This is a genomic window from Gilvimarinus algae (assembly GCF_030518215.1).
Taxonomy (GTDB): domain Bacteria; phylum Pseudomonadota; class Gammaproteobacteria; order Pseudomonadales; family Cellvibrionaceae; genus Gilvimarinus; species Gilvimarinus algae.
The window spans coordinates 282690-513375 of sequence record NZ_JAULRT010000035.1 but is presented as its reverse complement, the minus strand read 5'-3'; the positions used below and the strand labels follow the sequence as shown (position 1 = coordinate 513375).

Here is a 230686-nt window from a genome sequence, read left to right as displayed (position 1 = left end):
TCAATATTACGCAGGCTGACAAAGGTGAGTTCGTTATCAGCAGAGGCATGACAGCGCAGACAGGGCATACCGAATCCCGACTGCCTGACACCGTTGCTCGCCACAAACGAATTCGCTTGGTTGTTGTTCTCCCGAGTGTCCAACTGATCCGCAAGCGCCTTCTCCTTGCTCTCCGGCTCGCCATCTTTTAACTTCGGCGCCGAGACACTCCCCCAAAACCAACCATCGCTGGAGGCACTCGAGTCCTTGACCATCACCGTCCAATCTGAGAGCTGCTGCAAGCGCATGACTTCATAGGTGTCGGGGTCTTTCAGGCGGCGAATATCCCGATAGATCTGCGCGGGCGCAGCGTACATTTCCTTTATGATGATGGCACCGTCCGGAATCTCGCGCTCTATTCCCCGCTCGCGATCGAACAGCCAAGTTATCACTTCAGGAGAGTAGTAGATTAAAACCGCCGGGTGTGTACCGTGGTATTGCCCATCGATAAATGGGCCGGTATCGCGGACTTCTTTATCGTGGCACCAGCCGAGCGCGGCGTACTCACGATCGAGAATCCAAGAGTAGAGTTTGCGCTCATAGTCCACAAGGGGCAATGATCCCGGCAGCGGCAGAACCTGCGAACCCGCTTTGACAGACCCACGGGCACAGTCCAGCGAATCCATGCCCACACCGGCCGAGGCAGGACTTTCCTGCTTGACTACCGCAGCCATTGAGCTGGTAAACGCACACACCAGGCACGCCATAAGCGTGACTTTAACGACTAGATGACCGGTCACGGTGACTCCTTGTTCTATTTTTTGTCTGGCTTTATTGATTGGGCAGATTGCCACTAATAATGCGCATTTCGGCACCAAGCACTGTTGTTATGCCGAGGAAGCCGGCGTTGGTTGCTCCAGAGAGTATAGTGCCCCTCCACCGGCTATCCCAGTATTGTGCTCCTATTGCTCTTATCCTTTAGTCCTTTAGCGGTCTCGCGTGCCAGCGACGATCTGAACCTAGATAGTTTCAATTCATATGAGATCTGATCTATGAAAGGAACATGCCTTTGTGGCGCTATTGAAATCACGGCAGCGGATTCGGAACACATCGGCCTGTGTCATTGCCAGATGTGCCGCCGCTGGGGTAGTGGCCCCATGCACGCGGTGCACTGCGAGGGAGCGGTAATCTTTGCCGGCGACACGCCAACCCGCTATCGCTCCTCAGACTGGGCGGAGCGTGGCTTTTGCGGTCAGTGTGGCACGCATTTATTTTACTACTTGCTGCCAGCTGAACAGTACATTCTGTCTGCCGGCCTGTTTCAGGACCATGCCTTTGCTCTGAACAGCGAAATTTTTATCGACGAGAAGCCCGATTATTACGATCTGAAAGACAACACGCTTAAAATGACCGGCAGAGAAGTGTTTGAAAAATACACCTAAGCGTACAAGCATACAAACGACCGCCGGCCAACTAGGACAGGGCTGTTTGGCGGTCGAGTGAATAGGAGCGCAAGATGCAGGCATTTACTGACCTCGCCGTGTTGGCCAGGCGCAAAGCCGCTTTCGATCAGAACAATGACTGGTTTGGCAGCGCCGAGACGTACTTGGCGGAGCTGAAGACAGAAGTGGATGAGCTCGCCGAGGCGATAGACTTGGGAAGGCACTGTCACACGGAAGACGAGCTCGGCGACGTTTTTTGGGATCTATTGAACCTGGCGGTTGCTCTGGAGGCTGAATCCTCCGTTCGCCTTGACTCCCTATTAGAGCGCGCCTGCCGCAAGTACCGCGAACGCATCGGCGGGATCGAAAGTGGACGCCGCTGGGCAGACATCAAACAAGAGCAAAAGCGTCGCCTGGCGGAGGAGCAGGCCGCGTTTGACAGCGGTGGCTCTTAACTGCCGGGCAGCCGGTTGCTTTTAGCGTTACCCCGCCTTTTTCTTGCCCTCGACCATTTTGCGACGCAGCTCGGTAATGACCGGTACGACCTCCGGGCGTATATGCCGCCAGGCGTAAAATGATTCAGCGGCCTGGCCCACCAACATGCCCAAACCATCGGCAAGCTGATCCGCTCCCTGGGTTTCAGCCCAACTCAGAAACACCGTTGGCTCTGCGCCATACATCATGTCGTAGCAGGCCGCCTTGGGCGCCAGCAGCTGGTCTGGCAGAGGCGGTAAGTCGCCGTGCAGGCTGGCAGAAGTGCCGTTGATAATCACATCAAAGCGTTGACCCGACAGGTCATCAAAACTGCACGCACTGACTGTGCCTAGATCATGAAAATCCCGCGCCAGCTGTTCGGCTTTGCTGACCGTTCGGTTAGCAATGGTTAAGCACTTTGGCTGCTGTGAAAGTACCGGCTCCAGCACGCCGCGCACGGCGCCGCCGGCGCCCAGCAAAAGCACTTTTTTATCGCCGAGCTCCCACCCCATATTCAGCATGTCATTGACCATACCGATACCGTCAGAATTGTCGCCGGTAATGCTGCCGTCATTTTCTTTGATCAGCAAATTCACCGCACCGGCACGCTGAGCGCGGGCGGTCAGGTGATTAGCGTACTCGTACGCATCCAGTTTAAACGGTACGGTGACATTAAGGCCGCGCCCGCCGTCGGCAAAAAACGCATCGGCCGCCTGGCGAAACTCACCTTCGGGTACCAGCTGCTTGGTGTAGGCCATGTCTTCGCCGGTCTGCTCGCAAAAATGGCGGTGAATCGCGGGTGATTTGCTCTGGGCGATGGGGTTACCAAAAACGGCGTAAGTATCGGTCATGGGGTACCTGCTGTTAAAACGAGCGGCAAAGCTAACAGACTTTTCTTACCGGACGTTTACTGTGATTCGTTATTGTTATGACTCGGCCAACCAATCTTGCGGCGGCAAAAAATCCTGAGTCAGGCGCGCCTCGGCAGAGTCTGCCTCCGGTTGCCAGTCGTACTCCCAGCGCACCAGAGGTGGCAGGGACATCAAGATGGATTCGGTACGGCCTCCGGTTTGCAATCCAAACAGAGTACCGCGATCGTAGACAAGATTAAACTCCACATAGCGACCGCGACGGTAAAGTTGAAATTGCCGTTCGCGCTCGCCGTAGGCCAAGTCTTTGCGCTTTTGCAGTATGGGGAGGTAGGCCTCGAGGTAGCTGTCACCCACCGCACGCATAAAAGCGAAACTGTCGGAAAAGCCCCGCTCATTCAAATCGTCAAAAAACAGCCCCCCAACGCCGCGGGCCTCACCCCGATGCTTGAGGTAAAAGTACTCGTCACACCAACGCTTGTAGCGGGGATACACCTCGCCGCCAAACGGGTCACACGCCGCCTTGGCCGTGCGGTGCCAGTGTACACAGTCCTCCTTAAAAGCATAGTAAGGCGTGAGATCATAGCCACCGCCGAACCACCATACCGGCGCGGCGCCGTCCCTTTCGGCGATAAAGAAGCGCACATTGGCGTGCGAGGTCGGTGCATAGGGGTTATTGGGGTGAATCACCAGTGACACCCCCATGGCTTCGAAGGAGCGCCCGGCAAGCTCTGGCCGGTGGGCCGTGGCCGATGCGGGCATCGCCGTGCCGCTGACATGGGAGAAGTTCACTCCCCCCTTTTCAATCACCCTGCCATCTGCCAGCACCCGCGAGCGACCACCGCCACCCTCGGCCCGGGTCCAGCTGTCTTCGGCAAAACCTTGACCATCTAGGTCGGTCAGGGCGTCGCAGATACGATCTTGCAAGTCGAGCAAATAGAGTTTGACGGCCCGCTTATCCGGGGTATCGGTCATAGAGTCTTCCTTTCGCGAAGCGCCAGTGTAGCACTAGCGCAGCGTGTGTCCGGTAGCGAGGTCGCGAATCTGTGAGGGCTGACGGCGTTGGCCGGTGCGTCCCGGGGCGATGTCATCCAGGGCAGCACCAAAATAGCGTCGCACCTGAAGGGCAGTTCGAGCCGCGGGTCGACCCTGGGGGTTGGCGGAGGTGCTGATCAACGGCCCACCAAAGGCGCGGCAGAGCGCTGCAGCCACCGGATGTGCGGTCACCCGCAAGGCCACACTCTGGTGGTCGCCGGTCACCCAGGGCGATGCCAAACCGTGATTGGGGACCAGCCAGGTATTGGGACCGGGCCAAGTGTCGAGCAGCGTCGCGCGCTCGGACGGGGTCAAGCGCTCGAGCCAGGGGCTCACCTGCTCCACATCAGCCGCGATCAGGATAAGACCTTTACTGCGCTGGCGGTGCTTGAGCGACAGCAGACGGTCAATGGCCCCGGCATTGGCCGGATCAGCCCCGAGACCCCAAACCGCCTCGGTGGGGTAGGCCACTACCCCACCGGCGCGCAAGACACGAGCAGCCCGCTGAATGCCGCTGTGACTGAGCCAGCCCGCCACGGGTTATTTACCCGCCAATTTTTCCTGCAGTGCCTTGTCTTTGGCGATCACAGCCTGGGCATTTTCTTCACGCTCGGCGATCAGGCGCTGGTGCAACTCGGCATCGGCGGTGCCGATGATTTGCGCGGCCAGATAAGCGGCGTTCTTGGCACCGGCTTTACCAATGGCAACGGTGGCTACGGGCACACCACCGGGCATTTGCACGGTAGAGAGCAGCGCGTCCAGACCGTCCAGAGAGGAATTGATCGGCACGCCAATGACGGGCTTGAGCGTATTGGCCGAAACAGCGCCGGCCAGGTGGGCGGCCATGCCGGCGGCACAGATAAAGGCCGCGCAACCGCGCTTGTCAGCGTCTTTGACATAAGCGTGGGTCTGCTCCGGGGTGCGGTGTGCGGAGCTCACCTTGGCCTCAAAGGGCACACCCAGTTTGTTCAGTACGTCAAAAGACGCTTCCATGACCGGCAAATCAGAATCCGATCCCATCAGAATCGCTACAAAAGGCTTGCTCATGGTTTTACCCCTCGCTGAAAAAACGCGCAAATTTACATCAACTGCCGCGTAGACACAAGAAAATCCGGCCCAATCGAAGCAAAAACAGACACTACCTGAGCGCCGAGATCAATGGCACTTGTTGATCGGGATCAATACGCCCGGCGGCCACAAGAATAGACTGTTTACATTATCCAAACAGGAGGAATGGGCGCCATGCTCGACTTTGTCCTTTTACTCAGTGCCGCCACGCTGCTGGCCATCTTCGCCATCATGGGCTACATCGGGCTCTACGCCTATCGACACATTCGCGACGACAGCCGCCGGGCAGCCGCCCAGGCCGAGCAAGGCACTCAACAGCGATTGTAGTAACTGCCGCGCTGCTCCACTGCGCCCTCGAGCTCCAAATCCATAAGCTCGGCGGACAGCGCTCCGGCCGTTTGACCTGTGCGCTGACAGAGAGTGTCAAGGGTCACGGGGTCGTAGCCCATGGCACTCAACAGCCAGTGCTCACGGGGCGCGCGACTCTCCATCACCTGCTCGCGCTTGTAGGCTAGGGCGCCACCGAGCTCACTGAGAATGTCCTCGGCCGACTCCACCAGCTTAGCGCCGCTGCGGATCAATGAGTGACACCCACGGGCCAAAGGGTTATTGATGGAGCCTGGCACCGCAAACACCTCGCGCTGCTGCTCCAGAGCGTATTTGGCGGTAATCAGAGAGCCACTTTTCACCGCCGCCTCCACGACCATAGTCCCGAGGCTGAGCGCGCTGATGATGCGGTTACGCCGAGGAAAGTTGCTCGCCTGAGAGCGAATGCCCGGCGCAAATTCACTGACCAGGGCTCCGCCGGCCTCGACAATTTCCTCCGCCAGAGCCCGATGCCGAGCGGGGTAGATGCAATCGATACCGGTACCCATTACCGCCAGGGTTACCCCTCCGGCATCCAGAGCGCCGCGATGCGCGCACCCATCGATGCCGAGCGCCAGGCCACTGGTGATGGCAAAGCCGCCGCTTGCGAGGCAGCGCGCAAAATCCCGCGCAATGGCGGCGCCCCCAGTGGTAGGGTTGCGACTGCCTACAATAGCCAACTGCGGCAGCTCCAAAGCGGCCAGCTTACCGCGCACATAGAGAAGCGGCGGGCAACAAGCCACATCGGCCAAAAGCGCCGGATAATCATTACTGCCGAGTGTCAGCGGGTGCACATCTGGATGTTGCTCGAGCCAGGCCAGATCGGCGGCGAGCGCCCGGTTAAGTGGGTGCTCTGGGGTTTGCCTGGCATCGAGCAGCTGCTGCAGAGCAGAGGACGGCAGCAAGGACTGCAATTCGGCTCCGCTCGCCTGAGCTGCGCTAGGGAGCGATCCAAAATGTTCGAATAGCGGCTTGATAGTCCCCGGGCCAACCCCAGGTAGACGGGACAGTAGCAGTGCAGCGCTGGTGGCGTTCACAGTCAACCTCCTTGTTAAGGGGGCGCCGATCCATCGGCGCCCTGGAATGCAGAATCGACGCTTTAGCGCACCCTAGGGGTTACGCAGGCGATCGCCAACGGCCATGGGGCGGGTGGACTCCATCACAATGGCGAAGCTCAATTTTTCAAAGGTGCGGAACACCATCAACAAACCTGCGCGCTCGTCCATCAAAGTAATAGTGTCGCCGGAGACTCGATCCTGAATGGTTTCGCCTTTAACAAAAGACTCAAACACATTGCCCACCTGAACGCCATCGCGATCGCCCTTGTCGATAATCACCACGTCAAGCTTGCCAATCTGGGATACCCCGCCTTCCACCGCGACAATTTCAGCCTCAATGGGAAAGTCCGGTGCGCTGGGGTAGAAAATGGAGTCCACCGAGCGCTCTTTGCTGGGCAGTAACAAATCTCCTGAACGAATCTCCTCTTTGGAGCGGGTAACGAATACCCGGGCAATATCACCGTCGACTTTGTCTATGCTGACACCGCCCACGCCCAGTGCGTGAATACCCAGAAGCTCTTCGTTTTCTTCATCGTAGAAGGTCTCACCCTGGCGAAACACACTGAAATTCCCAATATCTTCCGGGAAGGTGCCACGGGCGTAAGCGATGTCGCCTTTACCCACGATCAGGCGCTTCTCCGGGCCGGCCACCATGTAGGGAGCGCCCTCGACATCTTCGGGCATCACGATGCGCGAGCGCGACAAGTAGGAGGCAATGGCATCCAGCGGCACAGCGGGAATCGCCTCTTCAATCGGCAGCACGCGAATAGTGGGTTCCAGCTTGGCATCCCCAGAAGGCGCGAGGCGCACCGTACGGTCCACCGTCAGACGTGGCTGACCATCGATATAAACCAGGCGAACCACATCGCCGGGGAAAATCAGATGTGGGTTGTCAATATCGGGATTGGCGTGCCAAATTTCCGGCCAGAGCCAGGGAGATTCAAGAAATTTACCGGAGATATCCCAGAGCGTATCGCCCTCCACCACCACATACTCATCGGGGGAACTGGACTTGAAAGGCGAGGATTCGGCCCAAGAAAAGACACTGGCCGCCGATAACGCCAGAACAGCAAAAATCATTTTTTTCATAGAAACCGATCCTGTTTTTGTTCGGCCCTGAGCGGTTTAGCCGTTATAATAGCGCAATGAAAGGCGCTATGCGAATGGTTGGCCAAGGGATTTACCCAGGTTAAATCCTGTACGATCATCATGTTAGCAGCGCTTGTTACCTTTTTACTAGAAGTTTGTCACAAAGCCTATGGCCCTACTTGAAATTCTGGAGTTTCCCGACCCACGCCTGCGCACCATTGCCCAGCCCGTTGAGACGGTAGACGACAGCATCCGCGAGCTGATCGACAACATGTTCGAGACCATGTACGCCGCTCCCGGCATCGGTTTGGCCGCCACGCAGGTCAACGTCCACCGGCGCATTGTCGTTATGGACATCTCAGAAGACCAGAGCGAACCGAGGGTCTTTATTAACCCCGAGGTCACCGTGCTGGGCGAAGACATGCAGCCCTACGAGGAGGGTTGCCTGTCTGTGCCGGGCTTTTACGACAGCGTCGACCGGCCCATCCGCATACGGGTCAATGCGCTGGATCGGGACGGTAACCCCTTTACCCTGGAGCCCGACGGCTTACTGGCCGTGTGCATCCAGCACGAGCTAGATCACCTCAACGGCAAACTCTTTGTCGACTATCTGTCCCAGGTAAAACGCCAGCGCATTCGCAAAAAGCTCGAAAAACTCCACCGTGCCCGGGCCTGAGCCCCGGCACCACCTCCGGAATCCGCAATGACCAACCCCCTGCGACTGATCTTCGCCGGCACACCCGATTTTGCCGCCCACCACCTGCAGGTACTGATCGATAGCCCTCATGAGGTGATCGCCTGCTACACCCAGCCGGATCGCCCGGCCGGGCGAGGCAAAAAGCTCAGGCCCAGCCCCGTTAAGGAAAAAGCGCTGAGTGCCGGCATACCCGTATTCCAGCCACTGTCGCTTAAAGGCGACGCCGACCAGGCGGAGCTCGCCGCCTTGGACGCTGATCTGATGGTGGTGGTGGCCTACGGGCTGCTACTGCCCAAAGCCGTACTCGATACCCCCAGGCTTGGCTGTATCAACGTCCACGCCTCGCTGCTGCCGCGCTGGCGCGGCGCCGCACCCATTCAGCGAGCCATTGAGGCGGGAGATAAGGAAACAGGCATTACCATCATGCAGATGGATGTCGGACTCGACACCGGGGACATGCTCATCAAGGCCATCTGCCCCATCAGCAACAACGACACAGGCGGCAGTCTGCACGACCAGCTGATGCAGCTCGGCGGCCCGGCACTGCTCGAGGCCCTGACGCAACTGGCCGCAGGCCGGGCCCAGCCCGAAGAGCAAGACGACAACCTGTCCAACTACGCACCCAAGATCAGCAAGGCGGAGGCGCAAATCCGGTGGCAGGACAGTGCCACCCAAATCGATCAGAAGATCCGGGCCTTCAACCCTTTCCCGGTGGCCTACACCGTTCCGGCCAAAACACCCGACACGGCCGTGCGTATCTGGCAGGCGTCGCCACTCCCCGGCTCCGCCGCCGAGCCGGGCACTGTGGTGGATATCACCCCGGAGGCGCTGGTCGTCGCCTGCGGTGAAGGTCGACTGGCGATTACCCGGCTGCAGCTGCCAGGGAAAAAAGCCATGTCCGTCGCCGAGCTGCTGCGGGGCAACCACTCACTGTTTACCCTAGGCGAGCGCTTTTTGGAGCCGGCGGCATGACGCCTCGGCTGGCCTGCGCCCGCGCCTTGGCCGAGCTGCTGCGCCAGCACGGCTCGCTGGCCAGCAGTCTGCCCCAATGGCAGGAGAAAGTCGCACCGAACGACCGGGCTCTGGTGCGCGAGCTGTGCTACGGCACCATGCGCTACTATCCACGCTTGCGCGCCTGTCTCAATGCCTTACTGGAAAAACCGCTGCGCGGTAAAGACGGCGATGTTCTTGCGCTTATGCTTCTCGGACTCTATCAGCTGGATTACACCCGCATCCCCGACCACGCTGCCATTGGCGAGACTGCCGGCTGCGCGCGCGCATTGAAAAAGCCCTGGGCCACCGGTTTGATCAACGGCGTGCTGCGCCGCTATCAAAGAGAGCGCGACCAGCTGGCCGCGGCTCTGGCCGACGATCGGACGTTTTGCACGGCACACCCACAATGGCTGCTCGAGGCCATTGAAGGGGCCTGGCCCGACCAGGCCGGAGCAATCATTGAGGCCAATAATGCCCACCCACCCCTGACCCTCAGGCTCAATACCCGGACCGAATCCCGCGATCAATATCTGCAGCGCCTCAGTGCCGCCGGCCTGGACGCCCGTCCGACCGACTGCAGTGAATACGGCTTTACTCTCGCCAGCCCCTGCGATCCGAAGCTGTTGCCCGGCTTTACCGAGGGCCTGATCAGCGTTCAAGACGAGGCGGCGCAACTGGCGGCGCCGCTGCTGGATCTGGCGCCCGGGCTCCGAGTGCTGGACGCCTGCGCCGCGCCCGGCGGGAAAACCGGCCACATTCTGCAATCGGAGCCAAGGCTTTCGCAGGTAACCGCCCTGGACATCGAGCAGCGCCGCCTGAAACGGGTAACCGACAACCTGCAGCGGCTCGGTGTTGAGGCTCGCGTGGTGGCGGGCGACGCCGCCCAACCCAACAGCTGGTGGGACGGCCAACTCTTCGACCGAATCCTGCTGGACGCACCCTGCTCGGCCACGGGCATCATCCGCCGTCAAAGCGATATCAAGCTGCTGCGCAGCGCCGACGACATCACGCGGCTCGCGCGAGTACAGGGACAATTGCTGGACGCCCTCTGGCCCTTGGTTAAACCCGGTGGAATCTTGCTCTACGCCACCTGCTCCGTCCTGCCGGAGGAAAACAGCGAACAGGCCAAAGGCTTTTTACAGCGCTCGGGCGACGTCCAGACCCTAACCATAGACGCGACCTGGGGGCTGGCACAGGACGTCGGCCGCCAACTGCTGCCACAGGCTAATGGGCACGACGGGTTTTACTACGCAAAATTCAGAAAAATAGCCAAATGACCGCCAAAAGCGGTAAAGTCTGGCCAATCCATAGCAGGCTTGCACTCGGTGGACCCGGAGCTGCTGCCCGGCTTCGCAATACCCGGCGAACTTCTCAAACAAGACACTGGCTGGCAGATTTATGAAGATTATCATTCTCGGTGCGGGACAAGTGGGCGCCAGCCTCGCCGAAAATCTCGCCGACGAATCCAACGACATTACCGTTATCGACACCGACAACACCCGCTTGCGCGAACTGCGCGACCGGCTGGATATCGGCGTGGTCAATGGCGAGGGCTCCCACCCCGACGTGCTGGTGCAGGCGGGCGTGGAAGACGCCGATATGCTGGTCGCCGTCACCAATAACGATGAAATCAACATGATCGCCTGCCAGGTGGCCCACAGCCTGTTTCGCACCCCCACCAAGATCGCGCGCGTCAGGGCGACCGCCTATCTGACCAACAACAAGCTGTTCAGCAACGACGCCATCCCCATCGACGTGCTGATCAGTCCCGAGCAGCTGGTTTCCGACTACATTCACCGGCTGATAGAAACGCCCGGCGCCCTGCAGGTGCTGGATTTTGCAGAGGGCAAGGTGCAGTTGGTGGCCGTGAAGGCTTACCACGGCGGCCCCTTAGTGGGCCAGGAACTGCGCTTTCTACGCCAGCACATGCCCTCGGTTGAGACCCGCGTGGCCGCCATTTACCGGCGCGGCCGGGCGATCATGCCTACGGGCTCTACCCTGATTGAAGCGGACGACGAGGTGTTCTTTCTCGCCGGCAAGAGCGATATCCGCGCCGTAATCAGTGAGCTGCGGCGTATGGAAACCGCCTACAAGCGGATAATCATCGCCGGCGGCGGCAACATCGGCATGCGCCTGGCGCGCAAGCTGGAGGGGCGCTACAGCGTGCGGGTGATTGAACACAACAAGGGCCGCGCCAACCACCTCTCAGAACACCTTGAGCGAGCCATTGTGCTGCACGGCAGCGCCTCGGATCAGGATTTACTCGCCGAAGAAAACATTGAAGACACCGATGTGTTTCTCGCCCTGACCAACGACGACGAAGCCAACATCATGTCGTCCATGCTCGCCAAGCGCCTGGGGGCGCGCAAGGTGATGGCGCTGATCAACAACCCGGCCTACGTAGACCTGGTGCAGGGCGGTGATATCGACATCGCCATTTCGCCGCAAACTACCACCATCGGTAGCCTGCTTACCCATGTGCGCCGAGGCGATATGGTCAGCGTTTACTCGCTCAGACGTGGTGCAGCAGAAGCCATAGAGCTGATCGCGCACGGTGACAAAAACTCCTCCAAAGTTGTTGGCCGGGCATTGGAAGACATCGACTTGCCGCAGGGCGCCAACATCGGAGCGCTGGTGCGCGAAACTGAATCGGGCAGCGAAGTGATCATCGCCCATGACGACGTGGTGGTGGAGAGTGGCGATCACGTGATTGTGTTTTTGCTGAACAAAAAGCACATTCGCGACATAGAAAAACTCTTTCAGGTTGGGTTTACTTTCTTTTAAGCGACGAGCCGTGCGGCCAATGAACTGCAATTTTTCAATTTCCAGCGTGGGGACAGGATGCACTTTGCGGTAATCTCCCGTGTGCTCGGCGTACTGCTGATGATGTTCAGCCTAACGCTGCTGATTCCCATCAGCGTCAGCTTGTGGTTTAACGACCACAACTACATGACCTTTCTCTGGGGTTTTGCCCTTGCCTTTGGTGCGGGCCTAGCCCTATGGGCGCCCGTCTACAAAAGCCGGGCTGACCTGCGCACCCGCGATGGCTTTTTGGTCACGGCACTGTTCTGGACAGTACTCGGCGCCTTTGGCTCGCTGCCACTTTATTTCTCCAACGGCCTGGACCTCTCGGTCACCGACGCCATCTTTGAATCCATTTCAGGACTGACCACAACTGGCGCCACCGTTATCACCGGGCTTGACGCCCTGCCGCCGTCGATTTTGTTTTACCGTCAACAGCTCCAGTGGTTTGGCGGTATCGGTATTATCGTAATCGCGGTCGCCATTTTGCCCATGCTGGGAATTGGTGGCATGCAGCTCTATCGTGCCGAGGCGCCCGGACCGGTAAAAGACAACAAGCTGACACCGCGCATCACCGAAACCGCCAAGGCGCTGTTCCTGATATACCTGACTTTCACAGCCCTGTGCCTGTTGGCGTACAAAATTGCCGGCATGTCCTGGTTTGACGCCCTGGCACACTCACTCTCGACCGTTGCCAACGGAGGCTTCTCCACTCACGACAACAGCATGCACCACTTTGAAAGTAACGCTATTTTGCTGATTTGCTCCATTGCCATGCTGATTGCCGGTGCTAACTTTGCCCTGCACTTTTTGGTCTGGAGAGAAAAAAATCCTCTGCACTACCTGAAAGACGCCGAGTTTCGTTTCTACGCCGGCTGGATTTTCTTCGGTTCCATCACCACGATCCTGCTGCTGGCAGTCACCCAAACCTACAGCGCCACCGATAGCTTTTTTATCGGTTTTTACAACTTGGCATCGACCCTGAGTACGGCTGGCTTTGCGTCAGACTTCAACGCCTGGCCGTCGTTTTTACCCTATATGCTGTTTCTGCTCGCCTTTCTCGGTGGCTGTGCCAGCTCCACCGGTGGCGGCATGAAGATGATTCGGATTCTGCTGCTGTACAAACAGGGCGTGCGGGAAATTCACCGGCTAATCCATCCCAAGGCCTGCATCCCTATAAAGCTCGGCACCCTGAGCGTTCCCAATCGGGTTATCGAAGCCGTGTGGGGATTCTTCGTGATGTATGTGGTGATGTACATCGCCATGTTTTTGATACTCATCGCCACTGGGCTGGACTTGCCTACGGCCTTTTCGGCCGTAGGCGCTAGCATCACCAACCTGGGCCCAGGCATGGGCGATGTGGCGGGCAACTACAGCGAGATCAACAGCCCGGCCAAATGGGTACTGTGTTTTGCAATGCTGCTGGGCCGGCTTGAGGTCTTTACCTTGCTCGTACTCTTCAGCCCGGTGTTCTGGCGACGATAAAATACGCTCAGGACACGTGACGCACGATTAAATGATCCCATTTTTAAACAATCTTGCCATATAGAGCGGAATCGCTAATAGCCGAATCATTGTAAAAGGCCACAGGATTGTCACTTTTCTCTACTTCATTTTTTCGCCGTTAACTCTCGTCCAGCGCTCTCGCCCAACAAACGGTTGAAACAGGCGCTGCCAAGCCGCAAAAAGCAGACGAGCGTCTCATTAAAACTAAAGTTTCAGCGCCAAATGCGTACCAGCTCTCTCCACTGTCACTTTTGCCGCCAAGCCCCGCCCTTGGGCCAATCCGTCACAGCGCACCCAAACCTTTGTGCTAGAGTTTAAGACCTTCGCAATTTCTTCCTCCGTGCAGGCATTACGCTATGGGTGCTGTTCGTCGATCGAATTTTTGCCTTTTGTTTTTTTTGTCTCGCAGTGCTCAGGTCTTTCTGTGGTCGATTGGCATTTTCCTGTTGAGCCTATCGGCTCATCAGTCGCTCTTACAAGGCCCAGTTGCCAACAAAAGCGTCCAGCAATTTCTCCATCAAGCCAGTGCCGAGAGCGCCGTCGCGCCGCCTTCATTAGCCGTGCCGGCATCTATCGATACCCGCTTGTGGAGCGCCACCAGAATTCAGGGCTTTACCAAGGCCGGTGAAAGCGCCGCGGACGAGCTTATCGGTGTAATGAGCATCCCCGGACTCGGGCTTGATGCCCCCATATACAGTGGTGCAACCGATGACAACCTCGACCGGGGGCTTGCCTGGCTCAGTAAAACGGCAGCGCTCGATTCTGTGGGCAACACCGCTATCGCCGGCCACCGGGACAGTTTTTTTCGTGTGCTGAAAGACATCAAGACAGGCGATGGTATCGCGATTACCACGCTCAGCGGTGTGCGGCGCTACCGGGTTACCAACATTCAAATTGTCTTACCTTCTCAGGTTGAGGTGCTGGCGCCCACAGACCACAGCCAATTAACACTGATTACCTGTTATCCCTTTTACTTTGTCGGAAGTGCGCCCGAGCGTTACATAGTGACGGCCACGGAAGACACCTTGGCGCAACTTCATTAAAAAGGAAATGACCATGAAGATATCCACCTGCTTAACAGTAACCGCGTTCGCCACCGCCATGGCAACCAGCGCTACCGCCCTGGCAAAAGACTGCTCTGAAGTTACCTGGAAAGAGGCCGTCATCAGCGAGTACCCGCAAATTGCCGACGCCTGCCAGGGCATTGTCGAGTTTAACGGTAAAGAGTACGTCGAGCTGGACGCTAAGTATGTTCGCTCCGCTGGCGATCAGGTGCGCATTCGCTTTATGCACCAGGATGGCGACTATGGACCGACCTACGAAACGAAAAACCTGCCAAAAAACTTTCAGATCGAAATCGATGGCCGTCAGCGCAGCATTCATACTTTGACCCGCGACTCCACCATGCAGCTGTTTGTCCCCACCGACCGCTTTGCCATTGTCGCCAAAGTCAATGATATGCCCAGTGAACAAGATCAGATGATGGTCGCTGACGCTTCAAGCTATCAGAGCTTACCCTCCACAGCGTCTAACACGTCGCTCCTTGGGCTGCTTGGCGCACTCGCCTGCTCCCTGGCTCTGGCACTGTCCGTGCTTGGCCGCAAGCGCCAAGCCTGAGAACTCATTATGCTTGGGATAGTAGTGGCGGCCTGACGGCCGCCCTCGCGGCGTGTTAGAGTGAGGCGCAGACAATAGCCAGCAAAGAGAATCGCATGACTCACCACGAAGCCATCCAGTACCTGGAAATTCCCTCCAGCGACCTTGCCGCCAGTAAACAGTTTTTCTCTGATGTGTTCGGCTGGCGCTTTACTGATTACGGCGATGGCTACTGTGCTTTTTCGTCCGAGACAATGGAAGGTGGCTTCTACCTGGCCGACCAGGTTTCCCTAACCGACAGAGGCGCGTGCCTGATTGTGTTTTACAGCGAGACCTTGGAAAGGACGCAGGACAAGCTCACGCACGCGGGCGCGCAAATCTCCCAGAACATTTTCAGCTTTCCCGGCGGCCGACGATTTCATTTTATCGAACCTGGCGGCAGCGAATTTGCTGTATGGTCTGACCGTTAACCGTAGGTAAAGTCATCTTCGGTATAGCCCTGCATTTATAAGATTTACAGCGGCTTTGAAGTATCTTCATAACGGCCCCTTACTTGTAACAGCTTTCGCCCCTTGACAGCCACATCAAGCGGCAAATCGCGATGGCACAGTCTTTGATTGATTCTCGTCTCCAGAGCAAATCATCAGCGAGTGACGTGTGAAAGCCAAGGCAGTCCCTTCCTTAACCACCTTTCGGGTCGTGATCGCGGCGGTTATTGCTTTGGTCATTTTAATTTGGGTGTTCATTCCATTTGCCATTCGTTGGTACCTGAACCATCAGGTGCTGGCGGATATGGGTCAATATTATGGCCGGGTGCAATCGGTAAAGGTGCATTTGCTCGATGGCGAATACCGCCTCGAGCAGCTAGTCATCTATCACAAGGATCGTGTGGCCACCGATCCAGAGTCCCCCTTTTTTCAACTCTCGGCCATGGATATCGGCATCAGCTGGTCGGCACTGCGCAAGCGCGAACTTTTGATGGACACCGATTTGTACCAGCCTGAGTTGCACATTGTCGAAGCCAAAGACGACGATAATGAACAACTTGGCGAGGGCACAAACTGGATAGAGGTTTTTGATCGGATTTTGCCCACGACCGTCAGCCGGCTCGGCATCCACAATGGGGTGATTCGTTTTAGCAATGCCGGGCGCACTCCCAAAGCCAGCGTGGAAATTACTCAAATTAATGCCCTACTCACCAATCTGACCAACATTGCCGGCGAAGACGGTCAGCGGGTAGCCAGCGCCAAGGCCTCGGGCAAGCTTTTTGACGAGTCGGCGTTTTCCATCGAAGCCGAGTTCGACCCCTTTGAATACGATGACTTTGTGCTGGCAGCGCAGGCAGACTCGTTCGAACTCTCACGCATCAATACTCTGGCCCAATCCTATGCCAATGTCGATTTTAAGTCGGGGAAAATGCAGATTTTTTGTGAGCTTGAGGCGAAAGACCGGCAGTTAAAAGGCTACATTAAGCCTCTGTTGGAGGATGTAAACATCGCCAGCTGGTCGCAGGATGTTGAACAACAGGGCGACAACCCTCTGCAGGTCACTTGGGAAGCACTTTGGGGCGTGCTGAGCGCCGTGTTTACCAACCTGGATTCGCGCAAGCTCGCCACCGAAATTGAGATAGAAGGCTCACTGGACGACACCGAGGTGCGTTCATTCAGTGCTTTCATCGGGGTGATTAAAAATGCGTTTATCGATGCGCTGCAGACACGCTTTAACGAATGGACACCTTTGACCCAAGCATCCGAATCAGAGTAGAGGGGTAACCGCAAACTCTTTCATGACATAGTCTACCCTCGACTCAGCCGTTGGAAAACGTTTCTCTTTTAACGTCTCGATGTGGCGCAGTCGGGGCAGCAAGCCAAATCCGTTGGCGACTTGAATCGCCAGACCAGGCCGGGCATTGAGTTCGAGCAGCTCCGGGCCCCGATTGGCATCCAGCACCAGATCAGCGCCGATGTAACCCAAGCCAGTCATATCGTAGCAACGCGAGGCGAGCAACAGCATACCGCGCCAATCCGGCACTTTGATTTCTTTGAGTGACCGTTTGGTATCCGGGTGCTCGTACACCGGCATGCCAAACTGTACAGCGTTGAGACAACGGCCACTGGACAAATCCAGGCCCACCCCCACTGCCCCTTGATGCAGATTGGCTTTGCCGTCGGAGGCGTGAGTGGCCAGGCGCAACATGGCCATTACTGGAAATCCGCGAAAGACCACTATGCGTATATCGGGCACACCCTCAAAGGAAAAACCTTCAAAGCAATCGTCAAACTCAATCAGATCTTCAACGATGACTTCGTCACTCACGCCCCCCAGTGAGTAGAGACCGGCCAAGGTGTTGCTCATGTGCCGGCGGATATCCTCCATTGTGATCTTGGCGCCCGAGGACTTTATAAAGTCTTTGCCATCGCGGTGAGTAATAACCCAAATACCCTTGCCGCCCGAACCCTTCGCCGGTTTTATCGCAAAGCCATTGAGGGTCTCCAGCTGCTGTTCAATATGGGCAATCTCGTGCTGCTCGGCCACCACAAAATGCAGCTGTGGTGTTGCCACCTTATACTCCTCCGCCAGCAACTTGGTTTTCAGCTTGTTATCTACCAGGGGGTAGAGCCGCCGATCGTTATAGCGACCAATAAAATCCCGGTTGCGGCAGTTCATGCCGAGCATGCCAAGGCGGCGCAACTTGAAGGGGCTGATCAACATCAGTCCATATTCTCCATTGAGCGGAAACGCCTGAGCTCGGAGAGCTTGTAGCCTGTGTATTGACCCATCAACAGGATAAACGCCAGTATGACCAAGTTCAGCTCGGGGAAGTTAAAGCTCAGGTGATTGATCAGCTCAATACTCATCAACAAATACGCCAACACAGCCACCAATAGACTGCCGCCCCCCTGAATCAGTACCTCGTGGGGCCCCTCCTCTTCCCAGAGAATACTCATGCGCTCTATGGTCCAGGCGATGATGATCATGGGGAAGAAAGTCACGGTAATGCCAGCGTTCAAACCCAGCTGATAACCCACAAGGCTCATGACCGATATCAGGAAAATAACCAGCACAATCAGCGTGGCGATACGCGCGACCAGTAGCAAGTTAAGGTACGACAGGTAATTGCGCAGCAGCAGTCCCAGGCCGACTATCAGAATAAAGCTGATAAGCCCCGGCACCAGTGACGTTTGCAAAAACGCCAGCGATATCAAAATGGGCATAAACGTACCGGCGGTACGCAAGCCCACCATCACCCGCATAAACACCACGACCATGGCACCGAGCGGTAGTAAAAACAGCATTTTAAACATGCTCTGCTCTTCAATCGGCAGGCTGTACACTCCGAGCAGGCTGAAAATATTGTCTTGAAACTGTACTTGCGAAAGCGCCATGGCCGGCACGGTTTGCCGGATCATGGAGAAAGTCAGGCTGGAGTTTTGCCCGCCGATGACATCCAGCTGAGCATCCACCCCACGGGACCAGAGCAGCAGATTTTCCGGCACGCCCTGCTCGCCGGTCGCAGCGTTCATCAGCAGCCAGCCCTCGTCGGTGAAGAGCTCCACCAGTGGTGTCAATGTCTGTCGCCGTCTGGCGTCTTCGAGATACAGCCCCATGGCCATGCGCGAGGGCACGCCCGACTGGTTGAGAAGCTTCACCAAAAGCCGCGAGCGGCTGGGCTCGGCCGCCAGCAACAACTGAGCGTTTTGGTCAGGTGAGTTGGGGCTTAGCAACTTGATCAACTCACGGGCTGTGCTGGCCGGTGAAGACGAGCGCGACAAGGCGCCGCGCAGTAACTCGCGCGCTGCTGTGGCCTCTGGCTCATCCCAGAACACGTCCTCGGCTTTCGGCGGTTCGGGGTCTTTGGGCTCGGGTTCGTAACTCACCGGCAGATACTGGGCGTTATAGTAGAGCGTCTGATAGCCCGTTACTTCGCGCCGGGTCCACTCGGCCCGCCGGTCGCGCTTGTCATCGAGCACGGCAAAGCCGTAGCCCGGCGAGGCGGCCTGCTCACGAATCAGACGAAACCCCGGCGCCGAATCAGGTAGATCCAGGCGCACGGTCGTTTTGCCGCCCTGTGCGAGAAAATCGATGCGCGCCTCAACCAGCCATACCGGCTTTTGCTCGCCGGGGACAAACGGCACTTCCGTTGTGTTGTGACGCAGCCCAGCGGTACCAAGGCCCGCCACAATCAATAAAATGACAATGGCGTAAAACGGCAAGCGGCGAATCTTCATTTTTCGGAGGCCTGTTCTGGGTCTGGCAGTGAAGCAATATTATCGCGGCTGACATCGACGACCATGACATCGCGCAATGCCAAACGCCCGAGTCTTACCGACGGGGCCGACTGCTTGCGATCGGCCAGGACAAACTCACCCTGCTGGGTAATGCGACCGAGCGTAAAGCGCAGCGCAATCACCGGTCTTTGCCCTTCGGATGCAACACTGCTTTGGCGAATCATCTTGCGCTCAAAGGCGCTGTCATCTTCGCTGTCGGCCGACAAGCTAAACCTTACCCAGTCTTCCCCGTTGCGCTCGAAACGCTGGATATCACGCACCGGTAAAATGGCGGTGCTGATGCCTGTATCAATGCGAGCCTCCAGACTCAAAGCCAGATCGTCAAAGTAGACTTGCTCGGTGGCGCCAACCAGTTGTTTGGCCACCTGATCCATGACCGGCTCAGTTGAGTTATCTTTCGGCGGCGGAGCAATAAAAGTGACGTCAGGGCAATTCGCCGCCTCGGCCTTGGCCACCTGGGAGCGGGTCTGCTCCAGCTCGGCGAGCAACTCGGCGAACCCCTGCGACAAATCGCGCTGCTGAGTCAACAGCAGCTGATGATTGTGGTCCGAGGCCATGGCACACTGATTCACTGTTTCCAGGTCACTGGTCTCTACCAATCGGTACTGACCGGCGCAGCCTGCCATCAATACCGGCAGGGCACACAGAGCAAACCGCGCTGCTAACTTCATTGATTTCACCTGTCTGTTCAGTAGGGCTCGCCAGCGGCGCGCCCTTTGAATCGTTTGTATTCCCACTGGTATTGCGCCGGCGCCTGCAGCAGAGCCTGCTCCACCGAGCGGTTCAAGCCCTCGGCCGCCACCACTGGGTCCGCATCGTAAATGGCGCTGTCGCAAGACCGGTAGACCACCTTGAATCCGCCGGGAATGCGCAGTGCATAGCACATCAGCACTTCGCACTCGGTGCTTCGCATCAAACTGTGCACCAGCGTCATTGTGAGGGCACTCTGACCAAAAAACGGCGCTTCAATTCCGCCATAGCCGGGGTCGGGCACCTGGTCCGGCAAAATCCCCACCATTTCACCGCGCTTGAGCGCCTTGATCAAAAGCGCCACGCCCCGGCGGCTGGTGGGCGCCAAGGCCAAATGCGCTCGCTGGCGGGCCCGGCAGATATAGTCATCGAGCGCTGAGTCACCCGGCGGCTGGTAGAGAATGGTGAGCTTGCCGTGCAGCGACAAAATACACGGCAGCACTTCCCAATCACCCAGATGCGGGGTCAGCATAATAACCCCCTTGCCCTGCTGCAAAGAGCGGCGCACCAGCTCGCCACCTTCGTAATCGAGCACTTTCTGACGCAGCCAACTGTCGCGGCGGCGCCAGATCACAGGAATTTCTGCACCGGCACGGCCGGTTTCGATCAGGCTGCGGCGCGTCAGTTGCTCGCGCTCGGCCTCCGGCATCTGCGGCATGCACAGCGCCAGGTTGGTCCGCGTCGTCTTTGCCGCACGCGCGCCGGTTTTCCACAGCAGCCAGCCAACCGCCGCGCCCAGAGCACGCGCCGACCCCAGAGGCAGACAACCAAGGCCCTTTACCAGCGCCAATACCACTCGTTGCTTCACGCAAAGCTCCAGACTAGGCCCAACAAAAAGAGAAGAAGCTTACCGGAATTCTTGTGCCAGCGAAAAGCACGTGACCACACTTTCTCGCACTTTACCGGCAAAACCCCGCCAGTTTGCCGCCCCGCCATACCAATAGCCAAGTTGTGACGCTATAATTCGCCCCTTTGATTTACCCGCGCCAAAGCGCCACACCTAAACCGCCGGAGGCCAAACGCTGTGTCCGAAAGACCCAAAGCCGATGTAAGCACCTTTCAGGGGCTGATTCTCGCCCTGCAGGAGTACTGGGCCCGCCAGGGCTGCGTTGTTCTGCAACCGCTGGATATGGAAGTCGGTGCCGGCACCTTTCATCCGGCCACCTTCCTGCGCGCCATCGGCCCGGAAACCTGGAACAGCGCCTATGTCCAGCCATGCCGCCGCCCTACCGACGGCCGCTATGGCGAAAATCCCAACCGCCTGCAACACTATTACCAATTCCAGGTCGTGCTTAAGCCCTCGCCCATTAACATTCAGGAGTTGTACTTGGGCTCTCTGCGTGAACTGGGCATTGATACGGCCATCCACGATATCCGCTTCGTCGAGGACAACTGGGAATCGCCCACCCTCGGCGCCTGGGGGCTGGGCTGGGAAGTGTGGCTGAACGGCATGGAGGTAACCCAGTTCACCTACTTCCAACAGGTGGGCGGGCTCGAGTGCTACCCCGTAACCGGCGAAATTACCTATGGGCTCGAGCGCATCGCCATGTACCTGCAGGGGGTGGATTCGATCTTCGATCTGGTCTGGACCATCAGCCCCTCGGGCGACAAAGTCACCTACGGCGATGTCTTCCACCAGAACGAAGTGGAAATGTCCCGTTACAATTTCGAGCAGGCCGATGTGGAATTCCTGTTTCACACCTTTGATGTCTGCGAGCGCGAGAGCGAACGCCTGGTGGCGGCTGGACTGCCCCTGCCCGCCTATGAAATGGTCATGAAGGCCTCCCACGCTTTTAACCTGCTGGATGCCCGCCACGCCATTTCCGTGACCGAGCGCCAGCGTTTTATTCTGCGCGTGCGCACTTTGGCGCGCGCCGTCGCCCAAGCCTATTTTGATACCCGCAAATCACTGGGTTTCCCGCTGGCCGAAGAGTCACTGCGCCGGGAAGTTTTAGCCGCGGAGGAGAAGTAACCCATGTCTGCTGATTTTTTGTTTGAACTGGGCACCGAAGAACTGCCGCCGGTCGCACTCAAATCCCTGATTGCCGCCTTTGAAACCGGTGTTGCCGAGGGCCTGGAAAAGGCCGGCCTGTCGCACCAGGGCATCCGCAGCTACGCGGCCCCGCGCCGTCTGGCGCTACTTATCGACCAACTGGCCGAGGCGACAGCAGTGCAGGAAGTCACGGTCTGGGGTCCGCCGGCGCAGATTGCCTTTGATAAAGAGGGCAAGCCCACCAAGGCCGCCGAAGCCTTCGCCAGTAAAAACGGCCTGAGTGTCGAGCAGCTCACCACAGAAAACGACGGCAAAGCCGACAAACTGGTGGCCCGGCAGAAAGCCGGCGGCGAGCAGGCCGTCGCACTGCTACCCGCTATTATCGACGAGGCGCTGGCCAAGCTGCCCATTCCCAAGCGTATGCGCTGGGGCGCCTCGCGCACCGAGTTTGTTCGCCCGGTGCACTGGGCGGTGATGCTCTATGGCGAAGCTCTGGTAGAGACTGAGATCCTCGGGGTGAAAACCGGCCGCGAATCCCGCGGACACCGTTTTCATCACAATCAGGCGATCCCTTTGAGCCGTGCCGGCGATTACGTGGAGGCGCTGCGCACGGCCTACGTACTGGTCGACAGGGCCGAGCGCCGCTCGCTGATTATCGAGCAGGTCAACCGCGAAGCCTCCGCCATTCATGGCACCGCGGTTATCGACGAGGACCTGCTGGACGAGGTGACTGCGCTGGTCGAGTGGCCGGTGGCCCTGACCGGCACCTTTGAGGAGCGCTTTTTGAACGTGCCCGCCGAGGCGCTGATCTCCTCGATGGCGGAACACCAAAAGTACTTCCACGTGGTGGATGACCAGGGCAAACTCAAGCCCAACTTTATTACCCTGTGCAACATCGAATCCACCGACCCGGCGCAAGTGATCGATGGCAACGAGCGGGTGATCCGCCCGCGCCTGTCCGACGCGGCCTTCTTTTTTGATACCGACAAGAAAACCCCACTCGCGAACCAGCGCGAGCGCCTGAAGAGCATTGTGTTTCAGGCCCAGCTCGGCAGCATTTTTGACAAGACTGAACGGGTTGCCTCGCTGGCCGCCGCCATCGCCGGGAAAACCGGCGGTGATACCGCCAAAGCCAAACGCGCCGGCGAGCTTTCCAAAGCCGATCTGGTCACTGAAATGGTGCTCGAATTCGACAAGATGCAGGGTATCGCCGCTTACTACTACGCCATCAACGATGGTGAGGACGAAGAAGTCGCCCGCGCCCTGACCGAACAGTACCTGCCAAAATTTGCCGGCGACAAACTGCCGCAAACCCCAACCGGCACCCTGCTCGCACTGGCGGACCGGTTGGACACCATCGTCGGCATTTTCGGCATCGGGCAAAAGCCCACCGGCTCCAAAGACCCTTTTGCGCTGCGCCGCGCCAGCCTGGGCGCCCTGCGCCTGATGGTCGAACAGGACATCAATTTGGATCTGCGCGAACTGCTGGAGCTGGCCGCCGCCAGCCACTGCGACAACATCAAAGACCCGGCCACCACCATCGACGACGTACTCGCCTATATGCTCGAGCGCTTCCGCGCCTGGTATGAGGAAGACCAAATCGCCACTGAGGTCTACCTGGCCGTGGCGGCGAAAAACCTCAGCCACCCGCTGGACATCAACGCCCGGGTGCTGGCGGTGGACGCCTTCGCCCGCATGAGCGAGGCCAGCGCCCTCGCCGCCGCCAACAAGCGTGTGTCCAACATTCTCGGCAAACTCGACACCGCCCCGGCGCAAAGCGTCGACACCGCTCTTCTGCAAGAGGGCGCCGAAAAGGCCCTGGCTGAAGCCGTCGCCGAAAAGACCAGCCGGGTAACACCGCTGTTTGCCGAGCGCCGCTACGCCGATGCCCTGGCTGAACTGGCGAGTCTGCGCGAGCCGGTAGACACCTTTTTCGACGATGTGATGGTTATGGCGGATGACGAGGCCCTGAAAAACAATCGCCTGGCACTGCTGGCGCAACTGCGCGGCTTGTTTTTGCAGGTGGCCGACATTTCTCTATTGGCGCCAACCAAGGGTTAACCGATGAAACTGGCCATTCTCGACCGGGACGGTGTAATCAACCACGACAGGGACGACTATGTGCGCTCGGCCGAGCAGTGGCGCCCCATCGACGGCAGCATAGAGGCCATCGCCCGCCTGTACCGCGCAGGTTATACCGTGGTGGTCGCCACCAACCAGTCGGGGCTGGCCCGCGGTTACTTTGACCTTGACGACCTGGAGGCCATGCACGCCAAGCTGACAGAGCTGGTGGAGGCCCAGGGCGCCCAGCTGGCAGCTATTTTCTACTGCCCTCACGGCCCCGAAGACCACTGCAAGTGCCGCAAACCCCTGCCTGGGCTGATTGACGCCATTGAGGCCGAATTCAACACCAGTGCGCAGAGCGCTGTGCTGGTCGGCGACAGCCTGCGCGATCTGCAGGCCGGACTCGCCAAGGATTGCCGGCTGATTCTGGTACAGACCGGCAAAGGCCAGCAGACCCTGGCGCAACTCGAGCACCACCCCGGCAGCTATCCCGAATACACGCTGGAGGGCCACGGCGTCGAGGTCTTCGCCAATCTCAACAGCGCGGTCGGCGCCGTCGTCTGAGTTACGCCTACAAGGATGCCCCTGTTGCTCTACTTACGCACGCTTCTTTTTAACATCGGTTACTACGGCACCGGGATTATCGCCGGCAGCATCAGCGTTATGATCTGGCCCTTTGTGCCCTACCGTTATCGCTGGCGGCTGATCACGCTTTGGAACCGCTTTGTGATGTTCTGGCTGCGCCTGACCTGCCAGATTCGCTTTAAGGTCATAGACCACCGCAAGCGCATCGACCATCCGGTGGTGGTCATGGCCAAGCACCAGAGCACCTGGGAAACCATGTTTCTGCAGTACTACATGGCCCCCATCAGCACCATTTTGAAAAAAGAGCTGATGCGTATTCCTTTTTTTGGTTGGGGGCTGGCCGCACTCAAACCCATCGCGATTGACCGCTCCAACCGCATGCAGGCACTCAAGGACGTCAAAGCCAAGGGGATAGAGCGGCTGCAAGAGGGGATCAGTGTGCTGATTTTTCCCGAGGGCACGCGTATGCCACTGGGCAAGGTAGGCACCTACTACAAAAGCGGCGCCGACATCGCCTGCGCGGCGGGCGTACCGGTTGTGCCGGTGGCGCACAACGCAGCCGAGTGCTGGCCGCACAAACACTTTTTAAAGTATCCGGGCACCATTACGGTGGTGATTGGCGATGCCATTGACCCGGCCGGCTGGGATCGCAAGCGCCTCACCGAAGAGGTCAAACGCTGGACTGAACAGCAGATTACCGATCTGCCGCTGGCCCGCAAAGACGGCATCTACAGCCACGATCTGGCCGAAAAGCCGATCACCACAGAGCGCTAGAGGCTCGCCGGCGCGCCCGCCGGGCGAATATTGGCCTCGCGCCACGCGGGGTAGGCCTCGCTCAAGAGTGTCTCTGCCCAGGCGCCCACCCCCGGCCCGTAAACCACCCCAGTGTCCTGCGCCGCCAGGCTGGCCCCGGCCACCACAGGCGCCGAGGTATCGATCTGATAATGACTCGCCCACAGTGGCTCGGTGGAGGGCAAACTCTCCGAGTGGGGCCAGGGGCCGCCGTAGGCGACTTGCGGCAAGCGGCTGTACCAGCGCTGCATGCTATTGCGCTCAAACCAGTCAACCGCGCCTTCTACCGCACGAATGACTTCAGCCGGCGGGCGCTGAATCTGCATCAGGTAGCGGACAATATCGGTGCTAACAGCCACATCCAAAGTGGGCAGCGGCTGCCCACGCGCCGCCGCCGGGCGAGACGTCTCCAGGCTATAGGCCCCCGCCCAGATGCTCGCCCGGCTGTTGTGCGCCTGCTGTAAGCGCAGCAAGAGCGCATCACCCTTGCGCACCGCCTCGGCGGCCTCGCGGCGGACATCAAAGGGGATGTAGCCGTAGGGCATCAGTCCGGCCGCCACCTTGCGTAAAAAGCGCAGGGCATCGAGAGTCACCGCTGTGTCCACCACCGCCTGATCCACCGCAATCGCCGTCGCCGGGCGCGCGTTCAGCGTCCAGCCGCCGTTGTACAGCTGCGCAGCCAGCACCAGCCGCAGCCCCTTGCGCGCCGCATTGCGATAGCGCACATCACCGGTCTGCAAATAGACATGGGACAGATAGAAAATCTGCGGGAACATGGTGTGATTGGCAAAGCTGCCGTCCTGGGCGTTTTGGTCCTTGAGAAACTGCAGTCGCTCATCATCGCTCAATTTGCGAAACGGGTTGCGATTGGCCGGCCAGCCGCCGCTATTGCGCTGCATCAGCAAGAGGTTGTCGGCGATGGCGAGTATCTGGTGCCGATCGTGCGGTTCGATCCGCTTATCCGGGTGCAGCGCACTCCACTGCTCAAGGGAGTCGGCAAAGGCGTCGGTGGCGATAGGCCGGTACACCGGCTGGTGAGCCGTGCAACCGATCAGCACCAGCGCAGAGAACAAACCGGTTACAAGTCGCGAGTTACCCATTCTGGCATCGTGTTGGCAGCAAATCGCACTATTGTAACCCACAAGAAGAAAGGGTCTAACCTTCTGACTCAAGTACCGTGCAATTGCGCCCGAGACCCTTGGCGCGATAGAGGCATTCATCTACCCGATTGAACAACTGGGTAAAACTTTCGCCCTGCTTGAGCTCGGCGACACCGAGGCTGGCGCTGACGGCCAGGGGACGATCGGCAAAGTAATTGGCACTGAAAATACAGTGGCGAATTTTTTCAGCCAACTGAAACGCCTGGGCCAAGCTCGTGCGGGGGCAGACCAGCAAAAACTCCTCACCACCCCAGCGCGCGAGAATATCCTGCGCGCGAGTATTGCGGCTGATAATGGAGGACACCTCGCGAATGACCCTATCGCCCTCGGCATGGCCGCGCCGATCGTTGATACGTTTAAAGTGGTCAATGTCGATAAGTATCACCGCTACAGGGGCCTCGAGCGAGGTGTCCATGCGCTCAAAGGCCTCCTCGAAGCCCAGCCGGTTTAACAGGCCGGACAGGCTGTCGCGCTCGGAGCGCTGCTTGAGTTCCTGGGCCTCTCCGCGCAGCTCGCGATGACGGCTCGCCAATTTTTTCAGTTTTTTCTCGTTGCCCTTGGCCCGACTCTTCCAATGCAGCGAGCGCACCACCAGGTAGGTGACCAGACCGATCAGCCAAGTGGCGAGGATGCCGAGATACCAACTCTCGGCGTTAACCCAGGGCCCGGTTAATGCCGCCCGTTTTAGCTTTACATCGTGAGGACCCGGGCCGAGACGGTCGCGCACATCAATGCCAATGACCACAATGTTGTTGAAGTCCGGCAGGGTAAAACTCCGCGGAATATCGCGATCGATCAGCCACCACTCGGACACGGAGAATTCATTAAAACCCACGGTGACGGGCTGATCGAGGTCCTGCCGGCGCAGGGTCACCACCATGTGCTGCGCCGTGTTCACATTGCCAGCCTCGGAATAATCCGGGTTAAAACTGCGCAAAATCACCGAAATGCGTGGCTGGGTACTCTCCAGCTCAATGTCCAATATGATGGCGTTATAAGAGGAAAAATCGACACCTTGTGAGAGATCACTCTCCTGAATGAGCTCTATGCTCATACCGCAATAAGTGGAGGGCTTTAAAGGCTCAATATGCTCGCAACGAAAGTGGTGCCTTGCGCTGTCGAGCCACGTCCCCATCGTACCCCCACCGTCGGTGGCATCGTAATAGAGATAGGTATTGAGATTTTCTCGGGCCAAAAGATCCATCTGGCGCGGTGGTAACCAAGAATGCGCCACAATAGCGATCATCGTGACAAGGACCGCTAGTATCAGACTGCTTTGACCACGATTAAAGCCACCGAACAAGCTGTTCTTCCCCCAAATAATCAGACTTTGCGTCCGCTATCTAACAGTGTAGCAACAAAAATGGCGTATTTTACTACGGCCGATCAGAAACTATCCAAGACTAGCTTATTTCGCGCTCAAGCACGCAGCAATTCCGCCCGAGACCCTTAGCTCGATAAAGACATTGGTCAGCCCGCGCCAGAGCCGACTCGAGACTCTCCGACGGCCGAATTTCGGTCACCCCCACGCTAACGGTAACCGCCAAGGACTTCTCCCGAAAGCAGGCCGCTTCAAAAATCGACTGGCGGATGGACTCGCCGCGTTTCAAGGCGCTGTCCCCACTGATACCCGGCAGCAAGATCAAAAACTCTTCGCCGCCCCAGCGCGCCAGAATATCCGTCGCGCGCGTAGCGCTGGCAATAAGTTGGGCCACATTTACCAGCACGTTATCGCCTTCAAGGTGACCGCGCCTGTCATTAATCCGCTTGAAGTGATCCACGTCCAGCAGCAATAAAGATACGGGGGCCTCGGCGCTCATATCCAAAGCGTCGACGGCCTGCATCAGGCCATAGCGATTGAGCAAGCCGGTGAGCCCATCCCGGCGGCTGAGCTCACTCAAGGTTTGCGCTTCGCTGTGCAGCGCGCGGTGGCGCTGGTAGAGCTCGCTGTACTGCTGACGGGCGGCGCTTGCGCTGCGGTAATGATGGGTGAGCTGCAAAAGTAAAAAGGCAACAGCGCCGGTCAACCAAGCGCTGATAATCCCGAGATACAGGGCCTCGGCACTCACCCAGGGACCTTCGACGACCAAGCGCTTTACCGCCGCCTCGTGCGGCCCCGCCGGCAGCTCGCCACTTAGGCTAATGCCGACCAGAATAATATTGGAAAACTCTGGCGCGCGGTACTGCCGAGGCAGGTTGCGACCATTGAGCCACCAGTCCGCGAGACGAAACTCGTCAAAACGCACCACGACACTCGGCGCGTAGTCGTCAGGCTCAAGATGGAAATTAATGTACTGTGCGCTCTCGCTGCTGCCGGCGGTGGAATAGGCCGAATTAAAATTTCGCATAAACAGTGCAATCAAAGGGGCCGTGGTATCCAGCTCCAGATCGATGCGCAACTGCTCAAAGCCCGATAGGTCGACGCCGTGAACTTCGTCCTCGCTGAGCGAGAGATTGAGGCCGCAGTATAAAGAGGGCTTATCCGAGCCCCGGGTGCAGCGAAAGTGGTTATTGTCGTAATCCACCCACTCGACGCGATTGCCTCCGCCGGCATCGGTGTCGTCGTAAATAAACCGCACATCCTCGGCCGTGGGCAAGAGCACCAGCTGGCGCAGGGGCATAAAGCGGTGTCCCACTACCAGAGAGAGCGTCAGGAGCAGCAGCGCTGGCAACAGCCAGCGCCCATGGACAAGGGGTTTCACGGAGGTAAAAAATCCTCAGAGAAGGTGCGTGCGTCTCTGAGAGTGTAGCACTGTCGTTCGCCCTATTGCTTTATGGCTTAGGCACAGGCTGTGGCCGCCCCTTGGTTGGCGTAGCCGCTGCGATCGACTGCGTTAATCAGCGCCTTGACGGCGGCGGCGACAATGCTCTTGTCACGGCCCACACCAAACACCGGTGGATGCTCGCCAAACTTCACCTCGATGTAACTGACGGCCTCGCCCGCCGCTCCGCCGCCGCTGATGGCGTGCTCGTGATAATCCACCACCTGCATGGGAACGGCCACCTTGGTTTGCAGTGCCTGCACGGCGGCGGCCACCGGACCCGTTCCCAGACCATCGAGATGGACCGCTTGGTCATTGATCAGCACTTCCAGCGCAAGCGTGACCTGATCATCCCGGCTGTGTTGCTCAATGTGCCGACACTCAATGGCGCCTTCGCGCTTGAGGTACTCGCGCTCGAAGAGCGAGAAGATGTCAGCGCTGGTCGCCTCCTTGCCCGAGGCATCGGTATAGGCCTGCACAAAACGGCTGAACTCGATTTGCAGGCGCCGGGGAATGTCGAGGCCGTATTCCTGAGCCAGCAAAAAGGCAATGCCACCCTTGCCCGACTGACTGTTGACCCGCACCACCGACTCGTAACTGCGCCCGAGATCGGCCGGATCCACCGGCAGGTAGGGCACGCGCCAGTAGGAATCCGCCACGCGCGCCGCAAAGCCCTTTTTGATCGCATCCTGATGAGAACCGGAAAAAGCGGTAAAGACCAACTCGCCGGCGTAGGGGTGACGCGGGTGTACCGGAATCTTGTTGCACTCCTCCACCAACTGGCGCACCTGATCAATCTGGCTAAAATCCAGACCCGGATGCACGCCCTGGGTGTAGAGGTTGAGCGCCAGGGTCACCAAATCCACGTTGCCTGTGCGCTCACCGTTGCCAAACAAACAACCCTCTACCCGATCGGCCCCGGCCATGACCGCCAACTCGGCAGCGGCAACCGCGGTGCCGCGATCGTTGTGCGGGTGAACGCTGATGACAACACTGTCGCGCCGCTCAATATGGCGGTGCATCCACTCAATCTGGTCGGCATAGGTGTTGGGCGTGGACATCTCTACCGTGGCTGGCAAATTGATAATCATTTTGCGATCGGGCGTGGGTTGCCATATAGCGGTAACCGCATCGACCACTTCTTTGGCAAAGGCCAACTCGGTGCCAGAGAACACCTCAGGAGAGTACTGGTACACCCACTGCGTGTCCGGATAGCGAGCCGTCGCCTCCTGCACCCAACGCGTGCCCTGCTCGGCCAAGGCTTTAACCCCAGCCTTGTCGGAGCGGTAGACAATCTCGCGAAAATCCGGCGCCGTGGGATTGTACATGTGCACAATCGCCCGGCGCGCGCCCTGCAGCGATTCCACCGTGCGCTCAATCAACTCCTGCCGCGCCTGGGTCAACACCTCGATGGTCACGTCCTCGGGAATGTGGTTTTCTTCAATCAACAGGCGCACCAAGTCGTAGTCCGTTTGCGAGGCAGAGGGAAAGCCCACTTCGATTTCCTTGAACCCCATTTGCACCAGCGCTTTGAAAAATTTGAGCTTGGTGGCAACGGACATGGGATCGATCAGCGCCTGATTGCCATCGCGCAGATCCGTACTCATCCACACGGGCGGGCGCTCAATCGTGCGCGACGGCCATTGCCGATCGGGCAAATCGATGGGAGGAAAGGCTCGGTACTTACTACTCGGCTGATCTAACATTGCGTGCTCCTGGTACTGACTTGCCTGGCAGTCAAACAGCTGCCCCGGTGCCCTTGGTGACTCGGGCCAAAACATGTCGAGTGAATCGGGTAGGCGGGTTGTGCGATCGGTCCTGACCGGGGATCACCCTGCCTGCGTCTCGCGGAGCTTGTGGCTCTTGTCGCGCGTCCCGGGTAGGGCTTTTGCGACGTCCCTTGGTAAGAGCTGCACTGCCTGCGGCAATCCTCGACTCTTAGACACAGTATAGGGAGCGGCCTGGGACAGGCGATTGCGAAAATACCGTTTAATTTACATAAATTAGCATATTGTTGCGCTATTATCGCCCCACGTAGAATTATGAAAAGGATGACTTTGTGGCAACGCAACTCGACCGCTATGACGGCATGATACTGGAGCGCCTGCAGCGCGATGGCCGCATCTCCAACCAGGAACTGGCCGACGCCATCAGCCTCTCGCCCTCACCATGCCTGCGCCGGGTGCGCCAACTGGAAGAAGAGGGCCTGATTGACGGCTACGTGGCTCTGCTCAACGCACGCAAACTGGGCCTGAACCTGACCGCCCTGATTCAAATCAGCATGGACAAGCACACGCCCGAGCGGTTTGAGCATTTCGAAGCCACCATTGCCGGTTACCCGGAGGTGCTCGAGTGCCACCTGATCACCGGCCAGTCGGCGGATTATCAACTGAAAGTCATCGTGGAGGATATGGACGCTTTTCAGCAGTTTCTGCTGGGCAAGCTGACTCGCATTGAGGGGGTGACCGGTGTACAGTCTTCCTTCGTGCTCAAGTCACCCATTCGCACCACCGCGCTACCGATACAACATAAAAGCTAAAAGGTCGCAATGAAACCCGTGAATCTGATCTCCAGACTGGCCACTTTCCGACGAGCCATCGCCCTGTGTGCCCTTTTCGGCCCCTTGAGCATGGTACAGGCCGCCGATACTGACCATCGCGGCGAGCCTAGGCTTGAGCGCATCAGCTACACCAGCTCGCTGGACAAAACCGAGCGCGATTTTTTTCTGTATCTGCCCCGCGGCTACAACCCCAAAAGCGACAAGAAGTGGCCGGTCATTCTTTTTTTGCACGGCAATGGTGAGCGCGGCAACGGCAAGGATGAGCTGGATTATGTGTTGATTCACGGCCCGGTTTACGAAGCCTGGATACAGAAAAAGGACCTGCCCTTTATTATTATTTCGCCGCAGTTGCACATGTTTGACATGGATAAGCGCGGCATCAGCTACATCGACAATCGCTCACCGGCACAAATCCCCGAGCGCCTGACCGAGGGCGTGCCGCCGCGCGAACCGTTTTTCGCCACGCCACAGCCTATGTCCGGCGACGCCGCCCAAGTGGATATGAGTTTGATACCGCCGCTGCTGCCAGAGGGGTGGGACAAAGTCGAAGAGGATCTGCTGAGCATTATCGATACGGTGCAAAGCCGCTACCGCACGGACAAAAACCGCCTCTATCTCACGGGCTTGAGCTATGGGGGTTTTGGCTCTTGGTGGCTCGCCAGCCAACACCCAGACCGGTTTGCGGCCATAGCCCCCGTCGTGGGCTGGGGCCACCCCTCTTACATCGGACCCATTGCCAAGCACCAGATTCCGGTTTGGCAGTTTGCCGGCGGGCGGGATCAAACCGTGCCGATACAGTATTTTTATCCGGGGCTGAACCGCCTCGAGCAGCTGGGGCACCCGCAAGTGCGTTTCACCACCCACGAAGATATGGGTCACGATGCCTGGCGAAGGGTTTACCGTAGCGATGATTTTTACCACTGGCTGCTCGACCAGAGCCGCTAAGCGCTTTACCGCCGCCGCTGATGGATTGGCGGGCAAACCTCGGCTGGCGAATTATTCGCTCAAGGGCAAGCGGACAAAGAACTCGCTGCCCTTGCCCAGCTCAGAGGTATAGTCAATCTGACCGCTCATTTTTTCAGTCAGCATTTTGGTGATGTATAGGCCGAGTCCGGTGCCACTTTTTTCCCGCGTGTCGGACGAATCCGCCTGAGAAAAACGCTGGAAAATATGCTTGCGAAAATACTCCGGCATGCCTCGCCCGGTATCGCGCACCGAAATCACCAACTGGCGCCCTTGCACTTCGAGACGAACCTTTACCTGTGAGTGCGCCGGGGAATACTTCACCGCATTGGACAACAGGTTGGTCATGATCTGATTCAACCGGTCGCGGTCGGCCAACACGCAGCACGCCTGATCGACAGAATCATCCACATCCAACACCAATTCAACGTCAAAGCCATTGGCATAGGCTTTATTTTGCTGAACGATATGCTCAAAGTGTTCACGCACCGGTACCGAGGTGATATGAAACTTCATTTGATCAACGTCCAGCTTCTCCACGTCGAGAATGTCGTTCACCAACACACGCAATCTTTCGGTGTTGCTGCGGGCAATACCGGTCAAGCGCGCGGCCTCCTCGGGCAACTTTCCGGCAACCCCCGCTTCCATCAGCTTGAGCGCGCCGCCAATGGAGGTGAGCGGCGTGCGCAGTTCATGACTGACCGTGCTGATAAACTCGCTTTTCATTCGCTCGGTTTTCTTGCGCTCGGAAATATCGTGCAGCATCAGCACATAGTTGTGATAGCGACCAAACTCCACCGTACTGACACTCAACTCCACCGCAAGCCAATCGCCATTAGCTGAGGCGACAAAGGTATCAAAAATTCTGTTGCCACCAGATGCCAGCGACTGCTCGAGGTCTTGCGCCGCATCACTCAGGGCCGGCAACCAGCGGTTGATGGCTTGGCCTTCAAGCTGTGTCTGACTTTGCCCCAGCAGAGCCGTGGCGGCGTGATTGCAGCGGCGAATACGCCCTTCGCCGTCCAGTGTCAAGATGGCGTCCGTGGCGCTATTGAGAATGGACGACAGCTCCGCCGTTCTCTCACGGACCAACTGGCGCACCAACTCTGAACGAATACTGAGAGACAGCAAAAACCCGCCCAGCAGAGCACAAAATAAAAAACCTCCAGCCAGTACGGTCCAGGTCAAAAGACTCTGGTGCTGGGCAATAAACAGCTGAGTAGGTTGCAGCCGGAGGCGGAATTGGCGCCCGGCAAATTCAAACGTCTGGGTAAAACTGACAAATGGCGACAGTCGGGACAAATTCCGCTCACCGCGCTCGGCGAGCACCTCGTCGGTGTCGCCATCAAGGTAGTCCAGCGCGACTGAAAAGCCGCGATGCTCTGGATAGTCTTCCAGTATCTGACCCAGTACCTGATCCATCACCACCACAGAGGTCGCAAATCCTCGAACATTGTCCAAGCTATGAGGGCCGGATTCATCTTTATACACCGGGTAAAACACCAAAAGAGCTGGACGGGTGATACTGTCCTGCACTAAATAAATGGGCGGGGTCGCCCTAGCGGTATTGCTCTGCGCCGCGCGTACTAGCGCCTCGCGCCGGTTGGCAACTGAGCCTACATTAAAGCTCTGGGCCTTCTCATTGCCGGTGTAAGGCGCAATGTAATTGACAAAAATATAGTCATCCCGCCGCGGTGCAGTCACCAAACTGGCACCCTCCCCTCGCTCGGTAATCACACCGGGCAAACCTCTTTGCAGCAATGCCTGCTCGGCTTGCACCCGCTCACTGTGCCGAATATAGGTATTCCAGGAAAGCGCGTGTATTTCGGGGTTATCACTTAACGCATTGCCCGTAAAATTCACAAAGTCGCTGTAAGCCACATGTGACGAAGCGCGGAACAAGCCGTCTATGCTTCTAAGGACGCCAATCTGGGCTTTTAAGCGCGCCTGCAAGTTTGCACTGAAAGGCATACTTTGCTGGGCAAACGCCTGGTCAATTTTTTCCAGCTCGGCGCGATTAATGCGCAAAAAAATCAATACCATCAAACCGCAGGCCACCAACATGGGAATGCCCACACTCAACCAGCGTTCGCGCCACAACTCTCGCGGCTCGGCAAAGAGGATGTACATCAGTGGCAGTGCCAGCAGCATGCCGATACTGTCGCCCAGCCACCAGGTCCACCAGGTGTAGGGGTAATCCGGTGCACCGATGACGCCACCTTTAAGCAATACCCAGCTGCACAGGGTTGCGCTGACCGCGCAAGCAAAGGGCCCGGCGAGAGCGAAAATAACGGCGGTGTCCCGGTCGCTAGCGAAGGCGCTGCGCCCCTTGAGGTAGCGAGTGATGGCGAATTTAGCCAGCGCTATCGCAGCACAACTACCCAGGGCAATCCCCAGCGCTGTGGCAAACGCCGCCTGGGAAACCTCTCCGCCACTCGAATAGCTGATGCTCAAATTGAGCACAAATGAACCCAAAAGCACACCGGGCAACAGGCGATAGCCAAACAACAGCAAGGCACCCAAGGCGATGCCTATGGGGGGAAAAAGTGCAGTGGCAAAACCGGGAGGAATGGCCAGCAATAGCGCTAAGCGCCCAATGACGATATAGGCCAGGGCGAGCAAAAGAGAGTGAACAACCAGTTTCAAACTAGGGCTTCCAGGGTCAATGGGGGCGCTATGAGCTCTAGAATAGCCCAAACTTACGCTTTTCTCACTGTGCCATGGCGCAAAAAACGCTATAGTGAGATAAAGTGGGGCGCCAACGGTAAGCTCGCCTTCAATAGCGTCTTCACCAATCGGGATGGGGGTATGAAGCTCTATTCAGCACATCGGGGAACCCCGGGCAGGTGGGCGCTGGTCACTTGCCTGACACTTGTGCTCACCCTAAGCCTGGCCCAGGTGATTCTCGAACGCTACTTTCGCGAGGCGGACTTTCATAACAAGCAGTTGCAAGTGACCCAGCAACTTACCGGCTTGATGGCAGAGCTCAGTGGCACCATCAATAGCAACCTATCGCTGATCAGCGGTCTGGCAGCGCATATTGGCATTCACCCGGACATCAACCAAAACGAGTTTGAGGCCTATGCCAGTACGGTATTCCGCCAAGAGCCTCTGCTGGTGAATATGGCGGCCGCGCCCAACCTGATTCTGACGCTGGTCTATCCTCTGGAGCAAAATCGCGCGGCCCTGGGGCTGAACTACCGGGAGAACGCCGCGCAGTGGGACGCGGTAAGATCACTGGATGAGCGGGGCGAACTGATCCTCGCAGGCCCGGTGCAAATGGTTCAGGGGGGCGAAGCGGTGATCGGCCGTGTGGCTGTCGTCACCCGGGATGATAGGCTATGGGGAATTGTTTCATCGCCCATCTACACCAAAGACCTATACCGCGAAGCCGGCCTACTCGATGAAGATCTACCCATAGAGGTCGCTATTCGCGGTCACGATGGTCTGGGTAGTGAAGGCCGGGTATTTTTCGGCGATCGTGAGCTCTTTCAGGACGCACGGAGCATTCTCGCAAGCTTAGAGGTCGGCTCCGGCCGCTGGCAACTGGCAGCCCGCCCTGTTGAGGGTTGGCAGGACGCCTCTGGCACCATTTGGGTCCTGCGCAGCGCCTTTATTATTGTGCTGTTGATGTCACTGTTGTTGGTGATCTATCGCTACGGGCAGAGCCTGCGCGAGCAACGCTATCAGCAGGCACTGCAGAAAAATCAGGTGCTCCTGCAGGAAGTGGGCAAGCTGGCGTTAGTGGGCGGCTGGCAGGTCACGCCGGTAAAAGACCGGCTGGATATCACGCTCTGGAACGAACAAACATCGTTAATTTTCGGTTTGGGCGAGTCACAAAAGCCGCCCTCGCTGGACTCGCTTATAAGTATTTTTGACCCTGTGCAAGCGGATTATTTCCGCACCGCTATTATCAACGCCACTTTGGGCACCCCTTTTGACAGCGAGCTACACTTTACCGGCAGCTCCGGCTACCGGCGCTGGGTGCGCGTTATCGGTAAGCCACTGGAAGATGGAAAATCCCCCTACCCGGTACTCGGTTCGGTACAGGATATCACTGAGCGCAAACGCTTTACCGACAAGATTCAACAGCAGGCCATCTACGATCAACTCACAGGACTGCCCAACCGGCTGCTCTTTCACAACCGCCTGAGCAAAGCGATTGCAAAGTGCCGCCGCGATCACACGAAACTGGCAGTCTTGTTTATCGATTTGGATAACTTTAAGCCGGTCAATGACAATCTGGGACACAACGCCGGCGACATTCTGTTGAAGGAGGTCGGCGGGCGCATAAAAAGTTGCATTCGCTCCTATGACACCGTCGCTCGCTACAGCGGCGATGAATTTATTGTCATCTTGCACGATGTGCGCGAAGCCAAGACGCCGGTAGCGGTGGCGCAACAGATTATCGATACCATAAGCCGCGCCTTCTTAATCGACGGTAATCAAATTTTCTGTGGTGCCAGTATCGGTATCTCTCTGTACCCAGACGATGGCGACAACGTCGAAGCTCTGGTGTCCAATGCCGACCAGGCCATGTACGAGGTCAAACGATCGGGGCGCAACGGCTGGCAATTTTTCACCAGAACCATGCAAGTGGTTTCGGAAAAGCGTCACTCGCTGAGTAACAAATTAGCCACCGCCATCCAAAACAATGAATTTAGCGTTTACTACCAACCGATTGTGGATCTCACCGAAAGCCGTATTAAAAAGTGTGAGGCCTTGGTGCGTTGGATGCACGAGGGAAAGCAAATACCGACCGACGAATTTATTGGCCTGGCGGAGGAAACTGGCCGCATTAATGAAATCGATCGCTTTGTACTCGAGCGTTCCAGTAAGTTTTTAACGCAGCTCTCCCATCAGTACAAACACCCTATTGGATTATCAATCAATGTATCCCCCCGGGTATTTTCCACCAAGGACAACTCACTGGAGCTGTGGCTCGATCTTGTGACCAAGGCCGCACGACACCTGGATATTACGGTTGAAATGACAGAGCGTTTGCTGATTGATGAGTCCGACCGGATCATGTGGGTGTTGACCAAGCTCAAGGCCTTGGGTGTCACTATTGCCATCGACGACTTTGGTACCGGGTATTCCTCGCTGAGTTATCTCACCAAGTTCCCCATTGATATCATTAAAGTCGATCAGTCTTTTGTTAAAAGGCTGGGCGAGGATCGTATTCCTGAAGCCCTAACGGAGACCATGATTACCCTATCGCACAAGCTTTCGCTGGAGGTTGTCGCTGAGGGCGTGGAAACAGCGCAACAACTGGCCATGCTCAAGGGATGGCACTGCGACTATGGTCAGGGCTACTATTTTGATAAACCTCTGGCCGAAAATGAGTTCAGTCAACGCATTCGCAAGCAAGTGTCCGCACTGCAGATATAAGGTTTTACGCGACAGATATTGTCAGTTTGACTTCGCCTTTTTCAGGGCTTCGTGAACTTTTTCACGTTCAACAAATAATAATTACCAATTTTTCTTGAATTATTTGGTAATTATTTTACTATGCTTCCCTCTCAAAATAAGTATAAAAGTTAGCCACCTGATAGATGGTCATCCAACATAATAAAACCCGCAGGGTTTAAAGGGATCAGACCATGCAACCGTACGTTAAGCTATTTTCGGTCACCTTATTATGGGTAGCCGCCCACAGTGTATTAGCCTCCACGCCGGTGGAGCAACGCATTATAGATGAAGCACTGACACCACTTTTTGGCTTGCACCGCGCTACCACCAGCTCCGGTAAAGTCATCCCTGAGCACCAGTTTGACAAGGCTCAAGTCTGCGGGGCCTGTCATACGGATATTTACCGGGAATGGCGCTCATCTATGATGTCGCATGCCTGGGATGACCCTATTTATCGCGCACTGCTTGCGCGCGCCAGCAAGGCAACCGGCGGCGAGCTGGACAGCTTTTGCACCGGCTGTCATACGCCAACGGGTTTGGTGTCAGGCAAGGTCACTACAGCAGACAATCAAAATCCACCCGACGTTCACACCCCCGAAACCGATATGCCGGGCGTCGATTGCGAAGCCTGCCACAACATCAACGCCATTAGCGGCCTGGACAATGGAGCCTACGTCATCAATGACGCCGGCACCGCCAAGCTAAAGTACGGCCCGAGGCAAGAGGCCAGCTCTCCGTATCACCAAACCGCTTACTCGGAGCTGCACACCGACTCCAAAATGTGCGCCACCTGCCACAATGTCACCCACCCAACCAATGGCGTGCCCGTAGAGCGCACCTATGACGAGTGGTATGAGAGCCCCTATCGACAGGCCGGAATAGATTGCCAGGATTGTCATATGAAAGGCACACCGGGCAAGAGTGCGATTATGGGCCCAGATCGTCCGGACCGTGCTACGCATTGGTTTGCCGGCGGCAATACCACCATTCTCGAGCACTTTGGCCGCACAGAGAACGCGGAAAACGCCCGCCAACTCCTGCGCACCAGTGCCACCGTAGAACTGATTGATAGCTCTGATCTCGAACCCGGCGGTCATGCCGCCGTCACCTTTAAAGTGACCAATACCGGCGCCGGGCACAAGCTTCCCACAGGCTTTCCTGAGGGACGGGAAGTCTGGCTAGACTTTGCTGTTACCGATGCCGATGGCAAACAAATCTATCGCCTGGGGCAAGTAAAAGACGGCAAAACCGAACCCGGCACCAAAAACTTTATGGTGAAACTCGGAGACAAAGATGGCAAGAAGGTCGAGGTGGAGGTATGGCGCATCACCCACATTATGTCCGATAACCGCATACTGCCCAAAGGCCATGCCATGGTGGACTACCGCTTTGCCGTACCGCGAACGGCCAAACCGCCTTTCGAGCTTAGAGCCACGTTGCACTACTGGCCTTTCTCTCAGGCGTTCGCCGATGAGCTGCTCGGTCCCGGAGAAATCGACGTTATTGTTGAAACCATAACCGAGTTTACTACCACCTTGGGCGAAAAGCGGGCAGAGGTCGCCGCGCGCTAATCTCCATGCGCCCTCTCCGAGCGGAGAGGGCTGAGCCAGCGCCATTTTTAATGTAACCGCTGTACAATCAACCCGCGTGCGTTTTGCGATGGGTCAAATTAGGTATGGTCACGACAGGTCTGTTTTGATCTAATGGATGTGGCCAGACACCTAACTCAGGTAGTGCAACAACTTCCTCGCAGACACGCTCACTATGACAACGCTTTACTTTAACCTCAATGACGTCATTCTTATTTTGTCCATCGGTTTGAGTATTGTGCTGGCGCTGTCTCAACCACTGTTGTCAACCAAACTGGCCATCTCCAAGTATCTTTTATCCGGGTTTTTTGTCTCTATCGCCCTGGCAGACATCGGCATTTTGCTGATTTGGAATGAACACCTGCCAAGCTCAGACACGGTAGACGCCTTGACACCCTACTTCTACGCGCCCGCGATGCTACTGAAGGGTCCTCTGTTGGTGCTCTACGTAGCCAGTATCACCCACGACGATTTCAAACTGGCAAAAGCGGATTGCCTGCACCTTCTGCCCTGCGCTTTTGTCATTGGGGTGATCGCCGTATTTGGTATCGACAGCAATCTGCTTCGCCTCGATACCTTCGGTATTGACAGTGCCATATACCGCGCTGTCGATTTTATCTGGTGGTTTGTGAAAATCACCCCCTTTGTCTATTTTGCCTACGCGCTCTACATTGTCAGGAAGTACCACAAAACCGTCTTCTCGCATAACTCATCGGTGAATGAAGAGGCTATCGTATGGCTGTACCTTCTGACCATCGCCTATATCTGTTCGGCGGTGTGGTCTATCATGCTCAGTGTGCTGGCTGTGGTCTATCGCCTGCCGTTGGGAGTCACTGACAACTACATTAATTTTATTTTGTTGATCGCCCTGTTTTTCTACAGTGTATCTCACGCCCAACGGCTCACCACCACGAAGGGCTTGAACAAGACAGAGAGCAAATCCAATGAAAATATCGATGATTTGATCGGCAAGATCATGAGCGGTATCCGCGAGCAAAAGCTCTATTTGAAACCTAATATCAACGTCGAACAGTTCTCCGACATGATCGGACTTCCCTATAGAGACGTGTCTTTCGCTATTAACCGGGCCTTTGACCGAAATTTCTTCGAGTTCATCAATACGTACCGCGTTGAAGAGGCGAAGCGCTATCTGGGCGATAAAGACTGTTTGCACATGTCTGTGATGGAGATCTTGCTCGAATCCGGGTTTAACAGCAAATCCTCTTTTCAGCGATTTTTTAAGCGACTGACCGGCGAATCACCCACGGAGTATCGCAACCGGGTGATCAGTCAAACCCATTGAGAACGGGTTTCAACGGGAAAAATTCGCTAGTAGGGAACACCGGCTTCCTGCAGAAGGCGTTTTACACCACCTAAAGCATCGTCGTAGCGGCGCCATTGCTCCAGAGCTCGGGTGTGAATTTTTTCGCGTACTTGTAAGGCGCTGGCCGTCGCCACGGGCGCCAAGTTTTTTTCAATCGCCAGATACTCAGCTTTCCAGCTCAACTGGCAGAAATCATACAACTTTTCGGCTTCCCTCTCCGGGTTCTGCACCAGGCTTTCATAGCTCACCCGATAAAACCTATTGGGGTAGTCTCTACTCAAGCGTTGAATGAGCTTTCGAAAGCATAGGTAAAACTTAGCTGTATCTTCCAGTGACAACGAATAGTTGTACAGCGCATCTGAAAAGCTGAACAACTGCCGGTAGTTACCGATAATCGTATCCAGTGGGTGGCGCTCCAGACAGACCACCACGCTGCTTTCCAGGCACTTGAGAATTTGATCGGCCAACAGGATATTCAAAGGCAACTTATCCAGAAGAATGGCGCTGTCCGCGTTTATATAACTGGTATTTCTTTGATACAGTCGGCTGACTTCTCCGCTCGCGCTTACGTCCAGAGCTTGCAGACAACTACCGGTAATAAAATCAGTGGTTGTCTCACCCAGAGCCTTGCGTAAGCTTGTGCGAAAACACATTAATTCCCCGGCGGAGATAACATCGGGTGCGCTGCTTAACAAACGATCCACCAAGGTGGTGCCCGTTCTCGGCATACCTGTGACAAAGATGTGTTTAACGGTTCCAGCTTTCGGTAGCGAATAAGACGCTCTGTCCGACAAGTTTTCGAGAATCGATTGATCGCGCTCAAAATGGTAATCCAAAGCCCGGCGCTGAGCGTCTTTGTCCCTCGAGAGTATGGAAAAGGCCTCACTATACTCTCCAACAGTTTCCAGCTCTTTTGCCATGGCATGGGCGAGATGCAACCTGACTTCCGGATTCTGACTGGATTTTTGTATGTCACAGAGCGTTGCAACACGAGCGGTAACCTCTGATTCTGAGCCGGGCTTCCTGGTGTTCCACAAGGACAGTGCGGCCTGGGCTTTCTCATAGTGTGGCTTGAGTGCGATGGCTTCTTCCAGCGCTTGTTCAGCTTTTTCAAACTCACCCAGGTACTTGTAGCAAGTGGATAAATTAAACCAGACATGAGCACTCTTGTCATCAATTTGCACCAGTCGCTGATAGCAGCGACAGGCTTGAGTATAGAGGTTTAACCGATTGTAAGTCGTCGCAACAACATCGATCAGCTCGGGGTTGTCCACCTGCTCAAGGTCGATGGCTTGGAGTTGCCGGTGAGACAGAAGCATCTTCCCACACAAGGCCAATGCGCGAGCCAGGTAGGCTGTAAAAAGCAAATTGTCCGGTTCTATACTCACCGCCTTTTGCAACAGTTCGACCTCCTTGTCAAAGTTGTTGTACTTGTGAGCAATATAGCTCAGTAAGTAGAAGGCTTGGGAATTCGCCGGGTCTCCCTGCAAGAGCTCGCCAAGAAGTCGGTAGGCCACTTCATCGCGCCCCTCCTTGAGCGCCTGCCTCGCTAAGCTTTCCAGTGTTGTCAGCTGCGGTGATGACAATGCTTATCTCCTCTTGGCGGGCCGGCTTGCCGACGGGCCACTCGACTACGGCGTCAACGAAACGGCTCGACTCACCTGTCCGCCGAAACGTGACCGATACAGAGCCCCCGGTATCCATTTGGCTTGATTTTCAGAGACAGGCGTCCAATGCTTTGCGCCGTTTACACTCATCTCATAGTCGACCTTCGGAAGGCCACTGTTCAAGCTTACCGAGTCTCCCTTTTGTTTCAGACCCGGGGGTGGAACATAGAACTGAACGCCACTTTGATCCAGTTTGGGCAGATCGTAATTCACCAGTATCGACAGAAACTGGGTCCAGTCTTCCCGGTAGGTTTCATCGTTGCCGGCGCCGTTCTCCCAGTCGGCTTTATGCCAAGCCCTCTCTGCCAGCGCGATAAGCCGCGGGAAAATCATGGTCTCCACACTGGATTGAGTACGCAGTGTTTCAGTCCATAGCTGCCCCTGAATTCCGAGGATATTGGCGGGCCGCTCCAGATCCACATGCAACTTATTGGTCAGCTTTTCCAGGTTATCAATTTTAGCACCACTGAAAGTCCTGCTGGCATTGGCATAGAGATCGTCCGGCCGGAAGGCGAACACTTTCTCCAGATCAGTGTAGCGAGTGGCCCAGTTATAGCCAAGTTCATCCGGGCTGCTTTCGTAAGGGTGATCAAAGTACAGGTGGGTTGCCGACGACAGTACCACCTGGTACCCGGCATTTGCCAATAAATAGGCCCGATCTGAAACACCTAACTCCCAGATATTGTCCCAAGCATTCGCGATGACGCTCGGATTTTCAAGGTTCTTGCGAAGAAACGGCGTGTTCTTATCGTACATCAAGCCGTCTTCCCAACCGGCGACCGCCATACCACGATCACTGGCAAGCTTGGCAACCCGCTTAACAAAATACGGCTTTAAATCCTCGGCGCCAAGGATGCCTGAATCGGGGTCAGTAAACAGCGCTTGGCACACCGGGGACTCCTCCCAGGAGCCACGGCCAACTTCATCACCTCCCATATGAAAGGTGCGCAGCGGCGATCCGGCATCTCGGTGCATACGTTGGACTTCGTACATCACTTTCTCAACAAAGTGATACGTCGACTCCATGCAGACGTTGATGGAGTTATCTGTGTAACTCTGAACCGTTAAATACTCTGATTGATCCTTCGGATCAGAGAGCAAATAGCGCTCCGCCTCTTTCTTACCCGCAGTGTCGAGCAATTTTCGATAGCGCGCTTTCATGGACACTATTGCCGCACGGGCATGCCCTGGCATATCAATCTCGGGAATGACTTCGATATTGCGGTCGCTGGCATAGCGAACAATATCGATATAGTCCTGGCGCGTTAGATATTGCTTCTCCCTGGCCGATTTCGGGCCACTGCCTAGTTGGGTCAGTAAGCAGTGGTTTTCATTCGGATCAAAACATCGGTTTGCGCCGACACCGGTGAGTTCCGGGAGATCGGGAATTTCCAGCCGCCAGCCCTCGTCATCTGTCAGGTGCAAATGCAACTTGTTAAGCTTGTAACGACCCATCTGCTCAACCAATGTCAGGATGGTCTGTTTGCCGTGAAAATTTCTGGCAAGATCGTAATGCATACCTCGCCACGGGTAGCGAGGCTCATCAAATATTCTGACCGCAGGAACAGAAACAACACTGTCTTTTGCCGATAGAGGAAGGAGCTTGATCAGGCTCTGTACGCCGTAGAGAATACCCGCTTTATCGGCCGCTCTAATAGTCAGTTGATGGCTTTTAATATTGAGCTCATAGTGCTCAGGCACAGTTACGCTATCGTCAATCAGCAGCCTAATCGTCTTTTCTGATTCAGGTTCCGCGGCTTCAGACAGTACGACACCCAAACCTGCAAGCTCCCGCTTCAGATAATCAGCGGAAAACTGCAGGCCACCGCTTTGATACAGCGACCAATCGCTGGCAATTTTGGCGTGCCCCTTACTCAGGTGCATCTCCTTCGGTGAGGGAATAATACCTACGACTTTTTCCGACGCAGACACGCCCTTATTTTCCTCGAAGCGGCTTTGCGGAGTTGCCACCGGATAGAGATCGGGGTCTGGACTATTGAAACGCAGGTATTGCTCGGGCCGGCTCAGCGTCGCCGAGAAATCTTTTGGATCTTCTTTTGCCGTGCTGGCAAACGTGTAGCTTTTTCCGTTGCCATCGACGATAAACGCATTGGGCATGAAATAGCTGTAGCTGGAAATGTACCCCAGTGCCTCAAACTCTATGCGCTTGGCTTCACCGTTGGCAATGCCTTGAAACGCTTGTGTCGGTGTTAATCGGTAAAGGTCTCCCTGAACTCTCTCAAGGGTAAACTCATCGGAATCTATGGCGGTTACTCGGCGGACAAAGTGCAAGTAAATTCGCCACTGCGCTTCACCTGACGCTAGACTCTGTCCCGAGGTATTGTCGATATTCAGATAAGCTTTAAATTTTCCAGCGGGCTGAAAATTGCTGGTTACCCCGAATGTAACCTTCGCTTTTTCGGCAAAGGTTTGATAATCAAACCCATAGGCGCTCTGGACAATAAGCCAGCCAAACGCCATCATCATTATCTTCTTCATAAAATCCTGCTGTTACATCAGTGATATCGCACTCGCGCGCAAGCCCTACCGAAACGGCAGGGCGCAGGCGTTACAAATCTGGCGAACACGCACCAGAGGCTAGAGAGGCAAACACTTCCAGTTCATAGAGTGAAAAGCCCCATTGCGGTAGCGCTTTTTCTGTTCCGAGAATCCGGACAAAGCGCGCCACCTGGCTAAGGCCGGTGTGGTTATTGATGAGCTGCTGATTATCGGTAACATCGACCAGCAGCTGCCAGTTGCTGCCGTCGCTGGAGTAGAGAATCTGATAGTCAATGGCGTAGGCAGGATCCCAGGTGAGCGTCAAGCCGCTAATGTTAACGCTTTCTCCCAAGTCCACCTGAACCCATTGATCACCGCTGTAGGCACTTGCCCAACGACTGCTTGTAGTGTCGCCATCGGTAATCCGGCCGGGCTCGTAGCCTGCGGCAATATAGGAGGACGCCGACGCGACTTTGCCCAGCGCAAGATTCTGCACGGAGGAGCAGCTCTGGTCTTCCGTAATAGTCGCACTCGTGCTCAGATGGCTTGAAGGGTTGCCGCTATCGTAGCTGACAACACGTGCCTGGTATTGGCCGAAGTGGTTTGCGCCCAGATTCGCTATCTGGAGGGTATCGGTACCACTACCTTGTAGATTCGCCGAATCGATGAGGCACTGGCCATTTTGGAACCAGCCGATGTCCTTATTGACCGCACTGCTATCGATCTCCAACACTACATTGTCTCCCAGGCACGCCTGCTGCGGTTGCGGCTGATCGGTGATGTGATGAGTGTTTGGGTAGGGTATGTCTGCAAAATAGTTGTACAGAAACCATGTGCTGCCCATCACGTCCAGCTTTTGCTTCCAGGTATCGGTTAGCTGCTGATATTCGGTTATCCAGGTTTTAAAGGGTTGATCGATCGAGTGGGTTTCAAGCCAGGGACCCATAAAGTAGGCCGTCGGGTCGCCGGTGTTCGTGGGACCTTCGTTGGAGAAAATGGGCGCTATCTTCACCGATGTATTGCCCGATGCCAGGTACTCCAGTCGATCGAGGCCATACTGGAGAATATTGACGTCGTTCTGCCTATAGTAATGAACCAGCACGCGATCAACGGCATCCGCAAGCGCGGCGCCTTCACTGGCGTTAATCCAACCGATGTAGATTTCGGTCTGCAAATTATGGCTGGCGGCGACAGTTTCAAAGTGCGCTAGCATGCTCAAAGTGTCGCTGAACGCTTGCGCGCGGTTCGTATGATTCCAGAACTCATACTCCAGATTCAGCACATCGATTCGTTCATCGTAAGCGTGTGAGTCGTTGTAGGCAGCCACCTCATCGGCCGATGAAGCGGCGCCCAAGGCTGCAGCAATTTCTTGTATGCCGTAGCTATTTTTTGCTCTGGATATGAAGTTTGCCAGCTGCGTTTGACGCTGCGCATCACTGGCCATACCTTCAAGATCGTAGAGAATAAAATAGTTAATGCCATTGGCTTTGCTAAACTCCAATAGCTGTGTTTCTTTGGTGAAATTCCCTAACAGTGACTCCTGGCCGCGCTTTAGCGAGACATACATGCCGTTAATGGCGACACATTGTCCACCGGCAAAAGCCGAGGTCTGTGCGTTCACCAGCTGACTCAGTAAAAGAATGGCCAGACACTGTAGAACCAATAGCGTTTTTTTTATGTGTGAATTCATTGTTTTTCCCTACCCGATGTTTAAAAAAGCCCGGGCGAAGCCGGGCAGAAGTGAGGAAACTAGAAGTTGGCGCGTAGGCCAAAGGTATAGATAGCACCGGTATCTTCGTAACCCATAAACTGGTTTTCATGACGTCCGTACTTATCGACGGTTTCGCCCGTTACGTTGATGCCTTCAATGAAAGCGGAGATGTCTTCGGTCAAGTTGTAGCTGAAAGAGAAGTCCAAAGTGCCATAGGCGTCGTAGTGCACCGGCTCATTGGACGGGCCATTGAATACCAGCCCCAAAAAGTCTGTCCGGTAGTTGTAGGCGAGACGGCCTTCATAAGTCTCATTGCCGTAGAATACCGATACGTTCCCCGTATCGCTTAATCCGGGCAGGGCGAACTGTTCCGCATCGTCCGCATCACTGAGTGAAGCGCTACTGTTCACAAACGTGTAGTTTGCAGTGACACCAAAGCCATTGTCGAACGAGTGGGTGATATTAATTTCAGCCCCCTCAATGGTAGCCGACTTGCTGTTGTGCGGCCGAGTAACACGAAACTCCTTCCAGCTCGGGTCCTCTACTTGAATCTGGTCGAATACCTCAGTTTTGGAATAGCGGACAATAAAATCTTCGATGTCCTTCTGGTACAACGCCAGCGACAGGATATCGGCATCGCCGTAGTAGTACTCAAACGCCAGGTCATAGTTGGTCGACTTATAGGGCTTGAGGTTAGGGTTTCCCCCCATCGCTGTGCGCGTCGACACGGTGGTGGTTTGATAGGTCGTGTAAGGCGCCAGTGCAGACAAGGTAGGTCGCGTCAGGGTTTGGCTAACCGCCGCACGCACATAGAAATCGTCCGTTACCTGCAAAATAGCATTGAGCGATGGCAGCCAGTTGTCATAGTCACTGTCGATGGTTACCGCTGTGCCGGCCGCGTCGGCAAAATTTTGCACCAACCAGGGTGAAGGCGGCTCGCCTGGGCCTGTGGATTCGCGCTCCAGCGATTCCAATACCTGCGATGTCCCGTCCGAGGTGACTTCCGTTGCGGTATAGCGCACACCACCATTGAGCTGCAGTGGCATACCCATCAGGTCCACTTCAAAATCCATTTCTACATACGCCGAGAGGACATCCTCTTCAATCACGTAGGAATCGTTGGATTTAACGGCTGCCCAGCTACTGCCGTTGGCGATAAACGCTTCTTTGGAGGCGATGCCGGTGGCGGTATCGGCGCGGGTGCGCCCGTCAATATTGGCTGCCATCCAGTCTCGGTAGGCCACTGGGTCGATCATGTAGACATCGGCGTTCAAACCACCAAAGTGATCACCGGAATCCTGAACGCCGACGATGATGCTGTCGTAGTCAATTTCCTGCTGAGTCGCCAACCCGTGGTACATACGGCGAATCAGATCGGGAGTAGACCAATACTCGGTCTGCTTTTCAGCAACGGTATTGTTCGCGCCAAATTTGACGCTCTGTAGATACTGGCCGTCAGCCTCCCAGGTAAAGTCCAGCTTGAACTCGTCGTTGGTGCCTTTGTTGTAAATACCGTCGTTGGAGGTGATGCGAGCCCGCAGATCGCGCATATTCTGGCTGCCCATCTCAGGCTTGATCGCCTCTTCGTCACGATACTGGTAGCTGGGTATGCCGCCATTGGAGGTAATCAGATAGCCCGGACGGTCGAGAAACTCGACAATATAGAGCCGATCGAGACCCCGGTTGTCCAACTCTGCCTCTGAATGGGAGATATCAGCGACCATATAGAAATCGTCGGTGATATACCATTCGGCATTAAACCCGCCGATGATGGACTCTGTCGGTCTTTCTTTGGTGGTCAGCAGATGCGCGTAGCCGGTAATGTCATAGCCTTCGTCATAACCGTGGTTTAGCACTTCGTAAAAGCCGTTTTCATCCACCACGTTCAACTCAGATAACGTCGGCGCCCAGAGATAGGAGCCGGTAGAGTACTCTTTAGAGGAGGTGTCGTAATCGGAGTAAATCACATCGGCGGTAAGGGTCAGGCTCTCCGTAGGCCTCGCCTGGAATACTAGATTCCCACCGAGGCGCTCGCGGGTGACCTCTTCACTGCCGGCATAGATGCTCTGAATACGGTAGGTGTCTTCCTCCAGGCCATCGCCCGAGTAAGCATAGCCACCGGCCCAACCCTGGCTGGGCGTGGTAAAAGTCAGAAAGGGTTCCAGATTGGTATTGGCAATGTGCTCGTTTCTGACCACATGTTCAAGGGTATTGCGCTCCTGGTACGTCATGGAGGCCAAGACACCGAACATACCATCGTTAAAAGTGTTGCTGATGATAAAGGAGCCCTGAGGGCTGGTTTCTTCGCTGTTTTCTTCGTACTGGCCTTTGACGCTACCGGCAAATTTAAATCCGTCGAAGTCAAACGGGCGCGCGGTGACAATATCAACGGTACCGCCGAGGCCGCCCTCCTTCAGGTTCGCCGATGAAGTTTTAAACACGTCCACCGTGCTCACCAGCTCCGAGGCCAAGGTGTCGAAACTAAACGCTCGCTCCTCGTTCTCAGTGGCCGGGGTGCGGCCGTTGATGGTGACTGCGGTAAAATCCGGACCCAGACCCCGGATGCTGACAAACCGGCCTTCGCCGCCATCGCGATCAATCGCCACACCAGGCACGCGCTGCAGCGAGTCGGCGATATTGTTGTCCGGGAACTTACCCAGATCTTCTGCTGATATGCTGTCAGAGATCAGGGTTTGGTCGCGCTTGCGATCAATACTTCGTTGAATACTGCCGGCGATGCCGGTCACCACGACTTCTTCAATCGGAAGCTCTTCCGAGGTTTGTGCCATGACCCCGTGGGACGTAGCAGACAGGGCGCCGAGAACGGCGACGGACAGTGCGGACCTTTTAAACATTTATCTTCCCCCAATGACTGGTTGCAGAGACGCTTCGTTGTAGTTGGGCAAGTGCTCCGCAGCCAGCGGAACGATTATAGTGGCTCTCCCTTTACGCCATAGTCCGCCTGGGCGAAGGAATCCGCGACTCAGTTTAGCGATTTGCCTAAATTGGCCCGGGTCACTTTGAGCAGCAAAGTGACCCCATTCATAAGCTGTTGATAAATATATGTTTTTGTTTCCCTCGGATTTTGGAGCGCTGATACTATGACGATTTCGTCATCACGCTGTCATACGGATGCGGCAACGAAATGGGCCGTATTTATCTGGCCTAATAACAGAAAACCCCCGCTTTGGTTCGCAAAGCGGGGGTTTTATCGCTCAAAAATAAGATGTTAGTGAATACTTACTCACACATCGAGATTAGCTACCGCCAAAGCGTTAGATTCAATAAACTCTCTGCGCGGCTCTACCTGGTCCCCCATCAGCGTGGTAAAAATCTGATCAGCGGCAATGGCATCCTGAATCGACACTTTGAGCATCCGCCGGCTCTCCGGGTTCATGGTGGTTTCCCAAAGCTGCTCCGGGTTCATTTCGCCGAGACCTTTATAGCGTTGAATACTGTAGCCGCGTGTCGCTTCCTTCATGAGCCACTCGAGACTCTCATCAAAGCTGCTGACCTCCTGGGTCTTCTCACCGCGCTTAATATAGGCGCCCTCTTCCAGCAAATTCTCCAGCTGTTTACCCAGGCCGGTAATAGTGCGGTATTCCCCGGAGGCGAAAAAGTCGTGGTTAAAGGGGTATTCCTTGGCGACACCATGCTCAATGATCTCTACATGAGGCAAGAAAAGATGGCGTTCGTGATCTTCACGAACGGTGATTTCATAGCGGTCGGCTCCGGCGCGGTGACTGCTGTGAAAGCGATCGGCCAACTGCTCACACCAGGTTTGCATGGCCTCAGAATTTGCCAGATCTTCTTTTGCGAGAGCCGGCATATAGATCATCTGTTCCAATACTTCGGCTGGGTAGAGGCGCGATAGACGCTCGATGGTATCCATGACCCCTCGGTATTCGGTAACGAGAGCCTCCAACGATTCGCCAGCGATACCCGGGGCATTGGCATTGACGTGCAAGCTGGCACCGTCCAGTGCCGCTTGGGTGATAAAGGCAATACGCGCGGCTTCGTCCTTCAGATATTGCTCGTGTTTACCTTTGGCAATTTTGTACAGAGGTGGCTGAGCAATATAGACATGGCCTCGCTCGATTAGCTCGCGCATTTGGCGGAAAAAGAACGTCAGCAGCAGAGTGCGGATGTGCGAGCCGTCCACATCAGCATCCGTCATGATAATAATGCTGTGGTAGCGGAGCTTTTCCGGGTCAAACTCGGTTTTTCCTATACCGCAGCCCAGTGCAGTAATGAGCGTACCGACTTCGGCGCTCGAGAGCATTTTATCGAAACGGGCCTTTTCCACATTCAAAATCTTACCTTTTAGCGGAAGAATTGCCTGGGTTTTGCGTGCACGGCCCTGCTTGGCCGAACCACCGGCTGAATCACCCTCCACCAGGTAAAGTTCGGACAGAGCGGGGTCTTTTTCCTGACAGTCGGCCAGCTTGCCCGGCAAGCCGGCGATATCCAGCGCACCTTTGCGTCGAGTCATTTCCCGGGCCTTGCGGGCCGCCTCACGAGCTCTTGCCGCATCAATCATTTTACCCACGATGGATTTGGCTTCAGCCGGGTTTTCCAGGAGAAAATCACTCAGATTTTGGGTCATCTCCTGCTCAACGGCCGTTTTTACCTCTGAAGACACCAGCTTGTCTTTGGTCTGGGAGGAGAATTTGGGATCCGGTACTTTCACCGAGATGATCGCGGTGAGCCCCTCGCGAGCATCGTCCCCGGTCGTGCTGACCTTGGCTTTCTGGGCCAGACCCTCACGCTCAATATAAGTGTTCAGGCTGCGCGTCAGCGCGGCGCGAAAGCCCGCCAAGTGGGTACCGCCATCGCGCTGAGGAATGTTGTTGGTGTAGCAGAAGATGTTTTCCTGAAAGGAGTCGTTCCACTGCAGCGCCACCTCCACCGCAATACCGTCGTCACGCTGGTTGGTAAAGTGCACTACCTTGTTGATGGGGGTTTTGTTGACGTTTAAGTGTTCAACAAAAGCTCTCAAACCCCCTTCGTACTCGTAAACCTCTTCTTTACCCGAACGCTCATCTTTTAGCAGGATACGTACGCCCGAGTTAAGAAATGACAGCTCGCGCAGGCGCTTGGCCAGGAGATCGTATTCAAACTTAATGTTGCTGAAGGTTTCGGCTGATGGTTTAAAGTGAATTTCCGTGCCGCTTGAGGTGGTGTCACCCACAATAGCAAGGGGAGCCTGGGGCACACCGCCACGGTATACCTGCTCGTGAACCTTGCCTCCGCGGCGGATCGTCAGCTTGAGCTCTTCAGACAGGGCGTTCACCACAGAGACACCCACACCGTGCAAACCACCAGAGACCTTATAGGTGTTGTCATCGAATTTACCGCCGGCGTGCAGTACCGTCATAATCACTTCGGCTGCTGATACGCCCTCTTCATGCATCTCGGTGGGGATACCACGGCCGTTATCGGATACGGAGATGGATTCATCCGGGTGAATAGACACTTTGATCTCGGAGCAATAGCCTGCCAATGCCTCGTCGATGGAGTTATCAACCACTTCGAACACCATATGGTGCAAGCCTGTACCATCGTCGGTATCACCAATGTACATTCCCGGGCGCTTCCGAACCGCATCCAGACCTTTCAGTACCTTAATACTGGACGAATCGTAGTTGGGCTTGTCATCTGACATAGTTTTGCTCCGCTGATATTCGATGCCGGGGATTATTCCCCGCTCGGATAGTCTTCACTTGTAATTTCGCCGCGTTCCACGTGGAACACTTTAATCTCTCGCCGGGTATTCCCCAACCATGGCTCTAAAAGAGCCGAACGCTCAACACCGGTGATAAAGACCTGAGTGCCCAAGGCCTCCAACCAACTGACAAGCTGGAGCCGATGAATTTTGTCCAACTCCGCAGGCAAATCATCGACCAAATAAACGCATTTTCTGTTTGTGATTCGCTCGTAAACCTTGCCCTGCGCCACTTTCAACGCACAAACCAGTAGCTTCTGCTGCCCTCGCGACAGAATATCGGCCGCATTCTGACCGTTCACCTTGATGCGAATATCAGCGCGATGAAAGCCAACACCCGTAAATCCCTGTCTTATGTCTCTTTCTGTTCCGGATTCCAGGGCCTGAGCGAAGTTAAGCTCTTTATCCCAGCCTCGATAAAGCGACAGATTCAGGCCTTGGGCCAGATCAAGCTCGCCAAAAAGCGCACTAAAGGATTCCATTAAACGTTCGAAGCACGCCACCCTAAACGCCTGTATACGCTCTGTCTGGGCGATTAACTCTTGGTTCCAGGGCGCCATTTCCGGGGTTGATATTCTACCACGGCGAAGGATCGTGTTCCGGTGTTTTAGGCAGCGTTGAGCCGCCTTCCATGCAGGATAAAAGTCTGGTTCCACGTGGAACACTAACCAATCAAGGAACTGGCGTCTGACCTTGGGGCTCCCCTCAAGCAAAGAGAAGGCATCGGCATTGATCACCTGAAGCGGTAGATAACTGGCCAGCTCCGCCAAAGACTCTACCGGGCGACCCTGAGCTTTAAATACGGATTCTCCGTTTCGCGCACGGCTTACACCGAGTGGAACCCCGGCGTCCCCCTCTCCTACTCGTCCAAAGACCGTGAGCACGGGACGATCCTCTTGTATTAGAGGCTTGATTTTATGGCTGCGAAAGGAGCGACCCAGGGTGAGTAAATTGACCGACTCAAGCAGAGAGGTCTTGCCAGACCCGTTTTTACCGTAAACAAGATTGACCGCTGGCGAAGGCCGAATGTCCACATTGGTCAGATTTCGAAGATTGTGGACAACCAGCCTTGATACGGACATAGAAGAGGAAAAAGGGGCGATTAGAGCCTCATCGGCATAACGACGTAGAGCGAGTCACCGCCCTCCTCCGGTTCTTCCAGCAGCGCACTGCTGTTAGCGTCGGAGAGGGTGATCTTCACAGTATCGCTGTCTATCACGTTGGTAACGTCGGTGAGATAGCTAACGTTGAAGCCCACTTCGAGCGAATCACCGGAGTAATCCACCGTTAACTGTTCTTCCGCCTCTTCCTGTTCAGGGTTATTGGCTACTATGGTCAGCTGGCCGCTATCGAGCAACAGGCGAACACCGCGGTACTTCTCATTGGAGAGAATCGCCGTGCGGGAGAAGGCCTGCTTCAACTCGCTGCGCGAACCGTACATCACCTTGTCACCACCGCGAGGCAATACTCGCTCGTAATCGGGGAATTTCCCGTCCACCAGCTTGGATGTAAAGGTATAATCAGAGGAGGTGACACGCACGTGGTTGGCGCTCAGGGTGATGTCCACCAGTTCTTCGGTATCACTCATAAGGCGGGCCAATTCCAGTACGCCCTTTCTGGGCAGGATTGCCTGGATCACTTCGCTGGTATTAACACCCACAGTGCGTGTGCACATAGCCATGCGGTGACCGTCAGTGGCGACCACCCGCAATTGGTCCTGCTTCACCTCCCACAACATGCCGTTGAGGTAATACCGAACGTCCTGCTGCGCCATAGCAAAGGCGGTGCGGTCTATCAGGCGCTTAACCTCGCCCTGCTGACAACTGAATTGCAAATCGCTGGGGCCGTCCTCAACATTGGGGAAATCGCTGGCAGGCAGTGTGGAGAGTGTGAAGCGGCTGCGGCCGCTTTTTAGCAATATGCGCCCTTCTTCCTCGACCAACTCAAGCACTGCGTCATCAGGCAGAGAACGAACAATATCCACAAACTTGCGCGCCGGCACCGTAATCTCGCCATCGACACCGGGGTTGTCCAAGTCGACACGGCCTACGATTTCCACCTCAAGGTCAGTACCGGTTAGCGATAAGCGGTTACCCTCGAGAACCAACAAGACATTGGACAGAACCGGCAGGGTTTGGCGGCGCTCGACAACACCGGCGACAAGTTGCAGAGGTTTGATCAATGCCTCGCGGGAAACGACAAATTTCATGTTCAGTTCTCTTCGTGGATCCTTGAATACAATGGGTTCAAGCTAACCAGGACCAATACATAAAAGTATCTAGGTGGTCAGCGATCGCAACAAATTCTTTAAATCTTCGCGGATATCCGCATCTTCTTCTTCCAACTCTTTAATCTTGCGACAAGCGTGCAAAACGGTCGTGTGATCTCGCCCACCAAAAGCCTCGCCAATCTCAGGCAGGCTGTGATTGGTCAACTCCTTTGCCAGCGCCATAGCCACCTGACGCGGACGAGCAACGGAACGCGAACGGCGCTTTGACAGCATATCCGCGATTTTGATTTTGTAATACTCACCCACGACCCGCTGAATGTTTTCGATCCCGACTTGTTTATCCTGCAGGGCGAGTAGATCCTTGAGCGCCTCGCGAACCAGCTCAACATCGATGGGCCGACCTGTGAAGTGAGCGCTCGCTATCACTCTTTTTAACGCACCTTCGAGCTCCCTGACGTTCGAACGAATTCTTTGGGCAATAAAAAAAGCCGCATCATCAGGTAAATCCACCGACACCTGATGAGCCTTCTTCTTCAAAATGGCCACCCGCATTTCAAGCTCGGGCGGCTCAACGGCAACCGTAAGACCCCAGCCAAAGCGGGATTTCAAACGCTCTTCCAGGCCGTTGATTTCCTTCGGGTAGCGATCACACGTGAGAATAATCTGTTGTCCACCTTCCAACAAGGAGTTAAAGGTATGGAAAAACTCTTCCTGAGATCGCTCCTTGCCGGCGAAAAACTGAATGTCGTCAATCAAAAGCGCATCGACTGAGCGGTAATATCGTTTGAAATCATTAATGGCGTTGAGCTGCAGTGCCTTGACCATGTCGGCGACGAATCGCTCGGAATGTAAATAGATGACCTTGGCGTTGGGGTTCTTCTTTAATAGTGCATTACCGACCGCCTGCATCAGGTGGGTTTTCCCCAAACCAACGCCGCCGTAAATAAAGAGGGGATTGTAAGCACCGCCAGGGTTATCCGCCACTTGCCGCGCCGCTGCCAAACCCAACTGGTTGGACTTACCCTCGACAAAACTCTCAAAGGAGAAGCTGCGGTTAAGATTATCTTGGTGCTTGAGCCCGCCCTCAACCGCAGGGGCCGCCGGCGCAGGCTTCTCAATTGGGTCCGCCAAGGGGTTAGACCCCAGCGCAGAGGATACACTGGAAGAATCCACGGTTAATGGACGTTGAGCGCTGCCGTTGATGGCGGGGCGACGCTGCACACCGGCACCCGGGCGGCCGCCACCTACCCCCACCTCAACGCTCAACGAAGCGGTTCCGTTATACTGGCTGGCCAACTCAGAGATCCGAGCCAGAAACTTCTCGCACACCCAATCGCACACGAACCGGTTGGGCGCCAACAAACGCAGGCACTGACCATCGGCGGTGTCATCGATTTTCAGCGGCCGTATCCAGGTATTAAATTGTTGAGACGGCAGCTCTTCCTGCAGATTGGAAACGCAGTAGCTCCACACCGATTGCGGCAAAACCTAACCCCCAAACATTTATTATCGTCAGGGCTTGCTGAGAACTGTTTTAACCCCGACCGAGAGCAGGCTAGTGTAACGCTACCGCGACGAGTTATCCACACGTATTGGCGGTTTTTAGCAGTGTTTCGATTTCACAAGCTAAAGTGTTAATTTTCAGTGCTTTTTATCAACTTATTAAAAGTTTATTAACAGAGTTATTCACAAAAATCACTCTTTCAAGCTCGTCGAGCACCAAGCAGCCAGAATCAACGCAATGCATCGGGCTAACACTGAATATCTGTGGATAACTGTAAGGACAACCCCTGATTAAACTGTTAAATTCTACTGGATGATTCAGGACCACGAAAACTCATAAAAAAGGCCGAAACAGCGTTGCTTTGATCGGGCATTTTCTATAAAATCGCCGCCTCTTTTCGCACACTGTGCGATCAATAGATAGGTAATCGGTAGGTTAACCCATGAAAAGAACATTTCAGCCCAGCGTACTGAAGCGCGCTCGTACCCACGGCTTCCGCGCTCGTATGGCCAGCAAGAATGGTCGTGCCGTACTGGCTCGTCGTCGTGCAAAAGGTCGCAAAAGCTTAACCGCCTAAGCTTTTCGATTGCGCGTGACCTAAGGGCACCGCTGTGAATCTCTGAACATTAGGTGCAGATTTTCACAGCGGTGCCCTTTAGCATTCAATATCCTCTATTTGAGAGCGCCGTGTGAGCTCCCTCTCCTTTCGCAGACATCAGCGGTTATTGAATGCCGCCGACTTTCAGGCCGTCTTTGCCGAAGCTCCCCTGCGAGCCTCCCACCAGCACCTGCTGATTTTGTCGCGCCCCAATGACCTCCATGTGGCTCGTCTCGGATTAGTGATTGCCAAAAAGAACATCAAGCTCGCGGTTCAACGAAACCGCATCAAGCGCTTGGTAAGAGAAAGTTTTCGCGCCAACCAGCATCAATTGACCGGCTTAGATGTTATTGTACTGGCACGCCGCGGGCTGGATGAGCTGGACAACAGCGCCATTACCAAAACACTGGAAAAACAGTGGCAACGGCTGATTCGCAAAAAGGCACAAGCCCTGGGCGGAGCACCTCAATGAGCTGGTTGGCCATAAAGCTGATACGTCTGTACCGATACTTTCTCAGCCCTTGGATTGGCAACCAGTGCCGTTTCTACCCAAGCTGCTCGCATTATGGCGAAGAAGCAATAAAGACCCACGGCTTTATAAAAGGGGGTTATCTTACTGCGCGTCGCCTTTTAAAATGCCACCCTTGGCACCCCGGCGGGCTGGACCCGGTACCGGATAAACCCAACAAGCAACGACAACTGACTGATGGCAAACTCTAAGATGGATTGGCAAAAGAATCTGTTACTCGCGGCCATGGGCGCCGTTCTTATCATGCTGGTCATGCGCTGGGACGACTTCCAGCAAAACCAGGTTCCCGCTGATCTCCCGGCGGCCACAACGGCCGACTCCTCAGCGCTCAGCACTGAAGTGCCTTCCGCTGCGGCCACCGATGTCCCCACCACCGGCGAGCCAGGCCAGACAAACCCGGCGGTCAGTGGCAAGGTGATACGCGTTTTTACCAATACCCTTGAGCTCAGCATTGATACCCGCGGAGGCGATATTGTCCACGCGGCCCTGCCGAAACACTTTGCCCACATCGATACGCCAGACGAACCCTTTGTTCTCATCAGCAACAATGCCAACCATACTTACACCGCTCAAAGCGGCCTGATTGGCAAAAACGGAACCGACAGCGCCGAGGGACGGGCAGTATTTACCAGCACAGCCGATGCCTACACGTTAGAGGAAGGTGCCGACACCCTTGTGGTCGACCTCACTTTAGAGCAAGACAGCGCCACTCTGACCAAGCGCTTTACCTTCTTTCGCAACGAGTACCGGGTGAAGGTGGGCTACCTGGTGGATAACCGCGGTGAAGAACCCTGGCAAGCAACCCTTTACGGTCAGATCAAACGCGACAGCCACAAACCCGATGCCGATGTCGGCATCGGCATGCAACCTTTTGTCGGGGCAGCTCTGACAACCGAGGACGAGCGCTACAAGAAATTTTCCTTTGACGATTTGGAAGACAAGAATTTCAAAACCCAAATCCAGGGCGGTTGGGTGTCCATGGTACAACACTACTTTATCAGCGCCTGGATTCCGGATCAGAGCAAACAAAATCAGTTCTTCCTAAAACAACAGGGCAATCAGGATCTGTTTCTGATGGGCTTTACCTCTGAAGCACTGAGCGTTGCCCCTGCTAGCCAGGGAGAAATCAGCGCTGAATTCTACGCTGGTCCTAAGGACACCGGCGAGCTGGAGAAAATTGCCCCCTACCTCGATCTCACCGTGGACTACGGCTGGCTCTGGTGGCTGGCTAAGCCGCTGTTCAGCCTGCTGGACTATATTTACGGGTTAATTGGCAACTGGGGCCTGGCAATTATTGCCCTGACAATTATTATTAAAGCACTATTCTTCAAGCTAAGCGCCACCAGCTATCGCTCTATGGCACGCATGCGCAAGCTCGCTCCAAAAATGAAAGAAATTAAGGAGCGCCATGGCGACGACCGCCAAAAAATGTCTCAAGAGACCATGAAGCTCTACCGGGACGAAAAAGTGAACCCCCTGGGCGGCTGCCTGCCGATGCTGATACAGATGCCGGTGTTCCTGGCACTCTACTGGGTGTTGATGGAATCGGTAGAACTGCGGCACACGCCCTTTTTGTGGATTCCCGATCTCTCGGTCAAAGACCCCATTTTTGTACTGCCACTGTTAATGGGCTTTACCATGTGGCTGACCATGCGTCTTAATCCGGAGCCACCGGATCCGATGCAGGCAAAAATCATGCAGTTCATGCCTGTCGTCTTTACCGTGATGTTTTTGTGGTTCCCGGCCGGCCTGGTGCTCTACTGGGTAACCAATAACACCCTGTCGTTCCTGCAACAGATGTACATCACTCGACAAATCGAAAAAGCTGACGCCAAGACCTGATCCCGATGTCAGCCAATACTGACACTATTGCCGCCGTCGCCACTGCACCAGGCCGCGGCGGCGTCGGTATCATCCGGGTCTCCGGCATCAAGGCCGCCGATATTGCCAGGGCCGTGACCGGTAAAGACCTAGCAGTGCGTCAGGCGAGTTACCTGCCCTTTTACGACACCCAGGGCAAAGAACTGGACCGCGGTATTGCCCTGCTGTTTAAAGGCCCAAACTCCTTTACCGGTGAAGACGTACTGGAGCTGCAAGGTCACGGCGGTCCAGTGGTACTGGGTTTACTGCTGGAGGCGGTGAAACAGCTCGGCGCTCGACAGGCCAGACCTGGGGAGTTTTCCGAAAGGGCCTTTCTCAACGATAAACTGGATCTCGCTCAGGCCGAAGCCATTGCCGATCTGATCGAAGCCAGCTCCGAGCAAGCGGCGCGCAACGCTCTAAACTCCCTGCAGGGGGTATTTTCCGCTCAAGTTCACGCGCTGGTAGAGTCGCTTATCGCTCTGCGTATATACGTAGAAGCGGCCATCGACTTTCCAGAAGAAGAAATCGACTTTCTCTCGGATGGCAAAGTCCAAACCGACCTCACTGCCATCATCGCCGAGCTCGAACAACTGCTGGCCAAAGCACGTCAGGGGCAACTGGTGCGAGACGGCATGCAAGTGGTGATAGCCGGCAAACCCAATGCCGGTAAGTCCAGCCTCCTCAATGCGTTAGTCGAACGGGAAAGCGCTATCGTCACCGACATTGCCGGCACCACCCGGGATGTGCTCAAAGAGTACATTCATATAGACGGTATGCCGCTGCACATTATCGATACCGCCGGTTTGCGCGAAGCCTCGGATGCGGTGGAAAAGATCGGTATTGAACGCGCCTGGAATGAGATCAACCGGGCAGATAGGATTTTGTTGCTGATTGATGCGGCGGATGCGGTCACTCAAAAGAGAGACAGCGCAGAGGATGTCTGGCCAGAATTTACCGCCCGACTGGAGCAATCAGACAAGGTCAGCGTCATCTACAACAAGGTAGACCTTATCGACGCCGACCAGCTGCCCGGCAATGCGCTGAAAATCAGCGCCAAATCCGGCACGGGTATTGATGTCTTAAAACAGCACCTGAAAGACTGCATTGGCTACCAGAGCACCACCGAAGGGACCTTTACCGCGCGGCAAAGACACATCGATGCGCTGCTGGCAGCGGAGCGTGCACTTCGGCAGGGAGCCGACCAACTCCACACTCACGCCGCCGGTGAGCTACTGGCAGAAGACCTGCGCGAAGCGCAAAACTACCTGTCAGAAATTACCGGAGAATTCACCTCCGACGATTTGCTCGGACGAATTTTTTCCTCATTCTGTATTGGTAAGTAGAAACTCCGGGCCGGCGGCTCTGCAAACGCTGGCCGGACTTAAGATTACAATTTGCGGCCCAGGCGCTTCTCTACTTGTTTTCGCTCCCAACCGGGGCCGAACATATTAAATACTTCAAACGCATTAATACCGTGAATGGCCAGGCCCACGCCCCAACCGAATGCAGGCCACCAAGCCCAGATGTACCCGGGCGAGGTGGTTAGGTTAATAAAAAACAAAAAAGGAATAATTACCACAAAAGTCAGGCAATGACTGTAAAACGCTTTTAGATCGCGCACGTACTCGATCGCTTCGCGCTCTTCGCGCTCAATTCTTGCCCGCTCAGTCGATGTGCTTGCCGCAGATTCGTCCATAACGTCACCCTCAATTTGCCAGTCGCTGAGGTCAATATCGAAGACTGAGGCCAGCGCTTTGCGCGATTCCAATGAAGGCACCTGCCCCCGCTCTATGCGCTGAATAGTCCGAATACTGAGGTCGGTCATTTCGGCCAGCTGCTCTTGCGACCAGCCCTTTTGCAATCTCAATTTACGTACATTCATCACCGCCTCCTTCGATATCCTCGGGTGCATTTTTGGGCAAAAACGCCAGACAGGGTAACGACACGGACCTGACGTTAAGGCGACAAACCTTAACAATCAATAGGTTACACTCCAAAATGGATCAGTGTCATTTGCTCAAAGCACCTGTGTCGCCCACCGTTGGAAAAAGCGCTCGGAAACATTGAGCCCAACCGCAGCCACTTTGCCGACGATCTGCGACTCCTTTACCAGCCCCCAATACCTTGAATCATAACTATTGGCGCGGTTATCTCCCATGACAAAATAATGCCCGTCGGGCACAATCAATTCACCAGCGAACGCCGGCTGAAGCTCGCCAGCGGGATCGGCGATCTTATGGGAGGATCCCGGCAAGGCTTCCCAGTAAAAGCCGTCCTTTTCACTCACACGGAGCTCCTCGTCGTTCAACCACACCCTTTCACCGCGAATGCGCAGGCGATCGCCAGGCACACCTATCACACGTTTGACCAAGCAGTTATCTGTGTGAGAGGGGAAAAAAGTAATCACATCACCGCGCTCGGGCTGCGCAATATCCACCAGACGCGTGCGGGTAAAAGGCACAGAAGGCCCATAAGCCAGCTTGTTAATGACCAACACATCACCGGGATACAGCGTGGGCTCCATGGAACTGGATGGCACATAGTTCCAGTCAGCGACAGCCGTTCGGAAAAAAGCCAGGCCCAGAACCAATAAGATAAAACCCGCGTTCTGTCGAACTAAGCGTCGCAGCGACCTGCGGGGTTGAGCTAAGGTGGGTTCAGCCATGAGTGTACTCCGGTATAGAAAGAGGCTTTGATATCCTTTGAAAGAGAAGGTTCCTACACTCCTACGACCAAGATTAGCGGATCAATTCCTTGCACAACCGCTCTACTTGCGGCAAATAACCACGACCAAAAAGATTTAAATGATTGAGCATATGGTAGAGGTTGTAGACTGGTTCGCGGATCTGCCAGCCGTCAGGTAGTGGCCAAGCTCGCTGATAACTTCGATAAAACTCCGGCGAGAAACCGCCGAACACCCGGGTAAACCCAAGGTCGGTTTCCCGATCCCCATAGTAGCAGGCAGGATCGAAAATCACCGGGCGCCCGTCGGCTAAATAGCCTTTGTTGCCCCCCCAGAGATCCCCATGCAACAAAGAAGCCGGCGGCCTGTGCTCTGCCAATCGAGTCATCACCGCCTCTTTTATCCGCACCTGCGGTACAGACAACTTGTGACCATGGCGCGCAGCCATCGCCAATTGCGGCTCAAGACGACATTGCCACCAAAAGTGCTTCCAACTGTCGAACCAGGAATTCTCTTGGCGGGAGTGGCCGATAAAATTGTCGTAATCCAATCCGTAACGCCCGTGGGGCTCCTGCTCTCGATGCACACTTGCCAAGAGTTCACCCAACCGGGACTCATCAGCCCGCCCACCAAACTCGAAGTACTCAAGTACCAAAGCCGCAGAGTCGCTCAGCCTAACGCAATCAATCGGAACAGGGGTGACCATCGGTGTCGCCGCCAGCAGCTGCAAGTTGCGAAACTCGCACTCAAGCAAATCCAAGCTGGAGTGAAATTTGACGAAATAACGACTTCCATTGGCATTAGCCACTGTGTAGCTGTCGCAAATGTCGCCACCTGCAACGGGTCTTGCGGTTTCCAGATTCAGTCGCCCGGCAAACGCAAGGCGATTCAGCGTTTGCCAATCGGGTGCCATTGCTCTCTCGAGGTAAACTCCCGGCAAATAAGCTGGGTGTCAGAAATAGACAGAGGCTGACGAGTTAAACCACACCAGTGATCGCCATCACTGACCATATTGTGCACGCAACCAGAGCACTGACCAAAGGTGCGGAAGTTATTGGCCTCCTGCAGCGCATGCAAAAGCTCGCGAAGGCGCTTGGCTGTTATCTCAAGTTCACCGTTTTCGAGCAACTGAGCCGCCTTTCTCAACAGTGGCGAGGGCTTGCACTCGCTCAAAGCCCGGCGCCCAGTGGGCGTTACCGCCAAATGAAAGATCCGTTTATCCTCCGGATCCGGGCGCTTTTCGATGTAGCCCTTATTAAGAAGCACTTTTAGCGTCTGGGACACCGTGCCCTTGGTTTGCCCCAGATACTCGGTGACCGCCATAGCGGTATCCGAATAGCGGTTGGCTCGATTGAGATAGTCGAGTGCCTCCAGCTGTACAGGCTGGAGTTGGTGCGCAGCGCCGGCACGACGGGCGTCAGTGCGCAGCAGCCCAGCCACCCGGTCGATCAACTGATCAATTGCTTCAACATTCTTCATAAACTGCCTTCAACATTGGTCACATCAATAGTATCGACTTAAAACTACTTTGACAAGGAAGCAAAACTGTGCAAACCTTCAATTTGTATCGAGTCGATACAAAACCAAAAAGGAGATTATCATGCACACAGACAAAGTACGTTTCGCGGTCTTAGCTGCCCTGCTGCTCGTCACGGCGAGCACCCTGGCACACGAGGGTCATTCAGGGGGACTGAAAGCAAATGAATCGCCCGATGTAGCTCCAAGCTTTGATATCGTCCACGCAAAGGTAAGCGTTAAGGACAACCGGGCCCACTTTCATATGGCGAGTCGGGGCGCAGCGGGCTCAGAAAAGCCGCAGGCCCAAGGGCAATTAGGTGGTAGTGAAGTGTATTCCTATGTCTGGCCCACTACCATCGGCCCAGAGGCGGTAGGCTTTGCGGCCAACAGTGGCATTCTGGCGCTGGCGGTAACCATTCATCCTGATTTTGACGATACACCGCTTTTTGACGAAAACCGTGACAACAACACTGAGAACGATGGTGATACCTGGCACAGCCATTGGGTCGTGCTTGCCCCCGACCCCAAGTGCGGCGACAACAATCTGGGAGTGGTTGATATCCCGGAAGGAGCCACGCCACCTTTGCCAGCCACCTGGCCCGGACTCCCCCTATTGATCGACAGCCCGGGGTGGCAGCCGGTCTTTGGCGATCACTCAGTAGACGTCCACTTGGCTTTCAACAAGACGATTGACCTGGACAACTCCCGCTACGACGGGGTCACCGCTGCGCTCAGAGTTAACGAGAGCATTCACGCCCCTCTCTTGTGCGTGGAAAACGTCTTCGATACAGCATCGGGTGATCTGTCTCTGCCCGCCGACATCGAGAGGCATTAATCACAAGCAAGGCGCGCTATCTCAACCGGCGGCCGCCAGACAAGTTTCGCTTGCACACCAACCTCGCCTGCCTCCAACGGCGAGGTTACCTGACTGCACTCACAATGAATCCTTCGATTTCCCACAGGCCTTGGATAAGGTTATCCACAGAAAACCACCCCAAAAAAACAATACTTAGGAGATTTATCCACAATTGTTCACAGGTTTATCCCATAATCAGCTGTTTTTAAAGAGTTTTTGACTAAAAAACACTCATTCGACCAGCATAACCCTGTGTAATGAGGCTGAACAAACTCAGGAGGAAAATGGGGATAAGTCGCCAATTTTCATTTCTGGGGAAAACTCGGGGTTTCATCCCCCGGCTAATCACCGGCTTCGACCAGCTTAATGGCATGTTTTCTGTACGGTTGTTATGTCAATAATTCCTTGATTTATATAAATAATTTAAGGATATCCACAGAATACTGTCGCACCATAAGTAACTATAAGTTCAATCTTTATATTCAACCATATATATAAATTTCAATTTAATAACTTTATGTATAAATAATTCGATGAATAAAGATTGAACATGTTTTGTACAACCGCCACAAGCACTCTATAATGTGCGCCCTTTTTCCAACTGGATGCCGAGACGGGTTATGAATTTTCCGGAACACTTCGATGTGATTGTGGTAGGCGGCGGGCATGCTGGCACCGAAGCCTGTCTGGCGGCCGCCCGCATGGGGTGTCGTACGCTGTTGCTGTCGCACAACGTCGAAACTCTTGGGCAAATGTCTTGCAACCCGGCCATTGGCGGTATCGGCAAAAGCCACCTGGTAAAGGAAATCGATGCGCTTGGTGGCGCTATGGCTCTGGCGACCGACGCCGGTGGCATCCAGTTTCGTATTCTCAATGCCCGCAAGGGGCCCGCTGTGCGGGCTACCCGTGCCCAGGCCGATCGCGTGCTCTACAAAGCGGCTATCCGCCATGCTCTGGAAAACCAGCCCAATTTGTGGATTTTTCAGCAAGCGGTGGACGACCTGATTGTCGAAAATGACCAGGTGCGCGGTGTTGTGACTCAAATGGGCCTGAAATTCCACGCCAACCAGGTGGTCTTGACCACGGGTACCTTTCTCGGCGGAGTCATCCATATCGGCCTGCAGAATCACTCCGGCGGCCGTGCCGGTGATCCACCGGCGCAGGCGCTGGCTGCGCGGTTGCGCGAATACCCGCTGCAGGTGGACAGGCTGAAAACCGGCACGCCGCCGCGGATTGATGCCAAGTCCGTTGACTTTAGCGAGCTGCAAGAACAGTGGGGCGATGAGCCGCGCCCGGTGATGTCGGTGCGAGGCAACCGCGCCCTGCAACCGCCGCAAGTGTGCTGCTGGATTACCCACACCAACGAGCAAACCCATGAGATTATTCGCGGTGGCCTGGATCGCTCACCCATGTACTCCGGCGTGATCGAAGGCGTTGGGCCGCGCTATTGCCCGTCCATTGAGGACAAAATTCACCGCTTTGCCGATAAGCTCAGCCACCAAGTGTTTATCGAGCCCGAGGGGTTAACCACGCACGAGCTCTACCCCAATGGTATTTCCACCAGCTTGCCTTTTGACGTGCAAATGAATCTGGTGCGCTCAATCAAGGGGTTTGAAAACGCACACATTACCCGGCCGGGCTACGCCATTGAGTACGATTTCTTCAACCCACAGGATCTCAAGTACTCACTCGAGACCAAAGTCATCGGCGGACTCTATTTCGCCGGGCAGATAAACGGCACCACCGGCTACGAAGAAGCTGGCGCTCAGGGATTGCTGGCGGGGCTCAACGCCGCCCGCCGCGCACGCGACCTGGAAGCCTGGTGCCCGCGTCGAGACCAGGCTTATCTGGGTGTGCTGGTGGATGATTTGATCACCATGGGCACCCGCGAGCCCTATCGCATGTTTACCAGTCGTGCCGAGTACCGCTTACTGCTGCGCGAAGACAACGCCGATCAGCGGCTGACTGAAAAGGGCCGTGAATTAGGGCTAGTGGGCGATGAGCAATGGCAGGCGTTTTGTGAAAAGCGCGAGGCCGTCGAGCGCGAGCGCGCCCGCCTGAAAGATACCTGGGTGCAGGCGGGCTCGGTCGAGGCGGCCAAGCTCGACGGCAAAATCGTAAGCCAGCTGACCCGAGAGCACAGCCTGTTTGATTTGCTCAAGCGCCCGGAGCTGCACTACGCGGACGTCGCCAATCTCAAAGGTGAGGTTTCGGTGGCCGAAGCCGTGGCGGAACAAATTGAAATCGATGCCAAATATTCAGGTTATATCTCCCGCCAGCAAGAGGAAATTGACCGGCTTCGAGCCCACGAAAACACCCGTTTTCCGGAAGATTTTGACTTTGCCACCGTCGATGGTCTGTCCAACGAAGTCAAGCAAAAGCTGTCTGAGGCGAGGCCGGACACTCTCGCACGTGCCCAGCGAATTCCCGGCGTAACGCCGGCGGCGGTATCTCTTTTGCTGATTTATCTGAAAAAGCGCGGCCTGTTGGGACGCACCCGGGCCGAGGCGAGTTAATGGCTGATAGAGACACCTTGCGGTTGCGTCTTGAGCGTGGCGCCGCCGAGCTGGGTGTGGTACTGAGCGCTGAGCAGGTGACCTTGTTGCTGGACTATCTGGCGGAGTTTGCCCGCTGGAACCGGGCTTACAACCTCTCCGCGGTACGTGATATCGACAAAATGCTCGGTCGCCACCTGCTGGATTCTCTGGCGGTGGCGCCGCACATTCACGGGCAACGATTGATCGATGTGGGCACCGGCGGCGGTTTGCCGGGCATTGTCCTGGCCATTTGTTTTCCGCAAAAGCACTTCACCCTGCTCGACAGCAACGGCAAGAAAACCCGCTTTTTATTTCATGTCAAAACCCAGTTGGGACTCGACAATGTGCAGGTGGAAAATACCCGGGTGGAAAACCTGAGGCCCGCCGAGCTGTTCGATGGGGTTATCAGCCGCGCCTTTGCCAGCCTGGCGGATATGACCCTCTGGTGCGATCTTCTGATCAATCAAACCGGGCGCTTCTACGCCATGAAAGGGGTTTTTCCGGCGGATGAGTTGGCCAGCATCGGCCACTCTCACCAGGTGCATGAGCAAGTGAGTCTCTGCGTGCCCGGCGAGGAGGGCGAGCGGCATTTACTCATTTTGGGCAAGCGTTGATGGCGCGGCTTGCCCGCTTGGCCCAAGTGCCACACAATAGAGACCCTTTGGGCGTCCGACATATCAGAAGGATAACGACTTGACCAAAATCTACGCCGTTGCCAATCAAAAAGGTGGGGTCGGCAAAACCACCACCTGCGTCAATCTGGCTGCCTCTTTGGTGGCAACCAAAAAGCGTGTACTGCTGGTGGATCTTGACCCGCAGGGCAATGCGACCATGGGCAGTGGGGTAGACAAGTCGGAGCTTGAAGAAACCATTTACGATGTACTGACTGACCAGGCAGCCGCTGCCGATTGTCTGGTGGTCTCAGAGGCGGGCAAATACCATGTGCTGCCGGCCAACGGCGACCTGACGGCCGCCGAGGTGGAAATGTTGTCCATGCCCAACAAAGAGCGCCGGTTGGATCTGGTGCTCAAACAAGTGGCGGGCAACTACGATTACATTCTGATTGACTGCCCGCCCTCGCTCAATATGCTGACACTCAATGCCCTGGCCGCCTGCCACGGTGTGATCATTCCCATGCAGTGTGAATACTATGCCCTGGAGGGATTGTCGGCACTGATTGGCACCATCAATCAAATTCATCAAGTGCTCAATCCGCAACTGAAAATCGAGGGCATACTGCGCACCATGTACGATCCGCGCAACAGCCTCACCAATGATGTTTCGGCGCAGTTGCACGAGCACTTCGGCGATCGCGTCTATCGCACCTGCGTGCCGCGCAACGTGCGCTTGGCCGAAGCCCCCAGTTATGGCCAGCCCGTGCTGGTCTACGACCGTCAGTCTAAAGGCGCGATCGCCTATTTGGCACTGGCTGGTGAAATCATCCGTCGCAACGAGCAAGGTGCTGGCAGCGATCCCATCAACTCAGAGATGGCGCACTGAGCGCCGGATGCATCGAGAAACAGGTAAACCCATGGCAGGAAAACGCAAAGGTTTGGGGAAAGGTTTGGACGCACTGCTGGGTGCCGGGCTCAGCATTCCCCCGGCGGATGACACGCCAGGCGAGGCCGCCGTGGCGACCGAGCCCTCTGGCGCGCCCGATGGAAAATTAATGCAGCTGCCTGTAGAGCTCATTCAGCGAGGCAAGTACCAACCTCGCCGCGATATGCACCAAGAGGCTCTCGAAGAGTTGGCCGACTCCATTCGCGCCCAGGGTGTGATGCAGCCCATCGTCGTGCGCCTGATTTCCGAGAATAAGTACGAGATTATCGCCGGCGAGCGTCGTTGGCGCGCCACCCAGCTTGCCGGTCTGGACAAAATACCCGCCGTGGTGCGCGTGGTCACGGATGAAGCCGCCATCGCCATGGCGCTGATTGAAAACATACAGCGCGAAGACCTCAACCCCATCGAAGAGGCCGTTGCCCTCAAACGCCTGCAGGACGAGTTTGAACTCACGCACCAGGAAGTCGCCCAGGCGGTGGGGAAATCCCGTACCACGGTGACCAACCTGCTGCGTCTGATTGCGCTCGATGACGAGGTCAAAAAGCTGCTTGAGCACGGCGACCTGGAAATGGGCCACGCCCGCGCCCTGCTCTCGCTAAACCCTGAACAGCAAAGAGACACTGCCCGCCAAATTGCGGCCCGCGGTCTCACCGTTCGCCAAGCCGAGGCCTTGGTGCGCAAAATTCAGGAAGAAAAAAACAAAGGCACTATCGGTGTGCCGCCGGTCTCTGCCGACATTAAGCGCCTGCAAACCGAGCTTTCTGAAACCTTGGGCGCCGGAGTCAGCATCCAGCACGGCGCCAAAGGCAAGGGAAAGCTGGTCATCAGCTACAACAACCTCGACGAGCTGGACGGCATACTCGCTCACATCAAATAGAGCCTTCACCCCACACCCACCACCACAAAATGGCGTGCATCAGCGTGCGTCATTTGTACGCCTAAGGAGCCTCTGGATAATTCTCAGCAGTCTCTGCGCGAGTTCAAAAGGTTCACTCCGCCCGGCGCTCTTCGCAGGCAATAGCTGTAGTCCTTGGCAAGAAGAGCAACACAACAGGTGGGCGTTTCGGCCGCGCCCTTTCTGAGCTTACAGAGCTTCCGATCTCTGTGTTGGCTCGTTTCGAAGGGCCGGCAGCCCGCCCTCGCGCCGCCTTGATATCAAAACGCTCTGTAGGCCAGAGGCCGCAGGGAATTATTCAGAGGCTCCTTAACTTTTCCGCCAACTACTGGTAGGCTTTGCGCTCGCTGGGTGGTTATCCACAGGTATTGGTCTGACCAGTTAAGATCTGTTAACGGTTAGTTTGCCGTCATTTGCCCAAATAAAGGGCGTATTTGTCTCCATTTGAACGAAAATGGAGCGAGTGCAGTTGAAAGGCCTGTGACAAACCCCCTATAATGCGGCGGCTTTGCAGCTGGTCTGTAAGCTGTCGTTAAGCTACGGCGGAAATCGACACTTTGCCCTTAAGCCGGTTGTATAACCCGGCGGCAATACAGAGAAAATCGATGCCTGAGGTGCGCCGTAACAAATCGGCTGTAATTGCCAGAATGCCAGTATTCAGGCGCTTGGTGATCTTGTGGTTGGTATTGATCGTCACAAGCTGCCCACTGTTATTCTGGTATCCGCGTTGGGGGATTTCGCTGCTTTGGGGGTTTTCCGTGTGCCTGGTGCCGGCAATGGTGTTTGCCAAAATAGCCGGTCAGGTTCGTGGTGCTCATGATGTGAAAACCAGCGTCAACCGATTCTACAGTGCCGAAGCTGCGAAATTTATGCTTACGGTAGCCCTGTTTGCATTGGTATTCACCCGGGACGCCAATTACAGCGTACCGGTATTTTTATGCGCTTTCATTTTTGCTCAGATAGCGCAGCTGGCCCTCACCGCCGCGACTTTTGCTCGGCGCAGTGGATGAGATAAGGGCTTGGGAAAACACAAACGCTTTACTTACACAAGTTGAGAGATAACAGATGGCAGCGGACGGTAACGCACCCACGACCACCGAATACATCCAGCACCACTTGACCAACTGGACCTATGGCAAACTGCCTGCCGGCACTTACTGTGACGGCAAAACTGTGCAGGAAACCACAGGCTGGACAGTGGCTCACTGCCCCGAAGAAATGGCCGCAATGGGTTTTAACGCCATTCATCTTGACTCTATGCTCTGGTCGATTGGCTTGGGTATTATTTTCCTGGCCCTGTTTCGCTGGGGTGCGAAAAAAGCACACGCCGGTGTTCCCAGCGGTATGCTCAATTTCATTGAAGCCATCATCGAGTTTATTGATAAAACCGTAAAAGATGGTTTTCAGTACAGAAGCCGCTTTGTTGCGCCGCTGGCCCTTACAATTTTTGTCTGGGTATTTTTGATGAACCTGATGGACTTGGTTCCGGTGGATTGGATACCGCAATTGGCGGCCTGGATTGCTGGCGACCCCCATTTCTACTTCAAGATAGTGCCGACCACCGACCCCAATATCACTCTGGGTATGGGCTTTACGGTAATCGCACTGGTTATTCTCTTTAGTATTCGTCAGAAAGGCTTGATTGGGTTTATCAAGGAACTCACCTTCCACCCCTTCCACCCAAGCTTTAAAGGTGTAGGCCTGCTGTTTGCGCCGCTGATCATTGTGTTCAACCTGATCCTGGAAACGATCGCCCTGGTAGCAAAACCCATTTCTTTGGGCTTGCGACTGTTCGGTAACCTCTATGCCGGCGAAATGATCTTTATCCTGATTGCCGCCATGTTTAGCGCAGGCCTGCTCTTTGGGGTGTTTGCCGGGGCATTGCAACTGGGTTGGGCGTTGTTCCACATTATCGTTATTACCCTGCAAGCGTTTGTCTTTATGGTGCTGACCATTGTCTATATGTCGATGGCTTTCCACGAAGACGACGAAGATCAATTTAATCATTAACCATTAGTTTATTTTCTAGAACGAGGAGTAATACCATGGGTTTAGCACTGATTGCTGTTGCGCTGTTGATTGGTTTGGGTGCACTGGGCACTGCTATTGGTTTCGCCATTTTGGGTGGCAAGCTGCTGGAAGGTTCTGCCCGTCAGCCGGAGCTGGCTCCGATGCTGCAAGGCAAAATGTTCCTGATCGCTGGTCTGCTTGATGCGGTTCCAATGATCGGCGTAGGTATTGCCATGGTTATCCTGTTTGTGACCATCCCTGGTATGGCGGCGTAAGTCGAGGCCTTAGCAACGCACACAAACTTCCCATAACAGAGGTGTCGGCGTGAACCTTAATTTAACCATCATTGGACAGTCCATTACGTTCATTGTCTTTGTGCTGATTTGCATGAAGTACATTTGGCCTTTGATTACCGCGGCCATGACTGAGCGTCAAAAGAAAATCGCAGATGGTCTGGCTGCCGCTGATCGTGCAAGTAAAGATCTTGAACTTGCTCAGGAAAAGGCCACACACACACTGCGTGATGCCAAAGCCGAAGCTGCCAGTATTCTGGAGTCGGCCAACAAGCGCGCCGCGCAGATTGTGGAAGAAGCAAAAGAGCAGGCCCGTGAAGAAGGCGAGCGTATTAAAGCCGCTGCACAAGCAGATGTGGAGCAGGAAGTGAATCGCGCAAAAGAAAAACTGCGTTCACAGGTGGCAACACTGGCTTTCGCCGGCGCCGAGAAAGTGCTCGAGTCTTCGGTTGATCAGTCGACGCACAAAGACATGATCGACAAACTGGCTGCCAGTTTATAAGCGAGGTGAATTGTGGCTGAACTGATTACCCTCGCAAGACCCTATGCCAAAGCCGCGTTTGCTTACGCTCGCGACATTGGCGATCTTGCGGGCTGGGCAACACAACTGGAAACTCTGGCGGCCGTTAGCGGCTATGGCAAAGCGAAAGATGTGGTTACTTCGCCTTCCATGACGCCCGAGCAGCAAGCAAACGCGTTGATCGGTGTTTGCGGTGAGCAGCTGGATGAGAAAGTGAAAAACTTTGTCCAGTTGTTGGCCGAAAGCAAACGACTGGCGCTGTTGCCCGAGGTGTTCACCCTTTTTGATGCGCTGAAAACCGCCCAAGAGCAAGCTGTCGATGTAAGTCTGACGACGGCCTTTGAATTGGATGATGCCAGCCAGCAAAAACTGGCGGATGCACTCAGTGCCAAACTGGCGCGCAAGGTCAAAGTCAACACAGCAGTTGATGAACAACTGCTCGCTGGCGTGATTATCAAGGCTGGTGATTTAGTCATCGACGGCTCCATGCGCGGTCGGTTAGAGAAACTCGCCAAAGCAATCAATTCGTAGGATTGAGGAAAAAAGCATGCAGCAGCTGAATCCATCCGAGATTAGCGAAATTATCAAACAGCGCATCGATAACCTCGATGTGTCATCCGAAGCCCGCAACGAGGGCACGGTCGTATCGGTTTCTGACGGTATTGTTCGTATCCACGGCCTGATGGACGTGATGTACGGGGAAATGATCGAGTTTGAAGGCGGCCTTTACGGCATGGCCCTTAACCTTGAACAGGACTCTGTAGGTGCGGTTATTTTGGGCGATTACTTCGGTATCGCCGAAGGTCAGACCTGTAAATGCACAGGCCGCATCCTGGAAGTGCCGGTAGGCCCGGAACTGGAAGGCCGAGTGGTGGATGCCCTGGGTAACCCCATTGACGGCAAAGGTCCGGTCAACGCCAAGCAAACTGACGCCATTGAAAAAGTAGCACCTGGCGTTATTTGGCGTAAGTCGGTAGATCAGCCGGTACAAATCGGTTTGAAAGCGGTTGACTCCATGGTGCCGATCGGTCGCGGTCAGCGCGAGCTGATCATTGGTGACCGCCAGATCGGTAAGTCTGCGATCGCTGTGGATGCCATTATCAACCAGAAAGACTCTGGCATTAAATGTATCTACGTGGCTATCGGCCAGAAGGCGTCATCGGTTGCCAGCGTAGTTCGCAAACTGGAAGAGCACGGCGCAATGGACCACACCGTTGTGGTTGCGGCTACCGCCTCTGATCCGGCCTCCATGCAGTATCTTGCGGCCTTTGCCGGCTGTACCATCGGTGAGTACTACCGCGATCGCGGTCAAGACGCACTGATCATCTATGATGATTTGACCAAGCAGGCTTGGGCCTACCGTCAAATTTCTCTGTTGCTGCGCCGCCCGCCGGGTCGTGAAGCTTATCCGGGTGATGTGTTCTACCTGCACTCTCGCTTGCTGGAGCGCGCTGCTCGAGTGAACGCGGAGTACGTCGAAAAATTCACCAACGGTGAAGTGAAAGGCAAAACCGGCTCACTGACCGCACTGCCGATCATTGAGACGCAGGCTGGTGACGTATCGGCGTTCGTACCGACTAACGTGATCTCCATTACCGATGGCCAGATCTTCCTGGAAGCCAACATGTTCAACTCGGGTATTCGCCCGGCGATGAACGCGGGTATTTCGGTATCGCGTGTGGGTGGTTCTGCCCAGACCAAGATCATCAAAAAGCTTTCCGGTGGTATTCGTACCGCTCTGGCTCAGTACCGTGAGCTTGCGGCGTTTGCCCAGTTCGCATCCGATCTGGACGAGGCTACTAAAGCTCAGCTGCAGCACGGTGAGCGTGTCACTGAGCTGATGAAGCAGAAGCAGTACTCACCAATGAGCATTGCTCAGATGGGCCTGGTGCTGTTCTGCGCGAACGAAGGTTATCTGAAAGACATCGAGACCAACAAGATTCTGGCTTTTGAATCTGCGCTGCTCTCTTATGCGGCCTCCGAGCACGGCGAACTGATGAAAACCATCAACGAAACCGGTGACTGGAACAGCGATTACGAAGGTCAGTTCAAAGCCTTGGTTGAGAAGTTTAAGTCCAGCCAAACCTGGTAAGCGTGTGGTGCGCTTTGCGCACCACCTAAAGAAATCTCGAGGGCCGGAGTAATGGCAGGCGCAAAAGAAATACGCACACAGATTTCGAGCATTAAGAGCACGCAGAAAATTACCAGCGCGATGGAAATGGTCGCCGCCAGTAAAATGCGTAAAGCTCAAGAACGTATGCAGCTGGGGAAACCCTACGCGACTCGCATGCGGGCTGTGATCGGACATCTGGCTAACGCCAACCCTGAATACAAGCACCGCTTTATGCAGCAGCGTGAAGTGAAGCGAGTGGGCTTTATTATTGTATCCACTGATCGCGGCTTGTGTGGTGGCTTGAACGTTAACCTGTTTAAGGCAGCAGTGAAAAAAATGCAGAGCTACGCCGATCAAAACATCGGTGTGGACCTGTGCTTGATCGGTGCCAAGGCGCAGGCGTTTTTTGGCAAGTTTGGCGGTAAGGTGCTGGCCAGCACCCGCGATATCGGTGAATCGCCGACAGTTGCGGATTTAATTGGCTCGGTCAAAGTTATGCTGGATGCCTATTCAGACAACACCATTGATAAGTTGTATCTGGTGGGGAATGAATTTGTTAACACCATGACCCAAAACCCAGAAGTGACTCAGTTGTTACCTCTGGAGCCTGAGCAAGACGAAAACCTGCAGCACCACTGGGATTACCTGTATGAGCCGGATGCCGAGCAACTGCTCGAGGGCCTGCTGACCCGTTATATAGAGTCTCAGGTGTATCAGGCTGTGGTAGAAAATGGCGCCTGTGAACAGGCGGCCCGTATGATCGCTATGAAAAGCGCCACCGATAACGCCGGCGAGCTTATCGATGGTTTGCAGCTGGTGTACAACAAGGCGCGCCAGGCAGCGATTACCCAGGAACTGTCAGAAATTGTCGGCGGTGCTGCGGCAATTTCCTAATTGCCAGGTACCAGTAAAAGAATCTAGCTTAAACCTTCAGGCAGGTGCCTGAAATAAAGAGGAACCGGAAATGAGTAGCGGACGTATCGTACAGATTATCGGCGCCGTGATCGACGTGGAATTCCCGCGCGATGCTGTGCCTCAGGTGTATGACGCACTGACCATCCCCGAGAACAACCTGACCTTGGAAGTGCAGCAGCAATTGGGCGACGGTGTGGTACGCACCATTGCATTGGGCTCCTCTGAAGGTCTGCGTCGCGGCCTTTCTGTAGAAAACACCAAAGACGCCATTAAAGTGCCGGTGGGTAAAGAGACCCTGGGCCGTATTATGGATGTTCTGGGTAACCCGATTGACGAAGCCGGCCCCATCGGTGAGCAGGAGCGCATGAAGATTCACCGCGATGCGCCTGCTTACGCTGACTTGGCCGCATCTAATGAGCTGCTGGAAACCGGCATTAAGGTTATCGACCTGGTTTGCCCTTTCGCCAAGGGTGGTAAAGTGGGTCTGTTCGGTGGTGCCGGTGTCGGTAAAACCGTGAACATGATGGAGCTGATCAACAACATCGCCAAAGAACACAGCGGTCTGTCTGTATTTGCCGGTGTGGGTGAGCGTACTCGTGAAGGTAACGACTTCTACTACGAGATGAAAGAGTCCAACGTACTGGACAAAGTGGCCATGGTGTACGGTCAGATGAACGAGCCGCCGGGTAACCGTCTGCGTGTAGCACTGACCGGTCTGACCATGGCCGAGAAGTTCCGTGACGAAGGTAAAGACGTACTCTTGTTCGTCGACAACATTTACCGCTACACACTGGCCGGTACCGAAGTATCGGCACTGCTGGGTCGTATGCCTTCAGCGGTGGGTTACCAGCCGACACTGGCTGAAGAAATGGGTGTACTGCAAGAGCGTATTACCTCAACCAAGACCGGTTCGATTACGTCGATCCAGGCGGTATACGTGCCTGCGGATGACTTGACTGACCCCTCGCCGGCAACCACCTTTGCTCACTTGGATTCAACGGTAACCCTGAGCCGTGATATCGCCTCTAAAGGTATTTATCCGGCGGTAGATCCACTGGATTCTACCTCTCGTCAGCTGGATCCGCTGATTATCGGCCAGGAGCATTACGAAGTCGCCCGCGGTGTACAGATGGTGTTGCAGCGCTATAAAGAGCTGAAAGATATCATTGCGATTTTGGGTATGGACGAGCTGTCAGAAGAAGACAAGCAAATCGTAGCCCGCGCCCGTAAAATTGAGCGCTTCTTGTCACAGCCTTTCCATGTGGCAGAAGTCTTTACCGGTTCACCCGGTAAATATGTCTCTTTGAAAGAAACCATCCGTGGTTTCCAGGGCATCTTGGCCGGTGACTACGATCACCTGCCCGAGCAGGCCTTCTACATGGTCGGCACCATCGACGAAGCGGTCGAAAAAGCCGAAAAAATGAAGTAATCGGGCGCGGCTCAGCCGCACCCAAGACGCTTGAGAGGCAATTATGGCAATGACTGTCCATTGCGATATCGTCAGTGCAGAGAGTGAGATTTTTTCCGGTCTGGTAGAGATGGTTGTCGCTACTGGTTCGCTGGGGGATCTCGGTGTCACCTATGGCCACGCGCCTTTGCTTACCGGCCTGGAGCCGGGTCCGGTCCGGATTAAAAAGCAAGGTGGTGATGAGGAGGTGTTCTACGTTTCCGGTGGTTATCTGGAAGTGCAGCCCAACCATGTGACCATTCTGGCAGACACCGCTTTGCGCGCTGGCGATATGGATGAAGCCGCCGCCGAAGAAGCCAAGCAGGAAGCGGCCGCCAAACTGTTGAACAACTCTGGGGATATGGATTACTCCCGCGCTGCGATACAGTTGGCTGAAGCCTCGGCGCAGCTTCGCGCTCTGCAGGCCATTCGGCAAAAGACCCGCAAGTAGGCGTTGCGGTATTGGTAAAAAAAGGCAGCTTCGGCTGCCTTTTTTGTTTTGCCCCGCGAGACTCTCCCGCAGCCGCCAGTACTTCTTGGTATCATGCAGCCAGAATGAGCCAGTGATAATAGAGGTACTTGCCTTGGATATTGTGATTTTAGCCGCCGGCAAAGGCACCCGTATGCGCTCCACCAAGCCCAAGGTGTTGCAGCAAATTGCGGGTAAGAGCATGCTCTGCCACCTACTGGATACGTGCAGTACATTGCCTGGCACTGCCCAACACCCCATCCTTGTCCTTGGTTATGGTCGCGATCAGGTGGCCAGCGAAGTGGCGGGCCGAGAATTGATTTTGGTGGATCAACCGGAGCAACTGGGCACCGGCCATGCGGTGCAACAAGCCCTGCCCCACTTATCGGATAGCGGTGTTACCCTGATTCTCTACGGCGATGTGCCGTTAATCAGCGCCGATACCTTAAGTGCCTTACTGTTAAGTGCCGGCGACGAGGCTCTTGGGTTACTCACAGTGGTGCTGGGCAATCCCACCGGCTACGGCCGTATTCTTCGCGACAGTGACGGCCGCATTACCCAGATTGTTGAAGAAAAGGACGCCAGCGCCGAGCAAAAGGCGATCACCGAGATCAACACCGGTATTATGGCGGTCCCTAATTCCGCTTTGAAGCGCTGGCTGGGTCAGCTGAATAACGACAATGCCCAAGGCGAATACTACCTGACCGACATTATCGCTATGGCCTCTGCCGAAGGTATCGCCATAAACGCCTGCCAGCCTTCGCTCGGCTGGGAAGTCGAGGGCGTGAACAACCGAATTCAGCAAGCCAAACTTGAGCGGCTCTACCAGCGTCATCTGGCAGATACTTTTATGTCCCAAGGTCTCGCTTTGGCCGACCCTGGGCGTTTTGACTGCCGCGGTCAGCTGCACTTTGGTGAGGATGTGTTTATTGATATCAACGTCATTATCGAAGGCGAGGTCAGCCTGGGTGACGGCGTAACCATAGGCCCTAACTGCGTGATAAAAAATTCGCACATTGGCGCCGGCTCGCGCATCGAAGCCAACAGTGTGTTGGAGGCGGCCCACGTCGAGGAGCGGTGTTCGGTGGGCCCCTACGCGCGGCTACGCCCGGGAACGCACCTACAAAAAACGGCCCGCGTGGGAAACTTCGTCGAAGTGAAAAAGTCTGTGATCGGTGTGGGCAGCAAGGTAAATCATCTGAGCTACATCGGCGACTGCGATATGGGCAAGGGAGTTAACATCGGCGCTGGCACCATTACCTGTAACTACGACGGTGTGAATAAATTTCGTACCGAGATTGGCGATGATTGTTTCGTGGGCTCCAACACCGCTCTGGTAGCCCCGGTAGCACTGGCCTCGGGTACCACCGTGGCGGCGGGTAGCACCATTACCCGCAGTACCGGTGAGCACGAGTTGGCAATCGCTCGCGGCAAGCAACGTAACATCGCCGGCTGGCAGCGGCCGGTTAAACAATAGTTGAGAAGGCGCCTGTGCAATGGCTTGAAGTAGTCGTCCTCGCTCTGATTCAGGGGCTCACCGAATTTTTGCCGGTGTCCAGCAGTGCCCATTTGTTGCTTGTGCCCCTGTTTACCGACTGGCCTGATCAGGGGTTGGCTTTTGACATAGCCGTTCACTTTGGCAGCCTTCTGGCGGTGCTCGCCTACTTCCGGCAAGACATTGCGCGGCTTGCGCGCGCCTGGATCTCAAGTCTGGTAAACGGTGACAAAAGCGCAGAGGCCCGTCTGGCTTGGGCTGTGCTCTTGGCAACCATCCCGGTCGGCCTGGTTGGTCTGCTAGTGAAAAGCTACATCGAAGATCACATGCGCTCGGGCGTCTACATGGGTTACAGCCTGATTGTTTTTGGCTTATTGCTTGGCTGGGCTGATTGGCGTTACTCGCGGCGTGTCAAAACCGGCGATCGTGATGACAGCTCCCTATGCAAGAGTGAATACCAACTCTCTGTACGCCAGATTACCGGTATTGCTCTGGCGCAAATTCTGGCGCTGATTCCTGGCACATCGCGCTCAGGCATTACCATGACCGCCGGGCTCTTATTGGGTTTAACGCGAGAAGCCAGCGCGCGATTTTCATTCTTGCTCAGCATTCCGGTTATTGCCTTGGCCGCGCTTTTGCAAAGCGTTGAGATCATTGGCGAGCCCCAGGCAGTGCGCTTTGATCACTTGCTGGTGGGCACAGCGATTTCGGCCATCAGCGCTTACGCCTGCATACACTGGTTTTTGATTCTCATTAAAAAACTCGGCATGCAGCCGTTTGTCATCTACCGACTGCTGCTCGGTGGCTACTTGATCTACCTGTTCAGTTAAGGATAAAAGGACGCTCGTATGACGGCACTAAAAAACTTTTTCATAGTCATGGTAGCGCTGGTTTCTGTTGCAGCCTGTGCACCGAGCGCCACTCAGCGAGGTCTGGGGGAAGAGCAAAGCAGCGCCCAAAACATTCGTAAAAGCCCCAACGATGAGCGCGAATACCGCTCTATCACTCTGCCCAATGAGCTGCAGGTGGTGCTTATATCCGATACCAGTATCGAGGTTTCGGGCGCGTCTCTCAGTGTTGGTGTCGGCAGCTATCAAAACCCGCCCGAAATTCCAGGGCTTGCTCACTATCTCGAGCACATGCTGTTTCTGGGTACCGAAAAATACCCCGAACCCAACAGTTTTCAGACGTTTGTCCAGCAAAACGCTGGCTTCAGCAATGCCTATACGGCCACCGATCATACCAACTACTTTTTCCAGATTGGCGAAGGCGCTTTCGCTGAAGCACTGGATCGCTACAGCGACTATTTTAAATCCCCGACATTTGACCGCGAGTACAGTGACAAAGAGCGTCACGCCGTGGACAGCGAGTGGTCTATGGGACGAAAACAAGATGGCCGGATCATTAATCGTCTCCGGGGCGTAACCGCAGACCCAGCTAACCCAGCCAGTCGCATGAGTGTCGGCAATCTGCAAACACTGGTGGATCAGCCGGGTATGCCACTCTACGAAACCATGCTCAGCTTCTATCAGGAGCACTATTCGGCCAACAACATGAAGCTGGCGTTGTTTGGCAAACAATCGCTGGATAGTCTGGAGGTGCTTGCGCGAGAGCACTTTTCTGAAATTCCCAACCGCCAGGTAGAGCGTGCTGAAATAGCAAAAAGAGGCCTGACGGAAAAGGTCACCGGGCAACACATCTACTATCGCCCGCAAAAACCAACCCGCCAGTTAGTGATTGAATTCGCTATTGAAGACAACACCGACCAATGGCCAGTAAAGCCCAACCGCTACCTCGCCAATTTGATCAGTTCCGAAGAGCCGGGAACAGCCGCTGAAGTCTTGCGCAAAAAGGGCTGGGTGGACGACTTCACCGCGAGCATCAGCCCGGATTATTATGGTCCTGACGGCATGTTTATGGTGAACATCGGTGTGACTGAGTCCGGTCTCGAGCATGAGGATGACATCATTGCTACGGTATTTGCGTACCTGGACAAAATCCGTAAAGACGGTGTGGACGAGACTTATTTTCGCGAATACAAAGCCATGGTGGAAAAGCAGTTTGCGGATTTGCAAATGCCCAACCCACTCAACCAGGCAATTGGATTTTCAAGCTCTCTGTTTGACGTACCCCTGGCACACCTGATTGACTTTCACTATGTCTACGAGCGCTTTGATCCCGAGGCTATTGATGATGTGTTGCAACAGCTCAAACTGAACAACGCGCGCATATGGCATATCAACCCTCAGGTCGACGTAGACACGGCTATTCCCTATTACGAAGGTCAATACCGGATTCAGTCCTTTACCGAACAGGAGTTACAACAGTGGCAAACCCTGGCAGAGAAAATGACTCTGGCCCTGCCCGAGGAGAACGATCTGTTCAGCTCTGCCAATGCCAAAGTGATCGAACCGAGTATCGACACGCCGGTACAAGTGGTGAGTGAAGAGGGCATTGAGGCCTGGCTTGCGCACAGCATGTACCACCCGTCAGAGCACGGCTACGTGCAGATCATGTTCAATACCGAGTTACCTCAGTTGAGCGCTGAAAACCGGGTAATGAGCGATCTGATCAACCGGATTTTTGCCCTGCAGACCACTGCCTTGCGGGACAAGGCCGGACGCGCCGGGATCGGCATTGGCATTGAACGGCCCCGCGATAACCACGCTCTGACCCTTTCAGGCTACAGTGAAAAGCACCCTCTGCTCTATTCTCGCCTGCTAAAACGCTGGGTGGAAATGGAAGTGGATGAACAGTCGTTTACCATTGCCATGGAGGGATTCAGAGACTGGCTAGACGGTCGTGCCAAAGCCGACCCCAACCGCCAGTTGTTTACCGAGCTCGATCGTTTAATGTCGACGCCCAGCTGGAGCGATGAACAACTGCGCGAGGCGAGTCAAGCCATCACGCTGGAGAAAATCAATCGCTATCAGCACGAGCTGGTCGTAAAAAATCGAATTCGAATTTTCGCTTTTGGCAATTACAATCGACAGATGGTCAAGCAACTGGTTGCTACTACTAAGAATCAGCTCCCGGGCGAATGGCAAAAGCGCGAGCGCTATCTGAGTCAGTACCGCACGCCTGAGGTGGGCCAAGCCCTGACGTATGCTGGGGAGACCCAGCACACGGATAACGCCCTCCTGCAGGCGTTCTATTCACCAGTGGCCGATCTGGGTATAGGTGCGCGCTTGCTGCTGCTCAACTCTGTGTTTCATCAGGCTTTTTACAATAAGCTGCGCACGGAAGATCAAGTAGGTTATGTGGTCGGCTCGAGCATTGATCGCATTGGCGACTACTGGGGCTTTATTCTCTATGCCCAAACCACCAACACCGAGCTCGACGATTTAAGCCAGAGATTTACCGATTTCGTCCAGTCCTATCCAGCCGAGCTCACCGCCATTGAGCCGGCGGTCTTTGAGACGCTGCGCGAGAGCGTAATCGCTCAGATCAATCAGCCCCCAGGCAACTTTTACGATGATTATCCGCGCTTTCTCAATGATTTTTACCGGGGAAACGATCAATTTAATACAAGGAACAAGTTGATCAGCGAAATTTCCGCCACAGGAAAAGCCGAGGTGGAGCAGCTCTATCAATCGTTGCTGATTGATGGAGAGGCTCAGCCCGTTGAAGTGTCGCTGCAGGGCAGCCGCTAAAACAGCACTGCCCCTAGCTATATTAGTAACAGGCAAGGGGCAGGTTTTTTATAGAGACGGGTTAGAAAGCCTGTCCATTGACAGAGCCAGACACATACACGGTCTCATCCCCATCGGAAATCACTTTCAACTCTATGCCTTTTTCCACCGCAAACCAGCGGGTGGTTTGCAAACCGCCCTCTTCAGAGTCAAAGCGACAGGCCGAGTAGGTCCCGGCCGGTACCGTCACCTCTTCAATACCTGTAAACGTGGTGGTAAAACTGATGTCGCTATCCACGTCAAAACCCATTACCTGAGTGGTTGCCGTGAAGGTTTGTGAGTAGCTTTCACCTGGGTTCAGATCGTAACGGGTGAGTCGTCCGGGGTTGTTTTGCGTAACGGTGGTTGTGCTGATAGGCGATTGGGTGACTACCTCAACGCCCAAAGCCTCCGAGCGCGCGGCTGCCGCATTGACGGTAAAATAACTCGTCGTGGTGCTTTGTGAGGGTGCAGCGCCTGTAGCGGTGGTATCGGATATTGCATAGCGAGCGCTCTGGCCATTGAAGGCTTTCGAGCCAAAAATGGTTTGGTCGTAGGTAAAGTCAATCACCGCCCCGCTGGCGCCGTCGGTGGTGCGATACTCGCCAATAATTTGCGTTCCCTCGCTGAACAGTTCGGCGTTAAAGCATTGTTCTGCCGAACCTCCGCCTGATACAGAGCTTGCGCTTGAAGAAGAGCTGCTACTGCTGGATGAGCTCTGAGACACCGAGCTACTGGAGCTTGAGGTCGACCCAGCGGGCAAGCTGGCCAGGCTGCCCTGACGCACCAACTCCAGCAGGGCGATGTAGCCGTCGATACTTGCCGATTGATCGATCGCCAGCTGCAGCTGGTCCAGCACCTGATCCCACTCGTCGCCTATGGCGAAACTTTGAGTAAAAGGCGCAAAATCGCCGGCGGGTAAATCGTAGCCGGCCTCTTCCAAAGCCGTTTCCAGCTCTGCGGTGGCCGTGGCGATATTATTGGTGATCAGCGACCAATCCGGGTCAGTAAACCACTCTTCCGGCGAGAGGTTGGTGGCATTGGCCAGTGCCAGATCGGTAAAGGGGGTGATATTGACGTGCCCGCCCGTGTCGGTATAACTGTGAAGCTTTACTGGCGGATTGCCGCCCTGCACTTGCAGGGCGCAGGGCAGAGCGCCGGTGGTGACTGAGCCGCTAAAGGCGCCCTGGCTGTTTGTCACCACCGCTGTGGTAAAGCTGCTGCCGTCGGCGCAATGGGCCGTTACTGTCGCATTGCTTAAAGCAGCGCCGACGGCGGCCAACCCACTGACCTGAGTGAGCGACACGCTGCTTGAGGAGCTGACTGAACTGCTGGACTCTACCGAGCTGCTGGCCGAGCTAACCGACGAACTGCTGCTAGAGGATGCGACACTCGAAGCGCTCTGGTCGTTGTCGTTATCATCACTGCCGCAAGCTGACAGCACCAGAACACTGCATACGCCCAGACTGATTAAAGAGGTGCGAAACATAGGGCCTTCCCTTGAATGAACCAAATCAACAAGGCTAAGCTGCGCACCCTCACTGCGGTAGCCCCGTTTAGGGGGGGCGATGACAACCGTGCTCGTTAGCGAGCGATTTGTTCGCGGCCGTTCAGTGGCAGTTTGAGCGTGAGTCGATGCGTTTGCCCTTCGCACAGGATTTGCAGCTCGGCTCCGATTTCGCTGGCCCGCTCGGTCATAATACCCCGCCCACTGCCCACGCCCGCCGCGCTTTGGGTATCTATGGCGTTTTCGATAGCAATCTGCGCGCCCTGCGCGTCCACGCAACAAGACACGCTGATACCCTGCTCGCGGTCGCCGTAACGCAAAGCATTACTCACTGCCTCGCGGAAAATTCTGGTCAGGTTGGTATAGGTTCGCGCGTCCATGGCTCCGGTCGTGTTCGATTGTCCGTGCCAGTGCAGAGTCTGGCCCGCCGCCTCGACCCGCGCGGTGGTTTCATCTTGCCATTGGCCGAGCGCTTCGGCCCAGGGCGTGAGCTGCTGATTCAGGGTGGTTACCAGAGCCCGGGTTGCAGCGAGCGTTTCTCTGATCAGAGGTTGTTGGGTCTTATCGACACTGTGCAGCAACGTCAGCAGGCGGGCGCCAATATCGTCGTGAATATCACGCCTGATGCGCTGGCGCTCAAGCTCGGCGCCCTTTTTCTCGGCCTGGTGGACCTCGCTGGCCAGGTGGGTAATGGCCATCAGGTTGCGCCAGCAGGCAATGTCCGCCTTAACGAACAGCCGGCTACCGCCGTCGGCGCCCGAGAGGGTAATCCGTTTGTCGCTGTTTGGGGTAAAGTCCGGCAGCACCAGGCTCATGCCATCGTCGGTAATTTGGGCTTGGTCCTGCGAGCCCTCGCTTATCTCGGCGCTGGCACTGTGAAAGAGCGTTTGCGTAATCTTTTTCCAGCGTTGAGTGTCAATGCTCGTATCTCGCAGCAGCAGGGGCAAAACGTCCGGAAGCCAGGAGTCCGTGTGCTGGGCTTTGTGTTTGCCCCAGCGGTTCCAGATAAGCTGGCGCACGGGAAAGTACAGCCAGCCGCTGATGGCCAGTGACAGCGACAGCGCCAAGTCTGCGGGCATCGCCAGCGACAGAATCAGCACGGCATCCAGCACCAGGACGCAAACGCCACCGAGAAACCAGGTCATAATGGCGTGCCACCACTGGTGCAGATCAAACAGCCGATAGCGCACAATACCCAGCGCCAGGCCCCAGTACATCAACAAAAAGGCGCCAAACATCAGGCCTTGGGAGGCGGGCTGCGGTAACTGTAGGGCAGCGGGCAAAATAATAAAGCAGGCAAACAAACCCGTGGCCAGGTAAATGGACAGCAAAAACCACCGCAGCGCGGCCCGCCCGACAGGATCAGCTTTTGTGGCCCGCCACTGCCAGAGTGCAAAGACAAAACTCGCCGCAAAAACACCCAGCACGCCGAAGTGGAACACCATGGGGCTGTGCCACTGCCGGTAGTCTGATAACCAGACCAAACCGGCCAGGGCAAAGATCAGGCCGGTGAACTTGAACGGTACGAGCGCGCGCGGATACTGACTGAGCAGGGCCGTCAGCGATGCGGTAAACAAGAGAGCGCCAAAGTGGTTAATAGCTGACAGCAAGCGAAACAAATCGCCATCGATAATCAGCTCGCGTGTGCTGTAAATAGCCGCCGCCGGTGCGAAAATTAAATAGCCGATACCGGTCAGCGCATAGAGACCCGCGGCATGATTGTGGCGCCGGCTGGACCAGACCAGAATACCGGTCATCGCCCCGCCAATGCCAAACAGCAATTGCAGCCAGAACAGCGCCGGCAGCTGATGCCAGTGACGCTCGCCAGTGCGAATGGTGTGACGGCTGTCGTCGGCCATCACTAGCTCGAGCCTGTCTGCCGAGGCGAGCAGGCGTTGGTGCTCGTAGAGCTGGTTCAGGCGCGGAAAATCCGGCAGCACATCCGGCTCTTCAATGATCCAGTCAGTGGTTGCCTGCACGAATTGATCTGCGACAACCATGCCCCTGACTTCACCCGGCGGCACATGGGTGTTAAGCCCGCCGGGGGTGGTGTGCAGGAGCAGCTTTTGCGCGTCGGATGAGGCACGAAAGTGGATATCCGTCATCGGCAGGCTGAGCGCCAAATGAATAACGGCCGTGGCGACCAGCAAACACAATAGAGCGCCGATGCTGATCAGCGTGCGCGGCGAAAATTGGAATGTCATGAAGCGTTCGTCCGTAGCGAAAAAGGCCGGCGCGGGCAGGGCGCGCCATGGCATATAATACCGTTTTATGAACCGCCCGCCAGACGCCTTAGCCTATGCAATCAGCGCTTGTGATCGAAGACAACCGAATGACCGCCAAAGCGCTCGCTGGCTATTTGCGCAGTGCCTTTACCGGCATAGACGTCAGACTCTGCGAGAGCCTGGCTCAGGCCAGGGACCAACTGGCGCGGCAGCGCCCCGATATCGTCTTGCTGGATATCGGCCTACCCGATGGCAAGGGCACAGCTCTGCTCGAAGAGCCCTGCCTGAGCGGCGTGCCCTGGGTGGTGATGATCACCATCTTTGATGACGACGAACACCTGTTTGCCGCTCTGCGCGCTGGCGCTCAGGGGTATTTACTCAAAGACGAAACCGACGAGCGCTTTATCGAGGCGCTCAAGGGCATAGTGGCGGGCCGGCCGCCCTTATCGCCCGCCATCGCCCGAGCGATGATGTCGCATTTTCGCCCCAAGCTTCCCCGTACGGACCTCTCCCCGCGGGAGCTGGAGTTGCTGCAGTTGATCGCCGATGGCCTGAGTGTGCGCGCTGCCGCCGAGCGCATGGGGCTGGCCAGTAACACGGCGGCCGGCTATCTCAAGACCATCTACCAAAAGTTGCAGGTCAACTCGCGCGCTGGCGTGACCCGCAAGGCCGTTGAGCTGGGCCTGGTGCCCCCTGTCTAGAGAGGAAAAAGGACGTTTACTTGGTTTAAACCTTTCGTTTTGCTAGAATTTGTTTCGTTTTGAAACTTAAAAAGTCTGTTTATGGCTCAGCGTAATACCCAGTGGCGGCGGCGGCGCATTTTGGACCTCCTCGACGCATCCGGTGAGGTGGCCGTCGAGGCTCTGGCACAGGAGTTTCATACCTCTGAGGTGACCATCCGCAAGGATTTGGGCGCACTCGAAAGTCACGGGTTGTTGCTGCGTCGCCACGGTGGCGCTATTCCCCTACCCCAAAAACCTCTGCGCGCTGGCGCCGCCGCCTCTGCGGTGAAACAGAAAATTGCCCGCCTGGCGGCGGCGCAAATCCGCCATCACAGCCGCATTATTATCGACAGCGGCAATACCACAGCGGCACTGTTGCCCGAGCTTGGCAAGCTGCAAGGTCTGGTTGTGATGACCAACTCCCTCGGTATCGCCCAGTCCCTACTGGCGCTGGACAATCAGCCCACCCTGTTGATGCCGGGCGGCACCTGGGACGCGCGCTCCGAGGCCTTTCAGGGTCAGCTCGCCGAGCAGATGTTGCGCGCCTACGATTTTGATCAACTCTTTATCGGTGCCGATGGGCTGGATCTGGAGCGCGGCACCACCACCTTTAATGAGCTCTATGGTCTCAGTAGGGTGATGGCCGAGGTTGCCGCCGAAGTCATTGTGCTCGCCGAATCCGACAAGCTGGGGCGCAAAATTCACAACTTAGAGCTGCCCTGGTCCGTGATTGACCTGCTGGTCACCGATGCAAATCTGAGCGATGACAACAAACACACTATCGAGCAACAGGGCGTGCGGGTGCTGTGCGCCTGACTCAGGGAGAAAGCCATGAAAATAAAAACCGTTTTGTTTGTCGCGAGCCTCCTTTGCTCGCCTGCCCTGTGGGCAGAGCAAAGCCCTCTACATGGGCTTGAAGCCTTAACGGGGTCCTGGAAACTGCAGTCGCCGCAAACTCCGCAGGAGAAGGCCTTTCGTCTGAACTACCGACTGATTTCCAAAAACACCACCTTGGTTGAGGACTATGGCGATCCGGCCCAGCAAATTACTGAAACCCTCTATCACCGCGATGGCGAAAAGCTCCTGGCCACGCATTACTGCGCCCGTGGCAATCAACCGCGTTTGGCACTGCACCCGGATGCCGATGATAAGACGCTGGTTTTTGAGTTTCAGGACATCACCAACCTGGCTCATAAAAGCGACCCTCATATGGTCGGGATGCGCTTTGTGTTTGTCGATGCCGAACACTTTGAAAAAGAAGAAACCTATCTCGTCAATGGTGAACCTCACGTGTCGAGGATGCTGCTGGTCAGGGCCGATTAACCGTTTGTAGAACCCAACAGGACAAGTGTATGTGTGGAATAGTGGGCGCTATCGCCCAGCGCGATGTGGCAGAAATTTTACTGGAAGGGCTGCGCCGGCTCGAGTACCGCGGCTACGACTCAGCGGGCCTCGCGGTCGTCAGTGAGCCCGGCCAGTTGCAGCGGCTGCGCCGGCTCGGCAAAGTGCAGGCCCTGGCCGATGCCATGATCGGCCCGCTGGCAGGTGGTACCGGTATCGCCCATACCCGCTGGGCAACCCACGGCGAGCCGAGCGAGCGCAATGCCCACCCACACGTCAGCGCCGATAGCCTGGCTGTGGTGCACAATGGCATTATCGAAAATCACCAGGAGTTAAAAACCGCCCTGGAGCAAGACGGTTACCGTTTTAGCTCAGACACGGATACCGAAGTTATCGCCCATATGGTCCACAAAGCGCGGCAAACCGGTTTGAGCCTGTTCGCCGCTGTGCGCGCAACAGCAAAACAGTTGCGCGGCGCTTACGGCACTGTCGTGCTCGACAGTGAAGAGCCGGATAAACTCGTCGTCGCCCGCTCGGGCAGCCCCTTGGTCATTGGTCTGGGTATTGGCGAGAATTTTATCGCCTCAGATTCGCTGGCACTGCTGCCAGTGACGCGTCAGTTTATTTACCTGGAAGAGGGCGATGTTGCCGAAATTACCCGCAATACGGTTTACATAGAAGACGCCCGGGGCAACCCCGTCGAGCGCCCCGCGCAGGAGTCCACCGCCAGTTACGACGCCGGCAACAAGGGTGGCTATCGCCACTTTATGCTCAAGGAAATTTACGATCAGCCGCAGGCCGTGCGCAACGCTCTGGAATCGCGTTTGGCAGAAGATCATGTGCTGGACCAAGCCTTTGGCACCCAGGCGGGCGATGTGTTTGCCAGGGTAAAGCATGTGCAAATTGTCGCCTGTGGCACCAGCTACCATTCGGCCATGGTGGCGCGCTACTGGCTGGAATCTCTCGCCGGCATTTCCTGCTCGGTGGAAATTGCCTCCGAGTACCGCTACCGCAAACCCGTGGTCCTGCCCGACAGTTTGTTGGTGACAATTTCCCAGTCCGGCGAAACCGCCGATACTCTCGCTGCACTGCGCATGGCACGGCACTTGGGTTACTTGGCAACACTCGCCGTTTGCAATGTAGGCGCCTCATCGCTGGTACGCGAATCTGACCTGGCCTTTATGACGCGCGCCGGTGTGGAAATCGGTGTGGCCTCCACCAAGGCGTTTACCACGCAATTGGTGGGTTTGGCGATTTTGGTACTCGCGCTTGGGCAACACAACGACATCAACCCGCTCTTACTAACGGAAATGGTCGGTGCCCTGAAAAGCTTGCCAGAGCAGCTGGAAGAAACCCTGACGCTAGCCCCTGACATTGAAAAGCTCGCCGAAGAATTTGCCGACAAACACCACACACTGTTTCTCGGCCGCGGCGATCAATACCCCATTGCCATGGAAGGGGCGCTCAAGCTCAAAGAGATTTCCTACATTCACGCCGAGGCCTATGCCGCCGGCGAGCTCAAGCACGGGCCCCTGGCGTTAATTGACGAGGACATGCCTATTGTGGTGATTGCCCCCAACAATGAGCTGTTGGAAAAGCTCAAATCCAATGTCGAGGAAGTGCGCGCGCGCGGTGGCATTCTCTATGTGTTTGCCGACCGCGATGCCCAGTTTGCCTCCGACGAGACCATGCGGGTAATCAACCTGCCCCACACTCATCCGTGGATGGCCCCTGTGGTCTACACCCTGCCCTTGCAGTTGCTGTCCTACTATGTAGCGATTATTAAAGGCACGGATGTCGATCAGCCACGCAATCTGGCCAAAAGTGTTACGGTGGAGTAACGCCAATTGATGAAAAAATCGCAGCCGACCAATAACGACACAAGCTTTGTGCGCTTTGAAAAGAATGGCTTACTCCTCCGCGCTCAGAAACGGGTAGTGTCTCTATGAGCCGGCTTGATCAAGTGTTGGTGGAGCGTGGGCTGGCGATTAGCCGGGCGCAAGCGCAGCAATACATACGTGCCGGCAAGGTCCAGGTACTGATGACCAACGGCGAGTGGCAAACCCAGAGCAAAAACAGCTTTAAATGTCTGCCTGAACACCAGCTGCGGTTACTCGCGGGTGAAGAAGAGCGCTATGTATCGCGCGGCGGTCTCAAGCTCGCCGGCGCTCTTGCGCGAACCGGTGTTGACCCAGACGGAAAAATTGCCCTGGATGTGGGTCAGTCTACCGGCGGTTTCAGTGATTGCCTGCTGCAGGCAGGCATTGGTGCTTTGGTCGGTGTGGATGTGGGCAGAGATCAGCTGGCGGAAAAAATCAAAAACGATGCGCGCGTGAGTTACTATGAGAACATCAACGCGCGTGAACTGCCTTTTCAGCTCAGGGAAAAGCACGCGCCCACCGGTTTTGATCTGGCGGTAATGGATGTCTCCTTTATTTCACAAACCCTGATTCTACCCGCGCTCATGCCTCTGCTGGCGCCTGGCGGTGACTTGATCAGCCTGGTAAAGCCGCAGTTTGAGGTGGGCCGTGAGGGAATTGCCAAAGGCGGTATTGTAAGGGACGAGAACCTTTACCAGCAGGTGGAAGAAAAAATCCGCCGTAGCTGCGAGCACTTGAGGTTACAAGTACAGGATTATTTTGCCAGCTCCATCACCGGTGGGGACGGCAATCGCGAGTTTTTTGTTTGGGCTGTTAAACCGGAAAAATAAATTTTCCCATTGGAAAACGGTTAAAGGACTGATTATGACCCCCTCGTTTTTAAAAACCGCTTGTGTTGTTTTGAGTGCTTTGCTGCTGTGGGGCTGCGTTAGCCAGGCGCCGCAGGAGCCGCGCTATACCAGCTCGTTTATCTCCGTCAGTGAACCTGGCTTTGTCTTGGCACCGGGCGATCGCTTTGCCTGGTTTGCGCCGGCGGAGGTCATTAGCGATGGTGAGCACAGTCTGGGTGAAAAGACCATTGAGCATCTGCGCGAGCGCTTTGAACAGCGCATGACCGAACAGGGTTTTCAGATGGTCGGCAGCACCGACAGTGCCGATTACTGGATTAGCGCTGTCATCATTCTCGGCGATGCGGTCAGCGAGCAAGAGCTGGTGCAGCGCTACGATATCGCGCCGGCGCTCAGCAATCTCGCCAACTACGAGGCGGGCACTTTGGTGATGCGTTTAGTATCACCGCTTGGGCGCCGCACCCAATGGCGCGGCGCCATGGAGCTATTTACCGATCCGTCGCTAAAAGCCGAAGAGCGCCAGCGGCGTGTGGACTATGCGGTGGACACTTTTGCCCGCCATCTCTCGCCAAAATAACAGCGCCCTAGGGGGTGCCGGATTGACCCCAGTATGGCTACAATGCACACTTTGTGACCCGTATCACGGCAGTACGTCAATGCCCTATAACCTTTGACGTACCGACACACTTTAAGAGGAAGACCATGAACCGCTCCTACCCGCCGATTTGGAATTCAGCTACCGGCCAACCCCGCCCTGCCACTGGATGTGTGGCACGCCCACTGGCGCTGGCACTGGCCATCGCCGCCGCCAGCGGTACGGCCCTGGCCGGGCCCGACGGCGGAGTGGTTATTGACGGCAACGCCCATATTCATCATCGCGGCAATACCACCGATATCAACCAGCACACTCAAAACATTACTGTGGTGTGGGACAACTTTGATATCGATGCCAGCGAGATCGTCAACTTCCTACAGCCGAACAGCGACTCGATTGCACTGAACCGCGTGTTCAGCGCCGATGGCACCCAGATTAACGGCCAGCTCAACGCCAACGGCCGGGTGTTTGTGCTCGATGCCAACGGCGTATTGTTCGGCAAAAACGCCAAGGTGAATGTCGGCTCGCTGGTGGCCTCCACACTGGACTTGTCACACGCCGATTACGATGCAAGCAGCTTTACCTTCACCGGCGATGGCAAGCCCGCGGCGGTGACCAACCTCGGCAGCATCACCGCTGCCGACACGGGTGCGGTCGCGCTTCTGGGTGGGCGCGTGAGCAACCACGGGATTATTCAGGCCAAGCTCGGCAATATCGCTCTCGCCGCTGGCAACCAGATCACTCTGGATTTTGCCGGCGATGGTCTGCTCAATGTGCAGGTAGATGAGGCGGCCTTAAACGCCTTGGCAGAAAACCACGGCCTGATCAAAGCCGACGGCGGCCAGGTCCTGATGACCGCCCACGCCAGCGATGCGCTGCTGCAAACGGTGGTCAATAACACCGGCGTGATTGAAGCGCAAACCCTGCAAGAACAAGACGGCAAAATTCTCTTACTGGGCGGCATGACCGACAGCACCGGCGGCACAGTGCGTGTCAGTGGCACGCTGGACGCATCAGCGCCAGAAGACGGCAACGGCGGCTTTATTGAAACCTCCGGTAGCATTGTGAAAGTTGCGGCCAACGCTACGCTCGATACCTCAAGCGCCAATGGCGACGCCGGCACTTGGCTGCTCGACCCGACCAACCTGGAAATCAGCTACAACGAGATGGGCGGCAACGACGGCGTCAGCCATGTTCACACCCAAGCGCTGCAAAATTCCCTGGCAGGCGGCAATGTCATTCTGGAAACCGCCGATGCCGGTGCAGGTAATGGCGACATCACTATCGTTGACCCGATTATTTGGGCCAGCAGCAACAGCCTGACTTTAAATGCCGACGGTGGCATCGCCTTTAACGATTACCTGCATGCGCCCAGTGGCGGCTTAACCCTGAACGCTGCCAATAACATCACCACCGGCGCCGAAGGGCATATCAACGTTGCCTCCTTTACGCTGGAAGCGGGCAACTTCTCGCAAATCGCCGCCACCCTGCCCACCTTTATGGCCGATGACTTCGTCATCAACGGTGGCACTTTTACTCGTGCCACAGGCGGTAGTGTCGGCGGTGCGGCGCTGCAAATTACTGACGTTTTTGGTTTGCAGGGTTTGGATACCACCCCGGACGCTGATGCCGTTTTGGTCAACGACATTGACGCATCCGGCACGGCCAGCTGGAACAGCGGTGAGGGCTTTAATCCCATAGGTGATGATACCCTCAATTACACGGGTACATTTGATGGCGCGGGCCATACCGTTGATGGCCTTACGATCAGTCGTTCCGGTGAAAATTATATCGGCTTGTTTGGTTATACCTCTAACACAGCTGTCATTGAGCGTGTTGGTGTTACCAATGTTGATATTGAGGGGCAGAGCTTTGTTGCGCCACTGGTAGGGTACAACTTTGGTGAGATAACACAAAGCTATGCCACTGGTAGCCTAACGGGAATTGGGTTTAGTTTTGGCGGCTTGGCCGGTTTCAATTTTGGCGATGTCGATCAGACTTACAGCACGGCTGCGGTTTCCGGCGGGCAATACGTGGGTGGCCTAGTGGGCGAAAACTATGGCGATATTACCCAGAGCTACGCCACGGGTGTTGTCAATGGAGCAGATTCTGGTGGTTTGGTCGGACTAAACAGTGGGACGGTCAACACCAGCTACTGGGATGGCTTTACCACCACCGCGGGTGCGACTGGCTTTGGAACCGACGGCGGCGGATCAGTTTTTAATGCCACCGAAGTAAACGGCAACTGGGCTGGCGCTCCCAATGCTTACAATGAAGCAACCTACACCGGGTTTGATTTTACCAACACCTGGTTTATCGCCGAGGGCAGCTCTCGGCCGATGCTGCGCGCCTTCTTAGACGGCGGTAATATTTCCAACCTCTACCAACTGCAAGGTATGGCTGCCAACTTAAGTGGCAGCTACACCTTGGTCAACGATATCGACGCCTCAGCCACGGCATCGACCGATAATGCCGATGTCTGGGGCGGGCGCGGTTTTGCGCCTGTTGGTAATGGTACTGCAGAGTTTACCGGTGAGTTGGATGGCCAGGGCTTTGTTATTGATGGCCTAACCATTTCGCGGCCCGATCAGATTTACGTGGGTTTGTTTGGAGTCCTTGATAGCTTGGCCAACCTCACGGGTGTTGTTCTAGAGTCAAGTTCTATTGTCGGCAGTGAATATGTAGGCAGCTTAGCGGGTTATAGCGAAGGCAGTATCAACCGCAGCTATGCGGTGGGTACGGTGTCAGGTTTTCGTGTTACTGGTGGTCTAGTTGGTATTAGCAGTAACACTAGCGATACTAGTAGTAGCTACTTTATGGGGTCTGTAGCCGGAACAGAATATATTGGCGGCCTGGTAGGCATCAGCAATAACAATATTACTAGCAGCTACGCGATCGCTTCGGTAGCCGGCACAACAGGCATTGGCGGCTTGGTGGGATTCAATGGTGGTGGTATTACCAGTAGCTACGCGACCGGTTCGGTAGTCGGTGAAACCGGTGTTGGTGGCTTGGTTGGGTACAATGATGACAGTATTACCGCCAGCTACGCGACCGGTTCGGTGACCGGAACAACGGGTGTTGGGGGTATTGCGGGTTACAATTACGAGACTATTACGAATAGCTACTGGGATATCTATACCTCCGGTGAAAGTGATGCAGTGGGATCAGGTTCAAATGCTGGCACCAGCGCGGTAAATGGCAATTGGGCCGGGCCGCCGACTGCCTACAATCAAGCGTCCTATACAGGTTTTGATTTTACCAACGACTGGTTTATCGCCGAGGGCAGCTCGCGTCCTATGCTGCGTGCCCACCTTTCCAGTGGTGGTGAAATCCATAACCTCTACGACCTTCAAGGTATGGCCGCTAATTTAAGCGGTAGCTACACCCTGATGGCGGATATCGATGCTTCCGCCACCGCCGATAGTGTTACGGCAGGCAATGGAGGCAACTATTCCGATGTATGGGGTGGTCGTGGTTTTGCGCCCGTGGGGATTGATGGTGGTTCATTCGTCGGCAGTTTGGATGGTAACGGCTTTGTTATTGATGGTTTGACTATTAATCGCCTCGATCAAGATGGCGTCGGACTATTTGGCAGAATTGAAGATGCAACACTGACACAAGTTGGTCTTACCCAAGTTGATATTACAGCGAATGACGGGGTTGGCGCATTGGTTGGCGACTCTGTTATGGGGACAATTACGGGTAGTTTTAGCACTGGCCAAATCAATGCCAACCAAGTTGCGGGTGGGTTGGTCGGCCTGTCCAGAGGAGATAATATTAGCGGAAGTTACAGCGATACTGATGTAACTATCTCGGGCCTTTTTGCTGGGGGGCTAATAGGCAATGCAGGCCAAATTGCTGCTACAAGCGTTAGTAATAGTTATGCCTTAGGGGATGTCTCCGGTAGCGATGGGGTTGGCGGTTTAGTTGGTGAAATAGTAAATGGTTCAAGTATTTCGCAAAGCTATGCTTCGGGGACAATTACAGGTGGCGCTAATAGTGGCGGCTTAGTTGGTTCGAACTCTACCAGCACGATTACGGATAGTTTCTGGAATACCGATGTTGAAGCTGTGGGTGTAGGCATTGGCGACGCTAGCGGCGCCACCGGCCTCAGCACCGCTGAATTTACAGACTTGGCCAGCTTTGCCGCCTGGGGCGCCGATATTGATGCCGAGGGCGGCACCGGCGCTACCTGGCGTATCTACGAAGGCAATAGCGCTCCGTTATTACGCTCTTTCCTCGCCGAAATCGATGTGATCGCCTATGACGATTACAAAATCTACGATGGTGTCGCCTACGACGGTCTGCACGACATTAACGGCACCACCGGTGCAGGCGTGCGCTACGGCACCAGCTACGCCGAGTTTGTCTCGGTGTTTGGTGAGAACGGCACGCCCTACGGCTCGGATGCGATCAACAGCGCCGACTTGGAATACACCGGCGACTCGCAAGGCGCGATTGATGCGGGCACCTACGCCATTACCCCCAGTGAGCTCTGGTCGAACCAGACCGGCTACGACATCCTCGTCACCGACGGTATCTTGACCATCGATCAGGCCGTGGTGAGCGTGACCGTCACCATCAACGACGCCAGCAAAGTCTACGGCGCGGCCGACCCCAACTTCAGCTGGCGGGTGACCTCCGGAACTTTGGGTGCGGGCGATACTTTAACCGGCAACCTCTTCCGCGATCCGGGTGAAAACGTTGGCACCTACGACATCCACGGCAACATTACCGGGGATCTCGCCAGTGGTAACTACAACGTCACCCTCAACGAGGGTGTGTTCACCATCACCCCAAGGGCCATTACCATCAGCGTGGCCGATCTGGCCAAACTCTATGGCGAGCAGGACCCGGAGCTGACCTACACCATGACCGGTTCGCCCGCCAATGGCGATCAGCTGGCCGTGAGCCTGAGCCGCGCGGCGGGTGAGAACGTGGGCGACTACGCCATTACCGCCGATGTCAGCGGTGATCTGGCGAGCGACAATTACAGCCTGAGCATCGACAACGGCGTGCTTACCATCACCCCGCGCGAAGTGACCGTGAACGTGGCGGATCTGGCAAAAATCTACGGCGAAGACGACCCGGCCCTGACCTGGGCCGTGACCGAGGGCTCGCTGGCCCCCGGCGAAACCCTGGAGGGCAACCTCAGCCGCGAGGCGGGTGAAAATGTGGGTGACTACGCCATTATGGGCGAGCTCGCCGGTGATCTGGCCACGGCCAACTACACCGTCACCCTCAACAACGGCGTGCTCAGCATCAGTCCGCGGCCGATAGTGATCAGCGCCGACGATCTGGTGAAAATCTACGGCCAGAACGATCCCGCGCTCACCTACACCCAGGGCGGCACCCTCGCCTTTGACGACACCATGGAAGTCAGCCTCGCCCGTGAAGACGGCAGCAATGTGGGCCTCTATACCATCACCCCAACGGTGACCGGCGACGTGCTCTCGGACAACTACGCCCTCTCGGTACAGGCCGGCGCCCTGCAAATCACCCCGGCGGCGCTGACCGTCACCGCCGATGACCTGGAAACCTACTGGGACCTGCTGCCGGACGAGTTCACCGCCACTTTGGACGGACTCACCAACGGCGACACCGAGGCCGATGTGTTTGGCGACTCACTGGTGGTCACCAGCGATCTGACCCTGCCCATCCCCGGTGAATACACCCTGACGCCCATCGCTACCCTTGCGAGCAACAACTACACCGTCACCTACAACGACGGCGTGTTGAACCTGCTCAGCTCCAACCCCGGCAACGGCTATGGCGACGGACTCACCAGTACCCAGTTCCCGGCCCGTGAATCCTTAGGCCGCGACAACCGCGCCAACATCTACGAGGGCCGCGACCTGCTCGACGGCGCGCTGGATGAGATCGAGCTGAGTGTGCTGCAAGGCGGCACCCGCCTGAGCGCGGCCGAGCTGGCCGACATCGGCCTGCTCATGCCCCGCGCGGTGCTCTTCCCCAACAACAGTGCGGTGATTGGTGAGGAGTACATCGGCATGCTCGAGCGCTTTGTCGAGAAGCTCAAGCACTACCCGGACCTGACCTTGTTGATTGAAGGCCACACCTCCAACACCGGGCCCAAGGCACTGAACGTGCGCCTGGCGCAAAAGCGCGCCATGGTGGTGTACAACCTGCTCGTTGAGCTGGGCGTTGACCCGGCGCGCATGGGCACCAAGGGCTTTGACTGGATGCGCCCGGTCGCCGACAACAGCACGCTGGCCGGCCAGGCGCTGAACCGCCGTACGGAAATCACCCCGGACAAACCGGCCGACAACCCGGCGCAGGGAGGCGAGTAATCATGGATCGCGTGACACAACAGACCACCACACTCAAAGGCAAAGGAACACGAACCACCATGAAAGCAGCATCGGCCAGCTCACTGTCTCTGCTCACCCTGACCGGGGCTCTGCTGAGCGCCCAGGCATTTGCCCAAGTGGTACCCGATGCCGGTACCTTTATCCGCGAGCTGGAAACCGAGCCGGTGCAGGACGTGGAAAAGTCCAACCTGGATGTGCAGCTGCCCGAGCAACCCCCGGCGCCCAAGGCCGCCGAGGGCGGGCCCAGTGTCTTGGTGGACAGCTTTGTCATCAGCGGCAACCAGGCCTTTGACAGCGACACCCTGCTGGCGCTCGTCTCCGAGCTTGAGGGTGAGCAACTGACCCTGGCTCAGCTGCAAGAAGCCGCCGGTACAATCACCGCTTACTATCGCGAGCGCGGCTACTTCCTGGCCCGTGCTTACCTGCCCCAGCAGGATGTCAGCGACGGCAGCGTGATCATTGATGTGCTCGAAGGTCGCCTGGGCAAGGTGGATCTTACCAACGAATCCCACACCCGGGATTTTGTGGTCAAGCGCCCCTTCCGCTCCCTCGCCCCCAACCAGATGCTCACCGCCGATGAGCTGGAAACGCCGCTGCTGCGCCTGTCGGATATCCCGGGCATTGAGGTCACCACCACGCTCGTGCCCGGCGAAGAAGTGGGCACCAGCGATCTCAAGGTGGATGTCGCGCAGGGCCCCTGGGTCAACGGCACCGTGGAGCTCGACAATCACGGTAACGAATCCATTGGTGAGTACCGCCTGGGCGCCAGTGTGCAAGTGAACAGCCCGCTGGGTCTCGGCGATCGTTTTGATCTACGCGCGCTCGGCTCCGACGAAGAGCAGGTGTTCTTCCGCGCCCAGTACCAAATGCCCGTGGGTCCCTGGGCCACCAACATCGGTGCGGCCTACTCGGACATGGACTACGAGCTGGGCGGCAACTTTGAGGAGCTGGATGCAACCGGTAACGCGCAAATCACCACCGTGTTTGTGGATCAATCCATTATCCGCACCCGCAACCACAACCTGAGCGCGCAGCTGCAGTACGACAGCAAAGACCTCCAAGACAAAATCGACGCCTTTGGCTCCAACAGCGACAAAGACTCCGAGCTCTACACCCTGACCCTCGGCGGCGACTGGCGCGATCAGTTCCTGGGGGGCGGTGTCACCCAGTGGTCTCTGGCCTACACCAAGGGTGAGTTGAACATCCACAGCTACCTGGACCAGATAATCGACTCGGTGACCGCACAAACCGCCGGCGACTTTGAGCGCTGGGCACCGTCGATCATGCGTTTGCAGAACTTAGGCGGTAACTGGAGCCTGCACGCGCAAATCCACGGGCAGTTTGCCGATAAGAACCTGGACTCTTCCGAGAAAATCAGTTTGGGCGGCGCCTACGGTGTGCGCGCCTACGCCCAGGGCGAGGCCAGTGGCGATGAAGGTTACATCGCCAACGTTGAGGTGCGCTACAACCTCACCAGCCGCTGGCAGGTGTACGCCCTGGCGGACTACGGCCAGGTGGACGTGAACAAGAATCCCTGGGAAGGGGTGGCCGACAACGAGCGCGACCTGGCCGGTGCCGGTGTGGGTGCGCGCTACAACAGTCAGAGCTGGCACTTCAATGCCACGGCGGCGGCGCCCATTGGCAACGATGAGACGGTGGGCGATGACGACGATGTGCGCCTGTTTGCCAAGCTGGTGTGGAAGTTTTAGAAAACCCGCTGGCATTAAAGAAACAGCGTAAAAGAAAGCTACTGTAAAAAGCCACCGTAAAAGAGAGCTTCACCCGATCACCCCGCCAGGCAAGCGGTGGTGAATCGGGTGCTGTTTTTTTAAGAGTCCGCTTTTGTCGGCAGGTGTTCTGCCAAAAAGTCATCGATGGCTTTAAACGTCGCTAAGCGGTGCTGCTCAGACGACAGGTGGTGGTCTTCACCGTCCAGCTCAATGTAAGTGACGTTTTTATCGGCGTCTTCCAGCGCTTTGTGCATCGCGCGGCTGTGATCCACATCCACTTGCCGATCCATATTGCCATGCACGAGAAGCACCGGCACTTTGATTTCGCTGGCGTAGTTAATGGGAGAGGCCTCTTCCAGTCCCTCGCCGATCTTGCCGACCTGTTTATCGACCACATTGTGGCCCGAGGTAAAGTTGCGGTGGTCGCGCACCAGTTTCACCAGATCGCTGGCGCCGGCAAAACTGATGGCGCACTGATAAAAATCCGGTGTTTTTACAACGCCCATCAGCGCTGCGTAACCGCCGTAGCTGGCCCCGGCGATGCAGACTCTATCCGGGTCGGCAATGCCCTTTTCAATCAAACTCAAGGCACCGTCCTGAACATCGTCTTGCATGTCTTTGCCCCAGCCGGCCAGGCCCGCCTGGCGGTGGTCAAAGCCCAGGCCCTCCGAGCCGCGAAAGTTCATGCGCAGTACGGCGTAGCCGCGGTTGGCAAAAAATTGAGCCCAGTAATCAAATTGGCCTGTGTCACGGTGCTGCGGGCCGCCGTGGGGGAAGACGATGGCGGGCAGCTTTTTCGGCTCGGTGTCGCGGGGCAAGGTTAACCAGCCCTCGATGCCCAGCCCGTCTCTGGCCTTGTACGGATAGGGCTCTGTGGTAGCGAGCACCGCAGGGGGCAGCTTTTGGTAGCGGTAGGCGATGGCATCGAGCTTAATAGGGTCGGTCTGACCGTAGTAATAAGTGCCCGACTCGGTTGACCCCGAACTGTATACCAAAAAGTGCTGACGATCGGGCGTCATGTCGTAAATCGCGTTGTGGTCGGCGCTCAGGGCGTTGCTGAGTGCCGGGCCGAGAGTTTGGTACTTTTTATCGAAAAAGTGAGTGCCGCCATGCTCCGCCGTACTGATACCCATTGCCTCACCCTTGCTGTCATAGACGAGGTAACCGCTCACATCGTACACCGGGTGGCTATGCACCAGCTCGCGCTTAAGCTCCGGATCTTTCAGGTTCACTTTAAAGAGTGCTTTGCGCCCTTGGTGATAGGCCAGCAGGTAGAGGGTATTGGGGTCTTTGCCAAAGCCTACCGGTGTGACTTCATCTTCTGAATAAACCTCGTAGGGCCAAAGGTTACGCCATTTGTCCTCGTTCGCATCGCGGACCAGTGTCGAGAAAACGCCGTCATCCCAGTAATGGCCCAGACGAACACGGTGTTGCTGGTCGGTAGACCAGCTCATGACGCCGTTTTCGGAGTTGTGCACGACGCTGGTGTCCTGGTTGCGGATGTTGACTTTATACACCACGTTGGCGGGGCCACCGTGTTTGCCGGGCAGTGCCATAAGGACATGGTCGGGGTCATCGGGGAGCAAGTCGACAAAGTTGGCGAGATTGGGCGGCAGCACGGTAAATCGCTTTAAAAACGCGCGTTTAAACGGTGAGGTAACCTCGCCGGTTTGGGTATCGACAAACAGCGCGCGAAACTCGCGGGTTTTGGCGCGCAACTGTCCCATGCCTACCCAGGTGTCTCTCTCGTCGGGGTAGTGGGTTGTCACCACCAGTGTGCGGGCGTCTTTCCACATCAGCGACGAGAGATAGTATTTGGAGTTGTCAGTAAACAGCACAATGGTTTTTTCGCCGCTACTGATATCGCTCACTTGAACGCCCAAGCCCTGAGTCTCGCCGGTGTCGAGGCGCACAAAGGCTGCGGTTTTTGCGCCGTCCGGCGACAGGCGAACCCTGGCCGTATCGGGCAGGTGGCCAAAGTATTCGTAGGGCAGCGGGTCGGCGTGGGCAAACGCGACCAGCAGATAGAGAGAGAAAACGCTGAAAATGCATCGAAACATGGCAGATTCCTTCAATTGTTATAGTATGTCCTCGCTTGTGATTCTGTCGGATCAGCCCGGTCGTTTCAACAGCGGGGCTTTTCTTTGCCCAGACCTACCCCTCCACTTTTTTGGTTAGATGTTAATGCGCGGATCTGTCAGCAAACACCCACCGCCCAAGCGCGACGAGTCGGTACCGCCGCTGAGCCTGACCGATGTCTTTTCTTACCTCTGGCCCTATTTGCTGGAGTTTAAGGGGCGTGTGCTTTTGGCGGTGCTCGCGCTTTTGGCGGCCAAGGGGGCAACCCTGCTGATGCCCTGGGCGCTCAAGCACATTGTCGATGGCTTGGATAAGAGCTTGCAGACAGTGCTGGTTTTGCCGGTTTTCTTGCTGATTTTTTACGGGATCTTGCGCTTTGGCGGCGTGTTTTTTGGCGAGTTGCGCGATGCGATTTTCTCGCGGGTGACCGAGCGTGCCATGCGCCGTATTGGACTGAGAGTGTTCAAACATTTGCACAAATTGGAGCTGGCTTTTCATCTGAATCGGCAAACCGGCGGTATCAGTCGTGATATTGAACGCGGTACCAACGCCATCAGTTTTTTAATGCGATTTTTGATGTTCAACATTCTGCCAACGCTCATTGAAATTGGCATAGTCGCGGTAATTTTTACGGTGGCGTTTTCGCCGCTCTATGCCGCCATTACGCTTGGCGCCGTCATTGTTTACGGCGCTTTCACCGTGTTGGTGACGCAGTGGCGAACGCGCTTTGTGCGCGAGGCGAACCAGGCGGACTCGGTCAGTAACACCCGCGCGGTGGATAGCCTGCTGAATTATGAAACCGTCAAATATTTTAATAATGATGAGCACGAGGCCGAGGTCTACGATCGGCATCTGGAAAACTGGGAAGCGGCCAAATTAAAAAACCGTCTGTCGCTGTTGGCGCTGAATTCGGGTCAGGCTCTGATCATCGCGCTGGCGATGACGGCCATGATGTTTCTGGCGGCCGATGGCGTTGTCTCCGGCGACTTGACGCTCGGTGATCTGACCATGGTCAATGCCTATATGATTCAGTTGTTTATGCCGCTCAACTTCCTCGGCTTTGTCTATCGTGAAATTCGCCGTGCGCTCACAGATTTGGAGAGTATGTTGGCCCTGCTGAAAAGGCCGGTCAAAATCATCACACCACCTGGCGCCAAAGAGCTGCAACTCACTGGTGGCAAGGTGGTGTTTGACGCTGTGCAGTTTGGCTACCGGTCCGACCGCCCGATCCTTAAGGACTTGTCACTGACACTGGAGCCCGGCAAAAAGCTCGCCGTGGTGGGCGCTTCGGGGGCGGGCAAAAGTACCATTGCTCGCCTGCTCTATCGCTTTTACGACCTCGATGGCGGCGGGATAACCATTGATGGGCAGAACATCGCTCAGGTATCGCTCGACAGCTTGCGCCGTCAGATCGGGGTGGTGCCCCAGGATACGGTGCTGTTCAATGCCAGCGTCCGCGACAATATCGCCTATGGACGACCGGGGGCATCAGAAGATGAGATAGAACGCGCTATTGACCTGGCGCATTTGCGAGGTTTTATCGACGCCCTACCCGATGGCGACCAGACACGGGTGGGCGAGCGCGGGCTCAAGGTCTCCGGCGGAGAGAAGCAGCGCATCGCCATTGCCCGGGTGATTCTCAAGCGCTCGCCCATCCTGATTTTCGACGAGGCGACCTCGGCGCTGGACTCCCAGGCGGAATCTGCCATTTTGCAGGCACTCAAAGAGGTGGCTCGGGGCCACACGACGCTGGTGATTGCCCACCGTCTCTCCACGGTGGTGGATGCCGATTGCATCGCCGTGCTCAGCGAAGGACAGGTGGTCGAAAGTGGCAACCACACTGAGCTGCTGGCGGCTCGAGGTCATTATGCCCGTCTTTGGGCGCTCCAGCAGTCCTCTCAGCAACGGCAGTTATAAAGAAATCCCGGATTCTGCCGAAAGCCTGTGACAAAACGGATATAAAAGCGCGGACCACTGGAACGGATAGACGCGAAAACCCGTGATTGTCATTTTGATATAGCAAATTGCTAGAGCGCAAAGGTGGTAGAGGCTCGGAAAACACCGCTTGGCGCATTATACTACCACCATGACAATCGGATGATATGTGGCGCCGCCTGTGAATCTCACCTATAACTGGAAACAGTGGCCCACTATAACAGCGAATAAATCGACGAGGACGCCGTGAAAAATCTATCACTCAAGTGGAAAATTCTGCTAAGTGTCACCCTCACCTGCATTGCGGCGGTGGTGGTTACAACCTTTGTAACCGTCCGCTCCGGTATCGCTACGGTGGAAGAGACCATTATCAAAGACACCCGCACCTTGGCCGATGTACTCGGCGAGGCGAGTATCGGTGCAATTACCTTTGAAGACGACATGACGGTGACTGCCTCACTCCAGGCGCTGAAGATCAGCGACCGGGTGCTGGGCGCGGTCATCTACGCCGGCGGTGAGCCCTTCGCCTGGTTCTCCCGCAGTGGCGACGGCAAAATGCCCACAAGCTTGCCCTCGCGCCCCAACGCCGAAGGGGTCGTAGAACTTGAAAATGCCCTGATCGTTACCGAAGCCATTAAGTCAGACGGGTCCCAGGTGGGCACCATTTCTTTTCACGTGGACTTGTCTGAGCTGAACGCCGTGGTGGCCGAGGCCGTGAAAGACGCTATTTGGGTGGTGATCATTATCAGCTTGGTCGCTGCGGCGCTCGCCTATCTGGTGCAAGCGAGCGTGGTGAAGCCGGTGAAAAACGTGGTGCGTGCGCTGCGCGATATCTCGGAAGGTGAAGGGGATCTGACCCGCCGCCTGCCCGTGGAGGGCACCGATGAAATCAGCGAGCTGTCCGCCAATTTCAACCGCTTTGTCGAGCGCCTGCAGAACATTATTTCCAGCGTGGCAGAAACCGCCGTCGAGGTGGACGAAAGTGCGAATATTCTCTCCAACCTGTCGCAGGAAAACGAGCGCTCTATTACCTCCCAGCAGTCGGACATTCAGCAGATTGTTACCGCCATTAAAGAAATGGCCAGTGTGGTGGCCGATGTCACCCAGCGGGTTGCAGAAACCGCCGATAACTCTCTGCAAGCCGATAAAGTCGCCATGAGCGGCAAGAAGATTGTGCAGAGCACCATGAGCCAGATTCAGAGCCTGTCGGCGGACATCAAAACCGCCTCGGAGGTGATCGACCGACTGCGCCAGGAGACGGTTGCGATTGGTACGGTGCTGGATGTGATTCGCGGTATTGCCGAGCAGACCAACCTGCTGGCGCTCAACGCGGCCATTGAGGCGGCACGTGCCGGCGAGCAGGGCCGCGGCTTTGCCGTGGTCGCCGATGAAGTGCGCACTCTGGCTTCGCGCACGCAAAGCTCCACCACTGAGATTCAGGAAATGATCGAGCGGCTGCAAACCGGCTCAGCTGAGGCGGTAGAAATGATGACCGCCGGCACCAGCCAGGCAGACGCCTCTGTGGCCCGCGCCAGCGAGGCGACAGACTCGCTGGAAGAAATCACTAACTATGTGGGTGAGATTCGCGATCGCACCAACCAGATCGCCGCCGCCTCCGAGCAGCAAAGCGCTGCTACCCAGCAGATTGAAGTAAATATCGACAGTGTCTCTGGCGTTGCCCAGAGCACGGCCGAAAGCTCCAGCCGCATTACCGCCAACAGCGCCAACCTGGCGAAAATGGCAAAACAGATGTCAGAGCTGGTGGGACGCTTTAAGATATAATGCCCTAAGCCGGAAGTTTTCGATACCTTGCTAGAGCCTTTGAGTGAAGTCAGAGATAGAGCCAATGAAAAAAACGTTATTGCAAGTCTCATTAGTCAGCGCCCTGTGCCTGCCCGGTTTGTCACTGGCCTGTTCAGAGCCGCAAAAGCCCGCCGACTTTCCCGATCCGGCTACGGCTGTGACCGCGCAAATGGTCAAGGCCAACAACGAGGTGAAAGCCTACGTAAAAGCCATGGAAGAGTACCTGGGCTGCTCGGGTATGTCCCGCTCTGATCAGAAAAAAGCCATTGAAGATCTCGAAGCCTACGCCGAGAGCTTTAACAAGCTGATTCGCGAATTCAAAGCCCGCAACGGCTAAAATGGATTGCGCAGCGAGGGATCGCTGCACCCCCTCTATGCTTTAACACGGATGTTACCAGTCACACAGGGAGTGTCGGATGCGCAACGCAGGAAAGCCCCTACTGATCCTCTGCTCGCTCGCCGGGTTTTGTGGATTTATTGCCCTCGTGGTTCACGTGTACCAAGTGTTTAAAGGTCCGGCCTTTGAGCAGTCGGTGGCGATGGTGCGTGAGCATGAACAAGTGCTTGAGCAATTTGGTTCGCCCATTGACGTGAGTGCACTTGTGACCGGCAATTATTTTGTCTACGGCGCTATGATTCAATACGAGATTGAAGGGCCTCTGGCGAGCGGTACGGTTTACGCCATGGCTTCAAAAGATGCCGATGGCTGGGTGGTGGATTCGGTCTTCGTACAACCGGAGGGCAGCGATGACTATATTGCGGTGTCCACCTACGAGCCGACCGAATTCAGCAGCGCCGGCAGCTGCGAGCCACCGGACGAGGATTATAAGTTGGACCTTCCACCAGAGCCAACAATTGACACGGCTACAAACGAGCTTTGATCGTGCTCATATCCGGGCGAATGTAAAAGCGCCCGTCAATATCCACCACTGGCAAGCCGATTGAGCGGGTTTTCATATTCTGGTGGCGCATACTGGCGATCATTGACGTCTTGACACTTTGGTTGGTGATATCACGATAGTCGTAGTCAATATTGGCCTTGCGCAGTGCTTCGATTGTACGGGTAGTGACAGGGCAGTTGTCGTGACCATAAATAGTCACAAAGCCGCGGCTGACATCGGGGTTGTTTGACGATTCCGTGAAAGAGAAATCGTTGATATTCACAGAGGGGCTATCGCCGTTTTGGTATTTATCAAAGGCCATGTAGCCGGCGAAAAGAATTAGGCCAATAAAAATCAAGTGTCTCATGGTTCATCCTTGAGTTTGTTTGACACCGCAGTTTAGCAAACAATCACGCCAAAGACATGGCCGCCTTGACGTCATCGCGGTAACGCCGCGACAGGGCGACGGTGTCGCCGGATTTCAGTGTGATGGTGTAGTCGCCAAACTCCGTGGGCTCCAGGTGATCCACCTCGTGCAGATTGACAATGGCCGAGCGGTGCACTCGCTGGAATACCGAGCCGGGCAGCTGCTTCTCCAGCGCGGCCATGGTGGTGCGCATGGGGTAGACTTTGCCATTGAGGTGTAAATTGGCGTAATTGCCTGAGGCCTCAATCCATTCAATATCCGCCACAGCAATTAAAAATTCTTTACCCAGTTTCTTTACCAGCAATCGGTCCGGCAGTGGTCTGGAAGAGTCGTCACTCTCATTCACGTAACTCGCCTCGCCGCGCAGTCGGCGGACAATAAATTGATAGCCGGCGATCACCACAACCATGGTGAGGTAGGTCATGGCGTCTTTGCGAAACTCGTAGACAAATTCATACGCGAGATTCCCAAAGTGATAGTGCGAGCCCATCAACGCGTACCAGAGCTTACGCAGCGCCACCATACCCGTCACATGCACCACTGAAAATGCCACTAGTGCCGCCAGGTGGCACAGCAGTTGAGTGGCGAGGGAGAAGCGGCTTGCCAAAAAACGAATCAGCCACGCCAGCGGCCAGACGCACAGCAAAATCATCACCATGCTGGTAGTTTCCCAGCTCAGAGGCTCCCAAAACGGCAGGTCGCTGCCCGAGCGGCGGTACTCCATAAGTTCGGTTGTCGCCAGCAGCAGGGTATTGAGTCCGGCCCAGACGAGCAGCATTGCCGCTGGCCAGAACGTCTGATGGCTGAGAAAGTGTGCTTGCAGGCGCGAGGCGAGTGGTTGGCGGCTCATGGTCATGGGGTTCCTGCAACTGGTCACAGCTGGCTGCCGTTTATCACAAACTTAAATCAATCAATCACTTAGCTTATCTGCGGGGTTTTAAGCAGGGGCAGACTGTGGGGCAAGTTTACACCGAATAACGGAGATGTCCCATTAGTGGAGAAACCCCTGTGTGGTGCCAGCAGCGCCGTCACGAGCTGGATGGCTTGCGCGTATTGGCGTTTGGTTTGTTGATTCTGTATCACGTCGGCATGGCCTATGTGGCCGACTGGGGCTGGCACATTAAAAGCGAGCACCTGAGCGAACCACTGCAATACCTGATGCTCTGGTCGAACCAGTGGCGTATGTCGCTGTTGTTCCTGATCAGCGGCGCTGCTATTTCCTACCAGCTAGCGCGCGCGAGCGGTGTGGGGTTTATGGGCGCTAACGCGCGCAAGCTATTGGTGCCACTGGTGTTTGGCAGCTTGGTGATTGTCGCCCCCCAGGCGTTTGTTGAAAGCAGACAGGCCGGTGAGCTGGCTGATATGAGCTATTGGCGCTTCTGGCAAAACTACCTGGGATACCCTTTTGGTTTTGGTGAACCCCTGCCGCCGGTGTATCTGCGTCTGGAGCCGACCCACATTATCTACAACCACCTGTGGTACCTGCTCTATCTGTTTGCCTATGTCGCCGTTCTCTGGCTGATGTACCCGCTACTGAACAGCAGTGCGGCAAGGGCCCTGGGCCGCTGGCTGGATCGACACTTGCCGGCCGGGGCGCTGGTGGTGCTGCCGATTGTTGTGCTCTTTGCCATCGGCCAGTGGCTCTGGGCAGATTACCCCACCACCTACTTTCTGGTGGATGACTGGTACAACAACGCCCGCTACTTTTTTGTCTTTGCCTTGGGCTTTGCCCTGGTGCGCTCCAACCGGCTATGGAGTGCTCTTGGTCGCATGCGCCGCTTCACGCTGCTGGTGGCGACGGCCAGTTATCTGGGGATTCTCTTTTATTATCGGGGCGGTCAGCTATCGCTAATCGCCCCCTTTGAGGAGCTTTTGCGGGCGCTGGTGTGGTCCGCTAACGCCTGGCTGTGGATCGCGGCCATTATTGGCTACGGTCAGCGGTACCTGGCTACCGCTAAGCCGCGCATTCAGGCCGCCAACCGCGCGGTATACTGCTGCTACATTGTTCACCAAACTCTGATTGTGGTGGCGCTCTATGTTCTGGCTGATTGGCACCTGGGGCCGGTGCTAGAACCCGTTACTCTGATTGCGCTGACGGCACTTGGCTGCTACCTCAGCTATCGGCTAATCCGCCCGATTCCCTACTTGCGGGTTTGTTTTGGCCTATTTGAAAAGGCGCCTCAAACGACCCATTGGCGAATGGTATCGAGGTCTTTCTCCACCAGGCGCAAGTCTTCCTGAAACTGCGCGTCCGTCATACCGGCGTGCTGAAACAGGGTAAACATCAGCACGCAGCCATTGCCGCTGGATACGATGCGCATGGGATTGGTTAAAGAGTCGCCCGAGGCAAAACGAATGGTATGGTCGACGACGCCAAGGTTGTTATCCTCGACAAACTCAAAGCTGGCTGGGCCATCCGGCGTGGTGACTTGCCAGCTATTGCCCTCGCCGGCTGTCACTGACTCAAAAAAGGGTACCCAGCGCGGCAGGTTGCGCGCATCGCGAACAAAATGGTAGACCTTGTCAGCGGGCGCATTAATGGCGATAGACAGAGTTTGAACTTTCATAGCTGGGCTCCCGCTGGCTGAAAAGCCCTATAGTGCCCCGCCCGTTTCCAGCAAATCAAGGGTGGCTTTGTCTCGCTCGCCCTTAAAGAACTGATCCAAAGCTTGCGCGACTATCGGATCGTTTTGACTGATCTCGGCAAACAGTGTCATACACGAGTGAAATTTCAGATGGTCCGGGTGACCGAACACCTGCTGGGCAGAGCGTTTGCCGTGCTGATTGACCGCTTGCGTGCAAGCGCGCAGACGCGGGCCTAGCACGGCGTGCCGCCAATAAGCACGTGCTTCATCCTGCGAGGAAATGGCGTAATAGTTCGCTGTGGTGCTGCGCCCCAAACCCTTGAGCTGTGGAAATACATACCACATCCAGTGGGTTTGCTTACGCCCGGCATTGAGTTCGGCGAGGATCTGGGGAAAGTGCTCGTCCTGAGCGTCAATAAAGCGGTGCAGATGAAAGCTCATAGAATAATCTTAGTGCCCTTGGGCTGATCTTCAACCTGGCGCTCGACAGACGGGGCGGTGAATTTACGCTAATCTGTAAACCTAGAGCGCGGATCGCACTGGATAACTGGAGTGTCAGGACTATGACCCGAGGTAAGCAAATCTTTATCGCCAAGGCTGTCGCGGCTCTGGTGATTTTTATGGTCTTTGCCGTCGTGGTGAGTCAGAGTGTCGAGGCGACCACCCGGCGCTTTGGCGGTATGGGCTGGGTGCCTTTGATTATCGGCGTACTGAGCCTGGTGGCGGGCCTTTTGGTTGCCTGGGGGACGGTCTTGACCTGGCTGGACCGGCGTAACCTGCGCCTGTACCGAGTAGACCCCAATGCTGCCTTTAAGGATGGGCAGACCCTGGCCTTAAGTGGCGAGGTCAAGGTGCAGGGTGAGCCCTTGATATCGCCGTTCAGTGACAAACCGTGTGCTGCGTTTAGCTACCAGGTCACAGGGCAAACTCGTAGCCCCAGTTCCAATCACAATGTTCAGCAGCTGTGTTTGCTGGGTTTTCATATGCGCCCTGCGGTGCTTGATTGCGGGGACAGGACCTTTGCTTTACACGCTATTGCCAGTGCCGAAGATGAACTCCGGTCGACGACAATGGGCGGGCAATGGGGCGAACGGGCTCTGGCGCGAATTCGCGCTGTTCCAGAGAGCGAACCGCAGACCGGTGAAGAGGACGCCCGCGGTGCCCTCAGTGATGCACAAGTCAGCACACCCACCCCTGTATCGGCCGATTACTTTGTCGCACCCACCCGCACTACCGCCAATCAAATCACGGTGATGGAGGATATTGTGCCGGTCAACGCCAGGGTCACAGTGCTTGCACGTTACAACACGCGCACGCAGGGTCTGGACGGCCAGAGATGGGGCGGCGTGAAGGTCTTTGCAGGCGACCTGGACGATCGCCTGGCAATATTGAATAAAGAGTGGCGCCAGGGCTCGTTGGTCAGTGCATCGCTGCTGGCGGTAGGCCTGGCCCTTATGACTCTGGCCCAGTGGTTTCCCGCCTAAGCTCAATAATAATCCGGTCTACAATGGATCGCGCCGTAGTGATGTGGCTCAGGTCCGGGTAGACCTCGCCGTTCTGTCCAGAGTGATGGCCGTGGCCAATGAGCGTCATTGGGTAATAGGTTTGCTTGGAGCCGGCATCGATGATCGCCTCGTAAATCAATGACGGTTGAGCACTGTAGCCGTTGCCGGAGTAAACGGGGTCTTCGCTAAATTGGTCGCTTGAGTAGTATTCATTAAAATCAAACGATTGATTGATCTCCAGGCGCAAGCGATAGCGTCGTGATACTTCAAGAGGGCTTACGGTGTCCAATAAAAAACTGTCGTTGAGCGTCGCGCCCGAGTAACCATCGATCGTGCTGAGATCGACACTCTCGCTATCCGAGCGAATAGCGCCAGACTTATGTAAGAAAACGGGCAGGGATTCACGCCGAAACCGGCTTGAGGACGTCCGTGGCTCTGAGATAAACGAGAAGAGAGACTCGCCTTCATGCGCATTACCATCAAAGGGGTTACTGGTTAGCACCACGTCTTCTTGTAAGATCGCTTTGTTGTCGAACTGGCTCCTGGCCACGGATTGGGTAACGTAGAGCGGCTGAATAAAGGCCCCCTCAAGGGTTTCTAGCCAAAAGGCGTATTGTGGGTAGGCCATATGAGGGCCGGCACGCAAATCCATGCGCAGCGCTAATCCCTCTGCACCATCGGGATTAAAATCCAACTGAACATACCTTATGAGAGTGCGATCTTCGCTGTTGTTCATCGCGCGCAGGGTGCTACCCCAGAGATAAAACTGATACAGAGGCTTGACCGGGAGGTAGCTTGCCAGCAGCAGCCCTATCGCCGCTACTACCGCTATGCTGGCCCAAAGCCTACGAGCTCTAAAATACTGCTTTAACGGAGCGAAGTTATTCGCCAGATGCCAAAATGCAAACAGGAGCATCGCGGCGCCCACGGCCGTATGAATCAGAGCCGTTGAGACTGTGTGCCTTTGGCTAAACATTAACACTGAGGTGACCAGCATAACACTTAGGAAGGCGGCCAAAGAGACGGATACGAACACGCGGCGCTGGATGGTTTTCAGCATAGAGCAGCTCCAATAATTTCAGCTGCCACTGTCTTCGCTGGCCAGTGTTTATACCAATAAAACTTCCTGAAACTTTCTAAAACCTTGATTCTGCGTGGTCTACAGCCAAGCGCCTAGGTTGTGGTCGGCCTGCAACTTCTCGACCTGAAGCGTCTGTGCCTTCTTTGAGGTCAGGTTTCCCTGGCGGGCGTAGAGCTCGATAAGCTGCTTTCTCGTCAAAGCTTCACCCAGCGGACAGCGAATCATTTGGTGATATTCAATACCTTTAAACAGTGCCGACTCTGCCTCGGTATACTGGTCTTTTTGCATCAGTATCTGCGCACGCAGCTGCGCTGCATAAGCCCGATACAACCAGTCCTTAGTTTGGCTGGCCGTCGTCTCGGCTTGATCGAGCGCACTCAGAGCGACTTCCATTTCACCCTGTCGAAACGCGATGACCGAGCGCCAGTACAAGAGCTTGTGGTGCTCGTCGGATCGACTGCTTTTGGTCAAAGCGCCTTCAGCTTGTACCTTGGCTTCCTCCAGTCTTCCCTGATGCACATAGGCTTCAATCAGTAGGCGATCTACAACAGGGTTGTGTGGGTCCAACAACGATAGGCTATGCAAAACAGAAGACGCCTGCGCCATCAATGCCTGATCCATAAACTCCATGGCTTGAGCGAGCAGCTCCCGGTGGAGATCGGTCTTGATTAACTCCGGGTCGGTGGAAATGGGTGTGCCCGTGTAGTCGGCAATACGCTGGATGAGCTGCTGAGTCAGGGCGTTGGGCGATTGACCGAAGAGTGAGCCACGTTTGGTGCCCCCGACAAAATGCAGCCAGTAGTCTAAGCGATACTCATCCACCGACCCGGAGATGGCCGATTCAACCACTAAAGACGCACCGGAAACAACAAATACCCGGCTTACCTCCTCGGTGCGATAATCACCTGACAACTGGGCCCGTCGAGCGGCTGCCAAGGCATAGTCGGTGTCTAATACAAGAGGGACCTGAGCGTCCTTGAGTTGTGAAATTATCTGATCCATTAGGCCTACCCTCATCCACTCCTGGCCAGAGCCTGCGATGGATTCTTTGATCGGAAGGACCAATACGGGGCCCTCTTCGCTTAAGGTGCGGGTGTTCGGCCAAGCGGCAATGAGGATCAGGGAAAACAGCAGTGCGCCGGCGGCGGCAAGCCCATAAAAGAACCCAGGCGAGGATGGCGAACGACATGGTGGCGACGGCTCGGTGGGTGTAGCCAAATCCTGCTTGGTGCTCACTTCGGCGTTCCATGAATAACCCTTTCTCGGGTGCGTCAGAATGAGTTGGGCATCTCCCAGCAACTGGCGAAGCTCGCGAATTGTTTGAAAAAGCACCTGCTCGTCAACCTGAACATCGTCCCAGATGGTTCGCAAAAAGTATTCTTTAGTCTGTATTTTGAACGGATGCTCTATTAATGCGCGAAGCAGCGCGAAGGCCTTGGGGCGGATGGCGACAGGCGCTTCCTCCACCAGTAGTGTCTGGCGACGTAAATCAACCTTGATGTTTTCACTGGCGACGATCACTTTGTACTCCAACACCTGACGTTCATCGGCATCAAATGATAGCGCAGTTACATTGTGACAGTACCGTGATTACTTAGAGACCGACTTGCAAACGACCATAGAAGTTATGTAAGTAAGGCTAGCGATAAAGTCCATCAATGGCTAACTCGACCGGAGGGGGCTCGCTCTGTATTCAACAGGGATTTACTGTTATAGTCAAGCAAACTATAACGAATCGTCTTTATCAAAAGGCGTAACACCATCATCTCTTGCCAGCTAGGCAACTAAAGTAGTATCGAACGCCCTTTGGGGTATCAATAGTGAAAATATCAAGCGGACAGTACCGCTTAAGGAGAATAACGTGAAAACCTACCGATCACTACACGCCCTAATGGCCGTGTCCCTGTGTGGGCTCGCCAGTTGCACCCCCGAGCCGCCGGCCACTGAAACCGCGCAAAGTGAAAAGAGCGTGGCAAGTGTTTCGTCTGCCGCGAGCATCGACAAGTTTCAGGCGTACACAAAAAAATACCCCGAATCCGCCAAGATAACGCAAAACCATGCCACTGGTCATGTGGGAAATTTCTTCTTTACTCACTGGAAAGACGGTGGCTCCACGTCGCTCAGCCTGGATAAAACCGGTGCTTTTAGCGTGAGCTGGGAAGGCGGTGGTTATAATTATGTAGGTGGCCCCGGTTGGCACTTTGGCGACAAAAACCGAGAAATTGGCTATCGCTTTGACGAAGACAGTGGTGCCAGTTACATCACCCTTTACGGCTGGGGTTACGACAAAACCATGCCGACCACAGACCCTGCCCACCTGGTTGAATACTACATCCTGCAACGCTGGACCTACGATCCAAGTCAGGACGGCGTGTTTGGAAAAACCTTTGTGAGCGATGGTGTGGAATATTCAACTTACCGCTCAACACGTGAACAAAAACCCTCAATCAATAGCACTTCAACCTTCTATCAGTACTGGAGCAAACCCACCGAACAGCGCGCATTGGGTGAGGATCACAAAATCATCTTCGCCGATCACGTGCAGGCCTGGGCCGATACAGGTTGGATTATTCCTGATATGAATAATTTTGATGCGAGCGATGACCCGACTTATCAAGTGATGGCCGTTGAGGTTTTCAATCCCGGAAGCGATGGCACCGCGTCTGGCCAAGTGTGGGATGCATCGGCGGAGTAAAAGTGTGCACAGCTGATGCCTTACTGGCATCAGCGCAACTTTTGCAAAGGGTAATGCTCAGAATTCTTCATCAGATTTCCAACGCAGAGAGGGGGTAAGGGACCTTTGCTTTGCGATTTTTCTGTCGATTGCAACCCAGGCCAATACCCTCTTGGGTATCGTGGCGATGAATGTAAAGTAACTCAGTAGCCGTGGTTCGAATGGCGAGATAGAGCCTATTCTTCAGGTTGCCGCTGTGCTACTGATAACCCACTCCTTAGGCCGAATACTAGTCAAAATATCGGAAAAAATTCTCTCCAAAAGAAGTTGAATAACTTAAGCAAGAATAACTTAAACAAAAAGTCTCATGAGATAATCCCTATACAACAAAATTTGCTTCACCAAACGCTCGTTGCTTTTAAAAATACGACTAAACAAAATACCGCCTTCTATGGAAGCGGTAAACATATCTGCTAGATCATTGATTGCGATTCCCTCCGGTAAGGCTCTTTCCTTGCAAACAATCGCCAAGCGCTTTGCGATCAGTTCTTGCCAGCTTTTGACGCCAGATCGCATAAGATCATCTATTTGCGAGTCCAGTTGATAGTTTTCATAGGTGAAGGTTACCACCAGGCAGCCAGGGTGCGCCTGCTCTAGATTTTGCATCGCTTCGGCCAGTAGCTTTAGAAATAGAAGTAACCGCTGGAGAGGATCTTCAACCAGCTCATCAGCACGCTGGAATAAACTGTCAAAAAACGCAGCGTCATTGTTCAAATAGCGCATAACCAGAGCGCGAGCTAAATCCTGCTTATTGGCAAAATGGTAGAAAAAGCCGCTTTTCGTAATGGCTGATTTTTGCAGGATATCTTCAATACTCGTTGCTGCGAAACCCTGGGCTAAAATGACCTGTTCAGCCGCAGCTAAGATGCGCTCTTTGGTTGATACGTTACTCACAATTAGCTCCCAACTGTACCTCAGGTACAGTAAATGGCAAAAAAGAGTTTAAATTATCCACAAGGTTGCCTAAGTCTTTGATATATAATAATATTATTGGCCGATCATTTCCTACCTTTGGTGCTTAGCTGCCAGTTTCTGAGTAGCTAAACTGAGCCTCTGATTTTACCATTGGAGGAAAGAAAATGAGAAAGTACCAAGAAGCCCTACCTCAACTAGGCGAAGCTCTGTTTTTAACGGACGGAGGCTTAGAGACGACACTTATCTTTCATAATCAGGTTGACCTGCCGCTATTTGCGGCGTTTGACTTGGTGAAAAGCGCAGAGGGAGTGGAGCAGCTAATAAGTTACTACCGTAGATACCTCGAAATCGCACAGAACGCAGGCCTAGGCTTTATTCTAGAGAGCCCGACTTGGAGGGCAAATAGGGATTGGGGTAGGCGGTTGGGTTACACCGATGAGAGTTTGAGAAAGGCGAATATTGATTGTATATCGCTTATGGAGAAAATTCGCTCCGAGTACGAGCACATTCCAGTAGTCATTAGTGGTTGTATTGGTCCTAGAGGTGATGGGTACCGCGCAGCTACGTTTGATGCTCAAGAAGCCCAAGCCTATCACCAAGAACAAATCAATACATTCAGTGAGACCACTGTCGATTTGGTTTCTGCCGTTACCATGACCAACATCAATGAAGCTATCGGTATCGCACTGGCGGCAAAACAGTGCAATCTGCCCGTTGTTATTTCATTCACAGTAGAAACCAATGGTTGCTTACCCAGTGGGGAAACGATTGAACAGGCAATAAACCTCGTTGATCTCGCTACGGAGCATTATCCAGCTTATTACATGATTAATTGTGCGCACGCCACACACTTTGAAGATAGTCTTCCCATTGGAAAAACCCAGCTCCGCCTAAAAGGCGTGCGGGCGAATGCTTCGAAATGCTCGCATCAAGAACTGGATGAATCTCCGACGCTTGACGATGGTAATCCAGAAGAGTTTGGGTATGACTACGCTCGCCTGAAAACGCGGCTAACGGGACTGTCAGTGGTAGGAGGCTGTTGCGGAACTGATCATCGGCATATCCACAAGATATGCCAGACATTAAGTTCCAAGCCGCAAGTCTCGGCTAATTAAGCGAATCGGTCCGAGGAATATTCGCGCTCGGGGATTCAACCGCTAGGTTTCGGGAGGGCTGCCTACCAGTAGCCCTCTAAGCGCCCTTGCAGATCTAAGGTGATGGACAGTCTTATAGGGCTTGGCCTCGTTGACCAGCTGCCGATAGCGCGGTGTAAGTTTTTGGTGGCAGCGCCAAAGCACCTGATAGCTGTTTAAAGTGCCTTTGACAATAGAGCTCCCCTGCGGCCAGCCCTCTGGGCTGGCTACGAGGCCTTTAACAAAGCGCTTTGTCACCCACCAGGTGTGCACTGGTAAGGGTAGATCAATGTAGATAAGTGTGTCGGCTGCGGCGAAGCGCTCCCATGCCGATGGCACACAACCAAAACCGTCGATAATCCAGCTGTCCTGCATCAGCAACTGCGAATGAGCTTTGAGGTATTCCGAATGAGGCACCGCCTCGCCATCAGGACGATATTGCAGTTTGTCCAGGTTGTGTAGCGGCAAACCTGAAGTTTCGGTGAGGCGCCTGGCAAGCGTAGATTTACCTCCGCCGGCATTGCCGAATATAGCGACTTTTTTCATAGCGTTTCCTGTGTAGTCAAAGCCCAGGAGACGTCATTAAAAAACCCGCCTCTTGGGCGGGTTTAAAATACTGTTACGCATCAAAGCCCACCATTCCTACGGAATGATGGTGATAATTAGAGATAAGTTATGAAGTTTCTGCTTGTTCATAAGGCAATGGTTGTCTAAACAAAGACGAAAGTCAATCTTTGCTCAGAAAAGTGATAAAAGAGGAGTTTCGCGTCAAGGGTGCTCTCTCGACGGCACTTCTGGCCGATCAGTTGTCAATGCCAGTAAATCGTGGCAGGATTCATCCGCGCGGGGCCTATCCAAATAGCTAACAACCTACACTAAGAACGTGGTTGACGTTAGAAACCTCGCGCAAAGCAACAGGACGTTACATTCGCAGGGATTGTTGAGAACCAATCGTAAGACCTCCCCCCTGTTCGGTTAATCAAGCGATCGTTTGCGCTGAAAAACGAATATGCCTGTGACTAACATGTACTTAAATCACAGTACCTAATTAGAACTTGTTGGAATGTTTATGATAAAAGCACCACCTCTTTTGTCAGCTTTTGTTGTACTTTTGACTCTTCTGGTCAGTTGTGGTGGCAGTGGTGAGTCGGCTGAGCAGCGCGAGGCCAGAGATAAAGAAACGGGACTATCGGTCTTGAGCGTAGCTCCTGAAAACGACGCCGATCAAGTTGAAACTGATGCTGTCATCATTGTGGTGTTCAATCAGGCCATAGAGCCCGGTACCCTTAATGCACAAACGGTAAAGGTTCGTCTGGGCGAGAAAGCTGTCAATGTGGCTTTTGAGTTAGATGAGGACAATGAGTCGTTAACCATTACGCCGGCAGGCGCTCTATTGGCCGGCGCGCGCTATGAGGTAGCCCTGTCCGCTTCCATTGAGTCAAGCACAGGTGAATCTCTGGGATCAGATTACCAGTGGTTTTTTACAGTAAGCGTTGGTCAGTGGAGCATCATACAGAGTGTTAATCGTCCATCACCGCTCAACTACAATTGTTCAAGCATCTATGTCGATGGCAATGGCGACTTTTCCGCAGTTTCCTACGAGTTGAGCACAGCGTTTAATCGGTATCTAAATAACTATCACTTCAACCTGGCAGCGGGTTGGCAAATGCAAGGGGAGATCGACAGCTTGCGATACGGTATGGTCGATTGCCCGTCGTTGAGCTTTAACAGCAGCAGTGATGGATTGGCGGTGTGGGCTGATATTGATGAAGGTGTGAAAGTCTCAGAGTACATCAATGGTAGTGGTTGGCAGGAGCCAGAGTTGCTGAGCGAGCCCACGGGGTCAACCAACGTAATTCGTTATCCGGTATCCGATGTAAGCGATAATGCAGATACGGTAATTGCCTGGCTTGAGACGAATGCTAACAATCAAAGAGTTATTCGCGCTGGTTACGCTACATCAGGTACGCAGTGGGCGTTTACTAGCTTATCTCAACCAAAGTCTAACGTAACCCGACCGCAAGTCGTGATTGATTCGACAGGTTACGCTACCGTGGTGTGGGCATACACCGAAAACACCGAGTATAACGTGGTTGCCCGGCGCTATAATCCCCAGACAGGCTGGGCAGACATTGACCTTATTACCCAGTTTAATACCAATTTGGGTGGTGTTCCGCAGTTAGGGGTGGATGCCGTCGGGCGTGTTATGGCGGTTTGGCAGGCAAACCGACAAGGCGAAGGGGCAATATATGTAAGTCATTACAGCGAAGCCGCTGGATGGTCTGAGCCAAAGCCACTCAACACGTCAGAGACTATGGCGCACATTGACCCAAAACTGGCGATGAATGCGTCCGGTGAGGCCGCCTTGACCTGGGAGATTGTTGAGGGTGCGCAATCTGTCAACACCAGTGTCTATGGTGCCTTCTACACACCAAACACTGGCTGGACAACACCCGAGCCTCTCGAGCAGAGCAACGATCGTGCGCAAGACCCGGCCATTTCCATCGATGCTTCTGGAAATGCTACTGTCGTTTGGGAGCGAGTTCTCTCGCCGGGCTTGCAATTGCACTACAGCCGCTTTACCAAAGAAAATGGTTGGACCGAAGGGCGCCCAATCAACCCAGACTCTAACAACTCTTCAAGTGATATTCAGCTCATCAGTCGGGATGATGGATCTGTTATGGCCGTTTGGGATAATGCCTTCTCGGGTTTTTCCTACTCGGTTTTTGAGTAAATTCTGCTGTTCAAAGCCCCATAGAAGTGGGGCTTTGAAACAGAAAATTACAGATTAATCAGTTTAGGGTTTGAAAGCTTCCGTTAGCGTTTTAACCAGTAATTTTTCTACAATACCGACGCGCTTGACCTGGCGTGCGTCGCGGTGTTTTAAAACCCAAAGGCTATTTTCAGAGAACGCTGAAATAGGAAATAATCGTCTTAGAGGGTGTAGAGAAAACTCATCAGGCAATATAGCAATGCCTTGATGGCTTTCAGCCAGATGAGACATGGCAACAAAGTCATCTGTAAACGTCGCGCAAACATCGGCGCAATTTTTTTCAATCCATTCATAAGCCGGTAAAGCGAGTAGCTCACCGGAAGCCCCAATTACTCGAGTTTTAAGAAGATCTTCAAGACATTGTGGTGGCTTCTCTTTGAACGTATGGTTTGGACCACAAAAGGCACTCCACCCGATACTCGCTACCTTTCGGCCAATGTAGTTGTTGGGTGGTTTGCTGGTAACTCTTAAGGCTATATCAGCTTGGTGAGTGTTCAGTGATAAGCTATCGTTCGTGACTCTAAGGTTAACACGAATATCGGGCTCTCTCTGCGCAAGAGCATTTATTACCCGTGGCATCAGAAAATACGAAAAACTTGTGGGGGCGGTTAAAGTCACCTGGGCGGACTTTAAATCGTCGCGTTTGCTCACCTCACGGCTTACTTTTTGATACAGTCCTTCAATGTCTAACGCCGTTGCGAGAATCGACTCTCCAAGCTTGGTCAAAGTGTAGTTTGTGCGGCTATGGCGAATAAAGATCTGGCCCATCTCTTGTTCGTAGGTGCTGAGGTGCCGAAAAAGCGTTGATTCGCTCATGCCGAGCTGGGGTGCCGCCTTTACCGCCGATCCATGTCGGAAAATCGCAAGAAACACCTTGATAAAGTTCCAGTCCAATACTCTCTTCCCTTCAAAAATGAGATAGCCTAAATCATTTTTGCATATTGCCGTTGAGCTGGCAAATCAATAACCTGAGCTCAGTTCAAAACGACCAACGAACCATATTCAGGGGCTACCATGATTGGCTACACGTCTTTAGGCACAAATGATCTTCAGGCTGCGGCACATTTTTACGACACGCTGTTCGATTTACTAACGGCTTATCGTATCTTTAGTGCGCCAGACTTTATTGTTTGGGCTTGCGAAGGGAAAGAGTCAAAATTTTCAATACACGCGCCCCACAACAAAGAGCAAGCAACGGTTGGAAATGGTGTCATGGTGGCGCTTTCGGCAGAGTCTAAAGAATTGGTCGACTCGTCCTACGAGCTGGCTCTATCACTGGGTGCTACTTGCGAAGGCTCGCCTGGATACCGAATGGAAGGGTTCTATGCGGCTTACTTTCGCGATTTGGATGGCAATAAACTGAACGTTCATGTCTTTGAGTAGTTTGCCATCATGAATTTTTCGCAAGGTATCAATGAGCGTTACAGTTCTACCAAAAGCCTGACTTTGATCGGCCATAGAATTTGCCCCTACGTACAACGTGTGGTGATTACACTGGAGGAGTTGGGGCTTGATTATGACAAGGTCGATATTAATTTAAGCGAAAAGCCGCCCTGGTTAAAACACTACTCGCCGGGCGAAAAAGTGCCTGTTTTGACAGAAAGCGGAAGTGGGGTTTTGTTCGATTCTGAAGTGATATGCGAATACCTGTATAACAAATATGACGAGCAACGCTATTCGGTTAAAAGTTTGGAGAAGGCTAATCATCAAGCCTGGTGCAAGTACTCTTCGGAAATTCTGAATCGCTTTGCCCAACTCATCTACTCCGCAAAAGACAACGAAGCTATAGATAGACAGCTGTTTGATATTAGAGCTTCGATTCAGCAATTAACCATATCCAACTTTAAAACACCTTATTTCTCAGGAGATCAATTTAGCATTGTCGATGCGCATTTTGCGCCGCTTTTTCGATATATCTGTTTCTTTGGTGAAACGCTGAGTTACGACTTTATTGGCCCAAGAAGTCATTTGCTTGTCTGGATTAAAAAGGTACTTGAAAGAAACTCCGTTGCCAGCAGCGTACCTGTCTCTTACAACAGAGAGCTAACGGACCTAATAATGCCCCTTAACCCTTTATTGTATAAGCGGATTCGCTCACCTCATGAGCGCTAGCTTTATTCAAAGGCTCTTATGGGGTGATTGGGATTCCCGTATTCACACAGACGCGATAGGCATCAGTGGTCTCAGGGCTGGCCTGCGAGAAAAGTGAAATAATACCTTCCTCGGAAGAGCACTATTGAAGAGCACTTTTTGCTTAGGTTGGTCCTCGAAAATCGCGAAGAACCGGCACCCTCGAGTGGGCGACTCGCGACGCTCGCCGCCTTCTGGCGCCAAGTCATACTTGTATGGCAAAAATCGCTCCGCTCCTAGCACCAAACAAGCATCCGACCTTGATGTTTGTGAGATAAATCACACTTTTGGCTGCTTTTCAGCCCCTTGGGTAAATATTGAGCGGCTATGTCTTGACCAGTCCACAGCTTTTGGCGCCATAATAAGACAACGTTGTCAAACGGAGCTTCCCCCCTCATTCCTCCCGGGAAGGCGACAACTGCAGTAGGACTGGAATGCGCCCGATGGAACCTCTCAGGGCCCTCCCGTCACCCGACTGTGGTCAGCGCCTCCTAGACCCTGCCACCGCAGTCTGTTGTACAACCATAAATAAAAACATAAAGGATACGACTATGAGATCTGTTAGCTTATTCTCGCTGTGTGCGGCCTCCGTATTTACGGTACAGGCGGCTCAGGCAGCGGACTGCTCCAACCTCAGTGCGTGGGATAGCGGTATCGCCTACACCGGCGGTGCACAAGTGCAATACAGTGGTGAGGCCTACCGGGCCAACTGGTGGAGCCGCGGTGAAAACCCGGCGGCTAACTCCGGCCAGTACCAGAGCTGGAGCGCGCTTGGCGCTTGCGATGGCGGCAACAACGGCGGCGACCCTAACCTGGCGCCCACAGCGGATGCCGGCGGCCCCTACAGCGCCACTCTCGGCAACGCTATTGCTTTTGACAGTTCCGCCTCCAGCGACAGCGATGGCAACATCGCCACCTACAGCTGGGACTTTGGCGACGGCAATTCCAGCACCCAGGCCAGCCCGTCTTACACCTACGCCGCTGCCGGAAACTACAGCGTTTCTCTGATCATTACCGACAACGACGGTGCAACGGCATCGGCCAGTACCAGCGCCACGGTCAGCGAAGACGGCGGCAGCTCTAGCGACTGCAACGCGCCGAATTATCGCGCGGGCACCGCCTATAGCGCGGGCGACGTGGTGACCAATGTTGGCCACACTTACACGTGCAATATCGCCGGTTGGTGTTCATCCAGCAGCGCTTGGGCTTACGAGCCGGGTGTGGGCAGCGCCTGGCAACAAGCCTGGAGCGACAACGGCCAGTGCGATGGCACCGGGCCTGTCAATCAGGCGCCCAGCGCGAATGCCGGCGGCCCCTACTCGGGCACGGTAAACACCGCGATTAGTTTTACAGGTACCGGCTCTGACAGCGACGGCACCATCGCCAGCTACAGCTGGAGCTTTGGGGATGGCGCCACCGCGACAGGCGCGAACGTTTCTCACAGTTACGCGAACGCCGGCTCTTACTCGGTGAGCTTTACGGTCACCGACAACGACGGTGCCAGCACCACGGCCAGCGCTCAGGTTGACGTGGTCCCAGTGGATCAAAACCAGCCGCCGGTCGCTCAAGTGAATGGCCCCTTCAGTGAGGATGCCAATGTCACCTTGAATCTCAGTAGTGCCGGCTCCTCCGATCCGGACGGCAGCATCGTTAGCTACGACTGGAACTTTGGCGACGGCGCAACCAGTACTCTGGCTAACCCCAGCCACAGCTACAGCGCCGATGGTAACTACACCATCACCCTGACGGTAACCGATGATGAAGGTGCCACCGACAGCGCCGTTACCAGCGCCAGAATTGGCAACACCAATGTGGGCACTGGCGGCGACAAAGTGGTTGGGTATTTCGTCGAGTGGGGTATCTACGGGCGCAACTACCACATCAAGGACATCGTCACCAGCGGCAGCGCCGACAAGCTCACCCACTTGGTGTACGCCTTTGGTAATGTCAAAAACGGCCAGTGTGTGATGGACGACTCCTACGCCGCTACCGACAAAGCTTACGATGCCGCAGGCAGCGTCGACGGCGTGGCTGACTCCTGGGAGTCGGGAGCGGTACGCGGTAACTTTGGCCAGATCAAACGCCTGAAGCAAATGTACCCCGACCTGAAAGTGGTTTGGTCTTTTGGTGGTTGGACTTACTCCAGCGGCTTTGGCCAAGCGGCGCAAAACCCGCAGCAGTTTGCACAGTCGTGCTACGACCTGGTGTTTGACCCGCGCTGGGAAGGCGTATTCGATGGTATCGACATCGACTGGGAATACCCCAACGCCTGTGGCCTTGAATGTGATAACAGTGGCTTTGATGCGTACCGCGAGTTGTTGGCCGCCTTGCGTGCCGAGTTCGGCAACAAGTTGGTCACCTCTGCCATCGGCGCCGGTGAAGCCAAACTGAACGCAGCTGACTACGGTGGCGCGGCTCAGTACCTGGACTTCTACATGCTGATGACCTACGACTTCTTCGGTGCCTGGGCGGCCGAAGGCCCGACCGCACCGCACTCAGCGCTCTACACCTACGATGGCATTCCGCAGCAAGGTTTTACCAGCGATAACGGTATCCAAACTCTGAAAAGTCTGGGTGTGCCCGCCGAGAAAATCCTGCTGGGCATTGGCTTCTACGGCCGCGGTTGGACTGGGGTCACACAGTCTGCACCGGGTGGAACCGCCACTGGCCCTGCCAACGGCACCTACGAAGACGGTATTGAAGACTACAAAGTCCTCAAAAACACCTGCCCTTCTACCGGCACCTTCGCAGGCACTGCCTACGCCCACTGCGGCAACAACTGGTGGAGCTATGACACTCCGGCCACCATCATCAGCAAGATGAACTACGTTGACCAACAAGGTCTGGGTGGTGCCTTCTTCTGGGAGCTGTCCGGCGACACCAGCGATGGCGAACTGATCGAGGCGATTGGCACGGGTCTCGGTAACTAACCGAGGCTAGCGTCTACTATCTATTCAGCGGCCCCTAGTGGGCCGCTTTTTAATAGAGGCAGAAGTATCAGTCGTAAATATTGGTTCTTTTCTTTAAGTAGTCCCCATACATCCACTACATTGGTTGCCAACGACGCAAAACGATGTCACGATTTACGTCATAGCGCGGGGTTTATCGTAGGTACAACAGCTTGCCAAGACGGTGAGTTCAGATAAATTCAGATTTAACCAGTCAGGAAGGTAGGATAATAGGGTCTAGTCCAGGATACTGCGCAGTCTTTCTCTCCCCCTTCTCGTTAGTCAAATCATCGCTATACATCGAGCCGGTCAGTTGTAGGTTTACTGCAAGAGCTTTTTTGGGCCTGAGTGCTCTTGGTTTTCAAGGAGCCTTTAGGTTTAAAGAGCGTCGCTCATTAATGACATGGACAAGGATTTTACAATGAAAACGGTACTTACCCTGAGTACAGCTATAGCCGCCACGTTCATCATGGCCGCCAGCAACGCTTTAACTGTAGATCAACAACAGACGGATATAGACGCTAGTAAGAGCTTTACATCCTATAGCATTGCCCAGTCTTTTACCCCTACTGCTGATGCAATTAAGGCCATTGATCTCAATATGCTTGATGGTAGCAGCCTCTCCGTTGGAGGCACCGCATTTATAACGTTACACTTAGACGATCCTGAGAATGAAGCAATCGCAGAAACGGAACCGGTATTTCTTGAAGATTGTTTCAATTTTTCAGAGGGTCCAGGTTGTGGTTTGGGGGGAGGCTCTTCAACAACTGTAACCTTTGAATTTTCCGAAAATATCTCACTAAATATTGGTCAAACCTACGTGTTTTCGATTCATGCCAATGACGATTTATTCTTCAATGTCGCTTACTCTTATGACAATACATATGATAGCGGAACATTGTATGTAGATGGTATTTCGCAGCCGGAAGACTTAGCATTTAAAACCTATGCACCCGAAGCCACGATTAATCCGGAAGATGACACAGTTCTCATAAGCTCCGAAAATACAATTTATAAATACAGTTACTCAGGTGAGCTATTAGAAACGATACCCGTCCCAGAATTTGGTCAATGGGAAAATGCTCGCGATATCATCCCATTTTCCGACACCGAAATTGCAGTGTTTAATGGCCAATTCAACCCGAATCTAAGCAATTTTAACGGCGATACTTGGATTCATAGAGCGTTTGAAGGGTGGTCAATTGCCGGCAATGCAACATATGGCGGTATTGCAGCCGATGAGCGCTATATTTATCTCACCGATATGATGACCTATAACGGCGGCGAGGCTAAAGGTGTCGTTCGGTATGACCGAGAACTCGATCTGTTTGAAAGATTCTTGACCAATTATCAGTTTGTTGACATTACAATGGGTGAAGATGGCCTACTTTACGGTTTGCAGAATGTCTACGGAGATCTTTTGGTCATTAACCCAAACTCTATGTCTATAGAGAATACGCTAGATTTAGGCCACTCTTCTTCATCCAGAGCGACAGTCGCTGATAAAAAAGGCGCTATTTATCTAGCCGGCTGGGATGGAGTGATCAGCAAGTTCGACCAAGAAGGTAACTTTCTGTCTTCGGTTTTGACAGCTTCGGCATTCAGTGATATCGATATTCGAGGCAATCATATTCTGGTTTCCAGTGTGTATGAAGAGCAGGTGCTTTTGTACACGACTGATCTGAATTATGTTTCCTCATTCCCCGCTTCCGGTAACTACATCTTTGCAGCATTTAGTTATTTAGAGCCACAAGTTCAAGAGCCTGAGCCAGAAGTAAAAGCTGAGCTTGCAGTAAGCTCTGACTGGAACAGCGGCTATTGCGGCAATATTGTATTAACCAACACCACCGATGAGTCGCAGGTGTGGAATGTGGCTCTTGATATCGACGGAACTATAAGCAGTCTTTGGAACGGCAACTGGAACCAGAATGGTTCTACGTTGATGGTGAGCGGATTAAGTTGGAACGGTGTGCTGCAGCCTGGACAAACCAATGCATCCGTAGGCTTCTGCGCGAATCGCTAGTTTTGCCGTTAAAGTTCGCAATAGCGAGGGGCCGGTCAAATGATCGGCCCTTCAATCAGTTGTTGGTGAGGGTAATAGCGTTTAGATTTTCAATGGTTTGGGAACGTATTTTGGCAGTGTTGATTGTTACTGACACTATTGTGGTTCTGTGCTGGAAGAAGTCTATGCACGCTGGACTTTTTAAAACATTGTTTTTGTTGTTGCTCTCAGTGAGTGTATTGGGTGCTTCTTCGGCTGAAGTAATGGAGATTGCCGGAGAAAAATGGATGGTCTGGCCTGACGAGACTCAGGAAAACTATCGAGAGAAAGATTGGATAGAACGTGATGACAATAGAATATTTGAGGTAGTGAAATCCCGCGCAGATCGGGCGTTGGCATTGCTTGAAGAAAATAGTTACATCGTAATCGAAGATTCGCATACCCTCGAGTACTTTCTTGGTTCGTCGGCTTCTCATTTAGAAAGTATGCCCGAAAGTTATCAGCCCTATCTGCTTAGGGCTGTTTACTCAAATTCAAACGGTGGATATAGAGTGGGTATATCCAATGACAATTCCAGCTTTGTAGTCTATGAGCAGCTGGGAGCAATCACTAACGTCCACAGAAGTGCGTTAGTTGTACTCTTAGAGTCAGAACCTAAAGTTATATACGTTACAATCCATTCAATAATGTAGATTCGTGCGGGGAGTGTGTAAACCTTCCTCTTTTTCGTCGCGAATAAGGACTTATCCTCCAAATCGCTTACCCAAGCATCGCTGGTTAGAACGCTGCTTGGTTTATCCCTGTATTCGGTAGGCCTTACTCATGTAAGCTATGTCAACAGAACCTTGCCATACACGCACGAAACCATGGGGTAACCGATGACCGACAAACGCAAACATTCCGCTCAGGTAGTCGACGGTATTGAAAAGGCGCCGGCTCGCGCCATGTTGCGGGCCGTGGGCTTTAGCGACGATGACTTTAAAAAGCCGCAAGTCGGTATCGCCTCCACCTGGAGCATGGTCACCCCCTGTAATATGCACATCAACCAGCTGGCAGATGAGGCCTGCATTGGTGCGGATCAGGCTGGCGGCAAAGGCGTGGTGTTCAACACCATCACCATCTCCGATGGCATCTCCAACGGTACCGAGGGCATGAAGTACTCGCTGGTCTCGCGCGAGGTCATTGCCGACTCCATTGAGACTGTTGCCGGTTGCGAGGGGTTTGACGGCCTGGTGGCCATTGGTGGCTGCGACAAAAATATGCCCGGCTGCCTGATCGGCCTAGCGCGATTAAATCGGCCCTCAGTGTTTGTCTATGGCGGGACCATCAAGCCCGGTGCGAATCACACCGATATCGTCTCGGTGTTTGAGGCCGTAGGGCAGCACGCCCGTGGCGACCTCTCCACCATTGCCGTGAAGCAAATTGAGGAAACCGCGATACCCGGCCCTGGCTCCTGCGGCGGTATGTACACGGCCAACACCATGGCCTCGGCCATTGAGGCGTTGGGCATGAGCTTGCCGGGCAGCTCGGCGCAAGAGGCAGTGTCATCTTCCAAAATTGAGGATTGCCGCCGCGCCGGCGCCGCTGTGCTCGCGCTCTTGGAGCAGGACATCAAGCCCACCGACATCATGACCCAAAAGGCGTTTGAAAACGCCATTGCCGTGGTGATTGCTCTGGGAGGCTCCACCAATGCGGTGCTCCACTTGCTGGCCATGGCGCATGCGGTGGATGTGCCGCTGACGCTGGATGACTTTGTGCGCATCGGCAAAAAAGTACCCGTGCTGGCGGATCTGCGCCCCAGCGGCCACTACATGATGTCGGAACTGATCGCCGTAGGCGGTATTCAGCCACTGATGAAAATGCTGCTGGACAAAGGCCTGCTTCACGGCGACTGCTTGACCGTGACCGGCAAAACCCTCGCCGATAACCTGGCCGATGTCGCGCCCTACCCTGCCGAGCAGGAGATTATTAAAGGCTTTGACAACGCCATCAAAGCCACCAGTCATCTGGTGATCCTAAAGGGCAACTTGGCTCCCGAGGGCGCCGTGGCCAAAATCACCGGCAAAGAGGGCCTGACGTTCACCGGCAGTGCGCGGGTGTTTCACTCCGAAGAAGAGGCCCTGGCGGCGATACTCAAAGGCAAGGTGGTTAAAGGTGACGTTATCGTCATCCGCTACGAAGGCCCGCGCGGCGGCCCCGGTATGCGCGAAATGCTCAGTCCTACCTCGGCGGTTATGGGCAAAGGCCTAGGCAACGACGTGGCGCTTATCACCGATGGGCGCTTCTCTGGCGGCAGCCACGGCTTTGTGGTGGGTCATATCACCCCCGAGGCGATGGACGGTGGGCCGATCGCGATTATTGAAAACGGCGATGAAATCACCATTGATGCAGAAAACGCGGTGATCAGCCTCAATATTCCCGATGCAGACATCCAGGCGCGCCTGGCAAAGTGGCAAGCACCGCCACCGCGCTACACACGGGGTGTGCTGGCCAAGTTTGCGAAAACTGTCTCGTCGGCGTCCGAGGGGGCGGTGACGGATAAAGATTTGTAGATTATTAGAATTGTTACTGAAAAGTTTAACAGGATGTAAAGCGTGTTGAATTTACCCAGCGATATCGAACTTCTCCTGTCCATAAAAAGAGTGAGTGGAAAGCTATTTTACGTGGATGAAGAGGTTGTTATTTTCACAACCCCAAGTGCTTTCTTGGTGTATGACGCAGTTAATCTGGATGATCCGAAGTTCGAACTATCGAAAAACAATAATATGAACGTTTGCGCCTGCATTAGGGTAAAAAATAGAATCTTTTATCAGGACAATGAAGGTCTGACCGCCGATGGGGATTTCAATTATGTTGATCTAGACAAAAGGGAAATCGGAGATCAAGGCGAAAGTCAGTACTCTGCATTGATTTTTCTTAAAACAGAAGGACCAAAAGGTTATTTTAAAGCGGATTCCAAAAATCTTATAAAGTTAAGTTTGAATGATTTTTCTGTCGAATGCTCGTCAGATCGGTACAGAAGAACGGGTATGCCTGCGGTTTTTGACAGTGGAATCTGTATGAAATCCGCCGACACTATAAACTTCTTTAATAACGACTTAGAGCTAATCGATAGCATTTTTTCTGGTGACTTAGTTGGATCAACGGATAACTTTATACTAAGAGAGATTGCCAGTTCTAAAAACGTGCTCATTCTATGGTTAGAAAACGGCTCGATCATTGGTCTTGATTTTGACACGAAAGATATCCTTTGGTCTGTAGAGGGCTTCTATTCTAAAAAATGGGCAGTCAGTGAAGAGGGTGTTGTCTACACGGTGTGGAAAGATGAATTGGTAAGGATAGACTCAGCAACTGGCGATACAACAAGAAATAAAATTAAATCAGAGTTTCTAAAAACAGAAAATTTGCAGTTATTTCAGTTGTCGGCGTCCAGTAAGCACTTGTGGTGTGGTTTTATCGGAAATGGCCTATGTGCCATTAACCTATCCAGCTTTGAAGTTGATTTCCACGAGTTCAGTGGGTGCACAGTAAATCGAAAACCGTTTATCAGTAACAATCGTTTATACATTCAGCTAATCAGTAACGGTATTGGTCTGGATGGATCTGATCTCCAAGAGGTTGTGCTGGAGGGTCAGAGTGGTTTTATTTCTGACGGTCAGAAAAAAGCCTTTTATCCGTAGTTTTCCCGTGAATGCGTCGTTACTCCATAGCTGGTGTGACAGATGTTAGCTGGGCATATATGGCCGAGAAGCGCTGAAGCATAGGGTTCGATGACATCGCCCCAACCGCAGTCTAGTGAAGCTATTGAGGGCAGCTCAAAAAATTCTCCACGACCCGTAAACAAAAACCCAGAGCCACTGGGCCTACTCTTGTTTAAAACCATCAACCCAAGGGCTCTGTTTTTACGCTAGTTTCACGCCTCTGCCGCGTGTTGCGAAAGCGCTGTTTCTGCAAATGCTCGGTAACGGTGCAGAGGGCGACCCAGAATATCGGTGAGGCGCTTCACATCCCCGGGCTCGGCGATCATGCCGTCGCTGACGTAGCGCTCGGCCATCAGGCGCATTTCATAGGCGGTCCATTTCGGCATAAAGCTCGCCATGTTGCTTTCAAACTCGCTCGGGTCGTCGCCGCCGTAGTGCACCGGCCGGCCGAGAACTTCCGACCAAATGGCCGCTATGCCTGAACCTGTCAGGGTGTCGGGGCCGACTAGGTTAATGGTGTCATTGGGCAGTTTGCCAGGCGCCCTATCGCGGCGAATCAGTTCCAGCGCGGCGACTTCGGCAATATCGCGCACATCGATCATGGCAACACCCTTGCCGCCAATGGGCATGGGGTAGGCGCCATAGTTGAAAATGACATCCTTGATCATGTGTTCATTATCGATGAAGTACGCCGGGCGCAAGATGGTGGCGCTAAAACCCATCTGTTCAAGCATACGCTCGGCGCCGTACTTCACCGCAAAGTGGGGTACGTTCACGGCTTTATCGGCATCGAACACCGACAGGTAAACCACCCGTTCAACCCCCGCCTCGCGGGCGATATTCAGTGTGATCAGCGCCTGGGTGAATTCATCGCCGGTAACGGCATTGAGCAGAAACAGGCTGGAAACACCGTTAAAGGCCTGGCGCAGTGAGTCGATGTCGAGCAAGTCGCCTTTGACCACCTCCACCTGATGCGGAAAGGTCACTTTGGCAGGCTCGCGGGTTAGCACACGCACCTGGGCACCGCGAGTGATGAGTTGGTTGACGACGTGTTGGCCGACGCGGCCAGTGGCTCCGGTAACGAGAATGGTCATGGGTCTTATCTCCTGATAAAGGTTGGGTTGTTGTCTGCTGACGACACCCACTTTATTTGTTTCAAAAATGTTCCGATAGATGATAGATTTAGACATTATGTCTCGTTGATGAAACACTATGGATTTACTCGCCATCGCCGATTTCAATCTGGTCGCCAAGCACGGCGGCTATGGCCGCGCCGCGCGGGCGACCGGGCGCTCCAAGGCAACCCTGTCACGCCGGGTCGCTGATTTGGAAAGCCGCCTTAAGCTCAGGCTCTTTGAGCGCGGTACCCGCACGCTCACACTCACCGAAGAGGGCCAGGCCCTGTACGAGCGAAGCCGGGTGCTGCTCACCGATCTGGATGAAACCGTCAACGCCATAGCGGGCGGCGGCGCCCGGCCTGCCGGCCGGCTGCGCATCAGCGCACCTTTGTTGTTTTGCCAAATCGCCATGGGCAAGCTGGCGGCGCAGTTTGCCGAGAAATACCCAGAGGTGCAGCTTGAGGTCACCTCGGACGACCGGTCGGTGGACATGGTTGAGGAGGGCTACGACCTGGTGATTCGGGTGAACCCCGAAACCAATGAAGCGCTCTACGGGCGCACCTTTTTGCGGGACCGTTTGGTGGTCGCTGCCAGCGCGCAGCTTAAACGACCGGTTGGCAGCGACCCTGCCCCTGCGGTGATGCGCAGCTCAAGTCAGCCTCACCCGCCCCACTGGGATGTTATGCTTGAAGGTCAACACAGGCGCCTTGTGATCGAGCCCGTGATGCAACTGTCGTCGGTGATCATGGTGCGCGATGCCGTGCGAGCCGGCGCCGGTGCCGGCTTGCTGCCCATCTCGCTGGTCAGCCAAGATCTCGAGGCTGGTCGGCTCGTAAGCTGGGGTGACGCCGACGGCCCCGAGATCGCGCTTTGGGCGCTTTATCCTTCGCGCCGGCTGCTCAATGCCAGAGTGTCTGCGTTTCTAGAATTTCTAAAAGAGGTCTTCCCCACCGGGGCGCCGGAAGAGCTGGCCGCCTATATCAACACCTAACCCAGCGATATCTCTAGTGGTGTTGAAGTGACCGGCGCACTGGGGCAGACTTTAGGGAGCTTTTCTCAACCTAAACGATAATATCAATACAGAAACGGATGACACCTATGACTGCATTCAAACGACTCCTGACCCTTTCTACATTCAGTGCCGTGATACTCACAGCAGGCCAAACCCACGCCGAGACCAATATGAAACCCGGCCTGTGGCAGCACAAAATCCAATTCACCAGCGAGAGTGGCGAAATGGAAAAAATGCTGGATCAGCTGCGTCAACAACTAGAGGCCCTACCCGCCGAGCAGCGCCAGATGATGGAAAACATGATGAAGTCGCAGGGTGTGGACTTCGATTTTCAGAATCAGACCTTTAAAACCTGTCTGACCCCCGAACAATCCGCCGAGGGCAGCCTGGCCCTGATGGAAAACAACGATTGTCAGGAGTCCGGGCGTAGCACCAGTGGCAGCAGCACCACCATTAACTTTGTCTGCAGCGGTGAAACCGAAGCGAGCGGCACCATCACCTTTGACGGCGATAAGGGCTACTCCGGTGAATCCAGCGCCACCGTTGAATTCCAGGGCCGCCCGCAAAAAATGACCATCACCCACCAGGGCCAATGGCAGGGCAGCGACTGCGGTGGCATCAAGCCTCAGTAAGCCAACCTATGGGGCGCTTGCGCGCCCCTGCTCCGTCGCGATTATGGCGGGTGTCCGGCAGGAACTCTTTAACCGCGCTGCTCCCGATCTGCCCTCAGTACCATCGCTTCGATGGTGCGCTTTCTCAGCGACTTACAACGCAGTCGTCTTCTAGTGGAGCGCGTTCCTCGAGCCCTCACCGCATGAGTAAGCCGCATTACGTCAAGCCCTCTCCGAGCTCTGCATTGCTGTTGACCGCTAATCTTTGGCTGTTGAATGCGATTCCAGAAGAAGAAACGCGTTCGATTTCTACAGGGCTTTGCAGAATTTACGCGGTAAAGAACGCTAAGGCCTGAACTCATACATTTGAATATTACCGCCAACCCACGGCCTCTATAGTGCGGAGCGACGCTGACGAAGATTGGCATGCTAGCTGCAAAAGCCACTACGAAGGCATGTGTTCTGCGCTACACACGAACTCGCAGAACGCTGATGCCGAAAAGTTTAGTGCGTAACTAATGTAAGATCTTAATAGGTAACTAGGAGAAATCACGATGAACAGCGATCAGCTTGAAGGAAATTGGCACAAAGTGAAAGGCGCCGTACGGGAAAAGTGGGGCGAATTGACAAATGACGATATTGATCGCGTGAATGGCAACCGCGAGCAGCTGGAAGGTGAGATCCAAGCCAAGTACGGCAAATCCAAAGAGCAAGTCAAAAAAGAAGTGAACGACTTTATCGATAGCCTGTAAGTCGATCATCCGGTGCAGGAGGTTTTCAGTGAAGGCCTTCTGCATCCCTGCGATCTCCGGTGCCCTCTCTTTATGACTTCCTAAGCCTCACAGAAGTAACGATCCCTGCCGCCACCTTGCGACTACTACGACAAGAATGTGATACTAAAGGTCAATTCCAAAACCTTTTAAACGATTGACACCTTATGTCCGGGTCCGAGCAAGCGCTTGCCGCTATTATCGAGGGTTGTCAGCCCAGCAAAGTCGTTGCCCTGGGCGAGACGGCGGAGCGGTTAGCGCGCCGGTGGTCTGAACACCACCCGTGTGATATCACCCGTTTGGCGCCCAAAGATACCGGCGCGGGCCTGTTGTTTTCTGAGGTTCAGGATCTTGGCTTAGTCACCGACACTTTGGAGCATATGAGTGTCCAACAAGGGCAGGTACTCATTGGCCAGCTGCGCAATTACGGCACGCGCCAGATCGCAGTGCTGGTACAGAATCAAAGCGGTTGGAGTTTGAATGACTTTATTGCTTTGGGTTTTAAACGAGAGGCGCAGCTAAAGTCGGGTGGTGACGGTGAAGCTTTGGCGCTCTATACCTACAATATCAGCAGCTACAACCACCAGCGCCCCTGGAATAACCCCAGGTTCTGGGCTAACCCGCATATGTGGGGTAAAGCGTGGTGGTGATGGGCCTCGTTTTTAGTTTTGCGACTTAGCCTTCTTGCATTACCGATCGGAATTCGTTGGCCACTGCAATTGCTACTAATTCTAGGAAAAATTTAAAGCCTAAGAATCGACGCCTCGCACACAATTTTTGTTGCGCCGCTAGTTTACTATAGCGCCAGAGTGGTTATTAGATGCTTTTCTGGATTTTTCGCACTCCTGCCAGGGCCACCGACCCGTGAGTTCGACGTCGAGAGTGAAACTCAGAAAAGTGCGAATCAGCACAATAATTGCCAGTACCCCTACCGTGGTAAACGTTAACTCTACGGCGACAGTATGAATAATATCAGCCGCTACCAGTAGCTCCAGCCCCAGAAGAATACCCCGGCCGAGGCGGCGCCTCACGCGGGTATAAATGGCTTCAAAATCTCGGCTTTTGCATGCCTCTATGGCGCCATAGGCCAGTGTGTAGGCGGAAAAGGACACAATGACCAAAATGCCCATTACTTCTATAATCGCTGCAACCCACTTAGCAATAGGCTCTACAAACTCAATCATTGGTTAACTCCTGTTCATTGTGTGCTGTCTCTAACAGCGAAGAGCAAAAGCTATCGCTGATTTTTGCACCGATTTCCGCACATTCAGTGAGACCTTGCACAAAAGGCTTTAGCGGCATCAGAAATGGGAGTGCGGCCAACGCCACACGTTCGCCGCGAATTGAAGGCACGGCGATGGTGTAATCATCATTGAGTGGAGGCTTTGCATACTCTTTATGAGCTAATTGCTTTCTCAAGCAGGGAAAAGGCAAATCAGCTAAGCCTGAGGGCTTCTGCCCTCGTGCATCGATAAGAATATCTAGGCTAAGGCGACCGCTTTTGGTATGAATCGTCGTTTGACCTTGGTGATTTTCCACCTCATATTGCTGTCCTAACGCTTTCAAATCGATGACGCCGGCATCTCTAAGCGCCAGTATTCGTCGTATTGACTCAGGCGGCACTGCTGCATAATTGTCGACGAAAACTCGCTTTAGACCTCGCTTGAAGCGTTCGCGGTCTCGTTTGTTGAAATACTGGATGGCAGGCTCTATGGCTTCATGCAAACGCAGCAAGGTATAACGCCAGGCTACCGTATGGTGAGCCTTCTTGTCTTCCATCACTTTCTCCAGATTTTTCCTCGCCCAAGTGAAGGGGTTGCTCTTCTTTCGCGTCGAAAAATAGGCATCAGAAAAACTATCGGCGTCCAGCGTTTCAAGTGCAACCTGGTTGCTCCAAAGGGGGTCATTAAGCTGTAGTTCGCGAACAATCAGTTCGAACAGGCGGTCCAACAGGCCTTGTGAAGAGGTATCAATTTCCTTACATATAAGCTCTGGGGTGGCGAGTGTTAACGGCTGATGCGGGATAGGGCAATAGAAATCGGCCTCAGGTAGAATGCCTGATCGCGATAGCAGCGAAATGCATAATTCGGTACTTTCAGGTTTCAGATCAAACAGCAGAGAGCTGTTCGCATACTCTTTCTGCTCCCTAAAGTGCCCATGTTGTACAGCAACAGCCATGGCAGCATCGATACCGCTCAGCGACGAGCCCAGAATCCCCACGCGTGCGGCGGGGACATTGCTCTCTATTAACCCGGACCAGGGGCTTGCAAAGTATCCGGGCTCGTTCTGTGCCTCACTGGGCCAGCGATGGCCGGTGGCGATAACGAGATAATCGAAGTGAGCTGGCTCAGTTTGACCTTTTACCCAGACCCTGCAGGGATCTTGTGCATCAATATCAGTAACGGTACTACTCTTGTGTAAATGAACTTGGTGTCCATTACTGCGCCCATAGTCAATCAACTGCTTTAGCTGGTTGTGAAAGTAGTGGCCAAGTAATACTCGTGGGAGAAACTGTCTTTCATGTAGCGATTTCTTGTCGACAGCGTACCTTTCTAAGAAGGTGTGACTTTGTTGTTGCAGCCACTCCAAATAAGAACACACCAGCGGTGGAATTTCTATGCTGGCGATATTGGCCAGCATAATCGGGTGGTTGGTACGCTCGTCAAAAGGCATTCCTACTCCCGCTACCTTGCGAGACTCGTAAAGCGTAATGTTCACAGGTATACGGGATTGAATCAATCCGGCCAAGGTGTACAGGCCAGTCGGGCCGGTGCCGATAATGCCAACTCGCTGCATAGGTAGAGTTGCTCTTTGCTATTCGTGTCTACCGACTAAGCAATTTCTTTGCCCAAGTAAAGCATCTGCTACGGGAAACGGAAAATCAGAATAAAAAAGCCTGAGAGGCTTTTTCGCAAACTGAACACTCACGGAAAACATTATAAAACATGAATTCAATAGGGATGAACACCCTATCTACAATCCTATGCTATGTATAGGTGCCGACCAGAAGGGTTATGCTGGTTGATTGGTTTGTCAGAGAGTCAAGTGTCCTTAATTTCAAAAGACCTTTGTAAATCTTACTTACATACATACCCCAAATCTGGTCTTTGGTGAGATAAATAAAGAGTTATTGCCCCATTCTGCGGCTTTCAGTGCTAATAGAGGGTAACAGAAGCTGGCATGCTACCTGCAGCCTGGCTAATGAGGCGCGTAGTTGCGCAAAATTTTTCATTTTCGGAATTTCGAAGTCAAAGTTTTTCTGTGTACGAAATGAAAGACTTCAATATGCAATGTAGGAGAAATTCTATGAATACCGATCAGTTCGAAGGAAATTGGCACAAGTTGAAAGGCGCTGCCCAGAAAAATTGGGGTGACCTGACTAATGATGATCTTGACCGCATCAACGGCAACCGCGAAAAGCTGGAAGGTGAAATACAAGCCAAGTATGGAAAGTCCAAGGAGGAAGCCAAGAAAGAAGTGAACGACTTCATCGATCGTCACTAAGTTGATAAAACGGTGTAGGAGGGTTTAAAGATTGATCACGTATTTAAACTCTTCTTCACCGAGATTCCCCGACGTTACTAATCCTTATTAAAGGATGCGATCATAAGGCGTTTCAGTTCGTAAATCTCAAATTTTTACTTTCAATTTTTTTACTTTCGGTTGATGTGCCGTGGTTTCTTCTACTATTCGTTTAAGATGTAGAAGGGATGAAGGGCTACAAAGCTCATCAACAGTAAAGGCTATAACCTCACGACTTCACACGAAGTGGAGTAGCTATGCACTCTATCGTTAATCTTTGACACTCCGATTCCAAAGGTTACTCGGTATTGCGCTGACCGGACAATAAGTGCGCTTTTTGATGCGGGTTTGTAGTTAAAACTGCGCACTAACGCGATCAAACAATATTGATGTTTTAACACTGCGAGGATGGCTTGAAAAACTTACATGTTCGATCCTGTACACCCGAACCACCTAAAGGCCGGCATAAGTTAGGTTGGTACGGACCCGGCTTGCTGTGGATGTTATCGGCCGTTGGTACGGGTTCCATCTTATTTACACCTCGCGTGGCCGCTGCCTACGAATACCAATTACTTTGGTTATTGCTGTTAGTCGTTTTTTTCATGTGGGTCATGATACGGGAAATGGCACGATACTCTATTGTCAGCGGACAAACCATGCTCGAGGGAATGTACAGTTTGAACGGCCCGAAAGGATGGGCGGTATGGTTTATATTGATTCCGCAGTTGCTTGCGGCCTGTGTGGGTATCGCGGGTTTGGCAGGTGTGGTAGGCAGCGCACTACAAAGCTTTTTGCCGGGCAGCGCCACTTTGTACAGCGCTGTGTTGATTGCGTTATCCACAATGGTTGTGGCTGGGGGTAAGTACTCGGCACTTGAACGGATCAGTCGAATTATGGCTCTGGTCCTAATGGCTATGGTCATTGCCGCGGCATTGGTTGTTTCTCCGGATACGGAAAAATTGGCAGAGGGCTTAGTTCCTGCTTGGCCTGACGACCCAGAGCTGTACATTATCTTACCCTGGGTGGGAACAATACTCGCCGGCTCAATGGGGATTGTCTGGTTTGGCTATTGGACAGCCACTCGTGGTTTTGGTGGAGGACTGGAAAGCCGCGATACAGATGATGAGTGCGAACAATCTGTGCCCACCGCCAGCGATAGCAGCGATACGGTGAAATTTCAGCGCGTGAAGGACTGGGTTAAGGTGATGACTGGCGCTGCGACTCTGGGCGTAATCGGCGGCTTATTGGTCATCACTGCATTTTTAATTTTGGGCGCAGAGTTGCTCGGTGCCAGTGGAGAAATTCCTAAGGGCACAGACGTGGCCACTGACCTAACCAGCCTCTTCTCTGATGTGTGGGGAAGCTGGGGCGAGTACCTACTCCTAGCCGCTATCATCATCGCTCTGGGTGGTAGCGTTCTTGCTAATCAAGACGGGTGGGGGCGGAGTTTTGCCGATATGACACTGATTCTTACCCGCGAATTACGTGATGACGCCAACGATAATAAAGCCCTTGCTTTGCAAAACTGGCTACATCGGAAAACGCGTTTGTCGCTTTTTAAACGCAGATCCCTCAAAAGACTCTTCGTGGTGGCGGTAACTGGTATTATCCCGATAGGTATAGTGTTACTGTTTAAAGATCCGGTAAAAGTCATGTCGACCTCGGGAATAATAGCTGCACTTCATACCCCCTTTATCGCTCTGGCTGCGCTTTACGTTAACCGAACGCGCCTCCCTAATGAAGTCCGCCCAGGAATTAGCGCCACAGTAAGCATGGGCGCAGCCGGTCTTTTCTATTTAGGGTTCGCCGGGTTGTACCTATGGGATCTAGTGAGAGGGGCCGGCTCCTCCTAAAACAACCGGAGGTTTAGTCACTAGAGCACATCTAACAGCGACCCGCAGAGTGAGCCAGCAGCGAACCGGCGTACGCGAGGCGCCATTGGATACTTGTTGAGCAATGGTGGATGAAGGAGACTCTCCGATAGCGCAATTGGATAAAGTCAGTCTATGCTTAGTACCTAAGCTACTTCTCCACCGGTACGCTTAGTCAGACAACAATAAGAGGTGTAACATGCCATTTTCCCAAGATCAGCTCAGCGAGCTCAATCTACTCGCCCTGTTCCATTCGTCGTCTTCGCAAGAAGGCATCAAAGTCCACCAGCATTCTGCCGATCCGGCCATGGTGGCCGCCGCAAAGCGCCTGCACGATAAGGGCTTGGTGACTCAGCCCGATGGCGGATACCTCACGCCCCAGGGCAGTGAAATCACAGAGCAAGTGCATAGAATACTATCGGTGCTCAGTAGCAGTCCGTAAAAGAAGCCATCCTTCGTCCGGTGCCTTGCCGAACAGAGTGAAGCGTTTACGCCCTCCACTGAACGAGCCAGCTGGTGTCTGGTGAGTTGGCATGGTGAAGCAACGGGCGAAGTACAGAGCCCTGAAAATTTTCAGTAAAAAGGCAATACATGATCTGGATCAACTCCGCACGGCGATAAAGCCCTAAGATGACGCTCTTACAGTAGGGGGTTAGCATGGCTTACAAAAAACTAGCGGGCACATCGGCGGTATTTATTGACGAGCACAATCCAAATAGTTCAGCTCAAGAGCGCGATGGTTTGACCTGGACGGCGGCGGAGCTGCATTTGGATAGCATGCCCGCACAAATAACCCGCAAGGCGCCAATGGCCAACAGTTTGGCGCTGGAGGGGCTTGAAGATTATGACCCGCCAGAGAGTGGCGATTTACGTTTGGTATGCTGCCTTAACTCTGATTTTGTCTATGTAGGTGTTGCCAGAGCTTGGGTGCAATACGTCAATCCAGAGGGGTGTGATCAAGCTCAATCGGCTTAGGGTTATTATAATCAATCATCCATCTGCCACAGCATACAGAGGCATTAAAAAAGCCCAAGCACTGAGCGGAGATAGCTGACTGTCGCGCAGAAGGGTATTCTGGTTTCGTTATGTCGGTGTTGCCCATTCTTTGTTAGGCAGATTCACTCGACCTCGATGCTTTATTCCTTAGTGGTGTCATCCAAATCATAAAGTGGTGCGTATCTCCAAAAAACGGAGATACTATGAAAAACTCACTCACCCCCCAAGCTGCCGAACAGAGCTCAAACCAACTAGATTCAAGCATGAAACAACCGCCCGTTGATCGGGATTCATGGCGGCTTCCTTGTCGTGGCTGTATGACGAGCTGTAAAAACTACGCTGTCTGCGGTTCAAAGCCCTGGCAAATCGCGGCTCCTTAAATACAGCTCACGAAAGGTCAGTTAAGCTTTGGCTATTTGGAGGCGTATTGAGCTGGGGGATGCACTAAGCTTCATGCTAGCCGATTTAAGGTAGTGTAAATTCGATTGACAGTCTCCCAAGCCACTTTAAAAGCGAAGCAAGAAAAGTCGCCTACTTGATAATGACGCCAAAAGAAAAATCGCAAAGTCCACATCATTAATCCGATTAATCTGTACAAATAGCACGGCGCCGTAATTCACCAAGAGCGCTCACCCTCAAGCGCGTATTTGGCTATCCGCGGCGCTACTGCTAAACTTAACTGCTAATACGATTCATCCCATGGATAAGGGGTTTATTTTTCAACATCCGCAACAGATGAGTGCAAGCTGGAAGGCTCTGCCCCAAAGCGAAGCGCCATTATTCAAAATATCGTGCGAGACATATGAAGCCACTTTCGCCTCAGCGTATTCGTACGTTGCTTTAGCGCCAGAAAGAACAAGCGCTTGGCGCCGCTCATTGCGCTCACAAAGAGGAGCGGTGCCTACAAAAAGGTGTGCGTCAAAGCACCCGCCTAAAATAGTAGCAAGGAATAACCAGAACGGGTGTTATTCAGATAACCATTGGCGTGGAATATGCCTTATAGGGCACCACTGCGTCTGCAGCGTTTTCAGAGTACAGGCGAATTGTTCCGAACAGGGCCCGGTTGTATCGGTCGGCGCTCGGCAATGCCCTTTAATCTGAAAAAGCAGTAAAGCAAGTAAGTCGGCAATGTCATTGACCGAATAAATTCGCGGCGACAGGAGGTACCGCAATGAGCGAGAGCTCATGCAAACTCATGCTTGGGTTTGCGCACAAGTCCGCCCGATTCAGGGCGATTTGCCAACAGATTGGGAGGGTCTGCTGGCATGTCAATCGAACCCGGTGTTTAGGCAGATTCATCGCGCTTGAATTGCCCGGCGTTCACTCAATGCAAGCTGGATACGTTGGATAAAAAGGAAACACTATGCAAACCTTAAAAACCAAGCGCAATCATCCATCCAAGTCGCTCGTCGTCGCTATTTCCGTGGCCATTGCAAGCTCTGTCGCGGCGCCTGTTGCTTTGGCACAACAAGACACTAAAAAGAAACAGAGAAAACCGCGCAAAGCCATTGAAGAGGTCATGGTCACCGCGCAAAAGCGCGAAGAAAGCGCGCAGGATGTCGCCATTGCGATATCGGCCTTCAGCGGTGAAGATCTGGAAAACATGGGCGTTGAAGCGGGCATTGAGATCACTCAGCAAGTGCCTAACATGAATTACTTTGCCATCTTTGGTGAAGCATCCAGCCCGTCGCTGACGCTGCGCGGTATTGGTTTATCCAACTTTGCCGACACCTGGGAGGCTCCTGTGGGCCTGTATGTGGATGAGGTGTACCGGGGCAACCCCTCGGGCTCGGGCATGCAGCTGTTTGACGTCCAGCGTGTTGAAGTGCTGCGCGGCCCCCAGGGTACGCTGTTTGGTCGCAACACCTCGGCGGGTTTGGTGCATCACATTACCAACAACCCGACGGAATCCTTTGAGGCCGACGCCAGCGTGCAGCTCGGCACCTACAACCAGCGCATTTTTGAAGGTGCGGTCAGCGGCCCTTTGACCGACAGCGTGCGCGGCCGCTTTGCGGTCAAGAAAAACGACAGCGATGGTTGGCAGACCAACGGCGTGGACGGCCGCGATTTAGGCACCACCGATACCCTGGGCTATCGCGGCAAGCTGTCTATTGATTTGTCCGACAGAGCCAACTTACTGCTGGACGTACACGGCAGCGAGGCCGACCAGCAGACTGTGGGCTTTGTCCATATGGGTTATCTGGACCCGGCCAATACCTCGAGCTTTTGTTCGCCTGCAAGAATTCAGAACGGTGAGTGCATCAGCAGCATTGAAGGTGCCGGCACAGGCCGTGAAGAGGCCGGCGGCTGGGGGCCAAAGCATGTCTCATCAGGCGCTGCCGACGGGCTCAAGACCGAAATTGAAACCTTTGGTGCCTCTGCCAAGCTGGTAATTCAGACCGACAAGTTCGACATTACCTCCATCACCGCACTGGAACAAATGGACAAGCTGCTGGAGGACGATTTTGATGCAACCGCTGTTATCTGGTATGACGAGCAGTACAAGGCCGATACCGAGCAGTTCAGCCAGGAGTTTCGCATCAGCGGCGCAACCCAGAGCATGGACTGGGTGTCCGGCCTTTACTATTTTAAAGACGAGCGCGACCTAATTACGCAAGCTCCGACCACCAGCGATGCCCCTACCTTCGGCGGTTATTGGCACAACGAATACATGGATCAGGACACCGAGTCCTACGCCGTGTTTGGCCAGATCGGCAAGCACCTCACCAACACCCTGAAGCTCACCGTGGGCGCCCGCTACACTTGGGAAGAAAAGCAAGCCGAGCTGAGCAATCGCGGCGAACCCAGTTACTCTGGCGACCAGTATTTCAATGACACCATTGACGAAGAAGGCTTCAGTGGCCGGCTGGGGCTGAACTACACACCCGACAACGACACTCTGTACTACGCCAGCCTATCCCGCGGTTTAAAATCCGGCGGGTTTAATGGCTCTTACGTCAGTAGTGTGCGCGCGTTTGGCCCGGTGGAAAAAGAAACCATGACCAGCCTCGAGGCAGGCTACAAAGCCACCTTGGCCGGCGGCCGCGCCCGGCTTAACCTGGCGGTGTTTGCCTACGAGTTGGAAGACTTTCAGGCGCAGCTGTGGGACTCCTCCACGGGCTCTTCGGACATCGCCAACCTGGGCGACGTAAACGGTCGGGGCCTGGAAGCCGAGCTAACCTACCTGATCACCGATAACTTTGAAGTGATCACCGGCCTGGGGCTGCTGGATACTGAAATTGACTCTGACCTGGTCACCAACGTGGGCGGCCAGGAGATCGCCATAGACGGCAATGAAATGCCCTCCGCTCCCGGTGTTTCCGCCAACATGGTGGCCCGCTACTACCTCAACAGCTGGACCTTTCAGGCCGACTACACCTGGGTCGGTGATCACGAACTGCAACTGGAAAACGACCCCTGGTCCAAGCAAGACGCCTACGGCATCGCCAATGCTCAGGTCTCCTGGCGATCCGGCGCCTGGAAAGTCACCGGTGCGGTCAAAAATCTGCTGGATGAAGAGTACTTCACCTACCAAAACACCGGCGGCGACGACTGGGGCTACGCCGTCTGGGGCGCACCGCAAACCGCCTATATCAAACTGGACTACAGCTTTTACTAAGGTGAACAGCGAGAGGCTGTAGGTTATGGCATCCCCCCAATCTTGCCGTGTACTACGACGTGGCTAGATGGGGGGCACGGATTAAGGGTTGGTGCTTGAGTGAGATCGGCGGGTATGAATAGGGGCTAGCTCAAAGACAGGATGTATTTTTGTACATCACCGCCCTGCAATTTTGATGATGTCTTTTGAAACTTTCTGCATCCTAAGCCACTCCTCAGGTATCTGTCAGTGTGTGTATCACACGTATTTTCTCATTGGTACTAAATCGTCACCGCTTGTCATCTTTCGCTGATTTATCAGCCAGATTTTGCGGGCACCGGCGTGTTTTCAATTTTGAAGGATGACAACCAGAAAGACAGCATCCTGGTGTCGTCCGACTGGCCAAGGGCGGCGGGGGATGTTGGGTGGACGGTCGAGATGGTCAAAAGGTGCTGACCTTTTTGGGGGATCAACATCGTCACATCCTGGGCCTTACCGCTAAAGCGGACCTCGTGTACCGAATCGGAATCCAGCGTAAAGACTACGGTATCGTCACCTCTGAACGGGTACCCCGAAAGGACAAGCGTTTGCGCGTCTTGCTCGGTGGAGAAAAACAACTCGGCGGTTTCAAGCTCGCTCCAGGCGCCGGCGCTCTCAAACGCATGCCAGCCAAGCCCTACATGCTTTTCCGCCGCGCTTGCGGTAAACGGAACCGGTTCGCCGGGTTTCAATACCGGCGGCGTGCCCCGGGTAAGCTTGGTGTGGCCATTCACCCAGGCGCCCTTGCCGAGCCCGGCGAGCATGCGCTGAAACGTATCCGGGTGTTTTCCTAGCCTTTTTGCCATGCGCCGCACGAAGGACGAAAAGGGCTTTTGCACACGCGTCAGGCTGTCTCGCCAGTGATACTCGCGCCCCGCCATTTCCACCAGTGCCGCATTCAAAACGCGGACTCGCGCCTGCGGCCCCGCGGACACCCACTCCCAGGCGCGCTCATGTTCTATCGAGCCGTTGTGGATATAGCTGTAGGGCCGCACCCCGGAGTGAATGCACAAGACTGAGGCCTCGCGGTGGTAGCGGATATCGCGGCCCTGCTTCCAGGCGCGGAACATCCACTCCTGCGACGGAGAGAGCCGGGTCTGCTTAATCGGCAGCCAGGGCCCGACGTCTACACACACCTCGCGGCGCATCGCCCAGCAGGACGAAATGACAAACACATTCGGATCAAACGTGTTGTTGTGAACCGCGCCATCGACCACGATGCGGTCTCGGTGGGCGTTGACCGGGCCGTGGTTTGCGGCGGTGCGCTGCAGCAGCAAAATGGGCGACCAAGAGATATCCGCCCGGGTTTCGCGCATAAAGGCCACTCGGTTAGAGATATGGTCCGGAAAATACAGATCATCCTGATTGAGAAAGAGGATAAACTCGCCACGCGCCATTTCCACCCCTTTATTATGCGGGGCCGACTGGTGGCCGGTGTTCTCGGGCAAATTGTAAAAGACAATGCGAGAATCGGTAAACGCGCGGACCGCGTCCTCCGTCTCCTGATTGCAGCCATCCCCGACAATGATCAACTCAAAGTCCTGAAAGTCTGAGTTCAGAACGCTTTTGATCGCAATGCTCATCACCCTCGGGCGATTATAAGCGGCGATGATAACGGATACCGTAGGCGAGTCAGACATGGCGTAGCTGTCGTAAAAGGTAAAAGATCAGGCACTGGGCCAATGCAAATTCCTGCGTCAGTCTACCCAAATCAGCCACACAATGCCCACCCAATGACAAAAACCGGCTACCCCCTGCGGCCCGCCATTCCCCGGCGCCGCCTGAACACAGACTTAAAGGGCCACGCCCGCCTCAGAATAGCCGGTGTCAGCTAAACATGCAGGCACACACTACCCATATCGGCACAGCCCAATTTCATAGCAAAACGCCGGGTAAATTCCAGTTGCCAACCTCGCAATCTCGTGGCACAGTAAACCACATAGCGCGTAGGGATATCGCAGGTTTCGCCCCCAGCAGCGGTGGCGCAGCACACCAACAGTCGCGATACCCAGATTGAGCCAGGTTGGAAGGTAAGATAAATAAGGGGCCCACCCGGATAGCCGCGTTACTTCTTTTCCCTTCCTTTCTGAATGCATTAATCTAGTGATACCAGTAACTGGTTGGATAACCATCAGGTTTATCGTTTAAAAGCCCAGCGTTCGGTTGAATCAAAATTCAAGGCCTGACACAGGTGATGTATTCTTTATATAACACTACTTTTCAATTCCTAAGTTATATTGTTGATTTTCTTTACTTTGAAGTCCGTGGGCTTTTCTCGTAGAAGAAGTCTTTTTAGAAGACGTTGGGGAGTATAAATGCTTGAAACTTTACTAAAGATACATAGAGATTCTTCTGAGTTAGATTTTCAAGAAATATGGAAAAATGCGACCTTCGTATTTGATGCAAATGTGCTACTGGATTTTTATCGACTTCCACAAAAATCGAAAGATGCGCTAATAAAGATACTAAAGAGTAAAGAGATAAAAAATAGGATTTGGATTCCAAATCAGGTTTTTATTGAATTTCTAAATAATAGAGTAGACGAAATAGGGGATCAAAAACAAAAATTTTCTAAGGTAAGAGAACAAATTGAGAAATCTTTGGAAGAATACGATGATGTATTTGAAAGGCTTGCGCAAGAACTAAATAAATTGCAGCTAAAGAAAAGACATTCTCTGATTAATCCAGATAAATTTTTAATTAAAGAAGATACTGATAAGGGTAAGCACTCTCTTAATAAATTCCTTGAAGAGCTAAATAGGCTGGATAAATTGCAGCCAGATGTCAATGATGAAGATCAAATAAAGAAAAATATTATTGACATATTTTACGATAAAATAGGTGATGGATTTTCGAAGGAAGAAATTGATGAAATATATTTTGAAGGGAAAATAAGATACGAGAATAGAGTTCCGCCAGGCTATAAAGATAGTGATAAATCAGGAGTTTATTCTATAGGAAAAATAGAATACCTTAGAAAATATGGAGATTTAGTAGTCTGGAAAGAAATACTTAGAAAAATAAATCAAGATGAGATAACCAATTTCCTATTTATAACCAGTGATCTGAAGGATGATTGGTGGAGAAAATCTAAAGGAAAAACGTTAGGGCCAAGGCGAGAGCTTCTTAACGAGGTGTATACGTGTTGCGAAAGCCTTCAAAACTTTTATATGTACGATACGGCAAATTTTTTAAAATATTCAGAGCAGTACTTAGGATTAGATATTGAGAAGAAATCTATTGATGAAACAATGGATTTCATGAATGCCAAGAGAACGGTTTATTATAAAAAAAGAAAAAAAGATTCAGTAAGAATTTCAAATATACTTAATGATATTCAAATTAACAGTGCAGGAGTTAAGTTGGGAGTTGGGGAGTCTATTATGGCTTTGCCGCCTCTGGATTTAAAGCATTCACAAGTATATTCGATTATTAATTCAATTATTGTAGTTCTATCAGAGTTCGGTCCTAGTAGTTATATTTCTTGCCAGTCCAACTATGGAGAGAAATCTTTAAAGCTAAGGTTTAGGAATTCTTATATGAGCAAAAACAGAAAAATTTCATTTGAAAATTATTTTGATAGAAAAGTTTCTATATCTGATATTCAGGATAATTTAACTCCTGTGATGGAGAAAGCTAAAGACAACAATATGTCGTTAAAAGTCGGCGGTAGTTCAAGGTCGGTAACTGTAACTCTATATCTATTTCCGAATTCGCACTTAACGTATTCTTGGGAAGAAAGTAACTTACAGTTTAATGATGATTAAATAGGAAAAGAGAGCCCCAAGAGAACAGTTTACTTAATTTAAGCCAAAGAGCATAGGGGTCAAGTCTTGAGTTGTGAATTTAAGGTCTCCCGCAAGCTCTTGCGGCAACCAGAAAGGCGCCCACTTACATTTAATTTTTATACGCCAAGGGCTTGTCGGAAAAATAATCCCCCATCCAGCCAAACAGTAAATCAACATTTACCTCAGACAAAGCCTTCCGCTGAAACTCGTCGCTGGCCTCTATATCCAGGCTGCCAAACTGATAGAGCAGCGTGCCTGGCTCTTTATCATGCAGAATCATCATAATGCGCTTGCGTGTGCGCAAGCAGTCGACCGTCATCACATCGGCGGGAATACCAGTATCACGCAAGCCACGACGCACCGCCACCACCGGATTAATGTGCTGATGGGCGTGTTGAATTTTTGTATGAGCCTCGGTGATTTGGTCGGATAAGATTTTTAAAGGGTCTTCAGACATGAAAGCTCCAGGCTATTTTTGCGCTTAAGCCTAACACGTTCTGGAATAGTTTTCTAAAACTGGGGGGGTACGGGATAAGATCCTGAACTGGCTACAAAGCACCGCTCTTGAATCCCCTTAGAGCCAGCCGAGCGGAAGCAAGCTGTGCTTGCTGGCCGGACGCTTAGCGACCGTAGGGGCTGGGTCTAGGGCACGCTCTCTTGGTGACTTCTGTAGCGCGACAGAGGGCGAATGACAAAAAAGAACCATACAATGGGTAGCTTGGGAGAGGGTAACTTAGTGCCACACACCCTAACCCGTCAAAGGTGAATCAAAGGCGAAAACCGCCGCTCGCAGGCCATTACCTTACACCGAATTCACAGTGCAAGACCTCGACCCCTGGGTGATCGCAAGCTAGCGGAAGCTTGCAAAGGAACTGGGTGACACATAGAATCCTGAAGATTAAAAATAACTTGGGGAAAATAAAAGAATGAAAAACAAAATTATTGCCGTTGCTTTCTTTTCCATAGCTTCTTTTTCTTGTAGTTCTTATGCGGATGTGCGGCTCTGGGTAAGTTCGGATACAATTGACGGTTCCATTGGCGGTAGAGCTGCACTTGACACGCATTGTGATACGGATAGTAATAAGCCCACTGTAGCAGGTAGCACAACACGTGCATTCATTAGTGTGGACGGCGCTGATGAAATTCGGGATATGGCCACCAACTATTCGATACCAACCGCTGAGCCGATTCTCCGCTCCGATGGCGTTACCCAGATCGCTTCTGACTTCCAGGCACTGCTAAACACTGGCGTCACCAATCTGGATAATAGTGTGGGAACACCAACGTTAGTCTGGACGGCCTCATCGAACGATGGTGCCGTCACGGCCAACAGCTGTGTAGGCTGGACAGCGACAGGCATGAATTTAGCCACCCGCGGTGATGGAAACTCCACTAGTATTTCCTATCTCGATGTCTCCTCTCCCAGCGCTTGCATCAACACTTTTTCAACCTACTGTATTACCTATACCTCAACAGCAACGGTTGGCGGCACTGTGTCCGGTCTTTCAGGCAGTGTCACTTTGCAGAACAATGGGGCCGATGATCTTGTTGTTCTCGCAGACGGCCCTTTTGCCTTCTCGACCCCACTTCCCGTCGGAGCATCTTACGACGTGACCGTGCTATCGCAGCCCGTTGGCCAAAGCTGTAGCGTGAGTGGAGGCAATGGCACTGTTTCGGGTGGGGCCGTAACGTCCGTTTCAGTGACTTGCTCCGCGAGCGTTCCGTCGCGGGTAGCGCCTCTGCCAGTGTTCAGTATGCCTGGCTTGCTTTTACTGGCGAGTATTATGGCGGCACTAGGGGTGTACTATCGTCGCGGGCGTTAAGACATCAATGGCCTGAGCTGGAGGTTTATAACCTAGTGGCGAAATAGCGCTGCAGATCTCCGGCAGCTTTGAAGTAAGTTGATGTAATGTTACTTAATTCAATGGGCTGGCGACAAAGCACCGCTTGTAAATCCCCTTAGAACCAGCCGAGCGGAAGTCTATTTTAGGGGGTAAGCAAACAGGAGGTTTGCGCAAGTCTCGTCAGGCCAGGGAAGGCCTGTCGAGACGGCCCCCTAAAATCGACTGTAGCGAGGGGACCCGAAGGGCTGGGTCTCGGGGGGACGGTTTTTGGTAACTTTTTACCGTTAAAAAGTTACTCGCCTTTAGGCGAAATAACCCGCCGGGCGGCGAAAATCACACCGGATTCCCAATCACCCCATCACAAATCGGCGACTAAACCACGGACCGCAAAAACCCATTCGCAGAACGAATGCCCTCCCGGCCCTGACAGACTTTAAACAGTCGAAAAAATTCTTAGCGGCTGGGGCTAATCATACGGCGAAGCCCCGCCTCCTGCATACCCAGCGCCTCGGCGACTTCAGCAAAAACCCGAGTCCCGTTGAGGTAATCGCGAAGCAGGGCGGTGCCGACAACAATATCGCCTTCCAGATACGACCCAAGCGCTTCCGACAAAAGCCCCTTGCGAAAATCAGATGTGCTAAAGTGTACACAATGTACACTTGATAAGGTATTGCCATGTCTACCACTATGACTATCCGCCTAGAGCCAGAGTTAAAGCAGCGACTAGACCAGCTCGCGGCGGCCACCCACCGCTCTAAATCCTTTCTTGCAGCTGAAGCTCTTCGCGATTTCATCGAGCTAAATGAATGGCAAATTCAAGAGATCAAAGAGGCAGTTAAAGAGGCTGATAATGGCGACTTCGCTAATGACCAGGAGGTAAGTAAGACGTTTGCTAAGTGGGATGTAAATGCAGGTTAAGTGGCTTCACAAAGCACTTCAGAACCTCAATGACGAAGCCGAATATATTGCAAAGGATAATCCGGCAGCAGCCAGGCTCGTTGTACAGCGAGTTTTTGATGCCGTTAATTTATTGCCAGCCAACCCAGCAATGGGTAACCCAGGGCGTATTTACGGCACCCGCGAGCTAGTCGTACCCGGCACACGCTACGTCATCCCCTACCGAGTGAGGCCGAGACTAAACCGCATTGAGATACTTCGCGTTTTTCATACCTCCCGACGGCTACCAAAGTATTGGTAAGCGCCTTCGGTATCTCCGGGACAGACTTTGGGGGCCTGGAGGCAGGGCTACTAACGGCGCTACGCTAAATGCAGCACTTTGGGTCGCCGTCAGCGATGCCCTACCCATAGAAATAAAGGTCTTCCGTACGTTGGCAACAGGTCTACTGAAATAGCCGACAGAGAAATGCCCCTGCCGGTTGCCAACCTCGTCTCGCCGTGGCACAGTAAGTCACATAGCGAGTAAGGCTTATCAGCGGTACAGCCCGCTTGCCAGAAGCAAGCTTAGAGGAGTCAGATTGAACCAGTCAGGAAGGTTAGATAATAACGGGGCCGACCCGCGTACAAGCGGTAACTCTTTTTCCTTCCCTTCTGAAGATCTCAATCAAGTGCGCCAATACTGGTCAACTATTAAATTTATGTCGAAAGGGTCTGGGGCAGGGCAATCTATATTTCAAGAGGGTATCTGATCCCGACGACCCAAAATATCGTAATGGGCAGCTTATCCAAACAACTAAGCAATTGAAAATGAAAAGAAAAAAATTCTTTAGCGTGATGCTATTTATTACTCTGACGGGTGGATGCTGGATTCCAGCATTTGGTCAGGACTACCAAATCCAAGGGTTTCATGAAAGCCTATCGGAACAGGTGGAGGTGTCTGGCGGCATACTTATTGGCTATCAATTTGAAGGGCAGTCCAGCAATCCCAAACTTGAGGATCTTTATCTGGCTCGTCCGGAGGGAATAGAAACGCTTCATCTACAAATTCGTTCAATTGACGGAGTTTACAGTGCTGAAATGGAAGTGACGTTCACCGGAAATGGTGCTCAATGGCAAAAATTGACTGTCCCCTCAAAGTATCAGGAGTCATTGAAGAAATACAATAAGAACGAACTAGTTGTATATGCTTACGATGAAGTTGAAGATTCTAGAAACAAAAGAAAAAGATATCACCGAGTCATACCCTCTTCATGGGGGAAACCTCAACTCAAAGAGTTGAAAGGTAGCCTATATGTCAATAGTGCGGCACCGATAGCTAAATACACAGCTACGTCTGGTAGTGTCTTTTGTGAAGGTGTCGAGTCCGAAGCAAGAGTCGCTTTTAACAAACGGTGTAAAATAATTGATGCTTTAGCTTCCGGAGATAATCTAATTGTTATGAGTACAGGTCGTAACAAAAAATATATAATCTGGCTTCCATAATGAAGAAAAAACTGAAAACCGCTATCAGATACTTGGAGCTTGATCGCTTACATAAATCTACAATTATTCTCATCATATTCTTTATTTCTGTCATGGCAGCGTTCACTGTACTTTTCATAATGGCAGTAGTTGGAAAAGTAAGCGAAGACGCTAAGTACTCAATTTTAGTCGAGTCAGAAAGCTATACCTATTATCCGTCTAATAATAATGCGTCGGGAGTTCTGTTGAAAGCTTACAAGTTATCAGAACATTGTGGGGATTCATTTTCAGAATGGGCAGAAAGTGAAAGCGTACTGGTGTTCGACCCAGGTTCGACCGTCAGTATAACTAGATTTGGATCGTCAGATATACGAATTGACGTACAGGGAGAGAATTTCTCCAAATCAGGAGGAAAACTAAATGATTCTCCGTTAGGGGTATGTACGTCGTTTGTACTGTCTCTGAATGAAACGAATTCCGTCTTTACAATGAATCTTTATGGCGATATAAAAATAGGGCGCAATGTCTCAGATGCTAGCGATGCATACTTTCCGTTATTGTTATCTGGTCACGTAGTAATACAAGAAAGGTCCATATTGACCGAGTCAGAGTTTCAGCATACCCCAATTGACCTCCAAAGAGGAGACTTGGTGACCATGTCGGGGCAAGATCGCCCAGCGAGAGGAATCCTGAGAGCCACCAAAGATGAAAGCGGCCTAGAGGGAGTGGTTGTAGTTGAGGGGGGCGAGGTATTTGCACAAAGTTATCGATCTGCCGCTAGAAATATCAAAATTAGTTTTTTAAATAGGCTATCTGATGATAATGAGCTTGCAATTAGTCTATCTGCGTTGTTTTTACTTGCTCAATTTTTCGGCGTGATAATAACGTTCTTACTGCGGTTGAAAGTAATTAATTTGGCAGAATAGAAAAAGGATTTAAGAAATGAGTAAATGGCATGATCACGTGGAACTTATAAAGAACTTAGGGATTGCTCTATTTTTTTTTACTTTTATCTCCTTTGCCCAAGCGACAGATGTTGTTATTGAAACTGACTTTCAATCAGGAAGAGGAATTCTTAGAGAGGTAGGAGGAAACTGCTTTGTCTACACACCTAAGCATGTTGTCGAGAATGCAGATGGTATTTATGTAAGCTCTCCACACGAGCGTGATGTTAACGGAAGTTTTTTAACTTCTTACCCTCAAGACTTGGCGCTTATATTGCTGCCGAGCGACTACACAAAAATGTGTCGGGACTCATCGTGGAAAGATGGTGGTAAGAGAGTTAATACACTGCTTTCAGCAAGCCAAGAAGCCACCTTGAGCTTTCGCAAGAAAAGCGGGTCCTTAACTGAGTTTGACCTAAGAATCGTAAATAAAGATCTTCACACATACTTCGATGTGGCTCTTTCTGACTCTAGCAAAGAAATAATTCAGGGGATGAGTGGCAGTATCGTATACATTGGAAGTTACCCACTTGGAATGTTGGTGTCGGTCTCTGATGGTGTTGGGCGAGTTTTAAGGATGGATTCAATATCCGATATAACAAAATCGGTTATGGATGGATATTCGTCGGAAATAGAAAAGCATATTGAAGCTTCAGGCGACCCAAATGCGTTTAGTGAAGAGAAACGTAAGATTTCAAAAAATAAAATCCAAATGAAAAATAATGATACAAATACTTTTGAAGGAGAAATAACTGAGGGTCAAGAAAAAAGCATACCCATTATTGTAACGGGAAATACAGCTTTTCGTCTACGAAGCAAAAAACAAAACCAAGGGCTTAGGGTGGAGGTGGAGTTCATAGCGCCTAATGGAAAAGTGATAAAGGACGACACCCTGTACACTGGCGATAAAGATTATTCATTGGGTTACGGTGCGGCATCAGAGGGCGAGTATACTCTTCGTATTACGGGTGTGACCGGTGATTATGGGACATATGATTTTCAGTGGGAAACAATAGCGACGCCTGAACAATTGCTCGGTGAAGTCAATATCTTAGGGCATGGCGATACTGTTAATGGATTTTTATCTGAAGATACTTATGCCGAATATACGGTTGTAGCCACAGGAAACACGGCCTTTCGTTTGAAAAGTAAAAAGCAAAACCAAGGGCTTCGGGTGGAGGTGGAATTTATAGCGCCCAATGGAAAAGTGATAAAGGATGACACCCTGTACACTGGCGATAAAGATTATTCATTGGGTTATGGTTCGGTATCAGAGGGTGAGTATACCCTTCGTATTACGGGTGTAACCGGTGATTATGGTACATATAATTTTCAGTGGGAAATAATAGCGACGCCTGAACAACTGCTCGGCGAAGCCAATGTCTTAGGCCATGGAGATGTTGTTAATGGATTTGTATCTGAAGATACTTATGCTGAGTATGCGGTTATAGTCAAAGGAAATACGGCTTTTCGTTTGAAAAGTAAAAAACAAAGCCAAGGACTTCGGGTTGGGGTGGAATTTATAGCGCCCAATGGAAAAGTGATAAAGGATGACACGCTGTACACTGGCGATAAAGATTATTCATTGGGTTACGGTGCGGCATCAGAGGGCGAGTATACTCTTCGTATTACGGGTGTGACCGGTGATTATGGTACATATAATTTTCAGTGGGAAACAATAGCGACGCCTGAACAATTGCTCGGTGAAGCCAATGTCTTAGGGCGGGGGGACACAGTAAAGGGTTTTTTGTCCGAAGATACTTATGCGGAATATAAGATCGAAGTTGCTGGAAACTCAGCCTTTCGTTTACTGAGCAAAAAACAAAATTTAGGAATTCGGGTTGAAGTTGAGTTTATTGCTCCCGACGGGAGCATTATAGAAGACGATACCGTATATACAGGAAGAAAAGATTATACGTTGAGTTACACAGCCCCAATGACGGGAACTTATACCCTGCGTATTACCGGAGTAACAGGTGATTATGGTGCTTATAAGTTCTCAATTGATAGTTAGATACTTAAAAACCTAAAGTTGTAAGGGTCGGAGCACAGCTTTATGGCTTATGAAAAAATATAGGAATTCTGGAGAATTCTGGGGACAGTTTACTTAATTCAATCTGGACCTTAGTTGTGCTACAAAGCACTACTCTTTAATCCCCATAGATCCAGCCGAGTGGAGGTCTATTTTAGTGGGTAAGCAAACAGGACGTTTGCGCAAGTATCGTCAGGCCAGGGAGGGCCTGTCGATACGGCCCTCTAAAATAGACCGGAGCGAGGGAAGCCGAAGGCCGGGATCTCTGGGGGCGCTCTCTTGGTTACTTCTGTAGCGTGACAGAAGTAACTCGCCCGTAAGGGCGAAACCCTTTCCCTACCGCTGAAAGACGAATCAAAAGCGTCAAAGACGCAATCCGCCGCCGGCAGGCAAAAACCTAAACCGGATTCCCAATCACCCCATCACAAATCGGCATCATCGCCGTCAGCCGATCCATCAAACTCGCATTGCCCAACCCATGCTGGGGAAACAGCGTCGGAAACAAATTCTGCTCACCGTGCAGCGCCATGTAATTGAGCACCAGCGTTTCCACCAGCAAATTTACGTTATTGGCGGCCGGGCTGGAGGCGGTTTCGACATCGCCGCTGGAGCGCATATAACCCAGCTGCTGGTGAATGGCCTGCTCTTCCAATGAGCCGCCGACAATACCCGGGCGACCATTGGGGTTGTAGACCAAAAAGAAGCTGGCGGCGGTTTGCTGGTTATCGCCGGTCCAGACGCCTTTGCCGCGACCTTCGGCGGAGTTGTCCAGCATACCGTTGGAGAAGACCGAGCCGTCGGAAAACACATACACCATAATCGGCACGCCCACGCGGGCGGCGTATTCCAGGCAGGCGCCAATGCAGCGCCCGGCGCGCAGGTCGCGAATCTCGCCGGTGGAGCGGTCGCCGGTGTGATAGTCGTAACCGCCCATGGTAATGGTGCCGGCGCCGGCGTAGCCGTTCACCACCAGTTTCATTACCGAGGCGGCCTTGCGGAACTCGCCGTCGGAGTCGAATTCGTCAAAGCTGAAAATACCGGCGGGGCCGACAATGTCCGGGTCGGCCACAGGATCAATGGCGGCGGGGTTGCCGAAGCGGTCGGCCAGGTCCGCGCTCTTCACATAGCCGCAGCGCATCAGGTCTTTTAGTACCGCATCGCGGGCGCTGCCGGTGTTTACCGCGCCCAGTTTGGCGTTGCTGATGCGGTACATGGATTCCATCACCGCAACCGTGTCCGACTGGCTGAGCAAGCCCACCAGATCGCCTACATCCACAAGGCCAGAGACATCGCTGGGGCGGTCCACCTTGGTGGGGCGCACCTCGGGGTTGAAGAGCATGCTCGGGGCCAGGGAGTTGCCGCCCGAGTCGCTGGCGCGCGAGCCGATCAGCGCCAGCAGCGAGCCGTTGGCGCCCACCCGGTTAATGCCGTACATGGGGTTGTGGGGGTTGTTGCCCGTGTCGTTTTCCGAGCGGGCGGGAATCACCGCTCCGTTGATGCTGGCGGCGCGATCGGCGCCAATGCGCTCTAAAATCCCGCGCAGCATCTGGCTGTCGGAGTGAAAGGCGAGGCCCAGATCCTGATTGATAAAGGTGCCCTGCCCGCTCTGGGGCGTCATGTCCCCCGGCAGGCCCTGTTTGCTGTAACCGGCGGTGGACAGAAAATCCATTTGCCCGCCCGGGCCGCCCACCAGCACATTGGAGCCGGCGATATTGGCGCCGCCTGCCAAATCAAAACAGATAAACGGAATCTTGCCCGCACCCTGGGTAGCAATGCCGCAGGCCTCGCGCATGGCGGCCAAGTCCGACGAGAGCGCCGCCTCGGCTGAGCGCGGATTGGCAAACAGGCTGAACACACTGCCGCCCAGAACCGCCGCCGTGCCCTTTTGAAAGCCCTGGCAGATCAAATCGCGCCGCGTCACCGGCCGGCCGTGGTCGGTCAGCTTAAGGGGCGCATCCGGATGCAGGGGGTGTTTGCTTTTACGCATGGGTTGGCTCCGGTTTGATCCTAATGAACAAGCATAATCGCGCTGCCCATGGCGGCGGCGCAGGTGGCTTTGACGGTGGTGGCGGTGCGGCCGGCTTCGCAGTTGCCGCCGCAGGCGGTCATGGTGTCGATCAGGCCGTTGAGTTCGGCGCGCACCAGTGCCGGTGCCGGTTGGTTGTCGAGGGCGCTGCCCTCTACTTCACCGGCGACCAGCGCGCCGAGCAATGGGTCGATGATCTGCGCTCGCCCGGCGCCGCCAAAGGCACTGCTGGGGGCGGCGCTGAAGTTAAAGCCTGTGAAAAACTGCGAGCGCAGGGTGGTGTTGTCCACCAGCGCATTGCAGTAGGCCACCGCCAGCTGGGTAATGCCCATCTGCTGCGCGGCCAAAAACCCTTCCATTTGCGCCACCACAGGCAGCTGCTGTTCCACTTTTTGGTAGGTGGCCCGTACGCTTTCAGTGGCGCGGCTGACGCCGGTCATGGCCGCGAGGGAGGCGTCGATTTCGGCAAAGGTCTTGATGCCGATTTCGGGCTGATCGGCAATGTCCGCCGGTGGCTGGGGCGCGGGCGGCTCAGCCTCTACCCGCACAAACTCGTGCTCGCCGAGCCGGTCAAAGGTGAGGAAAAAGGTGTCCAGCTCGGCGCCCTGTTCCAGGCCGATCACGGCGCCCTGGCGCGAGAGATCCTGCTTGCCCTCGGCGTAGTCGGTGGCGGCAATTTCGGTGTCGAGCGCGGCGAACACCTGGCCGACGATGGCCTCGCGGCCGTTGATGCCGATGCGGATGCCCTCCAGCGGAACCGTGGGTATGGCTTCATCGCCGAGGCTGGCAAAGAAAGGCTCGCTGAACAGGTAGCTGAAGTCGTCAAACTGCTGTACCTGAAAGACGATGTAGGCCTGGCTCAGGCCGATGTGCTGGCTGATGTTAAACAGCAGGAAGTACTTTTGCCCCACGCCCACCTCGTAGTTGGCGGCGATGGCCTCCGGCGGCAGGGCGCGGTTGTGGATGGCCAAAAAGCGCAGGCTGCCGCGCCACAGGCGGTCGGAGGAGACCTCGTTACCCACCACCAGCGCGTAGCTGGAATCCCATTCGTTGAGGTTGCCGGGTTCGGTTTCATCCACATCGCCGGTGTATTCGCCGTTGACGTAAATGCGCCGGCCGTTAATGGGGTCAAAGGTGATCACTGCGTGCTGCAGGCTGGCCTGCAGGCGCTCGTCGGCGTCGGCCGTGGAGAGCGCGGGCATGCCGTTGCCATCGGTGGTGGAGCTTCTGTGAAAGAAGTCGTAGTTGTAGAGCGTCTGGCCCAGGGTGAAGTTGCGCACCTGGGTGCTGCCGGAGTAGCTGACGATGCGCGCCTCTTCCTGGGTGACGTTATCGGGAATCACCCAGGCCTCAATAGTGTACTCGCCGGTGGCGGTAATCAGGTCGAACAACTTGCGGCTGCTGGCGGTGGAAGCCTGGGCCTTGCCGTCGACGATGCGTAGGCCCCAGCTAGACATCCAGTCCACCTCGCCGCTGATGCTCAGGTCAGCGGCCGGCTCCACGCCGCTGGTGTCGTAGGCGACGCTGCCCTGGCCGGTTTTAAACTCGTACTTGGCAATTACATTGCTCTCAACCCGCCCGCCGGAGCTGGCGATGATGCCGTCGCCCAGTTGCAGGGCCTTGCTGATGACCAGGTCAGGGTCCACCTGAGTGACCGGCAGGCTCTCGACAAAGGCTTCAATGGCGGCTGCCATGGTGGCCGCGTCCGAGGCGCAGCTGCCGCTCCAGCAGTTGTGGCTCTCGAGCCCCAGGCGCTGCACCAGCCGCGAGTCGGCGGCGCTGTCCAGGCGGATGCGGCTGCGCGCCGCCTCGTAGGAAACCTGCACATCGTCGCTGCCGATGTAGGGTTGCTGCTGCAAAGGGGCGTCTTCGGCGTGGCAGGCGCTGCAGTACTGTGACAGCAGCGGGTAGACGGTGCTGGTAAAGGCGCCCGGGTCGGCGGTGAAGTTCTTGCTCTCGCCCACCTCTCTGTCCTCGGGCGGCAGAAGCACAATCTCGTTGGTGAGCGAGCCGGTGCTGCTGGCCCAGCTGGTGATATAGCCCTCGATAATGTCGGCGCAAGCGGTGGCGCTGGCCAGCCAGCAGTTGTGGCCACCGGCGACTTTGGTCACCAGGGTGGATAACTGGGGTGTGCCCAAGTCCACCAGAGGTGCGCCCGCACTATAGGCCTGGTTGATGTCGTCGGCGCGGACAAAACTCGGCAACTGGCCGCCGGTGCCGTGGCAGGCGCCGCAGCGCTCTTCCACCGCCAGGTTGTCCCAGATGTGCAGCTTGTAGAGCTGGATGTCTTCGGTTTGCGGGGCCGGGCCGTCGTAGCTGTTGCCCGGGTTGCCGCCGCCGTTGCCGGGGTTGACGTTGGGTGTGGTGGCCTCGCCGCTGTCGGAGCCGCAGCCGGCTATCAAGGTGGCGCCGGCCAGCGCGAGAATCAGAGAGCCGAGGTGGTGTTTGAGCGCCGCCATCTTATTCACCCTTGCAGTAGTCGGCGGTGTCGATAAACACCTGTTTAAGGTTATAGCCACTGGCCGCAAAGGCGCTGGTGGCACTGGCTACCAAGGCGCGGTCGGCGCTGTTGCCGGGCTTGCGCAGGCAGACTTTGGTAAAGACTTTTTCCACCTGGCAGCTGGCAAAGGCACCGGAGTGCGCCAGCTCCATCCCCAGGCTCTTGGCGCCAGCACCGCTGCCTTCGAGGCTCGGGTCCCACTGGAGTATGGCGTTGGGGCCAGCGCGCCAGTAGTTGTCCCACTGGTCATCGGGGGTGATGTAGCCGGGGGCGAAGGTGCCGGCGTTGATGTGGTATTTGGCCTCTACCCGGGTGCCGGTGGCCGGGTCGGTTTCGCCGGTGCCGTTGTAGTGGATAGCGCCAAACTCGGCGTCCGGGTCGGCGGCCATGTCGTATTCGTAATCGTAGTAGGCAAAGGCCTGGGCCATGGGGTCCATGCCCGCGTGGCAGCCGACGCAGTTGTTTAGGAACACCCGGCTGTCGCCGCCGGGGCTGCGGCTGACGTCCTGGCGAATGCGGTCGGGAATGCGGGTGGTGTCGTGTACCTGCTCCAGGTCGCGACACAAATGGTTGAGCAGGGTAAAGCGGAACATGGCGCGGTTGGTGCCCGCGTAAAAGAAGGCCTTGGCCCCGGCGCGGCTGGTCATCACGCCCGCGGTGGCCTCGCTGGGCAGCCCGGTCAGGCTGGACTGACTGCGCTCGGTGAGCGCATCTTTGAGCTCAACATCGGCGTCTTCCAGCGCTTGGTAGTGAGCGTTATTGGCATTGCTGTAGGCTGGCAGGCTGAGGTTGGCGGCGCCGGTATAGAGCACGTCGGCGTAGAGCAACTGGCGAAAGTCTTTTTCATCGCGCACCAGCCCCATCACCGTGGCCGTGTAGTCGTTGAGCGGGGCAAAGGGGGTAAAGTCGCGGTTGGTCCAGGGCGTGGCCATGGTTTTTAAGGTGGCGCGGTAGAAGCCGTCGTTGTCCATGGCCAGGCGCACGGCGGCCGCCACATCGCCCGAGTTGATATGGTCGGTCATGGTCAGCAAGACGGCCTCGCTGGGCGGCACGCCGGCCACGCGAGAATGGATTTGCAGCGCTTGCTCGCGCGCACCGGCCTGGGCCAGGGAAACGGACAGCGTCAGGCCGGCGCCAATGGCCAGCCCGACAAGACGTTGGTTAAGGGACATCCCCCGCGCTCCACGGTTATCATGATTGCTTGTATTCTGTGCGACTATTATAGGCCCATGGGGCAGGCCAGCCTGAGGGTTTGACGGGCGGGGGGGTGTCTACCCAATCACAAATCCGCCAAATATCCGGGGGTTTTGCCGATTTTGACGGCTAGAATAGGCCAGCCCCAGACAAAACAAAGAAATGCGCCCGCGCGGGCTTTGTTCGCGCCGGTCCACAGCAGCCACCAGCCAAGACGATTCAGGCCCATGAAACAGCCTTCCAGCACCGCCGCGTTTGAGTTCTCCCGCCTGTGGCTGGCCTGCGCCGCCGCTTTGGGCGTGGCCGGCTGTGGTGGCGGAGGCGGTGGGGGTTTGTCGGGCGGCGGCCAGGAGCCGGACCCGGTGGTGGTGGATCTGCCCATTGCCTATATTCAGCGCGCTTTGCCCCGCGACGAGGAGGGCGAGCTGCTGGCGCCCCAGGCGTTTGATCGCGATGGCTTTCTGCCCGGCGCCCGGCTGTTTATCAAAGACCGCGCCACTGACGATGCCCTGGCCACCAACATCAGCGACCGCGCCTTTGGCGAGGGCAGCGAGTACGATGTAAAGGACTTGAGCGCCCACCCGGACGGCGACCGTTTGCTGTTTGCCATGCGCGCGCCCGAGCTGGAGGATGTGGACGAGGACGAGCAGCCGAGCTGGAACATCTGGGAGTACAACCTGGCGCTGGACAGTCTGCGCCGGGTGATCGACTCCGACATTCTCGCCGAGCAAGCCGACGACATTAACCCGCGCTATCTGGCCGATGGCCGCATTGTCTTTGCCTCCACCCGCCAGGTGCGCAGCCGCGCTATTTTGCTGGACGACAACAAACCCCAGTACGCCGCCGAGAGTGAAAGTGGCGACGGCCCGGCCTTTGTACTCCACTCCATGAACGACGACGGCAGCGATATCCGCCAGCTCAGCTACAACCAGAGCCACGAGTGGGACCCGCTGCTGCTGGACGATGGCCGCGTGCTCTTTACCCGCGCTGACAACTACCGCAACAACCGTATCAGCTATTACACCATGCGGCCGGACGGCACCGACCTGCGCCTGCACTACGGGTACCACACGCGCCTGGACGACGAAAAGCCCTGGTTGTTTAACCCAGAGCTGCTGCCCGACGGCCGGCTAGTGGGCATTTACAAACCGCGCAATGATCTGCTCGGTGGTGACATGCTCGCCATCAACCACACCGACTATGTGGAGGACAACCGCGCCGTCACCTCCACCGAGGAAGAGACGCCGCTGCCCGAGGATGCGGCCCTGAACACCCTGACGGTGCTGCCGGTGGTGATTGACGGCGAGATCTCCCGTCACGGCGAATTCTCGGCCTTGACGCCTCTGTACGACGGTACCAACCGCCTGCTCGTGAGCTGGAGCCAGTGCCGCCTGATCGAGCCTGCCGATCCGGATGTTGAGGGCAGCGACGAGCGCTATGTGCCCTGCACCGACGAGTACATGGCCCAGGAGCTGGAAGCGGCGCCGCCGGTCTATGGTCTGTGGGTGTACAACCTGGACGACAACCTGCAGCAGCCGGTGATCGTCCCCGATGAAGACGTCTACTACACCGACATTGTCACCCTGGAACCGCGCGCTCCGGCCGAGTACCTGGCCCCCGAGGTGGATCAGGAGCTGGCCGCCGATGGCCTGGGTGTGCTGCACATCCGCAGTGTTTACGACCTGGACGGCGAGGACACCACCACCGCCGGCATTGAGAACCTGCGCGACCCGGCGCAGTTCAGCGCCGATGAGCGCCCCGCCCGCTTTTTGCGGTTGGTGAAGGCCGTATCTGAGCCGCCCAACGAGATTTTGAATTTTCCCGGCAGCGCCTTTGGCGCCAGCAGTGCCCAGCGCTTTAAAGAGATACTCGGTTACGTGCCCATCGAGCCCGATGGCTCGGTCAAAACCCTGGTGCCGGCGGATGTGGCCTTTACCGTCTCGGTGGTGGATGGCGCGGGGCGGCGCATTTCCGATCGGCACGAGCACTGGCTGCAGGTGCGCCCCGGCGAAACCTTTGAGTGCCAGGGCTGCCACGAAGACGGCTCCGCTATTCCTCATGGCCGCGCGGGTGCCGGGCCCGAGAGTATCAACGCCGGCGCGCCCACTACCGGCGTGCCCTTCCCCAACACCGAGCCCGCCCTGTTTGCCGATATGGGTGAAACCATGGCGGAGGTCTACGCCCGCATCGCCGGCATCCGCCGCCCGAGCGTGGACATTGTCTACGAGGATGAGTGGACCGACCCGGCGGTGCGCCCCAAGGACGCGCCACTTAGCTACGCCTACGCCGATGTGCCAGACGCCGAGCCGGCGCAGCTGCCCACCAGTGAGGCATGCCTGGCAAACTGGAACGCCGAGTGCCGGATTGTGGTGAACTACCCGGATCAAATTCAGCCGCTGTGGGACAAACCGCGGCTGGTGTTGGCCGAGGACGGCAGCATCGCCGCCGACAACACCTGCAGCAGCTGCCACAGCCCCGCCGATGTCGATGGCCTTGTGCAGATTCCGGCGGGGCAGTTAGACTTGACGGCAAGTGAGAATAATTCGCCGCATATCACCTCCTATCGCAACCTGCTCTTTACCCACAATGAGCTGGAAGTGGTGGATGGCGTATTGCAGGAAGTGCTGATTGAAAGCGGTGAGTTTGAAACCGATGAGGATGGCGAGTTGATACTGGACGAAGCGGGCAACCCCATTCCCATCCTGGTGACTGTGCCGGTATCGCGCACCATGTCGCCGGCCGGCGCCTGGGCCAGCGGCTCGTTTTTTGAAACGCTCAACAGCTTTGATGCCGAGCAGATGACCGTGGATCATCGCGGTCTGCTCAACGCCGCCGAGCAAAAACTCATCAGCGAGTGGCTGGACATCGGTGCCCAATACTATAACAACCCTTTTGATGTACCCGATTGATGCCAAGGCTGCCTAACCTCACGCTCTTGTTCCTCGCGGTGCTTTTGGCACTGCCGGCGCGCGCCGACTGGTTTGGGCCGGATGAGCCCCTGGTGGTCACGGTTAACAGCGCCTACATCGATGTGTACTCCGGCCCCGGCCGCGGCTACCCGATTTTTCATGCGCTCGAGCACGGCGAAACCATAACCCTGCTGAAAAGCCGCACCAGCTGGATCAAAATCGCCACGGATAAAGGCGTGGAGGGCTGGATCAAACGCGAGGCCATGGCCTCGACCCTGGACCCCAGCGGGCAGGTGCCGGACTTTACCGACGAGTACCGCTCCGATGCGGTGGTTGGCCGGTTCGAGCTGGGCGCGGGCTTCGGCGATTTTGGCGGGGCCGACTCAGTCACCGCCACGCTCGGCTACCGCTTTACCCGCAACCTGACTTTGGAGGCGCGCTACGCGCAGCAGGCGGGCAGTTTTTCCGACAGTGAAATCATCGCCGCCGGTTTGTTGCATCAACCGTTTCCCGAGTGGCGGGTGTCGCCGTTTTTAAGCGTGGGCGCGGGTATTATCAAGATTCAACCGAGCGCGACCTTGGTGGATACCGAGGACCGGGAAGACTCGGTGTTGCAGGCGAGCCTGGGCACTTACGTGTATTTGTCGCGGCGCTTTTTTATGCGCCTGGAGTACACCAATCACTACCTGCTGACAACGCGGGAAAACAACGACGAGGTTAACGAATGGCGAGTCGGCTTCAACGTATTTTTCTAGCCGCGCTGCTGGCGCTGCCGGGCCTTCTCTGGGCGCAGGAAGACGACCCGCTGGAGCCGATAGTGGGTGCGGATATTGAGCGCCGTGACATCAGCGAGGACATGCTCGATACCGAAAACTTTGAATTTGGTATCTACGGTGGCGTGCTGGGCATTGAAGACTTTGGCAGCAACTCGGTGATTGGCGCTAACCTCGCCTACCACATCACCGAGGACTTTTTTGTCGAGGCCATTTACGGTGTGAGCGAGGCCAATAAAACCAGCTACGAGCTATTGAGTGGCGCGGTCGAGCTGCTTACCGATGAAGAGCGCGAGTTCTCTTACTACGTACTTTCGCTCGGTTACAAAATCTTCCCCGGCCAGGTCTACTTTGGCTCGGGCACGGCGTTTAACACCCACTTTTACATTACCGCCGGCGGCGGCAACACCGAGTTTGCCAGCAACCGCTACGCCACCTACACCTTCGGCGCCGGCTACAAATTCTACGCCACCGATTGGTTTGCCCTGGATATCGGTATGCGCGATCACCTGTTTACTCACGAGCTGTTTGGCGAGTCTCGCCAAACCAATAACTTTGAAGGCCGCCTGGGCCTGTCCATTTTCTTTTAGGAGCCGCATTCATGCTTTTTTGGCGCAAGACCCTGATGTTTTTTGCCTTACTGGCCGCCACCGTTACCCTGCAGGTGCAGGCCGAGGAAACGGCGCCGGACTTTACTCTGAAAAGCACAACCGGCGATAACCTGCGCCTGGCTGAGCAGCGCGGCACCGTGGTGATGCTCAATTTCTGGGCCAGCTGGTGCGCTCCATGTCGCAAGGAAATGCCGCTGTTGGATGATCTCTTCCAGCGTTACCAGGACGCGGGCTTTGTGCTCTACGGCGTGAATGTGGAGTCGGATACCGCTGCTGCGGACAAGTTGCTAGAGGATATTCCGGTGAGCTTTCCGGTGCTCTACGATCCCACCAGTAAAGTCAGCAAGCTCTACGATGTGGACGCCATGCCGACCACCATTTTGATTGATCGCGACGGCAAGATTCGCTACGTTAATCGCGGCTATCGCAGTGGCGACGAAGAAAAGTACCGCACCCAAATCAAGGAGCTGATTCGCGAATGATCCGGCTGGCGCTTGTGTGTATGGGGTTGCTCTTGATGACGGGCTGCAGTCCGTGGGTAAAACCTTACGAGCGGGAAAACCTCGCCGATGAAATCATGAGCTTTGATCGCGACCCTATCGCCAGCACCTACCTGCATCACGTGTACGAAGCGCGCGAAGCGGCGCGCGGCGCCGATGGCGCCAGTGGGGGTGGCTGTGGCTGCAACTAAGCGCGTTATTTTTGCACTGGCAGCGCTTGCGCTGATGACCGTGGCGCGCGCCGAAGTACTCGCGCCCGACCGTTTGGATGTCATGTACCACAGCTACGATGGCGGCGGCGCCACCATCGACGGCCCCTCGATTCTGGTGCGCAAAAACATCGGCACCAATGTGGCGGTGTCCGCCAACTATTATGTGGATATGGTTTCCAGCGCCTCTATCGATGTGCTGGCCACCGCCAGCGAATACTCGGAAGAGCGCACCGAGTATTCTGTGGGCACCGAGTTTCTGCACGACCGCACGATCATCCGCGCGGGCTACACCAGCAGCGATGAAAACGACTACCAGGCACAGACCGGCAGCGTCAGTATCAGCCAGGCGTTTTTTGGCGATTTAACCACGTTGACCTTTGGTGTGAGCTACGGCGAGGATGTGGTGGGGCAAAACGGCAACCCCGAGTTTGAAGAGGAAGTGCGCCGCCGTCGCTACCAGGTGAACCTTTCGCAAATTCTCACCAAATCGCTGATCGCCGCCGTCAATGTAGAGTCCGCTGTCGATGAGGGTTTTCTCAACAACCCCTACCGCCAGGTGCGCTACCTGGACCCCAATGCCGCGCAAGGCTACAGTTACCAGCGTGAAATCTACCCCGAAACCCGCAACTCTGATGCCGCCAGCCTGCGCGCCATTTACTATCTACCTTACCGCGCCAGCCTGCGCGCCGATTACCGCTACTACGAAGACAGCTGGGGCATAGAGGCGGACAACTGGGAGCTGCGCTACACCCACCCCTGGGGCCAGCGCTGGCTGTTTGAACTCAAATACCGCAACTACCAGCAAAGCGCCGCGGATTTTTATTCAGACCTTTTCCCCTACCGCGATGCTCAAAATTTTATGGCGCGGGACAAAGAGCTGAGCGATTACACCTCCGATAACATTGGCCTGGGTATCACCTACAATGTGCCGGAAAAATGGCTGTGGGTTTTTGAGAAAAGCACTGTCAACCTCTACTGGGATCACTTTCAGTTTGATTACCAGAGCTTTCGCAATGTACTCGACACCGAGGCCGCGCCGGGCGAGGAGCCCTTCTATAATTTTGATGCCAATGTGATACGGTTTTATTTTTCGTTTTGGTATTGATACAAAAGGACCCCGCAAAGGCGACGAAGCGATGCCATTTTTCCTGGTTTCAAAAAGGAGTTGATTAAGCCATTGTGCTCAATGGCCCACCCCGCTTTGAGATTTGTGGCATGCGCTTAGCCTGCCCAATATGTGGTCTTGCAATTTGGAGTGAATGGCAATTTGTTTGTTGTTCCTCGGGCAGGCTAACATCATCAGCAATAACGCAGGTTAAGTTTGTGCTAGTGAAGTAAAAAACTTCGGAACCTTTCTATGACGGAAAATCTCGCGGTCCTGTTCAATCGAGTGGCTCAACATCACCCGGATACACTTGACCTTCTCGAGAAGCTCGATGATTTTTGCCTACATGCCGATGGCCGAACCCTTTTTGATGTGGCAATTATCAATGACAATAGAGAAGTTATTGATAAGCTGGTTGGACAAAAGTCGGCTTTGGAGTATTCGGTTCCTGTTGAGGATAATCTAGGTGCTGGCATCAATTATATGTTGGGTGAGGTAGAGGTAGGCTCATCACTTGACAAGGCCGAAGAGAGATTGCGCCACTCTTTTGGCAAGGATCTTAATTTGGCGAGAACGCCTCTCCTTGTGGCCTGCCGTGTCGGCAATGAATACGCGATAAGTCAATTACTGACGGCAGGCGCTAAAGTAGCCAGCAAAGATCGACTTAAGCTCTCAGCACCCGAGCTTTGTTTTTACGCCCGAGGTGCTCAGGGCTTACAAGACTTTATCCAGTTGTTTAAGCGGTCGGGTCAAAAGCCATTAGCTGCGAATGCGACATTTGTGCGGCAGCTATTGCGTTATCCAGAGCTATTGGAGTCGTTTCGATCTGTTGCGAAATTTGGTGCACCGATCCAGAAATTGTTGCTTTGCTATGACTGCGCTCGCTTGGATGTTGAGGCCGTCAAGCGTGTTTTAGTTGGAGGGAAATTTGATATTAATAAGGCGATAACCGCTACTCTGAATCCTGTGCGAGAAGCCTGTATGTCCTATCTGTTTTGGACGGATGAACTGCCTGAGATGGATTACTACGCCTATCATTGTATCAAGTGCAAAGGGTATCCAGGCTCTCACAGTATTCATGTTGACAACGCGTTAATCGCTGAGGATGGAAGCAACTTTAATCGGCTTATGCGCGAAGCTGAACAGAAGAGAAAAGAGTTGGTCGGAGCAGCGAAAGCCTTGAGTCTGTCTGAAACGGATGCAAAATCCCAACTGGAACGGCGCTGTGAAATGATTGATTTGTTGTTTGCTTCGGGCTTGGACTGCGCAATTGCAAGAGACAAGCTGGATGAGTTTTTCTGGGATGATTTTGCGCAAATGCCTCTGGCGCCTTTAGTAGAAAAATTGAGGCAATATGGCTTACTCAACGAGGAAGAGGATGAGGCGCCCTTCGCTGAAGCAAGCTGGGAGCTGGCGGGAGAATCGGTCTTGCAGGCGCGTGTATTTTCGCAGGACTCTGGTGGCTGGATGGTTGAGCTGATGTATCACAATGTCTATGGGCCCATTGAGGGGCTCAGCCTGAGTGTGCGTTATGGCGCCGTGTCAGACCCAACGCCGCATGACGAACCTCAGAGTCGAAAAGATTGGCGTCGCCTTGAGGTCTCAGAACAATGGCTCGACCTAGAGGGTGATCTGGTTCCATTCTCCCGTGCCAGCCAGGTTTCTGGTGAGACACCTTGGCACGCGGTGTTTCGCTGGACTGAGAGAGATTTACCGCGCTCTATGGAGATATGGGTCCATAGCCCAAATGAAGACACGAATTGGGTTTTGTCGGATTGGACGATTGCTTGATCATTGGCTATCGCGCATTTCGGAAAATCTATCGGTGTCGCTCGTTGTTTTTCACTACTGAAAGCGCCTGTTCCAGCTTGGAGGTAAATCGATCTTAACCTAAGCAGGCTTCCCAACCAGATCGTGTTGGCGTAGATTACCCGGATTCTAATAATGCCCAAACACTTATCAACTCTATGAGACAACTAAGCCCGTTAACCTTTGCATTGATCGCCGCATTCACTGCGGCCTGCAGTTCACTCCCCGACACCGAATCAGAACGCGAGCCTACTGAGCGGGCCGCCTGCCAGGGTAAAGACTCCCTGCAAATGGTGGATTATTTTCTGCCCATGCCCTCCTGCAATCGCCGTGCGGATGTGTGGGGCGCCGAGGGAGTGCTGCCGCGCGATATCGACAATGGTTTGGAAAGCGCCCAGCCGCAACCTGAGTGGAATTATTGGGACGGTAAAATCATCAAGGGCCCGGAGGGCCGCTATCATTTGCTCGCAAGTCGCTGGCCAGGGAGCTTGACCCACTACGATTGGGCAAAGTCCATTGCCGTGCATGCCGTGAGCGATAAGCCCGAGGGGCCCTACCGAAATCCGAAACCCCTGTTTTCTGACCGCGATGGCGCGGGCCACAATATCACTGGCGGTATCCTGCCCGATGGCCGTTACTATGCGGTGGCCAGTGACGCCGGGCGCTACGGCGATGTGTTTATTGCTGAGACCATTGACGGTGAGTATCAGCTGCAGGGGACGGTGAGCATGGAGGCCAATGGCCAGGACTTAAATCGGGCCGGCGCGAACGTCAGTATTATTGTGCGCCCGGACGGTAAATTTCTGCTGGTATCGCGCCCGGGTATCATTATGCTCAGCGACCACCTTATGGGGCCCTATGTTGCCCAGGGCCCCAGCATTTGGCCGAGCATTGAAGGTTACGACAACGCCAAGGCAGAAGATCCTATCGTCTGGTACAGCGGCGGCTTGTATCACATCACCCTGAATTGGTGGGATATCCGCAAAGCGCGGCATCTGGTCTCGCGCGATGGCATCAACAACTGGATCGATACCGGCATTGCCTATGACCCGCGTCTGGGATTTGAGTATGAAGACGGCGAGAGGAACGAGTGGAGCTTGCTGGAGCGCCCCGGCGTTTTAATTGAAAACGGCCACGTCACACACTTTACTTTCTCGGCGCTGGATGTGAATAAGTGGGATGACATGGGCAATGACAGACACGGCAGCAAGGTGCTGGTGGTACCTTTTGACGGCAAGTGCTTTGATGCCGCGCTGGATAGAGCGATACCCTAAACCCATGAGTGACGGTAACGAAGCGCGAATTCTCAAGTCCTGGACACACAATGTAACGCCCTGGACGACGGCGGTGCGTCAACAGCGGATCGATAGCCGGCGGCTGGTGACGGATACCGCGATTGTCGAAGCCGTATTGAGTTTTGCCCCCGAGACAGTGCTTGATATTGGCTGCGGCGAGGGCTGGCTGCTGCGTGCTCTCAGTCAGCAGGTGCAGCGCGGCTTAGGTGTCGATGCCACTGAGGCGCTTATCGCGCAGGCTCGGGCAGCGGGCGGTGGCGAGTTTCGTCACGCCTCTTACGATACTTTGGTTCGCTGCGCGGCGGGTGAGCGCTTTGATCTGGCTGTGGCTAACTTTTCCCTGTTGGGTAAGGCGTCGGTGACGAAGGTATTCGCCGATATGCAGCAGCTACTCGTCCCCGGCGGCGTCTTTATTGTACAGACCCTTCATCCGCAGGAGAGCTGTGGTAAAGCGCCCTATGTGGACGGATGGCGGGACGGCGCCTGGCCCGATACGGATGGTACGTTGACCGATCCGCCGCCATGGTATTTCAGAACCCTGGCCAGCTGGATAGGCCTGTTTCTCGACGGCGGCCTGGAGTTGCTCGGTGTGCGGGAGCCGCTTCATCCGGCCACCGGGCGACCAGCATCCATACTCTTTATCGCAAGGCACGGTATTAACGCGGCGCCGGCAGCATAAGCCGTATTCGCCACTCGGGGTCCATGGCATTCATCGCCTCTTGCACGGCTTGTTGTTCTTGCTCGTTGAGCGCGCGGTAGCCCCGGTACTCCCTCCAGCCATAGCCCCAGCGAAAATCCGTGGGGGCGAAGGGGGTGCCGCCGAGGCGCACGCCGAAGTACATCATCAGGCCGATGGTGGGCTCGCCAGTGGCGGCGACACAGACCTCCAGAGCGTCGTCAGCGGCAATTCGCTCGGCGTAGGTGCCGCCACGCCAGTAGGCCAGGTCGTGCTGCTCGCAGCAGCTGAGCCAGAGGCCTGCGTGCTCCAGCGTTCCGTTGGGAAACCGGCTGCAGCCGTCGCTGGTAAAGGGTCTTATGCTTTCGGCCGCGCTGAACAGCGGCAGGAGTAACCCCGCGAGTAACAGAGCTTTGCTGAGCGTTTTGATTGTCACTTCTCCGTCATACCCTTGATGTACCCTGCCCGCAACATACCCAAGCACTGTGGGCTGATGATTACTACGCTAGAGCACTGGGGCGCACCCTTTTCACGTTTTATGGTAACCGGGTTGATCCTGGGCAGTGCTGATGTGGGTGTATTTTGTGCGCTTTTGGCGCTGGGTGTCGCCTGCGAATGGGCCAATGTGGCCGGTTTGGCGCTGGGGTATTGTCTGGGGCTGGTACTGCATCACAATTTCACCTTTCGCTGCAACGAAGCGCTGGGCCTGCAGTCGGCGCAGAAATACCTGCTGATTTTCCTGCTGAGCCTGGCGCTGGGTAGCGGTGTGCTGGCGGCGGCACTGGCGCTGACGGCCATGCCGCTGGTGGCCAAGGCGGCGTCTATGGCGACGGTGGCTGTGAGTAACTTTGTGCTCGGCCGCCGCTTTGTTTTTGATTTGTAAACGGACTACTCAGCCGCGCAAGCACAGAGTATACTTGACTATAAGTCGGGAGAGCCATGAACCGACAGGGCGCCGTCACTTGTGACGGCGCCCTTTTTACTTATATGATCCAGCCTGATTCCACCATTTTAATAACAAGGTAAGATCCATGACGACTTCAGCAGGCCCAAGTCAGGGCAGCACTGGCTTTATTATCTTTATCAGTTGCATCGCCACCATTGGCGGGTTTCTGTTCGGCTACGACAGCGGGGTTATCAACGGCACGGTCAAGGGCCTGCAGTTGGCGTTTGACTCCGACTCGGCCGGTACCGGTTTTAGCGTGTCTTCCATGTTGCTCGGCTGTGCGGCCGGCGCCCTGTTTGCGGGCCGATTGGCGGACAAATACGGCCGCAAAGCGCTGCTGATTGTCGCCTCCGTGTTTTTTATTGTCTCGGCCTGGGGGTCGGGTATTGCCAGCAGTACCTTTGAGTTTGTGATCTACCGGATACTCGGTGGTATGGCGGTGGGCGCGGCCTCGGTCATGGCGCCTGCCTATATCAGTGAGGTGGCACTGGCCAAGTACCGGGGTATGCTGACCTCGGTCCAGCAAATCGCCATTATCTGCGGCCTGACGGCCTCGTTTTTCTCCAACTATTTTCTGGCTGAATCCGCCGGTGGCTCCACTGAGATGTTTTGGGGCGGCTACGAGACCTGGCGCTGGATGTTCTGGGTGGAGCTGGTACCGGCCAGCATCTTTTTTCTCGCCCTGCTGATCATCCCCGAGAGCCCCCGTTTTCTGGTGGCCTCGGGCAAGCACGATAAGGCCCGCCAAGTGCTGGTGCGCCTCTACGGTGATGTGGACGGCAACGCCAAATTCTCCGAGATTGCCGATTCGCTGGCCTCTGATCACCACAGCCCGCGCTTTTCCGATCTGATCGATAAGGTCAAAGGCCGTGTGCGCCCCATCGTCTGGGTGGGTATTGGCCTGGCGGTGCTGCAGCAATTCGTCGGTATCAACGTGGTCTTCTACTACGGCGCTGTGCTCTGGGAGGCCGCCGGCTTTACCGAGAGTGAGGCCCTGCAAACCAATGTGCTCTCGGGCACCATCAGTATTGCCGCCTGCTTTATTACCTTTTTTGTGGTGGACAAAATCGGCCGCAAGCCGCTGCTGTGGTTTGGCTCGGCCGGTATGGCCATCAGCCTGGGCGTCGTTGCCTACGCCTTCTCGGGCGCGCCCGTGGATGCGGCGGGCAATCTGGCCCTGTCGCAGGAGTCTGGCCTGCTGGCGCTCTACGGTGCCAATATCTACGTCTTCCTGTTCAATATGTCCTGGGGTCCGGTGATGTGGGTAATGCTGGGTGAGATGTTCCCCAACCAGATCCGCGGCTCGGGCCTGGCGATTGCCGGCCTGGCCCAGTGGCTGGCGAACTTCCTGGTGACCTGGAGCTTCCCGATTATGCTGGCGGGTATCGGGCTGTCGGCCGCCTACAGCATCTACGCGTTCTTTGCGGCCCTGTCGGTGTTCTTCGTGATCTTTATGGTCCGCGAAACCAAGGGTAAAGAGCTGGAGCAGATGGAGGGTTAATCTCCCTTGCTCGCGCTCGCCCAAAAGCCACCTTCGGGTGGCTTTTTTGTGTGCATCCGTTTGCCCCGCCGCGGCGTCTATGGAGTAACAGCACGTTTAAACCAGTTGAGGAGTGTGCCATGACCGATCCGGTGCCGATTATTGCTATCCTGATGGTGTTTTCCACGCCCATCGTTTGTCTGGCGATATTGATGAACAGCCTGCACAAGCGCAAGCAGATGCAAATGGAGATTATCAACAAGCTGATTGAGGCCGGTCAGCCCGTGCCCGAGGCGCTGTTTACCGGCGGCCAGGGCGGGGTCAATGAGACGGACGCTCTCTACCGGCGCAGTCTCTATCTGCTCTGGGTGGGTGGCGCGGTCTTCCTCGCCCTGTTCTTTATTGCCGGCTTGGATGTGGCTACCTTAGGGCTGATACCGCTCGCCATTGGCGGCGTGAACTACAAGCTCTGGCAAGAGAGCAAGGCTCGGGCCGGACAGCGGAGCGAGTAAAGATCACGAATGGAGATCAGTGACGAGATCCTGATCGAGCGCGCCGTCAAGCGCCGGGATCAACACGCCTTCAGCCAGCTTGTGCGACGTCATCAGTCGCGCTTGCGCCAAAGCCTGCGCACCCTGTGCGCGGGCGATCATGCTTTGGCGGACGACATTGCTCAGGAAGCCTTTATCAAGGCCTACAAGGCACTGGCGGGCTTCAAGCGCGAGGCGCAGTTTTTTACCTGGCTCTACCAGATTGCCCGCAACCAGCTGATCAGCCATTACCGCAAAAAGCTCCCCGAACCCGATAGCGAACTGGTCGAGCGCAGCGGCGAGGACACCGCCGCTCCCACCGATCAGGCGTTGACCCGGCGCGACCTCAGCCGCGCCATGACGCAGCTCTCGGCGGCTCAGCGCGAGTCGTTGCACCTGACCTATCAGCTCGGCTACAGCAATGAAGAGGCGGCACAGCTTATGCAAATACCCGTGGGAACCGTAAAATCGCACGTCTTGCGTGCAAAGGCTAAACTCAAATCGATACTGCAGGACTGGCAAGGGGAGACCTTCAATGAGCCGGAATAACCTCGATGACTGGCTGGAACGGACGCTCGCCGAAGAAGATTACTTGGAAGACGCGGGCTTTACCGAAAGCGTGATGGCCGCACTGCCCGATGCTGGAATTGATGCGCGCCGGGTCAAAACCCTCAACTGGGCGGTGGGCCTGGCCGCGAGTGCCCTGGCCGGGGCGGTTTTCCCCTGGTCGAAAGTGGGGGTGGCGCTCTTCGGGCTGAGCCTGGATACCTGGCTGATCGCTGCCACCGCCCTAGCCGGCGCCTTTACCCTGGCGGCCATTGGTGGCGGTTTGTGGAGTTTTAAACGCGCCCCCTGAGGCTCGCTTGCCGCCGGGCCGATCGGCCCGGCATTAATCCTGCAGTATCTCTTCCGCTGCCGTATTTTTACGGAAAATCGCAGAGCTTCTTGCAATTTTATTGTAAAGATTGCCGATATTGGAGGCGGGCTTGACCTGTTTAAAGATATTGACGGTAAATACCCATAAGGGATTCACCACATTTAATCAGCGTTTTATGTTGCACGAGCTGCGCGACGCCGTGCGCCTCATTTCGCCCGATATTGTGTTTTTACAGGAAGTACTGGGTGAGCATCAGCGCTGGGGTGAAAAGCATCAGGCGCTCTGGCCGGAGTCGCCGCAATACGAGTTTCTCGCCGACAGTATCTGGCAGGACTTTGCCTACGGTCGCAACGCCGTCTACCCCGAGGGGCATCACGGCAATGCGCTGTTGAGCAAATACCCGATCACCACCTGGGACAACTGGGACATCTCGTTAAGCGGTATCGAAAAGCGCGGCTTGCTGCACTGTCAGATCGATACCGGCCCAGACAAACCTCCTTTGCATGCGATTTGCGTGCATTTGAGCCTGCGCGAGCCCCATCGCCAGGCGCAGCTCAAGCAGCTTTGCGAGCATGTCAACGCCATACCGGACAACGAGCCGGTGATTGTCGCCGGCGACTTTAACGACTGGCGACAAAAGTCCCAGGGCATTTTGGCGCGTCAGGCGGGCATGCAGGAGATTTTTATCGAGGCCTACGGCAAACCGCCGCGCACCTTTCCGGCGATTTTCCCAATGCTGAGGCTCGATCGTATATACGTACGTTCGGCGCGCACCCATATGCCGTTGGTGTTGTCGCGCAAACCCTGGTCCAGCTTGTCGGACCACGCCCCTCTACTGGCAGAAGTAGAATTTTAACCGGAGTAGACCATGTTCGGATTTCGTCACTTTAAAGGTCGATTCAGTCAGGGAAACCGCCTGCACTTGATGGAAAACGGTGAGGAGTTCTTCCCGCAGTTGCTGCGCCGTATTAAGCACGCGCGCAAAGAGATTTTTCTGGAAACCTTTATCCTCGAGGATGACCGGGTCGGCCGCGCGCTCAAGCGCGCACTGTTACTGGCAGCAAAGCGAGGTGTGTGGATCAGCGTGACCGCCGACAGCTGGGGCAGTCACTTTTTATCCAAAGACTATATCGATGAGCTGACCGAGGCGGGCGTGGTTTTTCAGATCTATGACCCGCAGCCGGAATGGTACAACGGCCGCCCCAAACTCTTCCGCCGCCTGCACCGCAAGCTGGCCGTGGTTGATGGCCGCTATGCGTTTATCGGTGGGATCAACTTGTGTCACGATCATATGCTCTCTTGCGGACCCCAGGGCAAGCGCGATTACGCGATAGAAATTGAAGGCCCCATAGTGCCGGAGATTCGCGAGCTGTGTAAAAGTTATGTGCGCGACGCTCGCGATGAACATCTGGGCGAGTTGATCGACAATTTAAAAAAGCCATCGCACCCGGGCGATAAGGACATGGCGTTTGTCTCGCGCGACAACCGGAAAAATCGCAGCAATATCGAAAAGGCGTACCTGGCTGCTATGCGCCAGGCGAAAGATCGCATCTGGATTGCCAACGCCTATTTCTTCCCCGGTTATCGGTTTATGCGCGCGCTGAGACAGGCCTGCAAGCGCGGGGTGGATGTGCGCATTGTCCTCCAGGGTGATCCGGACATTCCCTTTGCCTTGACCGTTGCGCGGACGCTCTACGATGTGCTGATCCGCAGCTGCGTGAAAGTGTATGAGTACCGCGAGCGGCCACTGCACGGCAAGATCGCCGTGATTGACGACGAGTGGGCGACCATTGGCTCGAGTAATCTCGACCCATTGAGCCTGGCGTTTAATCTTGAAGCCAACGTTATTGTCCGCGATAGAGCGTTTAACCAACAGCTAGAGGGCTGTATACAAACCCTGCTGGAAAACAGCGAGCAGATTGAGGGCGCCTGGGTGAAGCATCGCCCGTGGTATTTGCTGACGAAGGATTTCTTTATGTACCACGCCCTGCGCTATTTTCCGCGTATCAACGGTCTGTTCCCGGCCCACACGCCCAAAATCCGTGAGCTGAAGCGCGACTATGATACCGAAGAGGGTAAAACCGAAAACAGCAAACTGCGCAGTCGTTATCCTGAATCCAGGGGTGCTCGCCGTGTGGTGAAGAAAACCGACTATGACTCCCTGGAGATTCAATCATGAGTTCGATGATAAGTGCGGCCAAGGATTCCGCCTCCGAGCGCTGGCAAATACTGCGGGAAAAGCTGCCCTGGTCGCGAGTAAAGCAAGTCCTGACACTGATTTTCTTTGCGCTGGTGGCCTATCTTCTGGTCAATCAGGCCAGTGAAATCGAATGGGCCAAGGTCTGGGAAACACTGAAACAGACATCACCTGTCACCCTGCTTATTGGTTTGGCGCTCGGGTTTGCCTGTTTTTGTGTTTACGCCAGCTACGATTTATTTGGGCGCTATCTTTTAAAGCTGGATGTCAGTGTGATCAAAGTATGGTTTGCCGCCTGGCTCAGTTATGCCTTTAACCTGAACTTGAGTTCATTAGTGGGCGGCGTCGCGTTTCGCTATCGGCTCTACTCGCGTCTGGGTATTAAAGCCTCGGATGTCACGCGCATTCTGGGTATCAGCATTGCCACCAACTGGTTGGGTTATATTTTGTTGGCGGGCGGCTTGTTTGTGTCCGGTCAGATCAATCCACCGGATTCCTGGGCGGTAGGCACTCTGGCTTTACAAATCATCGGCGCCGTCTTTTTGGTGGTCGTCGCGGCCTACGTACTCTTGTGCTGGCGAGCGACCAAGCGGGAATATCAGTTTAAGTCTGTGACCGTGACCCTGCCGCGTGTGAACATTGCCCTTTTGCAGCTGCTGGTGGCCTGCGCGCACTGGACACTGATGGCGAGTGTTATCTATCAGTTTCTCGCTGACGATGTCGCCTTCCCCACGGTATTTGCCGTTTTGCTGGTGAGCGCACTGGCGGGGGTAATCACTCATATTCCCGGTGGGCTGGGCGTACTTGAGGCCGTGTTTGTCGCTTTGCTTGCCGGTCAGGCGGATAAGACGACCATTCTCGCGGGCTTATTTGCCTACCGTTGCGTGTTCTACTTGGCACCGCTGGCAGTGGCGACGCCGCTGTATTTGATGTTCGAAGCCGCCACCCGCCATAAAAAATCTGCCTGACACTGCAACCCTTTGCGCCCTGTCTTGCGTCTTATCAGAAACCAAGACGCAGGAGGGCGCCATGAACATCAACGCTTTAAAGTCCATTGCCGTCGCGGGGCTCTGTGCCCTGCTCGCTGTCACAGCGACAGCAGAGGATCAACCATCCAAAACCCTTTCCCTTGACGGTGTGAGCCGGTTGGAGTTCGCCGGTGATCTGTCGGTGCGCTTAAGCCAATCGTCGGCTAACACAGCGACCGTTGTGGTCAAAGCCGGGGAACTCGATGATGTCGCGATTGATGTCGATGGCGACAGTTTTCGGGTAGAGAGCCCCGAGCGCAGCTTTTGGCGCCTATTTGGTGGCAGCAGCAACGTCAGAGTTGAGGTAGAGGTCTCGCTCGAGCAGATTGAAAGCTTGCGAATTTACGGTGCGGCGAAAATGGAGGCGGGTGATATCACCGGCGATACTCTGTCGGTGGACGTTTCCGGTGCCAGCGAGGTGCGTGTAGGCCACTTGCAGATCGATGCCCTGGCCATAGAGGCCTCGGGGGCAGCGCGTTTTGAGGCGCGTGACCTGGTGGTGGATAACCTGGATGTGGGTATCTCGGGTGCCTCCAATGTCACCTTTACCGGTGAAGGCAGCGCGCAGAGTCTGAGGCTCTCGGCCTCGGGCGCCAGTCACTACAGCGCTGAAGATATTAAGGTGCAAAGCGCCAAGGTGGAAGCCAGCGGTGCATCGGGTGTGAAACTGCACGCCACCGAGACGCTCAAGGGCGGTGTCAGTGGCGCCTCCACCCTGAGCTACAAAGGCAGCCCGAAAATGCAGGTGAATACCTCCGGCGCCAGCAGTCTTAACACTCTTTAGTAATGCCTTACAAATTTCCCCCACTTGGCCGGGCATTGCCCGGCATTTTTTATGGCCGCTGGCATAGGCCTGTGCGAGAATAGCTGGACAATAACAATGCCCTGATAGATGAGATCATAACCTTCCGCACAACGCGGACACTGGATTGTATTAGGGACTTTTATGAAACCGTTTATTTCACGCCTGTTTTTTCTTATCGCTGTTTGTTTGATCGGGTCGGTGGCGCATGCCGGTGACACACCGTCGCTGGCGGGTACCTGGGAATTGGTGACCGGGGAGTTTATCGACGGTGAAGGGAATCTTATGAAGTACGATGAAGCCAAGATTTCTTCGCGCAAAGTGCTCACAGATACCGATTTTTTCTTTATTTCCCACAAAGATGGCCAGTTCTGGGCGGCGAGCACCGGGCGCTACAATCAAGAGGGCGACCAATACGTGGAAACCCCGGAGTTGTTGTCTTATCCCTTGCCTGAGGGCAGCAGTTATACTTTCAGCTTCAAGCTTGAGGGCGACAATTGGTACACCGAGCGTTTTGAAGAAGGCAAAAGAGTTGAGTTTGAACACTGGGCTCGCGTGCGTTAACCGGCCTTAGTCAGCTTTGCCAGGGCGTCGTCCAGCGCACTGGCAAAGCCTTCCAATCCAGCGAGCCGGGCCAGGGCGCTCACGCACTCGCTGGTGCACAGCCCACCCTCTCGCTGGTTACGCCTGAGGGTATACTCTGAGGCCTTTCCCGACGGTAACTGATAGTGCGGCAGCGCTTTTAAATAGGCGCTTTGGTTGCGAATTTTTCTTGCCTGTTGCCAAGTGCTGTCGATGAGCACTAAGTGTTCGGGCAGGGCGTCGCGGCTAAGCGGCTGCGCGTGTTCGTGCGGATAGAGCAGTCCGCTCGAGTAGTGTTCAATCCATTGCAGCAAACGCTCATCGGGTACTTTGCGCTGCCAAATAACCCTTTCGCAATCCACGCTATAGTCCGCGGCAAGATTGAGCACCAGCGCGCCGGTGTTACTGGGTTTTGACAACTCGGTGCTGTGGGTTAATAGTGTGATGCGCATAGCGAATAAGATACACAATAATAACGGGAGAACCCATGAAACTTTTACCTGGCAGTGCCCTGATGATGTTCGCTTTATGGTTCATAGCGGTGTCGGCCATCGCGGAACCTGCGGGTTTTCAGTTGAGCAGCACCCGGGTGGTTTCCATGCCCTCAGAGCTGACGGGCAGGCATCATGAATTGGTAATTTCGCTGCCCGCGAGCTACGCCGACAACCCGGACAAAAAATATCCGGTGCTCTACTTCATTGATGCCTACTGGGACATGCCCTTGCTCTACTCGATTTACGGCAACCTGGTGTGGGATGCGCTGCTGCCCGAGTTGATTATGGTGGGTTTTTCCTACGGCGGCGATCAACCGAACTTCGGCAATTTGCGCGCGCGGGATTTGACTCCCACGGAAGATAACGCCGAAGCGCCCGGCTCGGGCGATGCGCCCAAGTTCTTGCAGTTTATAAAACAGCAAGTGCTGCCGTATATGGCCGAGCACTACCGGGTGAATCCGCGCGAGCGGGCACTGGGTGGCAACTCCTACGGCGGCCTGTTTACGCTCTACGCCATGTACCAGGAGCCCGAGTTGTTCGGCCGCTACATCGCCATCAGCCCGGCGGTCATCTGGGATGACAACTGGCTCTTCCAGCGCGATGCGAACTACGCCGAGGCCAACAAGTCACTGCCGGCGCGCTTGTTCTTGTCACAGGGCGGCGATGAGTTTGCGCCTTTCAAAGATCCGATCCTCGAGTTTGGCCAGCAACTGCAATCGCGCGCTTACCGCCATTTTTCTTTGCTGAACAAAACCATTGAAGGAGAGCGGCATACCAGCGTGAAGGCCGAGGGTTACACCCGCGGATTGCGCTGGGTGTTTGGGGATATAGCGCCCACCGGCCCCAGTGGTTTGGAGGCCATGATGACCCCCACGTCATCATCCCCGTGAGCGCCGGCGCTCAGGCGCCCGGTTGCAGGTACCAGTCGGACTCGCAGTAAATCGCGTGGGCGGGCAGCTCGCCAGACAAAATCCGGCTTCTGCCCGATTGGACGGCGAGCTGGTAGTCTTCCAGCCGCTCGCTATCGGCGTCGGTCCACTGGTTAGCGAATGTCTGTTGCAGCCTTTGCTGCGTTTGCAGCGCCTGATCGAACTGGCCTAATTCGTAAAAGGCCCGCGCGGCATAGGCCAGTTGTTGACGGGTGGTGACCGGCTTGTCGGCCAGAACCACCACCTTGTCAAAATCCCCCTGTTCGAGATAGACGCGCATGGCCGAGTAGACGGCGTAGCCGTATGAGGTGTCCAGGTTCAGATGCTCGCTCGCGGCCATAGCGAGGCGCTGGTTGTGCAACGCCTTTTCATCGTCGCCGAGATTGGCGTAGGCCCAGCCTTGCAACACCAGCGCGTTGGCGCGCATCACCGAGGGCTCCTGTGACTGCAACAATTGATCAAATTGGGCAATCGCCGCGCGTAGCTTTTCGGTGTCGGGCCCGTGCAGGCCGCGATGGCGTTGGTCCAGGCCCTGATCGAGCAGCGCAAAGGCGTGGTAAAACACAATCGCCTGGTCGAGGCCGTGGTCGCTCAATGTGGCGGCGGTATCGCGGGCGCGGAGAATCCGGGCCTCGGCAAGCTCGCCCTGGTGACGCTGTAGATAAAAATACGTCGCGTAGATCAGCGCCTGGGTAAGCTCATAGGGCTGGCGCAGCTCGGCGTAGCGGGTGATGGCCTGCTCCAGGACCGCTGTGCGTTCGGCCAGCGGTAGCGCTTCGTTGCGCGCCAGCGCCAGCTCGCTGGCGGCGATCATAGGCAAGTGGCCAAGCTCGCTGTAAAAGCGGTGGGCACGTTTGATGAGCTCGGCGCTTTTTGCCAAGTCCTCACCGGGAAATTTCTCCAGCCCCTGACTGATGGGATTGCCGAGATAAAACAAGCGGTCTGCCTCAACGCTCAGGCTGGCATTGGGTGGGATGATGTTGTCCGCCTTTACCTGCCACTGGGTAAAGGCCTGCCAGTCCATGGCTTGCCAGGCGATCTGCGCCTGTAGCCGGTAGCTGTTGGCCAGAACCTCGACGTTCTGCTGGCGCTCGGCCTCGGCTATGGCGCTGTCCAGGTGCTTCCGGCTGGTGGACATATCCCCCTGGCGAAACGCCAACTGCGCGGACCAGTAGTGGACAAAGGCGGCCAGCGACGGATGCTGCGCCTCGCGTTGGCGCAGCTGCTCGAGGCGTGCGGTGGCTTCCCGCCATTGTCCGGTGAGCAACTGGGATTTGGCGCGGCAGGCGGTCACCCAGGGGTCGTCTTTGACCAGCAAATCGGCGGCCTGGAACAGCTCATCAGCGCGGGCTGCGCCCTGGGTCTGCATGGCGCTGATGCCTTCGGCGAGAACCTGGCGCGCCAGCGCCGCCTCCGGGGATTGGCCCGGCAGGGCCAGCTCCGGCAGGGTGTTGTCCTGCTCGGGCGCCAGGAGGTGCAGCAGCTGTAAGGCGGTTTGCCCGGTGGCGTCGGTGAGCGACGGGTAGGCAATAGAGCCCTGCTGCACCGCGCCCTCAGCGCTCATCAGTTGAAAGTCCAGCACTTGGCTTCGGTTGTGCAGCCGCACCCGCGCGACCAGCGCCTGATCGATGCCCTGCTCGCGCAGCAGCCCTTGCAGATAGGTAGGCAGTGTGGGCCAGTCGAGCCCGCTTGAGGCCAGCAGCGCCGTGGCGGTGCCCGGCGGTGTGACGCGCACGGCGCCGCTCTGCGCCAGTGTCCGGGCCAGCATGTCGGCATAGCCCAGCTGCAGCCAGTCGAGCGTCGGGTCGCCTGTCTCGTTACTAAAAGGCAAGACCAGCACCGACGGGGGGCTTGAGTCGGCCTGAGTTTTTGGCGGATTTGTGCTGAGCAGCCAGACTCCCAGGGCGAGCGTGAGACCCAGCGCCAAGGCGCCCCCGAGCATTGCCCAGCGTGTTTTTGGCTGGCTTTTGGCTGCGGCTGCGCCGGTATCGGTGGTGGCCGGGGCAATCCACTGATAGCCGCGCTGGGGAAAGGTGCGGATAAACACCGGTTGCTGTGCACTGTCCCCCAGCGCCTGGCGCAATTCGCGGATGCTCTGGGTCAGGGAGCGCTCGCGGTAGTCGCCGTGATGCCAGAGGGTGTCGAGCAGCTCTTCCTTGGTCACCGGGCGCTCGCGGTGCTCCAGCAAGTAGGCCAGCAGCTGGGCAAGCTTGTGTCGCAGCACAACGGGCGGCTCGTCCGTGCGGCTCAGCGATCCGCTGCGGCTGTCGAACACAAACTTGTCAAAACACCATAGGGTCATAGCAAATCGCGATTTGGATAAGGTCGGTGAAGCATTATAACCCTCTGAAAATACAGTAATAATCCCACATGCGTACGATTTGACTTCGATTTTACCGCAATTTGACAAGCCTCCTCCGGGCTTTGGGTATAACAGCTCCATTCGCTCACTCTTTTGAGGTAATTGCAATGGAGCTGGATATTCAGCTGGCGCTGTCCGCTGGCGAGATTTCCGCCGGTTTGTTTTTGCTGGTGTTTGTCACCGGCCTGATGACCAGCCTGACGCCCTGCGTCTATCCGCTGTTGCCGGTCAGTGCCGCCATGGTCGGCCGGGTGGCACGGGGCAGGGCTCACGCGTTTTCCTTGTCTTCACTTTATGCCCTGGGGCTCGCGCTGGTGTACGCCCTGCTGGGGGTGCTGGCGGCGGTCTCGGGTCAGCTCTTTGGTGCGGTGGCCAGTCATCCGTTTACCCTGGCCTGTGCGGCAGCGCTGTGTTTCGCCATGGCCGCGTGGATGCAGGGCTGGCTCAGGTTGCCGGCTCGGTTCGCGAATCCGGGGCCGACGGGCACTTTCACGGGTCCGATATCGCTGTTTATTGCCGGTGGTTTGTCCGGGTTGGTAATGGCCCCATGCACCTCGCCGGTGTTGGGCATGTTGCTGATGTATGTGGCCGCGCGCGGCGAGCTGGTGGCCGGCGGCTCGCTGATGTTCGTTTTTGCCTTTGGCATGTGCGCCCTGTTGATCATTGCCGGCACCTTTACCGGGCTTTTGGCCCGTCTGCCCCGCTCGGGTTCCTGGATGCTCTTTCTCAAATCGGCCATGGCGCTGCTTATGGCTCTGGCCGGCTGCTATCTCGCTTTTCTCGCCTGGCAAAACCTATGAGGACTTACCTTATGCCTGTATCTCTCACCTTCAATCGCGCTCTGGGGGCTCTGGGCCTCTGGTCGCTGCTCATGGCCCCGGCCAGCGCTCTGAGCCTTGGCGAACGCGCGCCGGCCTTTTCCGCCACCACCCTATCCGGGGAACCGGTGGCGCTTGCCGAGGTGTTCGGCAAGCGGCCGGTGTACCTCAAATTCTGGGCGACCTGGTGCCGCTACTGCGTCTACGAGCTGCCTCACGCCCAGTCACTTTACGACGCCTATGGCGAACAAGTGCTGGTGCTAATGGTGAACGTCGGCCTGAACGACTCAGAGGAAAACATACGCCGCGTTTACGCCGAGCAGGGCGTGAATCTGCCCACCATTATCGATACCGATGGCGATATCGTTGCGCACTACGGTGTGGTGGGCACGCCCAATCATGTACTGATTGATACCGAGGGCAGGGTGCAGTACCGCACCTTTCTCGCTACCGATGAGCTGGACCGGCAAGTGGCTGAACTGGCCCAGTCTCAACGTCAGCCACAGGAGGTGCGCCCATGAACAAGTGGCTGATGCTTTTACTGTGCGTGGGCTTTTCGGTGAGAGCTGAACAACCGCTGACCACGTTCGCGGGTGAGGCCATTTCCCTGGACGGCTCAACCCCGGTGCACCTGGTGTTTTTTGATCTGTGGACCGCTTACGGCGGTGAGGGCCCGGACAAGCTGGTGGCCAGCCTGCCCGCCTCTTACCGCGAAGGCCACCGCATTGTCTGGGTGCAACCGCGGTTCAATGTCACTGATGCGCAGCTGCGCGAGTTCCAGCAGGCCATGCCGGCCTACCGGCCCTTGGTGGTGGATGAGAACTTTTCGCTGATGCGCCGCTATGGACTCTGGCAAACGCCGGGGCATGTGATTGTGCAAGATTCAACGCCCGTGTTTCGCGGCAACAATCAACAGCTCGTGGATTATCTAGAGCAGCAGGGAGAAAAATAATGAAACTATTGCTTCTAATTTGCCTGCTGCTGAGCGGTGAGGTTTTCGCGGACAATCGCACGGCCTTGCCCTCCGGTTTGGTCAGCCTAAGCGGCGAAAACATCTCTTTGGCGAGCGGCCCGGTGCACCTTATTTTTCTCGACGCGCTTTGCCCTATGCCGCATTTTCCCGGCTGTGAAGAAACCATCGCGCGCCTTGCCCGTGAATACCGTCGCGACGCCCACAATGTCGTTGCCGTGTTCAACACACTCTATGTCGATGAGATGACTGTTCAGGCTTTTGTGCAGAAACACCAGCTGACCATGCCTGTCGTCGTCGACGCCGATATGACACTGCACCGCGCCTTGAGCATTCACGCAACCCCTTATCAAGTGAGCCTGGACAATGGTGCGGTTGTCTATCGCGGCAGCCAGCTCAAGTCTCTGATCAATTAACGAGGAAATAACATGCATCACAACGCCACACTGACAAACACCTCACGCTGGCTTCACTGGGCGGTTGCCATTGGCATTTTGCTCTTGCTGTGCACCGGGTTTTATATGGCGACCTTTGAGGTATGGAGCCTGTACGACTGGCATAAAACCTTGGGGGTGTTGTTGCTCCTTCTGTTGGCGGCTCGTGCCGTTTATCGCCTGCGGCGCGGTTGGCTGACGCCTGCCGGTCGCTACTCGCGGTTTGAACAGGCGGCCGCACGGTGGGTTCACTGGGCATTGTTGCTGGGTGTGTTTTTGCTACCCATCACCGGGCTTATGTACTCGGGGGCGGGAGGCTTTGGTGTCCCTGTGTTTGGTTGGGAGTTGATCCCCTCGAATTACATTGAGGGTGAGCCTGTGGCCTACAACGCGGCCTTGTCAAACTTCGGGGACCAAGCGCATGAAATTCTGGGGTGGCTGCTCGCGGTTATTGTAGGGCTGCATATGTTGGGCGCGTTAAAGCATCACTTTTTGGATAAGGACGACACCCTAAAACGCATGCTGGGCCGTGCTCGCGGGCAAGATTGAAACCGCGAATGTCCTTTTTATTCTGACAAAGAGAACCGAGACATGACAATGTTACGAGTGATTCTTCTAGTCGCCATGTTAATGGCATGCCCAAGCTTTGCTGAAGCGAATGACGAACAACATCAGTTCTATTTTGAAAAGGAGGCGGTATCGCTAGAGGTAGAAGTCCTCCTCCCGGATTCCTACCATCAAAACCCTGGTGCCAAGTATCCGGTGCTGTACATTCTCGATGGCTTCTGGACCAAAGAGCCTGTCCAGAGATTTTACAGCAACCTCAGATTCGACAATATGATTCCCGAGTTGATCATTGTCAGTATTGGTTACCCCGACAGCATAGAAAGCGTGGAGGAAAAGCGCCTGTGGGATTTAACCCCTGTTTACGATACCGGTTTTCAGGCGGGCGGGAATGCCCCTGTGCTGCTCGAGCTGTTATCAACTTCAGTCATACCGGCCGTTGACCGTCAGTATCGAACAGACCAATCCCGGCGGATACTGACCGGCCATTCGCTTGCGGCACTGTTTACGCTCTATACGATGTATCAAGCACCCGGCACCTTCACCCACTATGCCGCCATATCGCCCTCGGCGCTCTGGGCCGATGAGGTGCTGGCAAAGCTGGACAATACTTATGCTCGCAAAAGCTCCGTTCTGCCGGCCCATGTTTACATTACCTACGGCACCGAAGAGTACCGGCCCTATGTCGATGCCTTAATGCGTTATCTGCAACAGCTGCAGGACCGGGATTACCAGGATTTGGCATTATCCCTGGCCAGCGTCGAGGGACTCAGGCACGTGGGCATGACCTCCGAGGGATTTCTGCGGGGTATGGTGTGGGCATTTGCGGATATCAGACCGGAGGGGCCCAGTGAATTTGAAAAAATGAATGTGCGAGCTTTAGAGCAAAAAAGACAGTCTGCGGCAGACTGAGCACTCCATGCTATGATTTCGGTTCAGTTTTCCAGAACCCTAATAACCATAAGAGCTGCCCTTTGTGCGCATAACAACGAAAACCTGCTCAGGTCTGATCGGCGTTGCCAGCTTATTGCTGGTGAGCTTGGTGCCAGCTCCGGCGGGCTTGAGCAATCCTGCGTGGTATACGGCGGGTTTGGCGATTGCCATGGCGGTTTTTTGGATCGGGCAGACGCTGCCGCTTGCCGTGACCTCTTTGCTGCCTTTGTTGTTGGCACCTTTGATGGGTATCGCGCCGATAGGCGAAATTGGTGCCGACTATGGGCATCCGATTATTTTTTTGTTTTTCGGCGGCTTTGTATTGGGCTTGGCGATGGAGCGCTGGCAATTGCACAGACGTTTGGCCTTGCAATTGCTCGTGCTTTTTGGCCAGAGTCCCAAAAAGCAGCTGGCGGCGTTTATGCTGGCGACGGCGCTGCTCAGCATGTGGGTCAGTAATACCGCGACGGCGATTATGCTATTGCCCATTGCGCTTTCCATTCTCAGTGAGCGCGATGCGGCCCAGTGCCAAGGCTTTGATAAGGCGCTGCTCTTGGGTATTGCCTACAGTGCCAGTATCGGCGGCATTGCCACCCTGATAGGCACGCCGCCCAACGCACTCATGGCCGCCTACTTGCAAGATCATCACGGCCTGACACTGGGGTTTGTCAACTGGATGGCCATGGCGCTGCCCTTGAGCCTGCTGCTGTTGGCACTGACCTGGTTGTGGCTCAGCCGCAGTTTGGCACAAACACCTGAGGCCGCACGGCAAGCGGGCCGCTCAACAACCTTGCACGATGAACTTGAGCGCCTGGGCCCCATGGGCAAAGCCGAGGCGCGTGTGGCACTGGTGTTTTTACTGACGGCTTTTCTCTGGGTGTTTCGGCCACTGATCAACGAGTACCTGCCCGGTGGCCGCTTGTCCGATACCGCGATTGCGCTGGCCGCTGCCGTGGCCTTGCACATTTTGCCCTCGGGCACCGAGCCCGGTCGGCCGTTGATGCAGTGGAGTGACACCCAGCGTTTGCCCTGGGGTGTATTGCTGCTTTTTGGTGGCGGCCTGGCTCTTGCCGGCTTGATGCAAACCAGTGGTTTGGCACAGGCGCTGGCCGACTTGCTGCAGTTGGCCGAGCGCTGGCCCGCCGCGTTGCTGATTGTTCTGGTAGTGGGCCTGATTATTTTTCTTACCGAAGTCACCAGCAATACCGCCACAACGGCGGTGTTTTTACCGCTGATGGGTGTACTGACTCTGGCGATGGGCCTACCGCCGCAGGGGTTGGTGATACCCGCCGCGCTTGCCGCCAGTTGCTCGTTTATGCTGCCGGTGGCGACGCCGCCCAATGCGATTGTTTTTGGTGCCGATAAGATTACGGTGGCCGACATGGCGCGCGCCGGTTTTGTGATTAATCTGTTGGCCTGGCTGTGTATTTCGGCGCTGGGTATTTGGTTGCTTTAAACACGCCTTACAGATCAATAGTGTGTGCAAGAATGTGCGTCAGCTCACCGATGGGTACGGGGCGGGCAAGCCAATAGCCCTGCAGTACCGAGCAACCGTTGTCCTTTAAAAACTGTGCCTGCTCGGGTGTCTCGACGCCCTCGGCAACCACATCCAGTGATAGGGTTTTGGCCATGGCCAGAATGGCCTGGGTGATCACCGCATCATTGACGTCTTCCGGCAAATCCTGAATAAAACTGCGGTCGATTTTCAGTTCAGCCAGCGGAAGTTGTTTCAAACGGGCGAGTGACGAATAGCCGGTGCCAAAATCGTCAATGGAAAAGCGCATGCCCTGCGCTCGCCAGTACTCCATGGCAGAGAGTGTCGCCTCTAAATTTTCCATGGCCGCAGTTTCGGTAATCTCCATAATAATGTCTGGCTGACCGTCCCGATGAGAGTGAACCCTGCCCTGCAGCCGATTCATGACCGCCTCGTTGATGAGTACCGTATGCGATAAATTCAGGCTGAGTGTGGCTAATTGTTGTCTGCCGATGCCCGCGGTGGTCAGTTCTTTAAGCGCGCGCTCCAGCACAAATTCGGTAATCGGGTGAATCAATCCCTCGCGCTCGGCCAGTGGGATAAATTGATCGGGCGGCACGGCGCCGCGTTTTGGGTGCTGCCAGCGTATCAAGACCTCAGCGCCGATCCAGCACTGCTGAGTCAAAGACCACTGGGGTTGATACACCAGTGAAAAGGCACGCGTGTTACAGGCCTCGCGCAAGTCCTCCAGCAGGGATAAACGGTCGATCAAATTTTGTTTGAGCTGGTCGTGGAACAGATAGTGACGGTTGCGCCCCTGATGCTTGGCCGAGGACAGTGCCATATCGGCGTGGCGCATCAAGTCCCGGCAGGTGTCGCCATGCTCTGGGTAAAAACTCGTGCCGGCACTGACGGTGAGCCGGCAGAGGCTGGAGTTTTGCGGAATGCTGGTTTGCAGGGCGTCGAGCACGGCCACCAGTTCGCGCTGGGTGCTGGCCGGTGGTGACAAGAGGCCAAACTCATCGCCTCCGAGGCGGGCAATATACCAGCCCTCTTTAAGGGCGCTTTGCAGGCATGCGGCGAGATCGGTAATCACCCGGTCGCCGGCGCCGTGTCCTTGCGAGTCATTGATGTCGGCAAAGTGGTCAACGTCCAGCAGCGACAAACTGAAAAAGGCGCGCTGTTCGTGAGCGCAGCGTTTTTTGGTTTCGTTGATAAACGCCAGGCGATTGGGCAGGTGACAGAGGGAATCCTCCAGGGTAATGCGCTCGATACTGCGCAGTGTTCTTTGCAGCAGGCCGTAGAGCAAGGCGCCAGTGACCGCGATAAAAAACCAGCCTTTAAAAGTCTGCGCGGTGTGTTGCGCGCCGGCGTCTTTGAACAGCCAAAACACCAGTTGATCGGAGAACAAAATCCAGCAGGCCGAAAAGATCACGTAGGACAAAACAATGCGGCGTGCCGAATGGGTAAACAGGTGCTTCATAAGAGGGGCTTTTGCAGTTGTTTTATCAGCCAAGCTTAGTCTAAAAGCAGGAGAATACGGGATTTGCGCAAGTGGGGCATTGGGCGCGAGTTTTCAGCCGCTGGCTTCTTGCGTATTATAGTCATTGCGACCATAAAAATCGAAACTACAGTGTGTGCCTATGAAAGTGTCCCTGCCCCTGCTTGCCGGCCTCTTGGCCAGCCTTATCTTCTTGCCCTGCGCTGCAGACGTGCAACCCCACCGATTAATCAGCGACGGCGCTGTGCTGCAGCGCGAACAACCCCTGACTTTATGGGGCCGGGCCGATCCGGGGGAATCCATTCGCCTGGTGCTCGATGATCGCGAGCTGGCCGAGTTTAAGGCCGATGCCACTGGCCGCTGGTACTACGAGGGCGACGCCTACCCAGCGGGAGGCCCGCACACTTTGGTCATCAAGGCAGATAACCGCTTGGCGTTTAACGACATTTACTTCGGCGATGTCTGGCTCGCGGCCGGCCAGTCGAACATGGAAATGAAAATGTCGAACATCAAGGAGCGCTACGCCGAGGTACTGGCCAGTGCGGACAACCCGCGTATTCGCCACTTCCAGGTACCGAAAAACGCCGTCTACGATGGCCCTGAGCAAGACCTGCCGGGCGGCGAGTGGCTGGCGGCCACTCCGGATAATGCCCTCAACTTTACCGCCGTAGGCTACTTTTTTGCCCGCCAGATCGAGAAGACCCAGGATGTTCCCGTGGGCATCATCATGAACGCCTACGGCGGCTCCGGCGCCCAGGCGTGGATGAACCCGGCGGCGCTCAAAGCCTACCCGCACTACCTGGCGCAGGCCGAGCGCAACGCCGAGCCTGGCTATGTGGCAAACGCCAAGGCCGAGGATGACGCTGCCGCGGCGCCTTGGTACGGCGCATTGGAGCAGGCCGATAAAGGCCTCAAGGCCCGGCCCAGCTGGTCCGCCGCCGACATTGACGACAGCGACTGGCAAGCGGTCACCCTGCCCGGCCAGTGGACGCACAGCGGCCTGCCGGATCTGAGTGGCGTGCTCTGGCTGCGCAAAACCGTGAACCTGCCCGCCGAGGCGGCCGGGCAGCCGGCCATGCTGCGCCTGGGCCGGGTGGTGGATGCCGATACCGTCTACGTCAACGGTCAGCAGGTAGGCAACACCACTTACAAATACCCTCAGCGCCGCTACCCGGTACCCGAGGGCCTGTTAAAAGCCGGCGCCAACAGCATAGTGGTGCGCGCGGTCACCAACGGCGGCGGCGGTGGCTTTGTCAAAGACAAGCCCTACCGTCTGGAAGTGGGCGAGCTGAGTCTGGCACTGGACGGCGAGTGGCGTGCGCGCATCGGCGCTGCTGTGGACCCCGCGCCTTCGCGCGAATTTTGGGATATGGGTCAGCCGGTGGGCATCTACAACGCCATGCTGGCGCCCATCACCCCCATGCCGCTCAAGGGTGTGCTCTGGTATCAGGGTGAGAGCAACGCCGACAAAGCGGATGAGTATGTCACCTTGCTGCCGGCCATGATTCGCCAGTGGCGCAGTGAATTCGGCCAGCCCCGCCTGCCGTTTATCTTTGCCCAGTTACCGGGCTTTGGAGAGCCGGTGGATGAGCCGGTGCAAAGTGGCTGGGCCGAGATGCGTGCGGCGCAGAGCCAGAGCCTGTCGGAGCCCAACACCGCCATGGCGGTGACTATTGATCTCGGTGAATGGAACGATATTCACCCGCTCAATAAAAAAGACGTGGGCGAGCGCATGGCTCTGCTGGCGCTCAAGCAGGTGTACGGTGAAAGCCGCCTGGAGGCCGAGGCGCCGGCGCCCTATTACCTGAGCGTGGAAGGCGGTGAGGCCTTTATCAACGTCGCTCATGTGGCCCGCGGCCTGAAAGCGCGCGGCGGCAAGCCGCAGGGCTTTGCGATTGCCGGTGCCGACGGTGAGTTCGTGCACGCCAGCGCGCAGATTGTCGAGGACAATGTGATACGTGTTTGGAGCGGCGACATTGAGCAGCCGGTGGCGGTGCGCTACGCCTGGTCGGATTTCCCGGATGAGGCCAATGTGTTTAACAGCGCCGGCCTGCCGCTTGCGCCGTTTGAGCTGGAAGTCACCCCGGCGGCTACCAAGGATACCCCTCGACAAAAACGTTAACGAGTGATGGCTCGGCGGCGGTGTTAATCGCCGCCGCAGCCGCTACCGCAACCATCCCCGCCCGAACAACCCCCGCAACCCGAGCCGCAACCGATGTGACTGGCGCAGTAGCCTTCGCCGGTCTTTTGGCAATTGACTGTATAGTGAAAGCCATCGGCGATGGCTAACTCCGTGTCCATGGCAAAGAGCAGCGGCAGTCGCTGGGGCGAGCTGGGGGAGAGCTTTTCCCGAAAGCAGGAAATTTTCCACGCCGTTTTAATCCCCTGTTGCGCCTGTGTGGGCGTGCGCATGGCCTCGGCCGGGGTGTGGTGCAAAAATTTGCCCAGCGCCTTTTCGCAAAAATACTGATACTTGCGGGTAAACAAAATAAATTCGTGCCAGGCGGTATCCACCGCTTGCGAGGGCATGGCCACCATGCGCTTACCGGCAATGTTGCACAGTTGAAAATACTCACGCAGCCCGTCCATGACTTTGTCCGCTTGCGCGTCCGTTAAATGCGGGTAGGCCTGGCGGACTTTGTCCTTGATCGCGGGAGGAAAGGGGTAGGTGTCGATCAGCCGCTCGCGCGAGGCACGCGCCGCGCGGGATGAAAAGAGTTTAAAGCCCAGGTAGATAAAAATACCGGCGGCGATCAGCGTCACAATGCTACCCATGGGGTATGGTCTCCACGTGAAGAGGTGTCCGGTTGCGAATATAAAATGAGGGCAAACAGTCAATGCAGACCGGCTCTTTGGGCGCTAGCTCAAGGTGCCAGAGCCCTTGCAGGTAATCGTAGCGAAACACGGTGACAGTAACATCAGCGGCCTCAAGCCCGGCTTTTGCCAGTACCGCGGCGAGAATGTCCTCGTGGCTAAACGTGGGGGATGGTATCTCTTTGGGTGCTGCTGCCGCGCCAAGGGATAAGACAATACAAAAGATTAAGACGCGCATATCGGTACCCGGATGTTGCCAGGCCCTGAGTATAGACGCCTAACAGCCAGAGGTAACGACGTTGATTACCGGCGGGGTATTGGCGGCGGTGGGCTGGCGATAGCGCAGGTAGCACTGGGCATCGCCCGCGTCTTCCTGAATCACACCCTGCCAGTAGACCCAGGCGCCGGCGTAGACACTGGCGCGCTCTTTCCAGCCCTGGGAGATCATCATGGTGTCTATGCCATTGGCGGTGCCCGCCGGGTAACCGTAAACCGTATCGACAGTGGTGCCCTGGATGGTGACGCTGGCGGCCGGCTCCTGGTGCACCCCCTCGACAATGGCCTGGGCATAGACCAGGCTGGCCGCGCTTTTCATGGCGCCGGTCATGGCCTCCATGGTGCTTTCGATGGCCGCCGTTCGCAGGTTGATAAAGCGGGGAATGGCGGTCGCCGCCAGAATGCCGAGTATGGCAATAACGGCGACCAGCTCGATCAGGGTAAAGCCCTGTTGTGGTGAATGTGCGCGGCGCATGGGTGAATGCTACCGCATTTTACGCGCCATGCACGATTTTTATTGCACGGGCGTGGCCCAGAGGTCGTATTCGTCGGCGTGCTCGACCAGAGCATTAACTCTCTGGCCCACCGTGAGACCCTCGGCGGGCAGATAGACCATGCCGTCGATTTCCGGGGCGTCGCCTTTGGTGCGGCCAATAGCGCCCTCTTCGTCGATTTCATCCACCAGGATTTCCAGCGTCTGGCCGATTTTTCGCTGCAGCTTGTCGGCGGAGATCTGCTGTTGCAACTGCATAAAGCGGTCAAAGCGCTCTTGCTTGATTTCATCGGGCACGGAATCCGGCAGCTCGTTGGCGCTGGCGCCATCGACCGGTGAGTACTGAAAGCAGCCCACCCGATCCAACTGCGCCTCCTGCATAAAGGCCAGCAGGGTGTCAAAGTCCTCTTCGGTCTCGCCGGGAAAGCCGACGATAAAGGTCGAGCGCAGGGTCAGATCTGGCACCTGAGCGCGCCAGTTGCCGATGCGCTCCAGGGTTTTTTCCACCTGTCCGGGGCGGCGCATGGCCTTGAGGATTTTTGGGCTGGCGTGCTGAAACGGAATATCCAGATAGGGCAGGATCTTGCCCTCGGCCATCAGCGGCATCAGGTTGTCCACATTCGGGTAGGGGTAGACATAGTGCAGGCGCACCCAGGCGCCCAGTTCACCCAGGCCCTGGCAGAGGTTGTAGAGGTCTGTTTTCATGGGGCGACCGTCCCAGAAATCCGTGCGGTAGCGGCTATCCACGCCGTAGGCCGAGGTATCCTGCGAGATCACCAGCAGCTCCTGCACGCCCGCCTTGACCAGCCGCTCGGCCTCGCTCATCACCTGGCCGATGGGCCGGCTCACCAGCTTGCCGCGCATGGATGGAATAATGCAAAAGCTGCAGCTGTGGTTGCAGCCCTCGGAAATCTTCAGGTAGGCGTAGTGCCTGGGGGTGAGCTTGATGCCCTGGGGCGGCACCAGATCGGTAAAGGGGTTGTGGTCGGCGCGCGGCGGTATGTGGCTGTGCACTTGCTCCAGTACTTGCTCGTAGGCGTGGGCGCCGGTAATGCCCAACACGCCTGGGTGAATCTCGCGGATGGTGTTTTCTTTGGCGCCCAGACAGCCGGTCACCAGCACCTTGCCGTTTTCCTGCAGGGCCTCGCCGATGGTCGCCAGGGATTCTTCCACCGCGCTGTCGATAAAGCCGCAGGTGTTCACAATCACCATATCCGCGTCATTGTAGCTGGGCACTATGTCATAGCCCTCGGTGCGCAGCTGGGTGAGAATGCGCTCGGAGTCCACCAGGTTTTTCGGACAGCCCAGGCTGACAAAGCCAATGCGGTTGCCGCCGCTGCTGGCGCCCTCTTTTAACACCTTGGCCGGTGAGCTCAGGGTGGTGGTCGGGTTACCGCTGCCGGGGGTATAGGTTTCTACAGTCATTGGTCAAAAATCAATCAGGGAGAAAAGGGGCGGATTATAGCCTATTGGCGGTCCGGTTACAGTGGCTGTCGAATGGGGGTGTCGTTATTCGATCACTGGGGAGTCGATATCCGACTTTCCAACAGTAAAAGAGGGAACACTTATGTCGAAAATGATTTTTGTTAATCTACCTGTGGCCGATCTAAAAGCATCTATGGCCTTTTACACGGCACTTGGCTTTACCAACAATCCGCAGTTTACCGATGACACGGCCGCCTGCATGGTCTGCAGCGAGACCATCCATGTGATGCTGCTGACACACGATAAATGGCGCAGTTTTACCGACAGACCCATTCCTCCGGCCACCGCCAGCGAGGTGATGCTGGCGTTTACCTGCGACAGCCGCGAGGCCGTTGATGCCGTCACCCAAACAGCGGGGGAAAACGGCGGCACGGCGGATGTAAACCCGGTACAGGATCTAGGGTTTATGTACAGTCGCGCGATTGCCGATTTGGATGGCCACGTATGGGAGTTCTTTTGGATGGACCCGGCGGCGGTTCCGGCATAAGCTCTATGCTCAGAGTTTACAGAGGGATTGCGCATGGAGTGGGACGACGACACGGTTTTCACTGTGGTGGTTAACGCCGAAGAGCAATACTCCATCTGGCCAGCCGACCGGGCATTACCGCTCGGCTGGACGGCGGTGGGCAAAGAGGGCACCAAGGATGAGTGCCTGGCCTATATTGAAGAGATTTGGCAGGACATGCGCCCTTTAAGTCTCAGGCAGCGAATGGAGCTGGAGTAAAGTAGCCGTTAAGACAAGCGCCGGCTGAAACCGACACGGGGGAGTCTATGAAGGATCTGGATACCGAGAAAAAGATTGCCGTTTTAATTGATGCGGAAAACGCGCAGTGTTCGGTGTTAGGCGCGGCCCTGGCGGAGCTTTCCAAGCATGGGCACATTATCGTCAAAAAAGCCTATGGGGACTGGAGCTCCACACACCTGAAAAACTGGAAGCTGCCACTCAATGAGTTGGCGATTAATCCAGTGCAGCAGTTTTCCTACACTCAGGGGAAAAACTCCTCCGACGCGGCCATGATCATCGATGCCATGGACCTGCTCTACTCCAACAAATTTGATGCCTTTGCGCTGATTTCCAGCGACAGTGATTTCACCAAACTGGCTTCGCGCCTGAAGGAGTCGCAGATTTACGTGTTTGGGGTGGGCGAGCAGAAAACCCCGGTGGCCTTTCGCAACGCCTGCGACGACTTTATCTACACCGAGGTATTGCGCGATCTGGAAACCGACCAAGTGCCCGAGGACACCAACAAGCCAAGCGACGATAAGCAGCAAAAGAAAAGCCGTCAGCAATTGAGTGGTGATGCCCGCCTGATCAGCATATTGCGCAACTCCATCAGCGAGTACGCCGACGATGACGGCTGGGCGCCGCTGGGTAACTGCGGTGGGCTGATCAAACGCCAGTACCCCGACTTTGATTCACGCACCTACGGTTACGCCTCCTTGTCTAAGCTGATTGAGGCGACAGAGCTGTTTGATCTTTCCCGCCGCAAACCGGCCAGCGGTCAGACGCCGGTGCTCTACGTTAAAGACAGGCGCGCCTAGCGCGTGTTTGGCGCCTGTTGCTACCATTTACCTAAAATTCGTGACATTCAGAGCAGTTTTTCCCGCTTAAATTGACAACGTTGTCAACTTCCACTAGGGTCAAGGGCGCGCTGAAATCTGACGGCGCTCATTCGTCCATAACGGCTATGTAAAAACATAAGAAACACCGTTTGTTGAAGTGTCACGCACTCTCCATGCTCAAGCGTTTGCCCGCGCTTGTACGCAAAGCTCCAGGGGCCAGTGTAATAGCTGTGTGGTGAAAAACTTCGCTGATGTATAGCGGTTAACAAGCTCCCAATACACGCAAAGGAATTCACTATGAAATACCTAAAAATCGCGGCGGCGGTTTTGCTGGCGGCATTCTTTGCCGGCCAGGCCCACGCCTACAATTGTTCCGGAACACCTCAATACGTCGATGGCAGCAGCTACGGCAACGGCTCTATCGTCAAAAACAACAACGCGGCTTACCAGTGCACGGTGGGTGGCTGGTGCAGCATTGGCGGCCCTTACGCGCCGGGCTCCGGCTGGGCCTGGACCAATGCCTGGAATGAACTCGGTGCCTGCAATGGCACGGGCAGTTCGTCTTCCAGCTCGAGCAGCAGTAGCTCCTCGTCGAGCTCATCCAGCAGCTCGTCCTCTACCGGTGGCGGCAGTTGCCCGCAGTGGTCGTCCAACGCGGTCTACTACGCCGGCGACGTGGTGATCTACCAGGGTTCATACTACATTGCCGAGCACGACAACCCCGGCTACGACCCGACCATCAGCACCTGGTTCTGGGATCCGACGCCCTCGTGCCCCGGTGGCAGCAGCAGTTCGTCCTCGAGCTCTTCGGGTAACAACGGTTTTGCCTCGATTGTCAGCGAAGCGCAGTTCAATCAGATGTTCCCCAACCGCAACAGCTTTTACACCTATGCGGGCCTGGTGAATGCGGCGGCCACTTTCCCGGCCTTTGCCGGCACCGGCAACCTCACCACCAAAAAGCGTGAGGCGGCAGCAGCGCTTGCCAACTTCTCGCACGAAACCGGTGGGCTCTACTACATTGAGGAAATCGCTCAGGGTACTTACTGCTCCGGCGGTGCCACGCCCTGTGGTGTCTGTGCGCCCGGTAAGAAGTACTTTGGTCGCGGGCCGATTCAGTTGAGCTGGAACTACAACTACTGCACGGCCGGTCAGGCACTGGGGCTGAACCTGTGGGCCAACCCTGATCAAGTTGCGCAAAACCCCACCACCGCGTGGCGTACCGCGCTCTGGTTCTGGATGACGCAAAGCGGGGCGGGCTATCGTCCGGCGCACCAGTCCATGGTCAACGGTAACGGCTTTGGTGAAACCATTCGCACCATCAATGGTTCGCTGGAGTGTAACGGTGGCAATCCGGGGCAAGTGCAAAGCCGGATCAACCTCTACCAAGACTTCACCCAAATTCTGGGTGTAACGCCCGGCAACAATCTCGGTTGCTGATGTGACTCGCCTGCCCGCTTATTGCGGGCAGGCTCCCCCCTGTACGTCTGTCCTTGTGTTATCGGTGCATTGCCGGTAGATTTCCTCAACGCGCAAACGTCCGCCATGAGACGCGGATTGTCGCCCTGCGGTTACAAGGAGAGGTGTTCTGTGAAAGCGACTCACTCAGCGGTCGGTGTCTACGAGCCACTGCAAACGCTTAAGCCGGTCGATGACAATATCTGGGTGGTCGATGGACCGCTCATCCACTTTAAAAGTGTGCCCTTCCCGACACGTACGACGATTGTTCGCCTGCAAGGCGATGATCTTTTTGTGCACTCCCCTGTTGAACTGACGCCCGATCTGAAACGCGCCGTTGATGAGCTGGGTGAGGTGAAGCATCTCGTCTCGCCCAACCGTATTCACTACTGGTGGATCGGCCAGTGGGCCGAGCACTACCCCGACGCAAAAAAGTGGGCATCGCCCGGTGCGCGGGCGGCAGCGCAAAAATGCGGCTGGGGTTTTGATGCCGACTTGGATAGCGCGCAAGCCACACCCTGGCACGCCGAGATGGAGCAATTGCTGGTCACAGGCAGCCGTGTGTTGGAAGAAGTTGTATTTTTTCACCGGTCATCGCGCACGTTAATTCTCGCCGATCTTATCGAGAACTTTGAACCGCAGAAAGTGCACTCAAAACCCCTGAAGTTTTTGATGAAACTGGCCGGCATTCTCGACCCGGACGGCAAGCTGCCTATTGATTTGCGCCTCAGCTACCGCGGGCGCCACCTGGCCCTTAACTCGGCAATCGAGACTATGTTGGCCTGGCAACCGGAGCGGCTCGTGGTGTCACATGGGCGGTGGTATCGCTCCAATGCTACCGAAGAGCTGAAGCGCGCCTTTCGCTGGGTAAAAGTGGGTGAATGACCGCAGATTGAGGCTTTAGAATCCTGACGCAGAGCGACAATTTTTGAATTTATCGCGCTATGTCGGGCAAGTGTCGGGTGTTTGCTGTTACGCTTGCATGGTCTTATCGGTTATTCTGGACGACAATAGAATAACCCAATGTTGGGTAAGGGAGAGCTTATGCGCTTGCAGGATGTAAGAGCCGAAAAGCATCTATCGCAGGAACAGCTCGCCCGCATGGCGGGGCTGAATGTTCGTACTATTCAGCGCATTGAGCGCGGCCAAAGTGCGAGCCTTGAGACGCGCAAGAGTCTCGCCGCCGCTTAGAGATAGACATCGAGGCACTCGATCAGACGTCAGAGGGCGCCGCCCAGGCAGTGCTCGGCGCACAGAAAGTGGAAATCCATGTGTTGTTAGCGGTCGGTGTGGTGTTTGTACTCTTTGGCGCCTCAGCAGTGGCCCAGGCCGGTGTGGCTTTAGCGGCCGTCTTTTACGGAGCTGCCGCCTTTTGTTTTGCCGTGGCCGCGGGCAAGATGCTCCGCCACAACGTATATTGTTGAGCCCTCTGTGGCGACTGGGTCATTAGAGATCATTTCATGAAAGCTGCGCTGTTTCTGCTGATCGCCTTCGCTGTTGTGATCAAGCTTGGATTTATCGATAACCCTTTCGCACCCGCGCCCGAGTTGGTGGATGGTTATCAGGATGGCGTGGTGCTCTACGCCACCGCCTGGTGTGGCTACTGCAAAAAAACCCGCGAGCTGCTGCGCCAGAAAGGCATCCCTTACACTGAGTACGATATTGAAAAATCGTCCAAAGGTAAGCGCGACTACGAGCAGCTCAATGGTCGTGGCGTGCCTCTGCTGGTGATTAACGGCGAGGTGGTGCGAGGCTACAACCCCAATGCCATTCTCGCTCTTGCCTCACGCTAAACGGCCACCACCTCAACCCCCAGCTCGGCAAACTTTGCTTTTAACCCAGGCTCAATGTCCGCGTCGGAGATAATCGCATCCAGCGTGCGGGCAGGGGTGATGTGATGGTGGGCCACCTTGTTCAGGGCGTCGCTGCGGCCCATAACGATGGTGCGGTCAGACTGAGCGACAATCACCCGCATGATCTCCGCCTCTTCCACGTAATTCACCGACAGGCCGTGCTGCAGGTGCAGAGCGAAAACACCGAAAAAGCTGATGTCCAGGCGCATGGTTTTCAGGCTTTCGGCGGCGCCAACGCCCAGGGTGCGCAGCGCCGGCTTAAAGAACCGCCCGCCCAGGGCGATCACCTCAACCCGCGGATGGCGGGCCAGCTCCAGCATAATGAGCGGGCACCCGGTCACCACCGTCAGCGGTAACTCCTGTGGTAGCTGGCGGGCCAGCTGGCGGCAGCTCTCGCCAGAATCCAGAAGTATGGTCTGCCCCGCCTGCAGATAGCCAATGGCGGCACGGGCAAAGGCTTCTTTTTGGCTGTCGGTGTTATCGACCCGATCGATGTAGTCCGGCGTGGTTTGCTCCAGGGGCAGAGCGCCGCCGTGTACCCGGCGCAGCTGCTGCAGTTGCGCCATTTTGTTCAGATCCCGCCGGATGGTGTCTTCCGACACGCCCAAGGCTTCGGCGGCGCTGGCGGCATAGACGCGGCCGTTCAGGTCGAGCTGTTCGAGGATCCAGTGTTGTCGTTCAGCGGTGAGCATTTCTCACTCCTGCAGGTTTTTGCAAGATTTTACTGGATTTTTGCCGGTTTGTGGGCGCACAATAGTGCATGAAGTTGCATGTTTGTGCGCTATTTGAGTATCTAAGGCCGCAAGCATGCGCATTTTTGCTTGTTTCGGTACTGCCTGCAGGAGCCCGTATGACCAATGTCCAACCCCAATCAGCGGCGGCCTTGCCGCCCGATACCCCGCCTCCCGAACTGGCGGCCCTGAACCTGGCCGACTACGACGCCGTACTCTTTGATATGGACGGCACCTTGCTGGATTCGTCTGTCGCCATACGCGAAGTCTACGGGGTCTGGTGCGAGCGCCATGGCCTGGAGCTTGAGGCCGTGCTGCAGGCGTTTTTGGGCTCGCGGGTAATCGACCACTTGCCGCGCATTGCCCCGCACCTGGATGCGGAGAAAGAGGTGGCTTATTTGACGGCGCAAGAGTCGGTCATCGCTACCGGGGTGGTGGAAATTGCCGGCGCCAGTGCGTTTATTCGCTTACTGGAGGCCCGCGCTGTGCCCTGGGCCATTGCCACCTCCAGTTATCGCGCCATGGCGGAGCTGCGCCTGGGCGCCGCCGGGTTGCCCATCCCCCAGCACTTGATTACCGCCGAGCTGATCAAAACCGGCAAGCCGGACCCGGAGCACTTTATCCGGGCGGCGCAGGCCCTGGGGGTGGAGCCCGCCCGCTGCCTTGCCTTTGAAGACTCGCCCAACGGCGCGCGCTCGGCCCTGGCGGCCGGTTGCGATCTGGTGGTAGTGGGTGAGGAGATCCGTGATCAGCACCCGCGGATTCGCGCCCGGCTCACAGACTACCGGGGCTTGCTGGTGCAGCTGGAGGGGGCCGGCCATGGCGGCTAAGTGGCTGTATTCCGCATCGGATCGCTATTGGGACATCGCCGGCATGGCTTTTGGCGCCCTCGGTTGCCTGGCTTTACTTGGGCAGCTAGTGAGTGAGCTGCAGCGTCAGGGCGCCTCCAGCTTGTCACTCGGGTTTGTTCTGGGTTTTGTCGCGGTGTACGGATTTTGGCTGGCATATGGTTTACGTTTTGCACGCCCGGCCATTATCTTTACCAACGCGGTCGCCCTGTGTTTGCAGCTGGCGCTGTTCGGGATTGTGCTGTGGCGGTGATCCGATTGGCCGGCAGCGCTGACCTTTCCGGGTTGCTCGCTCTCTATCGGGAGCTGCGGCCGTATGACCCGCCGTTACCGTCGCCGCGGCCTAAGTCGGCAAGAGCTGCTGTTTGCCACAGAGCGGGCCTGTATGAACATTTTGTTGTGGTCGGGCGAGCAGCGCCGTGCCGCCCAGGCCCTCTATCGCGCGGTGGGGTTTAACAGCGGCATTGAAACGGGTTTTGTCCTCACTCGGCCATCACCGGTTTCCACCAAGCCTCTTGAGGCATAGGTTCACCCAAGGTGATCACCTCGCCGACAATGGGGGTGGTGAGCGCAACGCCGCGCTGCTGCGCCGTTTCACTGACGCGCTCCAGCGGATCGTACCAGGCGTGAAACGCCAGATTAAAGGTGCCATTGTGGATGGGCATCATGGTTTTGCCCCGCAGATCCTTGTGGGCGGTAACGCTCTGCTCCGGGGTCATGTGCACATCCGGCCAGTCTTCGTTGTAGGCGCCGGTTTCAATAAAGGTCAGGTCAAAGGGGCCGAACCTGTCGCCGATGGTTTTAAAGCCGGGAAAATAACCCGAGTCGCCGCTGAAAAACAGCTTGCCGTGTTCGGTTTCAATGACCCAGGAGCCCCACAGGGTTTCATTGGCATCGCCCAGGCCTCGCCCGGAAAAGTGCTGGGTGGGGGTAAAGGTGAGCCTGGCGTGGGTATCTATTGTCGATTGCCACCAGTCAAAGGTCTGAATATTCTCGGCGCTGACGCCCCACTCCTGCAGGTTTTTGTCCACACCCAGCGGCACCAAAAACTCGCGGGTTTTGTCGGCCAGGGCGCGCACCGCTTTTTTATCCAGATGATCGTAGTGGTTGTGGGAGATCAGCACCATGGCGATGGGCGGCAGCTCGTCGATGCTAATGGGCGCGGGGTGAAAGCGTTTGGGGCCCATAAAACCAAAGGGCGAGGCGCGCTCGGAAAACACCGGGTCCAGCAGCCAGTACTCTCCCATGACTTTCAGCAGCAGCGAGGAGTGTCCGAGCTTGATCACATGCACCGCGTCATCGCTCAGGGCGTCCAGCTGGGCGCGGCTGAGCGCCTGCATGGGCAGTTCGCCGGTGGGCTCCGGGTCGATGCGGTCTTCGGTCATAAAGCGCCAGAAAATCTTTACCGTGCGCCAGAAACTGCTGGGTTCTGAGGGCTCCTGGTTCACAAACTTGCCCGACTCGGTTGTCGGTGCCAGGGGGGATTGATCTTGCGCGGCGGCGAACGAGTGGGCCATAACACAACCTCCAAGTAGCAGACTGCCCAAAAGAGCTTTTCCAGATGTAGTGAGCGTCATCGACGTTACCAAAAGTAAACTGTACGGTGCAGTTTACTCCTGCGCTTCGCAAAAAGTAAACTGCTGAGTGTAATTTTTTTGCAAATCCGTTAGACTGGCGCCAATGACTGATGGCCCGCTCTTATGACCCTATCCGAAAAAAAGCGCCTGCAAATCATCGCCTCGGCCGAAGCGCTCTTTGCCTCCAGCGGCCTCGAGGCCACCAGCATGGACCAGATTGCCGCCCACGCTGGGGTGTCAAAGCGCACCGTCTACAACCACTTTGCCACCAAAACCGAGCTGTTCGCCGCCATACTCGAGGCCATGTTCAGCAAAGTGGATCAGGGGCCGCTGATTACTTACGACGCGGCCCGGCCCGTTGATCAGCAACTCACCGATATTGCCCGCCAGGAGGTCGCCATGCTCGCCTCCCCCGCCTTTTTGCAGGTGGCGCGGGTGGCGTTTTTGCAGCTGCTCAAAGACGCAGCCCTGGCGCAGGCCATCAACAAGCCGTCCATGGGTTGCCTGCGGTATTTGGAGCCCTTTCTCAAGGAAGCGGTCGCGGATAAAGCGCTGGATATTACCGACAGCGAGCTGGCCGCCAAGCAGTTTGTGTTTCAGTTAAAGTCGTTGATTTTCTATCCGCTGCTCTACAGTTTGAGTGACGATATGTCGCAGCACGAGTACTTTATAGAAGAGACGGTAAAGCTGTTTATGGCGCGGTATCGGCCTCTCGCCTGATCGGGAAGTCACCCTTGAGCGGCCAGCCCTCCTCTTCGCGCGCGCTGAACCGCTTGCATCGTGGCATTGGCTTGCGACGCGTTCAGCGTATTGCCAATGGAATACTTATCGCTGGCCGTATGGGCAAACCACTCAGCAGCGCCGCCATTTATTGTTGGCGCTTGGCTTTTCTCTGCGTCAATGCGGGTAACATCCGCAAGCGGGATGTGCCAGAGCACCGAGCCATCGGATTCCTCCAGTAGAAGGTATTCCTTTCCCACCACCAGGGTGCGCGGTTTGAGCGCTGGCGCCAGGCGCATAACAATAACTTGCAAGGCAATAAAAGCGGCCATAGAGGTCAAGAGATACGCATTGGACCAGTGCTGCCAATGCGCCGTGGCGGCGGAGGCACAAAGGACCAGGCAAAGCCCAATTTGCAGCTTAAAGGGTGGCGTAGGTCGAGGAATGGGCAGGGTAAATCGTTGCATGGTTTGAACATGTCCCTATGCGGACGTAGCGTTAAAAGGCCATTATACCAACGGCTGGTCTGGTCAGTGCCCCACTTTTATAATCTAGTCGGCAACCGACACTCTTTGCGAGGGGCCTGTGCCCACCACCTGCAAGATCACATCACTGTCCCTTGCCCAGACGTAATGCGCTTGACCGGCCGGCTCGGTGTAAATACCGCCCGCGGTGAGTTCTACCATGTCCGCATCCGCCACCTGATCGCCATAGCCCACCCGTATGGAGCCCGAGAGCACGGTAATCGTGCGGTCGTCGGTGTGGTAGTGGGGCTCATTGCGGTGGCCTTTGGCAAACTTAACCCGATAGACGTACATTCCTGCTGTGGTTTCATTGCCCGATACCGGCGTAAATAAAACCCTTTCCCCCAAGCGTTGCCAGCTGAGCGCTTCGGCGTTGATGGCCAGCGCCTTAAACTCTTCACCAATGGCAGGCTGAACGCCGAGCAGGAGTAAAACGAAAGTCAGTAGCGTTTTCATCGGTTTTTGTTCTTTGGGCAGCGCTAGCGCGCCACCTCTTCCATAATACCGATCAAATTGCCATCGGGGTCTCGGAGAAACCCCATCCACAAGTCGTGATCGTCCATAGCCGCGGTAAGCTGTGGCTCGCGTTCGCCGAGTGCGCCCTTGGCCACTGCCGTGCGGAAATAGTGTTCTATGCCCGTGACTTTAAAATAGGGAATCGAGTTTCTGCCCACCTCACCCGCGCCCTGTGGCGTGGTCAGCATCAGCCGGGTATCGCCGCACTGCAAAAATGCCAGCTCGGACGATGGTGAAAACAGAAAGTCCAGGCCCAGTATGCCCTGGTAAAACCCCAGCGCCTGTTCGATGTTGTCAACGGTAATTGCCAGTTGTCCTAGGGATACCCTGTGTTTACTCATTAGGTGCTCCTTGCGCGGTTCAGGAAATCGTGGCTCGCAAACCCGGGTTAGTCATTTACTGGGCCGGCTTATCTCCGAGGCGCCGATAAATACGAACGACCAATTCCTCGGCGGCAATCATCACGGTAACGACCACAATAAAGGGGACAGCGCCGTGGAAGCGGCCGTCGAAGTGCACTTGGCCGCTAAACAGCGCCTCAATGGCGCCTAGCATAATAAATTTTGAAATAAACAGAACAAACCAGACCGAGCCCACATACCCACACTTGGCTAAAGCGCCGGATTTGGTTTTAAAATAATCACTCACATAGTGTTCGATTTTGAAGGTTGCCTGAAGCAGTAGCTGCATCAACGCGGCGGCCATCAACGCAATAGAGAAGGTTTCAATGTGCACGCGCCCCCAGAACTGGTTAAACAAACCCAGAACCACCAGGTCAATTAGAATGGCCAGCGTGTAGCGCACAAATAATTTCTGGCGGCTGGACGGCGGGGTCGCCAGGGCCGATACATTATCTCGATTTGTCATTGTTCGTTCTCTTATAAAAAAATCGGGGTGTAACCATGCCGATTAAATCAGGTATGGCATTTCCAAAATGTTAATTGTCATCTTTATCTGCTTTATAGCCTCCGTCCCCTTCCAGGATGCACTCAAAAGTGCCGGTGTTATCCAGGCCGATACCGCCGCCTTTAAGCTGGAGATACATTCTGTTGTTGCGTATCTTGGGGGTGCTGTTTACGGTGCTTTTGGGATGAATATAAAAATCGACAGCTGCTGTTTCGAGATTAATAGCCGCCAAGCCTTTGCCTAGAAAAGCACACCACAAATGCGTGTCTGTTACGGCGATCTGAAACAAGTTGGGCATGATGGGGTTGGGTTGCACCCAGTCTTCATCGATCAGTTTATCCGACAGGATCTCGCCGGTGTCCGCAGAGATAATTTTTAAATGGCCCTTGAATACGGTGATAACCCGGCCATCATCAGTAAGTACCCATTTAAAATCGATGCATTCATCAATCATCCAGTTAATTTTTCCAGAGGGAATGTCGATGGAGATCAATTTGTAATTTTTGGCAGATACTAAAAGCGAATTTTTATAGCCCTTAGCGAACGGTTTTATCTCGTAACCTTTCTTTTCTTCCAATTTAGGGAGAAGGTCATTTAAATTCTTTCGCCATAAATGAGCTCCGCTTTTGTCAAAGCAGTCTATAAAATCGCTTCGGCTGGGGATGACAATGCAATCAGTAATCACTAGGCACTCTGACGGCGGATAGTCTATCTCAATAATTTCCTCTAAATTTGGTTCTTTTAAATCCTGGTCTTTTCTCAGCTTAGCGATCTTATTCTCTTGTTTAAAAAATCGATAATTCCCATCGCTGCCGATTGGCAGGCAAAATCTAAAGCTGGAATTTTCTATGAGCTCGTAGCTGAAGTCATTTAAACTAAGGCAATAAATGTCGGCCATGCTCAACACGTTTTCTTTAATAAAAAAGAGCAGTTTATCGTTGTCCCGACATAAGACTTCAAAACGATTTTCTATGGGCAGCTCTGCAATAATCTTATCCGGATTCTTAGCATCCAGAAAAACAACAGAGTTATCAAGATTCTTGATGATGTAGTCGCTATCGGCATATTTCACAATACCCGAGGACGGATATTCGGTTAAGGGAAGTGTTAGTGATTTCATAACTTACTAATGCCCATAATGAATGTTTCCCCTCATTGAATAGCTGAATCCCTACTCGAGCAGATAATGTTGATGTTGGGTGTATATAAATACTCAAGTCTATTTCGTCCTTTATCTAAGGAAAACTAGACTTACTGTTTATGAATGCCTAAAAATTGAGCCTATAATCGAAGCCGTCTGAATGGCTGTTATTACGGTACCGCTTGGGTTCCTTTCGTTTGCGTAAAAACCCGTTGCCACCTTAGAAAAAAGTGTTGTAATTCATTCTTGGGTAGATGGAATTCAGGTAAATTGGTGTTTTGTGGGTAAAAAACAGAAATTTCGGTCTCATCCTTAACCGCTAAGTTACTGATATAGTGGTGCAGGGAATCGACTTCTGCTTTCAGCTCGTTATACCAGTCTATACCGCTAGTTCCCTCGAGATTCTTGTCAATGATTTTACGGATTAACAAACCTCTGTGTATTTCGAAGGCCTGCAACCCACAACACGCCGCTGAACAATAAATCTCGGAAAAATCCAGAAGTTCGGCTAATGCGTCGCTTACTCTTACCTGATATTTAATGCTTTCCATAGTATTCAAAAATGTAGAGTTTATCCAAGCGTCGGGTCAAGTTGCTATTTGACGCATAAAACGGCCGGCAATCGGTTAAATTATATTCTTTCCTTCTTCCGGCTCGCGGGCGTTTTGGGCCTGCTTTTGTATATCGCCGGTGTCGCTGGCCAGGTCATCCAACAGCCGCTCTGCAGCTTCGGGCGGCGGGGTGGTCGGTTGGGGCTCTGTGGTTTCTTTGGGTGCTGGTAGATCGCCAGCTTCGCTGTTGGACTCCCAAGGCACGCCCTGCGGGAAAATAACTTCGCGGGCGTCGTCGGGCATGGAGACGTCGGCGGCCTCAAAGGCGCGCACCACCTGACGCATTAGCGCCGATGCCACTTTCACCACACTGTACTGGTTGGCGTTCACCCAGAAGTAGACGCGCAGGTTAATGGTGGACGAGGCCAGCTCTTCTATTAACACCTGGGGTTCGGGGTCGGCGAGCACCGCTGGATGCTCCAGCATGACCGCCATGGCGGTCTCCTGGGCAAAGCGCACCCGCGAATCGTAGCCCACGCCGATTAAGAAATTACCGCGCACGTTGGGGTTGGCAGAGAAATTCTGAATCACGTTTTTATAGATGGTGGCGTTGGGCACCTGGATATGGTTGCCGTCAAAATCCACCAGAGTCGTGCCGCGGGTGGTAACCTTTTGCACCACGCCGCGAAAACCGCTCACTTCAATCACATCGCCCAAACGAAAAGGCCGCTGCATGCTGATCAGCAAGCTGGCGATAAAGTTCTCCGCGATATCGCGAAAGGCAAAACCCACCACCAGCCCCAACAGGCCGGTACCGCTCATCACCGCGACGGCAAACTGGGTGAGCCCGGCAATCCGCAAAAAGAAGTACAAGCCCAGCAGGACAATCAGCACCGCGACGATGCGCTGCAGCACGACCTTGATTAAGGCGCTGTCGGTGACATAGCGCACCGGCCCCACCAAAAACGCCGACACCGGGCGCGAGACGAAAAAGAACACCACAAAGGTCAGTGCCGCGGCCAGCAGCAGGGGCAAGGTGTGTAAAAACCGGTACCAGGCCTTCACCAGCTCAGCCTTGAACACCGAGGCGCTGAAGTAGCTGCCGGGGCTCTGCTCCAGATTATTTACCACTGCCACCACGCCTTGCGTGTTGCTGGCAATACCCTCGGCCCACTCGATGAACGCTCGCTTATCGGTAAAGCCGCGCAAAAACACCAGCCCGTTATCCACCCGGACCTCTAGCTGGTTAAATTGCTCTGAACTGGCAAGAATCGCCTCCAGCCGCGCCTGAATCTGACTGTCCGTCGCGCTGGCATTGGCCTCAATCACCTGCCCCGTACTGTGAATCCGCCCGGCATCTATCGCCGCCTCGTTGGCCGATCCGGTCTCGGCGCCTGCCAATGAGGCTTTTAGCAAAAGCACTATCGCTAAACCGACAATGGCCTTGAGGCTGATTTTACTCTTGGGGTTTGATCGCATAGGGCTAGTGTGTCCTTGGTCGGCATCCAGCCCTAAGCCTAACCGATTCGCCTTTCTCCGGCCATCCCGATGCCGTCGTATGTGTGATACATTGAGAAAAACAAACGCGGAGGCCTTATGCAGCTGGTCTATACCCACGAGAATAAAATTCTGGTCGAGAACGCCCGCAACCTGCTGCGCGAAAGCGGCATTGAAAGCACGCTCAAAAATGAGTATGCCGCCGGTGCCATGGGGGATCTCTCGCCCATCCAGACCTGGCCCGAGCTGTGGGTCGCCGAGGCGGACTATCCAAAAGCCAAAGCCATTATCAATGACCTGATAAACCGCCCCGCGGGCGAAGCTTGGTATTGCCGGCAGTGCGGCGAGGAGAACGACGCCAGCTTTGAGGTGTGCTGGCACTGTCAGGCAGAGCGATAAACCTGCAGGTGGAGGCTGCCCCTTAGCGCTGGTGTAACATTACGGGCCGGATCAAAAGAACAAGAATCGAATCCCGACGATAAACAGCAGTATCGCAAATAATCGTTTCAGCAGCTTCGCGTCCAGAGAATGAGCAAGCTTCGCCCCTACCCGCGCGCTTGGGACGCTGGCGATGGCAATGCCCAACACGGCGGGCCAGTAGACATAGCCGGTGCTCCATTCGGGTAAGTCCGGGTGGTTCCAGGCCACGACGATATTGGTAAGGGTTGCCACCACAGCGATGGGTAACCCACAGGCCGCCGATGTTGCCACGGCGCTCCGCATACTGATGCGTAACCAGGATAGATAAGGTACGGTAAATGTGCCGCCGCCAATACCAAACCAGGCAGAGCCAAAACCAATCACGCCGCCGGCCAGGCCTAAGCCCGCCGCGCCCGGCTCTTTCCCCTCACCGGGCGGCTGCCAGTTCAGTAGCATTTTTACCGACAACAGCAGGGCGAACACGCCGATGAGTTTCTGCAGGACAGGGCCGGGCACGGAGGAAATAAGAAAAACGCCGATCGCCGTGCCGACGATTAAGCCCAGTGTCATCAACTGCACGATTCGCCAAATGATGGCCTTGTTGCGATGATGCGTCCACACCGAGCTGATGGAGGTAAACACAATGCTGGCCAAGGATGTTGCCACCGCACTATGGGTTAGTACATCGGGCGAGACGCCCACGGCAACAAAGCTAAATACCAGCACCGGCACAATCACCATGCCGCCACCAATGCCAAACAAGCCCGCCAGGAGTCCGGCAAAAGCGCCCACCAGCAAGTACAAAAGAAACAAGAACATGAATACCCTTAATCGTTCAAGCTTATCGCTTACCACCGTAAGAAAATCCCAGCGTGTTCAATTAGTCTTAACAGGCCGTAGAGTTTTGATTGCTTCGACGGATGCTCTATCGCTTGTAGAATTAACCTTGGCCGGCGAGCTCTTTACGCACAATCTCGGCGCCGGCGCTCAGCGCGCTGAGTTTACCCCGGGCCACTGACCGCGCCAGTGGGGCCATTCCACAGTTGGTGCATGGGTAGAGGTTTTCGGCATCGACAAACGCCAGTGCCTGGCGCAGCGTGTCGGCTACCTGCTCGGGTGTCTCTATGGCATTGGTCGCCACATCAATAGCACCGACCATCACCTTTTTACCCCGTATCAGTTCGATAAGGTCCATGGGAACACGGGAGTTCTGACACTCAAGCGAGACAATATCGATACTGGAGCTTTGCAGCTTGGGAAACACCGCTTCGTACTGGCGCCATTCTGCTCCCAGGGTTTTCTTCCAGTCGGTATTGGCTTGAATGCCATAGCCGTAACAAATATGGACCGCCGTCTCGCACTGCAACCCTTCTACAGCTCTTTCCAGCGCGGCGATTCCCCAGTCGTTGACTTCGTCAAAAAACACGTTAAACGCTGGCTCGTCAAACTGAATAATGTCCACGCCCGCCGCTTCCAGCTCTTTGGCCTCCTGGTTGAGAATCTTGGCGAACTCCCAGGCCAGCTTTTCCCGGCTTTTGTAGTGAGCATCAAACAGGGTGTCAATCATGGTCATGGGGCCTGGCAAGGCCCATTTGATCGGCTGCGTGGTTTGCTGGCGTAAAAATTTGGCATCTTCGACAAACACGGGTTTTTGCCGCGCCACAGCATCAACCACCACAGGCACGCTGGCATCGTAGCGATCGCGAATTCTGACCGTTCTGCGCTGCTCAAAATCCACACCGCTCAAATGCTCGATAAAGGTCGTGACAAAGTGCTGTCGGGTCTGCTCACCGTCGCTGACGATATCAATGCCCGCGTGCTGCTGCTCTTGCAGCGCCACACGCAAGGCATCTTGTTTGCCTTCAGTGAGTTCATCTTCTTGCAGCTTCCAGGGCGACCACAAGGTTTCAGGTTCAGCAATCCAGGACGGCTTGGGCAAACTGCCCGCCGTTGAGGTTGGTAATAGTGTGTTCATGGGTATCTCAATTTTCGAATGGTAGGCCGTGGTGAACGCCGCGGCGGCAACGCTGACTGTTTCTAAACAGCCTGATCAGCTAAACCGCGCGACTTTCCGCCCAGCGTGCAAGAAACTTTTGGTAGGGCTTCATAAAATGCTCTTCGGCGTATTTTCCCTGCTCTATCCCCAGCTTGCTGCGCTCTTCCCGGTCGTAGACAATTTGCGTTAAAGAAAAGTCGCGATGCTGCAAGCTCGGCTGATACGACAAGCCCGCCTGGCTATTGGCGTTGTAAATTTCCGGGCGATAAATTTTCTGAAACGTCTCCATGGTGCTGATAGTGCTGATCAGCTCGAGGTTCGTATAGTCGCAGAGCAAATCGCCAAAGAAATAAAAGGCCAGAGGCGCCGCACTGTTGGCTGGCATGAAGTAGCGAACCTGCAGGCCCATTTTTTTAAAGTACTGCTCCGTTAGCGAGGGTACATTCGGCTGGTACTCAACCCCAAGCACCGGATGCCGATTTTCCGTGCGGTAGTAGGTCTTGTTATCCGACACGCTCAGGCAGATAACCGGCGGTTTGCCAAAGTTCTGTTTGTACGCGGGCGAGCCCACGAAGCGTTTAAAAATGTTGCCATGCAACTCGCCAAAGCCGTCCGGAATACTGAATTTAGGCTGACCTTGGTTGTGCTTTAGCAACCACACGCTAAAGTCGTAATCGCGCACGTAGGAGGAAAAATTATTCCCCACTACCCCCTCAATCCGCCTGTTGCTTACATGATCGACGATGTGCGTTTGTAAAACCTCAATCGCAGGAAAGGCCTCACAACTGCCCTCAAACGTCAAGTCAACGGAGATAATCTCAAGCTCTACCGAGTAGCGGTCACCCGTGGGATTATCCCAATGGGCTAACGCATTAAACCGGTTGTCTATCATCCGCAGCGCATTGCGCAGATTCTCCTTCCGACTTTCGCCCCGCGCCAGGTTGGCAAAGTTGGTGGTAATACGCGTATTGTCCGCTGGCTGATAATGCTCATTGAAATCAATGCGTTTAATTGAAAACGTAAACTCGCTGTTCATGGTAATCCGCTGCCCTGAAGTCTGATTCATCCCATTGCGCCTTCGGTCTGGCAAGGCCTTTGCGCCTCTTGGCCATTAGCCGTTTGTCCAAAGCCGGAAACATGTGTGATTTATACGCGAGCAGTAACATGAATAAAAATGCTTTTATTTCATAATTATATGAATACCGCTCATGGCTTAGGCGGAAGGCTTGTATTTAATTGACTTCAGAGGGCAGAAAAGCGGTTAGGGATGCGGCTAGGGAAAGCCAAAGGTCTGACATTCCCGGTTTCAGACCTGAACCTGAGAGTGTTTTATGATCCGCGTGATTGGCCGCCAGAAATAGCGCAATCGCCGGTCGCGGCGCTTAAGTCACTACCAATAAACGGCGCTGGTGCTATGGTTGTCTGCACGCCACTCAGGAAGGGGGACAATAGTATGCGCAGAACGATTGGATGGGTTTCTATCGCGGCTTTGCTGGCGGCATGCCACCCGCGCCCGAGCTATCAGCATGTGTCACTGCCCCCGGATGTTCGCCAGCAGCTGTACACCTATGAAATAGGCCCGAGGTCGGGTTTTGTGTGCCCCAGCGTGGATACAACGCCCTTGCCCTACTACACCTTTGAGGGCCTGGCGGGCGATGCGGCCGAGGTGGGTTACCTTAGCGACGCCAACGCGGGCAATGTGCGGCCCCGGTGCAACCGGGATTACAACACGGAGTTTCACGTGTTGCTGACGTTCGATTTAAGCGAGCTGCGCAGAAACCCGCCGGCCGGTGAGCTCTATAAGGTGACCTTGAGCGGTGAGGAGAGATCGCAAAGCGACAACAGCGCCTGTGAGATAACGCGAGATTCCATCTTAAAAACCGTGGTGGTAGGGCAATCGCCTCTGCCCAGCAGTACAACCCCCGAGCCCGAAATCGCCATAGAAGTCACAGACAATCACCCCGAGGAGGAAGACAGCTTCCGCGACTATTACGAAAGCATCGGCGCGGATAATACCCAGCCGCGAATCGGCAGCCGCCCCAACTTCGTGTACTCCTGGACCAACCCATACGTCAGCGCCCTGCGCCTGGCACTGTCGCCCGGTGGCGCCAACGATTACCCGGTGCTGCTGCTAGGCGCTGATAACGGAGATATCACACGCGACAGACATTGCCTGGCAGATTTGACCAACCTAAGGCTTAACTTGGTGTTTAGGGAAGAGTGAGTGGGGGCGTAGTAACTTATGTTTCACGAAAAGTTTAAGCCGATACGCGTCCGTTTGTAATAGAGCCCGGTTTACAAGAGCGGGCTCTATCTGGCTAAGCGCTTCAGAAGACATTATGAGGTAATACTGCTCTCATCCTATGTGTAGAGATCTTCAAGTTATAGCTCGCGCACCAAGGGAAAAACCGAACATAGCCCTTGGCTTTAAAATTTGTAAACTTTGGGGGCGATCTAAGTGTATGAAAAAAATTTCTGATCCCTTTGGTTCCTGTCACTAGATCCTAGCATTCACCCAAGTTAATCTGAATATGCTACTGGTTTTCCATGATCGTCGAACGTCAGAAGTGATCTTGCAGGGTAGTGTACTCCATCGATATCCAGAGGCTGAAAAATCTGGAAATAAAGAATTTCGTGTTCTTTAGTCACATATAATTGACATCTTTTGAATTCGTAATCACCAAAACGAAAATTTTGATCAACATAAAGAGAATGGTCGGATGGGTAGCCTTCAAACTCATAAAAATAAGTACCGATTGTGTTCTTACTCACAACAACAGAGCCGTATTCTGGGTTCCCGTTTTGGTGCGGCGATGGTTCTATGATTTGTTTTGCGATAATCGAGGGGCGAGAAAATTGACAAGATTTAATGACATAGTTTAATTCTTGTGGGGCCCTAGTCACTCTTATCTCTCTAGTACATTCCCAGTCGAGAAGTCGATGACCAGTTAACTGATTATAAATAACTGATGAAACATATCCATCTTTTGTCCAGCTGACGGAGACATTTTCCGGTATGTTCAGATTGAAGTTATTATCCGAATGGCTCTTAACAACGAATGCTTTTCTAAGATTCCCGTTCTTATGGAATGAAATTTGTTTATTCTTTCCGATAATTTGACCTTGTATACTGGCATTTTCTTTCGGTGTTCCTCCCAAAACGTTCCCATTATTATGAAAAACAATAACGGTCCCTGATTTATAGGTGACACCATTTAAAGAGAAGTCTTTCTTGAGTACTGCGGACGACACTAGCCCAGTTTCGGAATAGATAAAAACGTCGTAATTATTGTCGAGCAGCGCTCCTTTATACTCAGAGGGTTGTCTAAGCTTTCGAGAGGTGATCGATAGTTCCCGAACATCGTCGAACGCTTCGGGGGAAATCTCTTCCCGGCTTATAGATAAAATAGAGTCATCTTCTAAATTGGTAGTACTGGATTCTTTGTGAACAACTTGGGTGCAGCCGACAGCGAAAAAAAGTAGCGTAAATAGTACAGATTTTATGCTTCTATATATGATAGTCGAGGCAGCTATTTCGAGTAAAAGTGCTATATTTCGTTTAATCAGTGAAAAATTCCATGTGGTGTTTGTAGGCACAATCGTCTCCTTGCGAAGTCTAATACTTTAAATAAGTGATAATGGTTATGTTCTCTACTCTATAAATTGCATCAGTTACTGAAGGTGGTTCTGACCAAAAACCCCAAAAATACACAGGGTCCCCATAAACTTGACAGGTAGCCATAAGGCAGTGATGCTCGCGCGAAAAATGGAAGTAGAGGCACCGTGCATTCTGCTTACCTGTTAAGACTTTATGGAGTGTACAAAACTGCTTACGTCTTCTCGATATTTATCGGGCTTATAGCCGTTTTCGCAGTTGGCGTGAACATAGCCGCCATAGCGCATACCAAGATACTCAAAGGTGTTGGTTAGCGATCCGAGAAACGCACTGTCTGCGTCGTCACTGATAGAGGTGCAGACAATATACGCCGTTTTTCCCCGTAAGCGGCGGCCCATATCCTTTAGCTCATCCAAATCCAGAAAGTTCGATGTTCTATCAATAAATACTTTCATCTGGGCACTGGGGCCATACCAGTAGACGGGGGTTACAAAAATTATCTTATCGCGTTCCAGCAGCCGCTCCATAAGCGGCAGAAAGTCATCTCCGATATTTTTATGGTCGTAGTCATAGGGGGAGATGTTTTTATCCGCTAAATCGATTACCTCAATGCCAAGCTCTTCGGCTATCCAATCGATAAACCGGCCGGTATTTCCTTTTCTTCTGGCGCTGGCAAAAACGGCTATTGTACTGGCCAAGATATATTCCTCTGGTGGTGACTCAGAAATTTAAAGTCGATTCTGAGTACGTGGGATGGTTTACCCATATAGATAGTTGAGCTTAAATAATTAAGTGAACTGTCCGGGATCACTCTTGCCTGAAAATCAGACTTTCCCTGAACATCCCGGAAAAATGCCATTTTTATAAAAGCTGCTGTCCCTAGAGGTTAGAGCTCAGACTGAATGGATTTAATCTGGGCTTCGGCCTCTAATCTATGGGTGTCCTATTTTTTTGCTCTTGGCCGGAGGTTTTCAAGTCTTCGTATAACTTTGTCTCTGTAAACGCTACCCCAGCTCCAAAAGCCGCCACCAAAAAACCGGCAAGCCATATCCAGGCAGACAAAGGAACGTTGTGGTATAGCCACTTAATGGTTACCTTCTCTGGATACTCTGGCTCTTTTCGCTCAGCCTGCATTTCTCTGGGAGCAATTGGCTCACTGACTAGAGGTTCATATTTCGTTGTCGCAGCAGGCGCCTCAGTTAGCCCAAGTTTATTCTTAAGTATCGAATGAATCTCTCTGCACTGCTCAGCCGAAGTTGCCTGAACTACAATCTGGAAATCGGTTGGATCAGAGTCGTAGATAAAAATGATCAACAGTTTTATGGTCATATCTTCAATGGCGCCAAGAGACAAACCTTTTAGCGGCAGTGCAAGCTCTGTCACTAAATCCAGATCTTCAAGCTTTAACTCTTTATCATGATCCACGTCATCTCTGAAACGATAGGAGGCCTTTATATGCCTGCGATGCTCGCCTTCAAGACGTTCTTCCAATTCAACGAAGGCCTTTCTTATGGCGCCTACATCAAACGTCCGAATTTTGTATTTTTTAATTAAATGAAATGACATCGATCTAGGTATTCCTTCTATTACACTTAACGCCCGGCTTTGGGGCGGAAAGGCCGTCCCAGCCCCGAAGGGGCGACAACAGCCGATTATTAGGGGCTGCCATTGCTAAGAAAATGCGTGAGGCTGAGAACGATAATTGCACCTGCAACAGCGCCAATTAGTGCCACGACAATTTGGTCCGAATTTCTTTGCCAAAATGATTTCTTATGCGCTCGAAGTTGACGATTCACGATACTTCGATGCTTCGATAACGAAAACAGCAAGTCAAAAAAAGGCAGGAGAAACAGAATCATCCCCTCTTTAAAGTGCCCGGCACCGATAAGGATCCCACCTCCAAGTGCACCACCCCATGCACCTATTTGCAATATGCGCTTCAAAACCACATGAAAGAGACGCGCTCTTGGTTTCAGTATGGAAAGTGCATCGGCAAAGATGCCTTTTGCCATTAAGTCGTCGTCACCTGCATACAACCACAATCCTAGTCGGCCATCGAACTCAACTGAGACGTAAGGGCTTCGGCGTGACATGGAAAGCCCAGTTAAGCTATCTGCTTCGTTCGCGAATAGTTCTCCAATGTCGTCGTACTCATATTCGTCAGTTTTGATATTTATCTCGCCGCCATTCTGAGATAGTGCTTCAGTGAGCAACATCAGGTCATCCTTATAAAAAAGAACGGGCGGAAAGTGTTTCTCTAGAGTCTTTTTTGCTCGCTTCATGTAGGGCTGCCTCCCCCTAACGCCTCAATCAGCTGACGCGTTAGCGGTCGGCTGTATTGATTTGTTATGCTTTTTCTTCTTGACCCTAGGCACATACCTCATTTCATGCTCCTCAATGATCGTTTTCAATACTTCGGGATTGATTCCGAACATTTCTTCGGACGTAAGATTACCAGTTTTATAATAGTGAAGAGCTTCGCTTCGATTTCTCAAAGTATTTACAAAACTCAAAAGACTTTCATCACCTGAGAATTCTTGCACCATTTTCACTGGCCTCTCATAGATAAAGAAATCCCTTAGCCTGGATACAAAATTAGCGCCATCTCCGAGCCTTCCTCTGTATGAATGCAGATAGCGCCAAACCCCTATAATTGGGTCTATTTTATCCAACAACGCGAAGGTTTTAAAAAGCTGACCGTTTTCCTCTACAATTTCCTCGTACCTATTGAGCGAAGAAATCATTTTGTTTTCTAGAAATAGCTTTATAAACTGGTTGGTAGTCTTGTCTCTTTGCCACTGATCAAATCTTCCTAATTTCTCTGCAGCCAGAATTGAGGCTTTAGATCTCTTAGCATCATTTAATGCTGTAAATTGGGGTATATCTCCAAGGAATATTTCGCATACATCGTGGAACACTATGCAACGAGATATATCTAATGCCTCGGTGTCAGTAAGGTTTACTCCAATTTCTGGAAGGAGGTGATCCGCCGAGTGAGCAACAGATAGAATATGATCATAAATAGATCTCATCTCTAATTCAGGGGTGAATGTATCTAATCTGATTTTTTTTCCTGATCTTGGTATTTTCTTTAATGATTTAGCAATATTAATAGTTGTCAAATGCGGCAGTGGAATTACTGCATTTTCAAGATCTACCAATAACTCCTTTGTGTAATTTTTGACTTTTCCATCTTTTTTATGGGAGGGGATTATATTGAATACTTGAAGCAGATCGTTTAAACCGTGTTGGAAGCTATTTCTGAAGTCAGCGTATTTTTTGTCCGCAAGAAACTCTGGCATAACCGCATCTTCTGCCAGCAATGGCAACACAACAGTTCTTTTTTCATCCACTTCCTGCTTTATCTTCGGCAGCCACTCTTTTTCTACCCAACCAGATTCAATAGAGTCTACGGTGACCCATAAACATAGGTATTCCGATTCCTTTAATCCTTCCTGGATTTTTTTGGAAATTGACTCTCCAACTTTTATTTGTTCTTCGTCTAACCAAACAGAAATTCCCTTTGCTCTTAACGATCTTGCTAGCTTTCTAACTTCTGGCTTGTTTTTGCTTGAATGACTAATAAAAACTTTCACAACCTACTCCTTTAGAGAGCATAACAGCTAATTAATGAGCATGGGCATATCTAGACACTTTGTCTACATATAGGAACAAGCGCCCACATATACCCACTCAACGTCCCACGGAGGTATCAACATTTGAATCAACCAAAGAAAGGAAGTGCCCCACACCACTCCCGATGTGCCCAGATACCTTCCAATTGGTTCAATCTACAGATATCGCCGAAATCGAGACAACCCAGCCGAACCTGTAAAACACTTGAGGAAAAGAGTGCCATGGTCTAACCCGTTTGGCAACGGGTTAACGTCTTATGCTGGATGCAAAAGAATCGCTAGAAGCTGATAGAGCAACTAACTCAGTGGGTATGACACTACCCCGATGTTCACTACGAAGTGCCGCTTTTGCTCCCCGTAGAGACCGTAAAAACAGTCTGGAGGCAGGGGAACCCTAAGCGGCCAGTAGTTGGGCGAGGCTTTGACGTGAAGGGAATCACTAATGCCGTGGGCGCATGGATGCGCAGGAACGGCGGCGGTACTTTTTACCCCTAAAAAGTACCTCGCCCGCCCGGCGACCCGGGCAACCCTGAGGTAGGAGATTTAAGGTAAACAGCCTTCCTGTGAGCGGCACATTTTTGCCGGGAGTTAATTAACTCAACTCGCGCCCCTTATTACCCGGCCATTGCTGAGAACTGTGCAGGGTTCTCAGCACCTCAACACCACCGCCCGCTTCGCGGTAAACAACCACAAATGGCAAACCGTCAATGACGAGTTCTCGGGTATTTCTAACGCGGCCCTGCCGACCCGCACGGGGGTGCTGGGAAAGAATCAGCTCAGCGGTGTTGATAATCGAAAGGACCACCTCAATTGCAAGCGCCGGGTCGCTCTCTTCGGCGATATGCCACTTTATTTGCTCTAAGTCCTGCGCCGCCAGATCAGTCCATTTTAGCCGCACGCTTTGCCTCCCAGCGGGCTTTTAAGTCCGTATGGTCGATCAGGCGGTTGGCGTCAGCGGCGGCGACACCTTGCTCCACCTCGTGGATAAACCATTCCTCTCGGGCGACATACTGCTTGATGGCCTCGGCCATTAACCAGGCCCGCGGTCTGTCCATCGCTTCCGCCATCTGCCCGATTCGGGCCAGAGTCTCATCATCCAGCCTTACCGACGTCGCTTTAAGAGACATTGAGGTTCTCCAAGGTTCTAAAAGGTTCTCAGTATATCTGAGCGGCGTGGCGCTGTATATTATTTGTACTGTGGCTAGCCGAGAATTTGAGTACAGAAGGCCTTTCAATCGGCTCCGGTTAAGTGGTTTTGATTTTTTACTTATAACCGATGTTGCTTAGGATAGAGCTGGCCTTTTTTTATGCCCGAGTCGCCGGGCGTTGCGAGGTACTTTTGGTCTTGGCCAAAAGTACCCAAAAGCCGCGCCCCAACATCTGGCCCTTTGGGTTCCCTCCTTCCAATCGATTTTAGCGGGCCGCATCAACACGCCATCCCTGGCGTGTTGATGCTTGCGCAAACCTCCTGTTTGCTTACCCGCTAAAATCGATCTCCACTCGGCCTAGATGTAAACGGGGCAAAAGAGGTCACGTTGTAGAGCAAATATACTTGCTCAGCGTAAGTGTGAAAGAGACGAAAACCCCAGTTGTATCCATGTCTGTGACCCTGAAAAAACTTTATAACTTAATACCACCCAACTTAAAGATGTCTCTCGCATAAGGGAGTTGATTCTAGATGCAACTACGAAGTGCCGCTTTTGGCCCCGTAGAGCCCGCCGAACGAAAGTCTGCTTTTTGTGGGTACGTGCACAGGACGTGCGCACAAGCATCGTCAAGCCAGGGACGGCTTGTCGATGCGGCCCGCAAAAACAGGCTGGAGTGAGGGAACCCGAAGGGCGGGATCTCCGGGGAAGGGTTTTTGGGTACTTTTTACCCTTAAAAAGTACCTCGCCCGCCCGGCGACCCGGGCACCCCACCTAAAGTTGTGGCAAAAAATTCAACGTATAATTCCGCGTGGTCACCGCCACATTCTGCCGCGCCGGGAAGGTAATCAACTGAACCCTTGCCAACACCTTGGCTTCCAGATCCGGATCGTTCAGCCCGGAGCTGACGATACTCACATCGGCTAATGTCCCGTCGGGGTTGATCACCAGCTTTAACACCACCTTACCCTGCAGCGCCGGGTTGCTGCGCAGGGCGCGGCGGTAGTAGCGATCCAGCGCGCTGGCGTGCTGACTCATCACCTTGCGAATCTCTTCATCCGTGCGCTCACCCGGCGCGCGCGCCGGTTCGCGGTTGGCGCTGGCCACGGCGTCACTGCCGCCGAGCGGGCTTTCCACCTGGGTGGTCTCGCGGCCCGAGAGGGCGACACCGGCGGTGTCGGTGGAGAGCGCGGCGGTGTTGATGCCGCCGCTGTCGGCCTCGGCATTGCTGGTGATCAGGTTGCGCTCGACCCGCTCGGCCTCGGCCTGCCCGCGGGTGATGTCTTCGCTGGCGAGCGCCTCGGTGTTAATGGCCTCGCGCATGTCCGCCAGGGCATCCTGAAACTGCAGCACACCGCTGACCTTGGCCACCTCGCGCGCCTGGTCCACCTCGGTAATAGGTTCGGGCTCGGGTTCCGGCTCGGGCGTGACTTCCGGTTCGGGTTCCGGCGGTTCTTCGGGCTCCGGTTCGGGCTCGGGTTCTTCCGGCTCGGGCTCCGGTTCTGGTTCGGGGGGCGGAGGCGGCGGTGGAATCTCTTCTTTTTCCAACAGCACCCGCGCCAGTTGCGGCGGCAGTTTTTCTTTTTCTTCGCGCTCAATCTCCGGCACGGAGATCAGCGGCACGGCAATGCCCAGCAGGGCAAAGACCACAAAGGCGCCCACCAGCAGTTTGCCAAAGCGCGAGTCGTCGGCGGCGCTGCGATCAAAGGGCGATGCCAGTGTGTCTTGCTCACGGTGGGCCATTACTGCGCGGCCTCCGTGGCGTTGTCGCCGCGCTTGTCGGCTTGCTGGCTCACGGCCAGGGCGATGTCGCGATAGCCGGCCTGGGCGCAGGTGTTCATCACTTGCTTGAGCAGGGTGTAGGGGATGGCTTTATCGCCCATGATGGTAATGGGCAAGCCATTGGCCTGTTGCTCGGCGGTGATGTTGCGGCGCGAGGCGCGGTACTGCAGCTCTTCAAGCAGCGGCGCAATTTCCGGGTCTTCGCCAATGCTGGCAATGTCGGTGACCGGGCGGCCGCCGACGAGGATATTTTGATCGTTGACCATGACCACCAAGGTGGTTTCGGGCACAGTGTCGGCAATGGAGGCCGGCAGCTTGATGGACTTGTCGTTGGTGAGCACCTCGACGTCGGAGGAGTTCACCAGCAAGAAGAACACGAGGATGGTGAAGATATCCATCAGTGAGACCAGATTGAGCTTGGGCACATTCTGGTTGCGGCGGTGGTGCTTGGCCATGCGCTTGGCGCGCAGCGATTGCTTCATGGCGCACCTCGTGTGTCTGAGCCGGCTTCTGCGCCATTGGCCGCGCCGTTATCGCAAGGCACCTGATCGATCAGCGGGTCGTTGACCGGGGCATCGCCCAGGGAAATTTCCGGGAAGAGCGAGGCGTCCACCAGGTTGGCGGCTACCACCGCCTTGAACGAGCGCACCGCGTCCATGGTGCTGACGATGGTCTGGTAATCGGTGTCCGGCTGGGCGAGCAGGACAATGTCGTTTTTCTCGATCTGGTATTCGTCTTCCAGGCGCAACTTGATTTGCTGGAGCGCCTCGGTGAGTTGGCCATAGTGGTGTTGGCCGGCGTTGTCGCCGTCGGTGTGCGGGCACACGGAAAAGGCGCGGTTGCCCGCCGGGTGATTAATGCCCAGGTAGTCGGGGTAGATGACCACTTCGAGAAAGTCCATGTCTTCGGCATCTTCCGCGCTGGCGCTTGAGGCCGAGTCGGGCAGATTCAGCTCCAGCACGGTAATGCGCGAGAACACCATGCTCAACAACAGCACCGGCACCAATACGATCATCAGATTCATAAAGGAGGTGATGTTGAGCTCGGCTTCCTCGTTGTGGCGCCGTCGTCTAAAGCGCATGGGCCTGCCTTAGACGCCGGCCTTGGGGGCAACAGGCGCGGCGGGTTTGGCCGGGGCGCTGCCGGTGAGCAGGTTCAGGCATTTCACCCCGGTCATTTCCAGCGAGTCCACCAGCTCTGTGGTTTTGGTTTGCAGCATGGCGTGAAACAGCAACAGCGGAATCGCGGAGATCAGGCCAAAGGCGGTGGTGTTCATGGCCACCGAAATACTGTTGGACAAGAGCGTGGCTTTTTCGGCCGGGTCGGCTTCGGCCACGGCGGTAAAGGCGGCGATCAGGCCGATGATGGTACCCAGCAGGCCGAGCAGCGTGGCGATATTGGCCAGGGTGGCCAGATAAGGCGTGCGCTTTTCCAGCCGCGGCATGGCCTCGAGCACGCCTTCTTCCATGGCCAGTTCAATGTCGTCGCGGTTGCCCGACTGACCCATGCGCGAGACGCCGGCGGCGACAATGCGGGCAATGGGCGCATCGCTGGAGCGGCCGAGGGAGACGGCGCCCTGGTAGTCGCGTTTTTTCAAAAGCGGCATGACGCGGTTAAACGCCTGGGCATTGGCGCGCTTGGCGGCGCTGAGCACCAGGTAGCGTTCGATGGCGATAACCAGGCCGACCAGCAGTACCAGGGCAATGGGGTACATAAAGGGTCCGCCGTTTTGGAAGAAGCGCACCAGTGTGGTGAAAAAGTCCATAGTGTTTACCTTGTGTGTTGCTCGCCGCGCGCCGATGAGTCGGCTATCGGCGCATTATGCCTCAGTTAGTCGATTCGGGTTGTGACTCGTCCGTGCTTTCCGCCGCCACGGGCTCGCTGTTTGCGCGATTTTCCTGCAGCGGCTCAACCGGGTCCAGCAGGCTCAGCTCGCGCTTGAGCTCCGAGCGCTCCAGGTGCTCGTACACGGCCGCGGACTGATCGCGCACCACATCATACTTGAGCGTGGGGCTCTCGGGGGTTTGCCAGGGGACGATATACAGCACCTGGGGCTGCTCCTGGTTGCCGGTAATGGTGCTTTCCAGTCGCTCATCCTGCGCCTGCGCTGCGAGCGGCAGGGCCAGAGCGGCCAGCACAATCCATGGGGTTTTCACGCGCCCTCCCCGGCGGCCATGCGCCGTTTGAGATCAATAATCCAGCCGGCCAGTGTCGCATCCGCCGCGCCCTCGCGCTGCTCGGTCAGGTACTGGGCGGCCTCGTAGTGCAGCAGCGCCTCGTCCCACTCGCCCAGGTAAATATCCAGCAAAATCCCCAGGTTCTTGTGGGTGGCAATGGAGTGAGGCCAGACCGCCAGCGCCTGCTGGTAGAGGGTGCGCGCCTCATCAAAGTGACCCTCGCGCCGCTCGAGGGCAGCCAGGTGATTGTAGGCATCCACATTCAGGGGGTTGGCGGCCAGCGCGCGGCTAAAGGCGGCCCTCGCCTGCCCCGGCTCGTTCAATTGTACCCAGACGATGCCCAGGTTCAGCCAGGGGCCCGACAGTTCAGGTGCCTCGGCCACCAGATTCTGCAGGCTCTGGCGCGCCTCGCTCCACTGCTGGCGCTGCATCTGCTCGCGCGCCTGGTCAAAGCGCTGGCGGGTAGCGCTGTCGACCTTGGGGGCGGGCGTTTCCAGGTAGGGGTTGAGTGTCACAGGCCCCGGCGGCAGGGCCGCGTTAAAGGGCCCTTGCGGTTGTCCGGCCTCTGGCTCACCGGTGGGTGCCTGAGGCTCTGGCGGTGTGGAGGAGCAGCCCGCCAGCCAGGCCAGCATGAGGGCGGCCGCTAACGGCTTAACGAATCTCACGGGCCACCTCCACGGTCTGCTCTTGTTTGCCGTAGCGCGCCGGCAGCAACTTGGCCAGCGAGTCGATACTGGCGGCGACCCAGTCGTCAAACAGCCCCTGCCAGCTGCGTTTGGCGTTGGCCTCGTGCAGGTCGATGGCTTTTTCTTCAAAGGGGTAGGCCTGCTCTTCGAGCAAAATATCGTACTGCTCAAGCTCCAGGGCGTTGAGGTTGTCGGGCCGCTCGGAGTTCATCAGGTCGCGGGCGAGGCCGGTGTAGATCTCGCCGATAAAAAAGTTGGCGCGGGTGGTGAACTCGGCCACTTTAAAATCCAGCACCTGCTGTTGGGCGGCCAGGGCGTCTTCAAGCGCGGCGCGTTTGTTGCCAAGACTCTGCTTGATGGGCAGAGTCAGGGCGATGTTTTTAAAGCGGTGGTAAGGCGCCTCGGCCAGGGTGGTGGCCGCCTCGGCGCCGAGGTAGCGGCTGCGCTCGGTGGGGTTTTGCCGGGCGGTACTGACGATGCGCTTGAGCCAGAAGTCGCGGCTCTCGGCATCGCCCACCTGGCTGTAGAGCTCGGACAGGCGCTTTTCCACTTCCAGGCGTTCGCCCACGGGTTCTTGGTAGCGGTGGGCATAGTCGCGGTAGTGGTTGCGCGCCTGCTCCCAGTTGTCGGCTTTGTCGTAGTACTCGGCGGCGGTGAGCAGCGACTGGCGCGCCAGCTCCGGGTCGTCGCTGGCGGCGGATTGTTCCACCAGCAAGGCGGCGGCCTTTTCCCAGGCGCCCGTGGCCTCGTAAATCACAATCAGCTTGGCCGGCAGCCGGGCGCCCAGCTCGTGGGCCGGGTAGCTGGCGGCAAATTCGCCGAGCAGCGCCTCGGCCCGGGCGTAATCGCCGGCCATTTGCGCGCTGTGACCTGCGTCGAACAGGGCGGTGGCGGCGATGCTGGTGTTGGGCAGCTCGTTGTGAATGCGCAGCAGCTGGTCGATGGCGCTGGCCGTGTCGCCGGCGGCCAGCGACAGCTGCGCCTGCTGGTAGATGCTGGCGGCAATGCGCTCGCGCAAATCACCGGCGCTGGGCGAGCCCGCCTGCTGGCCGTGCTGCGCGTGCAGCTCCAGCGCCTGCCAGTAGGCGGCCTCGGCATCGGCGTAGTGCTGCTGCTCAAACTCCGAGTGGCCGAGGGTTAGCCAGGCGCTGTAGAGCAGCTCGCCGCTCGCCACCGGTTGCCAGGTGATGACCCGGCGGGCGGTCTCGGAGGCGCGCTCCAGATCGCCCTGGTAGAGCAGCTCGGGGGCGGCCTGAGCGAGCACGGTGACAGCGCGCTCGTCCATTGGGTAGGTGTCGGCAAATTTGATGGCGTTGTCGATTTTGCGCTCCTGCCACTGCCAGAGTTTGCTCTGCACCGGCTCTTTGGTCAGGGTGTCCAGCGGCAGGGTCTCGCCCGCCTCGGAGCGCTCGATCAGTTGCTGGGTGAGCAGCACCGAGCTGTAACCGGCATCGGCGCCGTAGACCGGGTCGCGGCGGACAAAGGCGACGGTTTCATAGGCGCCGAGTGCGGCAATGGTGCGGCCGCTCTCGTTGTAGGCCTCGGCCATTAAAAAGTTCATCTCCCCGGCGCGCTCGTCCAGCGGGAAGGTGAGGATAAATTCTTCATAGAGCTCGGCGGCATCGCCGTAGGCGCGGTTGACGTCCGCGCGCGAGGGCGCCAGTTCACCCTCGGCCGGCGGCTTGTCGAGCGCCAGCTTGAGCTTTTGCGCCTCGGCGTGGTGATGGCGGGCCAGCTCTTCGAGGTAGAGGCGCAGCTTGCCCAGCGCCTCGCTGCTCATATTGCGCGGGCGCTTGCTGCGCACCTCTTGCCGCGCTGCCAGGCCGGTGGCGGGCTCGGTGATGCCGGCGCGGGCCTGCCAGTAGTGGCTGTAGATGCCGTAGTGATCCACATAGGCCTGCTTGGCGGGCAGCACCAGCGAGGGAAAGCCGCCGGCCTGGTAGACCTCGATTTCGCGGATGGAAAAGTCGGGCGCCAGGTCCGAGTCGGGGTTGTTGATGACAAAGCGCGAAAAGGTATCGGCGCTGTCCAGATAGCGCTCCTGAGTGAGGTAGAGCTCGCCCAGATTGTCGTAGAGCAAATGCTGGTAGGGGCGTGTGCCTATCTCGCGCTGTTGCTCGGCAATGGACAGCGGCCCGTCGAGGTTGGCGAAGGTAAAGCTCACCACCCGCAAGGTGTCCTCCACCAGATTGCGCTGGTTGGGGCTCATGCGCGAAAGCGCGGTGGCGACCTGGCCGGGCAGTACCGTGTCGGCAAACTGCTGGTCCAGCAGCTGGGTAAAACTCGCCAGCGCCTTTTGGTACTGCCCCTGTTTGTAGGCAGACCAGCCCTGCATGTACAGGGCGTTATCGGCAAAGGCGGTGGTGGGGCTTTCGGCCACGGCGCGGTAGAGGTTCTCGGCGAGCTCGTAATCGCCGGCGGCAAAGGCGCGCTCGGCGCGGCGGAACTGGGCCTCGTGAATATAGGGCGAGTCGGGAAAGCGCCGGGCCAGTTCATCCAGGGTGGCGGCGGCCTTGGCGTCGTGGCCGTCCAGCGCGTAGGCCTTGGCGAGCTTGTAGTAGAGCGCGTCCGGCGCGGTGGCGACCGATTGCCCGGGCGCGCTCTGGTACTCGGCCACCAGCGCCTCGTAGTGGCCGATGGGCTCGGCGAAAAACGCGGTCAGGGTGCGCGCCTCCTGCTGGGCCTGCTCGCTGCGCGCCATTTCCAGATCGGCGAGGCGCACCTGAATGTGATGGCGCACGCCCGGGTCGGTGGCGACCATGAGGGCGGCGCGGTACTGGGCTTCAATCTGGGCCAGATCCTGAGCGGTGACGCCTTTGTCCTGGCGCGGAATGCTGGCCTCGGGCAGATCGGCCAGGGTCGCGCTGTCCTCTACCGGGTTGTGGCCACAGGCGGCCAGCGCCAGGGCAATGGCGAGCGGATAAGGCTTGAATAAGGTGCGGCGGATCATTGCCGCACCTGCGGAATCTGCGGCCCGTCTTCCGGGGCGTTGGCGCGGTAGGCGTCGTCCAGCAGGCGGGCGATGCTCAGGCGCGTTTGCGCCAGATAGTCGTTGAGCCGCGCCCGGTGACCGCCCAGGTGATCGTTGAGGCGCGAGGCGAGTGCGGCGGCGCGCTCATCAATGGCGGCGTTCAGTTGCTCCAGCTCGCTCAGGTTGCGCTCGCGCGCGCGGTTGAGGCGGGCGAGTTGGTTGTCGATGTCCGGGTCCTCGGCGAGCAGCGCGGCAATGCGCTGGCTGCGGGCCTGACTGTCGGCGAGCGAGGCGTCCAGTTGGTTAAGCTGCTTTTGCGCCTGCCAGCGGGTGTCGGCAAATTGCTGGGCGGCGCGCCAGTAGAGAATGCCCTGGTAGAGCTCGAGTTTGGCGCGGGCGTCGGGCGGCAGGCGGTGTTTGCCCTCAAGCTCCTCAAGCGCGGCCCGGGCGTTGGTGAGGCGGCGGTAGAGGGCGCGGGTGTCGGCATCGGCCAGCGCCAGGGCGTCTGCTTCGCGGTCGATGCTCTCCAGGCGCTGGGCCAGAGTCTCGCGCTCGCGGGTGAGCTTGTCGCTCTGGCTGAGCAGGTTGCTCTCCTCGATGGCCTCGGCGCGCTGGCGCCGGCGCTCTCGTTTGTCGGCGATCAGGGCGAGGTAAATCTCAAGCTTGTGGTCCCAGCCCTGCAGCGTATGGCTTAGATCCATCAGGTCTTTCAGTGCCTGTACCTCGGCCTGCACCTGATCGCGACGCAGCAGCGGGTCCAGGTAGGTCATGTCGCTGGTGAGCACACTGACCCGCTCCAGGGTCAGCCAGTTTTGTCGCTCGCTGCTGTTGCCCGCCTGCAGGTGCGCGTGTTCTGCGCCCTGGGCCAGGTGCGCCTGCAGCGCCTCGGGGGTGATGGCCGTCATGGCCTGATCCAGCGCGGTCAGCTCGCGGGTGAGCAGTTGTTCGGATTCGCGGTAGGCGGCAATGGCGGCGCCGGGGGCTTCGATTTGCTCGTAGGCCCAGGGCACGGCAATCAGTGACTCCTGCACCGCCGGGTCCAGTAGGGAGCGCTGGCGCAGGGCCTGCCAGGGCTTTAGGGCGAGGACGTAATCGTGATAACTGGCGGCGGCCCAGCCGTAGCCGAGCAGGGCGCGGTTGGCCAGCGCTGTGTCCAGCCGCACTTCGCGAAAGGCGGCCTTGGCCGAGGCGTAGTCCCGCTGGCCGAGAAAACTGTAGCCGAGGGCGGTGTAGGCTTTGTCGCGAATGGCCAGGTACTCGTCCACGCGGGCGTCGTCTTCGGGGGGCGCGGCTTCCACCAGCGCCTTGTAATAGCTCTGGGCGCGGATGGGGTCGTCGGCGCGTGCGGCGCTGTTGCCGAGATTCAGCAGGGCCAGGTGCAGATTGTCTTGCAGGGGTTCGAGCAGCGGCTCGGCGGTGTTCAGGCTCGGCGCCGTGCCGGTCTTGACGGTCAGGTTGACGGCGAGCAGCGCCGCTTCATCGCTGAGGCTTTCGGGTAGCGCGTCGCCCAGGGCATCGAGGTGACGTTTGGCTGAGGCGTAGTCGCCGGCCTGATAGCGCAGCCGCGCCAGATAGAAGTGGGCGGTGTCGCGTACCTGTTGCGGCTCGCCCTGCCCCAGGTGGGCGGCAAATTCGGCTTCGGCCTTGCCGGTCATGCCGTAGGCCAGGTACATTCCGGCGCGCATGAGTTCGGGGTAGTGGCTGTGCCCGGCAATGCCGCCGCGGTGGTTGGCGAGTTCCAAAGTGGTGAGTGCGGCGGGAAACTCACCGGTGTAATAGTGATAAAGGCCCTCGCCGTAGTCGAGATCCTGGGCGGCGCGGTGCTTGTCATCGGCCGCGCTGGCCCCGGCCGCAGCGAGCGCCAGGGCGAGTGTGAGGCGGCGTGCTACAGCTCCCATTGCTTGATTTCAAAGACCGGTTGCAGCTTGGCGGTGGAGTCGACGATTTTCAGCTCCAGCACCACGGGCGCGGTGGATTTTTCAATGGTGATGGCGGCGGCGCGCTTATAGGCCTGGCCTTTGGGGCCGATGCCGGTGAAAAAGGCGCTGATTTCATGTTCGCCGCTTTTGACATTGCCGACATAGAGTTTCTGAATGCCGCCGCGAATCAGAGCGTCGACCTGGGTAGGGGTGTAGAGCTCGCTGGTGACAAAGGTGTCGTTAATTTTGACCTTGACCGCGTCCAGGGCAAAGTACTCGGCGACGTCCATGGACAGGTAGAGCGCGATTTGGCTGTTGGCCGGATAGAGCAGCTCTTCTTCCAGAATCAGCAGGTCGCTGTTTAACGCCAATGCCCGCTGCTTGAGTGCCTCGGCATCGTCGCCAGCGGTTTGCTGGGCACTGGCAAACGCCGCTGCCAGGCACAGCAATAGCGGGAGTAACAGTCGGATCATGGTGTTTTCCTGTTGTAAGGCTCCGGGCCGGTCTTTTTTCTGAGAGTGTAATCAATTACCGGCGAGCTTGCCCGATTGTAGCGAGCGTTCCTATTGTAGAGAGATGCGCCGTGCTCGGCTGTGACTGCAGTCACCTTGCGAGCTCACTCGGGGGCAGCCAGGCCCTCGCTGTAGTCTACCTTGCCGCTGCGGCTGATGATAATGGCATCAAAGCCCGGCAGCCGGTTGATCAGCGCCAGCCCCTGCTCTGCCCCGAGTACAAACACGCTGGTGGACAGGGCGTCGGTGTCAAAACCCTCGGGGCCGATAATGGACACGCTCGCCAGCTCATCGGTGCTCTTGCCGGTACGCGGGTTGATGATGTGATGCACCCACTGGCCGTTGTCGTCGATAAAGTAGCGCTCGTAGTCCCCCGAGGTGGAAATGGCGGCATCGGCCAGCGGTATGGTAATGGCCACGCCCTCACCGCCGCGCGGCTGTTTGATACCCACCATCCAGGGTCGGCCGCGCTTGTCTCCCAGTACCCGGCTGTCGCCGCCGGCGCTGACGCTGGCATGGACGACGCTGGCATTTTTCAGCCGTTCAATCGCGCGATCCACGGCATAGCCCTTGGCGATGCCGCCCAGATCCACGTACACGGCGGGGTGTTGGTAGTAGACGCTGTTGTTGGCGGTATTGAGTTTGACGTGGCGATAGTCGATGGCCTCGATCAGTGCCTGCTGCTGATCATCGGTGGGCTGTTTGCCCTCACGGTAATCGTAATAGCGCCCGAGCGAGGCGTAGGTGATGTCAAAAGCGCCCTGGGTGAGCTGGCCGTAAAACAGGGCCTTGTCCAGCAGGCGGGTCATTTCTTCGCTAATGGGCAGGGGGTCGGCGGCGCCGCGAGAGGGGGCCTCGGTGTTCATCACCGACAAGTCGCTTGCGGGTTTATAGGGGCTGTAGAGGGAGTCGATGCGGCGCATTTCCTCCAGCACCTCGCCGGCCAGTGTTTCACCTTTTGACGGGTCGTCGTGCCAGAGGGTGACGTTCACCCGGGTGCCCATGATGTCCGCCTGCTGGTGGACCCATTCGGCAAGGGCTTGCCCATGAAGTAAAACGAGAGCGATTAAGAGCAGGTTGCGCATGGTGCCGTGTCGGGGATTGTTTAAGAACCCCGACACTAGCACAAACCTGTGGCTGAAAGTCCGCCTTCTACGCGGTTTGTGGCTTAGGGCGCAGTCGGCGGATGAGCATTTGCTGAATCAGGTACAGCAGCATGATGACCAGCACGGTGTTTTCCGGCACGCTGAGCCAGGCGCTGCCCTGCCACGACTGTGGGAAGGCCTGGGCGCCCGGGCCGGTAAAGAGCGAGCCGGTGGCGAGAAACAGCCCCATGCACATGCGCCACAGATGCCGGGCCAGGCGCCTGCCGGCGCTGAGGGTGGTGCGCAGGGCAAACTCGATATCAAACAACCCGCCGAGCAGTGCCAGAATGGCAAAGAAATAGTAAGACGGCGCCTGATAGCCCTGGTACAGGCCGTCGGTTTGCAAGCTGGCCTGCCAACCAAA

The 230686-nt window shown here is 55.2% G+C and carries 211 protein-coding genes (2 of these 211 only partly in view); 124 read left to right on the top strand and 87 right to left on the bottom strand.

Features of this window, described 5'->3' with window-relative positions:
* Window positions 1–779: the beginning of a hypothetical protein gene (locus QWI16_RS05975; RefSeq protein WP_302711857.1), read on the bottom strand. The gene continues 2413 nt to the left of window position 1, outside the view; 779 of the gene's 3192 nt are visible here — the first part of the coding sequence; it begins with the start codon at window positions 777–779; its stop codon lies off the left edge, out of view.
* A 252-nt stretch (window positions 780–1031) separates the two neighbouring features.
* Here QWI16_RS05975 and QWI16_RS05970 point away from each other — a divergent pair, with 252 nt between their 5' ends.
* Together QWI16_RS05970 and QWI16_RS05965 are read left to right on the top strand one after the other, a co-directional pair.
* Window positions 1032–1421 carry a GFA family protein gene (locus tag QWI16_RS05970; RefSeq protein WP_302711856.1) on the top strand — a complete coding sequence of 130 codons (390 nt, stop codon included), beginning with the start codon at window positions 1032–1034 and terminating at the stop codon, window positions 1419–1421.
* A gap of 74 nt (window positions 1422–1495) precedes the next feature.
* Complete coding sequence (locus QWI16_RS05965; RefSeq protein WP_302711855.1) at window positions 1496–1876, top strand: MazG nucleotide pyrophosphohydrolase domain-containing protein; 381 nt, start codon at window positions 1496–1498, stop codon at window positions 1874–1876.
* 27 nt (window positions 1877–1903) lie between these two features.
* On the opposite strand, the gene aroE is transcribed toward QWI16_RS05965, so the two are convergent.
* The 4 genes from aroE to purE form a co-directional block, all read right to left on the bottom strand.
* Complete coding sequence (gene aroE / locus QWI16_RS05960; protein ID WP_302711854.1) at window positions 1904–2746, bottom strand: shikimate dehydrogenase; 843 nt, start codon at window positions 2744–2746, stop codon at window positions 1904–1906.
* A gap of 75 nt (window positions 2747–2821) precedes the next feature.
* Window positions 2822–3739 (bottom strand): oxygen-dependent coproporphyrinogen oxidase, encoded by a 918-nt coding sequence (hemF, locus tag QWI16_RS05955; protein WP_302711853.1) that lies wholly within the window; start codon window positions 3737–3739, stop codon window positions 2822–2824.
* A 33-nt stretch (window positions 3740–3772) separates the two neighbouring features.
* Window positions 3773–4336 (bottom strand): L-threonylcarbamoyladenylate synthase type 1 TsaC, encoded by a 564-nt coding sequence (gene tsaC, locus QWI16_RS05950; protein ID WP_302711852.1) that lies wholly within the window; start codon window positions 4334–4336, stop codon window positions 3773–3775.
* A gap of 3 nt (window positions 4337–4339) precedes the next feature.
* Window positions 4340–4846 (bottom strand): 5-(carboxyamino)imidazole ribonucleotide mutase, encoded by a 507-nt coding sequence (purE, locus tag QWI16_RS05945; RefSeq protein ID WP_302711851.1) that lies wholly within the window; start codon window positions 4844–4846, stop codon window positions 4340–4342.
* A 195-nt stretch (window positions 4847–5041) separates the two neighbouring features.
* On the opposite strand from purE, the gene QWI16_RS05940 reads away from it, so the two are divergent.
* Entirely contained in the window at window positions 5042–5194 is a 153-nt protein-coding gene (locus QWI16_RS05940; RefSeq protein ID WP_302711850.1) for a hypothetical protein, read from the top strand.
* On the opposite strand, the gene dprA is transcribed toward QWI16_RS05940, so the two are convergent.
* Window positions 5179–6147, bottom strand: coding sequence for a DNA-processing protein DprA (gene dprA, locus QWI16_RS05935; protein ID WP_302711849.1), 969 nt, complete (start codon window positions 6145–6147; stop codon window positions 5179–5181). The genes QWI16_RS05940 and dprA overlap by 16 nt on opposite strands.
* Before the next feature lie 195 nt (window positions 6148–6342).
* Window positions 6343–7380 carry a LysM peptidoglycan-binding domain-containing protein gene (locus tag QWI16_RS05930; RefSeq protein WP_302711848.1) on the bottom strand — a complete coding sequence of 346 codons (1038 nt, stop codon included), beginning with the start codon at window positions 7378–7380 and terminating at the stop codon, window positions 6343–6345.
* 169 nt (window positions 7381–7549) lie between these two features.
* On the opposite strand from QWI16_RS05930, the gene def reads away from it, so the two are divergent.
* From def to QWI16_RS05885, 9 genes are all read left to right on the top strand, one after another.
* Window positions 7550–8056 (top strand): peptide deformylase, encoded by a 507-nt coding sequence (gene def, locus QWI16_RS05925; RefSeq protein ID WP_302711847.1) that lies wholly within the window; start codon window positions 7550–7552, stop codon window positions 8054–8056.
* 27 nt (window positions 8057–8083) lie between these two features.
* Window positions 8084–9049: a methionyl-tRNA formyltransferase gene (fmt, locus tag QWI16_RS05920; RefSeq protein WP_302711846.1), complete on the top strand. Its 966-nt coding sequence runs from the start codon at window positions 8084–8086 to the stop codon at window positions 9047–9049.
* Window positions 9046–10347 carry a 16S rRNA (cytosine(967)-C(5))-methyltransferase RsmB gene (rsmB, locus tag QWI16_RS05915; RefSeq protein ID WP_302711845.1) on the top strand — a complete coding sequence of 434 codons (1302 nt, stop codon included), beginning with the start codon at window positions 9046–9048 and terminating at the stop codon, window positions 10345–10347. The genes fmt and rsmB overlap by 4 nt, the downstream gene beginning before the upstream one ends.
* A gap of 121 nt (window positions 10348–10468) precedes the next feature.
* Window positions 10469–11854, top strand: a complete 1386-nt coding sequence (gene trkA, locus QWI16_RS05910) for a Trk system potassium transporter TrkA (protein WP_302711844.1) — start codon at window positions 10469–10471, stop codon at window positions 11852–11854.
* 57 nt (window positions 11855–11911) lie between these two features.
* Window positions 11912–13357 (top strand): TrkH family potassium uptake protein, encoded by a 1446-nt coding sequence (locus tag QWI16_RS05905; protein ID WP_302711843.1) that lies wholly within the window; start codon window positions 11912–11914, stop codon window positions 13355–13357.
* A gap of 377 nt (window positions 13358–13734) precedes the next feature.
* Window positions 13735–14421 carry a class D sortase gene (locus tag QWI16_RS05900; RefSeq protein WP_302711842.1) on the top strand — a complete coding sequence of 229 codons (687 nt, stop codon included), beginning with the start codon at window positions 13735–13737 and terminating at the stop codon, window positions 14419–14421.
* Between the two features lie 13 nt (window positions 14422–14434).
* Window positions 14435–14995, top strand: a complete 561-nt coding sequence (locus QWI16_RS05895; RefSeq protein WP_302711841.1) for an LPXTG cell wall anchor domain-containing protein — start codon at window positions 14435–14437, stop codon at window positions 14993–14995.
* Window positions 14996–15090: 95 nt separating this feature from the next.
* Window positions 15091–15444, top strand: a complete 354-nt coding sequence (locus tag QWI16_RS05890) for a VOC family protein (protein WP_302711840.1) — start codon at window positions 15091–15093, stop codon at window positions 15442–15444.
* A gap of 187 nt (window positions 15445–15631) precedes the next feature.
* The gene (locus QWI16_RS05885) at window positions 15632–16738 is read left to right on the top strand and encodes a DUF748 domain-containing protein (protein ID WP_302711839.1); all 1107 of its coding nucleotides are present in this window, start codon (window positions 15632–15634) and stop codon (window positions 16736–16738) included.
* Here QWI16_RS05885 and QWI16_RS05880 read toward each other — a convergent pair.
* From QWI16_RS05880 to QWI16_RS05865, 4 genes are read right to left on the bottom strand one after another with little or no spacing between them, the layout of a single operon-like run.
* Window positions 16730–17686, bottom strand: coding sequence for an alpha-L-glutamate ligase-like protein (locus QWI16_RS05880; RefSeq protein WP_302711838.1), 957 nt, complete (start codon window positions 17684–17686; stop codon window positions 16730–16732). The two genes, QWI16_RS05885 and QWI16_RS05880, sit on opposite strands and share 9 nt — an antisense overlap.
* Window positions 17686–19203, bottom strand: a complete 1518-nt coding sequence (locus tag QWI16_RS05875; protein WP_302711836.1) for a UUP1 family membrane protein — start codon at window positions 19201–19203, stop codon at window positions 17686–17688. Before QWI16_RS05875 ends, QWI16_RS05880 begins: the two co-directional genes overlap by 1 nt.
* Entirely contained in the window at window positions 19200–19934 is a 735-nt protein-coding gene (locus tag QWI16_RS05870; protein ID WP_302711835.1) for an ATP-dependent zinc protease family protein, read from the bottom strand. The genes QWI16_RS05875 and QWI16_RS05870 overlap by 4 nt, the downstream gene beginning before the upstream one ends.
* A gap of 17 nt (window positions 19935–19951) precedes the next feature.
* Window positions 19952–20821, bottom strand: coding sequence for a lysophospholipid acyltransferase family protein (locus QWI16_RS05865; protein ID WP_302711834.1), 870 nt, complete (start codon window positions 20819–20821; stop codon window positions 19952–19954).
* A 216-nt stretch (window positions 20822–21037) separates the two neighbouring features.
* Here QWI16_RS05865 and glyQ point away from each other — a divergent pair, with 216 nt between their 5' ends.
* Genes glyQ through QWI16_RS05845 form a run of 4 tightly spaced genes read left to right on the top strand, consistent with a single transcriptional unit; the run spans window position 21038 to window position 25429 of the window.
* A complete protein-coding gene (gene glyQ / locus QWI16_RS05860) occupies window positions 21038–21985 on the top strand; it encodes a glycine--tRNA ligase subunit alpha (protein WP_302711833.1) in 948 nt (315 codons plus the stop codon).
* Between the two features lie 3 nt (window positions 21986–21988).
* Window positions 21989–24067, top strand: coding sequence for a glycine--tRNA ligase subunit beta (gene glyS, locus QWI16_RS05855; RefSeq protein WP_302711832.1), 2079 nt, complete (start codon window positions 21989–21991; stop codon window positions 24065–24067).
* Window positions 24068–24070: 3 nt separating this feature from the next.
* Complete coding sequence (gmhB, locus tag QWI16_RS05850; RefSeq protein WP_302711831.1) at window positions 24071–24634, top strand: D-glycero-beta-D-manno-heptose 1,7-bisphosphate 7-phosphatase; 564 nt, start codon at window positions 24071–24073, stop codon at window positions 24632–24634.
* A 24-nt stretch (window positions 24635–24658) separates the two neighbouring features.
* Window positions 24659–25429: a lysophospholipid acyltransferase family protein gene (locus tag QWI16_RS05845; protein WP_302711830.1), complete on the top strand. Its 771-nt coding sequence runs from the start codon at window positions 24659–24661 to the stop codon at window positions 25427–25429.
* Here QWI16_RS05845 and QWI16_RS05840 read toward each other — a convergent pair.
* The 4 genes from QWI16_RS05840 to leuA all read right to left on the bottom strand — a co-directional run bounded on the left by QWI16_RS05840 (window position 25426) and on the right by leuA (window position 31075).
* Window positions 25426–26547: a pectate lyase gene (locus QWI16_RS05840; RefSeq protein WP_302711829.1), complete on the bottom strand. Its 1122-nt coding sequence runs from the start codon at window positions 26545–26547 to the stop codon at window positions 25426–25428. The genes QWI16_RS05845 and QWI16_RS05840 overlap by 4 nt on opposite strands.
* A gap of 55 nt (window positions 26548–26602) precedes the next feature.
* Window positions 26603–27802, bottom strand: a complete 1200-nt coding sequence (locus tag QWI16_RS05835) for a GGDEF domain-containing protein (RefSeq protein ID WP_302711828.1) — start codon at window positions 27800–27802, stop codon at window positions 26603–26605.
* A 208-nt stretch (window positions 27803–28010) separates the two neighbouring features.
* A complete protein-coding gene (locus QWI16_RS05830) occupies window positions 28011–29309 on the bottom strand; it encodes a GGDEF domain-containing protein (protein ID WP_302711827.1) in 1299 nt (432 codons plus the stop codon).
* A gap of 77 nt (window positions 29310–29386) precedes the next feature.
* A complete protein-coding gene (gene leuA, locus QWI16_RS05825; RefSeq protein ID WP_302711826.1) occupies window positions 29387–31075 on the bottom strand; it encodes a 2-isopropylmalate synthase in 1689 nt (562 codons plus the stop codon).
* A 353-nt stretch (window positions 31076–31428) separates the two neighbouring features.
* On the opposite strand from leuA, the gene QWI16_RS05820 reads away from it, so the two are divergent.
* Complete coding sequence (locus QWI16_RS05820) at window positions 31429–31908, top strand: Lrp/AsnC family transcriptional regulator (protein WP_302711825.1); 480 nt, start codon at window positions 31429–31431, stop codon at window positions 31906–31908.
* A 9-nt stretch (window positions 31909–31917) separates the two neighbouring features.
* Window positions 31918–32874 carry a carboxylesterase family protein gene (locus QWI16_RS05815; RefSeq protein WP_302711824.1) on the top strand — a complete coding sequence of 319 codons (957 nt, stop codon included), beginning with the start codon at window positions 31918–31920 and terminating at the stop codon, window positions 32872–32874.
* 51 nt (window positions 32875–32925) lie between these two features.
* On the opposite strand, the gene QWI16_RS05810 is transcribed toward QWI16_RS05815, so the two are convergent.
* Complete coding sequence (locus QWI16_RS05810) at window positions 32926–35538, bottom strand: ATP-binding protein (RefSeq protein ID WP_302711823.1); 2613 nt, start codon at window positions 35536–35538, stop codon at window positions 32926–32928.
* Window positions 35539–35700: 162 nt separating this feature from the next.
* Between QWI16_RS05810 and QWI16_RS05805 the strand changes: the two genes are divergently transcribed.
* The 3 genes from QWI16_RS05805 to QWI16_RS05795 all read left to right on the top strand — a co-directional run bounded on the left by QWI16_RS05805 (window position 35701) and on the right by QWI16_RS05795 (window position 41196).
* On the top strand, window positions 35701–38283 hold the full coding sequence (locus tag QWI16_RS05805; protein WP_302711822.1) for a bifunctional diguanylate cyclase/phosphodiesterase: 2583 nt from the start codon (window positions 35701–35703) through the stop codon (window positions 38281–38283).
* A gap of 212 nt (window positions 38284–38495) precedes the next feature.
* Window positions 38496–39875, top strand: a complete 1380-nt coding sequence (locus QWI16_RS05800) for a multiheme c-type cytochrome (protein WP_302711821.1) — start codon at window positions 38496–38498, stop codon at window positions 39873–39875.
* A gap of 193 nt (window positions 39876–40068) precedes the next feature.
* Window positions 40069–41196, top strand: coding sequence for an AraC family transcriptional regulator (locus QWI16_RS05795; RefSeq protein WP_302711820.1), 1128 nt, complete (start codon window positions 40069–40071; stop codon window positions 41194–41196).
* 26 nt (window positions 41197–41222) lie between these two features.
* Here the strand turns inward: QWI16_RS05795 and QWI16_RS05790 are convergent, their stop codons facing one another.
* The 8 genes from QWI16_RS05790 to dnaA all read right to left on the bottom strand — a co-directional run bounded on the left by QWI16_RS05790 (window position 41223) and on the right by dnaA (window position 56534).
* Window positions 41223–42803 carry a tetratricopeptide repeat-containing sulfotransferase family protein gene (locus QWI16_RS05790; protein WP_302711819.1) on the bottom strand — a complete coding sequence of 527 codons (1581 nt, stop codon included), beginning with the start codon at window positions 42801–42803 and terminating at the stop codon, window positions 41223–41225.
* Window positions 42804–42848: 45 nt separating this feature from the next.
* Window positions 42849–45383: a family 20 glycosylhydrolase gene (locus QWI16_RS05785; RefSeq protein WP_302711818.1), complete on the bottom strand. Its 2535-nt coding sequence runs from the start codon at window positions 45381–45383 to the stop codon at window positions 42849–42851.
* Between the two features lie 70 nt (window positions 45384–45453).
* Window positions 45454–47073, bottom strand: a complete 1620-nt coding sequence (locus tag QWI16_RS05780) for a discoidin domain-containing protein (RefSeq protein ID WP_302711817.1) — start codon at window positions 47071–47073, stop codon at window positions 45454–45456.
* A 59-nt stretch (window positions 47074–47132) separates the two neighbouring features.
* The gene (locus tag QWI16_RS05775; RefSeq protein ID WP_302711816.1) at window positions 47133–49949 is read right to left on the bottom strand and encodes a TonB-dependent receptor; all 2817 of its coding nucleotides are present in this window, start codon (window positions 49947–49949) and stop codon (window positions 47133–47135) included.
* A 389-nt stretch (window positions 49950–50338) separates the two neighbouring features.
* A complete protein-coding gene (gene gyrB, locus QWI16_RS05770; RefSeq protein WP_302711815.1) occupies window positions 50339–52759 on the bottom strand; it encodes a DNA topoisomerase (ATP-hydrolyzing) subunit B in 2421 nt (806 codons plus the stop codon).
* Between the two features lie 32 nt (window positions 52760–52791).
* On the bottom strand, window positions 52792–53901 hold the full coding sequence (recF, locus tag QWI16_RS05765) for a DNA replication/repair protein RecF (RefSeq protein ID WP_302711814.1): 1110 nt from the start codon (window positions 53899–53901) through the stop codon (window positions 52792–52794).
* A gap of 20 nt (window positions 53902–53921) precedes the next feature.
* A complete protein-coding gene (gene dnaN, locus QWI16_RS05760; RefSeq protein WP_302711813.1) occupies window positions 53922–55028 on the bottom strand; it encodes a DNA polymerase III subunit beta in 1107 nt (368 codons plus the stop codon).
* Window positions 55029–55097: 69 nt separating this feature from the next.
* Window positions 55098–56534: a chromosomal replication initiator protein DnaA gene (gene dnaA, locus QWI16_RS05755; protein ID WP_302711812.1), complete on the bottom strand. Its 1437-nt coding sequence runs from the start codon at window positions 56532–56534 to the stop codon at window positions 55098–55100.
* Window positions 56535–56995: 461 nt separating this feature from the next.
* On the opposite strand from dnaA, the gene rpmH reads away from it, so the two are divergent.
* The 5 genes from rpmH to mnmE all read left to right on the top strand — a co-directional run bounded on the left by rpmH (window position 56996) and on the right by mnmE (window position 60886).
* Window positions 56996–57130, top strand: a complete 135-nt coding sequence (rpmH, locus tag QWI16_RS05750; RefSeq protein WP_302711811.1) for a 50S ribosomal protein L34 — start codon at window positions 56996–56998, stop codon at window positions 57128–57130.
* A 112-nt stretch (window positions 57131–57242) separates the two neighbouring features.
* Window positions 57243–57623: a ribonuclease P protein component gene (gene rnpA / locus QWI16_RS05745; RefSeq protein ID WP_302711810.1), complete on the top strand. Its 381-nt coding sequence runs from the start codon at window positions 57243–57245 to the stop codon at window positions 57621–57623.
* Window positions 57620–57871 (top strand): membrane protein insertion efficiency factor YidD, encoded by a 252-nt coding sequence (gene yidD, locus QWI16_RS05740; RefSeq protein ID WP_302711809.1) that lies wholly within the window; start codon window positions 57620–57622, stop codon window positions 57869–57871. Before rnpA ends, yidD begins: the two co-directional genes overlap by 4 nt.
* A 1-nt stretch (window position 57872) precedes the next feature.
* A complete protein-coding gene (gene yidC / locus QWI16_RS05735; RefSeq protein ID WP_302711905.1) occupies window positions 57873–59522 on the top strand; it encodes a membrane protein insertase YidC in 1650 nt (549 codons plus the stop codon).
* Window positions 59523–59527: 5 nt separating this feature from the next.
* A complete protein-coding gene (gene mnmE / locus QWI16_RS05730; RefSeq protein ID WP_302711808.1) occupies window positions 59528–60886 on the top strand; it encodes a tRNA uridine-5-carboxymethylaminomethyl(34) synthesis GTPase MnmE in 1359 nt (452 codons plus the stop codon).
* 44 nt (window positions 60887–60930) lie between these two features.
* Here mnmE and QWI16_RS05725 read toward each other — a convergent pair whose 3' ends face one another.
* From QWI16_RS05725 to QWI16_RS05710, 4 genes are all read right to left on the bottom strand, one after another.
* On the bottom strand, window positions 60931–61425 hold the full coding sequence (locus QWI16_RS05725; RefSeq protein ID WP_302711807.1) for a 2TM domain-containing protein: 495 nt from the start codon (window positions 61423–61425) through the stop codon (window positions 60931–60933).
* A gap of 135 nt (window positions 61426–61560) precedes the next feature.
* Window positions 61561–62208, bottom strand: a complete 648-nt coding sequence (gene lepB / locus QWI16_RS05720) for a signal peptidase I (RefSeq protein WP_302711806.1) — start codon at window positions 62206–62208, stop codon at window positions 61561–61563.
* 73 nt (window positions 62209–62281) lie between these two features.
* A complete protein-coding gene (locus QWI16_RS05715) occupies window positions 62282–63139 on the bottom strand; it encodes a fructosamine kinase family protein (RefSeq protein WP_302711805.1) in 858 nt (285 codons plus the stop codon).
* Window positions 63115–63705: a MarR family winged helix-turn-helix transcriptional regulator gene (locus QWI16_RS05710; protein WP_302711804.1), complete on the bottom strand. Its 591-nt coding sequence runs from the start codon at window positions 63703–63705 to the stop codon at window positions 63115–63117. The genes QWI16_RS05715 and QWI16_RS05710 overlap by 25 nt, the downstream gene beginning before the upstream one ends.
* Window positions 63706–63826: 121 nt before the next feature.
* Here QWI16_RS05710 and QWI16_RS05705 point away from each other — a divergent pair, with 121 nt between their 5' ends.
* The 17 genes from QWI16_RS05705 (at window position 63827) to QWI16_RS05625 (ending at window position 82507) form a co-directional block, all read left to right on the top strand.
* Window positions 63827–64579 (top strand): hypothetical protein, encoded by a 753-nt coding sequence (locus tag QWI16_RS05705; RefSeq protein ID WP_302711803.1) that lies wholly within the window; start codon window positions 63827–63829, stop codon window positions 64577–64579.
* A 641-nt stretch (window positions 64580–65220) separates the two neighbouring features.
* The gene (gene mnmG, locus QWI16_RS05700; RefSeq protein ID WP_302711802.1) at window positions 65221–67116 is read left to right on the top strand and encodes a tRNA uridine-5-carboxymethylaminomethyl(34) synthesis enzyme MnmG; all 1896 of its coding nucleotides are present in this window, start codon (window positions 65221–65223) and stop codon (window positions 67114–67116) included.
* Complete coding sequence (gene rsmG, locus QWI16_RS05695) at window positions 67116–67751, top strand: 16S rRNA (guanine(527)-N(7))-methyltransferase RsmG (protein ID WP_302711801.1); 636 nt, start codon at window positions 67116–67118, stop codon at window positions 67749–67751. Before mnmG ends, rsmG begins: the two co-directional genes overlap by 1 nt.
* Window positions 67752–67830: 79 nt before the next feature.
* Window positions 67831–68637: a ParA family protein gene (locus tag QWI16_RS05690; RefSeq protein ID WP_302711800.1), complete on the top strand. Its 807-nt coding sequence runs from the start codon at window positions 67831–67833 to the stop codon at window positions 68635–68637.
* Window positions 68638–68668: 31 nt separating this feature from the next.
* A complete protein-coding gene (locus QWI16_RS05685) occupies window positions 68669–69574 on the top strand; it encodes a ParB/RepB/Spo0J family partition protein (RefSeq protein WP_302711904.1) in 906 nt (301 codons plus the stop codon).
* Window positions 69575–70197: 623 nt separating this feature from the next.
* Window positions 70198–70602 (top strand): ATP synthase subunit I, encoded by a 405-nt coding sequence (locus tag QWI16_RS05680; RefSeq protein ID WP_302711799.1) that lies wholly within the window; start codon window positions 70198–70200, stop codon window positions 70600–70602.
* Between the two features lie 55 nt (window positions 70603–70657).
* Complete coding sequence (gene atpB / locus QWI16_RS05675) at window positions 70658–71602, top strand: F0F1 ATP synthase subunit A (RefSeq protein WP_302711798.1); 945 nt, start codon at window positions 70658–70660, stop codon at window positions 71600–71602.
* A gap of 35 nt (window positions 71603–71637) precedes the next feature.
* Window positions 71638–71877 carry a F0F1 ATP synthase subunit C gene (gene atpE, locus QWI16_RS05670; RefSeq protein WP_302711796.1) on the top strand — a complete coding sequence of 80 codons (240 nt, stop codon included), beginning with the start codon at window positions 71638–71640 and terminating at the stop codon, window positions 71875–71877.
* A gap of 49 nt (window positions 71878–71926) precedes the next feature.
* Entirely contained in the window at window positions 71927–72397 is a 471-nt protein-coding gene (locus tag QWI16_RS05665; RefSeq protein WP_302711795.1) for a F0F1 ATP synthase subunit B, read from the top strand.
* A 12-nt stretch (window positions 72398–72409) separates the two neighbouring features.
* Complete coding sequence (locus QWI16_RS05660; RefSeq protein WP_302711794.1) at window positions 72410–72946, top strand: F0F1 ATP synthase subunit delta; 537 nt, start codon at window positions 72410–72412, stop codon at window positions 72944–72946.
* 16 nt (window positions 72947–72962) lie between these two features.
* Window positions 72963–74507, top strand: a complete 1545-nt coding sequence (atpA, locus tag QWI16_RS05655; RefSeq protein ID WP_302711793.1) for a F0F1 ATP synthase subunit alpha — start codon at window positions 72963–72965, stop codon at window positions 74505–74507.
* A gap of 51 nt (window positions 74508–74558) precedes the next feature.
* Window positions 74559–75422, top strand: coding sequence for a F0F1 ATP synthase subunit gamma (gene atpG, locus QWI16_RS05650; RefSeq protein WP_302711792.1), 864 nt, complete (start codon window positions 74559–74561; stop codon window positions 75420–75422).
* Window positions 75423–75492: 70 nt separating this feature from the next.
* Entirely contained in the window at window positions 75493–76872 is a 1380-nt protein-coding gene (gene atpD, locus QWI16_RS05645; protein WP_302711791.1) for a F0F1 ATP synthase subunit beta, read from the top strand.
* 43 nt (window positions 76873–76915) lie between these two features.
* Entirely contained in the window at window positions 76916–77341 is a 426-nt protein-coding gene (locus QWI16_RS05640; protein WP_302711790.1) for a F0F1 ATP synthase subunit epsilon, read from the top strand.
* Between the two features lie 112 nt (window positions 77342–77453).
* The gene (gene glmU, locus QWI16_RS05635; RefSeq protein ID WP_302711788.1) at window positions 77454–78836 is read left to right on the top strand and encodes a bifunctional UDP-N-acetylglucosamine diphosphorylase/glucosamine-1-phosphate N-acetyltransferase GlmU; all 1383 of its coding nucleotides are present in this window, start codon (window positions 77454–77456) and stop codon (window positions 78834–78836) included.
* A 14-nt stretch (window positions 78837–78850) separates the two neighbouring features.
* A complete protein-coding gene (locus QWI16_RS05630; RefSeq protein ID WP_302711787.1) occupies window positions 78851–79684 on the top strand; it encodes an undecaprenyl-diphosphate phosphatase in 834 nt (277 codons plus the stop codon).
* Window positions 79685–79702: 18 nt separating this feature from the next.
* Window positions 79703–82507: an insulinase family protein gene (locus tag QWI16_RS05625; RefSeq protein WP_302711786.1), complete on the top strand. Its 2805-nt coding sequence runs from the start codon at window positions 79703–79705 to the stop codon at window positions 82505–82507.
* 61 nt (window positions 82508–82568) lie between these two features.
* Here the strand turns inward: QWI16_RS05625 and QWI16_RS05620 are convergent, their stop codons facing one another.
* Entirely contained in the window at window positions 82569–84014 is a 1446-nt protein-coding gene (locus tag QWI16_RS05620; RefSeq protein ID WP_302711785.1) for a hypothetical protein, read from the bottom strand.
* 95 nt (window positions 84015–84109) lie between these two features.
* On the bottom strand, window positions 84110–86236 hold the full coding sequence (locus tag QWI16_RS05615; protein ID WP_302711784.1) for a sensor histidine kinase: 2127 nt from the start codon (window positions 86234–86236) through the stop codon (window positions 84110–84112).
* A 95-nt stretch (window positions 86237–86331) separates the two neighbouring features.
* Between QWI16_RS05615 and QWI16_RS05610 the strand changes: the two genes are divergently transcribed.
* The 8 genes from QWI16_RS05610 (at window position 86332) to QWI16_RS05575 (ending at window position 99681) form a co-directional block, all read left to right on the top strand.
* Window positions 86332–86958: a response regulator transcription factor gene (locus QWI16_RS05610; RefSeq protein ID WP_302711783.1), complete on the top strand. Its 627-nt coding sequence runs from the start codon at window positions 86332–86334 to the stop codon at window positions 86956–86958.
* Between the two features lie 81 nt (window positions 86959–87039).
* A complete protein-coding gene (locus QWI16_RS05605; RefSeq protein WP_302711782.1) occupies window positions 87040–87795 on the top strand; it encodes a DeoR/GlpR family DNA-binding transcription regulator in 756 nt (251 codons plus the stop codon).
* Between the two features lie 15 nt (window positions 87796–87810).
* A complete protein-coding gene (locus tag QWI16_RS05600; protein WP_302711781.1) occupies window positions 87811–88302 on the top strand; it encodes a hypothetical protein in 492 nt (163 codons plus the stop codon).
* A 29-nt stretch (window positions 88303–88331) separates the two neighbouring features.
* On the top strand, window positions 88332–90161 hold the full coding sequence (gene glmS, locus QWI16_RS05595; RefSeq protein ID WP_302711780.1) for a glutamine--fructose-6-phosphate transaminase (isomerizing): 1830 nt from the start codon (window positions 88332–88334) through the stop codon (window positions 90159–90161).
* Between the two features lie 104 nt (window positions 90162–90265).
* Window positions 90266–91030, top strand: coding sequence for a TlyA family RNA methyltransferase (locus tag QWI16_RS05590; RefSeq protein WP_302711778.1), 765 nt, complete (start codon window positions 90266–90268; stop codon window positions 91028–91030).
* Between the two features lie 34 nt (window positions 91031–91064).
* Window positions 91065–91625 carry a DUF4136 domain-containing protein gene (locus tag QWI16_RS05585; RefSeq protein ID WP_302711776.1) on the top strand — a complete coding sequence of 187 codons (561 nt, stop codon included), beginning with the start codon at window positions 91065–91067 and terminating at the stop codon, window positions 91623–91625.
* A gap of 125 nt (window positions 91626–91750) precedes the next feature.
* Window positions 91751–97951, top strand: a complete 6201-nt coding sequence (locus QWI16_RS05580) for an MBG domain-containing protein (protein WP_302711775.1) — start codon at window positions 91751–91753, stop codon at window positions 97949–97951.
* Between the two features lie 2 nt (window positions 97952–97953).
* A complete protein-coding gene (locus tag QWI16_RS05575; RefSeq protein WP_302711773.1) occupies window positions 97954–99681 on the top strand; it encodes a ShlB/FhaC/HecB family hemolysin secretion/activation protein in 1728 nt (575 codons plus the stop codon).
* A 119-nt stretch (window positions 99682–99800) separates the two neighbouring features.
* Here the strand turns inward: QWI16_RS05575 and QWI16_RS05570 are convergent, their stop codons facing one another.
* Window positions 99801–101762 (bottom strand): alpha/beta hydrolase family protein, encoded by a 1962-nt coding sequence (locus QWI16_RS05570; protein WP_302711772.1) that lies wholly within the window; start codon window positions 101760–101762, stop codon window positions 99801–99803.
* Window positions 101763–101886: 124 nt separating this feature from the next.
* Between QWI16_RS05570 and QWI16_RS05565 the strand changes: the two genes are divergently transcribed.
* The 4 genes from QWI16_RS05565 (at window position 101887) to QWI16_RS05550 (ending at window position 106400) form a co-directional block, all read left to right on the top strand.
* Complete coding sequence (locus QWI16_RS05565) at window positions 101887–103698, top strand: ABCB family ABC transporter ATP-binding protein/permease (RefSeq protein ID WP_368045280.1); 1812 nt, start codon at window positions 101887–101889, stop codon at window positions 103696–103698.
* Window positions 103699–103962: 264 nt separating this feature from the next.
* Window positions 103963–105498, top strand: a complete 1536-nt coding sequence (locus QWI16_RS05560; RefSeq protein ID WP_302711770.1) for a methyl-accepting chemotaxis protein — start codon at window positions 103963–103965, stop codon at window positions 105496–105498.
* Between the two features lie 64 nt (window positions 105499–105562).
* Complete coding sequence (locus QWI16_RS05555; protein WP_302711769.1) at window positions 105563–105856, top strand: hypothetical protein; 294 nt, start codon at window positions 105563–105565, stop codon at window positions 105854–105856.
* 79 nt (window positions 105857–105935) lie between these two features.
* Entirely contained in the window at window positions 105936–106400 is a 465-nt protein-coding gene (locus QWI16_RS05550) for a cytochrome c oxidase assembly factor Coa1 family protein (protein ID WP_302711767.1), read from the top strand.
* Here QWI16_RS05550 and QWI16_RS05545 read toward each other — a convergent pair.
* Window positions 106384–106767: a glutaredoxin family protein gene (locus QWI16_RS05545; protein ID WP_302711765.1), complete on the bottom strand. Its 384-nt coding sequence runs from the start codon at window positions 106765–106767 to the stop codon at window positions 106384–106386. The two genes, QWI16_RS05550 and QWI16_RS05545, sit on opposite strands and share 17 nt — an antisense overlap.
* 43 nt (window positions 106768–106810) lie before the next feature.
* A complete protein-coding gene (locus tag QWI16_RS05540) occupies window positions 106811–107677 on the bottom strand; it encodes a LytTR family DNA-binding domain-containing protein (protein WP_302711764.1) in 867 nt (288 codons plus the stop codon).
* Window positions 107678–107835: 158 nt separating this feature from the next.
* On the opposite strand from QWI16_RS05540, the gene QWI16_RS05535 reads away from it, so the two are divergent.
* Window positions 107836–109068, top strand: a complete 1233-nt coding sequence (locus QWI16_RS05535; protein ID WP_302711763.1) for an acyltransferase family protein — start codon at window positions 107836–107838, stop codon at window positions 109066–109068.
* On the opposite strand, the gene QWI16_RS05530 is transcribed toward QWI16_RS05535, so the two are convergent.
* Both QWI16_RS05530 and QWI16_RS05525 read right to left on the bottom strand, forming a co-directional pair.
* A complete protein-coding gene (locus QWI16_RS05530; RefSeq protein WP_302711762.1) occupies window positions 109008–109394 on the bottom strand; it encodes an SRPBCC family protein in 387 nt (128 codons plus the stop codon). The genes QWI16_RS05535 and QWI16_RS05530 overlap by 61 nt on opposite strands.
* A gap of 27 nt (window positions 109395–109421) precedes the next feature.
* Entirely contained in the window at window positions 109422–109853 is a 432-nt protein-coding gene (locus tag QWI16_RS05525; protein WP_302711761.1) for a DUF1810 domain-containing protein, read from the bottom strand.
* A 122-nt stretch (window positions 109854–109975) separates the two neighbouring features.
* Between QWI16_RS05525 and QWI16_RS05520 the strand changes: the two genes are divergently transcribed.
* A complete protein-coding gene (locus QWI16_RS05520; protein WP_302711760.1) occupies window positions 109976–110896 on the top strand; it encodes a LapA family protein in 921 nt (306 codons plus the stop codon).
* On the opposite strand, the gene QWI16_RS05515 is transcribed toward QWI16_RS05520, so the two are convergent.
* Together QWI16_RS05515 and QWI16_RS05510 are read right to left on the bottom strand one after the other, a co-directional pair.
* Entirely contained in the window at window positions 110865–111977 is a 1113-nt protein-coding gene (locus tag QWI16_RS05515) for a hypothetical protein (RefSeq protein WP_302711759.1), read from the bottom strand. The two genes, QWI16_RS05520 and QWI16_RS05515, sit on opposite strands and share 32 nt — an antisense overlap.
* A 99-nt stretch (window positions 111978–112076) precedes the next feature.
* Entirely contained in the window at window positions 112077–113534 is a 1458-nt protein-coding gene (locus tag QWI16_RS05510; protein WP_302711758.1) for a winged helix-turn-helix domain-containing protein, read from the bottom strand.
* Between the two features lie 325 nt (window positions 113535–113859).
* Between QWI16_RS05510 and QWI16_RS05505 the strand changes: the two genes are divergently transcribed.
* Window positions 113860–114693 carry a glycoside hydrolase family 11 protein gene (locus QWI16_RS05505; RefSeq protein ID WP_302711757.1) on the top strand — a complete coding sequence of 278 codons (834 nt, stop codon included), beginning with the start codon at window positions 113860–113862 and terminating at the stop codon, window positions 114691–114693.
* Window positions 114694–115023: 330 nt separating this feature from the next.
* Here the strand turns inward: QWI16_RS05505 and QWI16_RS05500 are convergent, their stop codons facing one another.
* Window positions 115024–115626 carry a TetR/AcrR family transcriptional regulator gene (locus QWI16_RS05500; RefSeq protein ID WP_302711756.1) on the bottom strand — a complete coding sequence of 201 codons (603 nt, stop codon included), beginning with the start codon at window positions 115624–115626 and terminating at the stop codon, window positions 115024–115026.
* A 185-nt stretch (window positions 115627–115811) separates the two neighbouring features.
* Between QWI16_RS05500 and QWI16_RS05495 the strand changes: the two genes are divergently transcribed.
* Complete coding sequence (locus QWI16_RS05495; protein ID WP_302711755.1) at window positions 115812–116762, top strand: homocysteine S-methyltransferase family protein; 951 nt, start codon at window positions 115812–115814, stop codon at window positions 116760–116762.
* A gap of 42 nt (window positions 116763–116804) precedes the next feature.
* Here the strand turns inward: QWI16_RS05495 and QWI16_RS05490 are convergent, their stop codons facing one another.
* Window positions 116805–117326 carry a P-loop NTPase family protein gene (locus QWI16_RS05490; RefSeq protein ID WP_302711753.1) on the bottom strand — a complete coding sequence of 174 codons (522 nt, stop codon included), beginning with the start codon at window positions 117324–117326 and terminating at the stop codon, window positions 116805–116807.
* Window positions 117327–117849: 523 nt separating this feature from the next.
* Between QWI16_RS05490 and QWI16_RS05485 the strand changes: the two genes are divergently transcribed.
* Window positions 117850–119514 (top strand): Ig-like domain-containing domain, encoded by a 1665-nt coding sequence (locus QWI16_RS05485; protein ID WP_302711752.1) that lies wholly within the window; start codon window positions 117850–117852, stop codon window positions 119512–119514.
* A gap of 63 nt (window positions 119515–119577) precedes the next feature.
* Here QWI16_RS05485 and QWI16_RS05480 read toward each other — a convergent pair whose 3' ends face one another.
* A complete protein-coding gene (locus QWI16_RS05480; RefSeq protein ID WP_302711751.1) occupies window positions 119578–120447 on the bottom strand; it encodes a LysR family transcriptional regulator in 870 nt (289 codons plus the stop codon).
* A gap of 120 nt (window positions 120448–120567) precedes the next feature.
* Here QWI16_RS05480 and QWI16_RS05475 point away from each other — a divergent pair, with 120 nt between their 5' ends.
* The 7 genes from QWI16_RS05475 (at window position 120568) to QWI16_RS05445 (ending at window position 130313) form a co-directional block, all read left to right on the top strand.
* Complete coding sequence (locus tag QWI16_RS05475) at window positions 120568–120936, top strand: VOC family protein (RefSeq protein ID WP_302711750.1); 369 nt, start codon at window positions 120568–120570, stop codon at window positions 120934–120936.
* 9 nt (window positions 120937–120945) lie between these two features.
* Window positions 120946–121665 carry a glutathione S-transferase family protein gene (locus QWI16_RS05470; RefSeq protein ID WP_302711749.1) on the top strand — a complete coding sequence of 240 codons (720 nt, stop codon included), beginning with the start codon at window positions 120946–120948 and terminating at the stop codon, window positions 121663–121665.
* A gap of 569 nt (window positions 121666–122234) precedes the next feature.
* A complete protein-coding gene (locus QWI16_RS05465; protein WP_302711747.1) occupies window positions 122235–124613 on the top strand; it encodes a glycosyl hydrolase family 18 protein in 2379 nt (792 codons plus the stop codon).
* A gap of 439 nt (window positions 124614–125052) precedes the next feature.
* Window positions 125053–126654: a cellulose binding domain-containing protein gene (locus QWI16_RS05460; RefSeq protein WP_302711746.1), complete on the top strand. Its 1602-nt coding sequence runs from the start codon at window positions 125053–125055 to the stop codon at window positions 126652–126654.
* A 110-nt stretch (window positions 126655–126764) separates the two neighbouring features.
* Window positions 126765–127325, top strand: coding sequence for a hypothetical protein (locus tag QWI16_RS05455; RefSeq protein ID WP_302711745.1), 561 nt, complete (start codon window positions 126765–126767; stop codon window positions 127323–127325).
* A gap of 186 nt (window positions 127326–127511) precedes the next feature.
* Entirely contained in the window at window positions 127512–129185 is a 1674-nt protein-coding gene (gene ilvD / locus QWI16_RS05450) for a dihydroxy-acid dehydratase (RefSeq protein ID WP_302711743.1), read from the top strand.
* Window positions 129186–129227: 42 nt separating this feature from the next.
* Complete coding sequence (locus tag QWI16_RS05445; protein WP_302711741.1) at window positions 129228–130313, top strand: hypothetical protein; 1086 nt, start codon at window positions 129228–129230, stop codon at window positions 130311–130313.
* Window positions 130314–130546: 233 nt separating this feature from the next.
* On the opposite strand, the gene QWI16_RS05440 is transcribed toward QWI16_RS05445, so the two are convergent.
* On the bottom strand, window positions 130547–131428 hold the full coding sequence (locus tag QWI16_RS05440) for an SDR family oxidoreductase (RefSeq protein ID WP_302711740.1): 882 nt from the start codon (window positions 131426–131428) through the stop codon (window positions 130547–130549).
* A 118-nt stretch (window positions 131429–131546) separates the two neighbouring features.
* On the opposite strand from QWI16_RS05440, the gene QWI16_RS05435 reads away from it, so the two are divergent.
* The 4 genes from QWI16_RS05435 to QWI16_RS05420 all read left to right on the top strand — a co-directional run bounded on the left by QWI16_RS05435 (window position 131547) and on the right by QWI16_RS05420 (window position 134495).
* The gene (locus QWI16_RS05435; protein ID WP_302711739.1) at window positions 131547–132443 is read left to right on the top strand and encodes a LysR family transcriptional regulator; all 897 of its coding nucleotides are present in this window, start codon (window positions 131547–131549) and stop codon (window positions 132441–132443) included.
* A gap of 107 nt (window positions 132444–132550) precedes the next feature.
* Window positions 132551–133096: a DUF3617 domain-containing protein gene (locus QWI16_RS05430; RefSeq protein WP_302711737.1), complete on the top strand. Its 546-nt coding sequence runs from the start codon at window positions 132551–132553 to the stop codon at window positions 133094–133096.
* Window positions 133097–133629: 533 nt separating this feature from the next.
* Window positions 133630–133827, top strand: coding sequence for a CsbD family protein (locus QWI16_RS05425; protein WP_302711736.1), 198 nt, complete (start codon window positions 133630–133632; stop codon window positions 133825–133827).
* A 185-nt stretch (window positions 133828–134012) separates the two neighbouring features.
* Window positions 134013–134495, top strand: a complete 483-nt coding sequence (locus tag QWI16_RS05420) for a DUF6231 family protein (protein WP_302711735.1) — start codon at window positions 134013–134015, stop codon at window positions 134493–134495.
* 138 nt (window positions 134496–134633) lie between these two features.
* Here QWI16_RS05420 and QWI16_RS05415 read toward each other — a convergent pair whose 3' ends face one another.
* Window positions 134634–135029, bottom strand: coding sequence for a DUF1622 domain-containing protein (locus QWI16_RS05415; protein ID WP_302711734.1), 396 nt, complete (start codon window positions 135027–135029; stop codon window positions 134634–134636).
* Window positions 135022–136641, bottom strand: a complete 1620-nt coding sequence (locus QWI16_RS05410; RefSeq protein WP_302711733.1) for an FAD/NAD(P)-binding protein — start codon at window positions 136639–136641, stop codon at window positions 135022–135024. Before QWI16_RS05410 ends, QWI16_RS05415 begins: the two co-directional genes overlap by 8 nt.
* A gap of 510 nt (window positions 136642–137151) precedes the next feature.
* Here QWI16_RS05410 and QWI16_RS05405 point away from each other — a divergent pair.
* The 5 genes from QWI16_RS05405 to QWI16_RS05385 all read left to right on the top strand — a co-directional run bounded on the left by QWI16_RS05405 (window position 137152) and on the right by QWI16_RS05385 (window position 143853).
* Complete coding sequence (locus QWI16_RS05405) at window positions 137152–137349, top strand: CsbD family protein (protein ID WP_302711732.1); 198 nt, start codon at window positions 137152–137154, stop codon at window positions 137347–137349.
* A gap of 509 nt (window positions 137350–137858) precedes the next feature.
* Window positions 137859–139220, top strand: coding sequence for an Nramp family divalent metal transporter (locus tag QWI16_RS05400; protein WP_302711731.1), 1362 nt, complete (start codon window positions 137859–137861; stop codon window positions 139218–139220).
* Between the two features lie 217 nt (window positions 139221–139437).
* Window positions 139438–139680, top strand: a complete 243-nt coding sequence (locus QWI16_RS05395) for a TIGR02647 family protein (protein WP_302711730.1) — start codon at window positions 139438–139440, stop codon at window positions 139678–139680.
* A 215-nt stretch (window positions 139681–139895) separates the two neighbouring features.
* Window positions 139896–140213: a hypothetical protein gene (locus tag QWI16_RS05390; protein ID WP_302711729.1), complete on the top strand. Its 318-nt coding sequence runs from the start codon at window positions 139896–139898 to the stop codon at window positions 140211–140213.
* 1384 nt (window positions 140214–141597) lie between these two features.
* Window positions 141598–143853, top strand: coding sequence for a TonB-dependent receptor (locus QWI16_RS05385; RefSeq protein WP_302711728.1), 2256 nt, complete (start codon window positions 141598–141600; stop codon window positions 143851–143853).
* Between the two features lie 296 nt (window positions 143854–144149).
* Here QWI16_RS05385 and QWI16_RS05380 read toward each other — a convergent pair whose 3' ends face one another.
* Window positions 144150–145511 (bottom strand): glycosyltransferase family 2 protein, encoded by a 1362-nt coding sequence (locus QWI16_RS05380; RefSeq protein ID WP_302711727.1) that lies wholly within the window; start codon window positions 145509–145511, stop codon window positions 144150–144152.
* Between the two features lie 675 nt (window positions 145512–146186).
* On the opposite strand from QWI16_RS05380, the gene QWI16_RS05375 reads away from it, so the two are divergent.
* A complete protein-coding gene (locus QWI16_RS05375; protein WP_302711726.1) occupies window positions 146187–147638 on the top strand; it encodes a PIN-like domain-containing protein in 1452 nt (483 codons plus the stop codon).
* Window positions 147639–147768: 130 nt separating this feature from the next.
* Here the strand turns inward: QWI16_RS05375 and QWI16_RS05370 are convergent, their stop codons facing one another.
* Window positions 147769–148116: a hypothetical protein gene (locus QWI16_RS05370; RefSeq protein ID WP_302711725.1), complete on the bottom strand. Its 348-nt coding sequence runs from the start codon at window positions 148114–148116 to the stop codon at window positions 147769–147771.
* Between the two features lie 469 nt (window positions 148117–148585).
* On the opposite strand from QWI16_RS05370, the gene QWI16_RS05365 reads away from it, so the two are divergent.
* Window positions 148586–149482 carry a hypothetical protein gene (locus tag QWI16_RS05365; protein ID WP_302711724.1) on the top strand — a complete coding sequence of 299 codons (897 nt, stop codon included), beginning with the start codon at window positions 148586–148588 and terminating at the stop codon, window positions 149480–149482.
* Window positions 149483–149956: 474 nt separating this feature from the next.
* Here the strand turns inward: QWI16_RS05365 and QWI16_RS05360 are convergent, their stop codons facing one another.
* Complete coding sequence (locus QWI16_RS05360) at window positions 149957–150115, bottom strand: hypothetical protein (RefSeq protein WP_302711723.1); 159 nt, start codon at window positions 150113–150115, stop codon at window positions 149957–149959.
* Window positions 150116–150178: 63 nt separating this feature from the next.
* On the opposite strand from QWI16_RS05360, the gene QWI16_RS05355 reads away from it, so the two are divergent.
* From QWI16_RS05355 to QWI16_RS05335, 5 genes are all read left to right on the top strand, one after another.
* Complete coding sequence (locus QWI16_RS05355) at window positions 150179–150421, top strand: CopG family ribbon-helix-helix protein (protein WP_302711722.1); 243 nt, start codon at window positions 150179–150181, stop codon at window positions 150419–150421.
* Complete coding sequence (locus QWI16_RS05350) at window positions 150411–150701, top strand: type II toxin-antitoxin system RelE/ParE family toxin (protein ID WP_302711721.1); 291 nt, start codon at window positions 150411–150413, stop codon at window positions 150699–150701. The genes QWI16_RS05355 and QWI16_RS05350 overlap by 11 nt, the downstream gene beginning before the upstream one ends.
* A 506-nt stretch (window positions 150702–151207) precedes the next feature.
* Window positions 151208–151882 (top strand): hypothetical protein, encoded by a 675-nt coding sequence (locus QWI16_RS05345; protein WP_302711720.1) that lies wholly within the window; start codon window positions 151208–151210, stop codon window positions 151880–151882.
* Window positions 151882–152787: a hypothetical protein gene (locus QWI16_RS05340; protein ID WP_302711719.1), complete on the top strand. Its 906-nt coding sequence runs from the start codon at window positions 151882–151884 to the stop codon at window positions 152785–152787. Before QWI16_RS05345 ends, QWI16_RS05340 begins: the two co-directional genes overlap by 1 nt.
* 16 nt (window positions 152788–152803) lie before the next feature.
* Complete coding sequence (locus QWI16_RS05335) at window positions 152804–154819, top strand: hypothetical protein (RefSeq protein WP_302711718.1); 2016 nt, start codon at window positions 152804–152806, stop codon at window positions 154817–154819.
* A 415-nt stretch (window positions 154820–155234) separates the two neighbouring features.
* Here QWI16_RS05335 and QWI16_RS05330 read toward each other — a convergent pair whose 3' ends face one another.
* The 3 genes from QWI16_RS05330 to QWI16_RS05320 are packed head-to-tail and all read right to left on the bottom strand — an operon-like array spanning window position 155235 to window position 160535.
* Window positions 155235–156824 (bottom strand): general secretion pathway protein GspF, encoded by a 1590-nt coding sequence (locus tag QWI16_RS05330; protein WP_302711717.1) that lies wholly within the window; start codon window positions 156822–156824, stop codon window positions 155235–155237.
* Window positions 156825–156844: 20 nt separating this feature from the next.
* Window positions 156845–159322, bottom strand: coding sequence for a LamG domain-containing protein (locus tag QWI16_RS05325; protein ID WP_302711716.1), 2478 nt, complete (start codon window positions 159320–159322; stop codon window positions 156845–156847).
* Between the two features lies 1 nt (window position 159323).
* A complete protein-coding gene (locus QWI16_RS05320; RefSeq protein ID WP_302711715.1) occupies window positions 159324–160535 on the bottom strand; it encodes a hypothetical protein in 1212 nt (403 codons plus the stop codon).
* Between the two features lie 249 nt (window positions 160536–160784).
* Between QWI16_RS05320 and QWI16_RS05315 the strand changes: the two genes are divergently transcribed.
* The 9 genes from QWI16_RS05315 to QWI16_RS05275 all read left to right on the top strand — a co-directional run bounded on the left by QWI16_RS05315 (window position 160785) and on the right by QWI16_RS05275 (window position 170450).
* Window positions 160785–163466, top strand: a complete 2682-nt coding sequence (locus QWI16_RS05315) for an HzsA-related protein (RefSeq protein ID WP_302711714.1) — start codon at window positions 160785–160787, stop codon at window positions 163464–163466.
* A complete protein-coding gene (locus QWI16_RS05310; protein WP_302711713.1) occupies window positions 163466–164221 on the top strand; it encodes an outer membrane beta-barrel protein in 756 nt (251 codons plus the stop codon). The genes QWI16_RS05315 and QWI16_RS05310 overlap by 1 nt, the downstream gene beginning before the upstream one ends.
* Window positions 164191–164829 (top strand): outer membrane beta-barrel domain-containing protein, encoded by a 639-nt coding sequence (locus tag QWI16_RS05305; RefSeq protein ID WP_302711712.1) that lies wholly within the window; start codon window positions 164191–164193, stop codon window positions 164827–164829. Before QWI16_RS05310 ends, QWI16_RS05305 begins: the two co-directional genes overlap by 31 nt.
* Before the next feature lie 11 nt (window positions 164830–164840).
* Window positions 164841–165332: a peroxiredoxin family protein gene (locus QWI16_RS05300; protein ID WP_370659916.1), complete on the top strand. Its 492-nt coding sequence runs from the start codon at window positions 164841–164843 to the stop codon at window positions 165330–165332.
* The gene (locus QWI16_RS05295) at window positions 165329–165541 is read left to right on the top strand and encodes a DUF4266 domain-containing protein (protein WP_302711711.1); all 213 of its coding nucleotides are present in this window, start codon (window positions 165329–165331) and stop codon (window positions 165539–165541) included. The genes QWI16_RS05300 and QWI16_RS05295 overlap by 4 nt, the downstream gene beginning before the upstream one ends.
* Window positions 165528–166667 (top strand): DUF3570 domain-containing protein, encoded by a 1140-nt coding sequence (locus tag QWI16_RS05290; RefSeq protein WP_368045279.1) that lies wholly within the window; start codon window positions 165528–165530, stop codon window positions 166665–166667. The genes QWI16_RS05295 and QWI16_RS05290 overlap by 14 nt, the downstream gene beginning before the upstream one ends.
* 252 nt (window positions 166668–166919) lie before the next feature.
* Window positions 166920–168458, top strand: coding sequence for a hypothetical protein (locus QWI16_RS05285; RefSeq protein ID WP_302711710.1), 1539 nt, complete (start codon window positions 166920–166922; stop codon window positions 168456–168458).
* A gap of 176 nt (window positions 168459–168634) precedes the next feature.
* A complete protein-coding gene (locus QWI16_RS05280) occupies window positions 168635–169750 on the top strand; it encodes a glycoside hydrolase family protein (RefSeq protein WP_302711709.1) in 1116 nt (371 codons plus the stop codon).
* Between the two features lie 4 nt (window positions 169751–169754).
* Complete coding sequence (locus QWI16_RS05275) at window positions 169755–170450, top strand: class I SAM-dependent methyltransferase (RefSeq protein WP_302711708.1); 696 nt, start codon at window positions 169755–169757, stop codon at window positions 170448–170450.
* Here QWI16_RS05275 and QWI16_RS05270 read toward each other — a convergent pair.
* Window positions 170428–170883: an FAD-binding oxidoreductase gene (locus tag QWI16_RS05270; RefSeq protein WP_302711707.1), complete on the bottom strand. Its 456-nt coding sequence runs from the start codon at window positions 170881–170883 to the stop codon at window positions 170428–170430. The genes QWI16_RS05275 and QWI16_RS05270 overlap by 23 nt on opposite strands.
* A gap of 57 nt (window positions 170884–170940) precedes the next feature.
* Here QWI16_RS05270 and QWI16_RS05265 point away from each other — a divergent pair, with 57 nt between their 5' ends.
* The 10 genes from QWI16_RS05265 to QWI16_RS05220 all read left to right on the top strand — a co-directional run bounded on the left by QWI16_RS05265 (window position 170941) and on the right by QWI16_RS05220 (window position 178871).
* On the top strand, window positions 170941–171330 hold the full coding sequence (locus tag QWI16_RS05265; RefSeq protein ID WP_302711706.1) for a GtrA family protein: 390 nt from the start codon (window positions 170941–170943) through the stop codon (window positions 171328–171330).
* 148 nt (window positions 171331–171478) lie between these two features.
* Window positions 171479–172894 carry a sugar porter family MFS transporter gene (locus QWI16_RS05260; protein WP_302711705.1) on the top strand — a complete coding sequence of 472 codons (1416 nt, stop codon included), beginning with the start codon at window positions 171479–171481 and terminating at the stop codon, window positions 172892–172894.
* 119 nt (window positions 172895–173013) lie between these two features.
* Window positions 173014–173385, top strand: a complete 372-nt coding sequence (locus tag QWI16_RS05255; protein ID WP_302711704.1) for a DUF6249 domain-containing protein — start codon at window positions 173014–173016, stop codon at window positions 173383–173385.
* A 9-nt stretch (window positions 173386–173394) separates the two neighbouring features.
* Window positions 173395–173952 (top strand): RNA polymerase sigma factor, encoded by a 558-nt coding sequence (locus tag QWI16_RS05250; protein WP_302711703.1) that lies wholly within the window; start codon window positions 173395–173397, stop codon window positions 173950–173952.
* On the top strand, window positions 173939–174259 hold the full coding sequence (locus QWI16_RS05245) for a hypothetical protein (protein WP_302711702.1): 321 nt from the start codon (window positions 173939–173941) through the stop codon (window positions 174257–174259). The genes QWI16_RS05250 and QWI16_RS05245 overlap by 14 nt, the downstream gene beginning before the upstream one ends.
* Before the next feature lie 130 nt (window positions 174260–174389).
* Window positions 174390–175136 carry an endonuclease/exonuclease/phosphatase family protein gene (locus tag QWI16_RS05240; RefSeq protein ID WP_302711701.1) on the top strand — a complete coding sequence of 249 codons (747 nt, stop codon included), beginning with the start codon at window positions 174390–174392 and terminating at the stop codon, window positions 175134–175136.
* Window positions 175137–175148: 12 nt separating this feature from the next.
* A complete protein-coding gene (gene clsB / locus QWI16_RS05235; protein WP_302711700.1) occupies window positions 175149–176459 on the top strand; it encodes a cardiolipin synthase ClsB in 1311 nt (436 codons plus the stop codon).
* Complete coding sequence (locus QWI16_RS05230; protein ID WP_368045278.1) at window positions 176456–177445, top strand: lysylphosphatidylglycerol synthase domain-containing protein; 990 nt, start codon at window positions 176456–176458, stop codon at window positions 177443–177445. Before clsB ends, QWI16_RS05230 begins: the two co-directional genes overlap by 4 nt.
* Window positions 177446–177506: 61 nt before the next feature.
* Complete coding sequence (locus tag QWI16_RS05225; RefSeq protein WP_302711699.1) at window positions 177507–178289, top strand: GIN domain-containing protein; 783 nt, start codon at window positions 177507–177509, stop codon at window positions 178287–178289.
* Window positions 178290–178451: 162 nt separating this feature from the next.
* A complete protein-coding gene (locus QWI16_RS05220) occupies window positions 178452–178871 on the top strand; it encodes a hypothetical protein (RefSeq protein WP_302711698.1) in 420 nt (139 codons plus the stop codon).
* On the opposite strand, the gene QWI16_RS05215 is transcribed toward QWI16_RS05220, so the two are convergent.
* Window positions 178868–179341, bottom strand: coding sequence for a DTW domain-containing protein (locus QWI16_RS05215; RefSeq protein ID WP_302711697.1), 474 nt, complete (start codon window positions 179339–179341; stop codon window positions 178868–178870). The two genes, QWI16_RS05220 and QWI16_RS05215, sit on opposite strands and share 4 nt — an antisense overlap.
* Window positions 179342–179376: 35 nt before the next feature.
* Here QWI16_RS05215 and QWI16_RS05210 point away from each other — a divergent pair, with 35 nt between their 5' ends.
* Window positions 179377–180273, top strand: coding sequence for an alpha/beta hydrolase (locus QWI16_RS05210; RefSeq protein ID WP_302711696.1), 897 nt, complete (start codon window positions 179377–179379; stop codon window positions 180271–180273).
* A 10-nt stretch (window positions 180274–180283) separates the two neighbouring features.
* Here the strand turns inward: QWI16_RS05210 and QWI16_RS05205 are convergent, their stop codons facing one another.
* Window positions 180284–182614, bottom strand: a complete 2331-nt coding sequence (locus QWI16_RS05205; RefSeq protein ID WP_302711695.1) for a winged helix-turn-helix domain-containing protein — start codon at window positions 182612–182614, stop codon at window positions 180284–180286.
* Between the two features lie 167 nt (window positions 182615–182781).
* On the opposite strand from QWI16_RS05205, the gene QWI16_RS05200 reads away from it, so the two are divergent.
* From QWI16_RS05200 to QWI16_RS05170, 7 genes are all read left to right on the top strand, one after another.
* Window positions 182782–183474, top strand: a complete 693-nt coding sequence (locus QWI16_RS05200) for a cytochrome c biogenesis protein CcdA (RefSeq protein ID WP_302711694.1) — start codon at window positions 182782–182784, stop codon at window positions 183472–183474.
* 11 nt (window positions 183475–183485) lie between these two features.
* Window positions 183486–184013: a TlpA family protein disulfide reductase gene (locus QWI16_RS05195; protein WP_302711693.1), complete on the top strand. Its 528-nt coding sequence runs from the start codon at window positions 183486–183488 to the stop codon at window positions 184011–184013.
* A complete protein-coding gene (locus QWI16_RS05190; RefSeq protein WP_302711692.1) occupies window positions 184010–184444 on the top strand; it encodes a hypothetical protein in 435 nt (144 codons plus the stop codon). Before QWI16_RS05195 ends, QWI16_RS05190 begins: the two co-directional genes overlap by 4 nt.
* Complete coding sequence (locus QWI16_RS05185) at window positions 184444–184878, top strand: TlpA disulfide reductase family protein (RefSeq protein ID WP_302711691.1); 435 nt, start codon at window positions 184444–184446, stop codon at window positions 184876–184878. Before QWI16_RS05190 ends, QWI16_RS05185 begins: the two co-directional genes overlap by 1 nt.
* A 12-nt stretch (window positions 184879–184890) precedes the next feature.
* Complete coding sequence (locus tag QWI16_RS05180; protein ID WP_302711690.1) at window positions 184891–185445, top strand: cytochrome b; 555 nt, start codon at window positions 184891–184893, stop codon at window positions 185443–185445.
* Window positions 185446–185487: 42 nt separating this feature from the next.
* A complete protein-coding gene (locus QWI16_RS05175) occupies window positions 185488–186372 on the top strand; it encodes an alpha/beta hydrolase (protein ID WP_302711689.1) in 885 nt (294 codons plus the stop codon).
* 64 nt (window positions 186373–186436) lie between these two features.
* On the top strand, window positions 186437–187849 hold the full coding sequence (locus tag QWI16_RS05170) for an SLC13 family permease (protein WP_302711688.1): 1413 nt from the start codon (window positions 186437–186439) through the stop codon (window positions 187847–187849).
* Window positions 187850–187856: 7 nt separating this feature from the next.
* Here QWI16_RS05170 and QWI16_RS05165 read toward each other — a convergent pair whose 3' ends face one another.
* Window positions 187857–189350, bottom strand: coding sequence for a putative bifunctional diguanylate cyclase/phosphodiesterase (locus QWI16_RS05165; protein WP_302711686.1), 1494 nt, complete (start codon window positions 189348–189350; stop codon window positions 187857–187859).
* A 160-nt stretch (window positions 189351–189510) separates the two neighbouring features.
* On the opposite strand from QWI16_RS05165, the gene QWI16_RS05160 reads away from it, so the two are divergent.
* The gene (locus QWI16_RS05160; RefSeq protein ID WP_302711685.1) at window positions 189511–191490 is read left to right on the top strand and encodes a sialate O-acetylesterase; all 1980 of its coding nucleotides are present in this window, start codon (window positions 189511–189513) and stop codon (window positions 191488–191490) included.
* A 23-nt stretch (window positions 191491–191513) separates the two neighbouring features.
* Here QWI16_RS05160 and QWI16_RS05155 read toward each other — a convergent pair whose 3' ends face one another.
* Genes QWI16_RS05155 through rimO form a run of 4 tightly spaced genes read right to left on the bottom strand, consistent with a single transcriptional unit; the run spans window position 191514 to window position 194376 of the window.
* A complete protein-coding gene (locus QWI16_RS05155; RefSeq protein WP_302711684.1) occupies window positions 191514–192143 on the bottom strand; it encodes a glycine-rich domain-containing protein in 630 nt (209 codons plus the stop codon).
* On the bottom strand, window positions 192136–192420 hold the full coding sequence (locus tag QWI16_RS05150) for a hypothetical protein (protein WP_302711683.1): 285 nt from the start codon (window positions 192418–192420) through the stop codon (window positions 192136–192138). The genes QWI16_RS05155 and QWI16_RS05150 overlap by 8 nt, the downstream gene beginning before the upstream one ends.
* Window positions 192421–192459: 39 nt before the next feature.
* Window positions 192460–192933: a pilus assembly FimT family protein gene (locus QWI16_RS05145; protein ID WP_302711682.1), complete on the bottom strand. Its 474-nt coding sequence runs from the start codon at window positions 192931–192933 to the stop codon at window positions 192460–192462.
* A 39-nt stretch (window positions 192934–192972) separates the two neighbouring features.
* Entirely contained in the window at window positions 192973–194376 is a 1404-nt protein-coding gene (gene rimO, locus QWI16_RS05140) for a 30S ribosomal protein S12 methylthiotransferase RimO (protein ID WP_302711681.1), read from the bottom strand.
* A gap of 142 nt (window positions 194377–194518) precedes the next feature.
* Here rimO and QWI16_RS05135 point away from each other — a divergent pair, with 142 nt between their 5' ends.
* From QWI16_RS05135 to QWI16_RS05105, 7 genes are all read left to right on the top strand, one after another.
* Window positions 194519–194923, top strand: coding sequence for a VOC family protein (locus QWI16_RS05135; RefSeq protein WP_302711680.1), 405 nt, complete (start codon window positions 194519–194521; stop codon window positions 194921–194923).
* Between the two features lie 33 nt (window positions 194924–194956).
* Window positions 194957–195160: an MbtH family protein gene (locus QWI16_RS05130; protein WP_302711679.1), complete on the top strand. Its 204-nt coding sequence runs from the start codon at window positions 194957–194959 to the stop codon at window positions 195158–195160.
* 47 nt (window positions 195161–195207) lie between these two features.
* The gene (locus QWI16_RS05125; protein WP_302711678.1) at window positions 195208–195978 is read left to right on the top strand and encodes an NYN domain-containing protein; all 771 of its coding nucleotides are present in this window, start codon (window positions 195208–195210) and stop codon (window positions 195976–195978) included.
* Window positions 195979–196296: 318 nt separating this feature from the next.
* On the top strand, window positions 196297–197436 hold the full coding sequence (locus QWI16_RS05120) for a glycoside hydrolase family 19 protein (RefSeq protein WP_302711677.1): 1140 nt from the start codon (window positions 196297–196299) through the stop codon (window positions 197434–197436).
* A gap of 150 nt (window positions 197437–197586) precedes the next feature.
* Complete coding sequence (locus QWI16_RS05115) at window positions 197587–198339, top strand: DUF4336 domain-containing protein (protein ID WP_302711676.1); 753 nt, start codon at window positions 197587–197589, stop codon at window positions 198337–198339.
* Between the two features lie 159 nt (window positions 198340–198498).
* The gene (locus QWI16_RS05110; RefSeq protein WP_302711675.1) at window positions 198499–198645 is read left to right on the top strand and encodes a helix-turn-helix transcriptional regulator; all 147 of its coding nucleotides are present in this window, start codon (window positions 198499–198501) and stop codon (window positions 198643–198645) included.
* Between the two features lie 269 nt (window positions 198646–198914).
* The gene (locus QWI16_RS05105; RefSeq protein ID WP_302711674.1) at window positions 198915–199247 is read left to right on the top strand and encodes a glutaredoxin family protein; all 333 of its coding nucleotides are present in this window, start codon (window positions 198915–198917) and stop codon (window positions 199245–199247) included.
* Here QWI16_RS05105 and QWI16_RS05100 read toward each other — a convergent pair.
* The gene (locus QWI16_RS05100) at window positions 199244–199999 is read right to left on the bottom strand and encodes a DeoR/GlpR family DNA-binding transcription regulator (RefSeq protein ID WP_302711673.1); all 756 of its coding nucleotides are present in this window, start codon (window positions 199997–199999) and stop codon (window positions 199244–199246) included. The two genes, QWI16_RS05105 and QWI16_RS05100, sit on opposite strands and share 4 nt — an antisense overlap.
* A 158-nt stretch (window positions 200000–200157) precedes the next feature.
* Between QWI16_RS05100 and QWI16_RS05095 the strand changes: the two genes are divergently transcribed.
* The 3 genes from QWI16_RS05095 to QWI16_RS05085 all read left to right on the top strand — a co-directional run bounded on the left by QWI16_RS05095 (window position 200158) and on the right by QWI16_RS05085 (window position 201412).
* Window positions 200158–200868 carry an HAD-IA family hydrolase gene (locus tag QWI16_RS05095; RefSeq protein WP_302711672.1) on the top strand — a complete coding sequence of 237 codons (711 nt, stop codon included), beginning with the start codon at window positions 200158–200160 and terminating at the stop codon, window positions 200866–200868.
* A complete protein-coding gene (locus tag QWI16_RS05090) occupies window positions 200858–201139 on the top strand; it encodes a PQ-loop repeat-containing protein (protein WP_302711671.1) in 282 nt (93 codons plus the stop codon). The genes QWI16_RS05095 and QWI16_RS05090 overlap by 11 nt, the downstream gene beginning before the upstream one ends.
* Window positions 201140–201202: 63 nt before the next feature.
* Window positions 201203–201412, top strand: a complete 210-nt coding sequence (locus QWI16_RS05085; protein WP_302711670.1) for a hypothetical protein — start codon at window positions 201203–201205, stop codon at window positions 201410–201412.
* On the opposite strand, the gene QWI16_RS05080 is transcribed toward QWI16_RS05085, so the two are convergent.
* Complete coding sequence (locus QWI16_RS05080; protein ID WP_302711669.1) at window positions 201369–202403, bottom strand: MBL fold metallo-hydrolase; 1035 nt, start codon at window positions 202401–202403, stop codon at window positions 201369–201371. The genes QWI16_RS05085 and QWI16_RS05080 overlap by 44 nt on opposite strands.
* A 183-nt stretch (window positions 202404–202586) precedes the next feature.
* Here QWI16_RS05080 and QWI16_RS05075 point away from each other — a divergent pair, with 183 nt between their 5' ends.
* Window positions 202587–203183 carry a TetR/AcrR family transcriptional regulator gene (locus tag QWI16_RS05075; RefSeq protein ID WP_302711668.1) on the top strand — a complete coding sequence of 199 codons (597 nt, stop codon included), beginning with the start codon at window positions 202587–202589 and terminating at the stop codon, window positions 203181–203183.
* 8 nt (window positions 203184–203191) lie between these two features.
* On the opposite strand, the gene QWI16_RS05070 is transcribed toward QWI16_RS05075, so the two are convergent.
* The 7 genes from QWI16_RS05070 to QWI16_RS05040 form a co-directional block, all read right to left on the bottom strand.
* Entirely contained in the window at window positions 203192–203650 is a 459-nt protein-coding gene (locus QWI16_RS05070) for a hypothetical protein (RefSeq protein WP_302711667.1), read from the bottom strand.
* A gap of 84 nt (window positions 203651–203734) precedes the next feature.
* Window positions 203735–204163, bottom strand: a complete 429-nt coding sequence (locus QWI16_RS05065) for a cupin domain-containing protein (protein WP_302711666.1) — start codon at window positions 204161–204163, stop codon at window positions 203735–203737.
* A gap of 23 nt (window positions 204164–204186) precedes the next feature.
* Window positions 204187–204564 (bottom strand): VOC family protein, encoded by a 378-nt coding sequence (locus QWI16_RS05060; RefSeq protein WP_302711665.1) that lies wholly within the window; start codon window positions 204562–204564, stop codon window positions 204187–204189.
* A gap of 55 nt (window positions 204565–204619) precedes the next feature.
* Window positions 204620–205090 carry a hypothetical protein gene (locus QWI16_RS05055; protein WP_302711664.1) on the bottom strand — a complete coding sequence of 157 codons (471 nt, stop codon included), beginning with the start codon at window positions 205088–205090 and terminating at the stop codon, window positions 204620–204622.
* Window positions 205091–205160: 70 nt separating this feature from the next.
* A complete protein-coding gene (locus tag QWI16_RS05050; protein ID WP_302711663.1) occupies window positions 205161–206249 on the bottom strand; it encodes a hypothetical protein in 1089 nt (362 codons plus the stop codon).
* Between the two features lie 191 nt (window positions 206250–206440).
* Window positions 206441–206821 carry a DUF6331 family protein gene (locus QWI16_RS05045; protein ID WP_302711900.1) on the bottom strand — a complete coding sequence of 127 codons (381 nt, stop codon included), beginning with the start codon at window positions 206819–206821 and terminating at the stop codon, window positions 206441–206443.
* Between the two features lie 75 nt (window positions 206822–206896).
* Window positions 206897–208300: a mechanosensitive ion channel family protein gene (locus QWI16_RS05040; protein ID WP_302711662.1), complete on the bottom strand. Its 1404-nt coding sequence runs from the start codon at window positions 208298–208300 to the stop codon at window positions 206897–206899.
* Between the two features lie 117 nt (window positions 208301–208417).
* Here QWI16_RS05040 and QWI16_RS05035 point away from each other — a divergent pair, with 117 nt between their 5' ends.
* Window positions 208418–208717 (top strand): putative signal transducing protein, encoded by a 300-nt coding sequence (locus tag QWI16_RS05035; protein WP_302711661.1) that lies wholly within the window; start codon window positions 208418–208420, stop codon window positions 208715–208717.
* Window positions 208718–208768: 51 nt separating this feature from the next.
* Here the strand turns inward: QWI16_RS05035 and QWI16_RS05030 are convergent, their stop codons facing one another.
* The 3 genes from QWI16_RS05030 to QWI16_RS05020 all read right to left on the bottom strand — a co-directional run bounded on the left by QWI16_RS05030 (window position 208769) and on the right by QWI16_RS05020 (window position 211800).
* Window positions 208769–209557: a sulfite exporter TauE/SafE family protein gene (locus tag QWI16_RS05030; RefSeq protein ID WP_302711660.1), complete on the bottom strand. Its 789-nt coding sequence runs from the start codon at window positions 209555–209557 to the stop codon at window positions 208769–208771.
* Window positions 209558–209678: 121 nt separating this feature from the next.
* Entirely contained in the window at window positions 209679–210713 is a 1035-nt protein-coding gene (locus QWI16_RS05025) for a methionine synthase (RefSeq protein WP_302711659.1), read from the bottom strand.
* Between the two features lie 79 nt (window positions 210714–210792).
* Complete coding sequence (locus QWI16_RS05020) at window positions 210793–211800, bottom strand: DUF1852 domain-containing protein (RefSeq protein WP_302711658.1); 1008 nt, start codon at window positions 211798–211800, stop codon at window positions 210793–210795.
* Between the two features lie 387 nt (window positions 211801–212187).
* On the opposite strand from QWI16_RS05020, the gene QWI16_RS05015 reads away from it, so the two are divergent.
* Window positions 212188–212958, top strand: a complete 771-nt coding sequence (locus QWI16_RS05015; protein WP_302711657.1) for a hypothetical protein — start codon at window positions 212188–212190, stop codon at window positions 212956–212958.
* 296 nt (window positions 212959–213254) lie between these two features.
* On the opposite strand, the gene QWI16_RS05010 is transcribed toward QWI16_RS05015, so the two are convergent.
* The 18 genes from QWI16_RS05010 to QWI16_RS04925 all read right to left on the bottom strand — a co-directional run.
* The gene (locus QWI16_RS05010; RefSeq protein WP_302711656.1) at window positions 213255–214331 is read right to left on the bottom strand and encodes a hypothetical protein; all 1077 of its coding nucleotides are present in this window, start codon (window positions 214329–214331) and stop codon (window positions 213255–213257) included.
* A gap of 204 nt (window positions 214332–214535) precedes the next feature.
* The gene (locus tag QWI16_RS05005) at window positions 214536–215048 is read right to left on the bottom strand and encodes a flavodoxin family protein (RefSeq protein WP_302711655.1); all 513 of its coding nucleotides are present in this window, start codon (window positions 215046–215048) and stop codon (window positions 214536–214538) included.
* 229 nt (window positions 215049–215277) lie between these two features.
* Window positions 215278–215916, bottom strand: a complete 639-nt coding sequence (locus QWI16_RS05000; protein WP_302711654.1) for a hypothetical protein — start codon at window positions 215914–215916, stop codon at window positions 215278–215280.
* An 89-nt stretch (window positions 215917–216005) separates the two neighbouring features.
* On the bottom strand, window positions 216006–216632 hold the full coding sequence (locus QWI16_RS04995; RefSeq protein WP_302711653.1) for a hypothetical protein: 627 nt from the start codon (window positions 216630–216632) through the stop codon (window positions 216006–216008).
* Window positions 216633–216656: 24 nt separating this feature from the next.
* Window positions 216657–217946 carry a TIR domain-containing protein gene (locus QWI16_RS04990; RefSeq protein WP_302711652.1) on the bottom strand — a complete coding sequence of 430 codons (1290 nt, stop codon included), beginning with the start codon at window positions 217944–217946 and terminating at the stop codon, window positions 216657–216659.
* Window positions 217947–218577: 631 nt separating this feature from the next.
* Window positions 218578–218883, bottom strand: a complete 306-nt coding sequence (locus QWI16_RS04985; protein WP_302711651.1) for a type II toxin-antitoxin system RelE/ParE family toxin — start codon at window positions 218881–218883, stop codon at window positions 218578–218580.
* Entirely contained in the window at window positions 218864–219112 is a 249-nt protein-coding gene (locus QWI16_RS04980) for a CopG family ribbon-helix-helix protein (protein WP_302711650.1), read from the bottom strand. Before QWI16_RS04980 ends, QWI16_RS04985 begins: the two co-directional genes overlap by 20 nt.
* 792 nt (window positions 219113–219904) lie before the next feature.
* Entirely contained in the window at window positions 219905–220873 is a 969-nt protein-coding gene (locus tag QWI16_RS04975; RefSeq protein WP_302711649.1) for an AgmX/PglI C-terminal domain-containing protein, read from the bottom strand.
* Entirely contained in the window at window positions 220873–221394 is a 522-nt protein-coding gene (locus QWI16_RS04970; RefSeq protein ID WP_302711648.1) for an ExbD/TolR family protein, read from the bottom strand. Before QWI16_RS04970 ends, QWI16_RS04975 begins: the two co-directional genes overlap by 1 nt.
* Entirely contained in the window at window positions 221391–221993 is a 603-nt protein-coding gene (locus QWI16_RS04965) for an ExbD/TolR family protein (protein ID WP_302711647.1), read from the bottom strand. The genes QWI16_RS04970 and QWI16_RS04965 overlap by 4 nt, the downstream gene beginning before the upstream one ends.
* Window positions 221994–222002: 9 nt before the next feature.
* Entirely contained in the window at window positions 222003–222677 is a 675-nt protein-coding gene (locus QWI16_RS04960; protein ID WP_302711646.1) for a MotA/TolQ/ExbB proton channel family protein, read from the bottom strand.
* 61 nt (window positions 222678–222738) lie between these two features.
* Window positions 222739–223068: a hypothetical protein gene (locus QWI16_RS04955; RefSeq protein WP_302711645.1), complete on the bottom strand. Its 330-nt coding sequence runs from the start codon at window positions 223066–223068 to the stop codon at window positions 222739–222741.
* The gene (locus QWI16_RS04950; RefSeq protein ID WP_302711644.1) at window positions 223065–223754 is read right to left on the bottom strand and encodes a tetratricopeptide repeat protein; all 690 of its coding nucleotides are present in this window, start codon (window positions 223752–223754) and stop codon (window positions 223065–223067) included. The genes QWI16_RS04955 and QWI16_RS04950 overlap by 4 nt, the downstream gene beginning before the upstream one ends.
* Window positions 223741–226725, bottom strand: coding sequence for a tetratricopeptide repeat protein (locus QWI16_RS04945; protein ID WP_302711643.1), 2985 nt, complete (start codon window positions 226723–226725; stop codon window positions 223741–223743). The genes QWI16_RS04950 and QWI16_RS04945 overlap by 14 nt, the downstream gene beginning before the upstream one ends.
* The gene (locus QWI16_RS04940; protein WP_302711642.1) at window positions 226722–228644 is read right to left on the bottom strand and encodes a hypothetical protein; all 1923 of its coding nucleotides are present in this window, start codon (window positions 228642–228644) and stop codon (window positions 226722–226724) included. The genes QWI16_RS04945 and QWI16_RS04940 overlap by 4 nt, the downstream gene beginning before the upstream one ends.
* Window positions 228632–229138: an AraC family transcriptional regulator gene (locus QWI16_RS04935; RefSeq protein ID WP_302711641.1), complete on the bottom strand. Its 507-nt coding sequence runs from the start codon at window positions 229136–229138 to the stop codon at window positions 228632–228634. Before QWI16_RS04935 ends, QWI16_RS04940 begins: the two co-directional genes overlap by 13 nt.
* A 143-nt stretch (window positions 229139–229281) precedes the next feature.
* Window positions 229282–230262, bottom strand: coding sequence for an FAD:protein FMN transferase (locus QWI16_RS04930; protein ID WP_302711899.1), 981 nt, complete (start codon window positions 230260–230262; stop codon window positions 229282–229284).
* Window positions 230263–230329: 67 nt separating this feature from the next.
* Window positions 230330–230686 carry the 3' portion of a DUF2306 domain-containing protein gene (locus QWI16_RS04925; protein WP_302711640.1) on the bottom strand. It continues 321 nt past the right edge of the window, so only the last 357 of its 678 coding nucleotides appear in the window; its start codon lies beyond the right edge, outside the window; its stop codon occupies window positions 230330–230332.

What these genes read in the sequence shown, in the direction of transcription:
- QWI16_RS05870 (WP_302711835.1), bottom strand. Translation starts at nt 19,934, where the DNA reads ATGAAGTTAGCAGCGCGGTTTGCTCTGTGTGCCCTGCCGGTATTGATG.
- QWI16_RS05880 (WP_302711838.1), bottom strand. Translation starts at nt 17,686, where the DNA reads ATGTTGATCAGCCCCTTCAAGTTGCGCCGCCTTGGCATGCTCGGCATG.
- QWI16_RS05350 (WP_302711721.1), top strand. Translation starts at nt 150,411, where the DNA reads ATGCAGGTTAAGTGGCTTCACAAAGCACTTCAGAACCTCAATGACGAA.
- QWI16_RS05265 (WP_302711706.1), top strand. Translation starts at nt 170,941, where the DNA reads ATGATTACTACGCTAGAGCACTGGGGCGCACCCTTTTCACGTTTTATG.
- QWI16_RS05250 (WP_302711703.1), top strand. Translation starts at nt 173,395, where the DNA reads ATGGAGATCAGTGACGAGATCCTGATCGAGCGCGCCGTCAAGCGCCGG.
- rimO (WP_302711681.1), bottom strand. Translation starts at nt 194,376, where the DNA reads ATGACTGTAGAAACCTATACCCCCGGCAGCGGTAACCCGACCACCACC.
- QWI16_RS05410 (WP_302711733.1), bottom strand. Translation starts at nt 136,641, where the DNA reads ATGCAGCGAGTTGGCATTATCGGCACCGGCCCGACTGGCCTGTACACC.
- QWI16_RS05620 (WP_302711785.1), bottom strand. Translation starts at nt 84,014, where the DNA reads ATGTTTCGCACCTCTTTAATCAGTCTGGGCGTATGCAGTGTTCTGGTG.
- QWI16_RS05205 (WP_302711695.1), bottom strand. Translation starts at nt 182,614, where the DNA reads ATGACCCTATGGTGTTTTGACAAGTTTGTGTTCGACAGCCGCAGCGGA.
- QWI16_RS05225 (WP_302711699.1), top strand. Translation starts at nt 177,507, where the DNA reads ATGAACATCAACGCTTTAAAGTCCATTGCCGTCGCGGGGCTCTGTGCC.
- QWI16_RS05380 (WP_302711727.1), bottom strand. Translation starts at nt 145,511, where the DNA reads ATGTCTGACTCGCCTACGGTATCCGTTATCATCGCCGCTTATAATCGC.
- QWI16_RS05305 (WP_302711712.1), top strand. Translation starts at nt 164,191, where the DNA reads ATGGCGAGTCGGCTTCAACGTATTTTTCTAGCCGCGCTGCTGGCGCTG.
- rsmG (WP_302711801.1), top strand. Translation starts at nt 67,116, where the DNA reads ATGGCTGATAGAGACACCTTGCGGTTGCGTCTTGAGCGTGGCGCCGCC.
- QWI16_RS05185 (WP_302711691.1), top strand. Translation starts at nt 184,444, where the DNA reads ATGAAACTATTGCTTCTAATTTGCCTGCTGCTGAGCGGTGAGGTTTTC.
- QWI16_RS05875 (WP_302711836.1), bottom strand. Translation starts at nt 19,203, where the DNA reads ATGAAGATTCGCCGCTTGCCGTTTTACGCCATTGTCATTTTATTGATT.
- yidC (WP_302711905.1), top strand. Translation starts at nt 57,873, where the DNA reads ATGGATTGGCAAAAGAATCTGTTACTCGCGGCCATGGGCGCCGTTCTT.
- QWI16_RS05070 (WP_302711667.1), bottom strand. Translation starts at nt 203,650, where the DNA reads ATGCAACGATTTACCCTGCCCATTCCTCGACCTACGCCACCCTTTAAG.
- atpA (WP_302711793.1), top strand. Translation starts at nt 72,963, where the DNA reads ATGCAGCAGCTGAATCCATCCGAGATTAGCGAAATTATCAAACAGCGC.
- QWI16_RS04935 (WP_302711641.1), bottom strand. Translation starts at nt 229,138, where the DNA reads ATGATCCGACTGTTACTCCCGCTATTGCTGTGCCTGGCAGCGGCGTTT.
- QWI16_RS05220 (WP_302711698.1), top strand. Translation starts at nt 178,452, where the DNA reads ATGAAACCGTTTATTTCACGCCTGTTTTTTCTTATCGCTGTTTGTTTG.
- QWI16_RS04960 (WP_302711646.1), bottom strand. Translation starts at nt 222,677, where the DNA reads ATGGACTTTTTCACCACACTGGTGCGCTTCTTCCAAAACGGCGGACCC.
- gyrB (WP_302711815.1), bottom strand. Translation starts at nt 52,759, where the DNA reads ATGTCAGATGACAAGCCCAACTACGATTCGTCCAGTATTAAGGTACTG.
- QWI16_RS05025 (WP_302711659.1), bottom strand. Translation starts at nt 210,713, where the DNA reads ATGAACACACTATTACCAACCTCAACGGCGGGCAGTTTGCCCAAGCCG.
- clsB (WP_302711700.1), top strand. Translation starts at nt 175,149, where the DNA reads ATGTTCGGATTTCGTCACTTTAAAGGTCGATTCAGTCAGGGAAACCGC.
- QWI16_RS05345 (WP_302711720.1), top strand. Translation starts at nt 151,208, where the DNA reads ATGAAAAGAAAAAAATTCTTTAGCGTGATGCTATTTATTACTCTGACG.
- QWI16_RS05300 (WP_370659916.1), top strand. Translation starts at nt 164,841, where the DNA reads ATGCTTTTTTGGCGCAAGACCCTGATGTTTTTTGCCTTACTGGCCGCC.
- QWI16_RS05775 (WP_302711816.1), bottom strand. Translation starts at nt 49,949, where the DNA reads ATGTTTAAAAGGTCCGCACTGTCCGTCGCCGTTCTCGGCGCCCTGTCT.
- QWI16_RS05940 (WP_302711850.1), top strand. Translation starts at nt 5,042, where the DNA reads ATGCTCGACTTTGTCCTTTTACTCAGTGCCGCCACGCTGCTGGCCATC.
- leuA (WP_302711826.1), bottom strand. Translation starts at nt 31,075, where the DNA reads ATGTTAGATCAGCCGAGTAGTAAGTACCGAGCCTTTCCTCCCATCGAT.
- QWI16_RS05590 (WP_302711778.1), top strand. Translation starts at nt 90,266, where the DNA reads ATGAGCCGGCTTGATCAAGTGTTGGTGGAGCGTGGGCTGGCGATTAGC.
- QWI16_RS05130 (WP_302711679.1), top strand. Translation starts at nt 194,957, where the DNA reads ATGGAGTGGGACGACGACACGGTTTTCACTGTGGTGGTTAACGCCGAA.
- QWI16_RS04995 (WP_302711653.1), bottom strand. Translation starts at nt 216,632, where the DNA reads ATGAAGCGAGCAAAAAAGACTCTAGAGAAACACTTTCCGCCCGTTCTT.
- QWI16_RS05385 (WP_302711728.1), top strand. Translation starts at nt 141,598, where the DNA reads ATGCAAACCTTAAAAACCAAGCGCAATCATCCATCCAAGTCGCTCGTC.
- QWI16_RS05680 (WP_302711799.1), top strand. Translation starts at nt 70,198, where the DNA reads ATGCCTGAGGTGCGCCGTAACAAATCGGCTGTAATTGCCAGAATGCCA.
- QWI16_RS05440 (WP_302711740.1), bottom strand. Translation starts at nt 131,428, where the DNA reads ATGACCATTCTCGTTACCGGAGCCACTGGCCGCGTCGGCCAACACGTC.
- QWI16_RS05525 (WP_302711761.1), bottom strand. Translation starts at nt 109,853, where the DNA reads ATGAGCTTTCATCTGCACCGCTTTATTGACGCTCAGGACGAGCACTTT.
- QWI16_RS05035 (WP_302711661.1), top strand. Translation starts at nt 208,418, where the DNA reads ATGCAGCTGGTCTATACCCACGAGAATAAAATTCTGGTCGAGAACGCC.
- QWI16_RS05275 (WP_302711708.1), top strand. Translation starts at nt 169,755, where the DNA reads ATGAGTGACGGTAACGAAGCGCGAATTCTCAAGTCCTGGACACACAAT.
- QWI16_RS05840 (WP_302711829.1), bottom strand. Translation starts at nt 26,547, where the DNA reads ATGGGTAACTCGCGACTTGTAACCGGTTTGTTCTCTGCGCTGGTGCTG.
- QWI16_RS05610 (WP_302711783.1), top strand. Translation starts at nt 86,332, where the DNA reads ATGCAATCAGCGCTTGTGATCGAAGACAACCGAATGACCGCCAAAGCG.
- QWI16_RS05015 (WP_302711657.1), top strand. Translation starts at nt 212,188, where the DNA reads ATGCGCAGAACGATTGGATGGGTTTCTATCGCGGCTTTGCTGGCGGCA.
- QWI16_RS05260 (WP_302711705.1), top strand. Translation starts at nt 171,479, where the DNA reads ATGACGACTTCAGCAGGCCCAAGTCAGGGCAGCACTGGCTTTATTATC.
- aroE (WP_302711854.1), bottom strand. Translation starts at nt 2,746, where the DNA reads ATGACCGATACTTACGCCGTTTTTGGTAACCCCATCGCCCAGAGCAAA.
- QWI16_RS05105 (WP_302711674.1), top strand. Translation starts at nt 198,915, where the DNA reads ATGAAAGCTGCGCTGTTTCTGCTGATCGCCTTCGCTGTTGTGATCAAG.
- QWI16_RS05905 (WP_302711843.1), top strand. Translation starts at nt 11,912, where the DNA reads ATGCACTTTGCGGTAATCTCCCGTGTGCTCGGCGTACTGCTGATGATG.
- QWI16_RS05395 (WP_302711730.1), top strand. Translation starts at nt 139,438, where the DNA reads ATGCCATTTTCCCAAGATCAGCTCAGCGAGCTCAATCTACTCGCCCTG.
- QWI16_RS05055 (WP_302711664.1), bottom strand. Translation starts at nt 205,090, where the DNA reads ATGACAAATCGAGATAATGTATCGGCCCTGGCGACCCCGCCGTCCAGC.
- QWI16_RS05095 (WP_302711672.1), top strand. Translation starts at nt 200,158, where the DNA reads ATGACCAATGTCCAACCCCAATCAGCGGCGGCCTTGCCGCCCGATACC.
- QWI16_RS05470 (WP_302711749.1), top strand. Translation starts at nt 120,946, where the DNA reads ATGAATTTTTCGCAAGGTATCAATGAGCGTTACAGTTCTACCAAAAGC.
- atpG (WP_302711792.1), top strand. Translation starts at nt 74,559, where the DNA reads ATGGCAGGCGCAAAAGAAATACGCACACAGATTTCGAGCATTAAGAGC.
- QWI16_RS05280 (WP_302711709.1), top strand. Translation starts at nt 168,635, where the DNA reads ATGAGACAACTAAGCCCGTTAACCTTTGCATTGATCGCCGCATTCACT.
- QWI16_RS05340 (WP_302711719.1), top strand. Translation starts at nt 151,882, where the DNA reads ATGAAGAAAAAACTGAAAACCGCTATCAGATACTTGGAGCTTGATCGC.
- QWI16_RS05805 (WP_302711822.1), top strand. Translation starts at nt 35,701, where the DNA reads ATGAAGCTCTATTCAGCACATCGGGGAACCCCGGGCAGGTGGGCGCTG.
- QWI16_RS05465 (WP_302711747.1), top strand. Translation starts at nt 122,235, where the DNA reads ATGAGATCTGTTAGCTTATTCTCGCTGTGTGCGGCCTCCGTATTTACG.
- hemF (WP_302711853.1), bottom strand. Translation starts at nt 3,739, where the DNA reads ATGACCGATACCCCGGATAAGCGGGCCGTCAAACTCTATTTGCTCGAC.
- QWI16_RS05040 (WP_302711662.1), bottom strand. Translation starts at nt 208,300, where the DNA reads ATGCGATCAAACCCCAAGAGTAAAATCAGCCTCAAGGCCATTGTCGGT.
- QWI16_RS05575 (WP_302711773.1), top strand. Translation starts at nt 97,954, where the DNA reads ATGGATCGCGTGACACAACAGACCACCACACTCAAAGGCAAAGGAACA.
- QWI16_RS05245 (WP_302711702.1), top strand. Translation starts at nt 173,939, where the DNA reads ATGAGCCGGAATAACCTCGATGACTGGCTGGAACGGACGCTCGCCGAA.
- QWI16_RS05080 (WP_302711669.1), bottom strand. Translation starts at nt 202,403, where the DNA reads ATGGCCCACTCGTTCGCCGCCGCGCAAGATCAATCCCCCCTGGCACCG.
- QWI16_RS05145 (WP_302711682.1), bottom strand. Translation starts at nt 192,933, where the DNA reads ATGCGCCGCGCACATTCACCACAACAGGGCTTTACCCTGATCGAGCTG.
- QWI16_RS05490 (WP_302711753.1), bottom strand. Translation starts at nt 117,326, where the DNA reads ATGAAAAAAGTCGCTATATTCGGCAATGCCGGCGGAGGTAAATCTACG.
- QWI16_RS05370 (WP_302711725.1), bottom strand. Translation starts at nt 148,116, where the DNA reads ATGTCTGAAGACCCTTTAAAAATCTTATCCGACCAAATCACCGAGGCT.
- QWI16_RS05355 (WP_302711722.1), top strand. Translation starts at nt 150,179, where the DNA reads ATGTCTACCACTATGACTATCCGCCTAGAGCCAGAGTTAAAGCAGCGA.
- QWI16_RS05155 (WP_302711684.1), bottom strand. Translation starts at nt 192,143, where the DNA reads ATGGGTAGCATTGTGACGCTGATCGCCGCCGGTATTTTTATCTACCTG.
- QWI16_RS05335 (WP_302711718.1), top strand. Translation starts at nt 152,804, where the DNA reads ATGAGTAAATGGCATGATCACGTGGAACTTATAAAGAACTTAGGGATT.
- QWI16_RS05150 (WP_302711683.1), bottom strand. Translation starts at nt 192,420, where the DNA reads ATGCGCGTCTTAATCTTTTGTATTGTCTTATCCCTTGGCGCGGCAGCA.
- lepB (WP_302711806.1), bottom strand. Translation starts at nt 62,208, where the DNA reads ATGGCTGAACCCACCTTAGCTCAACCCCGCAGGTCGCTGCGACGCTTA.
- QWI16_RS05540 (WP_302711764.1), bottom strand. Translation starts at nt 107,677, where the DNA reads ATGAGCCGCCAACCACTCGCCTCGCGCCTGCAAGCACACTTTCTCAGC.
- mnmE (WP_302711808.1), top strand. Translation starts at nt 59,528, where the DNA reads ATGTCAGCCAATACTGACACTATTGCCGCCGTCGCCACTGCACCAGGC.
- QWI16_RS04930 (WP_302711899.1), bottom strand. Translation starts at nt 230,262, where the DNA reads ATGCGCAACCTGCTCTTAATCGCTCTCGTTTTACTTCATGGGCAAGCC.
- atpE (WP_302711796.1), top strand. Translation starts at nt 71,638, where the DNA reads ATGGGTTTAGCACTGATTGCTGTTGCGCTGTTGATTGGTTTGGGTGCA.
- QWI16_RS05375 (WP_302711726.1), top strand. Translation starts at nt 146,187, where the DNA reads ATGCTTGAAACTTTACTAAAGATACATAGAGATTCTTCTGAGTTAGAT.
- atpB (WP_302711798.1), top strand. Translation starts at nt 70,658, where the DNA reads ATGGCAGCGGACGGTAACGCACCCACGACCACCGAATACATCCAGCAC.
- QWI16_RS05725 (WP_302711807.1), bottom strand. Translation starts at nt 61,425, where the DNA reads ATGAATGTACGTAAATTGAGATTGCAAAAGGGCTGGTCGCAAGAGCAG.
- QWI16_RS05045 (WP_302711900.1), bottom strand. Translation starts at nt 206,821, where the DNA reads ATGGAAAGCATTAAATATCAGGTAAGAGTAAGCGACGCATTAGCCGAA.
- QWI16_RS05255 (WP_302711704.1), top strand. Translation starts at nt 173,014, where the DNA reads ATGACCGATCCGGTGCCGATTATTGCTATCCTGATGGTGTTTTCCACG.
- atpD (WP_302711791.1), top strand. Translation starts at nt 75,493, where the DNA reads ATGAGTAGCGGACGTATCGTACAGATTATCGGCGCCGTGATCGACGTG.
- QWI16_RS05295 (WP_302711711.1), top strand. Translation starts at nt 165,329, where the DNA reads ATGATCCGGCTGGCGCTTGTGTGTATGGGGTTGCTCTTGATGACGGGC.
- QWI16_RS05430 (WP_302711737.1), top strand. Translation starts at nt 132,551, where the DNA reads ATGACTGCATTCAAACGACTCCTGACCCTTTCTACATTCAGTGCCGTG.
- yidD (WP_302711809.1), top strand. Translation starts at nt 57,620, where the DNA reads ATGAGCTGGTTGGCCATAAAGCTGATACGTCTGTACCGATACTTTCTC.
- QWI16_RS05285 (WP_302711710.1), top strand. Translation starts at nt 166,920, where the DNA reads ATGACGGAAAATCTCGCGGTCCTGTTCAATCGAGTGGCTCAACATCAC.
- QWI16_RS05815 (WP_302711824.1), top strand. Translation starts at nt 31,918, where the DNA reads ATGAAACCCGTGAATCTGATCTCCAGACTGGCCACTTTCCGACGAGCC.
- QWI16_RS05090 (WP_302711671.1), top strand. Translation starts at nt 200,858, where the DNA reads ATGGCGGCTAAGTGGCTGTATTCCGCATCGGATCGCTATTGGGACATC.
- QWI16_RS05970 (WP_302711856.1), top strand. Translation starts at nt 1,032, where the DNA reads ATGAAAGGAACATGCCTTTGTGGCGCTATTGAAATCACGGCAGCGGAT.
- mnmG (WP_302711802.1), top strand. Translation starts at nt 65,221, where the DNA reads ATGAATTTTCCGGAACACTTCGATGTGATTGTGGTAGGCGGCGGGCAT.
- QWI16_RS05485 (WP_302711752.1), top strand. Translation starts at nt 117,850, where the DNA reads ATGATAAAAGCACCACCTCTTTTGTCAGCTTTTGTTGTACTTTTGACT.
- QWI16_RS04945 (WP_302711643.1), bottom strand. Translation starts at nt 226,725, where the DNA reads ATGATCCGCCGCACCTTATTCAAGCCTTATCCGCTCGCCATTGCCCTG.
- QWI16_RS05580 (WP_302711775.1), top strand. Translation starts at nt 91,751, where the DNA reads ATGAACCGCTCCTACCCGCCGATTTGGAATTCAGCTACCGGCCAACCC.
- QWI16_RS05330 (WP_302711717.1), bottom strand. Translation starts at nt 156,824, where the DNA reads ATGCGTAAAAGCAAACACCCCCTGCATCCGGATGCGCCCCTTAAGCTG.
- QWI16_RS04965 (WP_302711647.1), bottom strand. Translation starts at nt 221,993, where the DNA reads ATGCGCTTTAGACGACGGCGCCACAACGAGGAAGCCGAGCTCAACATC.
- dnaN (WP_302711813.1), bottom strand. Translation starts at nt 55,028, where the DNA reads ATGAAATTTGTCGTTTCCCGCGAGGCATTGATCAAACCTCTGCAACTT.
- glmS (WP_302711780.1), top strand. Translation starts at nt 88,332, where the DNA reads ATGTGTGGAATAGTGGGCGCTATCGCCCAGCGCGATGTGGCAGAAATT.
- QWI16_RS05195 (WP_302711693.1), top strand. Translation starts at nt 183,486, where the DNA reads ATGCCTGTATCTCTCACCTTCAATCGCGCTCTGGGGGCTCTGGGCCTC.
- fmt (WP_302711846.1), top strand. Translation starts at nt 8,084, where the DNA reads ATGACCAACCCCCTGCGACTGATCTTCGCCGGCACACCCGATTTTGCC.
- QWI16_RS05615 (WP_302711784.1), bottom strand. Translation starts at nt 86,236, where the DNA reads ATGACATTCCAATTTTCGCCGCGCACGCTGATCAGCATCGGCGCTCTA.
- QWI16_RS05705 (WP_302711803.1), top strand. Translation starts at nt 63,827, where the DNA reads ATGCACACAGACAAAGTACGTTTCGCGGTCTTAGCTGCCCTGCTGCTC.
- QWI16_RS05685 (WP_302711904.1), top strand. Translation starts at nt 68,669, where the DNA reads ATGGCAGGAAAACGCAAAGGTTTGGGGAAAGGTTTGGACGCACTGCTG.
- QWI16_RS05715 (WP_302711805.1), bottom strand. Translation starts at nt 63,139, where the DNA reads ATGGCACCCGATTGGCAAACGCTGAATCGCCTTGCGTTTGCCGGGCGA.
- QWI16_RS05965 (WP_302711855.1), top strand. Translation starts at nt 1,496, where the DNA reads ATGCAGGCATTTACTGACCTCGCCGTGTTGGCCAGGCGCAAAGCCGCT.
- QWI16_RS05530 (WP_302711762.1), bottom strand. Translation starts at nt 109,394, where the DNA reads ATGAAAGTTCAAACTCTGTCTATCGCCATTAATGCGCCCGCTGACAAG.
- QWI16_RS05785 (WP_302711818.1), bottom strand. Translation starts at nt 45,383, where the DNA reads ATGAAGAAGATAATGATGATGGCGTTTGGCTGGCTTATTGTCCAGAGC.
- QWI16_RS05390 (WP_302711729.1), top strand. Translation starts at nt 139,896, where the DNA reads ATGGCTTACAAAAAACTAGCGGGCACATCGGCGGTATTTATTGACGAG.
- QWI16_RS05435 (WP_302711739.1), top strand. Translation starts at nt 131,547, where the DNA reads ATGGATTTACTCGCCATCGCCGATTTCAATCTGGTCGCCAAGCACGGC.
- QWI16_RS05565 (WP_368045280.1), top strand. Translation starts at nt 101,887, where the DNA reads ATGCGCGGATCTGTCAGCAAACACCCACCGCCCAAGCGCGACGAGTCG.
- gmhB (WP_302711831.1), top strand. Translation starts at nt 24,071, where the DNA reads ATGAAACTGGCCATTCTCGACCGGGACGGTGTAATCAACCACGACAGG.
- QWI16_RS05120 (WP_302711677.1), top strand. Translation starts at nt 196,297, where the DNA reads ATGAAATACCTAAAAATCGCGGCGGCGGTTTTGCTGGCGGCATTCTTT.
- QWI16_RS05110 (WP_302711675.1), top strand. Translation starts at nt 198,499, where the DNA reads ATGCGCTTGCAGGATGTAAGAGCCGAAAAGCATCTATCGCAGGAACAG.
- QWI16_RS05020 (WP_302711658.1), bottom strand. Translation starts at nt 211,800, where the DNA reads ATGAATCAGACTTCAGGGCAGCGGATTACCATGAACAGCGAGTTTACG.
- QWI16_RS05495 (WP_302711755.1), top strand. Translation starts at nt 115,812, where the DNA reads ATGAGAAAGTACCAAGAAGCCCTACCTCAACTAGGCGAAGCTCTGTTT.
- QWI16_RS04980 (WP_302711650.1), bottom strand. Translation starts at nt 219,112, where the DNA reads ATGTCTCTTAAAGCGACGTCGGTAAGGCTGGATGATGAGACTCTGGCC.
- rsmB (WP_302711845.1), top strand. Translation starts at nt 9,046, where the DNA reads ATGACGCCTCGGCTGGCCTGCGCCCGCGCCTTGGCCGAGCTGCTGCGC.
- QWI16_RS05100 (WP_302711673.1), bottom strand. Translation starts at nt 199,999, where the DNA reads ATGCTCACCGCTGAACGACAACACTGGATCCTCGAACAGCTCGACCTG.
- ilvD (WP_302711743.1), top strand. Translation starts at nt 127,512, where the DNA reads ATGACCGACAAACGCAAACATTCCGCTCAGGTAGTCGACGGTATTGAA.
- QWI16_RS05895 (WP_302711841.1), top strand. Translation starts at nt 14,435, where the DNA reads ATGAAGATATCCACCTGCTTAACAGTAACCGCGTTCGCCACCGCCATG.
- QWI16_RS05600 (WP_302711781.1), top strand. Translation starts at nt 87,811, where the DNA reads ATGAAAATAAAAACCGTTTTGTTTGTCGCGAGCCTCCTTTGCTCGCCT.
- QWI16_RS05365 (WP_302711724.1), top strand. Translation starts at nt 148,586, where the DNA reads ATGAAAAACAAAATTATTGCCGTTGCTTTCTTTTCCATAGCTTCTTTT.
- recF (WP_302711814.1), bottom strand. Translation starts at nt 53,901, where the DNA reads ATGTCCGTATCAAGGCTGGTTGTCCACAATCTTCGAAATCTGACCAAT.
- QWI16_RS05230 (WP_368045278.1), top strand. Translation starts at nt 176,456, where the DNA reads ATGAGTTCGATGATAAGTGCGGCCAAGGATTCCGCCTCCGAGCGCTGG.
- QWI16_RS05405 (WP_302711732.1), top strand. Translation starts at nt 137,152, where the DNA reads ATGAATACCGATCAGTTCGAAGGAAATTGGCACAAGTTGAAAGGCGCT.
- QWI16_RS05555 (WP_302711769.1), top strand. Translation starts at nt 105,563, where the DNA reads ATGAAAAAAACGTTATTGCAAGTCTCATTAGTCAGCGCCCTGTGCCTG.
- QWI16_RS05180 (WP_302711690.1), top strand. Translation starts at nt 184,891, where the DNA reads ATGCATCACAACGCCACACTGACAAACACCTCACGCTGGCTTCACTGG.
- QWI16_RS05165 (WP_302711686.1), bottom strand. Translation starts at nt 189,350, where the DNA reads ATGAAGCACCTGTTTACCCATTCGGCACGCCGCATTGTTTTGTCCTAC.
- QWI16_RS05415 (WP_302711734.1), bottom strand. Translation starts at nt 135,029, where the DNA reads ATGATTGAGTTTGTAGAGCCTATTGCTAAGTGGGTTGCAGCGATTATA.
- QWI16_RS05570 (WP_302711772.1), bottom strand. Translation starts at nt 101,762, where the DNA reads ATGTTTCGATGCATTTTCAGCGTTTTCTCTCTCTATCTGCTGGTCGCG.
- QWI16_RS05460 (WP_302711746.1), top strand. Translation starts at nt 125,053, where the DNA reads ATGAAAACGGTACTTACCCTGAGTACAGCTATAGCCGCCACGTTCATC.
- QWI16_RS04970 (WP_302711648.1), bottom strand. Translation starts at nt 221,394, where the DNA reads ATGAAGCAATCGCTGCGCGCCAAGCGCATGGCCAAGCACCACCGCCGC.
- QWI16_RS05210 (WP_302711696.1), top strand. Translation starts at nt 179,377, where the DNA reads ATGAAACTTTTACCTGGCAGTGCCCTGATGATGTTCGCTTTATGGTTC.
- QWI16_RS05890 (WP_302711840.1), top strand. Translation starts at nt 15,091, where the DNA reads ATGACTCACCACGAAGCCATCCAGTACCTGGAAATTCCCTCCAGCGAC.
- QWI16_RS05900 (WP_302711842.1), top strand. Translation starts at nt 13,735, where the DNA reads ATGGGTGCTGTTCGTCGATCGAATTTTTGCCTTTTGTTTTTTTTGTCT.
- rpmH (WP_302711811.1), top strand. Translation starts at nt 56,996, where the DNA reads ATGAAAAGAACATTTCAGCCCAGCGTACTGAAGCGCGCTCGTACCCAC.
- QWI16_RS05475 (WP_302711750.1), top strand. Translation starts at nt 120,568, where the DNA reads ATGATTGGCTACACGTCTTTAGGCACAAATGATCTTCAGGCTGCGGCA.
- QWI16_RS05800 (WP_302711821.1), top strand. Translation starts at nt 38,496, where the DNA reads ATGCAACCGTACGTTAAGCTATTTTCGGTCACCTTATTATGGGTAGCC.
- trkA (WP_302711844.1), top strand. Translation starts at nt 10,469, where the DNA reads ATGAAGATTATCATTCTCGGTGCGGGACAAGTGGGCGCCAGCCTCGCC.
- QWI16_RS05515 (WP_302711759.1), bottom strand. Translation starts at nt 111,977, where the DNA reads ATGCTGAAAACCATCCAGCGCCGCGTGTTCGTATCCGTCTCTTTGGCC.
- QWI16_RS05625 (WP_302711786.1), top strand. Translation starts at nt 79,703, where the DNA reads ATGACGGCACTAAAAAACTTTTTCATAGTCATGGTAGCGCTGGTTTCT.
- QWI16_RS05320 (WP_302711715.1), bottom strand. Translation starts at nt 160,535, where the DNA reads ATGTCCCTTAACCAACGTCTTGTCGGGCTGGCCATTGGCGCCGGCCTG.
- QWI16_RS05160 (WP_302711685.1), top strand. Translation starts at nt 189,511, where the DNA reads ATGAAAGTGTCCCTGCCCCTGCTTGCCGGCCTCTTGGCCAGCCTTATC.
- QWI16_RS05200 (WP_302711694.1), top strand. Translation starts at nt 182,782, where the DNA reads ATGGAGCTGGATATTCAGCTGGCGCTGTCCGCTGGCGAGATTTCCGCC.
- QWI16_RS05050 (WP_302711663.1), bottom strand. Translation starts at nt 206,249, where the DNA reads ATGAAATCACTAACACTTCCCTTAACCGAATATCCGTCCTCGGGTATT.
- QWI16_RS05000 (WP_302711654.1), bottom strand. Translation starts at nt 215,916, where the DNA reads ATGTCATTTCATTTAATTAAAAAATACAAAATTCGGACGTTTGATGTA.
- QWI16_RS04940 (WP_302711642.1), bottom strand. Translation starts at nt 228,644, where the DNA reads ATGGGAGCTGTAGCACGCCGCCTCACACTCGCCCTGGCGCTCGCTGCG.
- QWI16_RS05545 (WP_302711765.1), bottom strand. Translation starts at nt 106,767, where the DNA reads ATGAGACACTTGATTTTTATTGGCCTAATTCTTTTCGCCGGCTACATG.
- QWI16_RS05125 (WP_302711678.1), top strand. Translation starts at nt 195,208, where the DNA reads ATGAAGGATCTGGATACCGAGAAAAAGATTGCCGTTTTAATTGATGCG.
- QWI16_RS05315 (WP_302711714.1), top strand. Translation starts at nt 160,785, where the DNA reads ATGAAACAGCCTTCCAGCACCGCCGCGTTTGAGTTCTCCCGCCTGTGG.
- QWI16_RS05310 (WP_302711713.1), top strand. Translation starts at nt 163,466, where the DNA reads ATGCCAAGGCTGCCTAACCTCACGCTCTTGTTCCTCGCGGTGCTTTTG.
- QWI16_RS05585 (WP_302711776.1), top strand. Translation starts at nt 91,065, where the DNA reads ATGACCCCCTCGTTTTTAAAAACCGCTTGTGTTGTTTTGAGTGCTTTG.
- QWI16_RS05710 (WP_302711804.1), bottom strand. Translation starts at nt 63,705, where the DNA reads ATGAAGAATGTTGAAGCAATTGATCAGTTGATCGACCGGGTGGCTGGG.
- QWI16_RS05425 (WP_302711736.1), top strand. Translation starts at nt 133,630, where the DNA reads ATGAACAGCGATCAGCTTGAAGGAAATTGGCACAAAGTGAAAGGCGCC.
- glyS (WP_302711832.1), top strand. Translation starts at nt 21,989, where the DNA reads ATGTCTGCTGATTTTTTGTTTGAACTGGGCACCGAAGAACTGCCGCCG.
- QWI16_RS05085 (WP_302711670.1), top strand. Translation starts at nt 201,203, where the DNA reads ATGACCCGCCGTTACCGTCGCCGCGGCCTAAGTCGGCAAGAGCTGCTG.
- QWI16_RS05420 (WP_302711735.1), top strand. Translation starts at nt 134,013, where the DNA reads ATGTCCGGGTCCGAGCAAGCGCTTGCCGCTATTATCGAGGGTTGTCAG.
- def (WP_302711847.1), top strand. Translation starts at nt 7,550, where the DNA reads ATGGCCCTACTTGAAATTCTGGAGTTTCCCGACCCACGCCTGCGCACC.
- QWI16_RS05190 (WP_302711692.1), top strand. Translation starts at nt 184,010, where the DNA reads ATGAACAAGTGGCTGATGCTTTTACTGTGCGTGGGCTTTTCGGTGAGA.
- QWI16_RS05795 (WP_302711820.1), top strand. Translation starts at nt 40,069, where the DNA reads ATGACAACGCTTTACTTTAACCTCAATGACGTCATTCTTATTTTGTCC.
- QWI16_RS05520 (WP_302711760.1), top strand. Translation starts at nt 109,976, where the DNA reads ATGACCCGAGGTAAGCAAATCTTTATCGCCAAGGCTGTCGCGGCTCTG.
- QWI16_RS05075 (WP_302711668.1), top strand. Translation starts at nt 202,587, where the DNA reads ATGACCCTATCCGAAAAAAAGCGCCTGCAAATCATCGCCTCGGCCGAA.
- QWI16_RS05605 (WP_302711782.1), top strand. Translation starts at nt 87,040, where the DNA reads ATGGCTCAGCGTAATACCCAGTGGCGGCGGCGGCGCATTTTGGACCTC.
- QWI16_RS05030 (WP_302711660.1), bottom strand. Translation starts at nt 209,557, where the DNA reads ATGTTCTTGTTTCTTTTGTACTTGCTGGTGGGCGCTTTTGCCGGACTC.
- QWI16_RS05175 (WP_302711689.1), top strand. Translation starts at nt 185,488, where the DNA reads ATGACAATGTTACGAGTGATTCTTCTAGTCGCCATGTTAATGGCATGC.
- purE (WP_302711851.1), bottom strand. Translation starts at nt 4,846, where the DNA reads ATGAGCAAGCCTTTTGTAGCGATTCTGATGGGATCGGATTCTGATTTG.
- QWI16_RS05215 (WP_302711697.1), bottom strand. Translation starts at nt 179,341, where the DNA reads ATGCGCATCACACTATTAACCCACAGCACCGAGTTGTCAAAACCCAGT.
- QWI16_RS05930 (WP_302711848.1), bottom strand. Translation starts at nt 7,380, where the DNA reads ATGAAAAAAATGATTTTTGCTGTTCTGGCGTTATCGGCGGCCAGTGTC.
- QWI16_RS05135 (WP_302711680.1), top strand. Translation starts at nt 194,519, where the DNA reads ATGTCGAAAATGATTTTTGTTAATCTACCTGTGGCCGATCTAAAAGCA.
- QWI16_RS05780 (WP_302711817.1), bottom strand. Translation starts at nt 47,073, where the DNA reads ATGAATTCACACATAAAAAAAACGCTATTGGTTCTACAGTGTCTGGCC.
- QWI16_RS05065 (WP_302711666.1), bottom strand. Translation starts at nt 204,163, where the DNA reads ATGAAAACGCTACTGACTTTCGTTTTACTCCTGCTCGGCGTTCAGCCT.
- QWI16_RS05060 (WP_302711665.1), bottom strand. Translation starts at nt 204,564, where the DNA reads ATGAGTAAACACAGGGTATCCCTAGGACAACTGGCAATTACCGTTGAC.
- QWI16_RS05550 (WP_302711767.1), top strand. Translation starts at nt 105,936, where the DNA reads ATGCGCAACGCAGGAAAGCCCCTACTGATCCTCTGCTCGCTCGCCGGG.
- QWI16_RS05640 (WP_302711790.1), top strand. Translation starts at nt 76,916, where the DNA reads ATGGCAATGACTGTCCATTGCGATATCGTCAGTGCAGAGAGTGAGATT.
- QWI16_RS05325 (WP_302711716.1), bottom strand. Translation starts at nt 159,322, where the DNA reads ATGGCGGCGCTCAAACACCACCTCGGCTCTCTGATTCTCGCGCTGGCC.
- QWI16_RS04975 (WP_302711649.1), bottom strand. Translation starts at nt 220,873, where the DNA reads ATGGCCCACCGTGAGCAAGACACACTGGCATCGCCCTTTGATCGCAGC.